This is a genomic window from Paenibacillus sp. JNUCC32 (assembly GCF_014863545.1).
Classification (GTDB): Bacteria; Bacillota; Bacilli; order Paenibacillales; family Paenibacillaceae; genus Paenibacillus_AQ; species Paenibacillus_AQ lautus_A.
The window spans coordinates 1,268,775-1,499,460 of the sequence record NZ_CP062260.1 but is presented as its reverse complement, the minus strand read 5'-3'; the positions used below and the strand labels follow the sequence as shown (position 1 = coordinate 1,499,460).

Genomic DNA, 230,686 nt, shown 5'->3' with positions numbered 1-230,686 from the left:
GCAGCTCCCGGATCGGCCATCCTTCGAGCGGCGCCGCCGGCTGCCCCCCTGCCCGGGCTTGATAGTAGTCGATCAGATCCAGCATCGTTTCATTCATCATCTCGGTTCCCATGGGGATATAGCGTCCGGCTGTTTCGCACATGGCCGCCTTCGTATCGGCAAAGTTCCGCCGGTAAGCCTCCTCAATGATGCTGCCGGCTCCGACCGGATGACCGTGGCTGTCATCCATGCAGATCTTCAGAATGTTGTTGGCGGAGATATCGTAGTAGATCGAATCGATGTCATCGCTCTGCTGCAGTGCCGTATCCCGCCTCACATGAAAATCGTGGGTGTACGGATGCGCCGGACAAAGGAACGGAAAGCGGTAAGCATCCACGCTTTTTTTCAGCTCGGGAAACTTCTGCTCGGCTGCTCTGCCAAGCTCTCCGTCGGCTCCGTCAAAATGATAAAGGTAATCGAATTCGAACGGAGCGAAGCGATGGCCCAGCTTTCGGATCAGAGCGATGTTTTCTGGGTTGAAGCGGGTCGGAAACCAATCATCATATCCCCCCGGCACGCCGCTGCCGAAGGTTTGCGGCCGATGCGTCCAATCGGGGCCCAGGATGTGGAGCATCGGCGTTCCGATGCTGTCGTGGTATTGTTGTATCCATGCCGTACGATCCGATCCCGCATTGATACCGAAGGTTGCCGCGCCCATATCCTCATGCAGCCATGGACTGCCTTCCTTCGCAGCCCTCTCCGAAAGCTTGCCGCGTCTACACCACTTCTGTTGCACGGCCCAGCACTTGTACCGGTCAGCAGCTTCGTACCAGCCGCTTCCTGACAGAATCGACACTTGCACCGGATAATGCGGCTTGATCCCCTTGCCGGGTCCCATATCACTGCAGCCATGGATCACGGAGGCTTCCAGCAAGCCGTTCCCGTTCTTGAAGAAATTGAGCCATTTCGGATGGCCCTCGCCGTCCAGGGCAGCGAGTTGCAGCCCGCCCCTGTCTTTGCCGTAATAGGCAAAAAACTGCATCGTTGCCCCGGAAAAGCTCTCCGGATACGGCATGAAACGAAATCCGATTCCGTCCGTTTCAAATACCTTCATCGGGTTGTTGACCTCAAAGCCGGTTGCAAAGGAATGGGCGATATAATCCTCCTCGCCGTGCTCCGTGATCGTGGTCAAATTCGGAATAACCGGATATTCCAGGCTCAGCAATCGGATTCCCGAATGGTTCTCTGCTGCGCATCGGAATTCAATGCAATCCGCTTCTTCTGCGAGCTTTACGGAAGCCGTGACGATCATACCTTGCTGCGTGTCCCAGCTCAACTGAACCTGATCTGTCCCGTCTTCCGTATTTTCCCTGCTCCATCCGAAGTTCTGAAAGGAGCTGCTGAAACCCGCGTCCGTCTCCAAGCGAAATGGATCCGCCGTGCCCGTATCCGCGATAAGCCCGATTCCTCTAACGTTATCGCGAATGCCTCGAACCGTGCCGTCAATCTCGCTGATTTCCAGCCGGATATGCCTGTTCTCAAGTATAATCATGCCCCACCTCCACCTGTTGGCTTAGAATGTTACTTCAAACCGGAGATTTTGATTCCTGAAATGATGTGCTTCTGGAAGAAGAGGAACAAGATAATGGTCGGCAGGCAGGAAAGCGCCGATCCGGCCATCAGCATGCCCATTTCGGTTGCCCGTTCGGAACGGAAGGTGTATAAATATTGCATGATTTGAAAGAGCTCCGGGTTGGTGATCGTCATCGTCGGCCATACGAAGGAGTTCCAATAGGCCAAATAGGAGCCTATGCCCACGATGACGAAGACCGGAAACGACATTGGAATGAAGATATGCGTAAAAATCTTGATCCTTCCTGCTCCGTCAATCAGCGCCGCCTCTTCAAGCGCCATCGGAATATTCAAGTAGAATTGGCGGATGAAGAACATATGACCCGCGGAAGCAATGCCGGGCAATACGAGCACCGCCAGCGTATCGAGCATTCCCATCTCATTCACCACAATGAAGGAGGTCAGCAGAATGGCCATGCCTGGAATGAACATGGTGACGATGACATAAACCCACAGCATCGTCTTGAACCTGAATTCCAGCCTGGCGAAAACGTAAGCCGCGGTGGCGTTCACGGCCAAGCTCAGCGCCGCGAAGAGAACGGCGCCCCCGAATGTGACCAGCATCGATTGAATGAAGGTCGCGTCGCTCAGAATATCCGTGTAATTCTGAACCATCCATTTCTTCGGGAAGAAACGGAACGGCGTTGCAAGCACCTCCGCCTTATCTTTGAAACCGGCAATGATGACCCAGAGCAGCGGGAACAGCGCCATGATCGTCACCAGTCCGGTCAAGAGCGTCATCAATGTTTTTTGGACACCGTTTAACGATTTCATCATGTTATCCTCCTGCCTTCTTATCCGTCGATCGCTTTTTCCGAATTCAGTACTCTGAAGATAATGGCCGAAATACTGCCAAGGACCACAAACAACAGCAGCGATGCCGCGATGGAGTTCCCGACCATGACGTCGTTTCGGAAGTGGTTCAGGATGTAGAGGTTCGGCGTCGTGGTCTCGCTGAGCGGGCCGCCGCCCGTCATGACGAGGGACAGCTCGAACTGGGAGATTTGCGCCGTAAATCCGGTTACGAGCAGATACAGGATCACATTGCGCATGAGCGGAATCGTGATGTACCACATGCGAACGAAGGTGCCCGCCCCCTCGAGTTCGGCAGCCTCATAGTAACTTTTTGGGATATCGTGGAGGCCTGCCAGCATGATGAGCGTCGTGAGTCCGAAGCCCAGCCACACGGCTGGAGCCGCGATGCTCGGCAGCGCCGTTGCCACGTCGGCAAGCCAGGCTTTCGGCTCCGATCCGAACAGCCCGATGATGTAATTGGCCAGGCCTCCGGCATAATCGAAGATGAAGACAAAGATGACCGACGCCACGATTCCGGAAATAATGGTGGGAATGTAGACGGAAGTCTTAACAACGCTTGCGAAACCGGAGCCCAGATTCTTAATGATGTTCGCGAACAGAAACGAGAGAATCAGCATCGTCGGAACGACCATCAGCGCGAACTTAAGCCCTACCCAGATGGATTGGAGAAAGAGGTCATCGGTCAGCACCATATAGAAATTCTGCAAGCCCACAAAGGTGGAATCCTGATAGAAACTCCAATTATAGAAGCTCACCCGCAGTGCATAGAAGAACGGAATGATGACAAAGACGGTCAGCAGGATGACGATGGGAGCGAGCAGCATGTAAGCCACGCCGTTGTCCTGCCGATAATTTTTCTTGAACATGTAGCGTCACCACCATTGGCCAAGGATGAAGCAGCCATCCGAAAATAACATTTCGAAAACCGGATTTCCGGACGGCTGCCAACACTATTTTTTCGGATTCGTACCGGCAAGCTTATTCTTCGCGATGAAATCGTTAATGTCTTTCTCTGCCTTCGCCAGCGCCTTATCCACCGAAGTACCCTTCATGGCGGACTCGATGGACGTGGCGAGCGCGAAGCTGATGTCCCACGGATAAACTGGCTCAGCCTGCGAATGCGGAATGATCCGCTCGGATACGAGTGCACGCCATTCATCCTTGGATGCATCCGGATCGGATTTCATCGCTTCGTCCACGGATTTGCGCGGGGAGAACTTGGAGAACTGGGACGTCTTGAAAAAATCGATCATGATGTTCGGGTCGCCTGCGAGCAAATAGGAGATGAAATCGGCCGATTCCTGCGGATGCTCGGATTTGCCGTCCACCGCCAGCGACCAGCCGCCGAGCGTTGCCGTCGGCTTCGTCAAATCGCCGTCCATCGATGCCATCGGCGCAATCCCTACCTTATCCACCATGTCTTTATAGGTGTTGCGAAGCTGACCGATCGCCCAGGAACCGCAAATCTGGATGGCGATCTTGCCTTCGCCGAAAGGCTTGATGTCCGCATATCCGGCCAATGCCTGCTTCGGCATGACGCCGGACTGGTACGCTTTTTGGTAAAAGTCCAAAACGGCCTTGTAACCGTCATTGTTCACGTCCGCTTGGGACCAGTCCTCCGTAACCGCCAGATGACCTGCCCCGTTATACTGCAGGCCCCAGCTCGACCAGCCCAGATCCGGCGCAGTTTGCGCAATCGATAAGCCGAACACGCCTTTCTTGGTGAGCTTCTGGGCCGCATCCAGAAGCTCAGCCCATGTTTTCGGCGGCTGATTGGGGTCAAGCCCGGCTTCCTGGAACATATCCTTCCGATAGAACATCACAGCAGACGGCTCAACCAGCTTCGGATATGCATAGTACTGACCGTTAACGGATACGAAGTCCTTCATATTGTCGTACAAATCATCGAAGGCTGAAGGCTCCATTAAATCGTTCAGGGCCATCAGTTGACCCGTTTTTGCCGCATTGGCCACATTGCCGTAGTTGATCGTTCGGATGTCCGGTGCCTTGCCTGCGGCCTGCGCTGCTTTCATCTTCTGGTCCCAGGCGTCGGCCGGAACGATGGTCAGCTTCACTTCAACCTCGCTCTGGGATTTATTGAACTCGCCGACCCATTTCTTGAACCAGGCATCGGTGGTATCCTCGAATTTTTGCGCCCAGAAATCGATCACAACCTTGCCGCTGGCTTCATTCCCGTTGTTTGCGCTTTCATTTTCCGGTGGATTGCTTAAAGCTCCTCCTCCGGGACCGCCAGATCGTCCGCCGCAGCCCGTAACGAGCATCGCCAGAACAAGAACAACGGAGAACAGAACAGGCCAGGATTTGAAGCCGATGGTATTTTTCTGCATCATGAACCCTCCTTATAATGGATCAAACTATTTAAACGCTGGTCCGCATTTAAACCGATCATTCTTGGAATCCGCGCCTCACTTTTCGAGCGAAGCCTTAAACCAGAAAACATTGTAGGGATCCCATAAAGACAATGTGAAATAGATCGTCTGCCCGTCATTCTCCGTATACCGATCGTTCATATAGGGCCCGTATAGCCCCGGATAATCCTCGGCTCGGACCAAATCCAGGGGCTCGCCCCATGGCCCCCAAGGCGTCATGCCTTCACGTATGACAACCCCTTGGCCTTCCTTCAAATAGGTCATCAGCCAGCGTTCCAGATAAGAATTCCACACTACGGACAGCTCGCCGACGGTGTCATCCACCACATACCTGGCATCCTTCATATCCGCGCTCCACCTGGGACTGCCGTCATCGTTCAATCCGCTGTAATATCGGTACTCGGACATATTCTCGATGTGCTCCTCGCCCACCTTCATAAGCTGAACGCCGCCAAAGCGGCCCGAAGGAATCCCCCAAAAATAAATATCCGAACCGCCTGCTTCATTCTCCACCTTATAGGGGCTAACCTGGATGAAATTGCTGTCTCCCGGCCAACGGAGCCGGTCCTGCAGCTCCCAGGTTTCACCGTTATCGGTCGATTTGGCCACGCTGCTGTAATTGGCGTCCCACTTCCCCGGATTGCCCCAATGGTTGACCGACATGTAGTGCAAATACAAGGCGCCGCCTGCCGCAATGCCATGGGTCGGAATTTTCGTCATTTCTTCGTAATCGATTTTGGCGGAAGGCAGCAGTTCCTTCGCCGTGCCGAATTCATCCGTGATCATTCCCTCGAATGCGATACCGTCAGCCGGATGAGCGTCCGTTGTATAGGCTATCGTATTGGAGCGCCAATAGCTTCCCCCTCCGCCTGTCTGATCAGTCGCCCTCTCGCCGAACGTATCCCCGAACACGAAGTAAGTTCGTTCCCCGTCATTCATCATGGAACCCAGATCGGTGCCGTACACGGCGTATTGATCGGTACGATTGGGGGAGGATTCCCCGGTTAATTGCGAAACCTGCTCCACGCCGGTCATGCCTTTTAATAAAAAGCTTTTGTCTGTCGCATCAAGCAGAGGATTCACCTTGCCGCCCCCCGCGCAGCCGCATAACAGCAAAATCATGCCTGCGAAGAGGGCATTTTTCCATTTCAAGCTCATCTCCCCTTTCGATCTGATTGTGGATTCCTATATTCCACCCGTGAACATCAGGGATTGTTATGACCGAATATCTGATTCAAACTAGCAGGATTGAGCGGCTTCGTATCCGGCATTGGCAAGCGTTTATCCACCTTTGGCAGCTTCGGGAAAGAACGATGGGGTTCCGCCTGGTACCAGTACGCCGTCGAGGAAATATCGTCGCTCCGATGATTGTTATGACCGTGCTCGATCGTGACCTTGATGCTGCTATCGAACATGATCGGATCCAGGATATGATACCGGTACGTGGAGATTTTTCCGCTCCAGTTCGGGCCGCCGCCCATAATGATGCCATGATACGGGGTGCACACCTCCTGCTGCGGACACCAGGCCGTATTGAAATAATCCTCCATGCCCGTGCCGTGCAGAGTCGGAGGCCATGGCTCCCCATCGATGAAGATCATGTCGTCTCCTTCGCCGTACCAGTTCCATTCCCGCGTATCGCGGAGGTTATGGACATTGAAGTTGCAGCCGATGTAATGGCCCTTCCCAACCGCGTCCAAAATGACATAGTTGCCGCTGCCCGTCGTATTCTTGCCGCCGAATTCGTAGAAAGCGTTATCCACCCCGTGATCCGCGATCCCGTCGGTCGGATTTTCCCGGTGCCACTGGGCATGGAATCGCAGCTCCTCCTCGGGCAGCTTATCGTACGATTCATAGTCCACATAGAAATAAAATTTAATCGGATGCTCCGCTTCGCTCTCGATCGTTATACGAGCGCCATTCCCATACGGCATGCGAAAAAAGCTGTTGAATGCTTTGCCGTCCTCGGGACTCATCATCAACGCCGCTGACGTATAATTTTTGGTGAGGCCGTGCCCCATTCCGAAAAAATCGCCAATCGGCGCTTCCACGCTGGGCTCGGTCTCCTGGTCCCAGTACATGCGGAGTACGACTTTGCGCGGCAGATACAATTCCTCGGCAGGGGCGTCGGTCGCCATGGTCATCCAAATATGGGTGATGGCACCCGCTCCCGGAATGCTGCAAATTTCGGTCAGGTCGCCCGGCTGGATGGAGAAGTAATCCTTATTCCCTCCCGAACGGTCGTAGCTGGATTCCCTTTTTCTTTTTCCGGATCGCTTGCGGCTGAGTGAAAATAACGCTGTTTGATTGTCCATGGATGATCGCTCCTCATAAGTTGATGGCGTAGGTAAAAGCGCTTCTTAAAACAATTTGCCAACAATGTGACATCGATTGCAGAATGGGTGGTTAAGGAATGCAGGCCATGCTACCAACACGACAGCCTGCATTCCTTATGTGAGTCATAACCCGTTGTCTATCCTCGGGCCGAATCCGTTGATCCTTCAGAGTTAAAACTGCTTCTTAACGCTTTCAGCCGTTTCAACACCCCATTTTCGTCCCTGCCCAAATAATCATGAAGTCCTTTATACTCCTTGTATAACAGGTCATACATTCGGACGTTAGCTTCAATCGGCTTGAATGTTTCTTCCCGAACGCGGGCCATCGCCTCCGAAGCTTCCACGATGCTGCCATATCCTCCCTGATCTTTGCCTGCCGCAACCGCACCGAACATGGCTGCGCCAAAAGCGGCCGTCTGGACGGTATCCGCGATCTTGATCTCTTTGCCGGTAACGTCGGCATAAATCTGCATCAGCAGCCGGTTGCGCTGCGGCAATCCGCCGCAAGCATAAAGCTCCTGAACTTCAATGCCGCTATCGGTAAACGCCTCGATAATAGCCCGGGTACCAAAGGCTGTGGCTTCGAGCAGGGCCCGATAAATCTCCTCCGGCTTGGTCTGCAAGGTGAAACCAAGCATGACGCCGCTAAGATCGGCATCCATCAGCACGGAACGGCTTCCGTTCCACCAGTCCAGGGCAAGCAGTCCGCTTTGTCCAGGCGCGTATCGGGCCGCTTCCTTCTCGAGCCACTCATGAACGCCAAGCCGCTCTTCTGCAGCCTTAAGCCTAACGTATTCCGGAACTGCCTCATCCACATACCAGGCGAATATATCGCCAACGGCCGATTGTCCTGCCTCATACCCGTAATAACCGGGAATGATCCCATCCTCGACGACGCCGCAAATGCCTTCGCCGGTCACTTCTTTGTCGCTTAAAATCAAGTGACAAGTAGAGGTTCCCATAGCGAGTACCAGCTTCCCCGGGGTTACGACGCTGACGGCCGGTACCATCGCATGGGCATCGATGTTGGCTACGGCTACCGCGGTTCCCGGCAGAAGCCCCGTCATCGCCGCCATACTTTCGGTTAATCCGCCTGCTTTCGAACCCAGGGGCTTGATCGCTCCTCTCAGCTTCGTCTCGACGAGATTTCCGAACCTTGGATCGAGCGAATGCAGGAACGCCTTGGACGGATAACCCTCCCGTTTATGCCAATTGGCTTTATAGCCGGCGGTGCAGCTGCTTCGCGCGAGCTGGCCGGTCAATTGCATGACCACCCAATCGGCAGCTTCCATGAACAACACGGACCGTTCATATAATTCGGGAGCTTCCCTCAGAATCTGCAAACACTTTGCAAGCATCCACTCGGAGGACAGCTTTCCTCCATAACGCGCAAGAAATTTCTCGCCCCGCGAAGCTGCGGCTGCATTGATCAGGTTCGCTTCTTCCTGCGCCGCATGATGCTTCCACAGCTTCACCCAGCTGTGCGGATGGTCCCTCCATTCCTCCGTCATACAGAGCGGGGTCCCGCCTGCATCCAGCGGCATCATCGTACATGCCGTAAAATCGATGCCAATGCCGATGACTTGATCAGCCGATATCGCTGCATCCGACAGCACGCGGGGGATCGATTGCCTAAGAACCTCCAAGTAATCCTTTGGATGCTGCAGCGCCCAATCCGGCTCCAGCTTCAAACCCGAATGGACCAGCACCTCGTCCATGACTCCATGCGCGTAAGGCGTCACATGCGTCGCTACTTCCTGGCCCGTCGTGATATCGACAAGCAGGGCCCTGCCCGATTCCGTACCGAAATCAACCCCGATGGTGTATAACTGCTTCATATCATCTGCCTCCTATTTGTACAAAGGACCATAAGACGCGCATGCCCGGTAATCGGCAGAAACCGGCTCCAGCCCGCCGAAAGCGGTCCAAGCGCTTGGCCGGAAGATCCGCTCCTCCGGCACGTTGTGCATGCATACCGGAATGCGGAGCATCGACGCCAAAGTAATCAAATCTCCGCCAATATGGCCGTAACTCATGGCGGCATGGTTGGATCCCCAATTACTCATAACGGTGTAAACATCCTTGAACAGTCCCTCGCCGGTAAGGTTCGGGACGAACCAGGTCGTCGGCCAAGTGGGGTCGCTTCGCTGGTCCAATACATCGTGCACGGCCTCCGGGAGCTCCACGGTTATTCCCTCGGCGATGTGTAGGACCGGTCCGACACCCGCGACCATATTGATTCTGGCGATCGTTGCCGGCATGCCTCCCCGGGTCGTGAAGTCCGTGGAGAATCCCCCGCCGCGGAAGAAATCAATAGCCGGACACCACTTGACTGCATCCAGACAATCCTGGACTTCCTCCTGCGTGATATCCCAGAACGGCTTCATGGCCGGCTTGCCGTCTTTCGATTGCCTTCCCGTTCCGTCTAGTGCTGCCGGTCCTGAATTGATCAGGTGGATCACGCCGTTGGCCGCAATGCCCTCCAGCTCGTATCCCGTCACTCGCTTCACGGCATCCGGACTCCAATATGTACGAACGTCTGCAAACACCTGGGCCGCATTCGTCAGGAGATGACCGAACAGCATCGTGATTCCATTCAGATTGTCATTCTCCGTTGCGACGATATACGGCTCCCTCAGACCGTTCCAATCAAAAGAGGAATTCAATATCGCCTCCATGAAATCCCCCGTCGGGAAGTAATCCGTCCAGGCACGCTGTCCTTGGAATCCTGCAGCCAGTGCATGTCGGCCGAGCGCTTCTTCTCCATATCCCATGGCCGCCAGCTTCGGATTGCCTACCATCAAATCGCGTGCAATCAGCGCCATCTTCGCGACGGTTTCCCAATCCTGTTCCTTCTGTTCTTCGGACCGCTTTAAATGCTCCGGATTAACGTCCGTTCCCGGCTTGCAATTCTGTTTAATCCAGGCCAGTGCCCGCTCATATTCGTCATGATCGTAAATTTCCAGCTCGATCCGCCTTACGAATTCGGTCATATCCACATATTCGTTGCGCATCCCCAGATACCTCTGAAAAAAGTTTTCGTCGACGATGCAGCCCGCGATGCCCATGGATACGGTGCCCATCGATAAGTAGGAGGTCCCCTTCATGGTCGCTACGGCAAGGCCTGCCTTGGCAAATTGCAGAAGCTTCTCCTGAACATCCGCCGTTATTTCGGTATCCCCGATATCCTGTACATCGCGTCCATAGATGGAGAAGGCCGGCAGACCCTTCTGATTATGCGCTCCCAGCGCCGCCGCCAGATATACGGCCCCGGGACGTTCCGTCCCGTTGAAACCCCAAATTGCTTTTGGCCTGGTCGGGTGGGTATCCATCGTTTCCGTCGGATAGCACCAGGATGGTGTCACCGAAATGGTAAGACCTACATTCTCCCTGGCAAATTTCTCTTCGGTTCGTGCGGCCTCAGCTACCCCTCCGATACAGGTGTCGGCAATCACGCATTCCACTGGAAGCCCGTTGCTGTGCCTTAGCCGTTCGGTGAGCAAGCGAGCGGTTCGTTTCGCCATATCCATGGTGACATCCTCTAACGATTCCCGGATACCACCCCGCCGGCCATCCACGATAGGGCGAATGCCGATTTTAGGCAATTCGTTCTGCAATCGATTGCAGATGTTTGATTGATTATGCATCTCCATCATCCTCTCTGTTTTTAGAGCGGCGGCATGTACGATCAGTTCAACTGTTTGACTTCATTGCTGTATATTTCATAAGCCGGTGGATCCTGCCGGGCTTCTTCCCGTATTCGGCTTAGAAGGATTTCTCCGGCCTTGATTCCCATATCGTAGGGATGCTGCTCCATGTAGTAGAGTCCCGATTCCTTGAGTAAAGGCCCGGCTTCCACCTCGCCGAAAGAAGCAACTGCCATGTCGGCAGGAATTTTCAGGCCGCTGCGCACAATCTCGAGCAGGACGCCCAGGCTCATGCGGTTATTCAGGGAAATGATGGCGGTTGGCCTGCGTTCCGCGTTCAGAAATTGCTGAACTGCCCGGATTCCGTCCTCCGTGGAAAAATCTCCGTTATACACCAGGGGGCCCTCGTTCAGCCCAAATGCCTTCATCGCGTTCATGACGCCTTCGAGACGTTCCCTCCCCGTGCTTGATCTCGTTGGCCCGTTAACTACGCCGATAGCCGTATGTCCTTCCTCGAGCAGCTTCCGGGTTAGGCGCAAGGCTCCCTCGGTATTGTCCTCGGCCACCAGATCGAGCTTCGATCCTGTTTCCGGCGAGTCCAGCTTCCTGTCCACAAGCACGATCGGCATGTTGGAATCCGCAATCTGCTTGATCGCCGGGTCGTTCCCGCCCGACGTTGCCAATACGACGGCATCCACGCGCTTTTCCTGCAGAAGCTTTAGCAATCGTCTCTCCTTCTCCGGGTTCTCGTCCGAGCTGCAAAATATTAACTGAAAGCCCTCTTTACCTACAATATCCTCAATGCCTCGGGATATGCCCATGAAATAGGGATTTGAAATATCGGGCACGATCACGCCGATCATGTACGTGCGGTCCTGCTTCAGGCTTCGGGCTATGGCGCTCGGACGATAATTCAACCGGTTCACGGCCGCCATCACCCGCTCTTTAATTTCATCGCTTACATAATCGCTGTTGTTAAGCACTCTTGAAACGGTTGCCGTAGATACTTCTGCTGCCGCTGCTACTTGTTTAATCGTTGCTTTTGCCAATCATCGTTCACCTCAAAATATCATCCTGATTCCTGTATGTAATCGATTACGTAAACGATTACATACACAGATTAAAGGAAGGGACATGCTGCTGTCAACCCTCTTTTTAGATTTTTCCGGAAAACCAGATCCGGGCGGAACGAATGCGTTTGGCAGCAGGAACTATTCCGCGCAAATTAAAAATCACCGCCTTCGATGGCGGTGATGGAATGCCTATGATGAGTGCCGATTTTCTAGTCTACGCACTTCCGGGCAGCCCACAGTCCGCTCTCCCGAATCAGATGACGCACGGATTCTATCCGAAAAGACGGCAAATGATGACCTGGCATCAGATATACCACCCGGCCGGAGCCGTAGTGATGTGCCCACGCCGCAGGCCAGCGCTGGCCGTCATGCTCGTATTCCGCAAAGACGACCGTTGTTTCATGCGGACTCAATTCGAACCGATAGGGTTCTTCATCGATCGTAAAATCGGTTAAGCTCTCCACGATCGGATGGCTCCCCGATTGATATCGAACGGGCAGCGACGTATATGCCGGATGTCCCGTAAATCGCCCGCCGATTAACTTTTCCAGCTCCGTACTCCGCTGCAGCGAGATGCCGTTGTGGATAACTAAGAGCCCCCCGCCGTTGCGCACATAGGATATGAGCGCTTGTACCTGCTCTTCAGGTATCTCCCCATCCGAAAACTCTGCGTACGATATGAACAGATCATATCCCTCCAGCTTATCCTTTTGCAGTACGGCGTAATCATCCGTGCATTCCACGTCCATCGCAGGTTCGAAAATGGTTTGCAGTTCGCGGTCAATCTGCGTAAACGGATGATATTTCGCTCCCTCGTATTGTCCCAGCGCAATGGCTTTCATTGATTTGCAGTCTCCTCTCCCGCCCTTTCACCAGGGCCACACTTGTCCTTCATAATCCAGAAAAATCGGCTGTTCGCCAGTGTATGCCTTATGGTCCATCACAAGTTTCATGATGCGATCGGCAGACACGTCCGGCGGCACGGCCGCTTCTTGATTCAGTTCGCCGCTCATGTAGGATTGCAGCCACCCGGGATAGAACACCATGACCTGTCCTCCATCGGCTGACAGATGCTGATGCAGTATCGAGGATTGCATATTGAGCGCGGATTTCGACATACAGTAGCCGTACATCTCCTTACGTTTATTTCTGCTGACGCTGCCGGCTTCGGAAGAGATATTGACCACGAGCTTGTTGTTTCCTTGGAGCAGCAGATCGATAAGTGCATGACTTACCCGAAGAGGTCCGAGGGTATTGACGTTGTAGATTTGGGCCATGTCGGCAAAATCCAGTTCGCCCTGAATGTTCGCCAGATCGGACCGTTTCGTGATGCCGGCATTGTTTATGAGCAGATCCAGATGCGGCGCCTTATCCCGGATCAGCTTGGCTGCCTGCTGCACGCTGGCATCGTCGCCGATATCAAGCGGAATCAGTTCCAGCTGGTCCGGATAATCCTCCAGCAATCGATCCAGCGCGTCCCAATCCTCCATATAGCGTCCGGCAAACACGGTGTATCCGTTTTCAAGAAGCCATTTCGCCAAGCTCAATCCTAAACCCCGATCGGCTCCCGTGACGCAAGCGATTGTTTCCAATGGGCATCAACTCTCCTTTATCCATTAAATGCGGTGCAACCGACATACGGGAGTTTCCCCAAATGCCATTCCTGCGTAATCTCTTCTAATGCTCTTTAGCAAACGTTTAAGCATAACCTGATACTGCTGCACATTTCTGCGTGATATTCATCTAGGAGTGCTTTAGAGCAATTGGTCGTTTAAATATTCGTTTTTCGACAATATGGACCTAAACCTTGAGATGGTACGATGACCGATAGGTACATCATTCGCCTTAAACAGCATGATTCCTCTCAGACAGGCTATGGCTTCAAATAATTCAAGCTCTTGTTCTTCGTAACGATACTCGGCACAACATGCGGTACGATAGATGGCGGCTTGCTTTTCGCTTGCAAATACCCACATTACGATAATCGACCAAGCAACATCATATCTGGGATCCCCCCGTTGAGCATTTGTCCAATCGATCACCGTCAGCTTGTCTTTAGTCTCAAGAATATTGCCCAGGTGGTAATCGCCATGGATCAAACATGACTGTTTCATATCCGCACGCTGAAGAAGCTCTTCCAGAAGAATTCGGACATCGGGGTGGTTCTCGATGCGAGGAAAGAAATAATTAATGAACTCATATCGGGGTAACCGGTCACCAATAAAATCTTCAAGCGGGAGCTTATGTATATCCGCTAAAATTTTCACCAGCTTCGTTAGTTTACGCTGATCGACCGTTTGCACGGGCGTTCCGTCATAACTGGTCAGCAATGTTGAATCGCCATTTCGGTCCGTTCCCCAGCCCACGGGCTCAGAGACCGAACATCCATGCGTGAATAAAGCATTCAAAATCTGATATTGAGCGTGTACATTCGGCTTGGACGCTTTGTTCCACACTTTCAGTACGTAGTCTGCCGTTGGCGCGGCGATTTTCATTACCTCTGCCTCCAGCCCCGAATCCAAGGAGACGGTATGAAATGAACCTTCATGCTCGAGCAAAACTTCAAGGGTATTGCTTTTCTCCACCCAATTGATTTCCCGCAATGGGTTTCCGATGTTCATCACAGCCTTTCAAGGGATGTTAGCTTAGCGCTTAGTGTCCAACAGCTTACAAGTTCATTCGGTATACCCCAGCCTCCCCGAGAAAATCTTTCCTGGTCAATCTTTTTCTCCAAGCAATATCCGATAATTCGTTATCGTACCATCATGTGAAATAAAGAATATTTTTTTATAACTTTCCCCGATCCACTCTAACAACCGCGCAGCATATCGTTCGAAAATATCTTGTTCGATCCTATTGATCCCTTCTTTCCAGCAATCCAAATTGAAATCAAGAATTTCAATATCTCCATACAGATGGGTAATTTCCGTTTTAGAAAGGATGTGATCGCAAGCTAAAAAAGGAAGTTCGGGGTTCTGAGGAAACATTCTCGGACCAACCAATGGAGAAATAATGAAGTCCATGCCATTTTTTATAATCATTGCCGTCTCAATTGTACGTTTAGTGGGACTTACAAGAACTAAATCATCAGGATCCATTTTAATTTCATTTCGTAGCTGCGTTACTTGAAATTTGCCGTACTCTGTAAGACTAGGATGCAGCGTATTCAACCGATTCGGATAATCGTTGAGATGTTCTCCATGACCGTGCCGAATAAATGTGAATTCCATTTTCCGCCCTCCTAAGATCAAATCCCATATTAGGTATTCTATGATTTTATTGAGTAATCCTGCCCGTTAACTTAATGCTAGGTGCAGTGAAATATAGCTAAACGCTTATCTAACCGGTTCATGAATTGCAGAGAGTTTAAAAAAGGCAGCCGATCACAAATGATCAGCTGCCTTCTTATTTTGATAGAGCTATCGATTCCCGTGAACTTAGATCAATGAATCACATTTGTAGCCTTAGTGCAGCCTACCCATTATTCCGCGAATCTCCCTTTGCTTCATTATGGTGCGGAATTAATTCATATAAGGCACGAACGTCACAACCGATGGAATCGGCGATCGATACGGCAATTTTGAGTGGCATCACTCTTTTGTTCTCAATAAAGTCGTATACTCGTTCCGGTTTAATAAGCAAGTCTTTTGCCAACCATTCCGCTGACTTCCCGGATTCCACCAATCGTTCATTCAGTAAGCAACGTCCTAGTTCAAATTTCAAGAAATTATGACCTCCCACATAAGATTTACTTAACCTTAAGCGTTGTCCGTTGCCAGCATGAATATACTTCATAAAGGGGCCCGTAACGATGAAGTTCTCCATACGTCTGCCCATTGGTTGGACGAGTTCCATTTCCGGGCTATCGCTGCCCATGCAACGATTTGCTCCATTTATTATTTAAAGATGGATAAGAATATTGATAAGTTTCCCGAATGGGTCCCTAACAAAAAAACGCCGAACCCCCCATGGCTCCTCGGTTGGTCCATACTCAATTGGAATTCCTGCTTCTTTTATCCGAGTTAACGCTTCATCAAGATCATCAACCTCAATCGACAGATCAGGCACAGGTGCTCCGGAGCCTCCCTCTGATAGGAAACTAACCTGAGTGCCCATTTTCTCATGCGAACCGTATGTTGCAATAAATCCCATATCCATTAGTTGATCAAGTCCAAGTACTTCCCCGTAAAAATACGAAGCTTTGGAAATCTCCTGCGTCGCAACATTTGTAACAATTCGTTTGACCTTCATTTTTCATCCTCCTAAAGTTTTGATATCAAATTTTTACTCAACAATGGTCCCGTTCGAGGAACAACCTCATCCTTATACTCTCAGAATACCATAGTTTTACTTTTATACAATTATATATAAATTCGTTTTCACACTATTCATAAAGACGATTGGGAAACAGGTATATATACGTGACTTCGTGTTTTCCAGCTTTTGCTTTACCATTGTTTATGGCAAATCTATAGGCTTCTTTCTCTCATCTATCCTTTCGTCATCTCCCTCATAATCAACAACGCGTTCAAGAATAAGCCCAGCGAGATGACGGGATGTGCCGCTGCCGCAAATCCGATTTTTTCCGAAAAGACAGCCGTCGCGAAGATCAAAAGGATTAGGCCGATCAGCACCAAACTCTTAACTTTCATGCCCTTGGGCAGTCTCGCCGGAAAAGACAATATAAACAACAATACGGGGATAGGCGCGAAGTACATGGCGAAATTACCATGCATCCCCCATTGAGACGAATCCACGAACAGCGCGAATCCAGCCAAGAACACCTGTAACGCGATGCAGATCGCAAAAAGCACGTTCAATATACTAAAACCTAGCCGCGCATATTGAGCGGCAGCCGGCAGCGAAGAGCGGGTAGCGGTTATTTTTTGTACTTCCATCGTTAATTCCTCCCTTAGACTAACCTTTCGGACACCGCACGAATGGTGTATGGGTACGGATCCAACTGAAACTCCCCTTCTTTGGAATCGAGAATCGTCATTCCGATAGGATGAACTTCCGGAATCTTCATCGAAGGATACCAGCCGATGGCCATATCCCCCAGGATGAACATTCCGTACTCGTCACCGAGCATCTGAAACGTCTTTCCGTCCCCGATATAACGCGTGACGTCAAATCGAGAATCTAGGCGCTGAACGGCCTCGGATACGCTTCCGCGGAGCGGAAAGCCGATCTCGCTGACATTCAGAATGGATTCATGATCGAAAGGCTCTGATAAGGCATTATCCATTCGATGCCGCGCAATGAACTCCACCAGATTCCCCGAAGGATCCTCGAAATAGAAGGCATGCGCATCCGTTCCTTCGAAATAGGCGATATCTTCGTTTGCCTGGATTCCAGCGAACGGAAGCGGTGCAGCGGAAAGCACCTGACAGCCTTTGGCCAGGAGCCAGCTTTTCGCTTCGCGAATTTGGTTCTCGGGGATGTTCATTGCCAAATGGTAGGACGGCCGTACCCCTTCCTCCTCCTCGCGAACGAAAGTCAACCTCGTTTCACCGGCAACGATCGTGATGGAATGTTCCGTCATATCTGCTAGAGCAAATCCAAGTCTTTCTGTGTAGAACTCCTTCAGTTCGGCTAACCGGGCGGTTCTCAGTTCCAATTCGATGATTCTCATCTCACTACCTCCTCCAGATATTTGAGTTTGTCAGGATTTGCAACTGTATAAATGGAACGAATCCGACTGTTCGAAGCCTCAAACGAGTAAACGTAAGCAACGCGTCCGCCGATCATCATGACGATTCCCGGGCTTCCGTTGACCGTAGTGATGATATAGGAATAATGGCTGTCGGGACGCCCGAACCAATCCATCCATTGCATAAAAAACGGAATGACTCGCGTCGCTCCGACGACGGGCTGCTTCGCGGCCGGCGCTTTGCCGCCTCCATCTGTATAATGGACGGCGTCAGGAGTCGAACTCGCTGCACTCCCGTTACCATGCTCAACAGCATTGACTTTCCTGCCTGTAATCAAGACTACGCCTAGCCGACGTGCTTCCGAACACATCTCCTCGATCAGGGCTCCCCAGCCTTTCTTCAAATAGTACACGCCAGCGATACGCCGACGCGTTTTCCTCCTCTTGCTAAATAATGAGCTGCGGTCAGTCCGGCAATACCTCCACCCACAATGGCCACATCATGCTTTGCAATCCATCGAAGAAACCTCCTTCATGCGTTGTCATTAAACAAGACAGGAAGGAGGCTGATTATGTGACAAAATGAAAACAGCGATCTAAAAATAGCCCGTATAGTGCACCCCACAATGGTCGTCTATCTTGATTCGATTCTCCGCACTGGCTGTAAAAGCTAAATATTGGCCCGGCCCGCAATGGATACATATCCCTCATTCATGAATACCTGCGGTGCTTACCGCTTGTTCGCATTGTTCATGCACTACGGAACAAGGGTTGCGACATCTTTCAGAGGTAATCGCAATATTTCTGCTCATTCCTTTTGGTGATTTGGACATAGATCCGTACAACAAAAAAACCGCGATATCCGCGGTTTTCGAATGTGTTAACATACCTGCTTAATTCTTAGCGATTCTGGTCCGATCCCCGATCAGAGGGAATTCTCCGATCCGAAGCTTCGCGCTTCCGTACGGAACCAACTCCAATTCCGTAACGGGCTGGCCGTCCGTGTTCGGATGCAGCGGTGGGTTTCCGGCGTTGTTGCCTTCCATTTTCCAATCCCGGATCAGCTGGCCCTTCACCTTCACCCGTACAGGCGCATCGGCAGCCAGGAACGGTTGACGAACCACCTCCCGCTCCAGCACCTCGAACGACGTATCGGCCATCAGTCCGTATTTCCATGGGGAAGCAGGATAGAGCTCCCAATCGTGGAACATCTCACGCTGCCGGATCATCTGCCAATTCTCCTTCACGGGCAGCACGTACACCAGCGGTCCTCTTGTAATGCTGGTTGCGTACATGCTGCGTGAATCGGTCTTCACTTCCATAGGCAGGTACAGTTCCAGCAGATCGCCATTCTGCCAGGTCTGCACGATCTCGGCATAACCGGACTCTGCCTGAATTGTCATTTCGCGCCCGTTCAAGGTAATGACGGGATGGTCGCACCAGGCCGGGATGCGCAGCGATATCCGGAATGATTCCGCGCGTTCAAGCGACAGATGGATTTGAATGCGATCCTTGAATGGATATTCGCCGGTGACCGCAATCTCAGCGGACACGCCCTGGCGGCCAACCGTTGTTCTAACCGTGCAGGGAGCATAGGAAACGGCAACTAACCCGTCCTCCTGGTCCTTCATCCACAGGTGCGAGGCCAGCTTGGGCCAGCCCTGATGCATATTGGCCGTGCAGCACCCGAAATTCGGCTCCAGACCGAATACGTTGGCATCGGGACTGTTGCTCCAAGCCCGCGGAGCGACGTTGCAGATCATTTGGTTGACCTGCTGATCATACTGATGTGAGGTCCAGTCCGCAGAGATGGCGGCAGGCAGCGCATTAAACGCGACCTTCTCCAAAATATCCCCGAAGCGTCCCTCCCCGAAAATGCGCGTCAGCTGCTCCATCGAAAACATATACTCGACGACGGCACACAATTCAACCCCTTGGCTCGGATGGGTGCCGGACAACCACTCGTCTCCCGAGAACATGCCGTGCGCTTGCCCGTGGTACGTCATCAAGGAATCGATGCCCCGGTGTACGCTTTCCCGCTCCACGGGATTTCCGTGTAATTCATACAGCACGCCCGGCGTTTTGATGCCCATCGCCACGTTCACGACATGGGTTGTCCAATCCCACTCTTCAACCTTGCGCCAGAACGGAAAATCATGAAAAATACCGCTCCAGTCCGTGGTTTGTTCCGCGATCGTATCCGCAAGCCGCAGCAGGAAAGGCTGCGCCGTTCGTTTATGCAGCCACACGATGCACAGCAGCATCTCGGCCCCCCTGGTTTTGGCCCAGCCCCGCAGCGGCTGTTCCTCGATGACCGAATGGACGTAAGTAAAGAACTTGGTCAGAAACGGAATGATACGTTCGTCGCCCGTTGCTTCCTCATGCTGCATCATCACTTTCAGCATGATCATGTAATGCCACCAATCCTGATCCTTATCGATATCCTGATTCACGGAGGTGATGCGCGCCGGACCGAACATGCCGTTCTCCTGCTGGCTGGCAAGCGACCACTCGACCCATCGATTCGCTTTAGCGATCAAAGACTCGTCCTCCAGCAAATAAGCTAAAGGAAGCAAACCGTCGACATAATAAGGTCCCCGCTCCCAGCTCTCTCCCTGGCCGCCAAGCCATCCGTTGTCTGCTCCGACGTCCTTCCACTGTTCCTCCAGATGTCCCGTAAACCCGCTTGCTTGAATCTCCAGCTGATCCTTAAGCCAGCCGGCCGGCTTAATCGCTCTAAGCGGCAAACTATTAAAAGCCGTCTGATGCAGCATAGACTTCCACGCTCCTTGTTCTGTCTTATAGGTGCTTACTCAGGTAGAAATATATCATCTCAACCGGCGTTTCCCTATACACAGAAACAACATCTTTTTATCCGATTACAACATCATGATGGATTGAATCCGGAGCAACAAAACGATTATCATGAAGAAAAGCTAGTTGGAGAAGGAGGACCGGCCGAAGATGATTTTCCAGTTTACGGCTCCGCCATTGCCGCATTATATGATTTGCGGAGAAGATACCTACCAGGAGGGAGATCGACATCCGGATCGGTATAACATCGGTGTCTTTGATCTGATTCTCGTGACCAGAGGGGAGTTATTCCTGGAAGAGAACGGAGTATCTTACAGCATAAAGGCAGGGTATCACCTGATTCTAAGACCCGATGGCGCACACCGTACGTACCTGCCCTGTCAGGAGGAAACCCATTTTTATTGGCTGCATTTTCAGACGGTCGCACCGTGGGTTGAAGCGGAAGAACGGATCCCGTTTGCCTTATCGCAATCGGATCACCCTTATGTGCAGTTCGATAATTTCTCTTTCTATATTCCCAAGTACGGAGAACTGTCTTCGAAAGAGCAGGCCGCACGTCTGATTGAACAGCTGCAGCTGCTTCATCAATCGCCATCTTCCGCGGCACGCTGGAAACAGCAGCAGCTGATGCATGAGCTGCTGCTGCTGTTCCAAGCCGAAGAAGAAGGAATCCAGCAGATGCATCCTCATTATGCCATTGCCGAACGAACGGCCAACTATTTAAGAGCACATTACAAAGAGCCGGTCAGCTACCAGCAATTGTCCGATGCCATGCACTTTCACCAGAATTATATTTCCATTTGCATGAAAAAAACGTTCGGCTGCACACCCCTGGAGTTTCTGACGCGGCATCGGATCGAGCAAGCAAAACGCTTGCTGATCCACACCAACGAGCCGATCGGACGCATAGCCGAGGAATCCGGGTTCGGCTCGTTTCCGTATTTCATTCGCTGCTTTGTTCGTTATACCGGGTTTAAACCCAACTCTTTCAGGCTAAAGTACCGTTCATCCCGATAGCATGCCATCGAATGCGTTAGGCCATGGGCTTGCTCAGAATACGCTTCGTACCAAGCCGCCGTCAATCCGGAGTGCCGAACCGTTGATCGCGGAGGATTTGGGACTGCTCAGGTAGGCGACGAAATCGGCAATTTCCTCCGGACGAATCAGCCGCTGAATAATGGAAGTCGGCCGATTTTCCTTCATAAACCGCTGTTCGGCTTCTTCGATGGTAAGATTCTCATCGGGATACAGCGTATCCAGCATCGTTTCAACGCCTTCCGTAAGGGTGGAGCCGGGCATAACGGTATTCACCGTGACGCGGGTTCCTGTCGTCAATTCGGCCAAGCTCCGGGAAAGGGACAGCTGCATCGTCTTCGTTGCGCTGTAATGCGCCATCTCCTGGGAAGGCATGACGGCTGCTTCGCTCGCGATAAAAATAATTCGGCCTTCATTGCGGCTGATCATGTTCTGCAAATAGTGTCGGGTTAAACGGACGCCGCTCATAATATTCGTCTCGAAGAACCTGAACCAATCCGCATCCGAAATATCGAAAAATTCGGCAGGCTCGAAGATGCCTAAATTGTTGATCAGAATATCAACGACCGGGGCGGCTTCCCTGACCTGATGGCAGCCCTCCTCGGTTCCGAGATCCGCCACGGCATAACGCAGCTCGGCATCCGGATGGACGGCGCGAATGTCATGGATCGTCTGCTTCACCTTATCCTCGTGTCTTCCATTGATAATGACCGACGCTCCTTCGGCTGCCAGCGACATGGCGATCGCTTTGCCGATGCCCGATGTCGAGCCTGTGACCAATGCAACTTTACCCTGTAAATCCAAGTTCATGATCCTCGCTCCTTTTCGTTATGTAGGAATGGACCCTCCCGATCCCCACCAGGGTGGAGAAGCTCAGGAGAGTCGCACTATTCATTACACTTATATGCTTGCGGTAAACGCCGATTTTTTTAGAAATCAAAATTGTCCGGGTCCGGTCCCACACGGTGATCCTGATTCAAGCTGTCGATGCGCTGCATATCCTCCATGGACAATTCAAAATCAAATAGATCGGAGTTCTCGGTGATCCGATGCTCTTTGGTCGATTTCGGAATCGTCACCACCCCGTTCTGTAGATCCCAACGAAGAATGATCTGCGCGATGGATTTATGATGCTTCTTCGCGATGATCTGAAGGTCCTCCTGATCCAGCAGCTGACCCTGCATTAAGGGAGACCAAGCTTCTAGCTGAATACCGTTCGCCTGGCAGTACGCCTGCAATTCTTTTTGCGTTAATCGGGGATGATATTCCACCTGGTTCACCATCGGTTTGATGTCGGTTTCCTTCATTAACTTCTCCAGATGATGGATTTGGAAATTGCTCACGCCAATGGCTTTTACGCGCCCTTGCTTGTACAACGTTTCGAGCGCCTTCCACGCCTCTATATATTTCCCTTCAACCGGCCAGTGTATAAGGTATAAGTCCAAATACTCCAATTCCAGCTTTCGCAAGCTTTCCTCATAAGCCTTCAAAGTCGATTCGTAACCCAGGTCGGCATTCCACACCTTGGATGTGACGAACAGATCTTCTCTTTTTAATCCGGCAGCTGCCAAGCCTTCGCGAATGCCCTGCCCGACACCTTCTTCATTGCCGTATATGGCGGCGGTGTCCACGCTCCGATAGCCGTGCTGAATGGCCGTACGAACGGCATTCACCAGCTCCGGTCCTTCTTCAACTTTAAATACGCCTAGTCCAAACCAAGGCATGTTAACGCCATTATATAAAGTGGTTGTATCTTGTAAGTGTTTTGCTGTCATGTTGATAAACCTCCGAATTTTTTTGGATTGTGAAAAAAATTGATGTACCTATTGTGCAGTATCTCCCATGATCCGCTCCGCCATCACCTCCCTTCATCCTAAATTGTTGTTTCATGCCGCTGGCATATCCGGCTTATCCGATTTATCCGGATTTTCCGAATCCTTTCGTTCCAGCTTCAAGCTCCATCCGGTGAGCACGACCGCACCGGCCACCATCAGGGATCCGATCCACGCCGTATGAATCAGGCCCATGGAATTCGTGATCAAGCCGCCTAAAAAAGCGCCGATGGCGATACCGGCATTAAATGCGGCAATGTTCAGCGCGGACGCCATATTCACGGCTCCGGGCGCAAAGCGCTCGGCCAGCATCACAACGTAAACCTGCAAACCCGGCACGTTCATGAACGCCAGGAATCCCATAAGAATAATCGTGATGAGTCCCGCCGTTTGAAACGGTGCGGTAAACGTAAGTGTAACCAGCACCAAGGCTTGGGCTATAAACATGTAGAGCAGGGCTTTCAGCGGGTTGCGATTGGCCGCTTTCCCGCCGATCACGTTACCGACTGCAATGGCTATCCCATAGACAAGCAGGATGACGGCCACCGTATTTTCATTGAAGCCTGTTATATCCTGAAGCAATGGGGATAAATAAGTGAAGACAACAAAGGTCCCGCCATAACCGAGAGCCGTAATCAGAAGCATGAGCAGCAGTCTTCCGTTCGTCATCAATTTAGCCTGGTCGCGGAATGAAGTGCGTTCTCCTTTAGGCAGGTCCGAAGGGACCAGGATACTATTCGCAATCAGCGCAACGATGCCGACCGCCACAATCGCGACAAAAGCAAGCCTCCAGCCCAACTGCTGACCGATAAACGTTCCGAGCGGAACGCCGGTGACCGTGGCTACGGTAAGGCCCGTGAACATAATGGAGATCGCCGATGCCCTGCGGTTCTCAGGCACCACGCTTGCGGCGATAATCGAGCCGATCGACATGAATACGCCATGTGAAAAGGCCGACAGGACCCGTGCTGCAAGCAGGACGCCAATGGAAGCTGAGCTCGCTGCCAAGCTGTTACCGATAATAAAAATGATCATAATCCAGAGCAGCAAAGTTTTCCTGGACATTCTGGACGTGAGCGACGTGAGAATCGGCGCACCGAAGGTAACGCCCAGCGCATACATCGACACGGTTAATCCGGCTGTCGTCACGGAGATATTCATATCCTCCGCAATCAACGGCAGCAGCCCTACGCTGATGAATTCCGTTGTTCCGATGGCGAAGGCACTGACGGCAAGCGCTATAAGCGCAAGCAAACTTCTTTTTTTATCTATAATCATGATGTTCCTATTTCCCCCTATCCTATTCTCTTGCTTGTATATTGTAAAAATATGACGTATGGTGTAATCCAGCCGGCAAATGCTATTATGATTCATATCATCACTTGTGTGAAGAACGTACTTTTTTGTAATGTAGGTACCTGACAGTACCCTAGGCACTTTTTGGTGCCTATCAAGAATAGGAGGCTCCATATGCAAACGAAGAAATACAATATAGCCGTCGAAGCAACATTGGAAGTGATCGGGGGCAAGTGGAAATGCGTGATCCTCTGCCATCTGACCCATGGCCGTAAACGGACCAACGAGCTGAAGCGCCTCATGCCGCACATCACCCAAAAAATGCTGACGCAGCAGCTGCGAGAGCTGGAGGAAGATGGCGTAATCAATCGCATCATTCATAATCAAGTGCCGCCTAAAGTGGAATATGAGCTTAGCGAGTACGGCAGAAGTTTGAGCGGAATTCTGGATATGCTCTGTGCATGGGGCGAAAAACATATTACGAAAGTATACGGGGACAAATTCAGCGTGCTTGAGGACAGCATCCTGAACGATAAGCTGAAAGCCGTGGACGAGCCGGCGGATGCACGCTAAATCCGGTTCGCATGCCGCGATTTTAACGTGATCTTGTGATTGATTGAGCCAACACCAAGTGAATTTCTTTTCTCCTTAACAGTAATAAACCAAGGGCAAGGACCGCCTGCGCGGACCTTGCCCTTGTTACATCCTAGCAAATGATAAGAAATTTAATCATAACGCGGGTGCTATACTGATCCTGGAAAACCGTTTTCTGATACAACAGAAAGCTTTCCATAAAGATAATTCAGATGAAAGGTGTACCGATCTATGTCACAAGTTATCGCTGAAATGTCGATGTCATTGGACGGATTTATCACAGGTCCGAACCATAGCGCCCGCTTGCCCCTTGGCAAAGGCGGCGAGCGGCTTCATGAATGGATTTATGAACTCACGAGCTGGCGCGAAATGCATGGCCTGACCGGGGGCCGGTTTAACCAGGACGCGGAGCTGATAGCCGAATCCAATCGCAGAACCGGCGCTGTCGTTCTTGGCCGCACGATGTTTGATCATGGACAACCTTTTTGGGGAGATACGCCCCCTTTTCATATGCCGGTATTTATTCTGACTCATGAAGAACGGCAGGCAGAAACGAAGGATGGCGGTACGACTTATACCTTTGTCACGGATGGGATCGAACGGGCATTGGAACTAGCAAAAGCTGCGGCGGGGAACAAAGACGTCAAAATCGCCGGAGGAGCCAACGTCATACAACAATATATGGGAGCAGGCCTGCTGGATGAGCTCTTGATCACGCTGGTGCCGATCCTTCTAGGCAACGGTCAGAAATTGTTCGAACATCTCCCCTCCGATATCGAATTCGTTCGTACAACCATCATCGAATCTCCCGGGGTTACGCATCTGAGGTACCGTCTTATTCACCGCGCCAATGCTTGATGGTTTCTGCATGGCTTGCGTTTCGTCATTTCCACGGCCAATGCAAATGGCAGCCCTCTTCCTCAGGGTCTGCCATTTCGCTGCTGCTTGAAGAGAGGATCAACGTCACCTCCATGCCGCCGGCATTTCTATCCGTGGAGCACCGATACCGCGGTTTATTTCGTTTTCTCCTTCTCTTTTTGGCTAACGATCATGTCCGTCACTTCCTCGGCCTGAGCCAGGACCGCAATGGGATCAAACGGCCAGAATCGCTTGGCATCCAGATAAAACACGCGATCCTGCTTCACCGCTTCAATCGAAGTCCACACCTTATCCTTCTTATCCATCTCGGCCCCGTTGGACTCATCAAAGAAAATATAATCGCCTGCATAATCTTTGAGCACTTCCAAGGAAACCTCCTTGTAAGTCACGTTGGCATCAATCAATTCCTTTTGGATCGCTGCCGGAGGCGTTAGCTGGAGTTCCTTATAGATGGCCAAGCCCCCGCGATAAATGCCGTCACCGTAGAGGTAGAAGGTTTTGCCGAATGCGCCGAAGATCGAGAACGTCTCACCTTCTTCCAACACACCGTTCACTTTTGTGCGCAGCGCTTCAATTTTTTCATCAAAACCGGCAAGCCATTCTTTTGCTTCTTCTTCCTTGCCAAGGATTGCGCCGAGCCCCTCTACTTCTTCGTGCACGCCTCGATAGGTTTCATAAGGAAGAATGATGGTCGGTGCGATTTTGGACAATTTCTCGTATAGCTCCGGGTCCGAGTTTGCGCTGATAATCAGATCGGGGTTAAGTTCCACTATCTTCTCCGCAGAGCTTTCCCCGGTGTTCTCTATGCCATCGATCTGGTCCTGGATATGGACGTTCTCCAAATCCTTCGCGGTGGCGCCTACCGGCTTTTCTCCGAGCAGCAGCAGTGTTGGCAAGTAGGCATCCACTACAATTCGCTGAGGATCCGTCGGAATTTCGATGTCTCCGTTAATTGTCGGCACCTTTTTGGTTGTTGGGGCTGAGGCTTCGGTCTTCGGAGTATCCTTCCCTGTTGCTGTTTCGCCTGCGGAACCGGCTTGATTCGCCGTATTTCCATTTGCGCCGCATGCCGAGATGAAGATCGAGCATAAGACAAGGATGGTGAGCATGACGCGTAATTTTGACTTGAACATATTTTACAGCCTCCTAATTATGGTGTTGGTTGAATCAAGCCCCGAATTGAGCTCGATGCAAACGGCTGTATATGCCGTGCGCCGCGAGCAGATCCTCATGGGCTCCTTGTTCGGCGATGCCTTTGTCCGCAACGACCACGATGCGATCCGCGTTCTTGATGGTTGCGAGCCGGTGGGCAATCACCAGCGTCGTTCGTCCTTCCGAGAGCTCGGCAAGCGCCTGTTGAATCGCCGCTTCGGTTTCCGCATCAAGCGCGGACGTCGCCTCGTCGAGAATGAGGATCGGCGGGTTCTTGAGGAACATCCGGGCTATCGACAGTCGCTGCTTCTGTCCGCCGGACAGCTTCACGCCCCGCTCGCCAATCAAGGTGTCCAGCCCATCCGGAAGCGAAGCAACCAGCTCTTCAAGCTGGGCACGGCCCACCGCTTTCATGATGTCACTGTCGTCAGCATCTAACCTGCCATAGGCGATATTTTCGCGGATGCTGCCATCAAACAGGAACACGTCCTGCTGGACGATGCCAATATGGGAACGAAGGGATTGCAGCGTCATGTCGCGAATATCGATCCCGTCTATCGTTATCTTTCCGGCTTCCGTGTCATAGAAACGAGGCAGCAATGAGCACAACGTGGTCTTGCCCGCTCCGGACGGCCCTACAAGCGCGACAGTTTCGCCTGCGCGAATAGACAAATGGACATCCTCCAGGACGTGGTCTTTGTTCTCGTACCCGAAGGTTACGCCATGAAAGGCAATGTCACCACGCACATGGCCGACCGGCTTGGCACCCGGCATATCCGCGACGTCGGGTTCGCTTTCCAGAAGCTCCAAATACCGCTTAAAGCCGGCGATTCCCTTCGGATACATCTCAATGACCGCATTGATTTGTTTAATCGGACCGAGGAACACGTTAGACAGCATGACAAAAGCGATAAATTCCCCGTTGGTCATCCGGCCCTCAATCACGAACCAGGTGCCGCATACCAGCACGAACAGCGAAATGAATTTCATCAGGATAAAGCTGATCGACGAGTTCCAGGCCATGATGCGGTAAGCAATCAGCTTCGTCACGCGAAAGCGGTTGTTGTTCTCGGCGAAACGCGCGATTTCATGCTCCTCATTCGAGAAGGCTTGAACCACGCGGATCCCGCTGACGTTGTTCTCCACGCGTGCATTGTAATCGGCAATATCGGAGAACATGCGCTTGAACGCCGCCGACATTTTCCCGCTGAAATACAGCGATAAATAGATCATCAAAGGAACGATCACAAACGTCATCACGGCAAGCTGCCAGTTGATCCCGAGCATGATGCCCAGCGCTCCGGCAAGCGTCATGACGGCGATGAACAGGTCTTCCGGACCATGGTGGGCAATCTCCCCGATATCCATCAGGTCGTTGGTCATTCTCGAGACAAGATGTCCCGTCTTGTTGTTGTCAAAAAAACGGAAGGATTGCTTCTGAACCCGATCGAACAGCTTTTTGCGCATATCCGTTTCAATGTTGATGCCGAGTTTATGACCCCAATACGTAACTACGTAATGCAGGAAAGAACTGACGACATAAATGCCGAGAAGCCCTAGGCAAGCGTATAAAATCCACTTCCAGTTCCCGCTTGGCAGCAAGTCGTCGATCACGCGGTTGACGGCTACCGGGAATATCAATTCCAGCAAAGCGGCAAAGATAGCGCAGCAAAAATCCAATATGAATAGCCCTTTATAAGGCTTGTAATAGGAAAAAAATCGGCGCAGCATAAGGACCTCCTTAAATCCGTAATGGCGTTAAAAAATATGCAAGCCCTTACCCGTCGCAAGATTGCGCTAGATCCCAGCGATCTTGGCAGCTAAGCTTTTGTCCTGGAAAGCAGGTACAGGAAGTACGGAGCGCCAATCACGGCAACCACGATCCCGGTCGGAATCTCGGACGGTTGAATGATCCAGCGGCCCAAAGTGTCGGCAGTGATGACCAGCAAGGCTCCGACTAGCGCCGTTACCGGAAGCAGCATTTGATGCTTCGCACCGACCAATCGCCTGGCCAGATGCGGCGCTATAAGCCCGACGAATCCGATGCCGCCGCTCACCGCGACGCAGGAGGCAGCCAGTCCGACCGCCGCTGCCAGCAGCTTCAATTGCTCCCTTGTAACGGAGGCTCCCAGTCCGGTCGCCGTCGGCTCTCCAAGATTGAGAACGTTCATCACCTGCGCTTTGTACATCACGAAGGGCAGCAGCACAAGCATCCATGGGAGCAATGCCAGGACGAACTTCCAGCTCGAGCCCCAGATGCTGCCTGCTAGCCAGGTGGCAACAAACTGATATTTTTCCGGGCTTAAACGCAGCGTCAGCACGATCATAGCCGCACTGATGCCGGCCGCTACGGCGATTCCCGTCAACAGAAGGCCCGTCGGCTTAAAGCCCTGATTCTTCTTGTAAGCCAGTACGCATATCAATGCGGCGGTGCCGCCCGCTCCAATCAGGGCGAGTACCGGCAGCAGAAAGACCGGGGCAGCGGCCGTGCTCGGGAAAAATGAAATGAACAGCATAACCATTAATCCGGCTCCCGCATTGATCCCCAAAATGCCGGGGTCCGCCAGCTCATTACGGGAAATGCCCTGCATAACGCAGCCGGATATCGCCAACCCGGCACCAATCAGAAGCGAAATGACGATCCGCGGCAAGCGGAATTCGAACAGCACCAGCTCCTGCTTGTCCGTCCCGCCGCCAAACAAGGTTTTTATGACCTCAAGCGGCGATAAGCGAATGACCCCCGTGTTCATGCTGATCAGAAATACCAGAATGATTAATGCACCCAGGACAGATAGCGTCATAATCTTGCGCTTCCTGCCTTTACGCTCGTGCATGGTATGGGTAACGGCATCCATCTACAGCTCCCTCCTTTCTTTGCGTGCCAAGTAAAGGAAGAAGGGCACACCGATCAGTGCGATGATCGAGCCCACAGGCGTCTCGTATGGGGGATTCACCATTCTTGCCGCCAGGTCGGCTATGACGACCAGCAAGCTTCCCAGTACGGCCGAGCAGGGAATGATGAGTCGGTAGTCGACGCCGACAAGCTTCCGGGTAAGGTGCGGAATCATCAGACCGACGAAGCCTACCGCACCGACAACCGAGACGGCAGCCCCCGCCAGCACCAGCACGATTACCGTACCGCCCAGCTTGACAAGTCCCGTTCGCTGACCGAGTCCCTTGGCGATATCGTCGCCGAGGCTGAGCATGGTAATAGAACGCGACAATGCAATAGCGCCCAATATAGCAGCAGCTATCCAAGGCAGCATAATTTTCAAATGAACCCACTTAATTCCCGCGGTACCGCCGGCATACCAGAACGCCATGTCCTGTCCGACCTGAAAATACAATGCGATGCCTTCGCTGAGCGCGCTTAGCAGAGCGCTCAGCGCCGCACCCGCCAGAACGAGACGAACCGGTGTGAGACCGCCTTTTGCCATGGAACTGACTCCGTACACGAGCACGGCACCCAGGCCAGCCCCCAGGAACGAGAACAGAATCAGGTACATATACGGCAATCCCGGAAAAAATGCAAAGCAGATCGCAATGACAAATCCGGCTCCCGCATTTAATCCGAGCAGACCCGAATCAGCGAGCGGATTTCGGGTCATGCCCTGCATGATCGCACCCGATACGGCAAAGCAGGCACCCACCATCGCTCCGCCGAGGACCCTCGGCAGCCGAAGCTCCTGAATAATCTGATGCTCCGTCACATCGGGATTAAAGAAGAACACCGCTTCCCATACGTTTCGCAGATCGATGTCGGCCGCGCCGAGCGATATGGATAAAGCTATGCCAAGCACCAATGCTGCCACGCCCCCGGTAAGAATCAGGGTCGCAGCCCATGGGCGCCCTTTGATATTGGCGTGGGTCTTGGCATCCGTAATACTTGGATTGGACGTGTTTGATGACATCATTTTCCCCTCAATTTTATGATATTGATTATCATTATCATTGGTAACTATAAAATAGACACCTTTCTTCGTCCATGGACAATTTGAATTTCTCCTTGGAAAAAAGTCCATGTCCAAGTCAAGCACTTTTTTCCAGGTCTATCGCAGCAATCCGAATTAAGCGTTCGTTTAAACCCTGATTTGTTGTCTGTTGACATATAAGCCGCCGGTCCATTACAATAAATGCTAATTGAATGAGGCGATGGAGTTCGCCATAACCGCTTCCATAGCTAATGACTCCTACCAGAGGTCGCTTTCCTGGTAGGAGTCTGTTTGTGTATAGGGGGGTTAGCGGCGAATCTATAGAAACGGGTGAGCTTGCATGAAGAAAAAATGGATTGAAAGCGCCGGGAAACGGTCATTAGCCTTGTTATCCGGTTACTTCATCAAATGGGTCGTTCTGGGAAGCCTCGTGGGATTGATGACGGGCAGTGCCTCCGCCTTCTTTCTCTACAGTCTGGACTACGTAACCTCCCTTCGCTTGGGAAATCCATGGCTGTTATACCTTCTTCCCTTGGGAGGTGCCGCAGTCAGCTTCCTTTATTATAAGTTCGGCAAGAGCAGTGCCAAGGGAAATAATCTTATTTTGGAACAAATTCATGGCGGAACCGAAAGCATTCCATCGCGAATGGCGCCGTTGGTGCTGATCGGTACTTTAATCACCCATCTATTCGGGGGGTCGGCAGGTCGTGAAGGCACCGCCGTTCAGATGGGGGGCAGCTTGTCGGAGTGGCTCGGCAAACTTATCCGCGTAACGCCGGCGGATCGAAAAATACTGTTGATCTGCGGAATCAGCGGCGGTTTCGGATCGATCTTCGGCACGCCGCTGGCCGGCACGCTGTTCGGGCTTGAAGTCCTTGCCATCGGGCTGGTCTCGCATCAGGCTCTCCTGCCTGCATTCGCTGCCAGTATGGTCGGAAACCTGACCGCTACCTCTTTATGGGGCGTCAGCCATCTGCATTATCCGATCGGAGATATTCCGGCATTGGGTTTTATGGTGATCATGAAGGTCGTCTTCGCCTCATTGCTATTCGGTCTGACAAGCCGGCTGTTCAGTGAGCTAACCCATTCGCTCAAGCGGTGGTACGGTTATGTTTTTCACAATCCGATGGTCAAAAGCGCTGCAGGAGGCGTCATCATCATTGGGCTGGTCTACCTGCTCGGAACCCGCGATTATCTGGGGCTGGGCATCCCGCTGATTGAAGCGGCCTTCGCTGGCGAAGTTTCGCCTTTTGCTTTTCTAGGCAAAATTATCTTTACCTCGCTGACGCTCGGAGCAGGGTTCCAGGGAGGCGAAGTCACCCCGTTATTTGCTATCGGGGCAACGCTGGGCAGCGCATTGTCGGAGTGGATCGGATTGCATGCCCCTTTCTTGGCTGCTTTAGGTTTCATCGCGGTATTTTGCGGAGCGACAAACACCCCGATTGCTTGCTTTATTATGGGAATCGAGCTGTTCGGCGGTGAAGGCGCGGTGTATATGTTTATGGCCTGCGTCATCAGCTACCTCTTTTCCGGTCACTCCGGCATATACACATCGCAACTTATAGGCACTTCCAAACACCCGCAGCTTTCGTACCCGCCGGGCACGACCCTTGCCGGATCGAAGGCGTTTAACAAACACAAAGACAACAAAAAGACGTCCGAGTAATCGGACGTCTTTTGCCTTTACACCGAGCTTTTACGAATCGAGCGGTAGCTGGAGAGTGCGAGGATAACCGAGATGGGAATGAGCCACAGGGACAATTCAAAGGCAGTGTATCTGACAACCCAGTCAATCACTTGCCCCCACCAGCCGTAGTGGGTGACCAGAACGCTGGCCCCCGACAATAGAATGAAATAGGCCGCGAACATAACAAAGGTCTTGATGCCGCGATGACGAAGATAGAACACGCCGATTCCTATCCCGATAAAGGCAAAGGTAAGCAGCAAAATGAAATAAATGATGAATTGTTCGAATAACGTGCCGTCATTCAAATACGGCAGTTTGAAGAACGATAACCGTTCTCCCCAAGAGCTCGTTAAGCTTTCTATTTCGGCTAATGCCAATAATATAATCGACGTTAAGACGCTGTACGATACCACCATCAGAACAGAGCCCAGATAGAAGTCCGTTCTTCGAATGCTGAATCCGAGGGAGAAGGGAAACAGCTGGAGCACCGATACCAGAGCCGCGATAAACACATAGATAAAGATCGTTGCCAAACCCCCGGCATAGATCGCTTCACCATTAACCATTACGCTAATAATGTAATTGACCAGAAAGCTGAATGCCGTGATGGCCCAGGGCAAGTAAAACCAGGATAGTTTCTGTCTCGAATAAATATGGATTACGCCAGGAATTCCGTTCATGGTTGGACCCCCACCTTTTCGCGCTTAGTTAAATATACGATCAATTGTTGAAGGGAAACGGGGGTTGTTTCCAAGCCCAATTCCTCCGCCTCTTTTTGCAGCCTCGTTGTCGCGCTTCCCATCACCGTGACGGACAACATGGAAGCGAACGATTCCCGATGTATCACTTCGTGCCCTTGAATAAACGATTCAACCGTTCCGGAAGGACCGACGATCTTAAACGCACGCCCCCGCAAGTCATCCGTAGTATCATCAAGTAAGATTCGGCCGGAATCAATGACGATAATATGCTCCAGCAATCTGCTGACCTCATCAATCAAATGCGTGGACAGAATAATCGTGCGCGGATGATTCGTGTAATCCTCGATCAGATGATCATAGAACAGCTCCCTGGCCACGGCGTCCAGTCCAAGATAAGGTTCATCAAAGATCGTTATGGGCGCGCGGCTGGCGAGTCCGACGATGATGCCTACCGATGAGAGCATGCCGCGGGACAATCTCTTTACGAGTCGTTTCATAGGCAGCCGGAAAACCTCGATCAGTTTATTCGCATATGCCGCATCCCAATTCGGATAAACGTTGGCGGCAATTCCCATAACGTCCTTGACCGTAAAGATATCCGGATATTTCTGGCCTTCCTTAATGAAGCATACCTGCCGGATCACCTTATGATTTTCGTATGGATGTTCTCCGAATACGCGAATCTCCCCTTGGCTCGGGAACAGCTGCGCCGTTATCATCTGCATGATGGTCGTTTTGCCCGCGCCGTTCCTGCCCAACAATCCATAGATCTTATTCGCCTCGATGGTAAAGCTTACATTATCGACAGCCGTCGCATCCTTGTATGCCTTGCTCAAATTCTTAACTTCGATCACGGTTTGGCTCATCAGTCTTGCTCCCCTCTGCGAATCATTTCCGACAATTGATCTTTGGTAATGCCAAGTTTGGCCGCTTCCTTAACCATGGCGACCACATACTGTTCATAAAACTCCGTCTTGCGCTTCTCCATCAGCAGTTCACGAGCTCCAGAAGCTACAAACATGCCAATCCCCCGTTTCTTGTACAAAATTCCTTGATCGACCAGCAGATTAACCCCTTTGGCAGCTGTAGCCGGATTGATCTGGTAAAAGGCTGCAAACTGATTCGTTGATGGAACCTGCGTTTCCTCAGGCAGTCGTGCTTCGATGATGTCGTCTTCAATTTTGTCGGCAATTTGCATGAATATCGGTCTGCTGTCATCAATCTGAAATGCCATTTACCTCACCAACTTTCGTTTATAACCTCGTTACATAATTGGTTAGTTACTCATGTAATTAACCATATAAGAGATGAGCTTCTTTGTCAATGGGTGATCGGAATTTTTTTACAACGCCGTGCCATGAACATGGACTTTTGTCCTAAACAAATAGTCCCTGCAAGCCGATAAAATATAGGCACTAATACTACGTCCAATACAGATATAGAGACAAAGGAGCTTGAGAGGAAACATGAAAAGAATCATTGCAATCGTTGTACTGGCCATGCTGACGGTCATCACGCCGCTTTATGCCGCATCCGCCCCCAAAAATTTGGCCTACGTGGACAAGAACAGCCAATCTTTCATCTCGGTCGGGGTACTCAAGACCTATGACGGTGTAAAGGTAGCTTATACAGCTGCAGAGAAGAAACTCAACATCACACGAGACGATACAGCCCTCACGCTGTACCTGGGCAGCCGAAATGCTTATGTAAACGGCAAAAAGGTGCAGGCAAAAGCAGCCCCGTTCTCCGAGAACGGCACCACATATGTACCGCTGCAATTTGTCAGCCAGCATCTTGGCCTTAAGCTGTCCTGGAGCAATAACAGATCCACCCTGAACATTACGGACGGCAGCGTGTCAAACACCCTCCCCGTTCTTTCGGGGAACATGATGACCGGTTCATCCAAGGCCGTGACGTCGGCCAGAAAAACATTTAAAGTAGGAGCGCGTTCCTTCAGCGCCCAGGTCGTCACCGTTTCGCTGCTCCATCCGAAGGTGGAGCTGGACGTTGTTTTGGCAGGCAATAAAGCAGGCAAAGTCGAAGACTTGCGGAGCATAGCGAAGCGCAGCAATGCCGTGGTTGCCATCAACGGGACGTTCTTTGACGCCTATACTTCGGGAGCGTACAAAGCACCGTACGGTTATTTGGTCAGCAAAGGCAATATTTTTCACAAGGCCTCGGGAGATAACCGGACGATCTTCACCTATGACAGCAACAATCTGGCGACGATGATGCCGGGACTCGACTTCAAATCCGTATATGAAACAGGCCGTATGGAAGGAGCACTTCAAGCGGGTCCGCGTCTGTTGACCAATGGCAAGGTGACGCTGGACGTCAAGAAGGAAGGATTCAAGGATCCGAAGATACTGACGGGCGGCGGTGCGCGAAGCGCGCTCGGCATCACGAAGGACCACAAGCTGATTTTGTTGACGACAGGCGGCGCTACCATTCCCCAACTGGCGGAAATCATGAAGCAGGCAGGTGCCTACCAAGCGATGAATCTAGATGGCGGGGCCTCCAGCGGATTGTATTATAACGGCTCTTACTTAACGACGCCAGGCCGTCAGATCAGCAATGCCATCGTCGTAAAATATAAATAATGAACCCTCTCCTCTGGTTAACCGGATCTTCCGCCGGCCGCCAGAGGTGTTTTATTTTATGAGCAGCACTACCTCCGTCTCGAACCGCATATGCTGATCAAAGAAATGTTTCACTATGAGGACCATTTGTGTAAATATATAGCAAACTGTCTATCGGGAGCCATGGGATAGTTTGTGGTTGATTCAGCGGGGGGTGAATTCCATTACATCGTCAATAGCGGTTATTCGGACGAGAGTCAGGGACACCATGGAACGGATATACGGGGTCTTGAGGGAATGGATCGGAAAATATCCTATCCTTTCCAAGATATATCACTTATTTTCCTGGATTTCCTTGGCGGTGCTCGTTGTAAGTCTGGTTCTGATCGAAGAATCGCGTACCATGCTTGTTCAATATTTATGGTCCTTCTACGTGCTGTTTCAATTTTGGCTGTTAAGCCGGAGCAAAACGGTCGCCTGGAAGCAGGTCAGCTTATTTGTTCTCTCGGGCGTTCTCTTGGTCATTCCCTTGACCAACGGGACCATGCAGGGTCTGCATATGATATTCGGAGGACGGACGACCGACACATGGTCATTTGCCGTCATGACCCCCATCATCGAGGAAATTTACAAGCTGCTGCCGCTGGCAGTATATTTGTTTTTTTCAAGAAGAGCCACTTCATTGAGCCTCGGCGATTACGTATTATTGGGCGCTGCTCCCGGCATTGGCTTTCAATTTATGGAGGAGCTGTCTAGACGGCTGGTCCAAAGCAATTACGGAGTTTCTTTTCTTGGCGGCAAAACGCTGCATTGGGAGTTCTTCGATTGGTTTCCCGGCTACTTCGAGGAAAGCTTTATTCCTACCATGATGAATGTTACGCATCCTGTACATAGTGCCATGATCGCGCTCGGCATCGGCCTCGCTTTTCGTTTCTCCAAACGCCTCACACGCTGGGCCTACGCTTTTCCGGCGATCCTGCTGCTCTGGGCTATCCTGAATCACGCGGCCTGGAATGGCCAGAATCGGCTGCCGGATTGGATACTTGCCCTTCATGAGTGGACCGGGGAGGGCTACCGAACCGAAGGATTCTTCCTGACCCTGCTTGTTCTCGGCTTGTTCATCGACTACTGGGACCTGCATCGAATACGCGACCGACTGCCTGTGCTTAAGGGGGAAGCCCTCATCAATCCGTTAACGGAGCTTTGGCAGATGACGCGGGCTTTGTTTACGGACCGGAAACGCCTGGGCTACTTGATCGGTTTCTACCGTGAGCGGCGCGAGCTCGGATACTCGCTGCTGTACGGCAATCTCGAAGCCGCGGGCCAAAGGGATCAGGTCCAGGACAATGTAAGAAAGTATTCTGCCGTTCTGGGAGCCATCGGAATCCTCATGCTAGCTGCCGGGATCCTAGCCAGCGTTGGCGACTTCATGACGGCAGCGGACGCCTCCTGCTTTGCGTGCCTGTTCGACTCCCTCCAGAATTGGTGGGATCGACTTAGCGGCTGGGAACAAGTGGGAATCATATTGGGTGCCTTTGCCCTGTCCCTGCTGTTTGTCAGCTTCTGGCCAGCACTCGGCATTGCCATGACAGGTGCCGGCATTGCCGCAGGGGGACACGAAATCGCTGGATACATCCGCGATCCGAAGAAACTGCTTTCACCTCAAAATGCGGCCGCTGCCGTGTTAGCCGTGATCCTCAGCCGGATCCCGGTCGGCAAAGGCCTCTCGTGGCTGTCCAATAAACTGGGCCCACGGGCAAGAAGATGGTTGGATTCGCTCACCGATAAATTCGGCTCGAAGACGCGCGAAAAGCCGGATGGGCCCCATGAACAACCGCGAGAGAATCCACGGAAGCATGACGATGACCATGAGCATAATAAGCCGGACGAAGACAAACCGAATCAAGATAAACCGGATAACGAAAAGCCCGATGAAGATAAGCCGAGTGACAAACCCGATAACGAAAAGCCGGACGAATCAAACGACACCCCCCAAGAGGCACCGAGATATTCCGGGGAGCTGCAGAAGGTCAACAAGCCGGACGCGGCCGCCGATGCGCTGGCGGAGCGGCTTGGCGGAGAATCAAGGATGAAGTTTGATTCCGATCCCATCGGCCGGGAATTCGACGCGATTAGCGATGAATACATCGCCCAGACCAAGCCTGCTCTCCAGCAGGTGAACAAAAAGGTGCGCGATCAAATGAAAGCGACCTTCGAAGCTGCCGAGCAAACCGGCAGAAAGGTCTATTATCATTTTGAAGGGGAGCCTGCCCAATCGGTTATTGACAAACTGCATGAATACAGCCAAAGATATGGAATAGAAGTCCACATCGATACCGATCCACTATAACGACGAGGAGTGAGCTTTCATGTACGAATTTCACGGCTGGGCTACCATTCAAGAGAGTCCTGCGGAAGCGGATGCCGGGCAGCTCGATATGATCATTCAGAAAATACAGCTTAAAATTACCGAATTCGCATGGGGCAGCGGCTTGTTATCCTTAAATGCGGCCAACGGCTCATATTATCTTCATGTCGGCGGGTTTACCAACCGCAAGGGAGCCGAAGCTGCCGAGATTGTAGCGTTGTACCAATTGATTGGCGAAATCGCTCCCGGTTCATACGGTTTGCTGTACACCCGGGACGATGAGAACTTGGAAGGCTACGATAACGAGTTCCGTGTTCAAGTGCTGGCACGCGGACAATTACAGGAGCAGCGCGACGCGTTCCTCTCTCCTTGCGTGCCGGTTATCGAAGATCAAGTCGACTAACGACGATATCCGCAGGGTCCTTGCTTCGAATCTATGCGTTTCGTTGTCTTAAAAAATCCCGCATCCCTTCATGCCATGTTTCCATGGAAGACGGGGTGCGGGATTTCTGGTTTATCTGAATATGGCCTGGTTCGATGTAACACTTGTCGAACGAGCTTTTAAAAAGCCCTTAAGCACGTCCATTCAATTCATCGATCGTTGCTTGAACGATGATCCGCAGGCCCTTCAGCATCGTTTCATGCGATAGGGTCGGCAGGGACGGCTTCTCCACGGCCATCTCCGTCGAAGCCGGAAAATGCACGAAGCCGGCAATAGCAGACCGTTGCTCGCGCCAGATTTCATTCAGAATCGCATACATCGTATTGTTGCAAATATACGTTCCGGCTGTATTGGATACCGCCGCCGGTATCCCTGCTTCCTTCAGCCGGTCGACCATCAAACGGATCGGAAGGGATGAGAATAATCCGTCCGGTCCGTCAACGTCTATAGGCTCGTCTTGGGGCCGTGCACCTCGGTTATCCGTCATCGTCGAATCCGGCGGTATGTCCTTGATGTTAATCGCGATCCGTTCCGGCGTAATGGCGGTCCGCCCCCCCGCCACACCGCAAGCGATGACCGCATCGGGTTCGCATGCCTTCATCTCCTGCAGCAGAATGTCCGCGCATTCGTCGTAATGCACGGGAAGAAGCAGCGTCCGGATCTCGGCCCCAGGAAAGACCTCTTGCCGGATCTCCTCAACCAGTCTCTCCGTAGGATTGACGGAACTCCCGCCAAAGGGCTCAAAGCCTGAAATTAATATTTTTAACATATGGCATATCTCCTGTACTCGTTATGTAAGCAAGCCTGGGTCATTCGTAAATATTTAACTGATCATTACGATTGGATCGCTTGTACGTTGACGCCCTCGGCTTCAAGCCGGGATCGCAAGGTGGTGGCGAATAGCGATGTGTGCGCACCGTCTCCATGTATGCAAACGGTGTCCGCTGTTATCGGGATCAGCTTGCCGGTCAAGGATACCACCACGTTTTCCTTAACCATCCTCACCACCTGCGCGACGGAAGCTTCGGGATCGGTGATGACGGCATCCGGCCGATTCCTCGGCGTGAGGGAGCCGTCGTCCTGGTACGTGCGGTCCGCAAACACTTCACTGGCTGTTCGAAGCCCTGCTGCTTCCCCTGCCGCGATCAGCTCGCTGCCCGCCAATCCAAACAGAATGAGGGTCGGATCGATTTGTTTGATGGCGGAGGCAATCGCGTCTGCCAGGGGCCTGGAGGCTGCTGCCATATTATAAAGGGCTCCATGCGGCTTTACATGCTGAAGCCCGGCTCCTTCCTGTATCGCAAAAGCCATCAAGGCCCCCACCTGATAGGTGACCATGTCATAAGCCTCAACGGGCGTAATGTCCATCCTTCTTCTTCCGAAACCGGCCAAATCGGGCAAGCCCGGATGCGCGCCGATGGCGGCGCCGCTCTCGACCGCCTGACGCACCGTTGCCCGCATGACGGCCGGATCGCCTGCATGGAATCCGCAAGCGATGTTAGCCGAGGTGATGCTTCGAAGCAGCTCCTTATCGTTGCCCAGCTTGTAAGCTCCGTAGCTCTCTCCCATATCGCAGTTCAGGTCCACTCGAACCATGGCGAAATCACCACTCCTTTAATTTATGCTTGATCATCACTTCCATCATTCGAAGCTCCCGGGCGCGGGCCGCGTATAGCCGTTCCGCTTCCGCCAAGGAAATTTCCGCAAAACGGATGCTGGCGCCTGGCGGCAGCTGGGCGATCAGCGGAATATCGACCGAAGCCACCTGCGCGATTTTGGGATAGCCGCCAAGCGTCTGCCGATCCGCCATCAGAATAATCAGCTGGCCATCGGAGGGAACCTGTACCGTTCCCAAAGCAACCGGCTCGGATATGTATTCCTTTGCTTGCCTTAATGTCAGCGGCGGACCGGACAATCGGTAGCCCATACGATCCGATTGCGGAGTAACGGTGAACCGATCCCGGAACAACGCTTGCTGGCTGTCGTCGTCAAAATCATCGAATTGACGTCCGTTCAGCACGCGCACCACCGCATCTTGCCCGGTGAAGTCATACCCTGAAGCAGAAACGGACCATTTCGCGGTGAGAAAGCCGCCGGAATCATCAACATGAAGGTTTCGTTCAGACGAATCCACCGGAAGCCGGGAAGGATGGGCATGCAGCGTATCCCCTTGCTTGAGCGCTCTTCCCTCATATCCGCCGATACCTGCCCTTAAATACGTGCTGAGGCTGCCCATGACCGGCGGGACATCAAATCCGCCGGATACGGACATATAAGCGCGGCACCCCGCTGCCGGCTGTTGAAAGCTCAGCACACGCCCCGCTTTGACCAGCACCGGGCGCCACATGGGCACCTTTACGCCATCGATTAGCGGCGATAAATCCCCGCCTGTAAGGGCAATCCAACAATTGTCGTGAAATTCAACGGCCAATCCTGACCATGTGATCTCCAGAACGGCGTGTTCGCCCTCATTGCCGACAAGTCGGTTGGCAAGCCGATAGGCATAGTCGTCCATGGCTCCAGCCGTAATGATACCGTACCTGCCGTAACCCCGTCTCCCTGAATCCTGAAGAGTCGCCAGCAGACCCGGCTTGATGACGGTCATGCTCATAGTCTCACTTCCCTTAACCGCTCGTATTCCTCGGCTTGAATGGGCCGGAACCGAATATACTGCCCGCTTTTCAACAGCGTTGGCGGCTCGGCGCCGGGACGAAACAATGCGAGCGGCGTCCGGCCGATAATCTGCCAGCCGCCCGGCGTTTCAATCGGATAGATGCCGGTTTGCGTCCCGGCGATTCCAACGGAACCAGCCGGTATTCGCAGTCTGGGCGTCTTTCTCCTCTGGGTTGCGATTTGCTCCGGGATTCCTCCTACATACGGAAACCCGGGGGCGAAACCGATGGCATAGATCAAGTAATCCTGCCCAGAATGAATCTTGACGACATCCAAGGGCGACAGATGATTCTTCCGGGCCACCTCGTCCAAATCGGGCCCGAATTCGCCTCCGTAACAAACCGGAATATCGACAACCTCGTAAGGCTTCCGGTTCTCGGCTGCCGTGTTCGCCTCCATCCGCTGTTCCAGCATCGAGCATACATATGCAAATACCGTATCGAATCCGTCAGGCTTTTCGATCTTATGATAATCGTAGTAAACCGCGATGCTCGTAAACGACGGGATACATTCGATCCAGCCCATAAATGGCTCCCGTTCCAATCGCATCGTCATGTCTGTGACCTGACTATGCACCTTCTCGCTCACGAAGTCCGCAAATTGAATGAGGACGGCCGAATCCCCAAGGGGGTAGAACGTATAGGACTTGCTCATCGTACATCCTCCGTTCTGTATGTACTGCCTGATCTCCGTCTATCCTGAAAGGATTATCCCTATGATAGCAGAGAAACAGGCATTCGTTGAATACGAAATTCTATTATCATCGATGAGCATGAGAAACGGTCAGCTTCGTGCCGAACATGCCGCCGGATGCTGTTGCTGCCCTTTTTGCATAAAATTTAGGCATCCTTGGCAAAATACAGAAGTCGTACTAGCATAAGGAGGTGCCACTATGAGCGAACAAAACCGTAACGGCAACGAACCGACAAAAGCGGAAGTCCAGACTACGAAATTGAACAAAATGCCGGTTCCAGGTGAATTTGACACCGAGTTCTCTGCCGAAGAAGCAGCCGAGGTGTTTGAACAGCAGCAGCCTAACGCGGGTCAAAACACCGATAACCAATCATAATAACATGCAGAAGACCTCACGTATGATCCGTTTTACGGGATCACGGTGAGGTCTTTTTAGTCGGTCATCTAACAAGCGAACCGGATTTGCGGCTTAAAGCACCCCGCCCTGGATCAGTGTTTATATCCCTTTGGTGCCAATCCGCTTCGCGAGCTCCGCCAAATCCTGCCCTTTGAGGGCGCCCTCCACCAGCTGCGGAAGAAGCGCAGGAGTGCATGCGAAGCAAGGGGTGCCGTCCCGGGACAGCTGTTTGGCTACCTGCTCGTCATAGAAGGGTTTACCCTCGTCGGATAAAGCGAGAAGACACATCGTCTTGACCCCCGCTTCCCGCAATTCGCGCATGCGCCGGATCAGTCCGGCCTGATTGCCGCCTTCATACAGGTCTGAAATGATGATGAACAGCGTCTTTTTCGGCTCCTCGATAAACTGCTCGCAATAAGCGACCGATTTATGAATATCCGTCCCGCCGCCGAGCTGGATCCCGAACAGCATATCCACCGGGTCATGGGCACACTGCTCGGTCAGATCAACGACTTCCGTATCGAAAACCACCACGCGGGTGTCCAGCGAGGGAATGCTGGCAAATATGGATCCTACAACCGAAGCCCAGATCACGGATTCCGCCATGGAACCGCTTTGGTCGATATCCACGATGACGGTCCATTCTTTGCTCCGTTTGGCTCTGTCAAAATAGTAAAAACGCTCCGGCACGATCTGTTTGCGGTCCGCATCATAGTTTTTCAGATTGCGCTGTATCGTCCGCTTCCAGTCGATCCCGCTGAGCGAAGGGAGCGGCGTATGCTGCCTGCGGTTCAAGGCCCCGGTCACCGCCCGGCGGATATCCTCGTGAAGGCGCTGAACCAGCTCATCCACAACCGCCTTCACCAGCTGGCGTGCCGTTTCCTTCGTTTTCTCGGGGATTTTCCCCTTCAGGGACAGCAGCGTGCCGACCAGCTGTATATCCGGCTTGACCGTAGCCAGCACCTCGGGCTCAAAAAGCAGCTGCTTCCAGCCTTTTCGTTCCATGGCATCATTCTGGATAATTGACACCACGTCTTCCGGAAAAAAGGAGCGGACGTCACCCAGCCACTGCGCGAGCCGAGGGGCCGACTTCCCCTGTCCGGCTCCCCGCTGTCCCGAGGGCGCGCTGCCTGCATCCGTCCCGCCGTCCGTATTATCGTATATTGCAGCAAGCGCGCGGTCCATGATGCGTTCTTCCTCCGACAGCTGAATGCTCCCGTCGGGGCTGAAGCCCGCGAGCTGAGACTCTGCCGACTGGCCCAGAATGAGCCGCCATCGCGATACTTGGTTGGATTCTTGCATACTGCTCATAGCCTAAAAATCCTCAAAATCAAAATCATTCAATTCGTCCAGCATTTTTGCTTCTTCCTCCTTCAAGTCACCGGTCAAAATCTCGGCGGCCTGCTCTGCGTTCACGCCCCAAAGTTCACCAAGCAGCTCGGCTATCATCGTCTTTTCCTTGGGCGAGAAGCTGCTGAACGCCCTGCGCAGAAAAACAAGGGCGCGCGCGAACTCCTCATCGTCCAGGGACAGGATGTATTCATTCAGCTGCTCCCACAAGCTTAACCGTGATAGCAGGGCATAACGGTTCCGCATCGATAAGCCCTCGAACCATCCAGCCCCCAAATCGGCCGGAATGCCGGGGGAGAGTCTGCGCGAAACTTCTTCGGCGCACTGCTGCGCGGAAATCGCGTTCCGCTCCATTAAGACCGCGCAGGCATACCCCGACAGACGGGCATTGAGATCATCCCTTTCCGACAAATGCCGAAGCTCTTGCAGCCAAAGTTCCTCGTCTACCTGCTCGGCATGCTCCATCGCAACGCTGTTCAGCTCATTCATAGCGGTGATCATCGAGCCGGACACCTCATCGCTGCACTGGCTGCCATCAAGCAGGAACAAGCAAGCGCGCATAAACAGCTGCTGAAGCAGCGGCACTAACGGCTCCGTATCCATTCGCCGGACCCCGCCATAACGGATCATCACGGATAACGACCGGGAAGCGGCCGCGATCTGTACGACATCACGGCTGTCCACAGCCAGCTTCTGCAGGGTCTGCCTGCCTGCTTCCATCTGGTGAATCATCCCGCACTCATAGGCGATTCGGATAAGCGAAGAGGCTTCGGCAATCGAGCTGCAGTCCGCCAGCTTCTGTTGGAGCATATAAGCGGCGGCTACTTCTACCGTCTCTCCCAGCAGCGTAGACTCCACGACCTGGATTTCAACCTCAGGCGTCCATTTCACAACCCAGTGCTCCGCCCACGCCGCCTGCTCCTGCCCGCTCGGCCTCGCGCTGACGAAGTCAATCCCCAGCAGCTTCAAGCGGTGAAACAAGAAGGAACGGTTCAAATCCAGATAGGCGGATTCTTTCGAAGCAACCCTCCGGTTTTCGCGCAAATCCAGAATTACATCGTTGGCCACAACCGATTTATATTTCTCCAGCTTCAACCTTTTGAGCTGGCGGTTCAGGTCGTCCTGGATCGGCGTCTGGCTGACGCCTTCGGCCAGCTCGCCGATCGCCGTGCCGATATCCGTTCGGGCAAGCTCCTCTGCCACGACGGCAAGCTCACCGCGCCCAAGCAGCGTCTGGGCCGCATCCCGCAAATCCCGCAAGGTGGGGATGCCGCCCCCATGGAGCGCGGCGAGCGACTCCGCCAGCCGGACGGCTTCGATCACTTCTGCCGTTGACCGGTGGGTCCCTTTCTTTCTCATCGAGCCCGCCACCAAGGATAAATACTGATGCGGCAATTCCGTTAGCGCGCCCTTCAGCATCCGTTCCCACATCATTTCAAAATAATGGGGAGCTGCATTTCCTGCGCCATAGCCGGAAATAGACGACAGTTTATAGTAAGAGTATGGCATCAGGGTCAGTTTGGTTGCCCGGGAAGGCAGCTGAGTTAATTCCTCGTCGCTCATCGGGTTAGACAAATCGCTAAGGGCAGGGGCATGGTATGCCCCGCAGACGACTACAATGCGTTCGGGCTCATGCCCCGCCGCAATCGCTTCAACAATCTGACGGCGCATGTAAGACTCCCGAACGGCATTGTAGGCGTACTCCACTGTATCCTCAAGCCGTTCTCTCTCCTCCGAAAGCTCTCGCATATGCCCGGAAAAAGCCGTTATGGATTGCCGGTAAGACCCCGCGTTTAAATTATGTTCATAACTCCGCTCCCAGTACATATCGTAATCGTATTCGCCAGCAAGCTCGGCTATCCGCTCATATACGGATTTTCCGGCCGGCAGGCTATCATCCGACGGCTCTGCTGCACCTGAAACGCTTTCCGGCTTCCCGGCTTCGGACTCTTCCCCGCCAGAACCGCCTACCGGGCTGCGGCGGAGCTCCTGAAGGCATACGGCAGAGGACGACGGCAGATCGATAAATGCGGCGTAGGCTCCATGCTTCTGCGCCCATTTCATCGCCTGATATTCCGGAGAATATACCGCAAAAGGCCAAAGTACGGTTTGTACCGGCACTTCTTCGGTAAATGCCAATATGGCAACCGGCGGCTTTGTCGTGGCAAGGGCCAGATGCCGGATTTCCCCGCTAGCGTCAGACGGTCCTTCAATGAGGACGGCGGTGGGATCAATCTCATCCAGAAAATCTACTAAATGCTTCGCACCGGCGGGTGACAAATGCCGAACGCCAAAAACATGGATGCCGGCGGCATTCACTTGTTTATCTCCTTACATGCTTGATATAAGCCCCGCCACTCGGCACCGCGCTTTTTCATCACGTTGTCGAGATATTCCTTCCACACGAGCCGGTCCTTATCATCATCCTTCACGATCGCGCCTTGAAGTCCTGCTGCCAAATCCTCGTCGGTGAGCTCCCCGCTGCCAAAGCTGGCTGCCAGCGCCATGCTGTTGGTCAGGAGCGAAATCGCTTCAGCCGTCGAGATTACCCCGGCAGGAGACTTCACTTTTTCCTTTTTATCCAGGGTCATGCCGCTGCGCAGCTCGCGAAAGATGGTAACTACCTTAAGCAGTGCTTCATCTGCAGGAGCAGCAGCCTGAAGATCGTAAGAGGAAGCAATCTCCGACACCCGTTTCTTCACGATTTCGATTTCGGTTTCCAGATCCGCAGGAGCCGGAAGCACGATGATGTTGAAACGGCGCTTCAGCGCGGTCGACATCTCATTGACCCCGCGGTCTCTCGTATTCGCTGTAGCGATAATCGAGAAGCCTTTTCGGGCATTCATTTCTTTTCCGAGTTCAGGCACCGATATCGTCTTTTCGGACAAAATGGAGATGAGGGCATCCTGTACCTCCGAGGCGCAGCGGGAAATCTCTTCGAACCGGGCGATCCCGCCCGCTTCCATCGCCCGCATGATCGGGCTCTGCACCAGCGCTTCGGGGGTAGGGCCTTGGGCAAGCAGCATGGCGTAGTTCCAGGAATACCGCACGTGTTCTTCGCTTGTTCCAGCCGTGCCCTGTACGACCAATCCGGAATTTCCATAGATTGCTGCCGCCAGATTTTCGGACAGCCAGGATTTGGCCGTGCCCGGTTCCCCGATCAATAACAGGGCGCGGTCGGTTACCAGGGTAGCGACCGCCATCTCGATCAGTCGTTGGTTTCCGATATATTTAGGCGTGATTTCCGTCTTGCCGGCCTTGCCGCCAACGATGAATTTGAGTACGGATTGAGGGGACATCTGCCATCCGGCAGGAATTTTCCCGGTATCCTCCTTGCGCAGCGCTTCCAGCTCATGACGAAACAGTATTTCCGCGGGCTGACGCATGATATCTTCCAATTGCTCTTGACCTGCTCCCATGGTTCCACTCCTTAATATTTATTGTTCTTTCATCTTGCGAAGGATATATCGAAGCTGATCCTCGGCGTTGTCCTTGTAGTTGCCCAGGACCGCATGAACGCGGTCATGATAATCTGCAGGCAACCGGCACAGCTGCGAGAATGTAAAAGGCTCGATCATGTAGCAGTCCTGATTGCGCTTATCCTCAAGAGCGGCCACAACAGCTTCAAACAGCTCTTCATCCTTTATGCCGGTACGAACAAGACCCATAATAATCAGATTGGCAAACCGGTTGCGGAATTCCGGCGAATTCTGCAGCTTTGCCAGCAAATACGATTCGGCTTTCCGATGTCCCCGGCGGGCGAACGCGCTGACCAGCGCCAGCTCATCCTGCTCGATCAACAACTCCAGCCATCTGTCATCCCAGCACGCCAGCAGCTGCTCTTGCGGGAGCATCTCCACGTAATACGTGTAGCTCTCCTTGCCCGCAAACGGCATTACTTCCTCATAAGGCTTATACTGCCTGCGGATTACCAGATCAGATAGGGTATCCAAAAGCTTTTTCCGCTCTTTGGCCGCGTTGCTGAGCGGCGACGAGGCGAAGCCTTGCAACAGAACGTCCTTGTATTGTTCATATACGCGTTCAGGCGGCAGCACGCGCGTTGCTTTTTGGAATACCTCGCGGACATAAGAGCCGCTGTGTCTATATTGCTCTATATCATTCTCCGCATTTTGGCGCATCAGTTCCCTGGCTTCCCCGGAATCCACGCGATTCATGTAGATGACCGCTTCATTCATCAGATAGGTCCATCCCAGAGACTTGATGTATAAGGCATACTGCTGAAGCACGTTCCGGTACAGCTCCTCGAGCTCCGGATTTTGTTTGTCGTGCAGGGCCCACAAACAGCGTTTCACCTTGATCCAGCTTTCCTCCAGCTTTTGCTTGTCGCCCAGGGATTCGGAAACCGATTGAAGCTCCGCCGACAAGTCTCGTACAAGCCAATCCGTCAACAGGGCGGAACGGCATCTGCCTAAGGCAGGATTCACCAGCTCTTTGTCTTTTCCTTGAGCGGCTTCATACAACCGCCCCACGGCTTGATCGGAACCGTTCTCGGCCAGCGCGCCGTAGGCCGCCTCGCGGATGACCTTCTTCTTGCTCCTGCTCCATTCCATCAGATCCGCTTCAAACTCTTCGTACGGCGCAAGCAATTTGATCGCCATGCACCGCACCTCGTCGCTGCCGATCTCGGCTGCTTGGCGGATCAGCTCCAGCGCTTCCTTCCCGCCTGCTGCCGCCATCACCTTCAGCTTGCGTGATTCCGGCTTTCCGCCCGCCGGATTAAAGCTTTCCATCAGAAACGGAACGATTTCCGGGCCGTACGCCGGCAGTATCTCATTGGCCGCGAGCTCGCCAATCTCGACGTAGGGGTCATTCAACGCTTCGATTGCAAGGTATACCAGACGGAAATCTTGGAACACCCCTTCCTTCCACGCTTCTTCTATGATCTCGTAACGGCCGCTGCCCGTCGTGGTCAGGGCGGTCTGTACTGCTGAAAGCTTGCGGTAGGATAAATGGGATGACAGCGAAACCGGATGATGGTCTGCCTGAAACAGTTCTCCCTCGGGTGCTGTCGTTCCTTGCGTATGCAGCACGGAGCTCAGCAGCTGGTTTAAATCCTGAAGCAACTGTGCGGACTGGTTTTCCTTCCCGGAATCCGGCTCGATCAAGGCAAGGATTCCTTCGCCCAATCGTTTGAACACGGGAGCGCGTTCTCCCAGTTGTTGAAACTGCGGCAGCAGCCGCTTCAGGCGGAAATCGCCTGCCGCGAGCTCGCTGCCGGCGATATATAAACGCCTAACCTCTTGGTTAAGCTCCTGCAGTAATGCCGTACTCATGTTCGCTTTCCTCCTTCGTTACCCTGCTTAGTACAATAGCCGGATGATTTCGTTCGTCGTAATGATGCTTAGCGGCTGTGCCCAGAGACGGCCCGTCGCAAGGTTGTGCTCAAACATAACCAGCATGGATACGCCGCTCAGCTTCTCCTCCGGCAAATACCGCAGCATCGGCACGGTTGGTTCCATATACACATCGGCCAGCCCGATCGACTGCCCGGATTCATCCGTAATGGCATATTGCCCTTCAGCGTTCCGGCCGATCCCGGATACATGCAGCAGCATGACGGGGTTGCTGTCGCTTAGCGGATTCTTGAGCTGGTTCTTCACCTTTTTAACGGCTTCAGCATAAGAACCTGCCGCATGGTTGCGAATCCATTCCAGATCCTCTTCCGTTACCGGACTTGAGGTCATTTCTTCAAAGCGAACACGCCGGTTCATATCTCCCGGGTAGCGATACAGTACAGGGACATGGGCTTTATCAAAGAAGCTGTCTTCTTCCCGCATCAGCTTGGCGGCTTTATAAGGACGGTATTGGATCGTTCGGTGGATTTCGCCGCTGTCCTTCTGGATCCAATATCCGGTATCCACATGCTCCAGCCGCGCATCGTCGGCATAACTCAGAAATGAAAGCTGCACCAGCTCTGCTCCTTCGTTCACTAACCCATAGCTCTGCAGCTCGGTCAGCTGCCATGCATGCCCCAGCCATTCCTCTATCGTCGACTCGTGGTCCAGCCTCATATCCGGATCCTCAAGTTTTGTGGTCAGGTACTGTTTGCCCTTCTTGATCATTGCGTTCATGACGGCAAGCTGCCCCACCGCATATGTATAAGCTTTCTCCTGGTCTTCGGATGACAGAACCAGCGCCAGGCGGCGGAGTTCCGTCTGAGCACCCGATAAGTAATAATTGCCCATCTGCTTCACATGCTCCTGGATCCGCTTATGTTCTTTTTTGTCCAATGTCCCGAGACCGTTCCGGATCAACGAGTGTATAAGCTTTTCCAATACGTCCAAGCCTTCCAGCTGCGCTTGGAGTTTCTTTTTTAACGCCGATTTGTTAACCTTCTTCGGTTTGGGTGCTGCTCCTTCGGCTGCTTCTTTGAGCTTGCGCTCTTCCCGCTTCTCCGCCTTCTCCCGCTTGGCGGCCAAATCCTCCGGCACCTCGGCGGGGGTGAACGACGCTCCGCCTGCATAAGCATATAGCAGTCCAAGCACATGTTTGCACGGAAACTGCCGGCTCGGGCAGGTGCACCGCATGACCGGCTTCTCCGGCACCGCAAAATCGGCGGACGGCTGGTAATCGGAACTTCCGCTGCCGGCACAAGTGCCGAACAACACGGCTTGATCCTCGGAATGATGCAGCTTGAGGAAACGTCCTTTTTTTACCAGACCTTGCCCGTTCTTAATGGCGGCGCTATTCGGTGCCTGCGAATCGATCCATGTCTCTGTAATCTCGACCAAACTCATACCCTCCTAAATCAAATCGCTGCGTTCAATAAACAGCAATAATATCCATTACGTTTAATCATATCGAATCTTCGCCCTGCTCCCTACCCTTCTAAAGACCTATTTAAGAACACCCATTCCTATTTAATCCATCATCCTCCTCCTTAAATGGAACATATTGTAATACTATGCTGCCGTTAAAATAAAAAAGAGCCGGCTTAGCCGGTTCTTCGAAATTTGCTATCATCCAGGAGTAGACGAACGCGCGCAATGCGGACTTAAAGATCGCCTCCGGCGTTCGCTTATCCCTTTTGTCTCCGATGCCGTTAGTCTTTTCGCGCTTGATACCGCCCTGTTCGAATCTCGAGAATATACGATTCAGGGTGGGGCATGCCGGACTCCAACGCATCCTGCACGGCTTGTTCGATCGGATACGGCACACGGATGCATTGAATGTTTAACGGCGCGGGATCTTCGCTTCCATAGACTCCCTCCAGAACGACGTAAGACGCCTCGGGCATTTCAAGTGGATTGCCGACGCTGCCGGTATTAAACAGCGTTCTCCCGTCCAGATGCTGGTGATAGGCATTATGGATATCGCCGTAACCGGCGACGTCCGCGATTCTCGGGCTGCCGCACAGCGGGGAGCTGTGAAACAAGGTAGCCCGCTTCTCCTGGTCATCCCAGGGCTGGATCCGTTCGTACACGCTTCGCGGCGAAGCATGAAACAGCCGGACCCATTTACCGCTCATCATGAATTCTATGACATAAGGGAGGCCGGCAAGATATTGCAGCCTCTCGCTTCCGAGTCTATGCTGATGCCATAGCAGCGACGGATCATCGGTCTCATTGCCAATAAAGTCGTCCCAATTCCCCTTAATGACCTGCTGGCAATGGGTTCGTACCATATCCACCGCCACATCGCCGTGCGGGCCCTTGCCGATCAAGTCGCCCAGGCAATAGATGGTTTCTATTCCGCGGCGTTGGATATCCCTAAGAACTGCCTCCAGTGCAGGGATATTTCCGTGTATGTCGGAGATTAATGCAAATTGCGCCATCAGCCGGCCTCCAAACTTCGTTTATTTCGGTTTGCTATGGTTATGGCGGAGTTGCTTTTCGTATATTCATCCTATGTCTCTTTTTAGCCAGGGATGAACCGGTTCAGCGATTCACGCCGTGCCCCAAAATCAGGTCTTTGGATTTACCAATCCAGCACTTCATTTTCCATACAATATTAACTTATAATGAAAATAGTTTGAAGCTATTCTATAAGAAAGTCAAAGGAAGGAGGTTTTGCCGTTCCATGCATTGCCGTCCGGAAGCGTTCGGGCACGCGATGCGTGTTTCAACTACATCCGCAGTACATAACGTGCATTGGAAGGAGGCAATTATACGCCGGAACGTGCCAAATCCTTATTTTGGATGTTTTAATTTTTAGTCTATTGTATTAAGGTAATCATATATTTTTACTCACGCAAGCTTGGTAACTGAATAAGATTTAAGCATCACCGACTTCACCACGTTAGGAGGCTGACGATAGTGAATACACGCAGGATGGTTAGCTTAGGGTTACTGATTCTTGTCTTGATCATCAGCGGTTGTACGGGAAATGCTTCAACCGAAAAAACGAAAACGCTTACACTTTGGTATTGGAACCGAAGCCTGGACGATGAGCTGATTAAGTCTGTTGAAAAGGAGTTTCCGGGTATCCGCATCGACGCGCAAAAAATCGGAGGCGACTTCAAATCGAAATTAAAAACAACGCTGGCCGCCGGCTCCGGAGGGCCGGACATCGTCGCATTTAACGACTGGGTGGCGGAGCTGTTTACGAGTTCGGATCGCTTCTACGATCTGTATGAGCTTGGCGCCAAAGAAATCGAACCGGATTTCCTGGATTGGAAATGGAAGCTCGGCGTTACGCCGGAAGGCGCCATGATCGCCCTGCCGATCGATACGGGGCCAACGGCTTTATACTACAGAGCGGATTTGTTCGAGGAAGCCGGACTTCCGACCGAACCGGAAGATGTCCACGAGCAGCTCGGCTCCTGGGTTCAATATTTCGAGGCGGGACAGAAGCTGCAGGAGCATTTTGATCAAAAAGTGAAAATGCTCGATAACATCACGAACATTTATACCCAAATCAACGCCCAATCCGATCGCATCTATTTTGCCGAGGATGGAACGTTCATCGGCGAGTCTGCGGAATCCTCGATGAAAACGGCCTGGGATACGGCGGTAAAGGCCTCCCAAATGAAGCTGAGCGCCAACGTCAACACTTCTTCCTCAGAGTGGAATGCCGCCATGAACAACGGGCGGGTCGCTTCCTTTGTCGGTGCGGTCTGGATGAAGGAAATACTCATGCAGGCGGCGCCGGACACCACCGGCAAATGGAGGGTAGCCCGTGCACCTGGCGGTGACGGCAACAACGGCGGTTCCTTCCTTGCCATTATGAAGACAAGTAAATATCCGCAGGAAGCATTTGATGTCATGAAATACATTCAGAACCCGGAAAATCAGGTTCAGTCCTTTAAGAAGATCAACCTCTTCCCTTCCGCCAAGGACGCGCTGGATGCACCCGTCATGAAGGAACCCGAAGAATTTTTCGGAAATCAGGCGACCGGCGAGGTGTTCTCGGAATCTGCACGAAACGTTAAGCCGGCTTATTTCGGCGGGAAGTTCGCGAATGTCAACGGCATTGTCAATCGAGAGCTGTCCTCGGTTGCCCTTCAGGGCAAAAATCCCGATAAAGCCTGGGCCGACGCGCTGGCCAGGGTCAAAAAAGAACTGCTGCGCTGACCAAGGTTCTTGTTTTGCGAGGTATGGCTTTCCGATTGTTAGGAGTACTTAAATACCAACCGCTACAGGAGGTACAGTACGATGGATAATCCAATGCTGAATCGCACGCCCGTGGAACAGAAGCCTGTTCCCAAGCATCCGAAATCCCAAGACCGACTGTCTGCACAGATCTGGAAGCACCGCAAAGAATATTTGGCGATATCCCCTTTTTACATTCTATTTGCCATCTTCGGGCTGTTCCCGATCGCCTTTTCCATGTTCCTGTCCTTTCAAAAATGGGACGGCATCGGCGAGATGACCTATAACGGTCTCAATAACTATCAATTCATGCTGACCGATCCGGAATTTTGGAGAGCCGTCGGCAATACACTGCTGATCTGGATTTACTCCACGATACCGATGCTGTTCATCGCGCTGGTCGTGGCTTTCCTGCTAAATGCATCGTTCGTCCGTTTCCGCACCTTCTTTCGCATCGGTTATTTCCTGCCCAACGTCACCTCGCTTGTTGCGGTTGCCATCGTGTTCGGCACGGTCTTCTCGAACAACTACGGTCTCCTCAACTATATGTTGTCCTTGCTCGGCCTCAACTCCGTCGAATGGTTGAATAAGACGTGGGGCATTCAGTTAGCCATTTCGGTCATGGTTATATGGAGATGGGCGGGATATAACGCCATCATCTATCTTGCCGGGCTGCAGAGCATCCCGACGGTTCTGTACGAGGCAGCCAAGATCGACGGAGCCACCGGCATTCAATCCTTTTTCAGAATCACCATTCCCAATCTAAGGCCCATCATTCTCTTTACGGTCATTACGTCAACCATCGGCGGCATGCAGATCTTCACCGAGCCGCAAGTGCTGGTCGGCAATGACGGCGGCGTAAGCGGCGGCGGGATGACCATCGTCCTCTACCTGTACCGCGAAGCCTTCGTGAACAACTATTTCGGATATGGCGCTGCCGTCGGCTGGGGCATGTTCCTGCTCATCGCCCTCTTTTCCATCGTGAACTGGAAAATGGTGCAGGGCAGTCCTTCCAATGACTGAAAATGGGGGTGAATCGTATGTTCAAATGGAAATCCATTCTGCTGCACACCGGGTTGATCGCCGGATTGATCTTATCCATTTTTCCCTTCTACTGGCTGCTTGTGATGGCGACGCGCACCACTTCGGATATCTACAGCTTTCCTCCGAAACTATGGTTCGGTCCGCACTTGCTGGATAACGTGTCGAGGGTGCTGAGCAGCATCGACTTCTTCGGCGCCTTCTGGAATACCCTGTTCGTCGCTTCCGCTTGTACGCTGCTGGTCTTATTCTTCGATTCCCTGGCCGGATTCACGTTCGCCAAATTCCAGTTCCCGGGCAAAAAATGGCTGTTTGTGCTGCTGCTTGCCACCATGATGGCGCCCGCACAATTATCCTTGGTGCCTTCGTTTGTCATTATGGCAGAATTCGGATGGGTGGGCACCTACAAGGCCCTGATCATACCGGGAATGGTCAACGCTTTCGGAATCTTCTGGATCAGGCAGTATGCACAGGAATCGGTGCCTTCGGAGCTTCTCGATGCCGGTAAAATCGACGGCTGCGGTTTCTTCCGCCTCTATTGGAACATATCGCTGCCGATTCTTCGGCCCGCTTTATCGTTCTTGGCCGCCTTCACGTTCATCGGGGTATGGAACGACTATCTGTGGCCGCTCATCATTCTAAATGATGAGAACAAGTTCACCTTGCAGGTTGCGTTATCATCATTAAACGGAATATATACCACCGACTATTCGATGGTCATTGCCGGCACGCTGCTCGCGGTCATCCCGCTGATCGTCATGTTCTTGTTCATCAGCAAGCAATTCATTTCCGATATCGCCGCAGGCGCGATTAAGAGTTAACGGCAAAGGAGCTGCCTCCAGGTGTTATGCCTGACAGGCAGCTCCTTTCAATATTCCGGTCCAAGACGTACGCGCTACGGCACCATGACCAGCTGTTCATTTTCTTTCGTCCCTGCCTCTTCTGCTGAATCGGCTGTCTCCTCCCTTTTCAGTTCTGCCGTTTCATCCAGCTTTTTGCGTCCCATTAAGGCTGCTGCCAGAAGCGCTAACGCTGCAGGAACGATAGCCCAGGCAAACGTAGCCGCGATGGAGGAAGCGAGCGTGTCCGAGATCGGCTTGAGCAGGTCGGACGGAATCCATGATCTCGTCTCCGGTGCCAATAAGATGTGAGGATCCTTAAGATCGAATCCTTCAGGAAGCCCACCGGTGTTCATCACGTCCGATCCCGATGTTAAGGAACCGGTGAAGGATCGGCTCTGGATCAACCCGAACACCGTAATGCCAATGGTCATTCCAAGCGACCGCGTGAAATTGAAGGTCGAGCTCGCCATCCCGCGCTGTTTATAGGATAAGCCATGCATGACCGCCGTTCCCAGCACGGAGAACGATCCGCCGATGCCAAGCCCGATCAGAACCATGTACAGGGTAACGATGAACCTGCTGGATTCCGCGGTTAACGTCGAAGCGAGCACCATCCCTCCCGTAAACAGGATCAGCGTCGGGATCATGATGCTGCGATACGAGATTTTACTCATCAGAAAACCGCTGACCGTCGCCGTGACGACCGAGCCCACCATCATCGGCAGCAGGACCAGCCCCGAGTTCGTGGCGCTTCCGCCGAGCACGCCTTGAATGAAAATCGGAATGTAAACGGAAGCCACGATGAAGGATCCTCCGCTAAACAAGCCGCACAGCACGCTTGAGGTATAGAGTTTATTCTTGAATAAATGAAACGAGATGATCGGCTCCTCCGCCCTTCTCTCGGCAAGCACGAAGAGCACAAGCATGACGGCGGCAGCGCCAAACAAAGCCAGGATGACCCAGGAATCCCATGCCCATTGCTTCCCTCCAAGCTCAAGCGCGAACATGAAACAGATCACGCCCGCAAGGAGCGTGGTTGCTCCCTTCCAATCGATCGGCTGTTTGGAACGTTCATGCGATTCCTTATAGAATACCGTCACCATCAGGAAGGCCACGATGCCGATCGGCAAATTAATATAGAATATCCATTGCCAGGTAATATGATCCGTAATATAAGCGCCTGCGAGCGGCCCGAAAATGCTGGATAATCCAAAGACGGCTCCGAACAAACCGGTGAGCTTTCCGCGCTTCTCCAGCGGCACGGTGTCGAACATGATCGCGAATGCAATCGGGATGAGCGCTCCGCCCCCTACGCCTTGCACGGCCCGATACAGCGCCAGCTCCGTGATGGAGCTTGCCGTACCGCACAGCACGGAGCCCAGCATGAATACAATCATCCCGAACACAAAGAATTTTTTGCGTCCATACATATCGGACAGTTTGCCGAAGATCGGCATCCCCGCAAGCTCGGCAACCATATACGCGGAGGTCACCCATACGAAATGATCAAGTCCTCCGAGCTCCCCGACGATGTTTCCCATGGCGGTCGCTACGATCGTATTGTCCATGGAGGCCATCAAGATGCCGAGCAGCAGGCCGGCAAGCACGATGGGCAGTTTGTTGTTGTTGGCTGTTTGTGTCTTCAAGTTCTCATACACTCCTTCTAAGTAGGTTTCCTTAGTACTGCAGTCATTGTAAATCGAAAAGTATGACAGGTGACTGTCACACTTTTGTCCCCGATTCCGTTATTTTTTATCAAACTCTCTTATTCAAGCAGCCTAATGGCTTTATGTTCGCATGCGGGGTAGCGTATAATCGGTTTATCTTAGCTCATGCCAAGGAGGTCATGTGATATGAAGATCAGTGAATTATCGCAGCGTAGCCAGGTCAGCGCACGCTCGATCCGGCATTATGAACAAAAAGGCCTGCTGGAAGCCGATAGACTCGATAATGATTACCGCCATTTTAACGCGTCCGCCATCGAACGGGTCAAAATGATCCAATTGTACTTAAAGCTGGGCTTGACCACGGATCAAATTCGCGTATTGTTTCGCGGTGAAGTCGCTTCGCCGGACGATTATGAATATTGCGAAGAAATGCTCTCCTTTTATGAGGACAAATTAAGCAGCGTGGACAGTCAGATTGCAGCGCTCCATGAATTGAAACACCTGCTGGAAAGGCAAATCTCCCGGACCCTTGGCAAAAAGAAGAGTCAGCAGCAGCCCTCCGCAACGTGATAGAATGAAGTGTACATCTGAAATGGAGGATATCTACATATGGACAATTTCGAGAAAAATCTGGAGAAATACGCGGAGCTGGTCGTGAAGGTTGGCGTAAACGTTCAACCGGGCCAAGTGCTGATCATCAATGCTCCAATCGAGACCGTAGAGTTGACACGCCGCATCGTGGCCAAAGCATATGATGCAGGCGCCAAATATGTGCAAGTCGACTGGGAAGACGAAAAAATCACCCGAATTCGCTATGAGAAGGCACCGGAAGACTCCTTCCATTATTATCCGCAGTGGCAGGCCGACGCCATGCAGCAGCTCGCTGAAGGCGGAGGAGCCATTCTGCGCATTAAGGTTCCGGATCCCGAGCTGTTCCGCGGCATTGATTCGGTAAAAGTATCTACAGCCGTTAAGGCTGCTGCCATGGCTAACGAAAAATATCAGGTATACGTCCGTAACAATAAGATCAGCTGGTCGCTCATTAAGGCGCCTACCCGAGCCTGGGCCAATAAAGTATTCCCGGACCTCCCCGAAGAAGAGCGCATCCAAGCGATGTGGGATGCCGTATTCCTGATGAATCGGGTAGGCAGCGAAGATCCGGTAGCCGCGTGGCGGGATCATATCGCCGGACTGAAGCTGCGCCAGAACCACATGAATGCCAAACGCTACAAGAGTTTCCACTATCGTGCGCCGGGAACGGATCTGCGCGTCGACATGCCGGAAGGTTACCTTTGGCTCGGCGGCGGTGACGAGAATGAGGCCGGGGTGTATTTCGTAGCGAATATGCCCACCGAAGAAATCTATACAATGCCTCATCGCACGGGCGTGAACGGGACCGTATCCAGTACCCTTCCGCTGAATCTGAACGGCCGCCTGGTGGAAGGCATAAAGCTCACGTTCAAGGACGGCAAGGTTGTTGCATATGAAGCCGAATCCGGACGGGAGCATCTCACGACGCTGCTGGAAACGGACGAGGGCGCCTCGTATCTTGGAGAGATGGCACTCGTGCCGCATGATTCGCCGATCTCGCAGCTAAACCGAGTCTTCTATAACACCGGCATCGATGAGAACGCCTCCTGCCACTTTGCGCTGGGAAGCGCCTATCCCGTGAATATCGAAGGCGGCACCAAGATGAGCAAGGAAGAACTGCTGGCTCGCGGAGCCAATGTCAGTCTGACGCATGTCGATTTCATGATCGGTTCCGCTGAACTGGACATTGACGGCGTGCTGGCGGACGGTACGATTGAACCCGTATTCCGCGGTGGACGGTGGGTCTAAAGTTCGTTTGGGTAAATTGGGGCTCCTTAGCGTGCCGTTTGGCGTCATATGACCAGGGGCAACCCTTTAAGCCTACAACTGTAAAAAAGGCGGACACTGGAGCAATTGCTCCATGTCCGCCTTTTTCTATGTTCTACATTCGTATGGTTACTTTACTCTGCATGCTCCAGCATCCGAAGTATCATCATGACCGCTTCCGCACGGGTCGCAGATTCCTGAGGTGCAAACCGGTTACCCGAACGTCCGTTCACGATGCCGGCCTCGACCGCGGCTGCGATTTCCTTCTCTGCCCAAGCCGGAATATTCTGCTGATCGCGGAAGTCCGTTCCGGCACCTGGCTGGGTAAGGCCTAGGTAGCGTACGATCATCACCGCCATTTCCGCACGGTTAACGGATTCGTTCGGTTTGAATGTCCCGTCTTGATATCCTTTCACGATGCCTTCGGATACGGCCCATTGAATCGCTTCAAGCGCCCAGGATCCGATGGAGGAGCTGTCTTTGAAGCTCAGTTTCTCAGATCCCGCTTGACCTTTCAGTGCTTTTGCCATCATCACCATAAATTCGGCACGCGTGACCTGACGGTCCGGTTTGAAGGTCTGATCCGGATAGCCGCCAACGATGCCGAGCGAAACCGCCTGCTCAATCGCGGATGAAGCCCAATGTCCGCCGATGTCGGTTAACAGCACCGGCTGGGGTTCCGGCTTCGGTTCTTCTGTCCCTGCTTTCGCCTTACGGTGTATGGTTAATTGATAGGTTTTGGTCGCACCGTTCTCGGCCCGAACCACCAGCTTCAGGACGTTATCCCCTTCCTTCAGCTTGATGACCTGATCATTCTTCAGAGGCTCTCCTTCCAGAAGGACAGCGGCCTTGCCATGCGCAGCCCCAACGCGGAGCTGCACGGATTCCGCATCCGTTTCAAGCCGGTACTCCGTCGTGCTTTCGTTGAACGCAGGGGTTAATGCAGCCGCTACGCCGCCAATGATGACTTCCAGCGCTTTTAATTGATTGTTTCCGGACAAGGGGACTCCACCGCCAGAGGATTCCGATCCCGATGACGGAGGATTCTCGGATGAAGGGATCACCGAAGCGTTATAGGCGCGGATCGCGGCTTGCAGTGCGGTCATTGCGTCCTTGACATCCTTCGCAGTTGCATGATCCTGCTGCGCTATGGCGCTGGCGTTTGCAATCGCGTCACGGAGCGCTGACCTTGCGCCTGCCGGATACTGCCCTGGCGATGAGCCTTCCCGTGTTTCGTCGAGCCTTTGCTGCGCCGAGGCGATTAATCCGATTAACTCGCTCTTGTCCACTCCTGCAGCCGAAGTCGTGACCGAGTTATGGAGTCCCAGGCTCTCGCCGGCAGCGTTATAAGCTTTGACGGTAAAATGATAACGCGTATCCGGCGTAAGCCCGGCTGCGGTATGCGAATACACATCGCTGGTCACGGTCACCACCGGTTCCTCCCGGCCTTTCATATATACGCGATATCCTTCCACGCCATCGCTTGCAGCCGCCTCCGGCCAGCTCATGGTTACACGGTTCGATGTGATCTCCGAAAATTCCAACTCCCCGGGCGTCCATACCGGCGCACCCGGAACGTCTACAGCACTCGTGATCACCGTTAAGATCTCGCTTGGTGGCGATTCCGCTCCATGCTGATCCGAGGCGGTTACTTTGAATTCGTACGGCGTATCCGGCGTAAGCCCTGTCGCTTCGTATACGCTGTCCGTAACGGTGGCCACTTGCTGTCCGTCCTGATACACATGATAGCTCACGACTTGCTGGTCCGGACGGTTCACAGGATCCCAGCCGATTTGAACCGAGGACGACGTGACCTGAAGTGCTTTCAGATTGGTTGGGGCCGCGAGACCCCCTTCATCCGTTGTGAACGTCCATACGTCCGATACCGTTCTTCCCCCGAATTCATCTTGGGCGACGGCATACCAGGAATAGGTTCCATTGGATAACAGTCCTGCCCACGGCTGAGTAACCTCCGTGCCGCTCGCTGCCTTTTGCGGCGTACCGATGGCCTCTCCTCTCAGATGATTCACCTGGATCGAATCGGTGGCTACCCGCTTCAGTTTCGGCTCAAGATCCAGGTTCATCGTAAATTCATCCACGCCCGGATTCGTATAATAATTGTACTTATCCAAGTAAGGAGAGTACGTATTCACGTAAATCTGATTGCTTTCCTTATCAAAATGCAGCAGTCTCAAATATCCGCTGCCGCCGTCCGCATGTCCTTGATAGTCCGCCAGCATCTGATACACGGTTCGGTCCGTATTGCCGTCACCGTCATCGTCCAATTCGTTCTTAAGCAGGCTGGCTCCCGTGTAATGGCCGCTCAATACGGCAACCACGTTCGGATTAGGGACGACTACTTCCTTGTACAGCTTATTGCCTACGCCGGAACGCGTTCCGTTCGCGAGCATGTAATCATGGAAATTCAGGAAAGCGATACGATCCGGATATTCAGCCAGAACCTCGTTCATCCACTTGATATCCTCGTCTTCGACGCCCCATCCCATATACATCATGATGAAGTCGTTGCCTTCGACGGAGACCAGATCGTAATGTCCCCGGTTGTTCTTGTAGGAGCCTCCGTAATAGGGCTGATCCTTATAACGGTCTTCCCCGAAATATTGACCGTAGGTCGTGTAATCCCAATCGTAGCTGCCCACGTCATGATTCCCGGCAAGCACGCCGTGCGGCAGCTTGGCATCCTCCAGCATGTTCATGTAAGCATCGGCACGTTTCCATTGGTATTCGGCTGTTGGATCATTCACGATATCACCGGTATGGAACAAATATTTGATGTTCATCTCATCGATGGAATCAACGATCCATTCGAACTGCTTTTGCTGAATATGCGGATAGAGCTCCGTCAAGAACTGCGTATCGGATACCCATACAAAGGTGTAATCATAATCCCCTCGGGAAGGAATTTCATCCTGTACGATCACATCGACTTTATTATTCTGTACATAGTCTGCTGCCGTCAGTTCGCCTCGAAGCGTAAAATCATCTTCAGACTGGGCAATATGCTTGGTTATTTCCGTCCATTTGCTCAGCTTGTGGTTCCACGCATACATCGTGACCTTGCGGCCGGACACCGTGTGTCCTTCCCAAGCGACTTCGACGCTGTCGCCGGGCTCGACGGCATGCTCCAGCTCTGCCTCGAACCGGATGTAAGGGAATTGAGACGTTGAATCTACGGTGACATATTCATCGTTGGATTCGGATACCCGCTTCAATTCCTCTTCGGTCAGCACAGTTTCGCCCGCAGGGAATCTATCCTTTGGCGGTTCTTCGTCCGAAGCGTTCTTGGACAATTTCACCCGATCCCCGCTTAAAGCATGATACGAATAAGCCTGATGGAAGGAGACCTCGAGCTCGTCATCCGATGGATCGCTGACTTGAACCTTCAGCTCCGGCGACAGCCCGGTGCCGCTCTCCTTATTTGCCGGCGACACCAACACAGGTTTATTCGGATGCTCCTGAGCCGTGTTAAACGTCACGGTTCGTTCCGAGCGGTTGCCGATCTTGTCCACTGCGCGAATTTCCAGCTTATGATCGCCTGGTTCAAGCTCAGCCGAGGAAGTATTGTACGGCAGCTGGATGGCTCGTCCATCGAGCGTAACCTCGACCCGGTCCACGCCCGATACGCGATCCGTGACGGTCACATCGATCGGGATGCCGCCCTTGTAACTCTTGCCCTCTTCAACGGTTGCGCTAATTTCCGGTCCGTTGTTATCTACCAGAACATCGGCAGCTGCTTCAGACTGACCTTTGACCTTCAACTGAATGGAATACGTTCCGTCCGAGACGGCCGAGGTATCCCATGCGTAGGACAATGCATTTACTTTTTCGGCAGGAATGTCGAATTGAAAAGCTACGAAAGGCAGGAAACGTCCATCGTCGCCAAGGTCATGGATCCGTGCGGGATCGCTATATTGCGGATCCCGGATTTCCGTTCCGTCGCCCAAGAGCAGCCGCACGTTGCGCGCATTGAAATCATCCATATTGCCCGTTGGCTTGTCGTCTTCGAAGTAGGTCTTCTCGTTATCGCCGGCCCGAAGGGTAATTTCGTTCGATCCGCTTGTCAGCCACTGCGGTTCGATCGGGACCACGATGGTTTGATAACCGTCAATGTTCGCCTCCGTCTCGAATAGAACCTCCTTGCCGATGGTTACCGTGTTGATTCCATCGTCAATGCCGTCGCCTTCAAATATAAAATAGGCGGAATGCTCCATGGCGGGAGTGCCTTGAACCGGCGTTCCGTCCACTTGAAGCTCCAAATCGGAAGGCCCAGCCCCATCAGCTGCACCCCGAATATACGTGATGCCCGTAACCGTTTGTTGATCTTTAACGTTCAGGCTCGCGCTTGCACCGCTGCCCTTGAGATCAACCTCATATTTAGGGCTCTCCACTTTCTTAAACGTGTTGGACACCGTGAAGAAATACTCCAGCTTGGCATGTCCCAGCAGCTCCAGATAAGGTATCGTATGATGATAGCCTTGCTGTCCTTCCTGAAGCTGTACGACCTTGTAATCGTTCTGTCCGTCGACACGATACGATAACGCGAGCGATGTCACCATGCGGTCATCGTGCGCTTCTGCGGCGATTTCCAGATTGTCTCCCGGCTCCACGTTCGTGGTGGTCGTCCGATTGACAACGGACGGCTCCTTGGTCACGTCGATATGTACCGGCTCCGCGGGCACTTCCGAATGCGCGAGCGAACCCGGCGTAGCCTTATGCTCCAGCTGGGAGATCCGCTGCATTTTTAGACTGCCGTCTTCGGGATATTTATAGAAGATTCCCTGATCGGGACCGTTATGAACTTCACCGTCGTTGTAAAACGCGGACACGACCGGGCGGCCGGTGTTCGTTGCGACCACGAGCTCCCGCATGCGCGAATTAGACATGCCGCCTGAGAATATTTTGACGACATCGGTGTTTTCGTTCAGGTTGGTACCGTAATTATGATTAAAATCAGCAATCGTGGATTTGCTGTTCTGACCGTTTATGATCCAGAAGACCAGCGTGCCTCCGGATGGAATGGTCACCTCGTCGGGTACATGAGCCCACAGGGTGTCGCTCTCCAAGTAACGGTAGCGTATCTTATAATTGCTGAAATCGATGGCTTGATCGGAATTGTTGTAAACCTCGATAAATTCGTAACCGTCGGCGGTTCCTACGTTCGTGGAATCAGGCACAAGCTCGGTGATCAGCAGCTCGGGCACTGGGTTAAGCGCAGTGGGTGTCTGGGCGGAAGCTTGTCCTGCGAGAGCAGTAAACGAGGCAGACATAACGATACAAAGAATCAAGAAACAGGAAATACATCGTTTAAGGACGATCTTAGACATGGAAAACCTCCTAGAAATGATTTTTTGAGCAATCAATTCAGTTTCCCAATTCTCCAGGTCTCCATGGGATCTCCAAATTATAATTAAAGCGTTTTCAACATAACATCCCTCGCGATTTCAACTTAGGCTTTTCCCCTTGAGGGGTCCTTTTCCTCTTCACCTCCCAAGATCAATAATTGCATATTCCGATCGTTTTTTAAACCACTTTATGTAAAATTTGATAAATGATATAAAGGTCCCGATATTCGCTGAACCTCTAGTACAATAGGACAACTTAACGCCGCGTCTTTCTGTCCATGGCATATGGCTCATCCGTTTCTCAAGGTACATATTTCGGGATCCAACAACCTCTATTGTTCGATACTTCAGCACTATGAACGACTTATTTTCAATTCATCTTTGAGCAACAACTCCCGCTCCGGCGTATCTTACATACTGTAACTATTGCTTAATCCGCACAAAAAAAAGACCCCGCGAATGATATCGCAGGATCCTTATCAGTGGGAAGCGATTTTATTATTCATTATGCAGCAATTTTCCAATTGCTAGGGTGCCTTACCTGAAAAGAATCGAAGAAACTTCGCTCTCCTTCTCCTTTTGCGAGTGTTCATGGCGAATCAACTGCCTTTCGGAATGACATGATGTTCTTCCGTCCGTCGATTGACAATACCACTTCCCACTTGTTCTATATTTACCCGGTCCACGGGAAGTGAAACACGCCGGCCCAAATTTCCTTCGAAATCGGATGCCGCTAATGCCTCCTCCGTCACCTTGAATCCACTATAGCGGCTGTTCATTTTGCATCGTTCGGGACAGCTCTACCAGCTTGTTCATGGTTTTCCAATTCCGCATCGTCATCGGTACGCCGAACTTTGCCATTTGCGCCGCCAGCTTGGAATTCCGAACGCTTTCCTTAAACAGCAAATAGATTTCTTCTCCGATCGCTTCAAAAGTTTCTTTATCGTTCACGTAGAGCCTCAATCTCTCAACGTCATCGGGAGTCGGTGCTTCCGGCAGCATGGCAACATAAAGACTCTCAAACTCCGATGCTGCCTCCGCCGCACGTATCGTTTCTTCCGAAAAAGGACAATGCCGGACGATGCCCTCGATTTCCTGCGAGGTTCTGAGTATCACGGTTATCGGGAAGCCGAACGCTTCTTGTATTCCTTGCTCCATTTGGACCTGCAGCGTTTCCTTGGAATCCGCAGATTCGAAGAGCACGTTTCCGCTCTGAATGTATGTTTGCACGCGGGCTAGGCCCATGCCTTCAAGCATTTTTCTTAAGTCGGCCATTTTGATTTTATTGTGTCCGCCGACGTTGATTCCTCGAAGCAAAGCGATATAGATGGTCATTTGAGCATCCTTTCCATGATCATACCTGCCGTCTTCTCGCCGTTCGCGATGCAGTCCGGGATCCCAACGCCATAATATGAACAGCCGGCAAGCATCACGTTAGGATAAAGGTCTTCCATTGCGAGCTCCAGCGACTCCACGACCTGCCTGTGCTTCAGATGATAGTTCGGCATATTCTCATGCCATTTGGTAACTTCGCAGGACACGGGTTCAGCCTCTAAACCTAAGCTCTGACGGATATCCTCCATCCCGACATGCTTCAATTCTTCGTCCGACAATCGGATTAATTGGTCATAATACGGATTGGAGCTTTTGTAGAACAATCGCATCAATAGCCGATTATTCTCGGAGGTGTGCTCCCATTTCCGGCTCGTCCAGGTGCATGCGTCACACTTCAGCTTCGTCCCCTTGGCCGTAATGAATCCCGTGCCGTCGTAAGGAAGCTCTTCATCTCGAATATCATAGGCCAGATACACGCTAATGAGCGACTTCGTATACAATTGGTCAAAATCCTCGTGAAGCCGCGGATCTTCCAGCAGCTCTTTCGCGCTTGATCCCAGCGTGCTTATTACAACAAAATCCGCTTCCATCTGTTCGCCGTTCGCCAGCATCAATCGATAGCCGTTAGGCGTTCTCTCCAGCTTCTCAGCGGCAACGCCCTTGCAGATCTTCGCGCCTGCTTCTGTCAGGCTCCGTTCCAGTGCGTCAATCAAAACCGAGACACCGTCTTTGAAGGAAATAAATTTCTTATTGCCGGTGCCAAGGAACTTCTGTTTATTCTCGGCCAAACCGCCCATGATGCTGCCGTAGGTATTTTTGTACTCCAGCAAATAGGGGAATGTGGACGCAATGGTCAGGTCATGGAGCTCCCCGGAATAGACGCCCGATATGACCGGAGCGATCTGGTTCTGAACAATTTCCTTTCCTAGAAAGGACTCAAGGAATTCTCCCAGGGAATCATGCTTGGTGAACGTCTCATTCGGCGTGTAATAGTCCTTGAGCGCCTCTACCTTCCCCTCCGCGGATACCAGCTCGCTTTCGGTCAAGGATTTCAAGCTAAGCGGTATGCCGAATACGCTCTCCTCGGGGATTTTTTTTAGGCCGTCGTTTGTATATATGAAAGAAGTCCCCGTGGCATTGTACACAACCTGGTCCGTTATCTGAAGCTCCTCCAGAAGCGGCGCCACATTCGTTTTCCGGGATACGATCGAATCCGCTCCGGTTTCCATAATAAATTCACCGTTCTGGACGGTTCGGATTTTGCCTCCCAGCACATCGCTTGCCTCAACCAGCACCAAGTCCATGTCCCGTCGATGCTGTTTCAGCTCTTTTTGCAGATAATATAAGGTCGAAAGTCCGGTAATGCCGCCGCCGATGACTACGGTAGTTGTCACTGTACATACACCTCTATTATGTAGGTTTATATCAATAATATATAATGTTACGTTACCATTGTATCCAATTCCTAAGTATATCATAGTGGCCGTTCATTCGTCGGGTGCCATTCCCTCAATATTGTGAACAGAACCGTTCACAGCCACCGATTTCCCGGACATCGCCCCTGAACAAGCTATAATTGTTCGTGCTGCACTCATGATCCAGGTGCTGGGATGGTCGTCGACAGCAAAAAACTCCGCGAGATCACTCGCAGAGTTTTTTTCGTGGGAAGCGGTTATATCCATTCTGACGCTATCATTCCATTGCTTTAATAGCTTAAGGTGTACGCCGGAATAATTCAGGCTGTGTCGTCCTTATTCCTTGTTTCGTTGTACATGGGTATCAAATCCTTTCGGTAATTCCGACTTAACGTCTTGTTATCCGTCTGGTGTTGATGTGTTTCCACTTCCCACTTAGGATATATATACCCGGTGCAAGGGCGATGAAACAGGTCAGGCATTCCTTTTTTGCGCCGCCCGGGTACGTCTTAATTATCCTCCGTCAATACTTCGAGCAAGCCCGCCGGGAGCTCATACTTGCGGTTGTTGATCTGGATGCTTTTTAATTCCTCAAGAAGCGAATCGTCGCTTTCCGAATCCTTAATGGCCTGCACTTCGCGATGCAATTGCTCCATCTGACGGTCCAGCGCGTTGGCGGTATCCGCCGCCTTCTTAAGCTCTTCGAGCAGGTGCTGGGGAACCGACTTATTATATTTGTAAAAGATCTTATGCTCCAGACTCGCCCAGAAATCCATGGCAATCGTTCGAATCTGGACTTCAACGCATACCTTCTCCACCCGGTCAGAGAAAAAGACGGGCACTTCCACTAACAGATGCAAGCTTTGGTATCCGTTCGGCTTCGGATTCTTGATGTAGTCCTTGACGTTCAGGACCGTTAAATCGCTTTGATTCTGCAGCATGTCGCTGATTTTGTAAATGTCGGTAATGAATGAACAGGTGATTCGTAAACCCGCAATGTCCTTAATGTTATCTTCTATGGAACGGAGCGATATGTTTCCGCCCTTGCGAAGCAGCTTCTTCATGATGCTCTCCGGCGATTTCAGGCGGGATTTCGTATGCTCGATCGGGCTATAGTCATGAAGAGCCTGAAACTCTTCTTTTAATATCTCCATCTTGGTTTCGATCTCATCTAAGGCGAATTTGTATTTCATCATGAATCGGGTAATTTCGTTCCGAATGATTTTGAGCTGTTCGATTTGCAAAGAATTCATGGGATACTTCCTTTCGATTGTGTGATTCAGAGCCGTGACGACTCGAGTAGTAAATAAAAACAAAACGCGTTGCTAACATTCTAGAAGTTCTGTCCCTCTTTAAATAGTAGTTGATATTGAGGTGCGACTGCAACTTTAGTGCAATAACGTCAAAAAGACGCCGCAACTACAAACGTCGCAGGCGTCTTTATCTTATGCTTATTCATTCCAATCATTGCGGCAAGGATTAAGCCGCTAAACCAACCTGGATTCAGGAGGACAATGTAGAAAACATCTGGCCCAATTTCGCAGCTGCTTCGATCTCCAAGGCCTTGATCTCCTCTACCAGCGATATCGCCGTTGCTGCTTGTTCTGCCGAATTAGGCTCGCCACCCTTCGGAAATGGAAACATCCCATGCAGGACACTGAACTTCTTACAGATCTCCGTATACAGCGCGGCGGCATCTTCGAACGATGCCGTCAGATCCGGACCGTCCTCCATGGCTTTCGGCCAAGCGCTCACCAGTTCCTTGAAGAACTCGGCGGCATAGTACCGGGCATCCCGCAGCACTTCGATGTTGTAAGCATGACCATTCGGCTCTATTTCACGACCATGCAGCGATTCAATCCAAGCATCGTAGGCGGCGATTCCCTTCACAGCCGTCGGCACCGCGTTTTCCTTTCCTTCATATAACTCGGTGGCGGTTTCCAGTGCCAGTCGCAGCTGCTGCCGAAGCGTCAAATCCACGGAACCCTCAATCGCCAAGACGAATATTTCTTCCAAGACGCTCTTGCCCAGATTTTCGTAAGGCAGCGTATCGACTCTTCCGCACTCCTCCGCATATAAGGTTCTCGTCTCGTCATCGTACCCGTACAGCGTTCCGAACTCCGGAAAGAAAATATCCCAGGCCAGGACGGGATATCCGCGATCCAATGAGGCATGGATCAAATCAAGGGCTCTTGGCAGCTCTTGATGAATGCTGCGTTTATTCATCGCTCCCTTTTCCATAAGGGCAGGATCCAGCAGATTGGCGTTTGTCCCGATGCCGTCCGACATGCCGTCGACGAATTTGGAATGGAAGCCGATATTATGAAGGCCGCGGGATAAAGATTCGCCGAAAAAATAGGCGGTCGGGCCCGCGATATGGACATCATTCGGTATGATATTGATCCGGAATGCATGCCCCGTCAGCCCCATGACCATCGGAAGCGATAGCTTGCGGTCTGTAAACTGAAGCATTTTGTACGTGGCATCCGCTGCGGATGTCCAGGTTTTGGTTTCTTTCATCGGTCCTTCGTAAGGCAATATGTTCTTCTTCATAATTCCCAGGTCCCTTCTCGTCTTAATATAAGAGTCAACGGTAACGCGGATTTTTTCTTGGATCACTTTTTTCCGTGATCTCGAAATAATCTGGTACACATTGGCCGAAGAGAGCTGAAACAAGTCGGCAATTTCCTGCGGGGACAGCTGATCGAAAAAATGGGATTCGAAAATAAGCCTTTCGCGCGGCTTCAGGCATTGAATGATGCCGGTTAAAGCACGCAGCGTTTCCTGCTGCACGATGCGCTCCTCCGGTACGTTAAAACCCGAGGCCGCTTCGCTTGCGGAATGGTTGAGCCTGCCCAGAATGCTGTCCAGATCGTTCCATTGCTCCAGACTCCCCGAACCGTTAACTCTTCCCATGCCTTCTAGCTCGGTGAAAGTCTGCTCTTTGCACGCGGAGCTCCCTTTAAGGCGGGTATAGGCCTGATTCCGGACGATGCGGTGCATCCATGGAAGGAAGCGCCGGGCATCCACCAATTTGCCAAGATGCATGAATGCTCGGATCAGGGCATCTTGCACCACGTCTTCTGCTAAGTAGGACTCCCGCGTTATCGCTCTGGCATAACCATACACCTTGGAGCGATGGCGCCGAACAAGCTCCCCGAATGCTTCCCGTTCCCCTGCCTGCGAGTATTTCACCAGCTCGTCATCTTCCATCTCATCCCATTGAATCGCACTGTCTGCTGTCGTTTCCAATTGCTCGAACCCTCTTTCGTATCGTTGACTACTTATATGACCTGAAAAGATCGTCATTTCTGACAATATCACTCGAGAAATAGTATAGCTTTTTTTGCATTTGAAGCGACCAAAAAAACGTCCCAAGCTGACCTGAACCCTCGGTCGCTTGGAACGTTCCCCGCCTTTTCACGCTTATATGGCATCCGCGGCGGCCTGTTGAACCTCCCGGCGAAAATGTCCCGGTTCAGGACGCGTTAGGCCCAGATGCTCCCTCAGTGTATGGCCGCTGTATTCGGAACGGAACAGGCCCCGTTCTTGGAGCACCGGGATAACCGCATCCACGAACTCGTCCAGATCTCCCGGCAGCACCGGAGGCATGATATTAAATCCGTCGCAGGCATAACCTTCGAACCAATCCTGCATCATGTCGGCCAACTGCTCGGGCGTCCCGACAAATGGCATATGACCTCTCGAGGTCAGTATCTTTCTTCCTAACTCTAAGATCGACAGATTATCCTGATAAGCCATGTCCATATATAACTGGACCCGGCTTTTCATGCCGTTGGATGCGGCCACGGGGTCCGGGATGTTTCTTGGGAGCGGCTGGTCCGGCGGATAACCGCTCAGGTCGTAATTCAGGAACCCGGACAGAACGGCGATCGCCGAAGCTGGCGGAATCAATTCCAGCAGTTCTTGCGCTTTGCGCCGTGCCTCCTCCTCGGTTGAGCCGATGACAGGCGACAGGCCCGGCATGATTTTCAGGCTTCCGCTTGCTCTTCCATAATGGGACAGCTTCGAGTGCACGCTGGCGTAAAACGCCTGCGCTGCCTTCTTGGACTGCTGTGCCGTAAAGATGACCTCGCCATATTGAGCGGCAAAGTCCTGTCCCGGACCGGAAGAACCGGCCTGTATCAGGACGGGGTAGCCTTGCGGCGGCCTCGGAACGTTCAGCGGGCCTTTCGTGGAATACCATTGCCCGTTAAAGTCCACGGAACGCACCTTCGCTCCATCGGCAAATTTCCCGGACTCCCGATCCAGCACAAGGGCATCGTCTTCCCAGCTGTCCCATAACCGGGTAACCGCTTCAACAAACTCGCGTGCCATTTCGTAACGCAAGCCATGCTCCGGGTGCTCCGGCTTGCCGTAATTGTGGGCTTCGATGTCAAGCTGGGACGTCACGATATTCCAGCCCGCTCTTCCCCCGCTGATCCAATCGAGAGAAGCAAATTTCCGAGCCACGTTATATGGCTCATTGTACGTTGTGGAGACCGTGGCGGTCAGCCCCAGTTTGTCCGTCACGGCGGAGAGTGCGGATAACAGCGTTAACGGGTCCAGCATGCCGGAAGCGGAATTTTCGACCTGGGTCACGTACAGCAAATCGGCAAAAAACATCATGTCGAACTTTCCCCGCTCTGCCGTGGCTGCCAGCTGCTTATACAGCTCAATGCCAAACATGCCCTCCACGTCCGAGGTTGGATGACGCCATCCGGCGTGATGATGTCCTGCATAATAGATAAACGCTCCCAGGTGCATCTGATGATCTCTGCGGTTGGTTGTCCCCATCTTCGTACCACTCCAATTCATATAAAATTGTCAGCCAACCATCCTTGATCAGCCCTTATATGTCTCTCTCCAGCCCAGCAGCCTGGATTCCAGCCGGCGTACAACGGAATCGGAGAGCTTGCCCACGACTGCAAAAATAATAATGCCTACAAACACAATGTCCGTTTGGGAATAGGCTCGGGCGTCTTGAATCATGTATCCGATGCCCGCGCTGGTCCCCATCATCTCCGCTACGACCAGCACAAGCCAGGAAACGCCGAGCGACAGGCGGATGCCAAGCAAGATGTTCGGCAGTGCAGCCGGTACGATCAACCGGATCAGCAGCTGCAGCTTTGAATATTGAAAGATCCTCGATACTTCATATAGCTTTGCATCCACGCTGCGAATGCCAAGGAAGGTATTTACATAGATCGGGAAAAAGGCTCCGAGGGAGATCATGAGAATCTTCGAGAATTCCCCGATGCCGAACCATAGAATAAACAGCGGAATCAGCGATAATAACGGTACGGTACGCAGCATTTGAAATGAAGGGTCCAGCGTACGCTCCGCCATTTTGCCAAGCCCCGTGGACAATCCCAGAGCCAGCCCCGTCAAGCCGCCCAGCAAAAAGCCCGATAGCGCTCGAAGGAGACTGATCCGAAAATGCTCCCACAGCTCGCCGTTGGCCCCCAAACTCGAGAATTGCTTGGCTATCGTAAGCGGAGTAGGCAGCAGGGACGCCGAAATCCAGCCAAATCCGCCGGCTGCCTGCCATAAAGCCAAGATCGCTGCGGGCACAAGCCAGGCATGGAGGGGCTTTGGAATGGCCTTCAGCCAGTCCCGCCCCCCTGTTTCTGAAGTGTCTGCATGACTTCTCATGACGAGTCGCCTCCCTTATAGCTGTCCTGCCAACGCAGAAGTCTGCCTTCGAGCCCTTTGACGAGGGAATCCGACAGCTTCCCGACGAGCGCAAACACCAAAATTCCAACGAAGACCACCGTGGTCCAGGAGAAGGAACGCGCATCATTGATGATATAACCGATGCCGGAGCTGGAACCCATCAGCTCCGCCACAACCAGGCCAAGCCATGCCACCCCGATCGAGAGGCGTATGCCGAGGAAAATATGGGGCAGCGAAGCGGGAACGATCAGCCTGCGGATCATATCCCAACGGCTGAATTGCAGGACGCGGGCTACGTCAAACAGCCTGTTGTCCACGGAGCGGATGCCGAGGAATGTGTTCACGTAGAGCGGAAAGAACGAGCCCTTGGCAATAAGCAGGATTTTCGAGGTTTCCCCGAATCCGAACCATAGAATGAACAGCGGCGCAATGGCCAGATGGGGAAGCGTCCGCAGCATTTGCAAGGTAGGATCGACAAGCCGCTCGGCCTTGTACGAGAAACCAACCCATATCCCCGCGGCCAAACCGAGGCTGCCGCCGAGCAGAAACCCGAGCAGCGCTCGCCAGGATGAGATGCCCAAATGGCGAATCAGCTCGCCGGAGCTTGTTAAATGAACGAATTCCTTCCAGATATCGAGCGGAGTCGGAAGCAGGATCGGATTGAGCCAACCCATGGCCCCAGCCGCCTGCCACGCGATGATGATAAAGAGCGGAACAAGCCAGCCGATCCATGCATGGGTAAGTTTAAACAGGAACCTGCGGTCAATCCGCTTAGGACGGAGACGGGTTTCGACGGGGTCGGCGGTCACGACAACCGCCCCTTTGCTGATCCCTTCCGGGAGCATAAGCGCTACCTCCTTTCAATTTCAGATGATGTGCCGCTTATTGGGTTGCAGCCTCAATGTACTGATTATCAAACACCTCTTTGACCTGGATTTTTTTGCGGATCGTTTTTTGCTCGAATTGGAAGTCGGCGGTTTTCTGCTGCTCCGCGATGATGTCATCCGTTACGGGAATGTTGATCGACCTTGAACGGTCAAACGTGCCTTGAATGACTTCCTGCGGGATGCCGCGCTCATCGGCGTAACGTTTAATCGCCTCCGCTTCGTTTTCTTTCTCCCAGGCGAGAGTCTTGTTCAGCACGGTCAGATAGAGCGTGACCAAATCCGGATATTGATCGGCAAAATCCTTCCGCACGATATTGAACGAAGGCGACAGGACGCCAAGCTGCTCGCCGTCCGCCAGCACGTTGCCTTTGCCTGTCAGCGTGTTCAAGGTAATGTACGGGTCCCAGGTTGCCCAGGCGTCGACGCCGCCCGATTCGAATGCAGGCTGGGCTTCGTCGGGCTGAAGCTGAATGATTTCGATGTCGGATACCTTGAGTCCTTGATCCGCCAATCCCCGGTACAAAAAGTTAAAGGCATTGCTCCCTTTGGTTACCGCTACCTTCTTTCCCTTCAGATCACTGAGGGTCTGCGCAGTGCTATCCGGCGGCACGATGATGGCCACATTCTTCTGGCCGTGCAAGCTCTGGGAGATAACCTTAAACGGAATATCGGCCGCCTGGGCGGCGATAATCGGCATATTGCCGAGCCCCGCAAAGTCCAGACGATTCGAAGCCATCGCTTCGGTCATGGGAGGGCCGCTCTGAAACTCTGCCCACTCCACCTTGACGCCTAGCTTGCCGAACTCCTCCTCGAACCATCTCTCCTCGCGCGCCTTGCCGAACAAACCGCCGCTTCCCTGGACCCCGAGCCGTACGGTCAAATCTGTGTATTTGCCGTCTGCTCCCTTCTTGACGGCTTCAGCCGCGGGCTGGCTGTTTGCCCCGGCGCAGCCGGATGCGAAGACGGAAAGGATAAGCAATAGCATAATGGCGACGTTCTTTTTCTTTGTATTCATGATCAGATTCTCTCCCCCTGTTCTCGTTCTCTATCGTTCATTTCGTTTGACGCTCGACAACCCTGGACCGATTAAATTCCTGCACCGGTATCGAACTCCGGTTCTTCCACTTTCTCGAACTCTCGCAGCACTTTGGTTCGCAGCTCCTGGAAGGAGGATCCGGTCCGTTTCCGCGGAAACGGCAGATCGATCGGCAGGATGGAACGAATATGGCCCGGTCTCGGGTTCATAATGACGACCCGCTCGCCAAGAAACACAGCCTCATCCAGATCATGGGTAACAAATAGCATGGTCGTGCGGTTATTTTGCCAGATGTCCAGCAGCACCTCCTGCATATGGGAGCGAGTGAACGCATCCAGCGCGCCAAAAGGTTCATCCAGCAGCAGCACGTCCGGATTCCGCAGCAGCGCCCTGGCGATGGCTACCCGCTGGGCCATCCCTCCCGACAGCTCCCTGGGATATGCCTTCTCGAAGCCTTTCAGCCGAACGAGCTCAATGAATTCATCCACCTTTTTCCGGACGTCCTTCTGCTTCAGCGATAAATTGCCTGCGATATTCTTTTCCACCGTCAGCCATGGAAACAAGCGCGGCTCTTGAAATATAAACCCCTTCTCGATGCTTGGGCCCGATATCGGCTTGTCATTCAGCAGGACGCTTCCCTCGTACGATGTATCCAGGCCGGCAACGATTTTGAGCAAGGTGCTCTTCCCGCAACCGCTCGGTCCGATCAATGTGATGAATTCCCCTTTACGAACCCGCAAGTCAATGCCTTTCAGCGCCGTAACATTCCCTGTCGGGGCTTGAAAAATTTTGTTTACCTGTTCAATAATCAATGTGTCTGCTGACATTTTCCTCACCATCCCATATTATAATTATTCACACCTGTTTACTTGGTTAAGAGGTGAAAAAAAAGAGATATCACGCTGCTCAAAGTACGCTCAATCGTCGTACTTGTTCCTTTGCGTGATATCTCCAGTTATCTGGTCGATAATCTTGGTATTCATTTGGTATGCCGTTATATTACAACTGCTGGTAATGGTTGTCAAACCTTTTTTTCGTTCCCTGGTAACAGGTTTGTCAGAATATATTCAACACCAGCAATGGACAAATACCGCCCAATAATGCGACAATATACTCTGCATGTCATATCTTATATAGTAAGAATAACGAAATTTGCACCATTGCGCTTATAAAAGCAACATTGCACCTATAGGAAGGGAACGAAAGCATGGCTCAATTATTTTTCAAGTACGGCTCCATGAACAGTGGTAAATCCATCGAGATTTTGAAAGTCGCCCATAACTACGAAGAACAGAACAAACCGGTGCTTCTCTTTACGTCCGCTCTCGATGACCGGGATGCCGTCGGTTATGTATCGTCGCGAATCGGCCTCCGCCGTGAAGCGATACCTATATCCGATACGACCGATATCTACGGGATCGTGAAGGATCATCAGCCTAAGCCCTACTGCGTTCTTGTTGACGAATGCCAGTTCCTGTCCAAGGACAGCATCCTCCAGCTCGTTCGAATCGTCGATGAGCTTAACGTGCCTGTCATGGGCTTCGGACTAAAGAACGACTTCCGCAACGAGCTGTTTGAAGGCAGCCGCTGGATGCTGATTTACGCCGATAAAATCGAGGAAATGAAGACGATCTGCTGGTTCTGCGAGCGCAAAGCGATCATGAACCTTCGCGTCATCGACGGCAAGCCCGTCTATGCCGGCGAACAGATCCTGATCGGCGGGAATGATACCTACTTCCCTGTCTGCCGCAAATGCCATACCAATCCCCCTTTAGCATAGGACGTTATCGCAATCAAACCACCTTTTTACGTTAGGAGTTGGTCATCCATGCCGATCGTCAGACCGTTATTGACCGACCAGGACTTTCAAGAAGTCATGGAGCAGCAGATCCGTATACGCATCTTCAAGGATAATCATTTGATTGATTCCGGGAGTCTTGTCATCCGTTTCACCGACGATACCGTCATTACGCAATCCAGCGTCAGTTCGCTCGGCTATCACAAACGGGACGAATGCGAGTTTTTTGAAGTACGGAAGTGATCGGCGGATTGCCGATCACGAAAACAGCGGCCCTCTGCAGAACTTATCTGCAGAGGGCCGCTTCGTTAATCAGCGTATCAAGACGATAGCTTAAACGTATCCCTAATGAATATCGGACTTTGCCATGCTTCCGCCCAGCACGTCCGCGACATTTTGAATCGAAATAAATGCGTTCTTGTCTATCTCCTGCACCACGGTCTTCAGCTTCGCAATCTCCAGCCTGGTGATGACGCAATAAATCATCTGCGTGTCCTCTTTCGAATATCCGCCCTTAGCATAGATCATGGTCGTGCTGCGTCCCAGACGCTGCATGATGGCACTCGAAATTTCCTCATATTCGTTGGATATAATCGTAACGGATTTGGACTCGTCCAAGCCCTCTACCACAATATCCATCACTTTTGCCGCTATGTAGTATGAGAAGATCGAATACATCGCCGAATCTGCACCGAATACAAACCCTGCGGTAATGAATATGAAAACGTTGATGATCATGATGATCTGACCGACCGGCATTCGCAGCTTCTTGGACAGCAGGATGGCTACGATCTCCGTCCCGTCAAGCGCACCGCCGTAACGGATGACAAGACCGACCCCGAGGCCCAGAACCAATCCGCCGAATAATACCGCCAAAATCTTCTCGTTCGTGAACGGATCTACATGATGCAGGAAGGTTGTCGCCACCGACAGCACCACGATTCCGTACAGCGTGGAAAACGCAAACGTTTTGCCAATCTGCTTATAACCGATAAACAGAAACGGTAAGTTGATGATAAACAGGAATACCCCCAATTTGATGGGCGTAATCGATGATAATACGATGGAAATACCGGTAATTCCACCATCGATGATTTCGTTGGGCACCAGGAAGATCTCAAGCGCCACGGCCATCAGAATTGCACCGACGGTGATAAAGATGAACCGTTTCAGAATTTCGCCGACTGTCAGTTTTTTGTGATTTTTGACCATGCCATTCTCCTTTTGTATCATTTTTCACACGCTAAAGCCTGTCGAAGAACCATTGTATTAAAAAAAGGAATGGCGTGTCAATGTTGACACACCATGTCACATGGATCTTTCAGACCATGACCGGGTCCCCCGGACATAAGGAGTACAGTCCCGCCCCATATACCTTTCGATCTATTCCTGACCCATCGCTGCAGGGCATGACCGAATCGACTGGAACCGGGCAGGGCCAATACTTGCAATTTATAATATTGATTCCGGTTATGATATAATATATTCCATCCGCGATCGACGAGAAAATACATAATTTACCCCAGGCAGGGAGAGGATTTACTCATCATGTTGGAATGGCTTCAGAACGTGTGGACCCATATGAAAGAAATTGACATGGATCAAGTGCAGGGATGGCTGCAGCAGTACTCGCGGCTGGGTCCCATTCCGGGTATTTTGCTTCCATTTATAGAGGCGTTTCTCCCCTTTCTGCCCCTCATCGTCCTGGTGATGGGAAACTCCGCAGCCTATGGTTTATGGTGGGGATTCCTGCTGTCCTGGATCGGCGTTTGCCTTGGATCCGTCACGGTGTTTTGGATTGTTCGCAAGCTGGGAGGCAAACTGGGATTGCTTATACAAAAAAGAATGCCGGGTTCCCAGCGTTTCTTCCATTGGATTGAAGAAAAGGGCTTTACGCCGATCTTCATCCTGTACTGCTTTCCCTTTACGCCTTCCTCGCTGATCAATATCGCATCCGGCATCAGCACGGTATCGGCTACAACGTTCACGATCGCCGTTATGGCAGGCAAATCCGTAATGATCTTCATGGTGGCATTCATCGGACATGACTGGCAGGCCTTTATCCAGCAGCCTTGGCGCATTCTTATCGCGGCCGTCGTCCTCTGGCTGTTGTGGCTGGCCGGCAAAAAGATGGAAAACCGTTACCATCACGATGATCAGTCCGGAAGCGTCGTCATCAGCAGTAAAAAGACGAAGCGTTAGATGTTTAACAAGAAGACCCGCCGGTCCCGATTGCTGGGATGGCGGGTCTTGTTATTTATGGGCGTGCTATGTTGGAAATCATCATGTTCACTCCAATACGTATGCCGCCAGTTTATGCACCGTTTCAAAGCCCGCACGATGATACAGCTGGAGCGCCCCTGCATTGTCCTGGTCCACGCATAGCGAGATTTCTTCCAGCTGCAGGACCTGGAATAAATAATGGAGCGCTTGATCAAGCAGGATCCGGCCATAGCCTTTGCGCCGGAAATGTTCGGATACCGCAATGTACTCTATGCTTCCTTCCTGGAATTCGGGGTCTCCCTCCACATACACATACCCGGCGAAACGGCCATCTTCCGTAAGTATGAAGAGCCGGTGATCCTCATCCAGCTTCCGCAAAATAGACTCCGAGCTGAGATAGGTATTCGGGAAGGCCTTGCCATGCAGATCCGCGAACTCATCCCAATACTCGGGCGTGATATCCTGCAATCCAGGCGCGGCATTCGTTAACAAGGTGGATTTTTGGAATCTCAGTACATGATGCACGCCTGTCTTTCTTCCCCCTTTGTCCTCCATAAACCTCGCAGCGGACAGATGAGCTGCATTATAAAATCCGAAATAGCGTGATACGCTGCCATTCAGCTTCGTTGTTCCTTCAACCCATAGCTCCTTCGCCAATCGATGCCAAAGCTCGCCTTGTCCATCGATAAAAGGTCCCCATATCTCAGCAGTTCCCTCTTCTTCGTCCACATCGAAACCCAATGCGCCTACCATCTGATCTTGATCATAGATCACGGTAAATCGCTGGCTGCTCAGCCGGCCATTTTCCGAAAAATCTTCCAGCAGCGTGCTATAAATCTCCCCTTCCTGTTCGCCGCAATATCCGACATGATGATGACGATCCCCATTCATTCGGGCAAGAAAGGAAGACAGCTCTCTTATTTTCGTTTGATCTGTATCCAATACCATCTGTACACATTCTCCTTGTTCAGGATCAGCTTTCCTAGCGTGATATCCCATCACTCCGCGAACCCGTTTTGGTCAATTTTACCACGAAATGATATTCGTGAGCCAGGCATGCAATCCAGAAATGGGCTTCCCATATGCTTGGAAAGCCCATCTCATCTTCTCCATTATTCATCGGGAACTTGTTTACGGTTTGCGGTCATCCTTTCTCGGAATGTTCGGCCTTCCGGGAATCGCGCATGCGTTCACGTTCACGCTTGAGAGCAGGCTTCAGGTCATCATGAACGCTTTTCTCCCACATGGATACCCCAGACCGGTAAGCCGCCCTCCCGTTCAAGTGGCCGGCAACCGGACCCGTAATGAAAACGAACACGATCCCCAGCAGCAGCTTCGCGCTGACATGCTCCAAGTAAAAGGTGAAATATAGAAATGCGCCCGCAAGAATAAAGAGGACGCCAAGGGTAGCGCTCTTCGTGGCTGCGTGGGATCTCATGTACACATCCGGCAGGCGAATCAGGCCGAATGCGCTCAATGCGCCGAGTAAAGCTCCGAGCAGCACCATCAGCGCAATCAGAAACTCACCGATCTGACTCATCGTTTGTGCGTTCAATGACGTCACCCCTTTCGATATATCTGGCGAGTGCGGTCGTTCCGATAAACGTTAGAATTCCGATCAGCAATATGATGTCAAAATAGACCGTTGTGCGGAAGAGCATGCACAGCACAGCGATCATGGACAACAGGATGATTCCGATCGTATCCAGCGACATGATCCGGTCGTTCATGGAGGGTCCCTTGATCAAGCGATACAAGCAGCCCAGGATGGCAAGCGACAAAATCACCAGCGAAGCAATCAGCATGCTCTGGATCATGTGCGGGTCACCTCCTTGATCGCCCGTTCGAAGGTACCGCGAATCTGATTCGACAGCTCTTCGACGTCCTCGATATCCATCGCATGAATATAAAGCGTCTGACCCTCGCGCGACACTTCCAGGGTAAGCGTTCCTGGCGTCAAGCAGATCAGGCACGATAGCACCGTGATCTCCCAATCGGATTTCAGCTCCGTGGAGTAAGCGAAGATGCCGGGACGAACGTTCAGCTTCGGTCTTATGATCTGACCGATGACCGTGACGCTCGATTTAAACAGTTCGCTTAGAAACAAGAGCAGCAGCATCAGGATGGACCACAGCTTGCGCAAATAGAAGTCGTTCGGCCAGAAGCGCCGCAGCATATAAATGAGCAAGATGCCGATCAGGTATCCAACAATGAATTGCTGGGGAGACCAGTTATTGTTCAGGAACATCCAGACAATGGCAATGATGATATTTAACAGGATTTGATGGCCCATATCCACTACTCCTTTAATACGGCATGAATGTATAGTGACGGATCGGATAATACGGCGCTTGCTTGGGAGGTATAGGAATATACCCATTCTGAACCGACCCCCAGGACAATCACTATGATCGCAAGCCCGATCGCTCCCGCATATGCGGTCCGATGGATTCTGACCGGCCGCGATTCGTTAGGCCCTGGGAATTCGCCCCAGAATGCTCCCATAAACACTTTGATCAGGGAGTAGAGCACCGCCAGGCTTGATGCCAGCGCCAATCCCGTCAGCGCATAATGCCCCTCGCTCAGTCCGCCGCGAACGATAAGGACTTTGCCAAGAAATCCGCTAAGCGGCGGGATGCCGACCAGCGCCAGCGCCACGATGAAGAACATCCACCCTACCAGGGGATGGCGCTTCATCAGGCCGCCCATTTCGCTCAGCTTGCTCGCGCCCGCGCTCGCCATGATGATACCGCCCAGAATAAACAGCAGCGCCTTAGCGATCATATCATGCATCAAATAGAACACGGCTCCGTTTAAGGAATCGGAGGAGGCCACTGCTACACCAAAGGCGATGAAGCCCACGCTAATGATGATGTTGTAATTCAGGATGCGTCCGAGATCCTTATACGCAACCGCGCCCAAGCTGCCCAGAACGAGCGTAGCTGCGGCCATCCAGCCGATGACGGCGTGAATGTTGCCGGTATCGTGATGGAAGATCAGCGTAAAGGTTCGAATAATCGCATATAACCCGACCTTCGTCAGCAGGGCGCCGAACAGAGCCGTTACGGCCGCCGGAGGTGCGCTGTAGGAACCGGGCAGCCAGAAGAACAGGAACAAGCCTGCCTTCAGTGCGAATACGATCAGGAACAAAAGGCCAATGACCGACAAGATTCCGTCCTGCTGTACTTCTGCCACACGCAGGGACAGATGCGCCATGTTCAGCGTGCCGACCGTGCCGTACAAATAAGCTACGGCTGCAACAAACAAGGTGGATGAAATAATGTTAATCAGCATGTACTTCAAGGTTTCTCTCAGCTGTCGCTTGGTGCCGCCCAGCACGATCAGCGCATAGGAAGCGATCAGCATGACCTCAAAGCAGACAAACAGGTTGAACAGATCCCCCGTCAGAAACGATCCGATCACGCCGGCCAGCAGAAATTGAAAAAAGGGATAGAAGTAATGCTTCTCTCTCTCTTCCCCGATGCTCCGAAAAGCATAGAACAGGCAGGCTCCCGCAACGATCAGCGTCGTAAGCACCAGCAGTGCGGCCAGCATGTCCGCCACGAACACGATCCCGTACGGGGGCTGCCATCCGCCCATATGAAGCGTCTGGATGCCTTCGTTACTCACCTGGTTGACGATGAACAGGGCACAAAGCAGGTTGATTAGAATACTAACCGCGCTGATCCACCGCTGCGCGCGGACGTATTTGGAACAGAAAATAAGCATGACGGCCGTAACCAAAGGAATCAGGAGCGGAAGCACAATCACGTTATTCATCGTCCATCCCCCTTAACTCCTCCATGTTGTCCGTGCCCAACCGTTGATATGCTTTATAAGCCAGTACGAAAAAGAACGACGTGACGCCAAAGCTGATGACGATGGACGTCAAAATCAATGCTTGCGGAACCGGATCAACGTAAGAGGAGGCCTCCTCGCCAAGCAGCGGCGCAGCCCCGGTCTTCAGCCTTGACATGGTCAGCAGCAGCAGATGGACGCCGTGGGTTAACAGCGAAGTGCCAAGAATGATCCGCAGCAGGCTCTTGGATAAGATCTGGTAGATCCCAACCGCGAAAATAATTCCGATGGCAAGCGACATATATAGTTCCATGGTCAGTTATCCCTCCCGATCGAATTGATGATGGTCATCGTCACGCCGACTACGGCCAAATAAACGCCGAGGTCGAAGAGAACCGCAGTAGCCAGCTCCGTTTTCCCGAGCAGCGGCAGGTTGAAATAACCGAAGGAATGACTTAAGAACGGTGCGTTAAAAGCAAAGGAGCCGATCCCTGTAAGCAGGGCGATGGCAAGTCCCGCCGCCGTAACCTTTCGGAACTCGAAAGGCACGATCTTGCGGGTCATATCCATGCCGAAAGCCATGGATAACAGAACCAGTGCCGCAGAGGTCATCAGTCCTCCGATAAATCCGCCGCCCGGCTCATGGTGTCCCGAGTTGAACAGGAACCAGGAGAAGGTTACCACGATAAAGATAACCACCTTGGATACGGTTCGAAGAATGACATCATTGCTGTTGGGCAGATATGCCCCTTCATAACGATCCCGCTCTCCCAGAATCCCTTCTCCCAAATCGATTTTGATCAAGGCATAAATTCCAAGGGATGCAATGCCCAGAACCGTAATTTCAAGCAGGGTATCAAAGCCGCGGAAATCCACCAGAATGACGTTGACGATATTTTTGCCGCCGGCAGAGCGATAGCTCTCTTGAATGAAGTAATCCGCAATGGAGTCGAAAGTCCTGCCGCTGCTCGCAGCCAGGGCGATCAAGGTTACGACAGCACCGACGCCTGCCGAAATAAGCAGATTTCTCCATTTCAAGCTCATCGGCACCTTCTCCCGCTTCAGCTTCGGCAGATGATAGAAACAGAGCAGGAACAGCATCACGGATACCGTCTCGACGACCATCTGGGTCAGCGCCAAATCCGGCGCCCGGAACAGGACGAAGAACAGAGTCACCATGTAACCGGCAGCACCGGTCAATATGATCGCCATCAGTCGCGTCCGGACGAACGGCAGCGCGATGACCGGAATGACCAGGCCGAGTATGGCGACGGCCTCATAGAAGGACATCGGCGCGTAAGCGGTCCTATCAAACCCGATATTGTCGATCAGCAGAAGCCCCCCGCCAAGAACGGCTATAAAAAACACGAAGATATACATCACGTAATGACGGAGAGAGCCTGTCATATAGGTTGAGGTCAGCGCTTCGCCGCCTCTTTCGAGAACGCGCAATCCCCCGTCATACAGTTTGTTCCATGTCCATCGCTTCATCAGCGATGTATTCAATATTCGAGCTCTGCCGTGAATTTTATACAGCACGGTACCGAGAACAATGATGCCGATGGTCATGAAAATCTCCGTCGTCCAGCCGTGCCACATTTCGATGTGTACGTGAAAACGATCCTCCGCCCCGAGCAGCCCTGGATGAATCGCGGCCATCGCCGGTTCGATGAGCGCTTGGGACAACAGGTTCGGAAACAAACCGAACACGATGGCGAGCGATGCCAGAATGACCGGTGGAATCAGCATTCCCAGCGGGGCTTCGTGCGGCTTCTTCTCCAGCTTTTCAGGCTGGAAGCGTCCGGTAAAGGTTTTGAAGACCAGGATCATGCTGTACAGGAACGTAAACACGCTGGCAATCCAGGCGACGACCGGGATCAGTATGCCCCAGGTCTCTGCATTCCAGAAATTCATGTCAGAGGCCTGAAGGACCGCCGTAAAGAACATCTCTTTACTCAAAAATCCGTTGAACGGAGGCAGCCCGGCCATGGAAAAAGCCCCTATGACTGCCACGGTAAACGTAATCGGCATAAGCGACATCAGCCCGCCGAGCTTCCGCAGATCCCGGGTGCCCGTCTCATGATCCACGATGCCGACGACCATAAACAAGGCGCCTTTGAATATGGCATGATTCATCAGATGAAAGATGGCCGCCGTCGTCGCTTTCGCGTAGAGCAGCGTGTCCACGCCGCCTCCATAATAAGCGGCGGCGGAGCCCAGACCGAGCAAGCTCATGATCAGCCCCAATTGGCTGATGGTGGAGAATGCCAGCAGCGCTTTTAGATCCGTCTGCTTGATCGCGCGGATCGAAGCGTAAATCAGCGTGGTCAAGCCCGTTATCGCTACGATCCAGAACCAGGATGCCTGCCCGGCAAACACCGGACTAAACCTGGCCACCAAATAGATCCCGGCCTTCACCATGGTCGCGGAGTGCAGATAAGCACTTACCGGAGTCGGTGCTTCCATCGCATCCGGCAGCCAAATATGGAACGGAAACTGCGCGGACTTGGTGAAGGCCCCGAGCAGGATCAGAATCATGGCCGGAATAAACATCGCATTTCCGGCAATGCTCCCCACATCGGCGACGATCTCCCGTACGCTAAAGGTGCCCGTCATGACATAAAGCAGGATAAACCCCGCGAACATGGCAAGTCCGCCGAATACGGTGATGAGCATGGATTTTAAGGCTCCGTATCTGGAGCGGTCCCGATGATGCCAGAATGCAATCAGCAGGAAGGACGAGATACTGGTCAGTTCCCAGAAGCCGTACAGCACCATCAAATTATCGGAGAGCACGACGCCCAGCATGGCGCCCATGAACAGTAGCAGGTACACATAGAATCTGTGGACCGCTTCCTTGTTTTTATCCATATAAAAGATAGAGTACAGGACAACGAGTGAACCAATGCCGGATATTAATAGTGCAAAAATCAAGCTTAATCCATCCAAATAAACGGTAAAGTTTATTCCCGCTCTTGGAATCCATTCCAGGACGGCTTGGAGCTGTTCACCTCCCTGAATGGTTGGGATAACTCCCAAAAAATAGGCGAACAGGGCAATCGGGACCGGCAAAACCACCCATCCGGTGTGGACGCGGCCGATGAGCTTGTAGGTCAGCATAACCACAAGCGCTACGATAAAAGGTGCCAAAACGGCGATGTGCAGCAAAGACAAAGTCTACTCCTCCTATAGTCCGATTTTTCCTTCATTAGTAGTATTTCCCCATAATTTAGGCATAAGTCCAAAAAAACACAAAAAGAGCCCGCTGTTGGCAGGCTCCTCCAGGTAAAACCATATGGTATTTTTTCGAATCACACTGAAAATCAGTATATCTTGAGATCAAAGCTTTGTCAAAGGGTATGTCGGGGAATGAAGTGGAGGCTCTCGGGAAATTACTGTATGTAAAGGAGTGGTTCCCATGATGATCAAAAAAGCGGCAGTTTGCGCCTTCGTCTTTCTCGTGATATTGGCGGCGGCCATCGTGACGAATCTACGCACGCAGTCCGCCTACCTACAGGAAAACCCGTCAAACGGCGTATATCACATGCAGCATTCCCAAGGAGGAGCCCCCTTTTTCTCTCCCCGGGAATACGTGAAAATCATTCGCCATTCACCCGAAACCTTGCCGGATCAGCCTTAAGCTAACGCAGAACCCAATCCGTGGGCCTATCCATGAAATTGGATCTCATTATTCTCCTTGCTTCGTTTATTTCTTCGCATCCACCACGAAATGATCAGGATGACGGCCAGCGCCGCAACGATTCCAGCCGCATAATAACCGTACCGGTTAATCAGCACGCCAATATGATCGACGACCTGATCGCCTACAAACATGCCCAAAGAAAAATAACCGGTGGTCCACACCAAGGACGCGGTATACGAGTAGATCGCAAACCGGCGATACGGCATTCCCTTCATCCCGACCGCATACGGAGTAACATTGCGCAGGATGGGCAAAAAGGCGCTAATGCATATGGCATAATTGCCATATTGGCGGGTCAAGCGTTCGGATACATCGAGAAACTGGCGAATCTTCGACTTTTCCCCTACGCGGTTTAACAGCTTGCTGGCGGTAAAGCGGCTAAGCATGAAACCGACCGTCGATCCCGAGCACACGCCGAGAAAGGTCATGATAAAAGACGGGGCCGGCGATAATATCCCGGATGCCGCCAACGCTCCGCCAGTCATGGCCACGACTTCATTCGGCACGGGAAGCCCGACCAATCCCAGGCATAATACGAGGAATAATGCGTAATGCCCGATTTGTTCAATAAAATTCAATAGCGTATCCACGCCCTGGCCCCCTAATCCGTCCCTGGAATATATATCAGCTTATATGACAACGCGGCTTTCGCAAACGTGCTGTAGACGAGGATATGAACTGGACCTGAGACCAGGTTTGTTTGGGATTATGCTCGTTCAGAGATTTTTAAATGCCGAAATGAAGGACCCCGGATCCTCCTTTACCGTGTACGAATACACCCCTTGCTGGGTATGCAGGTACAAGAAACCTCCGCCGTCTCCCATCGGCCGATAGGACAGGTCAAACACCTGCCGGATCGGAAACTCCCGGTATTTGGTTACGATTCGATCCTCGTACAGGAACATCTCCCGCCCTTGCTCTTCCGTTCGTTGTTCAATGCCGTCCACGATTCGGTTGATTTTGTAGTACGGCTGTACGGCTACCCAATCCACAAGCTCCCTCCTTGCCGTCTTCATATTCTCACTTGGAAGATCGCATGTCTCCCCTCTTCTTCCTGCGGCTCTTCATTCGTTCCAGCAGCTCCAGCGCCCCGATAAAAAGCACGAATACCACGAAGAGTGCGGCGGCACGGCCAGGCTCGATCAGACCGGTAACGGACGCTATAATGCCTGTAATGCCTACAATAATAATGCCTAATACAGATAGTTTCCAACCTGTTAACATATGTATGCTCCTATAAGTAAACATAATTGCCGTCCCATATGATCGTAGACCTTCATGATCAACCAACTCTCCGGCACACACGGAATGTATCATAAAGAACACCCTATATTCAAGTTATGGCCGCTATGCCCGAATCCAGAATTTCGATTGCCAACGTGCGATTCATTTGCAATAATTTACACATGGAGAGAAATGATAGTCCCGCCTCCGCATACCAAAATAGACAGGAGGAGCATGTATGAACTCAACAACCTGGATACTGCTCATTGTATTCATCGTGGTGGATGTATGGATTATTTCTTTTTTCGTTAAACGCTCGTTACGCAAACAAAATAGCCAGCTGGTCCCTAAGGGAAATAAGCCTCGGCGAGGGAAAATACCGGAGCTGCCGCCGATCGTCAAGGCCGGAAGCCCGGCAAACGAGCTTGTCGGCAGACTGGAGGCTGCGCTGCCCGATACTTATCAGAGCATGCTGAAACAGCGCGTGATGAGTGAGCATCCGGACATGTCCGAACAGGAATATGAATGGAGATGGCAGGAGCTTAAACGTTTCTTTATCATGTGCGCCGTATTGGACCGCGTACCGATGTTCAGCAAGGACGTCGATGAGGTCTGGCATGAAATGCTGATGTATACATACGAATATCAACAATTCTCGGACCGCTTTCTTGGCCGGATGCTTCACCATGCTCCCAACACCGGTACCGAACAAGTGCCGATTCCGAATGAACGCGCCTGGTTCGATACCGTATATGTGCAATTATTCGGCTGGCATGAATACAGTGCCAAGCTATGGGGAGCTTTCTTCCGCGTCCCGCTGCCGCGTGAAGAGCTGGACCTTTGCACCTCCCCCCATTTTGCCGTGAATCATGGCCAGAAGCGCTTTAATGCCTGGACCTATGAGAAGATTCCTGCAGCACGCATGGCCATTGATGCTATGATCCGGGATCTGCAGGATCGGGTCAGAACCGCTCAAACCGAGCCGGGGCGTCAAGAGAAGAGGGTCAACTTTCAGAATAGCGATGTGCTCCTGGCAGCGGCCGTCTATTTTGCCTGGAATGCACCGGATCAATTCACTGATCATATGATCCCGGATGAGCGAGAGCTTCATAAGAACAACAGCAGCTCCTCCTGCACCTATGCTTCGGCTTGCGGCTCAGGCGGCTCGGATTCCCATGACGGATCGTCAAACGATGGTTCATCAGGCGGCGGTTCCTCCTGCAGCAGCGGGTCCTCTTGCAGCAGCGGTTCGTCCTGCAGCAGCTGCGGAGGCGGCTGCAGCAGCTAAATACAAACTTAACAAGAATCGCTTGCTTATTCATGAATCGAACAAAAGCATGGACCTGAGAATTCAGGCCATGCTTTTTGTTATATCCAGCGTTCAACCCCCGCCATATACAACTTGGCCTCGTCTTACCTTGATATCGCCAAGCCAGTTAATATTAAGAGATTTCGTATTAACCCAAAACAAATCCGGATGATCCGACACTTGAAAATGCAAATGCGCTTCGGTTGAGTTGCCGGAATTTCCGCATAGACCTATCAGATCCCCTGCTTCGACCTCAGAGCCTTCCTTCACGCATACCGATCCCTGCTTTAAATGTGCATATAGGCTATATTCTGAATGTCCATGATCGATGATGACATAGTTGCCGACGGACTTTGTTTCGTTGGTCTCACCCACAGGCTCATTGTCCCTGATGTTATTCTCGATACCCACCACCTTCCCGCGGGCACCAGCAAGAATCTCCTCTCCAAACGCGAAGTAACTCTCATTCTTGGCTGGATCTCCTTCATAGGACATGGCGTTCTCCGTCTTGATGACGTCTATTGCGTACCGCTGGCTTTCCTCTGCGTAATGGTAATTATCCGTAACATTCTCGCCGCCCCAGAACACATACCATTTCCCCTTAAACGGAGCTCGGAAAACCGTGACGGTTTGCTTGGCATCCGATTCAGGAAATCTCTCAATAGGCGATAGCATAAGCCCTACAATGGTACCCGTTTCATCGATCATCGCTTGAATGCCTTTTTGCCCGCTATCATCCATCCAGTTTATCAATCGGATTTTGTTGAGCGTGTCGTCCAACGTGATATGGAACGTTTTTACGCCTGCCGTATACTCCACTGCCATCGCTTCAAATTGTTCGATCGTTGCAAGTGAACGCAAATCCTCTCCGAACAGCTCGTACAGCTTGCGATGTTCCCCATTCAACAGGAACCTAGAAACATCTACCATATTCAAACCTCCTTAATATTCAAACCCAATGTTATAAATAGTATATCTGACGAAATGAACCTGCATTGAAACAGAAACTTAACATTGGTTAAACTTTCAGTTCCCGTAGGTACAGATGCCCGGAAAAACAGCCTTCCTCTACAACTAAAACAAAGAAGCACCCGAACCCATTCGTCAAGGTTCAGATGCTTCTATTCTTAATATACATACAGCCTATTAATGGTTAGATGTGAGTACCAAGCCGGAACGGGTTTGCGGTCCGACCTTGCGCACGGAAACCTGATTTTGCTCGGCCCAACGCGTGAGACTCCGAATGCCTTCACAATTCTTCTCTTCAAATTTAAAGCAGCAGTACATCGGATTTACGCTCTTATCCTTGAGGCTAATTTGAAAAGCGGCTTTATGGCAACCGGAAACCTTGATTTCGCGGATCTGTTCAGCGTGAATCTCTACGCCGTTGATCGAAATCGTCTCCGAATTCTCCTGAATATTCACTTCCCGCTTCACCAATCTCGCATAACCTTCAATAGCCAGTGCCGCAACGACAACGACATTCACGGCCATCTGCATATAGAAGAAGAAAGGATAGGAATATTCGGTCAAGGTGGCTACCTGAAACAGGATAATACTAAGGACAAAGGAAAACAAAATAACGTCTTTCATTCTGGTAGAGTAATGGATCGCATATTTCATGATTAATCAGCTCCGTTCATTCTGTAAGGGTTTTCATTCAGCTCTTACCTTATTATAACACCATTGTACATAATTTTGACACATATCATTCACATTTTTGTCAAAAAAATTATTTGCCTCGCTCCTTATCCTATGCTTATCCATTTCGCGTCGTGTCGTTCATGGTCCAACCAACCATATAAATACACGGTTTGTTTCCTGACAACAAAAAAAGAGAGCATCCCGCCAGATCCAAGATCCGTTGGGACGCCCTTTGCTTCAACACTTTTATCTTTACTTGGTTAACGCCGTATTTCCTTCCTTTCCCCGAAACCATTTCATCACGACAGATACGGTATCAATAAGGGTAATGACCACAATGACGTAAATGAGGCCGTCCCTGGATCGATCCCAAATTGATTTTACGGTCTCATACGCTTCATCCCCCGGTGTTACGAAACCCGCTTGAACGAGCTGATCCATGAATGTCGGATTCCAAATCGTCATATCGGAGAACAGGATCACCGTAACGATAACGGAAGCAACGTTAAATATGACATGCATGACGGCAATCTGCGGCGTCCACTTTCTTGTGATTAATTTCCTGGCTTCATTGAATATGCTGAAGGCGGTAAGAAGCCATATCAGCGGTAAATACTTGGCGAAGGCAGCCTGTTCAAACACCGGAATGGCGATCGAGTTTTCGTCGAATCGATGAACACCGATCAGGTTAATGGAAAACGTGAACAGGACGAAGAACAGCACGGAAAACAGGATGCCGAGCACAGGCTCGATCGGTTTAATCCGAGCGGCTGGTTCCGGAATTGCCGGCAATTCCGAGGGTTTCCATGGATCATTGGGGACTTGGCGAGCCCCGCGGTATTCGATAAAGGCAAAAATAACGGTAACCCATGCAAATCCGTGGATTCCCACGCTAAGCAGCGAAACAAGTAATTCCAGCAGCTTCTCGGCAGTGGGTTCCGTGCTTGTAAAGAAATCAATGATGTAGACGATGCCAAGAGCAACGGCTATCGAATACAGTACGATCCTCAGGACGGACCAATAGCTGTTAATCAAACCCGGACCTATGAGATACCTTTCCCTTCCTCTGTACCTGGCTGCCATTTCCCCGGGCGGGCCGAGCTCAAGCAGCACCTGCTCCACCTCTTCCAAACTTGCGGTCTCTACGCCGACTCCCCGGTCTTCCAGCATGTCTTCGACGAGTCCTTGAAGCTCCTTCTCAATATCCGTCCGCTGCGATTCGGGCAGCTTCTGGGTCACCGCATAAATATACCTGTTAATCAGATCCATCACCTTAGTCCCCCTTGTCATTCACAAGTCCCTCCAGACTTGTCATCATATCCTTCCATTCATGGTAGAGCTGTCGATATATGTCCTTGCCTGTCTGACTTATGATGTAATATTTTCTGGGCCGGGCTTCATTCGTATCCCACTCGCTGTTAAGCAAGCCTTGTTTCTCCAGCCGACGCAGCAACGGATAAAGCGTACCCGCTTCCACGTTGATCCCCCTCTCCTGCAATATGGTCACCAATGAATATCCATACTGCGGTTCGGACAACTGACTGAGAACACCAAGGATGATCGTACCCCGCCGAAGCTCCTGCACCATACTGTTTAAAATATCCTGATCCTCTGGCATATCATCATCTCCTGGAAATTATTATACTGTACGTCACACACTAATGTAAATAAACAATTAATAAATTTTTAAAAATATTTTAGTTAACCTTATGTTAACGGCTCCCAAGCTTGATGGCTACCATAATCCAAGCATTTCCTTGTACGCAAAAAAAAGGTTATCCTACAGCCGTGACGGACCGTAAGATAACCTTCTCTAAATACGCTCACCCATAACCGGGTTCCTGATAATGTTCACTTTCTGGGAATGATAAGCCAATCTCCATAGTTCGTTGGCAGCTATATGTTCAGCCGCCTATCTATCTCGATTTTCTGGGAAAACCGTTCTGGTATTGTGCCGGAATCGCGATCTCCTTCTGAAGCACCGTTGCTGCTTCTAATGCCCAGTACGGATTACGCAGCATTCCTCTTCCAACAGCGACGAGATCAGCGTCTTCGTTGCCTATTACCGCATTCGCCAAGGCGGGTTCATCCAAACGGCCCACGGCAATGACGGGTACTTGCAGCGCTTCTTTGATCTGTCTGGCTAGCGGTACTTGGTAGGCGACGTGGGTGCCCGGTCTTCCTTCCGCCGCGATTGGTCCTTCGCCGCCAGCGCTGACATGGAACATGTCAACGCCTGCAGCCTGATATATCCTGGAGAATGCGATGCTCTCTTCGATGCCATAACCGCCCGTTACGTATTCTCTAGCCGAGATTCGCATGATTAGCGGCATGTCCTCAGGCATTTCGCTTTTTGCGGCTTGAATCACTTCTTGGCCGAACTTGGTTAGATCCTGGCCGTATTCATCCGTTCTCCGGTTGGTCAGTGGAGAATGGAATTGATGAATCAGATAGCCGTGGGCACCATGCAATTCAATTGCGTCAAAACCGGCCTTCACCGCACGGCGTACAGCCACGCGGAATTTTTCCACCATCTGCTTAACTTCTTCGGTTGTGAGTGCCCTTGGCGTTTTCGAGTGCTCATCGAATGGAATAGCCGATGGGGCAACGGGCGTATCCGCATCCTCCGCTTTGCGTCCGGCATGCGCAATCTGAATCGCCGCCTTGGCGCCATGCTGATGTATCGCTTCAACTATGCGGGCCAAAGCGGGAATCTGCTCATCCGACCATAACCCAAGATCATAATCGGAAATACGGCCGTCCGGTTCCACATCCGTCATCTCCACGATAACGAGTCCGGCTCCGCCGATTGCCCGGCTTGTATAATGCAAATAATGCCAATCGGTGGCAATGCCGTCTTTGTTCGTTACCGAGTATTGGCACATGGGGGGCATAACCACCCGGTTTTTCAGATCTAACGATTTCAATTTATATGGACTGAATAAATGTTCCATTCAGAGACACGCTCCTTCTATCCTCATGATATTGATCTCTTTAAACAAAATGCATGCACATGCATCTAAGTTAGCAAAACAAAGACCATTCGTCAAGAATGGCTGTTGAAACGAACTAGTTACCCTCGAATATGCTTCAATGCATCTTCCAGACCATGCTTCATTTTGGGCATTGCGAATTGCTGCTCCAGCACGTCTTGGACCGTGTTCTTGGCTTTTTGCAGCTTCTCTTCGCCAATCGGAGTCAGTGACGTGTAGATTCCTCTCCTGTCATCCTCGCAAATCGCCCTTTGCATGGCGCCGCAGCCTTTGGCTTCAAAGCGGCTGACCAGTCTCGACATCGCACTCTGGCTTAGCCCCACCATCGTTTGCAGCTGCTGAAGCCTTAATTTTTGCCCGGGAGCCTCGGACAGAAATAACAGCACGTAAAATTCATTCAGCGATAAATCGTGCTTCTGCTGGAGCTTTTGTTCCAGCTCGTTGGAAATCAATGCATGAATCTGCGTCAAGGATAGCCAACTTGTGATGAGTTGTCGCGTTTGATCGGCTGACATAGGGTCTCCACCTGTTCCGGTATATTTCCGCCAGAAAGTTCGTATTACCATATAGCGGGTCACTGTCAGTTATTAATAATAGCAAGTCCCTGTTTCCGTCGTCAAACCTGCGATGGGGCGTTAGCATACGGAACGGAAATTCATGCCAGTCCTCACGCACCGCAAAATGCGCTAAGACTGACACGCTGTCCAGGTTTTTTTATCGTAAAACCCGTTACTTAATCTCCTGCGGCTCCTTGCCCAGCAAACCGAGCATGCGAAGTCCGTATTGTATTCCGTCTTGGCCGACATCGCGGGTGACATGCCTGGCCGCCTGCTTCACGATCTCCGGCGCATTGCCCATTGCCACGCCGTGGCCCACGTAAGACAGCATCTCCAGATCATTCAGATAATCGCCAAACGCGACGGTATCCTCCAGATCGATGCGCAGCAGCTGAATCAATTGTTTGATTCCTTCGGCTTTGGAGCCCCCTGCCGGTAACACGTCAATTCCATAGGGGCCCCAGCGCACGAAATCGAACCGCCCTTCGAATCTTTTTACGTAATCGGCCTCCTCATCCTCGGTACAGAATACAATGGCTTGATATATATCGCGGCCCAAGTAATATTCCGGATCGTATTCCGGGATCGTCAGTTTCAGCTCCCCCCAGCTGGAATCGATATGGACATGCTCGGTTACGTTCATCTTCATCGCTTCGCTGCCGGCATAGATAATCGGATGATCCAGCCGAACCGCTTGTTCCGTCAGCTCCTGCAAGGCATCCTCCGCCAGAGGATTACCGTAGATCGGTTTGCCTTCATAAACCACATATTGACCGTTCAAGCAAACATAAGAATCGATGCCGAGCTCTTCCCGCAGCTCCTCAAAATGATAGGGGGCGCGTCCCGTAGCAATGGCTACGATATGGCCAGCCTTCTTTAATTCAGCAATGGACTCCTTCGTTGTCGCCGGAACCTGCTTTTCATGATCCAGCAGCGTACCGTCAATATCAAAAAATAGGATCTTCTTCATCAATCACGCTCGCCTCTCTTTACGTATATTCAAGCTTGTAACTGTATTGTAAATGATGAAAAGCATTTCAGAGCAAGCCATAATTTTACCAAGCTCCCCTGGGTCAGCCTTGATAACGCCAAAAAACCGCAGTAGAGCACTCTTTTCAGATATCCATTTTAATGAACAAGAAAGCCGGTCAGCCAGACGATTTACCAGCATCCGGACCAAAAAAGGCCCGCCTGTTCAGGGCGGACCTTTCTCATATGGCTTTATTTCGCTTCCGAGCGGACCTCTTCAAGCATCTTATCATTGAATCCGAACATCCAGGTCAGCACGAACGTAATCGCCATCGCCGTCAGGTTGCACAAAATGTAAAGAGGAAGCTGGCTGTTCAAGTACAACAGCGTGCCCGGGATGACGGTAATGGCCATGCCTGTGGCCTCAAGCTGAAAGATGGAAGCCATGAAACCGCCCACGCCGCCGCCGATCAAGGCGATAACAAACGGTCTGACGTAACGGAGGTTGACCCCGAAGATCGCCGGCTCGGAGATTCCCAGCAAGGCGGAGAATGCCGATGGCAGGGATAATGCCTTGAGCTTTTTATTTCTCGTCTTGAGTCCGACAGCCAGACAAGCTGCACCCTGCGCTGCCATGGCGCTGGTCACGATCGCATTGAACGGATTGCTCCCTGTCTTCTCAAGGAGTTGGATCTCCAGGAAGTTGAAAATATGATGCACCCCGGTGACCACAATGATCTGGTTAAAGAAACCGATGACCAGACCCGCGATACCGAACGGCAGCTCCAGCAAGAACGTCGTCGCGTTCAGAACCACTTCTTCCAGGGAGTGGAACACGGGGCCGATCGCAAACAGGCCGAGGGTTATCATAACGAGCAAGGTCAGAAACGGGGTAACGATCAGATCGATGGCGTCAGGAATGCGTTTTCGCAAAAATCTCTCGAATTTCGCGCCCAGCAGTCCAATGAAGAATGCCGGCAGGACCGAGCCCTGATACCCGACAACCGGAATGAAATCAAAGATCATGAGTGCCTCAGCCGAGCCGTTCGCCACGCTGTACGCGTTGGGTAGAGCCGGGTTAACCAGCATCAATCCCAGGACGATACCCAGCACGGGGCTGCCTCCGAACACCCTGAACGCGGACCAAGCCACCAAGGCGGGCAAGAAAGCAAAAGCCGTATCCGTCAGTACCTGGGTGAAGAGCAGGAAATTAGCCGAGATATCATCCGGTGTCGCACCGAACCAGGCAAGCACGGTATCCTGGGTCAGCAGCCCCCGTAATCCCATGAACAAGCCAGTGGCGACCAATACCGGGATAATCGGCACAAACACGTCACCGAATGTACGAATCGCCCGCTGAAACGGATTCCCCGACTTTTTCGCCTGAGATTTCAGTTCTTCCTTGCTTGTGCTCTCCATTCCAAGGGATTCGACCGCTTCAAAAATCTGATTGACGGTTCCTGTTCCGAAAATGATCTGATACTGCCCGGAGTTGAAAAAGGCTCCTTTGACCTTGTCGATCTGCTCGACCTTCTTCTGGTCAATTTTCTTCTGATCATGAACCATGATTCTCAGCCTGGTGGCACAATGGGCAAAGGAAGCGATGTTCTCCCTGCCGCCAATGGCTTCCACTACCTGCCTTGCGATTTCCCGATTATCCGCTGCCATGTTCATTCAGCCCCTTCTTTATCTTTTACGGCTTCGGTCAGATCCCATTTCTCGACCTTCAAGCCGGCACTGCCGTTCTGTACGAAAAATCGAATGTTACGGCTGTTCCACTTCGGAAAAATTCTGCTTGTAAACACCTCTTCGCCATCGTTGATGAACAGCTCGACCGAAGAAATGTCCACGAACAGATGAAATTTGATCGAATTTCTTTCGGTTGGCAGCATACAGGATCGTTCCGCTCCGTAATCACTGACAATCGTTGCACCCGAAGAAGAGCGATCCAGCGTAACCTTCCGTTGGCCGGATTCATATCGAATAACGGTTCGTTCCCCTTCGCCAGCCCGAAATTCAATGCCAACGACGTCCGCCTCGATGGCTTGGAACTCGCATATCATTTCGAATGCGGTTCCTTGAACCCCCTCGTAACTCTTCACTTCGCTGTGAAGCGTATCCACTGCCTGAGCGGCATGATCGCGGAGCGCTTGAAGCTCGGGAACCGGCTGTTGAATCAGCCTGCCTTCACGGAACGTAAGCATACGCGGAAGCGTCAAACAATGGGCCCAGCCATGCGAATCGGTGGGATACCCGATATCCGGCAAACCCATCCAGCCCACCATGATGCGCCTGTCTTTCTCATCCAGCATGGTCTGCGGCGCGTAGAAATCAAAACCTCTGTCCAGCTCGCAAAAAGGACCGTGATCAAACTCCAGCGTATCCCTATTGAGCGGCTTGCCTGAAACATAGCCGGATTGGTAAATGTTTCGAAAATGGTCGTCCTCCGGAAGCAGCCCTTGCGGGGAAAACAGAAGCACGCCCTGGCCATCCAGTTCAAAATAGTCGGGGCATTCCCACATATAGCCGAAATGCTGAAGCCGGGTTTGTATCTCCCCCTTGAATTCCCAAACCAACAAATCCGAGGATTCATAAACGACAGCCGCACCTGTCTGATTAACCCTTTGGGCACCGATGACGAACCGGTACTTGTCTTTGTCTTGCCATACTTTCGGATCCCTGAAGTGTTCGGTATATCCGTCCGGCACATGGTCGATCAGCGGCTTATCGAGCTTCGTGATGGATCCGTCGCGGTCCATCACAGCCATGCATTGATAAGATTGCCTGTTCCATTCCTCATCCCGGGCATTCCCGGTATACATGAGGCATAGTTTGCCATCTTTCACGATACCGCTGCCCGAATAAGCGCCATAAGCATCATGGGGGTGACCGGGTTCAATAGCGATGCCTTGGTTCTGCCAAAACACCAGATCTTTCGAGGAAGTATGGTACCAGTATTTCAAGCCGTGAAACGTACCCAGAGGAAACCATTGGTAAAACAAGTGATACTCTCCGTTGTAATAAGAAAATCCATTGGGATCATTCATCAGGCCCATGATGGGCTGCACGTGAAATTTTTGCCTCCATTCGCTTAATCGCACTTTCTTCCTAATGGAGGAAAGCTCTTCGGGAGAAGCCTGATCCAGGCGTCGGTATTTCAGTTCTCTGTCCATATCTCTTCTCCTTATAAATGGGCTTGCTGAAAAATCAAACTGAACATGCTAACGCGTGCACGCTACCGTAGTGGAACCGGTTCCAATCAAAGGTAAAAATAATGAACTCAGTTCCAATACCAAGCAAACACTCGGATTGGAACCGGTTCCGTTATTTGAAGTATAAAATACCTAATTCAGATTGTCAACGCTTTCCCGATGAATCATCTCGCAATTCATGACCGTCAGGAAATCCACCGGCTCGTCGTTGACCAGCTTCATAATATGCTGTGCCGCGAGGTGGCCCGCTTGGAAATATCCATATTTCACCGTTGTTAACCCGGGATGAATCACCTCGGTTACGTCGTATCCGCCAAATCCGGTCACGGAAAGTTGGTCGGGAATAGAGATGCCTTTCATGTGCGCAGCTTTCATCACGCCTAGCGCAATGTTGTCCGTGGCGCAGACCACGGCCGTTGGCAGCGTTCGGTGAAGCTCAAACATGGAGCATGCCGTCTTCACACCATCCGACATCTTGAATCCACTCTCATAGAGAACCGCTTCCGCCTCTTCATACTCGCTTACCGCTTTGAGGAACCCTTCCTTCCGCTTGACTCCGACGGCTACGTCCTTTTCCGTCACCCCGATATAGGCAATTTGACGATGTCCCATCGACAGCACGTACCGGCCCATGTCATAACCTGCGGCATAATCGTTATAGATCATGCTGTGGACATGGTCGTGCTGTTGTCCGAGCAGAATGACCGGAATGCCGATCTCTTGAATCGCGGCAAGATGGGTTTCCGTAACCTGCGTGGCGAACAGAATAATGCCTGATATTTTTTGTCTGGCGAGATCATACAGCGCTTCGATCTCCCTGGATAAATCCTGGCTTGCGTTGATGATCAGTAGCTGATATCCGTGTTTTCTTAATTCTTCGTCCATGCCGGCGACAGTCTGCGATGCGGAGAAGGAGTCCAGACGCGGCATAATGGTGCCGATCATGCTCGTTTTTTTCGCTTTCAGGCTTTGCGCAAAAGAATTCGGGATATAGCCGGTTTCCTGAATAACCTGCTCAATCTTGCGGCGTGTCGCATGACTGACGGATCCTCCGTTCAAGAAACGGGAGACCGTGCTTTTGGCAACTCCGGCTTTGTGGGCAATATCGGCGATCGTGTTCTTCATGTCAAGATCTCCGGAGCCGTTAGCAGCGCTGCATCGAACGGATCATTCTCTGGAGCTCCCTGTTGTCCCGCACAACAGGCCATGATTCGTATAAACATGAATCTCTCCCCTTCGTATTTCTCTTATTCCTAACTATACCATGACGTCCAGGGGTCCGTGAAATGGGGCTCCAAGCCTAGCATTGCATGGTCCATATTTGCTTCTATGTTCCAGGCTCTGGCATAAAATGAAAGATTCGAAGGGGATGATTCATGGGTGCAGCCTTGCTTCACGTGCAAGTAGTCAAGTGCATTCCCTTAAGCTTGGACGGTTCGCTCGGCCGATTCGACGGTATGCTTCAGCAATGTCGCTATCGTCACGGGGCCGACGCCCGCCGGTACCGGCGTGATTGCGGAAGCCGCCTTGGCGCAGGCTTCGTAATCGCAGTCCCCGATATTCCCTTTATTGTAACCGGCGTCCAACACGACGGCACCCGGCTTGATCCAGTCCCCTTGAATGAAATTAGGCTTGCCTACGGCCGCAACCACAATATCCGCTTGGGACACAATCTCCCCAAGGTTCTTCGTTCTCGAATGGCAGATCGTAACCGTGGCGTTGCGATTGAGCAGCATCATCGATACCGGCTTGCCCAGAATCGGACTGCGTCCGACCACCACCGCATGCTTCCCTTCGATCGGCAGGCTGTAATAGTCCATAATCGCGATAATCGCCGCCGGCGTACATGACGGGTAATCGGCGAAACCAAACGCATTTTGCGAGAACCCGAGCGTGGTTACTCCATCCACGTCTTTTTTCATGTCGATGGCATCAAAAGCCGCCCGCTCATCGATATGGTGCGGTACCGGGTGCTGAAGCAGAATACCGTGGACGTCCGGATCCTCGTTCAGTGCTTGAATCGCGGCGATCAGCTCCTCCGTCGTTGTCGATGTCTCCAGCACTACTTTTTTGGATATGATGCCAAGCCGCTCGCACGCATTTCCCTTCATCCGCACATAGGTCGCCGAAGCAGGATCATCGCCAACCAGAATCGTTGCCAGACAGGGGGTTACCCCTTGCTGTTTCAATTCCTGTACCTTCACCGCCAGCTTTGCCTTGATATCATCGGATACTTTTTTCCCATCCAAAATTACGGGTTCCTTACTCATGCTAATCCGCTCCTTCGCCATTGTATTAAAAAACATAAAGAGGCAAGGCGACTCGAACGTCTCCTTACCTCTTGCCCAGGCGTACGGCATATGATCCCATGTGCTCCCTCTTGGTAACCCAAGCTACGCCAGTAACACATGGATAACTTTTTTTAATATATCACGACTTTGGACTTCGCGCCACCGGCTATGCGGCCGCCCTTTAATCGTAAAGTTTTTGATTTATTGGCTGAAATCACGTATGTTGCCGATGGTACAAGCATAGAATGTCTTAAGAACAATTCGCTTCAGGAGGCCTTGATGAGATATCCGGCGATCTTCAAAATGCTGCCCTTTATACTGCCGCTTGTGTTCGTGATTCCGGTCTTGACGATATGGCTGCAGAAGGACTTAAACCCCATACCCAGCCAAGACCTGCAGCAGGTTAAAACCGTCTTCACGGGCATCTTCCTTGAGGCACTTCCTTTCATTTTGCTTGGAGTGCTGCTGTCGTCCCTTTTGCAGTTGTTCGTAAAAGAGCAATGGGTGCGGCGTCTCACGCCGAAGAATCCGATGGTTGGCGTCCTGTTCGCTTCCATGCTCGGCATCCTGTTTCCCATCTGCGAATGCGGGATGATCCCGGTCGTTCGCAGGTTGATGCTGAAGGGGATGCCCGCCTATATCGCCGTCACCTTTATCCTCAGCGGTCCTATTCTGAATCCCATTGTATTCGCATCAACGATCATGGCCTTCCGTTCGCATCCCGAAGTGACGATCGGACGAATGGGACTGGCTTTTGCAGTCGCGGTGACGACGGGTTTGCTCGTTTATGTTTTTTCAAGAAGCAGCCCCCTGAAGCGTTCCTTTCAAGAGTTCGCCGAACAGGGCTCCAGCAAGGGGGAACGTTTGTTGCATGAGCATCCCAAAACCTGGAGAAGCATGTTTGTCCACGCCGGAGACGAGCTGATCGAGATGTGCAAATATTTAGTCCTGGGCGCTTTCCTGACGGCCTGCATCCAATCCTTCATTCCGAGGGAGGAGCTGCTGGCTCTGGGGAACGGTCCTGCCGCCTCCTATCTGTTCATGATGGGCTTTGCCTTCATCCTGTCCCTTTGCTCAACTTCGGACGCCTTCGTGGCATCGGCATTCACGCACACCTTTACCGTCGGCCCGCTGGTTTCCTTCCTGGTTCTCGGCCCGATGCTGGATTTCAAAAGCCTGCTCATGCTGTCGGCTACCTTCAAGACCAAATTCGTGATCGGCTTAAGCCTGCTGGTGATTACGCTTGTCTTTATCGGCTCTGTAGCCGTCAACGCGCTATTCGGCGGTTAGGTGTAGTAAACAAACTGGAGTGGCAATACACGAAAACGGTTGGAATAACGGCACCTTCAGGCTGTTATGCCTTCGGATATCCACTTGAGATTGGAGGTGTTCGGGACGTGAAGCCCCGTCTGAGCCTGCGAAGCCACTATATACTGCGATCGCTGCTTATCGCAGCTCTGGCCGCCTATATCATGCATCTGAACGCATCAAATTCGCTGGACTATTACTTGGCTCCCCATATGCAGACCCTGCTTCTGCTCTGTCCGGTGCCGCTGTTGTTCATAGCTTTCGGCATGCTGTGGCACGCCATTGCGGGAGCTTCCGGCGAGGTGTGCGATTGCGAGCACCCCCTGCCCAGCGGACTGATCAAAAACATATCGGTTTACGGGTTATTCACGGTGCCGCTGCTGTTCGGCCTGCTCCTGCCGGACCAAGCCCTCGGCAGCGATATGGCGGCCAAAAAAGGCATGATCTACACCTATCCGAACCCCGATGTTCGCCGTAAAGCCGAGGAGCGGAATGCTTCCGCCGTTTCGGGCATGGAGAAGCATGGAACGAATGATGACCTGGCGGCAGCGGAGGACATCGCACTGAACGAGCGTTTTGTTCCCAAAGACATCTACAGCGTGGAATTCGCGGAGCTGGCCAAGCGCTTATATACCTTACCCGTCATCCGAGTGGAGCCGGACATTTTCTCGGAGACCGTTGGGGCCATGGATATGTACAAACAGCATTTTCAAGGAAAGGCCATCACCGTCCAAGGATTTGTTTTCCGCGATGGACATATGAACGAAGACGCCTTCGCCGTCAGCCGCTTCCTCGTGATGTGCTGCACGGCAGACGCCGTCCCGTTCGGGGTCATGGTGCGCGCCGCGAATGCTTCGTCATTCGCGAATGACGCGTGGGTTCAGATCGATGGCACGATCCAGGTCACCACCGTGAACGGTATGGAAACGCTGCAGATTCAAGCGGAACGGATTCAGCCGATCGAGCAGCCGTCATCCCCTTACATTTTCACGAATCCCGACTCTGTCGCAGAGTTTGATGAACTGTATTCGAATGATATCGAGACCAAGGAGGTAATCAATAAATGAACAAGATACCCGTCGTGCTGATTAGCGGATTTTTGGGGAGCGGCAAAACCACGCTGCTCCTCAGGCTGTTGGCGTATGCCGCCAATCGGCAATGGAGAACCGCCGTCCTGATGAATGAGATGGGCGAACAGGACGTGGATGGCGATATCCTATCCGGTGAAATGCCTGATCTTCCGATCGAGAAGCTGCTTGACGGCTGCATCTGCTGCACCAAACGAGACGAGCTGGGGCAAGCCCTGAAAAGCCTGTTAGATCGGAAGCCCGATCTCGTCTTCATCGAGACGACCGGAGTGGCGAATCCTGAACAGATTCTTGAGGATTTGCAGGATCCGTCATTGGCTGATCGAATATCGATCCGTGGCAAAATCGCCTTGGCCGACTGCAGCAAATTCCTCGAGTATAACAGCTTCTTTGCATCCAGTCGCGAGCTGGTCCGTACCCTGCGGGGACAAATCAGCTTCGCGGACCGGATCATCCTGAACAAGGCGGGAGAATGCGAAGAGAAACAGATCCATAAAGTCATTACCTCCATTAGAAAAATCAATACGACGGCAAGCCTGTCCGTAACCGACTACAGCCGTTTGGATGAGCATGAAATGTGTACGGCCCTTCAGCTAGAGCCAACGGAGAATCATAGCCATTCATCTCATTCTTCCAACCGGCAAGGGAGTCCTGCGGAACGCCTGCAAGGCAGCGCATGGACCAGCGAAGAAGATCGGAGCAAGCTGGGGCACCGCAACCATGAAGGAGCTTTCATTCATAATGAGCATCGCCATGGTCACGGAGAAGAGGCCGGGCATGGCAGCCATTCCTATACCGGCCTGGATACCTTGACTCTATCTGCCCCGACCCCTTTCCCGCTTGAGATCAGCCTCATCGAAACCTTTCTCGCTGCACGCGGTTCCGGCCTGCTACGGGCCAAAGGATATATTCAGCTCTCCACGGGTCCCTCCCTGGTTCAGTGGGCAGGTTCACAGCTTGCCATCGAGCCCAGCACGCTGAAGCTGCAGCGGGGCTATCTTACGTTAATCGGCCATCGCCTGGATAAAACGCGCATTGTCCAGCAGTGGGAGGACTTGCTCAGCGGCGTGGTGCAGTGACATTTGAATGCATGCAGGGATATGAAAAAAAGATAAGGAGATCCTCAGGGATCTCCTTTTTTTCGGTTCGTTTATGATTAGTCCCTAGGATAATTCACTTCCATAATATCCATAAAAGGAACCTTCGTAATGACGCCGTTCTGTTTCATATGCACCTTCCCTGTGCGGGAGTCCATTTGATCGATTTGTCCGCGGACCGCCTCTTCCCATCCCCAGACCGTCAGTACGATGACCGATTCCTCCTGGTAAGCTTCCGTTAGCTGATTTCCGAGCTCTTCCAGTACAAACTCATCCCTAGTGGGTCGCTTTGGAACTTTTGCTTTTGCCATAATCTTGTCCTCCTGATTTATGTTGTTCATGCGTCAGCATTACATTCTCAATGAAAACGAATCTTTCATCCATTCTATGAATTAGGAATCTACTACCTATTATACATCAAATGCGATTCAGAATTCTCGGGCTCTCCCAGGATTCAGAATATCTGAAGGAACTATGGACTCGATTCGCTTTTTTATACAAAAGACTTGATTTTCAGAAAATAATCCTATATGATTGACCCATCAACCATTGACCAGTCAATGAATTGAAGGAGGTCTTTATCATCTCTACATGCCATACACAAGACCTGCTGTACTTGCTAATGCATCTGAATAAGCACATTGCGACTCGGTTTGAACGATGTGCCGGTGTTAGTCCCAATCGGCTGGAACTCCTCTGCAAACTGACCGGCGGCGAAATTAGCCAGTCGGATCTCCAGAAGGCAGTGTCTATCGATCCAGCTGCGGTGACCCGTCATGTTCAACAGCTGGAAGCGGAAGGATTGCTTCTGCGGACGAGATGCGAGAATGACAACCGGATTACGTTGGTTCAGCTAACTGAAGTGGGCAAAAGTAAAGTCGCAGCGTTTAAGGCGGAGAAAGATCGATTTATGGAGGAACTGCAGGCAGACCTCACGGAATCAGAACGACTTGCGCTTGTTCATGCTTTACAGAAATTGAACAGCCAGATTCAACAGATGAAACACCCAAGCAAAACCGATTAACTTATAGAGACTAAAGGAGAGAATACCATGTCTGTAACGACCCTAAACAATGATTATAAAGAAATTATTACTTCCCGCCGCTCTGTGCGGGTATACGACCCATCGGTCAAAATCAGCCGTGAAGAGATGACTGAAATTTTGGAAGAAGCGACTTTGGCTCCGTCATCCGTTAATCTTCAGCCTTGGAGATTTCTTGTCGTTGATAGCCCGGAAGGAAAAGCGACGCTTGAAGAGCATGCACCAGGGAACAAAACACAAGTTTCAACTTCTTCGGCAGTCATTGCGGTGTTTGGAGATATGAACGCATTCGACAATGCAGATGAAATTATGGGCACTGCTGTGGAACGCGGTTATCTGCCGCAAGAGATAAAAGATCAGATGATGGCGAACTATACCGATCTGTTCGGACGTATTCCGGCACAGGCTTTCCGCGAAATGATCCTTATAGATAGCGGCTTGGTTTCCATGCAGCTTATGCTTGCTGCCCGTGCCCGTGGATATGACACGAACCCCATCGGCGGATATGACAAATCCCGAATTGCAGAAGCATTTGGTATGGAGAAGGAACGTTATGTGCCGGTCATGCTCATCTCGGTAGGTAAAGCTGCCAAAGAGGCGCGTTTGACGACTCGTCTTCCTATTGATCGTATTGCAGAGTGGAAGTGAGGTCACAGCGATGATTATTATTCATGCAGAAATGAAAGTAAACGGCGAACGTGAGGCTGAATTTCTGGAATCCGTAAAAGAACTTATTGAAGCATCCCGTGCGGAACAAGGAAATGAATCTTATAAGCTGCTCAAAGATACGGAGCAGGATAACACGTATCTCATGGTTGAACAGTGGAAAGACCAGGATGCTGTGGGGCTCCACAATGCGAGCAGCCATTTTCAGGCGTTTGTGGCTAAAGCTCCAAAATACCTGACAGCTCCGCTAAACGTGCAGGCCTATGCAGGCCAACTGATCAACAAATAATGAAGCAAACTACAATCCGTATTAAAAAGCCAACTCGTTTAGACGAGTTGGCTTTTTTAATTCTATTACCGCATTCCATATCGGATCGAACAGATAAGCAGCCTTACAGCGATAGCTCTTCGATGGCCATCCATGGCAGCGGATTGTGAAACGTTGACCAGTCCAGCTGCATTTCCCGGTCGGTCAACAAACACTCGTCCAGCTCCCGCTCGATTTGTTCCTGTTCCATCCCAATCCCGATCATCACGAGCTCGGTCATCCGATCTCCCCAGACGTTATCCCATTTCCTCCGAACATCCGGCTCACTTCGTAACAGCTCCTGCTGCTCCTGCTCGGTTAAAGCCGCGACCCAGTATCCTGCAGGCCCGAAATGAATCGAAGGCCCGGCCTGGCTTACACTTGCCGCAACATCCTCGCGCACGGCCAGCCAAGCGATCCCTTTCGCACGTACGACTTCTTCCGGCCAATCACCCATGAATGCCGCCAACCGCTCCGGATGAAACGGTCTTCTTCTCCGATAGACAAAAGAGCTGATGCCGTATTCATCCGTTTCCGGCACGTGCTCCTCCTTCTGAAGCTCCTGGATCCAGCCGGGGGACTGACTGGCTTTTTCAAAATCGAATAAACCGGTATTCAGAATTTCCTCAGGTGCCACTTGTCCCTTCACGGTGCGGATGATTTTGGCGCTTGGCTGAAGTTTTCGCAGTATGCCCTCTACCTTGGCCAATTCGTCCTCGCTTACCAGATCGCATTTGTTCAACAGCAGCACATCGCAAGTCTCTACCTGGTCGATTAACAAATCCACCACTTCCCGCGTATCCTCTTCGCCCAGCGCTTCCTTCCGATCAAGCAGGCTTTGCCCCGAAGAGAAATCTTTCCAGAATCGGTTCGCGTCCACCACCGTTACCGTGCAATCCAGCCGAGCGAGATCGGACAGCTGTACGCCGGACACCTCATCCGGGTAAACAAAGGTCTGCGCAACGGGCACGGGCTCGCTGATTCCCGTCGATTCGATCAGTATGTAATCAAAACGATTCTCTTGAGCCAGCTTCTGAACTTCCTGCACCAAATCTTCCCGGAGCGTGCAGCAGATGCAGCCATTGGACATTTCGACCAGCTTCTCATCCGTTCGGGACAGGCTTCCTTCCCCTCTCACCAAATCCGCATCGATGTTCACTTCGCTCATGTCGTTCACGATGACCGCTACCTTCAACCCTTCGCGATTATGTAGCACATGATTCAGGACCGTCGTTTTGCCTGAACCGAGGTAACCGCTAAGAACAGTAACCGGAATTCTATTGTTGTAATTCATCAAATGAACTTCCTCCATTCCTTAATCGTAATAATTACGATTTATGGTATGATGATATATCCCCTCCATTAAATTGTCAATCCTTCACGTTTAAAAACATTTCTACAAGCAAAAAAAATCTCCGCAATCAATTTCAAAATATTCCTTTACAAGAATATTCTCTTGATGGTATATTACATTTAATCATTGGTTAATCTTTACAAATAAGGAGGATACGTTATGAGCCAAGACGTAATTTCGTTCATTGAAAACCTGAGTTTGCCTTGGCAAGCAGAAGTCGGCAAAAAGCTTCGACTTATGGTCCATGAAGCCATTCCGGAGGTAGAAGAACGGATTCAGTACAAAAAACCGCATTTTCTCAAAAACGGACACTATGCAGCCGTGATTTCGCCATCCAAAGATGCAATCGCCTTTATGATCATGAACACAACCAATCTAGAAGTCCCTTCAACTTTCGATGGTCCACCCGAACGGAAATGGCTTAAAATTCGAAAAGACGATACTCCTGACTATGAACAGCTATCCGAATTATTAGTTCAAGCATCAAGTTCATTGTAATAACCAGATCGGGGGTAAGGTCCCATGAAACAGACAACGTTGAACGCGCTAGCCGAACCTAACCGATTACAGATGGTCGAACTGTTACGAGAAGGTCCTTTAACCGTCAATCAGATTGCTGAACGTCTTCAAATCCGGCAACCTCAGACTTCCAAACATTTAAAAATATTACATGAAGCTGGACTGGTAGAAGTCCAAGCGGAAGCTAATCGACGAATTTATAAACTACGTCCTGAACCGCTTCAAGAAATGGACGAATGGTTGGACTCGTTCCGCAGTATTTGGGAAAAGCGCTTAGATCAACTTGAGGATTATTTGGAAAAAATACAAAAGAAAAGGTAGCTGCCGCTACCCTTCTTCTTAGGAGGAATTCAAATGACCGAGCAAAGCAAACAAGGCTTACTTCTGTCACGTGTTTTCAATGCCCCCCGGGAACTGGTTTTTAAAGTTTGGACCGACCCTGAACACTTCGGCAAATGGTGGGGTCCTCAAGGGTTTTCCTTAGACGTTATCAAAATGGATGTACGTCCCGGAGGCATGTTTCTAGGCTGTCAGAAGTCTCCGGACGGCAGTCAAGCCATGTGGGGTAAATTTGTATATCAGGAAGTTATCGAACCTGAGAAGCTGGTATTCGTTCAATCATTCTCTGATGAGAAAGGGAACACGATACGTGCACCTTTTAACGCAAACTGGCCGCTTGAAATTATGAATATCATCACATTTGAAGAAATCGACGGAAAAACTACGCTTACCATGCAGGGAGGCCCCGTAAACGCGACCGCGGAAGAACGGGCAGCGTTCGATGAAATGGCTCCAATGGTGAAACAAGGATTTGGCGGTACTTTTGATCAACTCGCTGAACACCTTGAAAGCCAGCTATAATTACATCGATTAAGGAAGCTCAACCGAGCGGAGGCGAACCTGTTGGTTCGCCTTTTTTTAATTCTTCAGAATGCAGCATCATCACGCTCGAAAACCCCCCTTAAAATTTAAGGAGGGTTTTTCATACTTGCATTCGCATGCAGGTTCGAGAAATTACAGCTTTTGGGCGACCGCTTGTTCCGCTGCCTGTACATCGTCTTTATTCTCAGGCAACTCGCCGTCTTTCCAGATGACTTGTTCGCCGTAATCTTTTCCCCAATCGTACATCAATTTCAAAATCGGCATCAAACTCTCCCCGTAAGGAGTAAGCGAATATTCCACCCGAGGGGGAACCTCAGGGTAAACCACGCGGTGGACCAGCTGGTCTTCCTCCAATTCACGAAGCTGATTGGTCAGCATTTTTTGCGTGATGTGGGGAATCATCCGGTTCAGTTCACCGAAGCGTTTCACGCCCTCCAAACCGAGATGCCAGAGGATGATCAGCTTCCATTTGCCGCCGATGACCGCCAGGGTTAACTCCTTATGGCAGTTTATTTCCTTCAGATTAATTCGCTGCTTGACCTCGTTTGCCATAATGCATCACCCCTTCTTCCCTATAGTATACAACGGTTGCGGGGATATCATCAAAGCGGCAAACTTATCATCATTACCGTTTCTTCTTATTCCAAATTGGCATGCAGGCTAAACATTTGGTCTGAGCGAAGCTTGCTTTTTTCCATCAATCTCAGGATAACCGCATCGAGCACGATCAGCATGCTTTGCTCAAATAATGAAGCCATCGGTTGAACGGTGACGAGGATATCCTGATTCTGCTCCTTCGTTGTTCCCGGAAGCTGGACCATCGCATCCGAAAGCTTGCCGATACTCGATTCCGGTCTCACGGTTACGACCGCAACCGCGGACCCGATCCCTTTGGCTTTCCGAGCCATGGATACCAATCCTTGCGTTTCGCCGGAGCCCGAACCGATAAGAAGCAGGTCATTCGCTCCGATGGCCGGTGTTACCGTATCGCCGACGATATGAACCTTAAATCCCATCTGCATTAACCGCATGCCGAAAGCCCGGATCATCAGGCCGGATCTGCCTCCCCCTGCCAAGAAGACGGCATCGGATTGCACGATCCGTTCAATCAATTCCTCGATCTGGCCAGCATCCACCTGCTGAACGGATTCCGATAACTCCTTGGCAATGACGGATGCATGTTGAAAGATGTTATGACTCATGGCGACTTATGCCTGCTTCACAAGCTCGTTCATTTGAGCCGCTGTGGCCTTTTTGTCGGTTTGGCTTGTAATTCCGCCACCGACGATGACGAGATCGGGATTTGCCTGAATCACCTCAGGGAGCGTCTCCATTTTGATTCCGCCCGCAACGGCAGTTTTGGCTTGTTTCACGACGCGTTTGATCGCCGCCAATTCCTCGAATGAGTTTTTGCCTTCCGCCTGGTGGTCGTAGCCGGAATGAACGCAGATGTAATCCACGCCGAAAGCATCGATCTCCCGCGCCCTGCCTTCAATGTCCTTTACATTGATCATATCCACCATTACCTGCTTGCCTTGCTTGAGGGCTTCCGCTACCGCGCCTTTGATCGTGGAATCGTCGGATACGCCAAGCACCGTAATGATATCCGCACCGGCTTCGGATGCCTTCATCACTTCATAACCGCCGGCATCCATAATTTTAAGGTCGGCCAGCACGCGCAGATGCGGGAACGCCTCTTTAATCGCTTTGACGGCATGAAGCCCTTCGTTAATAACAACCGGCGTACCGATCTCCACGATATCGATAAACTCGGCTACCTCTGCCACGACTTCTTTTGCTTCCGGAATATTCACCAAATCCAACGCCAATTGAAGTTCCATATTGTCAATCTCTCCTTATGAGTGTATTGGTTAATAACTACACGATCATTGTAGAGTAGACAGTTTACTTTACGGAAGTACGTACTTATAAGTGAGATACTTACGTGGAAGTAAGTAATAGGGAGGGACAAGGGTTCTCAGGTTTTCGTTTATTTGCGGATCGTTCGTCTCGATGCTGGTAAAAAACAATTAAGCCTGTTTGCTCACTTTAGTCCAGTCTTCGGCTGTGGTTTAATATAGTTGTCAGGCCGGACAAAATGATCGGAAAGGAGGCTGAACGAATTGATTCAGAATATGGAGGTGGCATCCGCGTAAGCGGGTGTCGCGTTTAGGGGAGCCCCATGCCAGGGCTCCCTTTCATTTGAAATCCACAGAACCGGAGGAAACATGATGTCCTATCCACGTCAACCTGCCGTTATCGTTGTCACCGGCGTCATGGCATCAGGTAAGTCGACCGTAGCCCAGCTGCTGGCCGAGAAGTTTGATCGCGGAGTCCATTTGCGGGGAGACTCGTTCCGGAAAATGATGGTCAGGGGCAGGGAAGAAATGCTTCCGGATGCTTCCGACGAAGCTATGCGGCAGCTTGCCTTGCGCTACAAATTATCCGCCTCCGCTGCCAAAGCTTATGCCGAGGCCGGTTTTCATGTCGTTCTGCAGGACGTCATTCTCGGCCCGGCGCTGCAAGAAATGACCGTTATGTTAAGAGGCGTTCCCGTGTTCGTCGTTGTGCTGAATCCTTCCGAGGATACCATCCGTGCCCGGGAACAGAATCGAGGCAAAAAAGGCTACGGAGTCTGGGGCATTCATGAGCTGAACCGGCGGTTAACCGACGAAACGCCCAGAATCGGCCTCTGGCTGGATACTTCCGATTTAACACCCCAAGAGACCGCCCAAGAGATTTGGAAGCGGATTTGGGATGAGGGTAAGATCCATTAACCCATACCCTGCATCTTCACGACCGGACTTCCTGGTAAAAAACAATTAAGCTTGTTTATTCACTTCAGTCCTGCCGCCGGCCGTGGTTTAATATAGATGTCCGGCTGGACCAAATGATCGGAAAGGAGGCTGAACGAATTGATTCAGAATATGGAGGTGGCATCTGCGTAAGCGGATGCCGCGTTAAGGGGAGCCCCTACAGGGCTCCCCTTCATTTCATTTATTCATAGATTACGGCTTTGATTTCGTCGCTATCGATATTGTTTTTGTCGTACCAGTAGAACCCCGTATCGATCTGCGGTTCGACCTTCTCCCCTTTGATGGCCGCCACGGCGGCTTTTACCGTCTCATATCCGATGCCGACCGGATTTTGCGTGATGGCTCCCGCCATCGTTCCGTTCTTGATCGCGTCGATCTGAGCTTTTCCGGAATCGAATCCGACCACGATGATTTGGCCTTCCTTCTTCATCTCCGTCACCGCATTGATGACGCCGACGGCGGAGCCTTCATTCGCGCCGAATATCCCTTTTAAATCCGGATGCGCCTGCATCATCGCTTTGGCCAGGTCCGTCGACTTCAAGTGATCCCCGCCGCCATATTGAATGTCCACGATCTCGATATTCGGATACTTCTCTTCGATCTGCTTCTTGAAGCCGTCTCGGCGGCTGACCCCGGTTACGCTGGTCTGGTCATGGACCACCATGGCGATTTTGCCTTCATTCCCGATGAGCTCCGCCATTTTGTCCGCCGCGAGCGCCGATGCAGCCATATTGTCCGTTGAAGCCGTCGTTACCGGAATGTCGCTTTCCACGCCCGAATCGAAGGCGATGACCGGAATGTTGTTTTCCTGGGCTTTTTTCAGATAAGGTATGGAGGCCTGGCTATCCAATGCGGCAAAGCCGATCGCGTTTGGTTTCTTGTCGAGCGCGGCCTGCAGCATTTCGATCTGCTTATCCACCTGGGATTCCGTCTCCGGACCTTCAAAGGTAATCCGCACGCCAAGCTCTTCCCCTGCTTGCTCGGCACCGGCTTTCACCGCCTGCCAAAACTGGTGCTGAAAGCCCTTGGAAATGATCGGGATGTAGATCTCTCCTTCGGCTTGAGAACCGGCTCCTGATCCGGATCCGCCCTCGCCTGGACTGTCGGTACCTCCGGCAGCGTTTTTGCCCGATGAACCGCAAGCCGCCAGCATGCTTGCAGTCAGCAAAAGAATCAGAGCTAATACGGAAAGCTTTTTCATAATGCAATCTCCCCTTGTTTAGACATATTGGTACAGCTATAGATCTTCCGTTATGGAAGCTTCTATCGAGATCAAGCCAACCTACGGCCAACCGAGCTCCGGAGCAAGCACTAGTAAGGGCTTACGCTTTGCGTCTGCGCAAAATATCCGCATACACCGCGAGTATAATAACGAACCCTACAACAACGGTTTGCCATTCCTGGGGTACGGACAGAATGCGCAATCCGTTCGTCAGCACGCTCATGATCAACGCCCCGATGACCGTTCCGATAATGGTACCCTTCCCTCCGCTGAGCGAAGTTCCCCCGATCACGACCGCCGCGATGGCTTCCAGTTCATACCCGGCACCCAGCGCCGGATTGGCCGAGTTCAGCCTCGATGCCATCATGACGCCCGCCAAACCGGTAAAAGCGCCGGTTAAGGTGTAGATCACGATTTTCCAGAAGCCCACGTTGACGCCGGACAAGCGGGTCGCCTCTTCGTTGCTGCCCAGCGCAAAGTTATACCGGCCGAGGATGGTCTTCGACAAGATGAGATAGCCGAGGATCGCCGCAATGAAGAAAATGACGACCGCATTGGGAATATCGAGCCCCGGCACCAGCCAGCCCAGCACGCTGCCCTGGGACACCTCGGCAAAGCTTTCGGCATCGTTGAAATAGACCGGTTTGGCCCCGGAGATGATGAGCGCGAGACCTTTGGCGATCATCATCATCGCCAGCGTTGCGATAAAAGGCGGAATCTTCATTTTCGCCACCGCCGTCCCGGACAGAAGCCCGCACAGGGCGCCGGTCAAGATGCCCCCAAGAATGCCGACGGGGACCGGCAATCCCCAGAAGGTGATGCATACCCCGGTCATAACGCCGCTCAGCGTCATGACCGTCCCGACGGACAGGTCGATGCCGCCGGTAATAATGACAAAGGTGGATCCCAAAGCCAGCACGCCGATTACCGCCGTGGAAAGAAGAATGCCCACGATGTTGGAGAACTGAAAGAAATTGCTGGACGAGAACGTAAAGAATAGGACGAGAACGACCAAGCTGGCAAGAGCCAGCACTTGCTGGAGCGCGCCCGATTTGATTTGAATGTTCATCTGCTTGTTCCTCCTGACGTGAATAGATGACGGCGACGGCGTCTTACATCCTCGCTGTAGCCAGATGCATTATGCTTTCTTGGGTCGCCTCTTCATGATCCAGCTCGCCCGTAATCCGGCCTTCGCACATGACGAGAATCCGGTGGCTCATCCGAAGAATTTCCGGCAGCTCCGACGAGATCATGATGATCGACTTGCCCTGTGCTGCAAGATCGTTCAGCAATCGGTAGATTTCGCTCTTGGCCCCAACGTCGATTCCTCGCGTCGGCTCGTCGAAGATCAGGATGTCGCAATCCCTCGTCAGCCATTTGCCAATGACGACCTTCTGCTGATTGCCCCCGGAGAGGAACTTGACCTCCTGATCGACATGCGGCGTTTTGACCTTCAATCGAGACACCATATCCTCCGCCTGCTCGCGAATCTTCGCCGTATTCATCCAGCCGCCGGGACGGAGGAAGCTGCCGTATGAGGCGATAGCCACATTGCTCTTCACGTCGAGATCGACGACGCATCCATAGCGCTTGCGATCCTCGGATAGATAGCCGATCCCTTGCCGCACCGCATCGTGCGGGCCCTTGATCGTTACCTTGCGGCCGTGCACGCGGATCTCGCCGGATTGGATGCGGTCGGCGCCGAAGATGGCCCGGGCAAGCTCGGTCCGTCCCGCGCCGACGAGGCCGGCAATGCCAAGAATTTCTCCCTTTTTCAGAGTCAGGTTAATATTCTTCAAGTTTCTGCCTTGATTCAGTCCTATAACCTCCAATACCGTCTCGCGCTCACCAGCCGTCCTCTCCGGCTTCGAGGTCTCGTAAATCTGCCGACCGACCATCTTCGAGATAATGTCCTGGGTCGTGACTTCAGCCGTGGATACCGTATCGATGTACTGCCCGTCGCGCATCACTGTAATGCGATCCGTGATTCGTTTGATCTCGTCCATTCGGTGGGAAATGTAAACGATTCCAACTCCGCTCTCGCGAAGCTGCCGTATGATGCGGAACAAATCCTCAATCTCCGTTTCGCTCAAAGCCGCCGTCGGCTCATCCATGACCAGCACATCGGCGTTGTAGGATAATGCCTTGGCGATCTCCACCATCTGCTGCTTGGCAACCGTTAATTCCGAAACCTTGATGGAGGGGTCCATGTCGAGGCCCATCCGTTCGAACAGTTCCTTCACCTGCCGGTGCAGCGCCCGGTCGTCCAGAAACAATCGGAGCTTTCGCCGCGGCTCCCGCCCGATGAAGATATTCTGGGCGACCGTCAGGTCAGGGGCCAGATTCAGCTCCTGATGAATCATGCTGATTCCCGCGTCCTGAGCCGCTTTCGGGTTCGATAACTCAACGGGCTGCCCTTTGAATTCGATCGTTCCTGCATCCTTCTGATAAACGCCGGTCAGGATTTTCATCAGGGTTGACTTGCCCGCACCGTTTTCACCCATAAGGGCATGGACTTCACCGGCCCGAAGGTCGAACCGGCAGTTATTTAATGCAAGCACGCCCGGAAATTCCTTCATGATTCCTTCCATCTGTATCAGCCATTCGCTCAACGTCCCTCACCTCTCTAGCTGGCACCTTTTATGAATCATTGTACAAACCGCTACCCCGCGAAGGAATGGAATATTCTCTGATCGATGTTGAATAATCTATGATCCGCCGCAGAAACCCAAAAGAGAAGAAGCTACTCCTCCACAAAGGGAAAGAGCAGCTTCTGGTTTTCCTCGGTATACATATTGTCCTTATTGATGATAACGGAATCGGTGTATATATGCCGGGGCATCCTGTCGCCCTCGATAACGGATACGGCTGTTTTGATGCCCAAATAACCGATGTTGAAGGGCTTCTGAACGATCGTGGATTGCAAGACTCCCTCTTCGAGCAGCTTGACTTCCTTCACCGAGCTGTCGAATCCGACCAGCTTGACTTTGCCCACCAGCCCCAGTTCCCGAATCGCTCTGCCGGCCCCCACCGTAGAAGGCTCATTCAGTCCGACGATTCCATTCAGGTCAGGCCTTTCAAGCAGGAGCTTTTTCGTGATTTCGTACGCCCTCTCCTCCTTGCCTTCGCTGTAGTAGGTGCCCACGATTTCCGTGCCGCCGCGCTGCTCCAGAATGCTTCGAACCCCTTGCTCCCTCTCGATCTGCGTCGAGGTGCCCTGCACGAAACTGATGATAGCAACCTTGGCATGTTCCGGCAGGCGCGACGAAAGCTCCTTGCCGGCCTTCTGTCCCGCATTCACATTGTCGGTCGCGATCAAGCTCTGCGCGTAATCGCCATTCACGGCCGAATCAATCATAATGAGCGGGATGCCGGCCTTACGAATCGACTCTGCTACGGGAACCAGGCGATGATAATCACCCGCGGCCAAAACGATCGCATCCGGCTTCTGCTTGACGGCTTCCTCCAACAATTGAATCTGCAAGTCAACCTCGATTTCCTGAGACGGTCCTACCACCGAGACGTCAACGCCGAATTCCCGGGAAGCCGTGTTCACCCCTTCAATCAGTACCCGCCAGAATTCATTCTCGTCCAGCGCCTTTACGCCGACGATGATCTTCTTGGTTCCGGGTTCTTCCTTGGACCACTGATAAACGGCATAACCCAGAAGAAGCAACGGAATCAGCAGCAGTACCATATAACGCATTCGCAGGTACGACTTCAAGGCACATCCCCCTCCACACGCTGCCACTCATCTGCATGAACGGCCGGAATGACCAGCGTTACGCTTGTACCCGATCCGGGCACGCTTGCATAGCTAAGACCATATTCCGTTCCAAAATATAACTGTATCCGCTGATGAACATTCGCAATGCCAACGCTGTTTCTCGATCGTGTGCCTTCTTTGGACGTGAGCAGCGTCTCCACCTTGGACTGATCCATCCCGATGCCGTCGTCCTTAACTTGAAATTCGATGCGGGTATCTCGACGCACCCCCGTAATCGTGATCGTCCCCGGCCCTTCCTTGTTTTTGATGCCATGATAAATGGCATTCTCCACCAGCGGCTGCAGCAGCACCTTCAGCGTCAGATACGGGTAAAGTCCGCGATCGATATCCAGGGCAAACGTGATTTTGTCCTGATAACGCATCTGTTGTATTTTCAAATAATTCGTTATATGCTCCACCTCGGTCGCAATCGGTATCATTTCCTTCCCCTTGCTGAGCGAAGCCCGAAACAGCCTGGCTAAAGCCGATGTCATCAAAATCACCTCGTCATGCTTCTTGCTCTCGGCCATCCATATGATGGAATCCAGCGTATTGTAGAGAAAATGGGGGTTGATTTGGGCTTGCAGGGCATTCAGCTCGCTTTTTCTCTTAATCTCCTGCTCTACCACGATTTGATACATCAATTCCTTAATCTTCAGCACCATCACGTTGAAGCTGCGGGCAAGTCCGGAGATTTCCCTGGAATGCCCCACCGGGACCCGGATGTCGAAATTCCCCTTCTCCACCTCCATCATCTTCTCTTGCAGCTTCTTGATGGGACGCGTCAGATTGCGCGAGAGGACGACGGAGAACAGCACGCCGACGACGAGGCATAACAATCCCGCTATAGCAAAAGACAGCTGCATCTGCTTCTTATTGTCCACCAGCTCATTCTCGTAAAAAACGCCTACGATTTTCCAGCCGAAATCCGTGTTCTTAATGCTGTAAATCCGGCTCGCGCCGTCCTCCTTCACGACAAAACTTCCATGTTTGTCCTGCAGCACCTGGTCCAATCTCTCCGTTTTCAGATTGCTGTAAAGCAGCTGCTGCTGGGGGTGATAAACAATCCGGCCTTCGCGGTCGATAACGAACACATACCCCCGGTTCCCCAGATCGAGCTTGCTGAGCATATCGTTAATCACTTTGAAGTTAAGATCGATTAGCAGGATGCCAAGCCCTTGGGTCGAATCCATGCCGCTGAGCTCACGGCTCAGCGATACAACCCAGCGGTACTCTCCCTTAATGACGGGCTGTACATGCGAGGAAGAGATCACCGTCTGTCCTTGGTTTTCCTTCGCCTGCCGATACCAGGGCTGATCGGATATTTCAATATAAGGATTTAACTCCGCGTTGGACCGATCGGATATGAAGGTTCCGCCCGCTCCGAAGATGTTGATCGAAGCAATGTCTTTGCGCGAAATGCGAATCGAGTGAAAATAATCCGATATCTTCGCCTTTAATACCGCCAGCTGCGCAGGCTCCAGCTCGTCGGCCGAGGCCAGGTATTCTCTTACGTTCGGATTGTTCATCGCGGCCAGCGAAATGTCCTTCATGCCTGTAATGTAGGTTTGGATATTCGCATTGACTTGATTGATCAGCTCGGAGGTATAACTTTCCGCCGTTTCGCGAACAGCCGATTCGGACAGCCGATAGGAGATGAAGATAAGCAGCAGCGCCGTGAACAGCACGAGCATCACGAAGGAACTGGCAATGCGGGACTGAATGCTTTTGATTCGCTGCGGAGTCTTCATGGCTGTACCCCGCCAGACGCCATTTTATTCCGGTACTCCGTCGGGGTATCTCCGGTATGTTTCTTAAACAGCACGCTAAAATATTGAGGATCCTGATAGCCGGTTTTCGCCGCAATTTCATAGGTTTTTAACAAGGAATGCTTCAGAAGTTCCTTCGCTTTCTCCATGCGGACTTCCGTAACGTATTCGACGAAGGTCTTCCCGGTATGCGACTTGAACAAGGCGCTGAAATAACTCGTGCTCATGAAGATCCGGCTGCACACGGTCTTAATCGATAACTCCGCATCCTCATAATGCCGCTGGATGAAATCGACCGCCTCCAGCATCTGGGAGCGTGTAATATCCTTTCTGGTCTTGGCTACGTCCCTTAACGCCTGCTCGCATACCTCGTTTAACCAGCTCTCGATCTCATCCAAGGACCGAAAAGAATACAGATCGGACAGCAGCCTCTTCTCCTTGCCGATCAGCTCGTTCCCATTGCTGCCGATTTCCATCAAGGTTTGAAGCACGGAAAGCATGACCCGAAGGACCCGCACGTAACAGAGCTCGATTGAAATTGAAGCGCTTCCAAGTTCGCTGATCAGCCGCCGGATGCACGCCTTCACCTCTGAGCCTGTGCCCGCCCGGATTGCCGAAACCAGCGCCGTCTCCGTTTCGATCCCATCCAGGAGAGGACCGCTCCCGCGTTTTTCAAGATCGGTGATATGGACCACCTGATCGCGGCCGATCAGAAGCCGGTACTCCAGGGCGGCCTCCGAGGCCTTGCAGGAATATCGTATGTCCTGCAGCTCGCGACAGATCGTTCCGATGCCAACCGTGACCGTGAATTTCATGAACTGCTTGGTGGAGCCGCGAATGTCCTCCGCCAGTTCCTGGGCCCGGGCGTACAGATCTTTCTCGTCGGAGCCCGACAGAATGGTCATGACCTTATTCTCTTTGTACCGAAACACGGCCGCACCAGGCTCACCCGCCAGGATCTCCTGCATGATGTTGTATAAGGCAAAAGCATGCAGTTCATTATCGGCGTGCTGTTCATCCGAGCGCAGCTCATCCATATCCGCTGCCATGGCGATATACAGCGGCCCGCGCAGCGGAATATCGAAATAAGCCAGCCGGCTCTCCATTTCGGACCGCTTCATCGGCGATGACGCCAATCGTTCCAGAAAACGTTCCCTAAGCAGGACCAAGCTCTCGTTCAACTGCTTCTTGAGTCTCTTCAAGTGCTCGGTGTGACCGCGCTCCTCATCCATTTCCAGCTTGAGCTTGTCGAGCATGTCCCTTAATTCCGCCGCCGTAACCGGTTTCAAAATAAAATCCGTCACCTGCAGCTTCACCGCCTGCTGGGCGTATTCGAAATCGTCGAACCCGGTCAGGATGATGATCTTCGTCTTAGGAAAACGTTCCGTAATATGACGGGACAATTCCAAGCCATCCATGTACGGCATGTTGATGTCCGTTAACACGACATCGGGCTGATGGCGGGTTACGGCCTCCAACGCATCTCTGCCGTTCTCGCAATCCCCGATGCATTCATAGCCATGCTCCGACCACTGAATCCGGTTTCGGATCCCTTCCCTTACGATCGGTTCGTCGTCCACAATAAGAATCGTATACAATCAAAGCCTCCCCCGTTCAAAAGCAAATCCATTCGCTTTGGTTTATCGTGTTACGAGGTGAATAATACAGGAAAAGCCCTTCGGCAGGCAACTGCCAAAGGGCTCCAGACTTCATGTTTTATTTCCGGGCATTCATCCACGTCATGAAATTGTTCACCACGATATCGATGAAACCGATCGTCGGTTCATGGATCAGCTTGCCGGACTCATCCATCTTCTCGTGCACGGCGCCGATATAAACTTCATTGTTAGGAAGCAGCGGCGAGGTGATGCCAACGGAGAAGAGAATGTCCCGAAGATGCTCTTGGGCGCGAACCGTACCGAGCTGCCCCATCGACGCCCCCATGATCCATGAAGGCTTCCCGTTCATGACCTTATCGACGCGCGATAACCAATCCAGCGCATTCTTGAGCACGCCCGGTATGGAATAATTATATTCCGGCGTGATCCACAATACGGCATCGGAAGCGGCAATCCGCTCCTTGAATTCCTTGACGGCCGCAGGAGGGTCCAACTCCGTGTCTTGATCGTAGAACGGAAGATCGCGAAGATCCACGATATCAAAGGCGATCTGATCCGAATAGCGCTGCTTCAAATATTCCGCCAGTTTCCGATTGTACGACTCTTTTCTAATGCTTCCCACAACGATTGCGACGTTCATGATATCCTCCAGTTCTATGCCTTTCCAGCACACATGATTCAGTTATTGGGTAACTTATTTTAGCGTATCACCATATTTTACCATTGTCAAAACAGCCCCTACTTCATTAGGGAAAGCAGCTTGCACACATCGCGTTCCAGATCTCCCCTTCTTTCAACAGGCACATGCCGCAGCAGTGCCATGGCGGCGTAAGGTACCTTGATGGCATGCGGATCTTCATACAGCCGGCTCCAATAGGCCGATTCCGTGATGGAAGCCTTGGCAGGCGCATCGATCCCCTGAGCCATAAGCGCTTGAGGTCTGAGACGGTTAAGTTTCGTTTGGAGCCGGTGATTGCCTTGGCCCAGCTTGGCCAGCTGGGCATAACCGAGCCGTTCCAGCTCAATCAGCGCGTGGGCGTGGGTAATCCCATGCTCAAGCTCACCGGCAAAAAAATAATATTGGCCATCCACATGCTGATCCGGCAGCACGTGATCCAGCTCGGAAAGTGCGCGGCATGCCAAATCGGACGCATCCCGGTAAGGCGGTATTTCCGAGAGTGAGATTTCCGATAGATCCAGCTGCGTATAATCGTCAATGCCGTAATACCTTGCAAGCTTATGTTCACTCGCTGCATCGTCCATGAGCTTAAGCAAACCTCTCACGATGGACGGTGTCAGTAAGTCCGGACGTTCCCGCAGCGCTTTCAGTCCGAGCACGCCCAGGGTCACGCCGTGGCCCGAGGTGCTCAGGCTTGTCAGGTTGGGTAGAAGCCCTTCCAGCAATTGATCCATCAATTCAGGCTGTGCGGGCTCGGATGGATACGGTTCAAACCAATCTTCATGCTGAGCGCGCAGATGACGGCAATTGGCAGCCAAACCATGAAGCACATCTTGCGGCAGATCTTGCTCCTTCTGCATGTAATACGCTGCCAAATACGCTCCGCCGACATGCCCTTCAAACCAACCGACTTCGCCGCCGCGGCTCAAAGCCGTGAGACCGTCTATCAAATATTGGTCGTCAATGACCGGGTTCACCTCCTCCCCTTCGGCGGCACTCGGCAAATTCAGCTTGGCTGCAATGTCCTTGGGAAAGCTGGTTATCTTCAACCTGATGCTGTAGCCGTACATTCTAAAACGCAGTCCCTCATCGTTATCCGATAGGATCATCCGCCGATCCAGGGCCGAGCGGACCCGGTCTATAAACCGCTCGTCGGTGACGCCATACGTTAATTCCAGCGTCGGTGCCAGCGCGTACATCGAGATCGGGATCCATTTGCGCCTCGTGGATACCACAACGGCATGGGCCGTTCCGCCGATAACAAAAGCAAATTGTTCCGATTCCTTGGCGATGGTGAATCCGAGCGTCCGCTGCATCCACAGTCGGGCAGCTACCGGATCCTCGACAGGCAGTCCCACTTCCCGCAAATAGAGGACGCCATATTTACCGCTCGGGGTCAGGACCCCTTCCTTTATATCCGGATGGGCGATAAACTCCAGCAAATTTCCATCCCCATCCCTGAAGTATACGTTCACGCCGGAATCGAAGGGTTCGACCACCTTGCCGTCCGGCCATTTCAACAACGGCACCTGTTCCGCGAGGCTCCGGACGGTGGAATCAAATTGGGAAAAAGCCACTTCAAACGCGATATGGGCAGGGGCTATAGGTTCAAACACCTCTTCAAATACAAGCGTGAAATCGGGTGTAGGCTGAAATGCAATTTCGGCCTCGCTTTCTCTGACGACCGGGAATTGAAGCAATCCGTGATAGAATTGCTTCACTCCCTCGATGGAGACGGTCCTTAATGTTAATCCGGCGAAATGGGTGATCATGAGATTTCAGCCTCCACTTTATTGCTGATCTTCTTAACCAGCTCCAAAAAGATGGAAAGCGCCTCTTTCGCCCGATAATCCAGCACGATCGTGCCCTCAGCCGCTTCCGATTCGTAAATGGCCCGTTGAGATCCGCCGATGGAAATCCATTCCGGACTATTAATACCATGCAAATTGCGTATGGTGGCCTGCATTTGCTGCAGTGAACTTACGCCGACCGCCCCGCCAGCCGAGCTTACCGATAAGACTGGTTTGCCCGAGAAATGCATCTGCCCCAAATGATCCAGAGCATTTTTCAACACGCCGCTCATCCCGCCGTGATACTCCGGGGTAGTCAAAATGACGCCGTCCGCCTCCATTAATAAACGCTGCAGCTCACGCACGCCCTCATGCCGGTTGAATATTTCGTCCGGGGAATAGAACGGGAGCGGCGTTTCATACAAATTAAACAGCTTCACTTCGACGAACAACCGGTTCATTTGCGCTTCCAAGGCTTTGGCCAAAATGGTGCTTGTCGCTTCTTTGCGATTGCTGCCTGCAATAATTACGATCTTCATGGTAATGCCTCCCTTATTCGTATTCGAATGTTTTGTTAAATACATTGTAGTGGAGGCACATCATGAAATCGTCAACATATCGAGTGATTTTACGAGCAAAAGCTCTCATGCCTTCGGCTGAGAGCTTCTACGACTATAGTCTGAGAAATGATCATTATGTACGGTTATATTGCATAAGCAGCAAATCCCTAATCCTATACGATTCCATGCTTAAGCGCATAGATGGCAGCCTGTGTCCGGTCGGCAACCCCCAGCTTATCCAGCAGGTGGCTGACATGGGTTTTCACCGTCTTCTCGGTAATATAAAGCGCTTCGCTGATTTCCCTGTTATTCATCCCGGAGGCAATCAGCTGCAATACTTCCTGCTCTCGGCGGGTAAGCTTATCGAGCTGCGCAGCTTCCTGATGGCTGGACCCATTGGCCTCATCCTCTCCCGCCGGGGAAGTAACATGCGTCATGAGCAGGCCGGCAGCATCCGGATGCAATTCGACCTGTCCTTGGAACACGCGTCGGATCCCGGCTACCAATTCCTCCGGCTCGATATCCTTCAGGAGATAGCCGCGAGCACCCGCTCGAATCGCAGGCAGAACATGATCGTAATCAACAAACGAGGTCAGTACGATCACTTTGATATGAGGCAGTTCTTTTTTCAAACGTGCCGTGGTATCGATGCCATTCAATACAGGCATATTCAAATCCATCAACACGACATCAGGCAGCAAAAGTTTGGCCTGTTCCAGCGTCTCTTCGCCATTCGCGGCTTCTCCCACCATTTCGATATCCGGCTGCGTCGCCAGAAAAACCTGGAGGCCCCGCCGTACCATGGCGTGATCGTCAGCTATTAACAATCGGATCATCGGTTATCCCCCCTTTCTCTGTTGTGACCGCCTTCAAGGGTATCGTAACCTCAATGATGGTTCCCTCCCGGTGCACGCTGTATAAACGGAACTGGCCTCCGAGCGATTCGGCCCGCTCCCGCATGCTGGACAGGCCGATGGAATGCCGCGTCAGCTCGTTCCATCGCTGCTTGGTTATCCCGCGCCCTTGATCCTCGATCCGAAGCTCCGCTTCATCGTTTTGCAAGGACAACGCTACCGTTACTTCCTTCGTATCCGCATGCTTGCTCACATTGTTCAGCGCCTCTTGCCCGATCCTCCACAACGCCTCTTCCGCGATCCGCGGCAGCTCCTGCATCCCGGTGATATGTGTACGCACATGAAGCTTCAATCGTTCGCCGTATTGCTTTAGACCTGTCATCAGCCCCTCCTCAAGTCCGGGCGGGCGAAGCTGCATGATCAGCTCCCGCATTTCCTTTAGTGCGCTTTGCGATAATGACTGGATATCGCGGATCGTGTCCTGGAGCAAGCTTTTCTGCCCATCCGGTTCAGCGGCAATCATCCCCCCTACACCTTTGGACATCATCACCAGCGAGAACAGGGTTTGGCTTACCGAGTCGTGCAGGTCCCGGGCCAGGCGATTTCGTTCATCCATCCTTGCGAGCTCCCTCCGGTTCTCCTCCAAACGGATGCGCTGAAGCGTCATGCCGATATGCTCCGCTATGGCCTCGATAACCTCCATGTCCGCCCGATGCTGGTCTCCATACTGATCATAGCCCACCAAAAGCATCCCGGTTAAGGAGTCCGAAGCAACCGCAAGCGGTACCGCAACGGCTCGACGAATGGGAGCTATCCATCCTTTCTCCACCAGTTGATCCGCAAGTTGCTGCGCATCCGGATCGCCGACCGGCTCTGCTGAGCGCTTCACTGCATCAGGACCGTTCCGAGCCATGTCGGCTAGCGGAAATTTGGCATGGGGCAGCGTGGTCTGTCCGCCGCTGTATAGCGCACGCAGCGTGATTTCCTGGCCCACCGGTTCCAGCAGCGCCGCAACCGGCCAATCAAAATAACGGCCGAGCAAACTCATCACCTGCTCCGTTAATTCGGCCCGGCTCACCGCTTGGGATGCATAAGCGCCTAGCGCGCTGCTATATTCTCCTAGCCGGGCGAACAAATCAGCCCGACGCTGCTCAGCCGCGTACAGACGCATGCGCTCGATGGCGGTGCCGATTTGGTAGGCTACCGATTCCAGCAGCGCCAGCTCCTCCTTGGAAAAATGAAGCTTCCCGGGTGCGGCCACATTCAGCACGCCGAACCTGCGGCTGCCGGAACGCAGCGGAACGGTAGCATGATGGGTAATTCCCTCCGTGTCGCCCCACTGATAACGAACGGCGTTATCCAGACGTTTGCAATTCAAAATGTTCACGGCATTTTTCAGTCGGCCGTCATCATAGCGCTCCAGGCACCAGCAGCTGCCGCACCTCATCGGTTCGTCATCTTCCCGTCTCAGAGCGGGCGGCAGATTCCGGCCCGCTACGAATTCATGCGTTCTCTTCTCTTCCACCAGGAACAGCCAGCCGGTCGTAAGTCCGGTCAGCTCCAGCAGTTTGCCGATAACAACGTCCAGCATGGGGGCTAACTCATTGGATTCGTTCAGCGTTTCGGCAATCGTCTTCAACGTGATTAACTCCTGGATATGCGGGTCGTGAGTGGACATACAAGCAAGCTCCTTCTTTATTTTGCATTCTGAAGTAACTATATTATATAATCCTGTCACGCACCATCCAAATTCCGAATGGAATTCCTGGCCGGTGCAGATCATTCATCCCATGAATTGTGGTAAAAAACAATTAATATTGTTTTATCTCTTGCAAATTTCCACCTACATATGGCTTAATATAGAAGTCGGGCCGACGAAATGAGCTGAAAGGAGGCTGATTGCAATGATTCAGATCCGTGAGGTGGTATTCGCGTAAAGCGAATATCCGTTAAATGGGAGCCCGCCGCGGGCTCCCTATATCTATTTTCAACTCCAATAAAACCAAAATCTAAAAAAACCAATTTCACGAAAGGAGGAGGGCAAGCATGATCAATGCAATTGTTTTGAAACTCAGCGATAGCTTAAATATGTACACAGAAAGAGGAGGGCATCGATGGGCCATTACAAGAACGGAAGAGAAGTGCTTCCCCCCGAGCTGCTGCAGCAAATTCAACAGTATATAGACGGAGAATTACTCTACATACCGAAACAGAGCGAGCAAAGAGCCGGCTGGGGAGAGTTAAGCGGTTCCAAACAACGCATCGAAAGTCGCAATAAAGAAATGTATCGCGCTTACTGCAAAGGACGGTCCATTGAGGAATTGGAACGGACCTACTTCCTGTCTGGAGAAAGCGTACGCAAGATCATAAGTAAACTTACCCGCGTAGGGACCTGAACCGATGAGGTTTAACGGTCTCCGCACGGATTAACATAGGACTGTTCCCACGGGGTACAGTCCTTTTCATGTTGCATGGATCGGGCACGGTGAACCCGCGATGTACCGTTTTTAGGGCTGTTCGGCATTTTTACCGCATTGCCACCCTGTCCGATTGGTCTGCACCATAGAAAAGGCCCGGCTGCAAACGAGCTGCAGCCGGGCTTGATTGTACCCTAAAGTTCTTCCCGCTTCTCCCCGGCTACATCCCATCGATGGCGGAATTTCTCCAGCCTCGGATGCAGAACCGGCGGCTCGGACAACAAGATCAGCCTCAGCTTCACGATCCATTCCTCGAAGGAAGAAAACGAAGCAAACACGTTAGCTACCTCCGGAGTCATGAGAAGAAAATGGGGACTTCCGTACTTCTCGGCCAGATGTCGAAGCGCCGTATCGATCGGCGTGTATTTTTTTCGCTTCGACTCGAACGATTCAATCACGACCGAAGATCTTCCAAGCTCCTCAATCCATTCCTGAAGCTGTTTCTCCCGCTTGTAATAAGGGCTCACCGGCTCCTTGAACATCCGCTTCACCGTCTCTTCGTGCAGCGGATACAACACCAACTTTGCGAAGGATCGTTCCTCCAAGATGGCAGCCGCCTGCTCGAGGGCCACCTGATCCTGCTCAAAAAGATCGTAGAATATCAAGGTGCCTTTCGTGGTCGGCTTCGGGGGCTCGTAGCCGTATGGGACATACTCCAAATTGCGCGGCATGATGGAACATCACCTCTCTTTACTATGATGACTGGGATGAAAGCTTCGGCGGTACACGATGCTTGGTGGCCTGCTCGAAGCCGTAGGCTAACCGAATCAGCACCGGCTCGCTATAAGCCGTCCCGATGAATGTAATGCCCTGAGGACCTTTGGTGTTGTATCCTCCCGGAGCTATGATCCCATTCTCGGCATAACCGCCGGGAACGGTAACCGAAGGATACCCTGCGCGGGCAGCCAGATCGGGTCCATATTCATTACCCAGAAACAGCAGCGCGTCCAGCTGATGCTCCCTAAGTACATGGTCAATCCCCATGGTGCCCGCCCTTTCCTTGTTCTTCCGCTTGCTCTCCAAATACTCTTTTTCGGTTAACGCACCGCTCGTTTCCTCGGCCCAAATCAGCGTATCCTGTCCATATTTCAGGGCTGTGTCGGCGTGTGCCTCATTATAAGCGATAACCTCAGCTAATGAATGAACCGGCAGCGACGGAGCTACATTCGCCAAATAATCATTGACGTATTTCTTGAATTCATAGCGAAGTACGTTGGCATCCCAGCGGGTGCCCTGGCATGGCAGTTCCACCGGATCGATGATGGTCGCGCCTTGTTCGCGAAGAACATCAATGGCAGACTCTACGATATCTAGTCTATCCCGATCCAGATGCTTATAGTAATATCGGGGAATCCCGATTCGTGCCCGCTTCAGATAACTGGCGTCCAGAAACTTCGTGTAATCCTCTACCCTTGCTTGAGCAGCTGTCTTGGTCACCTCGTCCAGGTCATCCGCACCTGCGATCGCGCTAAGCAGAATCGCGGCATCTTCCACCGTTCGGGTCATTGGACCTGCCGTATCCTGCGTATGCGTGATGGGAATGATGCCCGTCCGGCTTACCAGACCGATCGTCGGCTTCAAGCCAACCAGACTGTTCTGGCTGGAAGGGCTGATAATCGATCCTGAAGTTTCCGTGCCGATGGCTGCCGCAGCCAAATTCGCCGCCACTGCAGCTCCGGAACCGGAGCTCGAACCTCCGACGAACATTTCGCCGGGACCGTAGGGATTTAAAGTAAGCCCGCGTCTTGACGAGTATCCTGCCCACATGGTCGAGGACATGAAATTCGCCCACTCGGTCATGTTGCTCTTGCCCAGAATAACGGCCCCCGCCTCTCGGAGTTTTGCGGCAACAAAGGAATCTTTGGCGGCGTACGAATCGGCCAGCGTGATGGAGCCGGCGCTCGTATGCAGCCGATCCCCGGTGTCGATGTTGTCTTTGAGCAGTATCGGAATCCCGTGCAGCCGTCCCCGCGCTCCCAAGTTTCTGCGCTCCTGATCCAGCTCTTGGGCAATCTGCAGCGCATCCGGGTTCACCTCTAGAATCGAGCGAAGCCATCCATCGTATAACCCGATCCGTTCCAGATACAATTGAACCAGTTCGACCGAAGACATCCAGCCTTCTTCCATGGCATGCTGCATATCCGCTATGGTTGCTTCCACAATCCATGTTCTTTTATCCAAGCTCATATATGGTCCCCCTTATTTTTCTGATCTTGCGGCAGGTGTGGGGTTTAACGTTTCATATTTTAGCCTCCAGACGTTTCAAGTCCCTATTCAATTCGGGACTCAGACACGAAACTCCTTCTGGCATGCAATCGGTCGGCATCTTAGCGGCTCTCTCGTCTCCCATGGCGGCTTGCCCCTCCTAACGTAAACTAAACGCAGGAAGCGGACCAAGAATGACTTCTTGATCCGCTCCGCTTAACTTTCGCATGCGCTTCAAAACCGGTGCCCCATGCTAGCGATACCACTGGGCCTGCTTATTGAACATCTCGGCATAATGGGCTCCCTGTCCGATTAATTCCTCATGTTTTCCCTCTTCAACGATTCTCCCTTCCTTGAGGACGAGAATGCGGTCCGCATGTCTGCAGCTTCCCAATCGGTGCGATATGAAGATGGCGGTTTTGCCTTCGGTCATGTACATCAGGCTCTCAAATATCGCGGATTCCGTAAGCGGGTCTACGGCCGCCGTCGGCTCGTCCAGATAGATCACTTCGAATTCCCGATAGAACGCCCGGGCGATCGCGACCTTCTGCCATTGGCCCTGAGACAGTTCGCGCCCGCCGGAGAAGCGCGTACCCAGCTGGGTTGCTACTCCGTCCGGCAGCGAATCTACTAGCGGGGTCATCGCGGCCTTCTCCATGGCATGATTCAATCGGCGATGGGCTTGCCGGTCGTCCGGATCATGCTCACGCAGCGCAATGTTAGCCTCAAGGGTCCATTCATATCGATAAAAATCCTGGAACACCGCCGTTACTTTGCTGCGGAAGCTGACGGTATCATAATCCTGGATCGGGATGCCGCCATAGCGCACAACGCCATGCGTCGGTTCATACAAGCCTAGCATGATTTTTACGAGCGTGCTCTTCCCCGCACCGTTCTCCCCGACAATGGCAACCTTTTCTCCGGGCTTGATACGAATCGTCAAATCGTCAAGCACAGGCTTATCTTGATTCGGATAGCAAAAGGTAACGCGATCGACTTCGATTCCTTCCCGCAAAGGCGTGGTCATCGGCAGAGCTTTTTCCGGCTGCGGAACCGGCGTATCCAGAAATTCGAACAATTCGTGGATAAACAGACCGTCATGATAGATTTGCCCGATGTTCTGACTGATGTTCTGGATGGAATATCGCGTGTCCTGGACCGCTTGATAGAGGGCGACATAACTGCCGATGGTTAGTTTGAGGCGTGAGCCGAGCCAGACGAACACGGCTAAAATGCTAAAAGAACAAATCGTCACCGCCCCTTCCACGATCAGGCGATTCTTCATGTTTTTCCGCTCGACGCCCAGCATTTCATACGTATTTTTGAAATAGATGCCCCGCCATTTGTTCAATAAATAATCTTTGGCATGAAACAGCCGGATTTCCTTGGCCGCTTCCTTCGTCTGCAGCAGTTGGTTCATGTAGGCCGCCATACGGGACGAAGCCGTCTGCTGATGAATGACCACGAAGCGGGAAGCCCCCTCTTTCTTCTGGATGATCAACAGCGGAACGATCAGAAGCAGCATAACGATAGGCAATATGTAATGAAAGCTGAACAAGAGCACGAGCAAACCCGTCAACGTGATGAGGTTCTGAATAATCGAGAACATGTAAAACACCATGTTAATTCCGCATATATTCAGATTGCGAAGAGCACGCTGCAGCTTGTCGTAGCTTTCCGGAGATTCAAAGAATACGAACGGAAGCTTGCTTAGCTTCTCCGACACTTGGAGATTAAACCAGTAGGATACATAAGCATTCATCTTTCGCTCGGTATACTTTTGAAGAGATGCCAGCACGAGGCCAATTAGAATGACCGCCATCTGGAGTAACAGCCAATACAATGCTTGGTATGGAGCTTGATCCCGAATCAACACGCCGGTAACGTCGTCTATGACTTGAGCCGTAATATAAATCTGGGCAACGGGCAAAAAGGCCTGCATTAAATAAATCATGGTCGATCTGGTGAACATCCGCGGAGAGACGCGGTACACCTGCTTCATAACCTCGAACATCAGGTTCGCATATTTCATGTTGTATAACCTTGAGCCTCCTTCGTCGCTAAGCCGATTTGTTTAGGGCTGAAGGTTTAGCATGAGGCAGCTGGTTGATCATTTGTTCTAAATGATGCAAATAATTCGTGACGCTTTTGTTGATGACGAGCTGCTCCTCGGATAGGTAGAACGCCAACGGAAACCGGTTCACTTTAAACGAATCGATCATAGCCCGGTCTGCCCACACGACCTGCATATCGGTTAACTCATTGGCAACCGCCATTTCTGCGGCCTCATCCGCATCCTGGGCATATAGGAATAGCGTGACCGAAAGATCCGGATGCGAAGCCATAAACGCTTTGATGGCCCCGTACGTTTCTTTGCAGGCATTGCAATGGTTCATCGTGAACAATAGAATTTTGGGCTTGCCGTCGTACAAATTCACGGTATCACCGGCCATGCTCGTATAGGCTGCCCGAGGAATCTGCGTGCCAAGCTCGAGCCCTTCCTTCGGAACCGCAGGCATCTCGTGCCCGGTCACGACTGTCTGCGGCTTCAACTTCAACTCCCGAACCTGACGGTACAGTCTGAACACGAAGAAAGCCAAGCTGAATATCAAGCCATACTGAATCACGAGCACGGTCGTAATCAAATTCATGGATTCGTTCCCTCCTTCGCCTGTAATGAATCAAGAGTATACGCATTCACCGCCACCAACGAAATAACGGCAATGCCGCCGGCCGACAGCAAAGTAAGAACCGCTTCTTGGGCCGGCATGAGGAAGAGATTCACGGGTTCGGACAAAAGCCAAATTAGCGCATTCAATATACCTAAGCATGCAATCCTAACGACCGTATTCAAGCCGAGGGCCTCACTAGACCATGAGCCAAAGCAGCTGCATTGGATCTCCTGATTCTGCACCACCCTGGCTTGATAAACGGCGTATCCGAACCCTGCCAGCAAAGTAAAAATCGCGATCTGCGCAGAGGCTCTGCTCCAGGAAAACAATAAACCCGCCCCGGCTGCAATCTCAGCGGCGCAAATGAGAACAGGTACAATCCGTAAGCGGCCTGCAGGCATCTGCAACCGTTCGATCGTCGTCCTGAAATCCGCTAACGATAACAGTTTCGACACTCCCGAAAACACAAACACCAAGGTCAGAAACAAAAGGCAAAGCGCGCTCATGGACATGGTTCATTCTCCTTCCCGACAACCAAGGGGACCAAGCCCCCATTCGATGACTTTGATATCTTGCTTGGACTGCACCTTGCCGTTCTTCTTCGCTGTTCACCCGTTCACGATCATACTGCAATGGACCCAAAACCATATTCGACCCCTCACTCTTCAACCGTAATAGGAAGCCGCATGCCCTGCGTGAAATATAAACAGCGGAACAAGAAGTTCCGCTGTTTATAAGTGATAGGTTCATGCGTTCACAAAAAAATTAACAGCCGCAAGTATATCTCTCTTCGGAACCGTTGCCGCAGTCCCATACTTCAAGACGAACGCCGAATTTGTCGCGTCCGCATTGCTCCGTAGTGTTACAGGAAGTATGACGAAGAATGCACATTAATGCTCACCTCCTTTCAATCATGAAGTTCATCCATTTATATGAAAGGTGTTGCCATGCAAAAAGCTTTGGAGTGTGTTGAACGCTGGCTGTAGGGATCTTCCAATTTTTTTATGCCGAGTCGTTTGTAAGCGGGTTCAATTTCTGAGGGGTGTAAGTGGTTTATGCTAACTAGCTGGCTTGCAGGATAATTTTAATATACTATATTTATCATTTCTTACAAGGATAATATCTTATGGTAAAATAATAGAATGTTATCCCTTATTAAAGAAATTACATACACAAAAGGCCGCCCCATTTTGTTAATCGGGGCAGCCCTTTGCTTACCAATTTAACTGATGATCGTAATGACCGGCGCCGAAATGGTAGGCTGTGTCGTGATGGCGGAGGCCGTATTCGTGAAGCTGGCAATTTCCAACAGTACCGGTATTCCCGCCGGGACATCCGTCGTATCGAGCACCAAGCTGGCGGTTGTCAAAGTCGATAACGCAAGCTGCTGCAGCATCCCGTTAATATACACATTAAAGTATTCAGTGCCTGTCAACGCGGGAAATGCCGTCACGGGTGCTTCGGCATCATCGATGAAACTCGTGGCCGGCATGGTAATCGAGTCTGCACCGATCATCGCTTCGTCGACCAGCGCAAAATAACGGGTTACGGTTGGCGTTACCGTCGTGGTGATCGTGCCGCCGGTTGCAACGGGAACCGATGCGACCGCGGTAATGATAGGTTTAATAACTGGCATTATCTTCACTCCTCTCTTGTCTTAGATAGAAAAAATATGGCTGCGCCACATTATCATTAAATGATAGATTCTGAGATTTGGTTCTGACATTCTCCCACTATATAAAAAAACAAACAGTGAATGAATCCGTGCTCAGGCCAATATATCACCGAAGAAAGGATAAATGTCCACTCGAGTCCTTCTCCAATGACATAAACTAAGTACAGACATTCATCCGGGGGGAGGGGGGATAAGACTGAAAACTCCCGTGATCAAGCGGAAACGATATCGAATTCTAAAAGCTGCAGAATATCGAAAACGAAGCAACTGCAAGAAGCGAAAATACAAACGAGTCGTGTCGGCAGGCAAACGAAAATGGAGATGCAACCCCAGATCCACTCATCGGACCACCCCCTCAGCTGTTCAGCATAGACGTCAAGTGGGACGCAGTCCAAAAGACTTCTTATCGACACTATTACCTCTATTCCCTCAAGTCGTTCCTGGGAACCCGGGCTTAGCGGGGCCAGCCGGGTTCCAAGGACCCCAGGGCATTCATGGCAACCCTGGCTCGGAGGGGCCGGCGGGCATTCCCGGACCGGTGGGACCCCAAGGCCCTCAGGGCGCTCTAGGCACTCCAGGTGTGGAGGGGCCGGCGGGCATTCCCGGACCGGTGGGGCCCCAAGGTCCTCAGGGCGCTCCAGGCAACCCTGGCATGGAGGGGCCGGCGGGCATTCCCGGACCGATGGGACCCCAAGGTCCTCAAGGCGTTCCAGGCACTCCAGGTATGGAAGGCCCGGCGGGCATTCCCGGACCGATGGGACCCCAAGGCCCTCAGGGTGCTCCAGGCACTCCAGGTATGGAAGGCCCGGCGGGCATTCCCGGACCGATGGGACCCCAAGGCCCTCAGGGTGCTCCAGGCACTCCAGGTATGGAAGGCCCGGCGGGCATTCCCGGACCGATGGGACCCCAAGGCCCTCAGGGTGCTCCAGGCACTCCAGGTATGGAGGGGCCGGCTGGAATCCAGGGGCCCACGGGGCCGCAAGGCCCTCAAGGAATCCCCGGAAGCGTCATCGTGCCGGAGATTAACGTGCTGCCGACCACGCTTCGCTATTTTTACGTATTGATGTCCGAGGTTAGTCTGGATGATCCCTTCGTCATATCTGCCGGACAATTTACGGATGACGACGGTAACCAGGCATTTCAGAGCATTATGGTAGGTCCGAACAGCTCCTCGACCGTTTATATCAACGGCATGATTCAGGAAGGCCGTATCTACACCATCACTTCGGAGGCGCTAACCTTATATTCTCCCGGCGATGTGCTTCTGGCCGGAACGCCCATCTTGCTGGAGGTGCTGTATCTCACCGTTCAGGTGGTAGCTTGAACGGTGAGCAAAATACCCCGCTGCGGCGGGCAGCAAGGTTCGCGCAAAAAGACATCTGCCGCAAGGAAGATGTCTTCTTTCTCTACTTCTTAACATGTTACCGAAATAAACGGTCCCCTCTCTTTCATCTTATCGAATTCGACTATTCGGCCCGGCTATCGATGACTTCATAATCGAACCAGTCGAACAGCGCAGGGGTTGTTCCATTGTCGCCGAATGCATACATAGCAATCATTAACCCTGTAAATCCGCCGGCTACTTCCGTCGCAAGCAGATGGGTTTCACCTGATCCCATATTCAGGACCTCTGATGAACTTTGTCCCATGGAGAATCGGAAATGCTCGGGCATTGCTTCGATTCGTAACACGACAGGCCCCTCCGGACATCGACTGGTTTGTTCTACGCTAAGCGACCCCACGGTACGTCTGAATACGATCGTTTTTTCCCCGTTTATAAGCTTTACGGCCAGATCATAATGATACCTTTCATTCATAAATACGGTTAATCCCGCTTCTTCTCCCTCGTTTGCAGGCTCAAAGTCCAGAACAGCGGATATGTTGCAAGAAAAGTGCCTTAATCGTCGCCCGACAAAAGCAGGGGATGCCGCGTCGTTCAAGGACGATGGGTTGCCCCGCAGCATGAGATATCCCGGATGTTCCTGCAGCGACCAGCTCCCTGGTAATGGGTTGCGCAAAAAGACCCAGTCCAAACCGAGGGAGGCGTGATCGAAATCGTCTCTGGACGGCTTTGCGGGCCACCGGCATTCCGGCAGCTGAGGACTGTCCATTACCTGCTCGACCCGTCCCTCGAAACCGATGCTCGGCCAACCGTCCGCGGTCCATGTGACCGGAGCCAGATAAGTTTCTCTGCCGAGATGATGGCGCATGGGGTATGAAACCGGCCTGATTCCCAAGAAAACGGCCCACCACGTGCCATCCTGAGCCTGCACCAGATCCGCGTGTCCTGTCGCGTGTATGGGGCTTCTCCTGCTTCGATGGGACAGAATCGGATTATGGGGACAAGGCTCAAACGGCCCGTAAGGATGTCGGCTTCGCGAGACCGTGACCATATGTCCATACTCGGTTCCGCCCTCGGCAATCATTAAATAATACAGATCGTCTATTTTGTATAAATGCGGAGCTTCCGGACTGGCTCCCCCGGTTCCTCTCCAGATTAAGCGGCTTTCCGTCAGCTTCTTGCCGCTTGCAATATCGATTTCGCATTGATAAATGCCCTCTCCCTCGTCGCCGCAGCAAGCCGTCTGAAAATAGACGCAACCATCGTCGTCGAATAGCAGCGATGGATCGATGCCTTGCTGGGCGACAGGGATCGGGTCAGACCAAGGACCCGCAGGATCCGTGCTTTTGACGTAAAAGTTGCCGATTCCGCTGACGTTGGTTGTCGTCATATAATACCAGCCCTCGTGATAGCGAAGGGTCGGGGCATAAATTCCCCCTGAGCTCCCGGCGTTCTTAAGGGGCAGTTGTTTTTCCGATGTAAGGCAATGGCCAATTTGCTTCCAATTTACCAAGTCCTTGCTATGAAAGATGGGAACGCCCGGGAAATACTCAAATGTGCTCGTCACCAAATAATAATCTTCGCCGACTCGGCAAATGCTTGGATCCGGATAAAAGCCCGGTAGGATGGGGTTGCTAAACTTCATGAAATAAAACACTCCTCTGCACTCCTTATTTATGTCTAAGAAACGATGGTCTATGAAACAATGGCGAAAAACAGATTGGCATAAAAGAGAGGCAGCTTTGGGGCCTGCCCCTCAAATCAAACGGTTCAGTTATTCCACAGCTCCACCCGATCACGAACCAGCTCCGAATATTCCTGCTCCATTTTTTCCGCCCCGGCAGCGTTCAGATCTTGAATGAACTGATCGTAAAGGGCATCGAATTGGGACGGGTCCGCAAGGATGATCTCCGGAATGCGTTTGCGAACAATCTCTTCAACCCGCTTGTAGGTGATTGCAATGTTGGAGTCGATCGGCGGGGAAATAAGATATGCCGCGCCCCACGGCTTCGTCGGAAATTCCTCCGACTTTGGCCAGAGATCCTTCCACATTTCCGCACCATACGCTTTCAGCGTCTCTTTGGCTGAAGGCGTATAATTGGCCTTGATTTGTTCCGGGAAGTTGGTTGTATAATAATTTCCGGTCGAATCCTTCGCGCCGTCGCCATAACGAGGAAACAAACTGTTATATAATCCAATTCCGCTCTCTTTGGTAAAGCTGGCGTTGTCGTTAACTTTACGGTCCTGCACGTCCTCCGGAATGACGCGTTTGCCGTCTTTGACATTGTAATGCTCGCCTTCAATGCCCCAGTTCATCAATATTTGCCCTTCTTCGGAAGCCAGATAATCCAAGAACTTGATGATCCTTACCGGATCCTTCGCGGATGTCGTGATGCCTACGCCCCAGCCTGCTGCATACCCCGCATTCTGGAACGAAGCGTCCTTGGTCGTCCCATCCAATTGGATCGGGAATCTCGCATAGGTACGGTTCTCTTTGCCGGCCGTTCTCAGCGCATTCGTCGGGTTTCCAAACCCCCAATCGGCGTCAATAACGCCAAGAACGCGGCCCGAGGCGATCTTGGCTTCGTACTGGTCCGTCTTCTGAACGAACGTTTCATTGTCCAATATGCCCGTGGCGTTGAGATGATTCAACCAGCGGAAGTATTCCTTGTCCTCCGGACGTCTGTAGTGCAATTTAGCTTCATACGTTTCCCGATCAACATAATACTCCCCATCCCCTGACAAACCGGTAGCAATCACGGCCGCATCCGTTACGGAGATCATGAATCGCCATCCATCGGCATTGAGCGTCAACGGAATCGTTGGCTGACCGTCGATCGTCGGGTGTTTCTCATAATAATCCTTCAGCGCCTTCTCAAAATCCTTGACGGTCTTGATTTCCGGATAACCGAGCTCTTTCAGCACTTCATGCTGGATATGAAAGTTTCCGCCGGCATCCAATTGCTGATGATCCACGGCATTCAGCGTCGGAAGAACATAGATCGATTCATCCTCGTTGCTCCACTTCAGACGGTTCATGTAATCCCCATAGAGCTTTTTCAGGTTCGGTGCATGTTCTTCGATCAAATCGGTAAGGTCGATAAAAGCGCCCGAATCAACGAACAGATTCGCATCGCCTTTAGCGTAAACGAGATCCGGATATTCACCGCTCGCTACCATCAGCGGCAGCTTCTGATTGGAACCGTCAACCGCAAATTCGGCTTGGATCGTAACGCCGGTCGTCTCGGTCAGCTTTTTGCCGACAGCATCCTGCATACTTGCCCAGTTCGCGTTCGAATCGGCGCTGAAATATGTAATTGTAACCGGTTTCAAATCTCCCTCTTCGCTGCCTGCGGAATTGCCGCTGTCACCGCTGCTGCACGCAGCCAGAATAAAAGTAACCAGCAGCATCATAGCCAAGAGCGGCGATAATCCCTTCCAGTGTTTCATGCCTTTACCCCCCGTTCAATATCTTCTTGTCAGTCGCCAGCAGATCATGCTTTCTAGCTTTTTTGTATGAATGGTTTAGAGCGACTCACTTTCAGATCCTATTATATCTTCTAGCTTTGTCCTTATTCCTTGATCTTAGAGCCTGAATATAGCATGATAAGGACATCAAGACACTTCATAATATATTTGGGAGGGTGGCCGAATGAGAAGCGTACATTTGGATTGGTTTACAACGGATGAGCAGTTTAAGTTCTTTATTCAATATGGCGGACACGAAGAGGACATGTACGTGCATCACCATGTTGATTTCTCCGAACTCGTTATCGTTTTGCATGGTCATGCCACCCATATCGTCAACACAGAGGAATCGTTTATCAAGAAGGGGGACGTCTTTGTCATTAACGGCACAACCTCCCATGGATATAAAGACCCGCATGAGTTTCGTATTTGCAACATCATGTATAAGCCCGAGATGCTGGAATTCGCGGGTCCAGAGTTTAAAAGATCGAACGGGTATCAGGCGCTTTTCGTTCTGGAGCCGTATTACCGCAATATCAACCATGCCTTGAGCAAGATGAGCCTGCCGATCTCAAGTCTGGATTACGTATCGTCCGTTGTTGACTTCATGATTGAGGAATACGCGAACAAGCTGCAGGGCTACCAGACCATCCTGCGTTCGCGATTTATGGAGCTCGTCGTCCAGCTGTCACGGCAGTATGAAAAGCAAGAGCGTCACGGAGCCCAAATTCATCTGATGCATTTGGCGAAAGCCATCTCCTTTATGGAGGATAACTATTTGCTGCCCATTTCCCGTGAAGAAATTGCGGCCAAATCCAATATATCCGTCAGGCATCTGAATCGGATATTCCAATCCTATTACCAAACAACGCCTTTCGCCTATCTTCTGCAGCTCCGCTTGGAGCACGCATGCAGGCTGTTAAAGACGACACCCCTTCCGATTTCGGAAATTTCTTATCGGAGCGGATTCAATGACAGCAATTATTTTACCCGTCAGTTCTCGAAGGTGTATGGCCTATCTCCTAAAGTGTACCGAAAGCGCAGGTAAGCACTTTGCATGGCGCGAGAAATACCGTCCGCCACAAATCCGTGAGTTTCAATGCAACCTTGGATCCTGCAGCAGAAGCAAACCGTTCGAAAAAATCATCCTACCTTTAAATTAGCTAAATCGAGGTGAACTTTATGAGAATGACTTCCACCGATATGCAAAACTATTTCGGAAAGTATCTTAAGATAGCTGAGGCTGGCGAGGACATCATCGTGACGAGAAACGGCAGAGATATTGCCAAATTAATAGCCTATGCCGGCACAGATGAACCTGTCCTGAGAGAGGAGGCTGTAAAGTATACAGCCGACAATGACAACGTCACTTACGAGGATTTCCTGAAACTAACCGAAGGCTCGGAACAGCGCCACGAGCTGATCGACGGGATCGTGTATAACATGGCTTCCCCTTCATACAACCACCAACATGCAGTTAATGAACTGCACGGCACATTTTACAATTGGTTCAGAGGAAAACCCTGTACACCGCTGACTTCTCCACTTGATATTACATTGAAGAAGGAGGAGGCAAATATCTGTGTCGTACAGCCGGATCTGGTCGTCATTTGCGACAAAGATCAAATCGATGAGAAGGGGATTTATATGGGTACGCCTGACCTCGTCATCGAGGTGTTGTCTCCGTCCACGCGTAGCAAGGACATGATCCCGAAGCTTGATCTATACCGGCAATGCGGCGCAAAAGAGTATTGGATCATCGATCCGATGAAAGCTCAAGTCATCCTCTTTTCCTTGTCCGACGGCGAGATCGCGGATGTGAACTACTTCTCGCAAGCCCATGACTCTTTTGCGGAATCCAAACTTTATTTAGGCTTACAGGTTTCCATGCAAGATTTGTTTGCGTGACTACTATACCTTAGGAAACAACCGCCTATTGGCCACCTGCTCTGCAAATTCAATAAGCATTTTCTAGCGTATAATTGTCTTCTTACGCCCATTCATGAAACCAATCCTCTTCTGTCGGCGTACTAAAAGAAAGTACTCACGCTGGTAAACGATCGTATATTTCCTAGTACTGCTATCCAAATCAGCATCAGCATCAGGTGAAAGGTGTTTTTATTCGTAAACGCTATTTAAAAATTATTTGAAAGAAGGACGATCATATGATTATGACAACAACATCTACCATTGAAGGTTACCCGGTTAAAAGGTATATCGGCATTGTGAACGGCGAAGTCATTATGGGCGCTAATGTAGTGAGGGACTTTATGGCCTCCATTACCGATTTTGTTGGTGGGCGCTCGGGAGCCTACGAGAACAAGCTGCAGGAAGCAAGGGATGTAGCGTTTGCCGAGATGAAAGACAAGGCTGAGCGAATGGGGGCCAACGCTATCGTAGCGGTGGACATCGACTATGAGGTCATTCGTGAGGGAATGCTGATGGTGGCCGTCAGCGGAACAGCAGTGGTGGTATAGCCTGTACAGTGACGAACGACGCCAATCAGCCAGTTATCGGCTTATGGCAGTTTGATGAAGCCACGACCAGTCAGACCGATTACGGTCTGACTGGCGCTGTTTTCTCCATCAACCATTGGCATGAAACCGACCCGTCCGTTTCCATCTGAGTAAATCTCCATTTTCAACCGCCTGTGCGGATTTAGTTTTTCGGCTGTGCCTCAAACCACTTCAGGAAAGCATCAGCAATCACCGCTCCTGCTTGGCCGTTCGGATGCGGATCATCGGAAGAGCTCATATACTTCGGCTCGATCCGATGTTCCTCCGGAGCAGGGCAGGACAGAATATCTGCGATATCGAACACGGCGTCCACGCCTTCCGGAGGGCGGGTGCGAATCGCTTCGTTGACGGTACGCCATACCGCTTCCCTGTCTCCCATAAAATTGAACGGGGGTACTGTAAAGAGAATGATTCGAGCTTTTGTTCCATCTCCCCTCTGTTTCAAACGCTTTACAATCGCTGATAAATCATCCAGCAGTTCCCGGGAGCTTCTCGCTCCGATATCGATATCGTTTACCCCAAGCGCTATTGCAACAATATCTCCTTCGGCTGCCTTCGCTAGCCACGGACCGTCTGCCGAGGCATCATATGCCCTTGCCCAGCCGGAACCGATATTCCATACGCTGTAGTCCTGCCCGAGGCCATCCGCAATGCGGGACACCCAGTACTGGTAGCCGTCTTTCGCGGTTCTTACGCCTTGTGTAATAGAGTCCCCTAGGAAGATCATCCGCTGCTTGACCGATCTGGCATACCCGGCAAATGCAGGCATGACCAAGCGGCTCGCTGCCGGGACGAACGCTGCTCCAAACTCGTCATCCGCCTTATTCCCTTCAGCTTCATAAGCCGTTACAAGCAGCCCCTCCGTATTGTATGGCACCGTTTTACCTGATGAAAGCGTCGTAATCGTCCACGTGAACGCCAAATCATGTCCCTTGGGCAGTTCGATCTGCAACGGATCGCTCCAAAACGTCTCGCCGGGAGCTACCGTTTTACCCGGATTCCCGTCAAACATAACTTGCACGCTTGTCCCAAGCACAACCTGCCCTTCCCGACCGATGCCGCCATCGGCAGCATAAGCCGCTTCAATCCGCCACGCTCCCCCTGGCATACTCCCTTTGGCCACCGAGCCCACATCCCACGTGGAATCTACCGAGTTGCTGTGCCAGAATCTCAGCTCAAGCTGCCCGGACTCTCTCGGTTTGATATAGGTACGATAGGTGCGCGTCATTACATTGTCTTGCTCCATAATATAATTGGTTGCCGTTGATACGACCGATAAAGATGCGTATGTTCCTCTCACAATATCTCACCTTCATTTTTATGATGGTATGTATTTGCCAGAATCATCTTGGCGTCTTTCTTTCCCGCTGTGTTCCTGCGTTGCCTGTTCTCCTCCATTGACTTGATCATCATAAACACCAGCTGAGATTATCTGGCCTAATGCTCATTGTAGTTCAATCCGGCGGTGTTGTGTTTATTTTTTACGCATGATGATGAAAACCGCTTGAACCATTGGAAACCGAAAAAAAAGACCGCCGCAGCGATCTCTTCTTTAACACTTGCATCGGTTAGTCTAAACGACTACGCCCTTTTTAAGGATAACATTGGCATACAGCGCTTGTTCGCCCGTCGACACGATGGCATACGCATTCTTGGCGCGTTCATAGAACGAGAAGCGCTCCATCTCGTCGAAATCAACGGGAACGGCGTGAAACTGCTGCACGATCTTGCGATAATCCTCCCAGATCGGCGTTTCCACGGTATCTCCGGGGGTGACGGCCATCAGCGCTACCGGGGATTCGACGTACGTATCCAGCGGAAATAACGGCAATATGGCGTTTAATAACGCAGGGATTCCGTGTCCGTCTGCCCGGACCAACCGCCGGGCGTGACTGGCTGCAGGGAAATTGGCGTCGCCGAGAACGATTTCATCCGCGTGCCCCATCTCCATAAGTATTTTCAGCAGCTCAGGCGAGAGCAAATGAGATATGCCTTTTAGCATGGAACGACATCCTTCTTTATCAGATTTTGAAGCAAGTTGAGAATCTTAACAGGGAGCTGTCAGTCCCTGAACGCTCTCATGATCACGGCTGTGCCTGCTGCTGTCCGATCAAGGACTTGTAACGCCGGAACGCCGCCTCCCAATCCTCACTGGATTCGGGTTCATACCAGGCCAGCGGAAAAGACCGCTTCACGAGCTCGACTCCCTCTTCCCTGCTGCGCAGCGTGCCATTGGCCACAAATTGAACCAGCATGTTCCCGATGGCGCTGGCTTCGACCGGACCGGCCCATACCGTACGGCCCATGGCATTCGCCGTGTACCGGCATAACAGCTCGTTTTGAATGCCGCCGCCAACCATATGAAGCCCATCGTACGCTTGCCCTGTCAGGACTTCCATCCGTTCAAGCACTTCCCGGTATCTTAGGGCCAGGCTTTGCAGTATGCACTGGACATACTCACCGGCGCTTTGCGGAACGGGCTGCCCGGTCTCCAGGCAATAATCCCGAATTTCAGCCGTCATATCGGCCGGATTCATGAAGCGCAGATCATCGGGATGGATGAGGCTGCGGAAAGGCTCCGCGTCCTCCGCGAGCTCAACCAGCTCTGCATAAGAATACTTCAGTCCCTCATTTTCCCACTGACGCTTGCACTCCTGAAGAATCCAGAGGCCCATGATATTCTTCAGCAATTGAAAGGATTGATAAGCCCCACCCTCATTGGAGAAGTCTTCTTCCAGCACGTCCGGGTGAACGAGCGGCTCCGGCAGCTCGGTTCCAAGAAGCGACCAGGTCCCGCATACGAGATAAGCAAACCTGGCGGCGTTCGCCGGAACGGCCACCACGGCGGATTCCGTATCGTGCGACGCCACGGCAATTGCTTCGATCGCCGGAACGCCAAGCTCTTGCGCCACGGCATCCTGCAGCCTGCCAATCACGCTTCCCGGCTGTACGGGTTCAAGGAACAAGGACGAGGGAAGTCCCAGCTCATCCATTAACCGTTCATTCCACTTGCCTTCCGTAACATGATACAGCTGGGTCGTGGTTGCCATGGTGAACTCGCATGCTTGAACCCCTGTAAGAAAATAGTTCAGAAGATCCGGCGTGAGCAGGAACTTGTCCGCGATATCCAGCATCGGCGACTTCGCCTTAAGCATCGCATTCAATTGGAAGATGGTGTTGAACGGCATGAATTGCAGGCCGCTTTCTTGAAACAGCCGCTCTCTGCCAACCTGCTTGCAGGTTTCCTCCACCATGCCTTCCGTCCGGAGGTCCCGATAATGATAAGGCACTCCGATGAGCTCCCCGTTTCGGTCAATCAGTCCATAATCGACGCCCCACGAATCGATGCCATAGCTGACCGGGCGATAACCGTCCTGAAACGCTTTACGGATGCCATGCTTGACCTCCTGGAGCAGCATCGGGAAGTTCCAGTGCAGATGATCTCCCATCTGAACAGGGGTATTGGCAAAACGATGAATCTCCGTAATCTTCAGTATGCCGGGGGAGTCATGATTAGAAGCGGTGATTTCGCCCAGCAGCGCCCGGCCGCTGCTGGCCCCCAAGTCAAACGCAAGCACCGCAGATGAATTGCTCATACGCCGCATCCTTTCTCACCTTAAGTACGATACCGATTCAAATTTCAACGACCCGAGATCCGAACCTTAACTCGACATTTATTTCATCTTCTGCAGAAGCTGAATCCGATAATCCTCGCTCTCCAGAGCAGCAATATCGTCTACTTCCTGATCTGTCAGCGGCACCGGCGTGCCGGCCGCCTTGGCGCTCAGGTAAATTTTGGCGCTTTCTTCAACCACTTGGGTCCGGTAGTACGCTTCGCGCAGATTCCGGCCGGTTGTGACCAGTCCATGATTACCCAGCAGTATGGAGCTGGCCGTGGTCACTTTCTCCGCGACGGCATCTGCCAACAAATCCGTCGTTGGTATGATGTACGGGATATAAGCCGTACGGCCGACCAATGCCGCCTGATCGGGGAACATCACCGGCAGCTCCTGTTCCACCAGCGTAAAGGCAATGCAATGGGACGGGTGCGTATGCACCATGGCCCCGATGTCAGGGTTGCTGCGGTATCCGTACAGGTGCATCAGCACTTCGGAGGAAGGCCGCAGTCCAATATCGGTAATATCGCCCGTCGGGATATCCACTTCGATCCATTGCTCCGGCTCGATCTCCTCCAGCGCGAAACCGCTCGGGGACAAATACATTTTGTCCCCTGCCCTGGCGCTGATGTTCCCTCCAGGCCCTACAACGAGTCCGCTGTCGACGATTTTTTTGGCATATTTGCAGAGTTCGTTTCTCGTTTCTACATTCAGCATGATTCGCTCTCCTCTCGAATGACCTTATTTATATAGAGGACCGAAGTTCTGGCAAGCGCGGAAATCGGCGCTTTCCGGATCGGACGTTCCAAACATGCCCCATGCACGCGGGCGGAACACCTCATTAGCGGGCACATTATGCATGTTGACCGGAATTCGCAGCACCGAAGCCAGGGTGATAAGATCTGCTCCGATATGTCCGTAACTGATCACGCCGTGATTGGCGCCCCACTGGTTCATGACCTCATAAACGCTGGAGAAGGCTCCCTCTCCCGTGAGGTTCGGTACGAACCAAGTCGTTGGCCATGTCGGGTCTGTACGCTTATCGAGCGTATCGTGCACCTCCGACGGCAGGTCCACGGAATAGCCTTCGGCGATTTGCAGGACGGGACCAAGTCCTTTCACCAGGTTAAGGCGGAACATCGTCATCGGCATGCCGCCGCGCGTCAAGTAGTCGGTCGAGTAACCGCCGCCCCGGAAATACTCCAGGTTAGCCGGTCTCCACTGCGTGGCCTTGAGCGTGCGATCAACCTCTTCATCGGTGATATCCCAGAACGGTTTCATGGCCGGTTTGCCGTCAAGCTCCTGCTCGCCCGTTCCGTCCAATGCAGCCGAACCGGAATTGATCAAATGCAGGATGCCGTTCTCCGCCTTGCCTTCAAGCTTATAGCCGGTAACCCGTTCTACCGAAGCCGGACTCCAGTACGTCCGCACATCCGCGAAAATCTGTGCCGTATTGGTTAACAGGTATCCGAACAGCATGCCGACTCCGTTCAGGCTGTCATTCTCCGTTGCCACGATATACGGCGAACGTCTGCCGTTCCAATCGAAGGAGGAGTTGAGGATGGTCTCCAGAAAGTCTCCGTTCGGGGAGTGATCCGTCCATTGGCGCTGCCCCTGGAAACCGGAAGCGATCGCGCTGTGGCCTTGGGCTTCCTCTTCGAAACCAAGCTCCTTCAATCGCGGATTGCCGATCATCAAATCACGGGTGATCAGCGTCATTTTGACGACGGTTTCCCATTCGAGGTCCTTGCGCTCCCGGCTGTTCTGCAGATGATCCGGATTGTTATCCGGTCCTTCCGTACAGTTCTCCTTCACCCAAGCAAGCGCCTTCTCATACTCTTCAGGATCATAGATTCCTTCTTCCAAACGGCGCGTAAACTCGCTCATATCCACATATTCGTTCCGCATGCCCAGATATTCCTGGAAGAAGCTGTCGTCCACGATCGAGCCGGCGATGCCCATCGACACGGAGCCCATGGACAAGTACGATTGTCCGCGCATATAGGCCGCAGCCAGCCCGCTCCGCGCAAAGCGCAGGAGTTTCTCTTGAACGTCATCCGGAATGCGGGTATCCCCTTCATCCTGAACGTCTTCGCCATAGATGCCGAATGCGGGAAGTCCCTTCTGCGCATGGGCCGACAAGACGGCTGCCAAATACACCGCGCCCGGACGCCCTGTTCCGTTGAAGCCCCATACCGCCTTCGGACGCGAAGGATCCGCATCCATCGTTTCCGTTCCGTAACACCAGCAAGGCGTAACGGTTATCGTCAGGCCGACCTCGGCATTCTTGAACTTCTTGGCCGCTGCGGTCGCTTCGGCAACGCCGCCGATGCAAGTATCCGCAATCACGCATTCAACCGGCTCGCCATTCGGATATTTAAGCTCTTTCGTCAGCATCTCGGCGACGGCCTTGGCCAGATTCATCGTCTGTTCCTCAAGGGATTCCCTTACCCCTCTCCGTCTGCCATCTATCGTAGGGCGAATGCCGATTTTCGGAAACCCGTCCCGCCATCTGTAATCGTTTTCAATTGTCATGTATGTCACGCCTCCCTATAAGGATTATGACATCATTGTAAGTTGATTCGGGCTCAAGGATAACCCACTATGTTGTTATATCGGTCCCCAATTTCAGCAAGACAGTGTACCTATGCGTAAACGGGTTGCAAACGATTTCGGCATCGAGGAGCAATATGCATTATAATAGGAAAAGGATGCTGCTTTCAGGAGGGACGAGACCGTGCCAAAAATCGAAATCTCGCATAGTAAAAGCGATCACTTCCGCTTCATCAAAAATCCGCAGCTGCTCTTTGCCGGCCAGGTCGTGGACGAGGACTTCTTTTATGGCCCGCCCCAAATCCACGATTTCTGCGAGATCATCTATGTGGTTGAAGGTCGCGGAGAATTCACCATAGCAGGTAAAGTATATGAGCTTCACAAAGGCGATGTCGCCATCTATAACCCCGGCATTCCCCATGAGGAGAAATCCATCACGGACGGGCCTTTCAAGGTAATCTATTGCGGCGTGGATTCGCTTCACATTGAAGGGGTGCCACAGGGGATGCTGCTGCCGGCCTATGTCGAGCCGGTCATATCCTGCGAGAAATACGCTTATAAAGTGGAGAGCTATCTTTCCGAGATCCTCCGCGAATGCGATTCGCAGGTACTGGGATATGAAACGCTGAGCACGAACCTGCTGATGTCATTGATTACCGTGATTTATCGCATCGTGGACGTTAAACACCAATTCCAATCCTTGAAGGGCAAGAATGAAATCGCGCTGCGGACCAAGCACTTTATCGACGCCAACTACACCCAGAGCATCAGCCTCAAGGACATTGCCGATACGATGTATGTCAGCCAGCATTATTTATCCCATCTGTTCAAAAAAGAAGTCGGCGATTCCCCCTTCAATTACTTGATATCCCGCCGGATTGAAGAGGCCAAGCGCCTGCTGGCGGATTCCGAAATGCCGGTGCATGAGGTTGCTTCCCAAGTCGGCTACGGCAACGACAAGTATTTCTCGATGTTATTCAAGAAAATTACCGGTCAAACGCCAAGCTCGTTCCGGGAACAGAGCAAAATGGCCGTGGAGTGAAGGAATTTTCGTTTGTTTTCCTTTCAATAAAGCAGGCAGCCGCAATGGTACGGCTGCCTGCTTTATATATATTACTGTCATATGTCCTTCTATATCGTCAAAAGTATGGAGCATGCTTGATTTTGACGGGGCCGACCGTTTCGATCCTGCTCTGGCATCCGAGACGGTACCCCTCTTCGATTTCTTCCGGATCCAGGCGCCGTTCTTCGGCCAGATTGGGTTCGGACAGATACTCGATTCCCTCCACCACCATGCAGCGGCAGCGCGCACATGTCCCTCTTTTGCAAAAAGAGTTCCAATCCACCTCATTCCGCTCGGCCAAGTCAAGCACCGTCATGCCCAGAACAGGGGCCACGCTGCGCTGAACCTCGCGGCCCGTAAGCTCGATGATTCGGTCCGGCACGGCTTCCATTCTCTCTTCCGCTGCCGGGAGCGACGATTTCTCTCCGCTGTTCCCGCCCTTTTTGTTTTTCCAGAATTTAAACACGCCTTTATCCCCCTATGCATGTACAATCATCAGGTTATGTAGGAATTCCTTCAATTATTATACTGGAAAGTTTAAAAAATCAACATCCCTACTCTTATCGATTCTATGACATCATGCGATTGGAACTCTATGAAAATTTTGCTATACTAGCGTATGCTAGAGCAAATTCCATATTCTATGAGAATCATTCTATTATTTTATTGGGTTGGAGGGAAAACAATAGCATGCTGCATAAACCATTAGGAAAAACAGCCGTCGCTGCCGTTCTTGCCTTATCTCTGCTCGGAACCGCTCCCCATATCGGCCAGGTACAGGCTGCGCCTGCCATTTCGGTAAAGCTGGATGACGTTGCGCTTACATTCGATGCAGCTCCCAGGATAGACAAAGGGGTTACTTACGTGCCGTTCCGGACGGTCGGTGAAGCGCTGGGCATTCAAATCACGTGGAACAGCAAGACGCAAACGGTGAAGGCCATTGGCGAGGTGAAAGGTCAAACGACGGAAGTGCTGCTTCAAGTCGGAAGCACGAGCGCAACCGTCAACGGTAAAAAAGTGAAGCTGGCCGCTCCCCCTGTCCAACGGGAAGGTCGCGTTCTGATTCCGCTCAGCTCGTTCAGCAGCCAATTCGGCGTCAATGTCGGCTGGAATCAGGCGACTCGCACGGTCTCCCTCGTGTCGCCGCAGCGCGAAATGCATCTAAGAGCCTTTTATGCTTTGCAATCTTTCCAAGAGCGGGATCTCGTAGCATCCATGAATTCAGTCGCCTTCGGCTGGAGCCGCATTGATCGGGAAGGTCAGTTTACGCTTCAAGGCGACGAGTATCGTCTGCCTGCGGCGGCCGGCGACGTGACTCCGCAATCGATTGTTGCGGATGCAGCGGATCGGGAGATTAAACCGTACCTTATGGTTTACGCTTTGGACGGAAACGGCGAATTAACCAAAGTCCTCAGCGACAGCAGCCTTCGCCAAAAGTCCATTGAGGGCATCACGACCGCGGTGGCGGATAACGGATTCGGCGGCGTGGTGCTTGATTTCGAAGGGCTCGGTTTTAAACTGGATGCCGCGAAGCAGCAGAAGCTGCTTAATGATTACGTCAAGCAATTGAAAGCGGCATTGCCGAGCGACATTACTCTGTCCTTAGCCGTTCCGCCATTGAACAGCGCCTATAAAGGCTATGATTACAAGACGCTGGCCTCCCTTGCCGATGATCTCATCGTCATGGCGTATCAGTACAATCCGGTTGGCACCAAAGCCCAGGTTCCTGAACCCAACAGTCTGGTGGACCAAGCCATTCAGCAGGCACTTCAGGCAGGCGTTCCTAAGCAGAAGCTCCTGCTCGGCATCAGCTTAAGCAGCGAAACCGCCACATCCGTCGACGATAAGCTCGGCTTGGCCAAGCGCTATGATCTGAAAGGTGCCGCCTTCTGGCGTCTGGGCTTGTTCCGTTCCTATAATAATGGCATGGAAGCCGCCGTGAATGCCTCTGTCGTAAAAGAATAATCTAGTGAATCCTTTCGCAGAATCCCAAATTATAATCTTCTATAAAAAAGAAAGCCTGACAAGATCATCTCTTGTCAGGCTTTCCGGTTATGTATCGAACTCTAAACTGCTTATTCCAATTAGCTCGCGCTTCCTACCAGTTTAGCATAGTTCTCTTGGCTCAATACACGGCGCGCCGTTACATAACGCGGTTCGTAATAGGAGTCGCTAAGCTTGCTGATTCTTACGCCCTTGCTGCTGGAAGCATGCGCAAATTGTCCATCTCCAATGTAAACGCCCGCATGGGAAATGCCGCTTCCGCTTGTATTGAAGAATACCAAATCTCCGACTCTCAGGTCCTCGCGATCCACATGAACCCCGGCTTTAGCCTGACTCTGGGATGTGCGCGGAAGATCCATGTCGAAATTTCTAAACATATACAGAATAAATCCGGAGCAATCAAATCCGCTTGTCGTTGTTCCGCCCCATTTATAAGGCGTTCCTACCAATTGCTTCACTTGATGCTGAAAATTCGGTTGTTGATCAGCATAAGCTGATACGGCACCTGAAGAAAAAATAATTGCAGACCCAAGCAATGTGATGACAAATTTCTTCAAAATATGTTCTCTCCTTCGATGCCTACGGAGTTAGCTAAGGGTTCGGTTGAAGGTTCCCTATACTCTCTATGGTACAAGAATAATTCACCCAAGACGGTTCCCCCGTTTTCACAAACGAAATTCGGCAAAATTCATTAACATTTTGTAACCTTCTCTTAATATAGTATACAAGCAAGGATGCTGTCAATAATATCCTAGAAATCTATCACTATATGTTAATCAATGTCGTATAGGCTGAAAATTTTCATGTTTTTTCATTATGCCATCTCGCATACTCATGACAATTATGTAACACTCCATCGAACCTCCGGCGACGTTTTGTTAACGGGCATGCAACTTTTTTGCAGTTCGGAACGTTTACATATTCAGACAAGAAATCAAAGAGGTGATCCTTCGCTTATGAGTCAAATCACGATGGCTGAAGCTTTAGCAGTCCGGGCAGCAATCAATCGTCTCATGAATCAATTGATGTCGGAACGCTTGAACAACAGCAGCACGATCATTGAAAAAGGGGAAACGGCGGAGTATCCTGCTCGCAGCGTGGATGCCATTACGGAAGAGATCGAAGCCGCCGCAGCGGATTACAGAAAGCTGGATCTGCTGATGGCAATCTCCAACACGACGCAGACCATTAGTTGGAACGGCTCCGACATGACCATCATGGAGGCGATCGAGCTCGCCAAACAAATGCGCAGCGATATCGGACAGCTTGCCCATCTCGGCTCCCGCAAGAAACTGGAGCGCCAGAGCGGACGGGGAAGCGGAGATGGCGCCGTAACGCTGTTTAACGTGGCCCTATACGATCCGGAAGCTTATCAGGCGCAGGCGCGCAAGAAGGAACGCGAAGTGACCAGGCTCTCCTCACTGATCGAGCATGCCAACCATACGAGCATGATTACGTTCGACGCATCAAAATACATGGAGTAGCGGAATCCGCCGGCTCCAAGCCTGCAGGCCGCCTCGCGTGCGGGTTTGGAGCCGGCGGATTCCGTCGGCGGGCGGGAAAGTGCGGGCAACCGCTTATTGTTTGTCGGATACAAACAAACCTAATAGGAAACCAAAAACTCGACTCCAGTGAAAACGGATGACGGCTTACGGTTTACGCCTATCACCTGTCACAAGTTACGGACTTCGCTTACGCAAATATGATCGCTCCGTTTCCCGCTCTCTTCATGAATAATCAGAAAGCCGCCCTTGAGGGCGGCTTTTGTTGCCTTTTCTTTACGAATGTATTATTGGAACAAGGCTGCGGCTCCCACCAGGCCAACATCGTCCCGCAGTCCCGCAGGAACGATCTCGTAGGTTCCTAAATAAGACGGCATGACCAGCTTATCCGTCATTTCCCGAAGCTGCGGGAAAAGGAGCTCGCCTGCTCTGCTCACACCCCCGCCAACCACGATGCGATCGGGGTTGAAGCTGTGAATGACGTTAACCAGTCCAAGCGCCATGTAATAAACGGCACGATCGATGACCTCCACTGCGACGGGGTCATGAAGACGTTTAGCCTCGAATACATGCCTGGCGTTCACGCCTCCATCGGCTGCGGCCAGTTCGGAAATAACGCTGGTCTGGGTAAGCATCCGCTGGGATGCTGCCAGGCCGATGGCCGTTCCTGAAGCAAACACCTCCCAGCAGCCATGGCTGCCGCAATTGCACTGCGGACCGCTGGGATCAATGATATGATGCCCAAGCTCCCCTGCAAAGGAATTGCTGCCCAGAAACAGCTTGCCATCCAGCACGATGCCTGAACCGATGCCTGTGCTGAGCGTCACGTAAACCATGTTCGTCGACCCTCGGCCGGCACCTCTTACATATTCGCCCCATGCGGCTGCATTGGCATCATTCAGCACTTGTACTTCCGTATTCAGATCTCGTTCCATCCAGGCTTTGAGAGGGACGTTGGTCCATTCCGGCAAATTCGTGCCGTGAATGACAATGCCCTCCCGGCTGTTAACCGTTCCCGGCGAAGCCATGCCTACGCCTCGAAGCGGGTGGCCGCCCGACACGCTGCGAATCATGTTCGTAATTCTCGCGACCACTTCCTCGGCCGTACGCGCTCCGGCTGTCTCCATTTGCTCCCGGTTCAGCAGCTGTCCTTCGGAATCAAAGAGCGCTGCCGCGATCTTCGTACCCCCAAGGTCAACGCCAACCACAAATTCTTGCTGTTCATTCAATTCGGTTTGCAATTTTTGTTCACCTGTTTCCGATAGGTTTGCTACTTCTATTGATGTAAGCTGTCAGCCAATGATCGCAGCTCAACCGGATCAATGGGCTTCAGCCCTGATCGGCCATACCGGACAGCGGAGCCGAAATGAACCTCGCTCACGCCGGTCTGGTCGATGAAATCGCGTATGATTTCCCACTTCAGGCCGTTCCCGGCCAATATCTTAAGCCCGCTGCCTGCGGCTTGTTCCACAAGCTCGCGAATCCTCGGGATCGCTTGCGGTGCCGGCTGCGGTCCTCCCGACGTCAAGACGCGGGTGACGGCCGGATATTTCTGCAACGTACGCAGCCCTTCGAATTGATCCTCCAATTCATCAAAAGCCCGGTGGAATGTCACCTGCATATCGCCCGTCCATTCCAGCATTTGGGCCAAGGCGGCCTCGTCGATCTTTCCTTCCGGAGTCAGCATGCCAAGGACCACGCCAGCCGCACCCGCCTTGCGGATCGCCTTAACCTCCGCAACCATGGTTGCTATATCCAGCGCGTTATACACAAAGGATCTGCTATGGGGCCTTACCATCACATGGACCGGAATCCGAACGGCTTTCACGACCTCTTCCACGAGACCGATGCCCGGCGTGAGCCCGCCTTCGGTGATCGCCGTGATCAATTCCAGACGGTCCGCGCCATTCTTCTCGGCTGTGATGGCATCGTCCACGCATGTTGCGATAATTTCAAGCAGCATGTTCTTCACTCCTTACTGTCGTTGGTTCGCTTATGCAGGGCGATACTGCTTCTCCACATAGTCCGCCAGCAGCCTGGCTCCATAGCCGGTAGCCCCTGCCGCGGAGTGAGGGAATTCCCGTTTATACTGGACCGTGCCTGCCATATCGATATGCACCCATTTCATGGTCTCCGCCACAAAATGACGGATGAACAACGCAGCCGTGATCGCGCCTGCCAAAGTTGACGTGCCGACATTCCTCAGGTCGGCATAATCGCTTCTGAGCTCGGATTCATACTCGTCCATCAGCGGCATGGGCCATAGGCGCTCTCCGTTGCGCTCCCCGATCTCGACCAAATCGGCCGTTATCTCCTGATCGCCCCAAATGCCGGCGATCTCCAAGCCTAATGCCGCACCGACATTGCCGGTAAGGGTGGCGATATCGATCACCTTATCAGCGTTAAGATGGGCTGCGTGCAGCAGCGCGTCCGCAATGATCAATCTTCCTTCCCCGTCCGTATTCGCTACCTGAACGCTCAGTCCGTTCGGATAGTGAACGACGGAAGAAGGAAGCATCGCATCCGGTCCCGATAAATTATCCGCTACGGCGATCAATGCCGTAACCCGTACCGGAGCCTTCCGCGACACCAGGATATCCATGGCGCCCACGACGGCGGCTGCGCCGCCCATATCCATGCGGGCATCGCTGATGTCTCGGCCGATCTTAACGTTCATCCCGCCCATATCAAAGGTAACGCCTTTGCCGATAAGCACGATATGAGGGCTTTCCTTCCCGGATTCCGCTCCGTTATAGGAAATCTCGATCATCGCAGGCTCGTATTTGCTGCCGGCACCCACGGCGATCAGTCCGTTCATCTGCCGGTCATGAAGCTCTTGTCCGCGGTATACGTGAAGGTCTACGGGCGCTTTTTTGAAACGATCCTCAACGACCGCAACAAACGCCTCCGGATTTAACGTCTCAGGTGATTCATTCACCAAGTCTCGGGTGAGCTGCGTTCCTTCGATCCGGATTTCCGCCGTCCGGATGATGGCTTCCATATCTTCACGGGAAAGCCCCTCCCAGTCCTCTTGTCGAAGATGAAGGGACAGGGCCTGCAGATTGGCCGTAACCCCGCGATGCTTATTGAATTGATATAATCCGTACAGCCAGCCTTCCAACCACGCCTGGAGCTCTTCCTCCGCCGTAATCCCTGATGCTGCCCCGACATTGCTAGCTGCCGGGCGGATCAGCACGGCGCTTGATTTATTCTCCTTGAGCAGCGCTCTCGCGGCCGAAGCGCCCGTTCTTCGCACCTGCTCCGAAGTCAGGTTCGAACGTTGCCCCATTCCGGCAACGAGATCGTCCGACTCGTGCTCGGAACGTCCATAGAACCAGGTCAGCGTCTGGCTTTGCTTCCGGGATTCCGTTACGCGGTAATGAGACTCCTCTCCCTCATAAACCGCATAAATCGAAGCATCTGCCAGCTGAACTTCATCGATGGTGATGTTCATATCGAGCCCTTACCTCCTTTTATGAGAAAAATGCCTGTTACGCCTTCTTCATGATTTCTTCGTCATATAAATGGCAAGCCACCTGATGTCCCGGCTCAATCTCACGGTATACAGGCGTAATCTGTTTGCATACTTCCATGCAGGAAGGACAGCGGGTATGGAATCGGCAGCCTGTCGGCGGATTGACCGGGCTCGGCAGATCCCCCTTCAGAATGATCCGTTCCTTCTTCTGCTTCGGATCCGGAACCGGCACCGACGACAGCAGCGCTTGAGTGTAAGGATGAAGCGGGCGATCGTACAGCGTATCCTTATCGGCCGTCTCCACGAGCGCGCCCAGATACATAACGCCGATCCGGTCGCTGATATGCTCAACCACGCTGAGATCATGGGAGATGAACAGATAGGTCAGGCCGTATTCTTCCTGAAGATCCTGCAGCAGGTTCAATACCTGGGATTGAATGGATACGTCAAGTGCCGATACAGGCTCGTCGGCTACAATCAGATTGGGACGCACGGACAAGGCTCGGGCAATGCCGATGCGCTGGCGCTGACCGCCGCTGAACTCATGGGCGAAGCGTTCGGCATGGAAGCTGTTCAAACCGACCGTTTCCAACAGCTCGCAAGCCAGTTTATCGCGCTCTTTGGAACTCAGCTTGGTATGAATCAGCAAGGGCTCCGCTACGAGCTCTTTGACTTTCATCCTTGGATTAAGGGAAGCGTACGGATCCTGGAAGACCATCTGCATGTCTTTGCGCAGCGGACGCATCTGGTTCTCGTTGTATCCGCTAATGTCGGTTCCGTTAAAAATCACTTCGCCGCTATTCGGCGTCAGCAGTCGGGTCACCAGCCGGCCTGTCGTCGATTTGCCGCAGCCGCTCTCGCCAACCAGGCTGAAGGTCTCGCCCTTTTGGATTGCGAAGGAGATGCCATCCACGGCACGGAGCTGCTTGGACGTACCGAAGAACCCTTTTTTTACCGTGAATGATTTCTGCAAGTTTTTTACTTCTAATAAAGGTGTTTCTTTCATGCGGTTTCTCCTCCCTTCGAGTGACCTTCCTGTGTCAGCCAGCAGCGGCTTTTGCGATGTTCTTCATTTACAACGGGGAGAAGCTCCGGCTCCCGGGAGAGGCACTGCTCCATGACAAACGGACACCGCGGAGCAAATTTGCAGCCTTGCGGCATGTTCCGCAGATCCGGCACATTCCCCGGAATGGATTCCAAGCGGCGCACCTTTTGTCTAAGCTTGGGCACCGAATTAATGAGTCCTTTGGTGTAGGGATGCTGCGGGTTCTCAAACAATTCCTCGACCGTCGCCTCTTCGACGACTCGGCCAGCGTACATGACAACCACACGGTCACACATTTCAGCCACAACGCCGAGGTCATGGGTAATGAGCAGCATGCCCATCTCCTGTTCCGTCTTGAGTCGATTCATCAGATCCAGGATTTGAGCCTGAATCGTAACGTCCAGGGCGGTTGTCGGCTCGTCCGCGATCAGCAGCTTCGGATTGCACGACATGGCCATCGCAATCATGACCCGCTGGCGCATGCCGCCGGACAATTGGTGCGGATAGTCATCCACGACCTCGTCCGCCCGCGGAATGCCGACGAGTTTGAGCGAATCGATGGCATGCTGCCGCGCTTTCTTGCGGCCGTATCCCAAGTGCAGCATAATCGCTTCCTCCAGCTGCTTCCCGATCCGAAGGACGGGATTCAGCGACGTCATCGGCTCCTGGAAGATCATGGACAGCTCGTTTCCGCGATAGCGGCGCATTTCTTTTTCCGACATTTGCACGAGATCCTTGCCCTCAAAGCTTACCGAGCCCCCGGATATTCGGCCGGGCGTGTCTTTAAGAAGCCTCATGATGGACAGGGAGGTCACGCTTTTGCCGCATCCGGATTCACCCACGAGCCCGAGCACTTCGCCTTTATTGATGTGAAAATCCACTCCTGCTACGGCAAGCACCGATGAGCCATCGCGTTTGAATTCGGTTTTGAGACCTTTAACTTCAAGCAATGTTTGCGTCACGATCTATCCCCCCTATTAGTTTTTCGTCTTCGGATCAAGGGCATCATTCAGTCCGTCACCGATCAGGTTGAATGCGAGCACGGTCAGGAATATGAGAAGCCCCGGGTAATACACGATATGGGGTGCAATACTCAAGTAATCCCGACCCATGCTGAGCATGGCGCCCCAGTCCGGTTCCGTCGGCTTGGCCCCGAGGCCGAGAAAGCTTAACGAGGAAGCCGCCAGAATGGCGCCGCCGATTCTCATCGATACGTTGACGATAATGCTGGGAACCGTCTCGGGGAAAATATGTTTCCAAATAATCCGGTTATGCTTGGCACCCATGGACCGTGCTGCCTCTACATACAAAGATTCCTTTGCGGAGAGCGTCACGCTTCGAATGATTCTGGCAAACGACGGGGTCCCGAAGACTGCCACCGCGATGACTACATTGGATAAGCCCGGCCCCAGTATCGCCACGATACCGATGGCCAGCAGCAGGTCAGGGAACGAGAACATGACGTCACTGCCCCGCATGATGAGGCGATCCAGCCACCCGCCATAGTACCCGCTGATCAATCCGAGAATCGTACCCAGCACGGCGGATATAAATACGGCGCTTAAGCTGACCGACATGGTCAACCGCGTACCGTCGATCAAGCGGCTGAGAATGTCGCGGCCGTATTCGTCCGTGCCTGCCCAATGGGCAGCAGACGGGCCTTGCATCATCGCATCATAGTTCGGCTCATTGGGAGGATACGGAACGATATGCGGACCGATCACCGCCAGCACAAGTAGTAACAAAATAAATCCGCTTGATATAACGGCAAGCTTTTGTTTCAAGAATTTAGACGTAAACGCTTTGAATTTGCCAGTTGCCTGACTCTTCGCAAGCATATCCTCCGGTGCGGAGGAATGGACCGCCACTGTTGAATTGTCGCTCATGAGCTCCCCCTCCTATTTCGATGCATACCGGATTTTTGGATTCAGTACACCGTACAATAAATCGACAATCAGGTTAATCAGGATAAATTCGGCCGCGAACAGCAATAGCAGCGCTTGAATCACGGTGTAATCCCGGAACGCGATGGAATCGACCAAGAGACGCCCCATGCCGGGAATACTGAATACCGTCTCGACCATAACCGAGCCGCCCAGCAAAAATCCGAACTGAAGGCCCGCTACGGTCACGACCTGGATCAGGGAGTTGCGCAGCGCATGCCTGCCGACAACGACGAATTCCCGCAAGCCCTTCGCGCGTCCGGTCCGGACATAATCCTCGCGCATCGTTTCGAGCATCGAAGTACGGGAGTATCTTGCCAGCATGGACATAATCCCCGCTCCCAGCGTAAAGGAAGGCAAAATATAGGATTGCCAGCTGTCGACGCCCCCTGTAGGGAACCAGCCCAGCTCAACGGAGAAAATTTGAATCAGTACAAGACCAAGCCAGAAACCTGGCAGGGAAATACCCGATATAGCCGTCAGCATCCCAATATAGTCCGGCCATTTGCCGCGATTGACTGCTGATATGATACCAATGATCAGACCAATGACCAGTGCCCAGCCAAGGCTGGTAAAGGTCAGGACAATCGTCGGGAAAAAGCGGCTTTCCAACATGTCCGTCACCGGCAAACCGGAGGTAACGGATACACCCAAGTCACCCTTCAACAGATCACTCATGTAGTTCACATACTGCTGCCATAGCGGCAAGTTTAAGCCTAGCTGCTCTCGAATCCCGTTGATCTCCTCAAGGGTGGCATCCTTACCTGCAACAAGCCGTGCCGGATCTCCAGGAATCAGGTGAATGAACATAAATACAAGGATGGATACAACGAACAACAGCGGGATTACACCCAGCAGCCTCTGAATTGCATATCTTCCCAAAGGATGTGCCTCCTTTCAACATGCCAGCTTTTAAAATACGATGGGCCGCTTCCTTATTGATTCAAGAGGCGGCCCACCACAAGGTATACGTTTAGCAAGCTCTTCGCTGCCTGATTATTTGACTTCTGCGTTGATCACGCTGATCGATCCGTCCGGAAGGGCCTTCACGCCTTCAAGGTAAGCACGTTTGCCCGTGATGACCTGATCGACTCCGAGGAATGCCCAAGGAGCATCTTCCCAGATTTGTTTTTGGATGTTTGCATAGATTTCTTTGGCATCTTCAGCTTTGACGGATGCGTTAGCATCTTTGATCCATTGGTCAACGTTGTCGTTCTTGTAGTAAGCGGTGTTGGAACCCGCTGGCGGGAAGAACTCGCTGCTGAACAGACCTTTTGTCGCGCCGTCGGCATCGCCAGACGAAGGAGACCAGCTTACGTACCACATCTGAATTTTCGCGTTTTCCGGCGTAGCCGAGTTAATCTGATCGGACAGGGTTGCACCTTCCATCGACTTCGGTTCAGCTTTGATTCCGACGAGGGCAAGCTGCTGTTGAATAAACTGCATGCCTTTTACCGTTTCGGAATCATTCTCTCCCCAAATCTCAGCTTCGAATCCATCTGGATATCCTGCTTCAGCCAAAAGGGCTTTGGCTTTCTCCGGATCGTAATCATAACCGGATTGCTCGGAGTAGTGCTGGGTCATGGAGGACATGGAAGAAGTCAGCTTCGAACCCAGTCCGGATTTAACGACTTTAATGTAAGCATCTTTATCGATGGCATAGTTGATGGCTTGACGAACCTTCAGATCGTCGTAAGGCTTCTTCATCGTATTCAGCGTGATATAGCGCACGATCGTAGAATCAGTCTTATCGATGACGATATTGGAATCGCCTTCTACTTCGGACACTTGCTCTGTCGGCATAGGATAAATGAAGTCCGCTTCGCCCGTTTTCAGCATCGCGATCCGGGAACCGTTCTCCGGTACCGGTTTGAACGTAATGCTGTCCACCTTCGGAAGTCCTTCTTGCCAGTAATCTTCATTCTTCACAACGACAAGGCGGTCGCCTTGAATCCATTCCTTGAATTTGTAAGCCGCCGTACCTACTGGGTTCTTCGTGATGTCGGCGCTTTCCTTAAGAGCCTTCGGGCTGATCATCAGCGCCATGGCCGTCTTGTTCAAGAAAGCGTTATACGGCTGGCTAAGGGTGATGACAACGGTGTGTTCATCCGGAGTTTGAACATCGGCTACTGTTGAGAAGCTCTTGCGCATTCTGAGGTTGTTCTTTTCATCCATGATGCGATCCAGATTGGCTTTTACCGCTTCAGCATTGAAATCCGTTCCATCATGGAACTTGACGTTCTGGCGCAGATTGAATGTGTACGTCAGGCCGTCTTCGCTGATCTTGTAGTCTTCAGCCAGCACGGGAACGAGTTCCATTTTCTCGTTGAAGCCCATCAAACCTTCATACATCGTGCGAGCACCGGAAATGGAGTGCGTGTCTCCGGCATTGTGAGGGTCAAGCGTGATGAAGTTGGCGTTAATCGCAATGACAACATCTTTGTTATCTTTTGTCACCGGCTTGCTCTCGCCGCCGCCTTCACTTGCCCCTTCGCCGCTTCCGCTGTTTCCGCCGCAGCCTGCCGCAACAATCGTAAATGCGAGCAGCAGCATGAGCAGTGACCATGTTCTACCTTTGAATCTCATTGTTTTACTCCCCCTTTGATGTAGTGAATATCTATAGATTCACTCGCCGCTTCGGCATGTAACAGCCTGCCTGCCGCCTTGAGTTCCTCACCGTTTAAGCATTCCATTCGTACACAGCGCGCCGTTCACCGACAAGCGTGCCCCCATCGTTGAAAATGGCATTCGGAACCAGCTCATACAACCGGTCAATCGTAGACTGATCGCTGTAGCCGAGACGTTCCAGGATGGAAGCGATAATGCACGGCCATACTTGCTCGGAGCCGTCGGATACTTTAAGCGAGATCGCCAAGCGTTCTTTCCGAAGACCGATGCCGTACACGCCCTTCGCGCCGCCCTTGGCTGTCAGGTTGTGGTCCCTGAGCAGAGCTGAGCACACAAACCTGGTGTCTGCAATGATATCCGGATACTCATTCATCAGCTTTGCCATTCTGGCTGCAGCTTCTGCAGTCTCTGGATCCTCGATCAAATCCGGGCATGCCAGTTTAAGGAAGGAATACCCGATACGATCCAGGGGAAGTGCGAAGATGGGAAGTCCGCAGCCGTCAATGCCTTGCGGGATCGAGGAAACCGGAACCTCGGCAAAATAAGCGAGCGTCTCGAGGATTTCTTGCTGAACCGGATGCTCCGGTTTGTAATACGTGCTTTCGTCCCAGCCCATTTGCTTGCATAGAGCAATCAAGCCGCTGTGCTTGCCGGAGCAGTTATGGAAGATTCTGCGCTTCTCCTCATGATCGCGATGGCGCTGCGCCTTGGCATCCTCGTTCAATGGATAAGTTGCGCAGCAGTGAAGCGATTCTTCCCGAATGCCGGTTTTCTTCAGAATGGATTCCAATGCATCAATGTGGAACTTCTCACCCCGATGGGAGGCGGCAAACAAGGCCGTTTCTTCCCCCGTTAGTCCGTACACTTCGTCAATCCGGCGTTTCATTACCGGAATTGCCTGGAACGGCTTGGCCGCCGATCTCAGAAAGGTCATATGATGCGGATCGCCCGCTGCGTATACAACCTTTCCGTTCTCGTCTACGACGCTGATCGCGCCGTAGTGCACGTTCTCCAATACGTTCCCGCGATATTCCTCTACCAATGGCACAAATCCCATGTTCATGCTCCCCCGATCTCCAGATGAATTAATTCAATTGAAAGTAACGATCCTGTGCGACAAGCCCCGACCCGATGATGACCCCATGCTCGTGAAGCTCCGAGCGAACAATCGAAAAGGAATCTTGAAGCGGTTCCCAGATATACTGCGAGTAGCACAGATCCGTGATCTCTTCGTATACTTCGGGAAACTTGTCCAGAAACTCGCCGCTCAAAATGACGCTGTCCGGATTGTACATGCTGACGACGTTGTTGATCGTAATCGCCATATAGGCAAGGGCCCGATCGATCAAATAGCTTGCCCAGCGCGTTCCGGCCCGCCTCTCCGCGAACAGCTCCTCGATCGTGCGGACGGGTTTGATTTTGCTGGCTTCCGACAACAAGGACGGTATATTGATATACGTTTGGAGGCATCCGGCTTTCCCGCAGTCGCACATCATGCCTTCTGGGTCCACGGTCGTGTGACCGATTTCCCCGGCGCTGTTCGTCACCCCGCGGTAAATCTCCCCCTCCAGAATGAGCGCCGATCCGACGCCATTACCGAAGCCCAGGAGCACCGTACGGTTGGAGCCGTAGGCCGAACCCTTGAGCTGCTCCGCCAACGCCTTCACCTTCAGCTCATTGTCCACGACAGCTTGAAGCCCGGTTAGTTCCTTCAGCCTCTCGGCGAGCCCCACATTCTTCCATCCCAGCTGTACCGAAAAATTGACGATGCCGGCGTCGACATCGATGATGCCCGGCAGTCCAACGCCAATGCCGACCACCCGTCTTCGGTCGATATCGCATTCGGCGATCAGCTCTTCAATGGTTTCCGCGATCCGGGTCACCGTGACATCTGCCGTTTCATCGGATGATCTTGAAAAGCTTCCGCTGCACAATACGTTACCCTGAACGTCAATGAATCCGATATTCGCTTGATGCCGATCCAGCTCGACGCCGATCGAGATGACCGCCGTATCCAGCAGCCTTATTAAGGAAGACTTTCTTCCGCGGCCGGCCGAGGCCTGCTCTTCCGTTTCGTGAACGTATCCTTCCTCCGTCAGCTCCGATACGATCCGGCTGACCGTTGTCGGACTCATGCCCGTCTGTTTGGCAATGACGGCTCTTGAAATCGGCTGTTCATTCTTGATGATTTGAAATACTGTGAGTCTGTTCTGCCGCTTCATAAAGTCTTGATCATGCTTTTTCATGAAGACATCCCCTATTTAATTTCACCAGTAGATTAATTAGATCAATTTTCCAAGTAAAAAGATCCGAAATCATCAAAAAACAGTGATTATTATCAGTTTTAATATTTTTATTCTCCAGTGATATTAATAATAAAACGTGTTTTGTAAAAGTGTCAATATATATGACACATTTAAATAAATATTTTTTTGATTCTGGAAATGTAAGCATTTCACTTTTTTACGAAAGAAATTCAATCTCCTGCATACATACAGATGACCGCCCATCACGCACAATATGACATGAACATGACGTAATATCTCCTAAAATGTAGGTAACAACGTCGTTTCACCCCAATAATAAAGCCACCCGAGAAAAGAATGATTGGAACATTCTTCATCCCGAATGGCTATAAGTGGAGTACATCTATGATATTTTCGGTTTTGTCCCAGGTTGTTAGGGACATCCTTGTTTCATCAGCCTAAAACGAATGAAACCACCCGAGAAATTAATTCGAGGGGCCCTCGAATATCCCGGATGGCTTATGTATAGATCGAAGCATGAGCGCAGCTTTACGATTTTCCGGCTATTTATCTTAACCGCTTTGTTTTGACACACATAACATATAGATTTAAACGCCTGTAATCCTCAATTTTATATTCTTTTAAGTCATTTATCTTTAATCTTAATCTCTTGATTACTTAAATTTCTTATCTTTTATCTTTAGTCTTTTAATCTTTCCCCCCAGCGGAGGTTTGAGGATAGCCGATCCTTTGAGAGTCCGTTTCTACCTTGCCTATTCCATTCCGGAAACGGACGGACAACAGAGCGGATAGACTCAAACCGGAGCGCCTTACTTGTTTTTGTAATATTCCACCGCTTTATCGAAATAATGCTTTTCGTCCTCAGGCAGGTCCTCAAAATAGTAAATGGCCGCGACCGGACACGCCGCTTCGCAGGCACCGCAGGAAATGCATATATCGGTGTCGATATAGAACTGGTCGTCCCCTTCTTCGATGCAATCCACCGGGCAAACGTCTACGCATTCTCCCGCCTTCTCTTCGATACAAGCTGAGCCAATAACATACATCCGTGATTCCACCTTCCCAAGTGTAATAAGAATCTTCTAAATTCTAAAGCCGGGCTATCATTTCAAAAAGTCCATTACTCATTCATTTGCTCGGTTTCTATACTTTTTATACTAAAATATATCATAATTATGTGGTTAATCATGCCAGTTGTCAACAAACCGCGAGAGAATAGCCTTGAAAACGGCCATTCCGGTTGACTTATAGAAGGTAAAGACATAAGATGAGACATATTGCTTTTTAACCTTTTTTGTTGCAAAAGAAAGCATTCATCGAGAAACAAGGCGGTGATTATAGTGGATCAAGAAGTTGCATACAGCACCCGCGAGTATATCATGCAAATGTTGAAAATAAATGGTGAACTCAGCACGAAATCCATTACCGAGGCACTGGGCATTACGGGCATGGCCGTCCGTCGACATCTGGAGAGCTTGAAGAATGAAGGGTACATCACGTATCGAACCGTGAAGCAGCCGATGGGAAGACCCGTCTCGCTATACAGTCTTACTGAATCTGCAGAGGATTTTTTCCCTAAGAACTATCATTCGCTTGCCCTCGATCTGCTTAACGAGCTCCAGGACGAGGCCGGCGACGAAATGATATCTTTGCTGTTCGACAAGCGCAAAGACACGTTGCTGAACAAGTACACGCCGACGGTAAAAGCCGAGACTCTCGAAGATCGGGTCGCGGCCCTTGCCCAGATTCAGAACGACAACGGATATATGGTGGATTACCAAAAAGTCGCGGATGAAGAATACGTGCTTGAAGAACTGAACTGCCCGATCTCCCAGGTAGCCAACCGGTACCAGCATGCATGCCGCTGCGAGCTTGATCTGTTTCAGTCCTTGCTGGAAGCGGATGTGGAACGTACCGAATGTCTTGCCAAAGGCGATAAGAAATGCGTGTACCGGATCCGAAAGCAAGCCGAAGCCAAACAAACATAATATCTGTTATTGCCACTTCAGGCTCCTTCCATACGGGAAGGGGCCCTTTTTTTGTCAAAAGATAAGAAAGTATAAACTTCAGAGGCTTACCCACCTTATCTCGCAAGAAAAACTTCCGCTATATGCGGTCTGTCTTCTGAGAAAGTACGTCGATAGACGTGTTTCTTATAGCACTTGTCCTATCCTATTCTCTTGAATCACGAGACATGTATGTTTCTTGGAATTATTCCAGTACAAGCAGTCGATCATCCTGATCGGACGGCACGCCCCGGCCATCGGTATTGTTGGTAATGACATAGGTTTTGCCGTTATGGACCTTAACGTCTCTTAATCGGCCTTCGCCTTCCAGCACGGTCTCGAGCGCGGTTTTCTCCGGCTGGAACCGGTACAGCTTCTGTCCCCGAAGGGTCGCCACGTACAAGCGGTCCTGCTCGTCAAATGCGATGCCGGAAGGAGCTATTGCCGTTTCGCCGCTATGGTACAGCGGGAGTTCCATGCCTTCCAACGTATCATCGCCATAAATTTCGGGCCAGCCGTAGTTGCTGCCGGCCGTGATTTCATTAATCTCATCGTGTCCGCCCGGCGTGCCGGAAGGCCCGTGCTCCGAGCTGTAGAAATTCCCTTCCGAATCCCATGCCAAGCCCTGCGAATTCCGATGCCCTAACGTATAGACGTAAGAACCTGCCGTCGGATTGTCCGCCGGGACTTTCCCGTCCAGCGTTAATCGCAATATTTTGCCTGCCAGGTTCTCCTGATTTTGCGCAAGCTCGCCCTCGCCCGAATCTCCCGTCGTAACATAGAGCATCTCATCGGGACCGATCGCGATTCTGCCGCCATTATGCACATTGGAGCCGGGAATGGACTCAAGGAAAACTTGGGACTCCGTCCATTGGTTTCCCTTCAACTCCAGCAGAACCAGCCGATTCAAGAGCGTTCCACCCTGATCATAGGTGTGATAGGCGAAGGCTTTTCCGGAATCCCGAAAATCAGGCGCTAACGCAAAGCCCAGAAATCCCCCTTCTCCTTGATGCGAAACCGGCTTCTCGGTATGTACCGATTGTCTGTTCAATGTGCCGTCCTTGATCTGAACGATATTCCCTTCCCGCTCGCTGATATAAATCGTCTCACCGTCAAAATCGATGGACCAAGGCGTTCTCAGCTGCTCCGCAAGCACCTGATAGGAAGAATCAGGAGCCGCCTCCCCCCGCTCCTCCTGCGCTCCTTCTTCAGCCGAAGGGGACGACTGGTTTGTACATGCAGCAAGAAACAGCAGCGCCGCTGTAAACATCATGCCGAACATCTTTTGTTTCAAATCCAGCACCTCCCGGGTTTATTCAGGGCTCCGGTGCATCATCTGGATGTCCTGCCCTATGTCGTGCCCTATGCCCTGCAAAGAACTCATCACGATATCCTCATCGCTAAACGATTCGATCCGGCTGCCCGCAACATAACGGGTTTCGTGCCCTCGTCCGGTTATAATGATCCTGTCCTCGTCACCGGCCATTTCCACTGCGCGTTGAATCGCTTCTTTACGGTCTAAGACAACCTCCCAGTTCCCCGATTCGCGGGACGTTAAGCCGCCCAGCATCTCGGCCATGATCTGCTCCGGATCCTCCGAGAACGGATTGTCGGCCGTGAACAATACATAATCCGAATACGCGGCTGCAATATCGGCCATGATCGGCCGTTTCGAGCGGTCCCGCTCGCCCCGGCAGCCCATCACGCATATCATTTTGCCTGAAGTAATGGCCTTGGCGGATTGCAAGGTTGCCTTAAGACCGTCCGGATTATGCGCATAATCGACGACCACGCCAAAACGGCGTCCTGTTTGTATTTCTTGAAACCGGCCATGAACCCCTGCAAATTGCTCCAAACTTTCGCGGATTTCTTCCAGCGGTATCCCTTCCAGCAGACAGGTCGTCATGGCAGCCAGCGCGTTGTATATATTGTGTGCTCCATGCACCTTCAGATTAACGTCGCTGCTTCCCCAAGGCGTTTCTGCATGAAAGGCGCAGCCTTCCCTTGTGTGATGAATTTGCGTTGCCCGGACGTCCGCCTGATTCTGAATGCCATAGGTTATGATTTGTGCGGATGTCCGTTTTGAGTAATAAGAGGATGCGGCATCGTCTGCGTTCAAGACGGCCTTCTTCAGCATGTCACGGGTACTGTTACCCAGCTGGGCGAACAGCAGCTCCTTCGTATTGCGATAGCTCTCCATGGTCTGATGGAAGTCCAGATGATCATGCGATAAATTCGTGAAGACGACCGTCTGAAAATCGCATCCGCGCACCCTTCCCATATCCAATCCGTGCGAAGATACCTCCAGAACACCGTATTCACCCCCATGCGAGATGATCGTATGAAAATAACGCATGAGCTGGATCGTATCCGGCGTCGTATTCAGCGTTTTCTCCACATGATTTCCGATTTTCATATACAAGGTGCCGATGATCCCTGTCTTGCGGCGGGCGTCGTTAAGTATTTGATCTACCATATGAGTCGTCGTCGTTTTGCCGTTCGTCCCGGTAATTCCAATCAATTTCAATCGCCGCGTAGGGTCGCCAAAAAAAGCGTTTGCGAGAATCGGCAGAATTCTTCTTGTATCCGGCACCGTTATATGCGTAACGTTTCCTGGCAGTCCCGAAAGCTCCCGCTCGGCCACGATGGCAACAGCCCCATTCCGTATCGCCTGTTCGGCATAATCATGGCCGTCCACGTGAAATCCCGGCACGCATACGAACATGCCGCCCGGCCGGATTTCTCTTGAATCTGTTTCCAGGCTCGTGATATCCGCGGAAGTACGGCCCGTAATCTTTTTTAATATCAGCCGATCCGTCAGTGATTGTAGAATCATGTCTGGTACCTCATCTCGTGATGTAATCATATACCCAGGGTCAGGTGGCAGCGTGAAGTATAAGATGTAGAATTTACGACTATGTATCGTTTTAACCAGCATTTCTAATTAACCTAACCAAGCAAGGGCTTTCTGAAACTGAATTAGGGGATTATGTTCTGCTGCGGCCCGATTTCTTTGGAGGAGTTCACTTTATCCACTTACGCCATATCAGATCAAACAAAGTGGTGACTGGATTCGTTAACCATGTTACGCTTAAAGTAAGCGGTTGCAAGAAAATAAGCATTGAATGTATGCAGCCTGTTCTATAAAGAACGCGGACAAAGGATCCGAAAATCCATATCTGCCTGAAAGGGGAGCTTTCGATGGGACCGTTCACCGACGATTTGCTTCGCGATAAAGTCGTTTTGATTACGGGAGGCGCCACGGGCCTGGGGCGCGCCATGGGAGAGAAATTCGCGCTGCTGGGCGCCAAGCTCGCCATATGCGGACGCCGGGAAGAAGTGCTGCAGCAGACCGCTGAGGAATTAAAGCAGAAGGGCTGCGAGGTATGGTACAAAAGCTGCGATGTTCGCGACCCTGCGCAAATCTCGGCTCTTGTTGAAGCGGCAGAGCAGCATTACGGAGGCATTGATGTGCTTGTCAACAATGCGGCCGGGAACTTTATCAGTCCCACGGAGCGCCTTTCTCCTCGGGCTGTGGATGCCGTGCTCAACATCGTGCTGCACGGCACCTTCTATGCCACCCTGGAGGTCGGCAAACGCTGGATCGAACAAGGCAAAGGCGGAACGATGCTCAACATCGTCACCACATACGCTTCTACGGGCTCTGGCTACGTGGTCCCGTCCGCGGCTGCCAAAGCAGGCGTGCTTGCGCTGACGCGCTCCCTGGCCGTGGAATGGGCACCATACGGCATACGCCAGGTAGCCATCGCCCCGGGGCCGTTCCCAACCGAAGGCGCCTGGTCAAGATTATCCCCAACGCCGGAACTGGAACAGAAAATGATCGACCGCATCCCCCTCAAGCGCGTTGGGGATGCTGAGGAGCTGGCTAATCTCGCCGCCTATCTGATTTCCGATTATGCCGGCTATATTAATGGCGACGTGATCACCATCGACGGCGGCGAATGGCTGCAGGGGGCAGGACAGTTCAACGAGCTGGCCGAAGTGACCCATGAGCAGTGGGATCGGTTGGCCGAGCTGACGCGCAAAGGCAAATAGCATATACGCAAGAAAAGCAGCGTTCCATCTACTTTCACCGAAGACGGAAACAGAAGGCGGAATAGGTGTGAATCGAATTTTCAGTTTCTCTGAAAACTTATGTATTTCTATAATCTAAATGAGCCCCAAGCCGGGAGCATCCAACGGACTGCTCCCGGCTCGGGGCTCATCTTGCGTTTAAGATTACATATTATGCTTCGTAGGAATCTACCAGCAAGGCATATACGATGCCGGGTCCGTGAACACCAATCGTCAGATCGTTCTCGATATCGGCGGAACGGCTCGGACCCGATATGAAATGGATCCCTGCTGGCAGCTGCTCACGTCCGGCCTGATCGAACTGTACGAGAATCTCTCCTAATCGGGTAACCATTCTGTCGATTGGAATGATAGCCATCAGTACGGTCGGCAGCAGGCTGACCGAACGGCCCTTATGCGGGGCGGACTTCACCGTAATCGAACCGGTGTAGGCCGCAGCGTAATCGGCCATGACAACGCCGAAGTCGGCTCTGGCGGCGACAGCCCTCCAATCCGTGTCCGCCGCTTCGTTCCAGGAGAGAACCAGCGCATCGGGCAGACTCTCTTCCAGACCCAGTCGATCCAGCGCGTCCTCCTGCTGACGAAGAATCGTAGCTGCGCTCATCTCCATCGCTTTATCCCTGATAAACCGGGTGACCTCTTCGCGATGGCTCAGTCTGACCACATGGCCTCCGGCTGCTTCAAAGTTCGCGGTAAACTGCGTAATTTTCTCCTCAAGCGGCCAATTAAATTCTTTCCAGAAATCCGGTGCACCACGGAAAGGGTGCTCCGGAGCGGAGCGAATCCGATCTCTACCCAGCTTCGCGGCGATCCCATCCATGAACTGCTCCTGCTTCCTGCGGGATTGTTCTTCTAGACGGGTTAACCAGCCGCGATCGGTTTCGTTAGTCATGCGCATTCTCACCCTTTCCGGATTTCTGCTGCCGAAGCCGCTCGCTCAACCGATCGGCGATTACGGGATCCATGGTCCCCGAGGTTCTGCGAATATCCTGCTCCATCTCGGGCCATCGATCACGGAAGGAATGTTTGGGAAGGCTTGGGGTCACCCTGTACGAATTCCATCCCTTCAAAGGACCGATTCTCGTTCGGATCTCTCCGCCCCGAACCACCAGCTTCTGGCCCCATTTTCCGAGGGATACCACGCTGCGGTAACGCTTGGCATTACCCATGACCGCCGAGAAGCCTTTCATCCCCATCGCTTCCAGCTTATCGCCGCGTCCGGCTTCAATCTTCCGGCGGCGCAAGGATACCAGCATGTCATGCAGCGGGATCTTGACCGGGCATGCTTCATAACAGGCGCCGCACAGGCTGGATGCGTTGGCGATATCGTCCCATTCCGCGACGTTCTTGTTCAAGGCCGGCGTTAATACGGCACCGATTGGGCCGCTATACGTGCCTCCATAGGCGTGCCCGCCAATATGACGATATACCGGACAAGCATTCAGGCAGGCACCACATCGTATGCAATTGAGCAGCTCCTGGAATTCCGGATCGCCGAGCTGGAGAGAGCGCCCGTTATCAATAATGATAATATGCATTTCGTCTGGTCCGTCGGCATCCAGCTCTCTCTTCGGCCCGCTGATGCCGGACATGTATACCGTCAGTTTCTGGCCGGTCGCGGACCTCGGCAGCAAGGTAGCCATCACCTCGAGGTCAGACCATGAGGGTATAATCCGCTCCATGCCCATTAGGGTGATTTGCGTCTTCGGCACGGTCGTCACCATCCGGGCATTGCCTTCATTCTCGAACAGGACCATAGAGCCCGTCTCGGCGATGGCAAAATTACAGCCCGTCATGCCAATGTCCGCTTCGAGAAATTTCTCGCGCAGCTTCATGCGGACGAAACCCGCCATAATCGCCGTATCCGGCGGCAGCGCTTCTCCCGCCTCCGCGGACAGCAGCTCTGCGATCTGATAACGGTTCTTGTGGATGGCGGGAATAATAATATGGGATGGCGTTTCATCCGCAAGCTGAATGATGTACTCGCCGAGATCCGTTTCCACGGCCTCCACCCCGATGGAATCCAGTGCCTTGTTCAGGTGCAGCTCCTCGGACACCATCGATTTCGATTTGACGACGGATTTGGCCGACTTATGCTCCGCTATCTGCAGGGAGATCGCAACCGCTTCTTCTGCCGTCTCCGCAAAATGGACATGCGCTCCGTTCGCCCTGGCTTGCTCGGCAAACTCATTCAAATAATAATCCAAATGCGCAATGGTATGGAGCCGGATTTGGCGCCCCCGTTCCCTCCACGCATCCCAGTTGCCATGCTCCTCCGACGCCAGCTTTTTGCCAAGCCGCAGCCGTTCTGTCGTAAACTTCACCGCGTTGCGCAGAAATTCATTGTTCAGGGCGTAACCTGCACGCTCCTTCACCGTCTGCGCTTTCGTCTCAGCTGTGCTCATGCACGCTCACCCCCTCGTACAAAAGCTCGGCCAAATGCTTGACCTGAACCTTCTCGCCCCGGTGTCGCAGATTGCCGGCAATGTTCATGAGGCAGGCCATGTCAAGTCCGACCAGCACGGACGCCTCGGTTTCCAGCACATGATCGCTTTTCTCCGTTACCATCGCGCCCGAAATATCCGCCATTTTCACGGCAAACGTTCCCCCGAACCCGCAGCAATCCTCGGCAAACGGCAAGGGGACGAGCTCCAGCCCTTTGACGTGACTCAGCAGTTTCATCGGTTCGTCCTTCACCCCGAGCAGGCGGCTGCCGTGGCAGGAAGGATGATAGGTTACCTTGCGCGGATAGACGGCGCCAACATCGGTCACGCCCAGCACGTCGACGAGGAATTGCGTAAACTCATAGCATTTGGATTGAAGCGCTTTCGCTTTATCCAGGTAAACGGGATCGTCCTTGAACAAATCCGGATAATGATGAATCATATACGTGCAGGACCCCGAAGGGGACACCACAAAGTCGCTGTCGTCAAAAGCGTCCAAAATCGTCCTGGCACTGATGCGCGCCTCTTCCCAATAACCGCTGTTGTAGGCAGGTTGGCCGCAGCAGGTCTGGATTTCCGGGAATTCCAGCTGCACGCCGTACCTTGCCAGCAGTCTTGCCATCGATTCAGCTACCCGCGGGAACAAGGCATCGCTGAGGCAAGTGACAAACAATGAAATCTTCAACCTCTTCACCCCGCTAATCGTCAGGATAGGCCGATGAGTCGGCCTCTAGCAAGAACCCCCCGGAACGGGGGGATTCCATGTTGATATGATCCAGCAGCTTGCTCTATACGGATTCGATTCGAAGACCCAGCGCACGATAAGGCGCCGCTTCCTCTTCCGTCAATCTCCGGTCGGTGATGATCAGGTTCACTTCGGCGAGGTCGGCGACCTGCGCAAAAGCCTGCGTGCCGAATTTGCTGGCATCGGCAAGCAGAATGGTCTCATCCGTCATCCCGATCATTTTTTGCTTGATTCTCGCCTGCAGCTCATTGGATTCGCTCAAGCCCCGGTCCATGTGCACGCCCTTGCAGGAGAGGAAGGCTTTATCCACGTAGTAAGCTTCCAGCGAACGCTCCGCCAGCGGACCGACGAAGGACAAGGAACGATGAGCCAGGATTCCGCCCGTCGAGATGACCTGAACGCGCTCCTTGGTGCTCAGCTCAGCGGCCACCTTAATCGAATTCGTCAGCACGGTAATCGGAATGTCCGGTATGATCTTGGCCATGTACCACGCGGTTGAGCTTGCATCCAGCAGGATGCGGTCGTTCGGATGGATTCGCTTGACCGCTTCCTCCGCGATTCGCTGCTTCTCCAGCGCATGCATGATTTCCCGTTCAGCATACGGTATTTCCGGCTGAGACCGCTGAATTTCCGGTTGATCCTTCACGCTAACCGCTCCCCCGTGGGAACGGCGCAGGCGCCCTGCTTGCTCCAGCCTGTCAAGGTCGCGGCGAATCGTTTCCTCCGTTACGCCGCAGAGCTGACTCAGCTCGGAGACTCGAATGCTCCCTCTTTCGTTGACCAACTGTACTATTTTCTCATATCGTTCTGCAACCAGCATCATACCGCCCATCCTTACTGTTCGTATATTCTATCTCTTCCCGGTCCGCTGACCGAACACCCCGTAAGCTTCCTCCCATAAGGGGGCATCCTGCGGCTCGTAGGTCTTGACCGGGAAGGATTCCCTAATGACTGCTCGCGCTTCCCATATATCGGACAGCTCGCCCTGCGCAATGAACTGTACGGCCATATTGCCGATGGCGCTGCCTTCCGCAGGCCCCGCCCATACCGGCTTCCCAATGGCGTTCGCCGTCCACTGGCATAATGTTTCATTATGAATGCCACCGCCTACCATATGCAAGCCCTGAAATTTCCGTCCGGACAATTCCTCGGTCAACTCCAGCACATATCGGTATTGCATGGCCAAGCTTTCCATAATGCAGCGTACAAGCGCGCCCTCGTTCTGCGGAACGCCCTGGTTCGTGCGGGCAGCATATTCCCTTACCCGTTTCGGCATGTCTCCCGCAGGGAGGAACATGGAATCGTCCGGATCGATGAAGCAAGCAAATGCCGGTGCCGCTTCCGCCATATGAACCAATTCGGGATACGAATACGTCATCCCTTCCCGCCCCCAGGTCCGCTGACATTCCTGCAGGATCCACAGCCCCATGATGTTCTTGAGCAGCCGGTACGTGCCGTATGCGCCTCCTTCATTCGTGAAGTTCAGCTCACGGGCCCTTTCATGAATGACCGGCTGGTCGACCTCGGTCCCCATCAACGACCAGGTGCCGCAGCTCAAATAGGCGAACGACCGCTCCAATGCAGGAACCGCAACCACGGCGGAAGCCGTATCATGCTCTGCAACCGCATAAAGCGGGATGGATGGAAGCCCCAGTTCCTCGGTTACGGCAGGCCTTAACCCCCCGATATGGGTACCGGGTTGAACCACAGGATGAAATAACCCATGAGGGATCTTCATTGATTTCAATAGATGATCATCCCAGCTGGCCGAGTGTGGGTTATACAGCTGCGTCGTGGTCGCATTCGTGAATTCGTTCGCCATCTCGCCCGTCAAGAAGTAGCGCAGCAAATCGGGGATCATTAAGAATCGCTCAGCCTCTTGAAGCAGATAGGGTTTCTTCCGTTGGAGCGAAGCAAGCTGGTACATCGTATTGAACGAGAGAAATTGTATTCCCGTCCGATCAAAAATTTCTCCAGGCGTCAGCTCCCGGAAGACCTGTTCCATCACGCCATCCGTGTGCGTGTCCCGATAATGATACGGATTCATGAGCAGCTCCCCGCCCCGATCCAGGAGACCGAAATCCACCGCCCAGGTATCAAGTCCGATGCTCGACGGCAAGCGATGTTTCCCCTTCAGCTTGAGCAAGCCCTGTTTCATCTCATGGTAGATCCGTAAGATATCCCATTGAAAGCGGTCGCCGATTCGAACGGGATCGTTCGGGAACCGGTGAATTTCCTCCACGCCGATGGTGCGGCTGTTCAGCTGGCCCAGCATCGCCCTGCCGCTGCTTGCTCCCAAATCAAATGCAAGAACGCTCAACGCTCCCCAGCCTCCTTGTCAGATCATAATCAACGGTTCGGGCATGAAACCGATGACGATTCCATCTCTTCTCATGCTTGCGAACGCTTCAGCAATACGTCCTGTTCATACTGTTTCACTTCGGACAGCCACTCTTCTCTGACCGGCACTCCCAAACGTTCGCAATAGTAATCCCAGACCGCTCCGAACGGATAGGATTTAAACTCTTCGGTCAACGCCAGGCGGGTCGTGTAATCGCCTTCAAGTTCAGCCTGCTTCAGCCGATCGACCGGTTCAAGCTTGGCGCGCAGCAGCGCCTTAATCGTATTGCGGGTTCCGATAACCCACGCAGCGATGCGGTTAATGCTGGCATCGAAGAAATCCAGTCCGATATGGGTAACATCCAGCAGTTGATTGCGCACCAGCTCGCGTCCGATCTCGGTCAGCTCATCGTCCATGATGACGACATGGTCGCTGTCCCAGCGCATCGGCCGGCTGACGTGAAGGAGTAGTCCATCGGTGAAAAGGGCGAGTGACGACAGTTTGCCGGCAATGCTCTCGGTTGGGTGAAAATGACCCGCATCCAGGCAGATCAGCTTGTTGTTCCGAATGCCATACCCCATGTAGAACTCGTGCGAGCCCACAACGTAGGCTTCGGAGCCGAGCCCGAACAGCTTACTCTCGACGGCATCCAAATTCCATTCCGGATTGATATCCTCGGCAAAAATCTCATCCAGCGAATCCTTCAGCCGCTGTCTCGGTGCCATTCGGTCTACCGGCATATCCTTGTAACCGTCCGGAACCCAAATATTCGTCACGCAGGTCTGACCCAGCTGTTCACCGAAATAAGCTCCGATTCTTCGCGAAGCCTTGCAATGTTCAATCCAAAATTGACGAATCGCCGGGTCGGCATGACTCAGCGTAAACCCGTCCTTCGACTTGTCGTGGGAAAAGCAGGTGGGATTAAAATCGAGTCCGATCCCCTGCTCCTTGGCCCAATCCACCCAGGACTGGAAGTGCCTCGGCTCCAGCTGATCCAAATCAACGGACTCGTCGGTATCCGCATAAATCGCGTGGAGATTCACTTTGTGGGATCCGGGAATGAGCGACAACGCTTTTTCCAGGTCGGCCCTCAGCTGGTCCGGTGTTTCGGCTGCCCCGGGATATTCCCCGGTCACGGAGATGCCGCCGGACAGGTCCTGATCACGGAACAGGAATCCGCGAACATCATCTCCCTGCCAGCAATGGATGGAGATTTTGATGCGCTCAAGTTCCGTCAAGATTTGGTCCACATCGATGCCATGCTGCCCATAGAGCTGTTTAGCTTCCTCAAAGTTCCTTGCAACGTCCTGCCTCATCGCATATCCTCCCATATGAATGAGGACAGCCGGGTTGTATCAACCCAGCGCCCCATCTTAATAAGAATTCTTGATTCCTTGCGTTAGGTTGGTTACTCATTCTTTCGATTATCGAGTAAACGCTGCCGGTACTCCCCCGTCAATCGTCAGCATACAGCCGGTCGTCTTCGATGATTTGGACGAAGCAAAGTAAGCAATGCCTTCGGCAATGTCCTGCGGATAGATGTTCACGAGCAGTGTCGTGCGTTTCCGATAGTGCTCTTCCAGCTGATCCGGTTCGATCCCGTAGGCTGCAGCCCGCTCGTTTCTCCAGTTCGAGTTCCAGATCGCAGAGCCTTGCAATATCGCGTCAGGCAGGATCGTATTCACTCGGATGCCGTATTCCCCGCCCTCGGCAGCGATGCAGCGGGCCAAATGCGCCTCTAGCGCTTTCGCTGAGCTGTATGCGGTCACATTTTTTCCGGCATAAACGGAGTTCTTCGATCCGATAAACACCATGCTCCCGCCAATTCCCTGTACCTTCATCAAGGAGAAGGCTTCTCTGGCCACGAGGAAATAACCTGTGCCCAGCACGTTCATGTTCAGGTTCCATTCCTTTAGAGACGTCTCGTCAAACGGGCTGGACGTTGCAAGGCCCGCATTGTTCACGATAATATCGACACCGCCATAAGTTACGGAGGTTTCACGATAGGCGCGCTGCACGGCCTCTTCGTCGGTTACGTCCATTTTAACAGCAAATGCCCGATTCTCCCCGTACTTTGCATTGATTTCCTCGGCAACCTGCTGCGCGCCTTCAAGATTTAGGTCCGCCAGCACGACATGGGCTCCTTCGGCTACCAGCCTGCGCGCCGCGGCACTGCCGATCCCCCCGGCTCCCCCGGTGATAAAAGCAATCTGCCGCGAAAACTCCGCTTCAGCCGGTGCAAGGCTCAATTTATACAGCTCCAGCGGCCAATACTCCACGTTGTAGGATTCGTTCTCGCTCAGGGATACGAAGTCGCCGAGCGCCGTTGCGCCGCGCATGACCGCGATTGCCCGATGATACAGGGCGCCGCTGACTTGCGACATCGCCCAGCTCTTGCCGGTGTTGATCATTCCGATTCCGGGAATCAGGATGACTCGCGGAGCCGCTTCGAACATGACGTCGCCTTCATGATGGTTGCGTTCAAAATAGGCTTGATACTGCGCTTTGTATGCCGCAATGCCTTCGATGAGCTTTGCTTTAAGGCCTTCGATATCTTCAGCGTTCGGCGTCCAATCGATGAAGAGGGGAACAACCTTGGTATGAACCAGGTGATCCGGACAAGCGGCGCCTACTTGGGACAGCTTCGGCGAATCGATGCCACCGACGAAGTCCAGCACATCGTCTTGATCATCGAAGGACAGGATCATCTTCTTCGCGTCGCTGACGGCGCCGCGTACGGCAGGCATCACTTCCGCAGCGATGCTCCGACGGATTTCCGCGGCAAGCGGCGCATGCTTCCGGCCGCCGAACAGCTTGTCGTTGTTCACTCGGGCTTCAATGAAGGCTTCCGCTTCACTTATGATGCGAATCGTCTGTGCGTAACAAGCTTCCGAGGTATCGCCCCAGGTTACAAGGCCATGCTTCTCCATGAGCACAAGCTCGGCGTTCGGATTAGCCAGCACCCCTTCCGCGATCATCTTCGACAGCGTAAAGCCAGGGCGGACATATGGAACCCACACGAATCGGTCGCCGAAAATTTCCCGGGCTAATTCTTTGCCGTTATGGGCGCAGCACAAGCTGATAATGGCATCCGGATGCGTATGGTCCACATGCCGAAACGGCAAGAACGCGTGCAGCAGCGTTTCAATAGAAGCGCGCGGGTGCTTCGCATCTACCATGCAATGTCCCAGATATGCCACCATCTCCTCATCCGACATCGAATCTCGTTCGAACAGCGGCCGGATATCCTCCATGCGCAAGCCTGTGAAATTGCCCGCTTTCATGGTGGCCAGATCGGATCCGCTGCCTTTTACGTACATCACCTCGACGTCGTTGCCGCGAAAATCCTGAATCGTTGTTTTACTGGATGTGTTGCCGCCGCCCCAGTTGCATACGCGCCGGTCGGCACCAATCAAATTCGAGCGATAGACAAGCTCATCCAATGTATTTTGTGCCTGCTGTGCCTTTGATTGTTCCCATAAGCTCTGAACCATGAAGCTTCCCCTCCGATTGACCATATGAATTTGCTTTCATTTGTTTCCCATATTAACACGCCCGTTTATTTTTGAATAGCGTATTTTCAAAAATAAACGAAGATATTGTATTTGTTTGTTTGGTTTTCAATGCAACTCCCGTACAAACAAAAAACAGCTCTTGTCAGAGCTGCTTTACGAACCGAGCTGCTATATTTGATTTATGAATGGTCCGAGCCGGAGCCCGCGGCCGCCATTTGATCCGCTTTCGCAATTCCTTCCAACAATGCATCACGGAATGCAATTTCATCCTCGTTGACGTAACCCGTGAATACGATTTCCGAGATGTCCTTATGGTTGAAAAAGATGTTGGAATCCGCGGTCAGATTTCCGTGAGGATAGAAGCAGGCAACGTAATCCCAACGCTTTAGCGTCTTGGAATCGTTCTGCATTCGGCCATAGATCATCAGCGTCTGGTCCCAATCCTTGAACTTGACGACAGATCCGATTGGCAGCAGCTTCTGCTCCGTTTGCTCATGCTGTTCCATGTTGATCAACCCTTCATTATTTTTTTACCGATCCAATAGACAATCGACACTACGAGCGGTACTCCAATGAGAAAGGATAGGCAGATGACGGCTTTTTCCGCTGCCGCGTAACTCGTGTCCAGCAGATTGGGAATCACCGTGCCCAGAACGCCGACGATAGCAATAATCACCATTATGTTTTTGAACCGTTTTTGTCTGTCGCTCATCGGCTGTGCGCCCCCTTCTATTTTACCGTAATCGCTCCGCCGACTCCGACGAGGCTTGCTCCCGGTCCCAACGGGATGTGGAACTTCAATCCGCTCTTGCCCACCTCCGCGGATGCGCCGAGTACGCCCAGTGAAGCGGAACCTCCGATGTGCAGCTCTTTATCCGTCCAAGGAAGCGGAATATTCACGCCGCCCTCATATTTGTTTAATGTAGCCTCAGCTCCGACGCTAAGCGTACCGTCCTTGACCGCCGCCTCGACTTCGGCCTTCACCAGGCTAACCGATCCTTCGACATGATCATTCGCATAACCTGCTTCAACAACAGCCCCGCTGGCATGCGCTCCTTCGGATAAGCTTGCTCCCGCGCTGCCTGTTATTGCTTTGGCATAAAGTCCATTCTCTTCGTGCTTGATTACGCTGCCTTCCACTTCTACTCCTTTGAGCGCTGCGTCCAGCGGGTTGCTTGAGGATTTAGCGGCCACGCCGGAAGTCTTGGATGCAGCGCCTGCCGCCGCAGCGATTCCCGCTCCGGTTGCCGCCCCAGCCATAATGCCCGCGCCTGCTACGGCTCCTCCAGCTGCAGCACCGTTCACCATTTCATCCGTGGAACGGAATTTGACGGATATTTGCTTCAGCTCGGCGGATATCGTTTGCAAGCAGTCCACAAACTTGAGCATCGTCGTCCTGGCCTGCTGATAATCCCCGTAAAACCGCTCGCGGGTCATCCCTTCCCACTGACCTTCCATTTCGTGAATGCTTCGCTGGAGCCGCTGCACCAAATCGCCGCTAAGTTGCCCTGATTGGGCAAATTGCGCGGATACCTGCTCCAGCTGCTCGGGTGTAACTAATATTCGATTGGACATAAATACGGACGCCCCTTCTGTCTCGCCGCCCTGCTTCTTCAGGCAGTCTACCAACAAATTTCAATTCCATAAACTATTAAACCGATCTACCAAGCAATAACCACATTTTTCAATTTTAGTAGGTATACAGGAAAGGAACAATCAAGCGAAGGATTCATTTTCATCAGGTCCCGATCTAGTAAAAAAGCACTGGCCTCCTCATTCCCCATGCGGATGAACAGCCATCTCATCCCCGGCTTAGGCCCAGCCATGAAATCATCCCGGGGTACGGTGCCCATTACATCCCCAGCCCGTTAAAGCAGCTCCCGTTCTCTTGTACATTAGAAACAATTCATCTTTCCGAAAGAGGGTATTCATTATGAACCAACTTGCACGTGAAGCGGCCAGCGGGGCATACCGGCTGTATAAACAGGAGACATGGCTCATGCTGACGGGTCTGCTCGGCTTTTTGCTGGCCGGAATTTGCGGGGTATGGGTGCTGCTCCATGGCGGACCTGTCTCACCGGACGGAGATGTCTCCAAAGCCTTTTCCTTCAACGCGGCCCTGGGAATATTCATCCTATCAACCGCAAGCATTCTACCGGTTTCCGGCATGCGGCCACGAAGCCAATCGATCTACCGCTGCTGTTACATCCCCCTCGTGTTGTTCTCCTACTTCGCCGAGACCGTACAACATTTCCGCGGCGTCGATCCGAGGTTCGTTCAGAACGGTTCATCCTTCGATCATGTCATCTCCACGATTTTTCCTGCCGTTGCGCTTCTGCTCATCGTGTTCTACCTGATCCTGGGGACTCAATATTTCCGCAAGCGTGTAATAGAGGCCCATCCGGAGCTTGGTCTCGGCATCCGTTATGCCATGATCGCGGTGCTGGTATCTTTTGCCGCAGGCATCTGGATTTCCATCAACGCGGGTCGTTTCACCGGGATCGGCGGCAATATCATTTGGCTGCACGGACTCGGGTTTCATGCACTGCAGGCCATTCCTTTGGTGGCCTGGCTGTCCATGAGAAAATCCGTCAATGCTGCCGTTAAACCGATCATCATCCATATCAGCGGTCTCGCCTATTTATTCGGACTGATCTCCATCGGATGGCAGACGCTTCTCGGTTACTCCGTGGCGGAATGGTCCTTGCTGCCGATTCTGGCGGGCAGCTGTTTTCTCGTTGCCTTTACGCCTGTGATATGGCTGATCAGTCAATCCGATGCATCCGCCGAACCTTTCAACCGTACCCGATCCACGCGAAATTTGTAAAATGGGCATAGAAAAAGAGACAGTATGGGGCACCTTCCCCAACTGTCTCATCGAAAACTGCTGGCCTTGATCCATATCCTGATGTGGGTTTAGATAAATAAAAACGGAATGAGGAACAACAAGGCAATGGCTTCCCAAGCGAGCACATTGCCTGCGAAACCGTAGCCTCCATATGGTCCAAAACCGCCGTAGCCGTACGGTCCAAATGCGGACGTTTGTGCACCGCCTTTGGTCGACTTCGAAGATTTTCTGCCCTTTTTCCCTTTGGCGGACAATATATATGCGGATGGGTTCGCAAATTCGAGTTCAAGACCGCGATCATGTACACCGCGAATCGTCCCCACGACTTCCCTCCCATCATGCATGACAGCGCAAACGGTTTTGCCGACGTAACCTTTGCATCCTTCTGCCGAAATTGGTATTGGCTGCAATCCTTCTCCCCCTCCCAAGCGTTTGTGTATTATATTCCTCCTGGGGAGAAGGCGGCAGAGATAGAAGTCCATGCAACCAAAATTCCGCCATTAACCTTACTTAATCGCTAGCCTTGCGGTAAGCTCTAGCCATGATTTCTTCGTTGATCGCGCCTTGAAACCGTTCTGATACGATGCCGCCAGGCGATATGACGTAGGTGGTCGGATAAGCCACCACCTCGTACCGCCCGGTGTTCTCACCATGCTGGTCGTACAGGACGGGAAAGGTGATGCCGTTCTTCTCAACAAAAGACTGTACCTCGCTCATGCTTTTTTCCAGATGGGTCATATTGACGGCCAGTATGATAACATCCTCATCCTGATGTTTCTCGTAAAAATCCTGCATATAAGGCATTTCGACCTTGCAAGGGGGACACCAGGAGGCCCAAAAATTAAGGAGAACGGTTTGCCCGCGATAATCGGACAGCTTGATCTCCCGGCCTTCTGAATCGGTCAGCGTGAAATCCGGCGCGCGAAGCCCAGGCTTCAAACCTTCCGCTGCGATTTCCTGGCTTCCCTCTTGATGCGGCGGTGCGGCTGCTTCCCGCTCGCTGGCCGTGTTCGAAGTGAAGTCATAAATGACCCACGCGAAGAGAGCTGCCATCACGACCAGGACCGCCCTGTTTTTTCCTAAACCCAGCGTAAGGAATTGGGACAGCGGTGCCTGGAAGCGAAGCCAGCTGACCGTCAGCAAGACGCCGAACAGCAGAGCATAGAATAACGAAGACGTCACACTCGCACCATCCGCCCACAGCCACTGAAAGAGATACCCTGCCGTTCCGCTTGCAAAGGCCGATAACAGCGCCGATTTCAGCAGCAGGCCAAACTCCCCCCTCTTCCTGTTCCAGCGAAGTGCAGCGTAGACGATAGCGAGAACAACCCCCAGCCATATGCCCCTGACTCCCCCCGTCATGTAGATCAGCGAGGTCGGATGCTGGAGGGTGCGGATCGGATCGAACACCAGCATCCCGAATTTCCATGAGAGAAAACCTATGATGATGACGGATAAATAGGTGTCCAGGATCCATTCCCGCTGCGGCATCTGGCGCAAACGAATGCGAAGCGCGGCGAACCCGGCCGCGGCGCAGATCAGAAATATCACAATATCGGCTCGGATCATCAACGGACCTATCGGAATAATACTCAAATGCGAACCTCCTATAATGCGGCAAAATCAAAAATCGAGTTACCCGCCGGGGTATATCTCCATCATAGTGGATTCTCTCATTAATGTAAAACCAAGCGAAGACCTTCAGGAAGATGAGCGGATTTGGTCAAGGGAACTCCAAAGCAGTGCCAATTCGGCATGTCTTTTTCCCCCGATGACAATCTCTTTTTGCTTCAGCTCTTGAGCGCCCATATGTCTATAAAATTGCTCGGCTTTATTGCCTACCAGCACCCAAACCGACAACGAACGATATCCTCTCGTTTGCAGAAATTCCTTCAACCTGGCAAATAGCCGTTTTCCCCATCCCTGCCCTTGAATTTCTTCCAAGAGATAGATCGCGTAGAGTTCTCCTTCATGGGAGATCTTCTGCTCTCGCTCCGTCCCGTACGACATAAACCCGTAAACCTTGCCATGTTCGTCTGAAATAACCAGTAGCTGTTCGTCTTCGGGCATATTGGCAAGCTTCCTGCGCCAGCCTTCTACGCGGTCCGCAACGGAAAGCTTTTGCAAAAAATCATCATCGACGATCCCCCTGTACGTCGTTTTCCAGCTGTTTACATGTACGCTAGCAATGCCTTCGGCATCTTGCTCGTTTGCAATTCGAATCTGCATGGTCTTCCACTTCCTCCTGTTCCTCTCTTGATCTCTTGGTATTCGCGGAGAGGCTCGAAGATCCTTTTTTTATCATTGATTGCTTCATCCCTGATGACGCTAAGCCCACAACTAGCATAAATAAAATGTATCGGATACCACATGGCGCTCGGATGCCCATGAAAGGAGGGCCTGTACATGAATAAAGCAATGATACGGCTTGAAGATATCGGCCCTGGCGGATGGTACGGGACGGAAGAACAACAAGCGAAGCTGCTTGTCATCGCAAGATTCCTGCACCAGCTGCGAATCCCCTTTCATCTGGCCGTTATTCCCCGATACGTTGATCCGGCGCAACATACGGACCGTTCGATAGCCGACCTGCAGGATGAAGCTTCCCTTCGGTTTGTGCGGCTGCTCCGCACGATGGCAGCGCTCGGCGCCTCGCTTGGCATTCACGGCTATACGCATCAGTACGGGAGATCGGCAAGCGGCGACGGATTCGAATTTGCATATTCGGAATGCGCCGCCGATTGTCCGCCGGATGATCCCCCCGAGGCTGTGGCTTCGCTCCTGCAGCTGCAGCAATCCTATGCCTATCGGCGGGTTCAGCTGGGGCATCAAGCGTTCCAAACGGCGGGCTTTGCCGCGGCCTGGTTCGAGACGCCGCATTATGCCGCATCGCCGGTTCAGCGGCAGATCATCGAGATCTGCAACGGGGTCCTGTACGAATCTCCGCCGGACGAACCGAATGCGAAGACAGCCGTGCTCCGGCACAACCCGGACGATCCGTTGACGAACGGAACGATCTATGTTCCCACGCCGCTTTATTATGTTTCAGGCCATAACATCGAAGCCGAAGTTGCTCGGATGGAACAGACTTTAAAGGATTTCACGGGTGAACGCGAACTGGCCTCGTTCTTTTACCACCCTTATCTTGAATTTCCATATATCCGATTCCTTGATGACGGCACCGTGCATTATGACCAACACTCGCCGCTCAGAAGGATCCTTCGGTTCTTCGATAGGGAGCGCAAATCGTTCGTATCCTTAACCTCCGTCCTCCCCTTCATACCGGATTTCAGGGAAACCCGGCTGTCGGATAGGTTGAGCATGAAGCGTCCCAAGTTTCTGCATGCCAAAAGAAACAAGCTCCCGAACCGATGGATCATTCGGGACGAGGCCAGCAACACATGGTACGCCTTGGATCTTGGGATCCGGTCCCCCCTTAGAATCCATAATGGCATACATTCGATACGTCCGCTATTGGCCGACTGGCCGCCAACCCCTAGCGGCACCGCAATGACAGGCGATTTCGACGGCGACGGCTTTATCGACGCGGCAGTATGGCATGCAGAGCTTGGGATATGCCATGTTGCCTTGGGCGCCGGCAGCAGCCGTTTGGCACCTGACGGGATTTGGCTGTCCGAGCCCGGAGTCCTGAATTGGAAATCCTTAACGGGAGATTTTAACGGGGACGGCAGAGATGATTTATTTCTATGGGATGACGTCACCGGTAAAGCCGCCATCGCTTACAGTTCCGGGGGGAGCTTTTCTCCTCCCCTTATTCAGCATGAGGTTTCCTTACAGAGAAATGATATGATACCGTGCATCGGAGATGTAAATGGCGATGGCCTGGATGATCTGGTGGTGTGGAACTCCGCCTCCGGAGCATGTCAGGTCTGGCTAAGCAGCGGTACACGGCTTCGGAATGCCGGCGTTTGGTATTCCGCCGAGGATCCCTTGGGTTCGCCCCTGTCCGTGGTGTTAGGGGATGTCGATGGAGACGGGCTGGAAGATTTGGTTCTCGTTCAACCTGCTTCAGGGAAGTGGTTCATCCTGTACAGCTCGGGAACGGCCTTCGGGCGGCAGGAAGAATGTTTTGGGCCATGGGCTGCCGGTGAACAGACGACGCCTTTCCTTGCTGATCTATCGGGCAACAGCCGCGTCAGTCTGCTGGCATGGTCACCGAATCGGCACGGCGGAACCCTGGACGCCGCCATCAATGCGAGGGACCGGACAATGGGATAAGGACATGTTATACTTCTATTCAAACCTATGCGGTGTGTTCCGTTAAGTTATTATTTCAATCCTTATTCCTATGTTTGGAGGAAAAAATCATGACACCCCCCAATGCGGCCGGTTCATCGGCACCGATCAAAATCGTGAAACCCAAGCTCCCCAAGCAGCTTGAGCCTGTGATCCTGTCCGACGCCGGTGTTGACGACGAATCCTCGTTCGTTCAATCCGCTTGTCAGGACGAGACGCTTGTCTATGTTACGGCCAACAAGGTTCAGTTCGACCAAATGATCTTCGATAACGTGACGTTCCAGCACGTCACGCTCCATCATGCCGAACTGACGGACCTCGTGTTCAACCACTGCGACTTGTCCAATGTTGATCTCAGCGAGGCCATCATGTATCGGGTACAATTTAATCATTGCAAAATATTGGGGCTCGACCTGACGGCCGCCACCATCCGTAATGTCGTATTCGACCATTGTACGGGCGACTATGCCACGTTCCGGTTTGCCAACATGAAGCAGGTATCCTTCCAATCGACTTCGCTCGTCAAATCGGATTTTTATCATTCCGAGTTAAGCAAGGTAGAGTTTATGGACTGCCAGATCGATCAATCGCAGTTCTCCGGCACGAAGCTTGCGGGAATCGATCTAAGCCGAACGGACTTCCACCATATCGGCGCGACGCTGGAAGATCTTCAAGGATGCATTATATCGCCGCATCAAGCCATTCCGCTAACGAAAATATTCGGTCTTGTCGTAAAAGAATAACCTCTTGTCGCTCCATTCCAGTTCGGAATAGACAGGTTAGCCAGTGCGATATAGAGTTCCCGACACAGTGTAAAGCGGCTTACCCCGGGTCCAGTTGACCTTTGGGGTAAGCCGCTTTTAACATGTGACGCAATATTATTGATCCAGGGTGTACTTCGGCAAATCAAGCGGAAGCGGTGCCGGGATGTCGCAGGTGCTGGACATCTCATACCGTTTGCCGTCATCGGAAGCATCATGGAACCCCCACATGGCTTCAAGCACATGATAGGCAAGCTCGCCGCTCGCTCGATGAGCTCTTCCGCTCCGGATGGCGTAGGCCATATCCGCAGGGCCGATCCCCCTCGTATTCTCGTTATACCCCGGAAGCAGCGGTTCTTCCGTCCACTCGGTTTCACCGGTCAATCGGTATTTTACCGGCCCGCCGAAGGTGTTGGGATCCGGAACGAGAAGCGTACCCTTGGTGCCGTAAATCTCAATATTAGGAAGCGTGCTGCCTCCAAAAACATCGAAACTCGTAATCAGCGTGCCGATGGCTCCATTCTGAAAATCGATAAGTCCGGCTACATGCGTAGGAATGTCTACCTTAATCTTCTGCCCTTGCTTCTTCTCGCTGGTAATGGTCCGCTCCGCGAGCGCAGCGCCGGTCATTCCGCTAATACCGCGGATCGGTCCCAGCAATTGGACCAGTGCCGTCAGATAGTAAGGCCCCATGTCGAACATCGGACCGCCGCCGGCGGCATAATAAAATTCCGGATCCGGATGCCAATGCTCATGTCCGCGGCTCATCATGAATGCGGTAGCTGCGATCGGCTTGCCGATACGTCCATCCTCAATCAGCTTCAGGGCCGTTTGGATACCGGCTCCAAGGAATGTCTCGGGGGCGCATCCTACCAGCAGCCCTTTGGCTGCTGCCATGTCCAACACCGCTCTGCCCTCTTCCCGGGTTACGCCCAGCGGCTTCTCGACGTACACATGCTTGCCGGCTTCCAATGCATCCAGCATTATTTGCGCATGAAGGGCAGGAATCGTCAGATTAATGACCAGCTCAATTTCCGGGTCCGCGAGCAGCTCCTCGGTGGTATAAACATTCGGGATATTATATTTGGCGGCCTGTTCCTCGGCACGGGCTCGATCGATATCCGCACAGGCCGTCAGCTCGAGGATGTCGAACTTGTGGCAGTTTTCCATATAAATGCCGCTGATTTTACCGCAGCCGATAATGCCTACCTTTACCTTCTTCATGATCCCAGTCTCCTTCTGCCTTTATTGGCTGTCTCCCATGCCTGTGTAGCCCTGACCTTCGGTAAAGAAACTCATGTCCGAGCCGGCATACAATGACTTGCCCTCGGCGGCCCACAGCAGTCCTCTCCGCATCATTTCCTTCACCTGCGGCATGTCGACGATATCTGCATGATGACCTAGCGAATTGTAATACACCCGTCCGTATCCCCAGCGCTTCGTCCACGCCACCGGCATGTCAACCGCTTTGTTCAGCAGATGCGGTCCTGCCGCAACCGGAAAACGGGTGGTGGCCAGCACTTCGACGGCCGGATCCACATGCAGATAATACTGCTCGGATGCCACGGTGAAATCCTGCAGCCCTTCCACTAGCGGACTGGAGCTGGATTTGATCTCGACCCGGTACTCCACTCCGTCGTTTCCCGGATGCGCAACCCAGTTTCCTCCCGTCATGAACTGCCAGTCCACATTATTGCGGAAAGAATCGCACATCCCGCCATGGCAGCCGGCCAAGCCGGTTCCCTTCTGAACGGCAAGCGATACGTTCTCCACTTGCTGCTTCGATATTTCGCCCATCGTCCATACCGGCACGATCAGATCCAATGCCTGCAGCTTCTCCGCATCGTTAAATGCATCCAGCGTGTCGGATACTTCCACTTCATACTGCTCGCCCCGAAGCAATTCCGCGAAAATGCCGGCAACCTGCTCCGGTTCGTGTCCGTCCCAGCCGCCCCATACGATTAAAGCCTTTTTCATGCGTAGCACTCCTTTTTTATGTGTCCGGCCAAGCCCTGGCCGAATGATTATGATTACATTTCAGACAGCTGCACCCAGCGTCGTTCTTCGATCGATTTATCCACGGCTTCCAGGACGGCTTGGCATTTTACGCCGTCCGCGAAATTAGGCACCGGCTGCCGTCCCTCCGAAATCGCGTTCGACAACTCAAGAAATTCATGCGTAAAGGTGTGTTCGAAGCCGATCGTATGCCCCGGCGGCCACCATGCTTCCATATAATCGTGTACGGGATCGGTTGCCAGTACCCGGCGGAAGCCCTGAACGTCCTCATCGTCGGTCGTGAAGTAAACCTCCAGTTCGTTCATCCGTTCAAAATCAAATTTCACGCTGCCCAAGCTGCCGTTGATCTCGAAGGAATTGGTGCTGCGATGTCCCGCGGCAAACCGCGTTGCCTCGAAGCTGCCCAGCGCCCCATTCTCGAAGCGGGTCATGAATAACGTAGCGTCGTCTACCGTAACTTGGCCCATGGGGCCGCCTTCGCTTCCTTTTGCGCTTAATCCGGTCATCTCGCTGGCAATGGGACGCTCCTTGATGAAGGTCTCGCTCATCCCGATTACTTCCTGCATATCCCCGACCAGATAATGCGCCAGGTCGATCAGGTGAGCGCCCAGATCCCCATGCGATCCGGAGCCGGCCACTTCCTTCTGCAACCGCCATACCAGCGGGAACTGCGGGTCCATGATCCAGTCCTGCAGAAACCAGGCACGAAAGTGGTAGATCTGGCCCAATCTGCCGCTGTCAATCAATTTCTTGGCCAGTCTTACGGCCGGAGAAAATCTGTAGTTAAACCCGACCATATGGGTGACTCCCGCATCTTCCGCCGCCCGCAGCATCTCTCTGGCGTCGGCCAAGGTCAGCGCGAGCGGCTTCTCGCAGAAAATATGCTTGCCGGCCTTCGCCGCGGCCAACGCAATTTCCTTATGGGCGTCGCTTGGAGCATTGATATCGACCAGATCGATATCCTCCCGATTCACGAGCTGCTTCCAATCGGTAACGCTTTCACGCCAGCCCAGCTGATCCGCCGCTTCTTGCACGGCCGACGCATTGCGGCCGCAGATTGCCACCATTTCAGGCTTCAGCGCTTTCGGAAAAAACATCGGAAGGCTTCGATATGCGTTGCTGTGGGCTTTGCCCATGAATTTATATCCGATCATGCCGACACGTAATTGTTTCATCTTTCATTCCTCCTTGAATAAGGGTTCATTGATTTTGATGAAGCGAAGATGCGCGGACCACCAGGCGAGTAGGCAGCTGCCGATGCAGCGCGGCGTTCGATCCGCTGCCGTCCGGCGAATCGGAGTCGTCCAGCAGGCGAAGCACATGCTCCGCGGCAAGATATCCCAGTTCATAGAAAGGAACTCTTACGCTGGTGAGCGGCGGGGTGCAGAGCTCTGCAGCCTCCGAGTCGTCATAACCGACAAAGGCAGGCATTCGATCCTCTGCAATACCTAACGCGCGCAGGCCCTGCTGTAATCCGATCGCCATGCGGTCATTGGCCGCAAACACCGCTTCGATCCGGTCCAGCTTCCCGGCGATTAGCTCGGCTGCGGCATAACCGCTCTTGCGGCTGAAGTTGCCCTCGAACAGCAAGGATTCATCCGGCTTGATTCCCGCTTCGTCCAGCGCCCGGGTGTACCCCTTCAGCCGGTCGCGACTGTTGGAATACTGGGGCGGGCCATTAAGAAAAGCAATTTGACGGAATCCCTGCCCGATCAAGTGATGAACGGCTTGATAGCTGCCTTCCACATGATCGGCATCCATGACGTGAAACGCCTCGCCGTCAAAGTATTGATTAATAAGGCAATAAGGGCGGTCCGCTTCACTCAGCTGTTTGATGGCTGCGCGCTCGCCTTCATCGTCCCTGGCGCCGAGAATGATGCAGGCATCCACCTTCTGGGTACGAAACAGGTTCAAGTAATCCATCGAACCGCCGGGTTCACGGAACAGCATCAGCAGGTCATGCTTGCTCTCCAGCGCCTTACTGCCGATGCCGCTTAGGATCTCCGAAAAATAATAGGCGGAGAATATGCGAGCTTTCGGCAGGTAAGGCATAACGACGCCAAGATTACCGCTCCTGCGCCGCGCAAAACTGCGGGCTAGCGCGCTTGGGGTATATCCAAGCCGATCCGCCGCTTCCAGCACGCGCTGCTTGGTCTCCTCCTTGATCGGCCCGACACCATTCAGGACGCGGGATACCGTTGCTTCCGAAACGCCGGCAAGCTGTGCTACCTCTTTACGACTAGCGATAATCATCAAGCCTCCTGCAATTTATGTACGCGCGTACATTTTCTCATGGAGCATGGCTGTTGTCAACCGCTTTCCCATCCTTCATCCTATTCTTTTTGAAACCAACATATTGTTCTTGCACCGTCTTATCGGATGTGCAATAATCATCCCCATAGACTTATTAAACACGTTTAAAAAGAGTGGACGAGGTGATTCATACGCGCAAAGAAGCTTTGCCTACGCCGCAATCCATGAAATTCGCCGTCCGGCGCGCGCTCCGTTCGACGCTGCTGGAGCTGGGGAGCGGAACCAAAGCCGAGCTCAGCGAAAGACTCGGCATCAGCTTTCCGACTGTTAGCAAAGTTATGGAGCTCATGGTGCAGGAAGGTGAAGTCAACCTGCTCGGGCAGGATGAATCCAGCGGCGGCCGACGTGCGAACCGCTATGCTTTTAATCCGGACTATATGCTGGGTCTCGCCGTTTATTATGAGAAAGAGCAGAGCGTATACACTGTTTTTAATTGGAACGGCGACTTGCTCGAGCGGAAGGCTGAAGACGGCATCCTTCATCGTGGACCGGAAGCCTTGGCTTCCCAAATGGCAAACTGGACCCGCCGTTATCCAGAGATACGCTCCATCGCCGTTGGCATGCCTGCGGCGGTGCGGGACGGTCTTATTTTCCATGTGCCGTCGTATGGAACATTCCAGGATTACAACCTCCAATCTTACCTGGAGGATCTGTTCTCCATTCCTGTCATCGTAGAGAATGACATGAATGCAGCCGTGCTCGGTTACCACAATCTCAGCGGCTCGGAGGAGGCTTCCCTCGTATACGTGTACCTCGGTCACAACGGACCGGGGGCCGGACTGCTCATTAATGGAAACGTCGTTCGCGGCCGCTCGTTCTTCACGGGCGAGATCGGCTTCGTCCCGATGAGCGAGGGCAGCAATTTTCAAGACATATTGGAACGTAATCGTTCCGTGATGAGCAGTCTCATCGAGCCGAATCAGGAGCAAATCGATGCCTTAAGCCGGCTAAGTGCCGCCTTCACCGCGATTCTCAATCCCGATGCCATTCTGTGGTGCGAGCATAATCTCTCGCCCTCCGCCCTTGTCTCCATTAAAGAGCGTGCCTCCGCCTACGTGCCGGAGCGGCATCTTCCCGAAATGCTGCTTCGCGATTGGGAACACGACTATCTAGCCGGCTTGCAGCGGATCGCTCTGGATATGATGATATCCGATACAAGCGCAATGTAAAATTCAACAATGACGATTGGGGATTAACCGTGAATACTGACCTTCAACCAAAAACAAAACCTAAATTGAGCAAAGACTACACTCTGCATTTGGCAACGATCTTTCTAGGCTTTATCATATTCGGGATATCGGAGAATATTAAGGGGCCCGCCATTCCGCGGATCCAATTCGATTTTCGATTGGATGAAATGCAGATCGGCACCTTGCTCTCCCTGAACGCGCTCGGGTACCTGATCGCGTGCTCCTTCACCGCGCTGTTGACCCGGAAGATCGGAATCAAGTGGGTCAGCATGGCTGCCTTCGGATCGATGGCCATCTCGGGCGTGTTGATCTTCCTGTCCCACAGCTACCCTCTGTTTACCGCATCCTACTTCTTAATGTACATTGGGAACGGTATGCTGGAGATCGGCCTCGCGATATTGTCAGCCCGAATCTTTGTGCGCAATACGGGCACGATGATGAACCTGTCCCATTTCTTCTACGGTATCAGCTCAACGGTCGCCCCGATGATTGCATCCGGTCTCATGACCGTTACCGTGTTTAATTACACGCTGGATTGGCGGGGCATGTACCTGGCCATGCTGATGTTATCCATACTTCCCATGATCCCGGCACTCATGAGTAAGTTTCCCGGGGACGATCTATCCGAAACGGAACGGACTCCGCTGAAGCTGCTGGTCAAAGATCCCGCGCTGTGGCTGGTCGTCATGATCCTATCCTTCGGCGTCGTATCGGAGATGGCGGTTGGCGGATGGCTCGTCAACTTTCTTGAAAAATCGTACAAATGGGAACCTGCAGCGGCAGCCGGCATGCTATCCGCGTTCTTCCTCTGCTTCTCGGCGGCACGCCTGCTGCTTGGCCCGATAACGGACCGGATCGGCTTCACGCTGTCCATCATCATTCTGTCCGGACTGACCGGAGTATGTACGTTTGTCGCGATTTTCGGCGGAGAATCCTACGCCTTCCTGTTTGCGGCGGCAGGCATCGGGATTGCCCCGATCTATCCGACGGTCATGGCTCTCATTGCCAAAAGATATCCGAATGAGAGCGACACCGCGATTACGTTCACCGTCACCATGATGGGGATCGGCAGCGTCATCGGCAATTACGCGATCGGCGCGATCACGAACGGATTCAAGCAAATGTACGGCAGCGGTACAGAGCTCGGCCTGCTGCGCGGGCTCCAGGCCGGTTATGGCTTCATTGGATTATGTGCCGTCCTATGTTCGCTATTCGGCATCGTCTTATACCGTTATTTAAAAGTCCGCAAGCAATTAATTTGATACTCGAATCAACATGAAAGGGAGCCCTCTCAGCTTACAAGAGGGCTCCCTTTTGTTTATCCATCGTCGGTCTGTTCCGGACGAATTAACCCAAGTCGGGTGTGTCGACAAGTTCGATGCTTGCCGTTTCGGTATGATGCAGCTCAAATACCAAGATTTCATTCCGTCCCTGCTTCAGCAGCGGTCCAGGCAGATACAGCGCTGCTTGCGGCCCTTGCTCCCAGTAGCGTCCCAGATTGAAGCCATTGACCCAGACGACCCCTTTTCCCCATCCGTCTAAGCGGATAAACGTATCGCCAATGTCATCCACCAAGAATTCGCCGCGATAGAAGGTAGGTCGGTCCTGCTGTTCAAAAGGTCCCTCCAGCGGTTGAAACGGTGCCGTATTCGGATGATCAAGCGGTAAGGGATAGATGCTCCAGTCATACAGGAACTGGTTGTTCATTCGGACTCCCTCCGTGATTCCTTTATAATCCTTCAGCCTCGGGCCGTAATTGATGCGTCCCATATTCTCGACCACGATCTCCAGCTTGGCGCCGGCTGCCGGAACATCGATTGGCAGGGCTTTGGGATCCCAACGTTCCACCGTCCCTTGATACTTTCCGTCCAGGAATACCTGAGCCCGGTCATGCACCTCTTGCAGATGCAGGGACTCCCCTTGACGCGGCCCGGAAATATGCGTTGCGTATACCGTGAAGCCATAGCTTTGGCCCAGCCGTTCCATCGGTACGGGTGCCGTGCGTTTCTGCTCCTCGGAAAGCGCAGGCAGATGCTCCAGCAGGTCGGCATAGTGCGTCATGCTTACCGAGCCATAGCTTATCTTCTTGACAGGCTGCGGAAGACTTGGCAAATCGGAGAGTTCTTTCCCCTGATGCTGCGCGATCGCGCTTCGAATGGCTTCGAACTTGGCCGTCACGTCCCCGCACTCCGAGAGAGGGGCATCATAATCGTAGCTGGTTAGCGTCGGTTCATACTTTTCGTGAAAATTCGCCCCGTTATAGAATCCGAAATTCGTTCCGCCATGAAACATATAGAAGTTCACGGATGCATTCAAGTCCAGCATTTCCTTGAACACGGCAGCAGCATCTTCCGCGTCCCGGGTATGGTGTGGCTTCAGCCAATGATCAAACCAACCGTTCCAGTATTCCATGCACATCAGAGGATCTTCCGGACGGTACTCCCGCAGTTTATCAAACGCCTCCTTCGTTCTTGATCCGAAATTGACCGTGGCAAGCACGCCGGGAACGGTTCCGCCCTGCAGCATTCCGTCCGTGGGGCCATCCGAAGTGAACAGCAGCACGTCCACGCCCCGCTTGATCAAGCCATCCTTCAAATACTCCAGATATGCCGTATCATTTCCGTAACTCCCGTACTCGTTCTCGATTTGCATCGCAATCACGGGACCACCCTTGGAGGTCAGTAACGGAACCAATCGCGGAATCAGCTCATCATAATATTGGTCGACCTTCTCCAGATAAACCGGGTCCATGCATCGAAGCTGAATATCCGGATATTGCAGCAGCCAGGATGGAAGTCCTCCAAATTCCCATTCTGCGCAGATGTAAGGGCTCGGCCGAAGGATGACATGCAGCCCGAGATCGCCGGCGATACGGACGAACCTTTCCAGGTCGGCAATGCCATCAAACACAAAGTGTCCTTCCTTCGGTTCATGCAAATTCCACGGAATATAGGTTTCCACCGTGTTCAATCCGCAGCTTCTCAGCTTCATCAGCCGATCTTCCCAATATTCCGGAACCACCCGAAAATAATGGACGGCACCCGACAAAATCTGAATCGGCTCGTCCCCCAGCAGGAATTGTTGGTTAACCGCTTTCAATTGAGCTTTCATAGCTTGTTTCCTCCTAACACGTTTCATTTGCTTTCTATTGCCATCATCTATCAAAATCTCAAGCTGCTCAATCTCCAAATGGGGCATTCTTTATACCTTTTGTGCCGAATCATCGTTATGATACAATATAAGGCATCATTACCGGCGTTTTCGATGCCCAAAAGGAGCCAGCTGTCATGGATATCGCTTTTCGCTTTCCCAATATGATTCAAACGCTGCAGGTAACAGGATGCCATTTTGATTCCCAGCCCCCAGGCTGGAGCTATCCGAGGCATCACCATCACCTGTTCGAGCTGCTATACTGTCTGGAAGGCGAAGTCCTGCAGGAAATTCATCGGGATTCCATTCAGCTCCGCGAAGGGGAATGGCTTCTGATCAAATCCGGGGTGCCCCATCAAACCTCGAATGCATCCAACAAGCAGTATGGGTACTTCAATGTTCATTTCGATCTGGATGATGCAGAAATTCGAAGCTCATTATCCGCTGCCCCTTACCGACATATTCGCCAGCACGAAAGCGAGCGCAGCAAACTGGCTGCCTACGTTCAAGAGCTGGAAGGAATCGTCCGGCGCAGCCAGCCGGCAGCCCATTCGGTCCGACCGGAGAACCAGCCGAGCGATTACAATCTTACTTTTGAGGACAGGCTTCTGCTCCAGTCCTACACCCTGCTCATCATCCATGATGTGCTCTCTCTCTTGAAGAGGCAGGATGCGCTGAAGCCGCCCCGCGCTTTATTTGCGGCAGCAGGCACCCCTAAACCATCCTCCCTGCTTGCAGCGGATGCGGCTCATGCCATCGAAGCGAAGCTGTCGTCGGGATTGACCGAAGAGATATCGGTCATGGCTGTGTCCCAAGAGCTTAACTTAAGCCGAAGCCAATGCTCCAAGTTATTCCGCCAAGTGTACGGGATCTCGCCAAGACAATATATCAGCCGCCAGAAGCTCAGTCTGGCCAAAGAGCTGCTGGTCACGACCCATCTGCCGATGAACGCAATCGCCGACAAACTCGGTTTTCGCTCAGCCAGCCATTTTTCCAGGCAATTCCGCCGCTGGACCGGGCAGTCGCCGACCGAATACCGGCCCAGGCACTAAGCCATGAACAGCATTAAAGAACCTCCAATATCGAGTACCAGAACAATAGCCATCCCTTTGAGGATGGCTATTGTTCTGTATTGGCTGAACTTCATCTAATCATCTGGCATCATGATCGGATATTGTAAAATCCAAGTATTTTTAGTTAGTTACTTTACATTCAATAGTTAAATTGAGTATGATACAACCTATAGTTCTCAGCTATATTTAAGTTAGTTGATAACATTTTAAACCAAAAAGACAAGGAGTGGTCTATTTCATGGGTAGTTATTCTTCTGCAGGCACTTTCATTATTCGGGTGATTCTGGGGGTCATCTTTATGGCTCACGGTTTGGATAAATTCCAGAGCGGCATCGGGAATATCGAAGGATTCTTCGCAAGTCTGGGAATCCCTGCTTTTATGGCTACCGTTGTAGCCATTATCGAAATCGTGGGCGGAATTGCGCTGATTATCGGTTTGGGAACGAGAATCGCTTCTCTGATTCTTGGGGTCGTGCTTGTCGTGGCGATTTTTCAGGCGAAGCTGGGCATGGGTTTCCTGGGTGGCTATGAACTGGATATCGCGCTGCTGGCCATGGCCCTACATCTTATTCTTAGCGGCAGCAGCCTGCTCTCGGTTGATTCGCTGTTCAGCAAGAAGAACAAAGCCTAACGCGGACAAGAGCATCCTCAAGGTTGTCGGAGCGTCGATCCCATGAAAAAGAGCTGTGCGCAGATCCATTCCGAAAGGAATGCGACTGGTACAGCTCTTTTCTATTGATCTCATGACAAGATGCTGCCTCACGCTTCCGCCGCTGAAGCCGGCTTGAGTTGTCTTAATAGCTTATAAGTTTCTGTAAAGCTAATGAACCCTTCCTGTTCTAAAAAAGCCTGCTCCCATGATCCATCCATGAGAACAGGCCTTTGACTATGCGTTATTTTCTATGAAGCACTAACGGTGATCGACCAACGGTCTTGCCCCGGGCACGGGCAGCGCTTGTCTTTCAGCTTCGCGGCAATCTGTACGATGCATCCGCACAGCGTACACGTGGTGCCCCCTTGCAGTTTAGGGCATGAGAAGCACGCACGAAGACGGGCATCATATTCGTCATCCGGCACGCACCGGTCCGATGAGAACATCGGGGAGGACAGCACGCGCGTGATCTGCTCATCGCTGACCCGGTAATCGTCATGACAACCTTTACACCGATTATCCGCCATGACCTTCGTTTATTCCGCCGTGATCTCGAGAACGGTAACGGACATCGGTGCCAGCTTCGCACGCAGTACGTCACCTTCCTGTTCAAATGCAGTGAATGCAGCCGGCTTGAGAACCTCCGGCGATTCAAAGGTATTATGAGCATCCAGCGAATCGGCGGCAAGCTGCCGGCCTACGATTTGCTTCACCGCACCGCTTAATCCCCGAAGCTGGATCTTCACGTCGCTCTGCTCCGCGTGACTAACATTACACAGGCTTACATGGATTTTGCCGGCTTCATCCCTCGAGGCCGTCACGGATACTTGCGGGATCTTCTCGCCATTCATCTCATAATCGGCCCCGCTGTGATGGGTAGCCAAACGTTCGGCATCCTGATGCACTTTGTACATATCAAACACATGATAGGTCGGGGTAAGGATCATCTTTTCGCCTTCGGTCAAGATGACGGACTGCAGGACGTTGACGATCTGCGCGATGTTTGCCATCACCACCCGATCGTTATGCTCGTGGAAAATATTCAGCGTCAAACCCGCCACCAGGGCATCACGGATCGTATTCTGTTGGTACAGGAAGCCAGGGTTCGTGCCGGGCTCGACATCAAACCAGGTGCCCCACTCATCCACGATGAGACCGATGCGCTTATTAGGATCATACTGATCCATAATCGCCGAATGTCTCGTGATCAATTCATCCATATGGAGTGCTTTCTTCATGGTGGTGAACCATTCCTGTTCGCTGAATCCGGTGGCAGGTCCTTTGCCTGTCCAGAATTCGCCCGGAACCGTGTAATAATGAAGGCTTATGGCATCCATGTACGGATGCGCTTCCCTCATGACGGTTTCCATCCAGCGGTAATCGTCCACATTCGGGCCGCAGGCAATTTTGTAGATCTTGTTCTCGCCATAGTTGCGGACGTAAGTCTGATAGCGTCTGTACAAGTCCGCATAATATTCCGGCCGCATATTGCCCCCGCAGCCCCAGTTCTCGTTCCCGACTCCAAAATATTTCACGTTCCACGGCTTCTCGCGGCCATTCTCCTGACGCCATGCGGCCATCGGCGACACGCCGTCAAATGTCATGTATTCAACCCATTCCGACATCTCCTGAACGGTACCGCTGCCGACATTGCCCGATATGTAGGGTTCGCAGCCCAAAAGCTCGCAGAGACGGAGGAATTCGTGCGTGCCGAAATGGTTGTTCTCCACAACGCCGCCCCAGTGCGTATTGACCATCTGTTTCCGATTCTCCCGCGGCCCGACGCCATCTTTCCAATGGTATTCGTCGGCAAAGCAACCGCCCGGCCAGCGCAAAACCGGTATATTCAGCTGTCTCAACGCATCCAGCACGTCATTGCGGATCCCTTCCGTATTGGGTATCGGCGAATCCTCGCCCACCCAGATTCCTTCATAAATGCAGCGGCCCAGATGCTCGGAGAAATGTCCATAAATATTGCGATTGATTTTGCCTTTGGATACGTCCGAATGAATGGTAATAACCTGACTCATGACTTTTACCGCTCCTCGCTATTATTTTATAGATATTTATATGAAACAGTTTATAAATCTTTAAAACAATGATATCGATCAATTCCGATTCCGTCAACCAATAATTTAAACGCTTTCACTCTATGGCCTTATTTTTTGCCAAAAAAAAGACCAGCCCACAGCCGATCTTTCGATCCAGCTTTGAGCCAGTCCTCTTTAACGCGCGGCCCGATTTAAAAACTCGCGGGTCCGCTCCATCTTCGGCTGGTTAAATATTTGATTCGGCGTTCCGGCTTCGACTACTTGTCCGTGATCCATGAAGATGATCCGGTCCGCCACTTCCTTGGCAAAACTCATCTCATGCGTCACGATCACCATTGTCATGTGCTCCTCGGCCAGCTGCTTGATGACGGCCAGCACCTCGCCGGTCAGCTCGGGATCCAGCGCCGATGTCGGTTCATCAAACAGCATGATGTCCGGATTCATCATGAGCGCCCGAGCAATGGCCACTCGCTGCTTCTGACCGCCCGACAGATTTCCGGGGTATACATCCGCTTTATCGGACAAACCGACTTTTTGCAAAAGTGCGGCGCCGTTCGTTCTAACTTCTTCTTTGCTTTGTTTCTTGACATGTTTGGGCGCGAGGCCCAGATTCTCCTGTACCGTCAGATGCGGAAACAGGTTGAAGTGCTGAAATACCATGCCCATCCGGGACGTGATCGCTTTGATCTGCGGCGGACTGGAATACACGCCGTCCTTCACCAAATACTGATCCTGCACCTTGATCGATCCGCCGTTGATTTCCTCCAGATGCACCAGGCTGCGGAGCATGGTGCTCTTTCCCGAACCGGAAGGCCCGATGACGGCAATCACTTCATTCTTCTGAATCTCAAAGCTGACGTCCTTCAGCACGTTCAGCGAGCCGAAGGATTTTTTCATATGGGTTACTTCGATAATTGCCATTGCGCGACAGTCCTTCTATTCATATTTGAATCGGCGTTCCAGATATTTAAACAGCAGCGTTAACACAAGCGTCATCAGCAGGTATATCACGCCCGCAATAACAAACGGCATTATCGTGAAATCCCGATTGACCGCCGTATACGCGAAGTGCAGCAGCTCCGGTACCGCCACCGCATACAGCAGCGCCGTATCTTTTACCAGCGTAATGGATTCGTTGGATACCGCAGGCAGGGCTACGCGGAACATCTGGGGCAGAATTACTTTCGTGGTCGTCTGCCAGCGGTTCAGGCCCAGCACCTTAGACGCTTCATATTGCCCCTTGTCAATCGCCAAGAGTCCTCCGCGGAAGATTTCCGCAAAATAAGCGGCATAGTTCAGCACGAATGCCAAGCATGCGGCTACAAAACGATCCAAAACGAGATATTCTCCGATCACCGGCAGCACCGGCAGCCCAAAGCAGAAGAACAGCAGCTGCAGCAGCAGCGGGGTACCTCGAAAAACATATATATAGGCATTGGCCAACCAAGCCAGCGGCTTGATTGCGCTTCGAACCATTAACGTGAACACAAACCCGAGCGGTATGGAGACCAGAATGGAAATCAAGAACAACAGGATCGTGGTCTGCGCGCCCTCCAGCATCGGTTTGCCGATTTGAACGATGTAATCCATACTCATATCTGCTTAACTCCTAATGGAAAAACTTCCGGAATGCTGAAGTTCTCCGATGATTTCATTGTACCGACCGATTGGAACAGAAAACCGGAGCCTTTGGTCAAAGTCCGGTTTCTTGGAATACCTATGGGGAGGTTGGATGACCAACCTCTTGGGAATGCCTACTTCAACACTTTGTCTTCCCCGAACCACTTCTCGGAAATCTTGGCGGCCGTGCCGTCGGCATTCATTTCGTCCAAGGCTTTCTGGAGGCTTTCCAGCAGTTCCTCATTGCCTTTCTTAACTCCGATCCCGTACTGCTCCGGTGCCAGGGACTCCTCCAAAATCTTGTACGTTCCCTCTTCCTTGGACATGTAGTATTTCATGACCACTTCGTCAATGATCACGGCGTCTACGCGTCCATTCTTCAAATCGCTCAATGCCAGCACGTTATCGGGAAATTCGGAAATGTTCTTCACTTGCTCGTGAATGGCATTGGCGCTAAGCGCGTCGGCTGCCGAGGATAGCGACTGCAATCCGACCTGTTTGCCGGCCAAATCGCCGATCGTTGCGATATCCGAATCGTTCAGCACCGCCACCACCTGACTGTTCTCCAGATAAGGCTTGGTGAACAGCACTTTCTCCTTGCGCTCATCGGTGATGGTATAACCGTTCCAGATCAAGTCAATGCGGCCGCTGCTAAGCTCGGATTCCTTCGCTTTCCAGTCAATTGGCTGGAACTTGACTTCCTTGCCCATTTTCTCGGCGGCTGCGCGGGCATAATCAATATCAAAGCCGACAATTTCATTGCTCTCGTCGCGGAATCCCATGGGCGCGAACTTGTCGTCAATTCCGACCACCAGCTCATTCCCCCCGCTTGCCGAGCTCGAACAGCCGACTACCGTTAATAAAAGCATGAAGCCTGCTAACACGGATGCTATCTTTTTCACCAGAAAATCCCCCTCGTAGACGTTAAGCGCAGTCATATCCTGGGATCTGCATCAATCCTCGTCCTATGCATAACTGCTTTTTCACTTTAATACGTTATCAAGACTCCATGATAGCATATTAGCAGAGAAGAGTCGATAGTTTCATAGAATGGCCACTTTTCACCATTCGCATGAAATTTATGTATTTTCATCCTATTTTAAGGTTATTTTAAGGATGAGTTCAGTTTAGCGGGAAAGAATGATGGACTGTAAGACCAACAACATGAAAGGCGGTAAACAACAATGACAACCCACATGAAGTCAGTGAAGCGGCTGGTGCTGCTCGCCATCGCTGTAGTCATGGGCCTCGCTTATCTTCCCGTCTCGGTTTCGGCGGAACCGATCGGACAGCGATCGGAATCACCGGCTGTTCCTTCGTCCAAGGACGAACGCGGGCAACATAAACCCGGCCATATGTTCAAGGCCATCTCCGAGTTTCTGAAGCTGGAGCCGCAAGTTCTCCGGGATAAACTCAAAACCTCGACCCTCGCGGAAATAGCCAAAGAGCAAGGCGTATCGCGGGATGCCATGAAAGCCAAGATCATGGAGCTGCTGAAGGAGAAAATCGCTTCCCATCCAAAGCAGCTGGGCAAATCCATCGATTACTCCGCAGCGGCGGATAAACTGCTTGACGCCAAGGGCGGATGGCACAAGCAGCGGATGCATCAGCGGCACGGCCGGCTGATCTCGGATAGCGACGAGCTGGCCAAGCTGCTGAAGACAACGCCGGACCAACTCAAAGCATCGCTGCAATCCGGAAAATCGCTGGCCCAGATCGCGAAGGAGCAAGGCGTACCCGTCCAGTCCGTCATTGATCAGCAAGTCCAGGCACTCACGAAGCGCCTGGATCGGAAGCTGTCCGAGGGCAAGGTGACGAAGGAAGAATACGAAGAACGGAAATCCAAGATAGCCCCCTTCGTCAGCGACGTGGTCAACGGTAAAATCAAACCGATGAAACACCAGCACTACAGCAAAGATGCCGGTTAACGCTTGCCGTTAGCTTACAAACAAACTTAAGAGCCGCCCCTCGGTAGGATTAACCGAAATGGAGCGGCTCTTCATCAGTTCGCTTCTCTATTTTTCATGATAAATTAAGGTACATACTGTTGGATGATCTTCACGACGACGCCGTCTTCAACGGTAATATGAAAGGGAAACCATTTCATGTCCACGATATCATCCTTTTTGTAAATGTCCGCGAATTTGCTCAGGCTCACCGGCTGATTCCAGGAAATCTGGGCATCCTCATATCGTCCGGTATGGTCGTACAGCTGGAGCAGCACTTCTGCATCGTCCGCTACCGGAAGTTCGATATGCTCTTCCGTATCGTTCACGATATAATAGCCGTCGGGGGCCTCGGTCATCTCAGGGTCCTGCTCCCGTTCGCGGAACACCTGATTCGCTTCCTCTCCCTCATACCACTCGATAGGATCTACTAGAAGAAAGACCTTGCCGTCTTTGATCTCCAGTCCGTTTATGTAGGAAGCTTCCTGATTCGAAGCTTTCGGAACCGGCTCATAATTGTTGCCTGAGGCTACACCGACGGTTGTCATCATGATCAGGACAAGCAGCATCATTGCTCCCAATTTCCAAGCCGACTTCTTCATCTTCTCATCGCTCCCTCTTCATACTTCTATTGAAAGATCAGATTTATACTACTTTCTGCCTTGGAATCCGACTCAACAAACATTAATGGTCATTAACCCAATTCTTGGGATTTGAAACACCTATGTACTTGTCGTTCCTATTTCTTTCCTTCATTATACGAATCGCCGCCGTAAAAAGGATGTCATTTCGATGTAATTTCATTACAATATTTCAATTTTCGAAAGCGCTTCATATCGATTGGAGCGGTCCTGCATGATGCAGAATGCGAGAAAACAGCAAAACAAAAACAAGCCCGCCCCGCTGATTCCTCAGTCGATGGTCAGGCTTGTTCCTATAACCAGCTATTATTGATTGAATGCTTCGGTCAGAACCGGAACGATCTGCGATTTACGGGAAACCACGCCTTTAAGAAGCGCCTTGTTCTCCGACAGAGATACATTGTACGCTCTCTCCACGGCTTTGGACTCTTTACCGAGCGCCAGCGCGATGGAATCGTTGTTCAGGATGTCCGTCACCACGAAGACAAACAAGTCCAGGTTTTTGTCCGTAATAATCGATTGAATCGCATCCTCGAGTTCTGCTTGGCGGGACAATACATCATTCGTATCCACCGCGTTGACCTGGGCGATTTCGACTTTGGCACCGCCCATTTGGAATTCCTTGGCATCGAGGGAGATCAATTGAGCGATGGTTTTGTCGCTCAGATCGGCACCTGCCTTGAGCATGTCCAAACCATAACTGTCGGCATCCACGCCGGCGATTTCAGCCAGCTCGCGAGCAGCAGCCACATCCTCGTCCGTGCAGGTTGGAGATTTGAACAAGAGGGAGTCCGAGATGATCGCGGACAGCATCAAGCCGGCAATTTCTTTGCGAACGGCTACGCCCTTCTCCTTATAAATCTTGTTCAGGATGGTAGCAGTGCAGCCGACAGGCTCCGCACGGTAGTACAGCGGATGGCTTGTCTCAAAATTAGCGATGCGGTGATGATCGATAACCTCGATTACGCGAACCTGATCAATGTCGCTGGCGCTTTGCTGACGCTCGTTATGGTCCACGAGAATAACGTCCTGCGCTTCGTTTGCAACCGTCTCAACGAGGCGAGGCGCCTCTACTTTGAAGAAATCGAGCGCGTACTGCGTTTCGCCGTTAACGTCGCCAAGACGCACGGGCTCGGCCGAAAGACCAAGCTGGTTCTTCAAGTCAGCATATGCAATAGCAGAGCAGATGGTGTCCGTATCCGGATTTTTGTGTCCAAAAATTAAAGTTTTAGCCATATTTAATGCCCCTCTCGCAACATGAATTTCATCGTTTATACCAATAAACAGATGATCACCTATCTGATTATAGCGTTAAATTCTACTTATTCCAATTCCTTTACAGAGATTATTTTCAGAGAGCGTTTATACCAATACAATCTCCGGTTCCGGAACGAACCCGAATTGGTTGTTGATCGACTCCGAAATCAGATTCATCAAGTACAGAATGTCCGTTGCCTTTGCATGCTTCTGGTTCAGAATCATGTTGCCGTGGTGCGGAGAAATGATGGCGCCTCCGTATTCGGTCCCCTTCATATTCAGCTGGTCCACGAGCGAGCCTACGGCTACCCCGTAATCGTAATTGTTCTTGAATACGGAACCGCAGGACGGATAGTCGAAATGACGCTTACTCGTCCGGTACTTGATGATGTCGAGCATCGACTGCGGCGTCTCGATTCCCCTTCCGGCCAAAGCATGGACCTCGCCCAGAAAGAACGAGAAAAAGGACGGCAGCGAGGACGGATGGCTGCCGCGGCTCTTCCACTCCGCGAGCAGCGCCGAAGTCGAATGGATCTGCTCCTCCGAGCTGACCGGTATGTTGAGATCGGCGCCTACGATGATCCATGGATGCTGCTGGAAGATGGATTGCTTGTATGCGAATAAACAGTCCCCCGCCGCAATGGACTGCACCTTCAGGCCCGGATCCATCGTATCGATATAATATACCGTATCCAGGATATCGCAGATTTGGCGCGCATTATATTTGGCGTTCATATAGATGCCGGCGCCTACGCAGCCCGGCAGCAAAAAAGTAAAGTCGAGCAAATCGGTTCCGCCCATTAACCCCATCAAGGAAAGCAGGGACATCGGCGTTCCGGATGAAACGTACCATTTGTCTCCCGAAGCCTGCAGCTCCACCAGGTTTTTCAGCGAGATAAAGACCAGATCGTGTTTCGGTTCGTCCGGGAACAGGATATTGGAGCCCATTCCGAAAATGTACCATGGCAACCCGCGTTTTTTGCAATCCTGCAAAAGTTCCGCCAGGTCGGCTGCCGTTTCAGGCATGGCCAGATAATTGGCTGAACCGCCGATCCCGTACGTCGAAAAGGCAGACAGCTCCACATTGCGCTTGCACAATCGGTCAATAGCAGATGTATGTAAAGTCATCGTAGACATGTCACTCCCTATTCTTCACATTAGGCACAACAACCCTTACTAAATGTGGGGATGTTACATCATTATGATGCAACTACTCGGATGGTGTCAATCTGGGGCGAAATCCTGGCCATATAGCAAAAAATCCCTGGATTACGGCTCGTAGACCGTAACCAGGGATTCGTTCATCATCAGATGATCCGTTACCAAGATTTATTCGAGGAAATCCTTGAGACGCTTGCTGCGGCTCGGATGACGCAATTTACGGAGCGCCTTCGCCTCGATCTGGCGGATGCGTTCGCGCGTTACGCCGAACACCTGCCCCACCTCTTCCAGCGTACGGGTCCGTCCGTCCTCGAGTCCAAAACGAAGCCGAAGCACGTTCTCTTCACGCTCGGTAAGCGTATCGAGCACTTCCTCCAGCTGTTCCTTCAGCAGCTCGAAAGCCGCCGCATCTGCGGGTGCCAACGCATCCTGATCCTCGATGAAATCGCCCAGGTTGGAGTCGCTTTCCTCTCCGACAGGCGTTTCCAGGGACACGGGTTCCTGGGATACCTTCTGGATCTCGCGCACTTTCTCCGGTGAGATGTCCATCTCCTTGCCGATTTCTTCCGGCGTCGGTTCGCGGCCCAGCTCCTGAAGGAGCTGTCTGGAGACACGCACAAGTTTATTGATCGTTTCCACCATATGCACCGGAATCCGGATGGTTCTGGCCTGGTCGGCGATCGAGCGGGTAATCGCCTGACGAATCCACCAAGTGGCATAGGTGCTGAACTTAAAGCCCTTGGAGTAGTCGAATTTCTCCACCGCTTTGATCAAGCCCATGTTGCCTTCCTGGATCAGATCAAGGAACTGCATTCCACGACCGGCATAGCGTCTTGCTATACTAACAACGAGACGAAGATTCGCTTCGGCCAAACGGCGTTTCGCTTCCTCATCTCCCTCCTCTATACGTTTGGACAGTTCCACTTCTTCATCGGCTGAGAGGAGGGGAACACGACCGATTTCTTTCAGGTACATGCGAACTGGATCGCTAATCTTGATGCCTGGCGGAAGCGAGAGATCGTCGTGAACCGAAAAATCCTCTGTTGGAGAATTAGCCGATTTCTCTGTATCCGTAACCTCGCGTTCCAATGCAAAATCCGCACTCTGACGGTTCTCCATTCTATGCCCCCCTGTTGACAATCCCATATTTTCATGCTAATCTAGCATTAGATCATTATGACATTAAACCAATAGTTATTTATCCTTCATTCTAGCATATTTTATAGACTATATCAACTTCTAATATATTCTAGTCCGTTGTACCCGATCTCAACTCTGAGATCGGGTTTTTATATATTCCTATTACATATGTTACGTTTACTTCATTTGATCTAGTACTGCTTTCGTATGCTGATTTAACGGCTTTATATCGGGAGCCTTTACGGGATCATCGCTTAGCTCATATTTGTGCTTTAGCTCAAGCGTCGCCCTTACACGGTCGTTCAGCATCTCCTCCGGGATCACGCCGCTCCGGACAGCCTTGGTCAATGCCTGGATGACGGCTTCCTCCAGCGCATATTCATGTCCGATCAGTACCATGTTGCTTCCTGCGACGACGGATTTCACGGAAGCCTCACCTACGTCCGTGCTGCCGGATATAGCACCCATTGTCATGTCGTCCGTAATGACAACTCCCTTAAATCCCATCTCTTCCCGTAACAAATCGTTGATCACGGGCTTTGAATACGAGGATGGCGTATCCGGATCGATGCTCTTCATGAGCAGATGCGCAACCATGACCACATCGGCCCCTTCATTAATCGCTTGTTGAAACGGAACCAGCTCCATTTCATGCAGACGCTTCAAGTCATGCTCCACCACGGGCAAACCGAGGTGGGAATCGACCGAAGTGTCGCCATGTCCTGGAAAATGCTTCACGACGGGAACGACTCCCTTCTCCTGTATCCCCTTCATGGAGGCAATCCCATGCTCGGTAACGGTCTCCGCCGTAGTGCCAAAGGATCGATCGCCGATGACCGGATTGTTCGGGTTGCTATGAATGTCCAGCACCGGGGCGAATACCATATTGAGCCCGAGTCCCGCAACCTTCTGCGCGATAAGGCCGCCAACGCGCTTCGTGAGCGCTAGATCCCCCTTGCTTCCGACTTTGCCGCTTGACGGCAGCTTTACATATTCCTCGGGAAAACGCGTAACCCGTCCGCCCTCCTCGTCTATACTCAGCCACAGGGGCACCGGATTGGCAGCATTGGCTTCCTTCAGATCATTGAGCAGCTTTACCGACTGCTCTACGCTCTCTATATTGTCTTTGAAGAGGATAAACCCGCCAACATGGTGATCCTTCACCAATTTACGCGAAGTTTCATCGATGGCCGTTCCTTCGAGTCCGACCAGTACCAGCTGGCCGATCTTCTCCTCGACGGTCATGTCGTTCATAAGCTCAGCGATCTCATCTTCGGTTTCGTTCGGAGGCAGGCTGCCGTCCTCGCTTTCATTGTCGGTACTGCCTGACGGAGGCTCGGTTTCATTGTCATTCTCTTGAGAAGGCGGGTTTTGGTCCTGTCCTACCTCCGATGGCGAAGTTCCTTGGCCATCATTGCCCGCATTCCCCGTCTCCGAACGGCCCTGGCAACCTGCCAGAACCAGCAGCAAGATGACAACCAGCATCGTTAAGCTCATCCATGGTGTCCTTCGCTTCAACATTGTCACCTTCCTTCATGTTCACACTACTGTATTCGCCCTCTGTCCCGCAGAGTCCTTCCATCATAACATGATTTCGTTAAGGGCCAAAACGATCCACAACGAAAGCCCCCCGTTGGAAAACAAGAAGAAAAGAGCCGCAGTGATGGCGGCCCTTCCTTCTCTATTTAAGCAATCCGAGCTGACGGGCTTGCTCCTCCGTCAATATAAACTGCTCCGTCTCCCACACTTCATCCTCGTCCGTTCTTCCGAACATCAACATGATATCGTCCCATATATTCTTTTGCATCGCCTCGGCTTGCGTGATAATAACCTTCATGTCTGCCTCAATCCTTTCCTTGGGTTCATCCCTACTATTACATAATAAAACCACGGAGGGCAGAATAGAATCGATAAGCAAAGCAAAAGCCTGCAAATAGTATCTGCAGGCTGGGGCGGAAGTATAACTAAGAATAGGCAGGATGGTGTTTAATCCATGACATGGCAATGGTGCCTTCGCCTGCATGGATGCCTGCAACAGGGATAAAGGTCATGATTTCGGTCTTAAGCGACGGATGAGCTCCGCTGATTTCCTTCTGGATCTCCTCGGCCTCTTCCACGTTGTTCGCGTGCATGATGCACACCTTCTTAATTTTCTGTATGTCTGTTTTCATGATATCGATCATTTTCTGCTTGGCTTTCTTAAACGTCCGGATCTTCTCCTCCACAATGACTTTGCCTTCGTCAAAACGGAGCAGCAGATGTATGCGGAGCAAATTGCTCAGCAGCAGCTGCGTACCGGACACCCGGCCGCTGATATGAAGTCGATGCAGGCTTGCCGGTATGAGATAGAACGACATGTTGTGCACCATGGTCTGAATTTTATCCTTTATCACCTGTACGGTATCCCCCTGGCTGTGCCAGTGAATGCCGGACATAATCATTTCGCGCACCGGAAACGCTCCCGCTTGAGAGTCGATGCCAACCACGGGTACCTCGGCAATCTCGGCCGCCTGCAGGGAAGAATTCAAAGTTCCGCTGAGCTCCGAAGAACAGTGAATCGCAATAATATCGTCATACTTCACTTTCAGGGTTTCGTAAAGCTCAATGAATTCTCCGATGGGAGGCTGGGAACTGCTGACTTTCGGCTCGTCTTTCATCCGTTCATAAAAGGCTTCTGCCGATATGTCGATTCCTTCCCTGTAGGCCTCTTGGCCCAGAATCAACCTCAAAGGCACAATGTAAATATGATGCTTCTTGGCGAATTCAGGGTCGATAGTGCTCGTGCTGTCGGTTACCCATGCAATGGATCTCATGATCGTGTTCACGTCTCGCTTTCGTGTAGTAAGAAATAGGAATGGAAGCGATTTAAGCCGCTCATTTCATCATATCTTACCCTTGCGGCGCATTGCAAATGGAAGGGGGATGATTTCACGTCCTACGCCTGGGTTCGCCACACAAAAGCCTTATTTTCCGTCTCCGTTATACCCTTTTTCCCCAAAAGGTTCCAGCCGTTCGATCCAATAGGCTTCCCGCTTGCTGACCGCACCCTTCAAATCGAAGAACGGATCTTCCTTCGGCTCAATCTTCTCCAGGATCTCAAAAACAAACGCATCCTCTCCAAACTCTTTCCAATCCTGCTGAAGCGGCTTGTTGTAGCTTGTCCCCATCTGCAGCTCGAAGCGCTTGCCGTTCATGGTTTTCAGATTGTTCGTTCCGGCGACGAATATTTTACCGTTCTTCGTGTTCCGAATTTGATACACGCCGGCTTCAATCTTGATCTCCTTGTACATCTGATTTAGTTCCTGTCTGCGATTCATGGCCTTAACGCCTCCTTCTTGCTTTCATCTATGTCGTTAGCCAGTACTGGCTTCCATCATCCTTGCGATCCAAAAAACCATATTCGATCAAATATCGGCGAATGGTCACATAATCGGGATTGTCTCTTCCGATCGTATCGTTGATTTCCTGCTCGGAATACAAGACATCGGGTTTAAAACGGGCGGCGATTTCGCGCAGCACGACGTACTTCTGCTTCTCTTTAAGCTTAAAAGTCTTCAGCGGGCCATCGGTCCCCTCGGGGAACGCCTTGGCTAGGATCGATTGCCTCTCTTCTTCCGTAACATTGTAGCGTTCATCGATCATTTTGGCCTGCTTGGGGATCTCCACGAACGCCGGAGCATGGCTGTCCTTTTCCTTCAACAGCTCCATCAAGGTCAGCAGCACCTTGGACTGCCTCTCCTTCTCTTTCAAGGCAAACCGGTGATTGCGTATCGTCGACGCGCTGCCGATGCCGAGCTCCTGCTGGACCTCCTTGTCGTTCATGCCTTGATAGAAGAGCTGCAGCAGCCGGTTCTGATGCTCGGTCAATCCGGTCAGCTTCTTATCGAGGCCGGACAGATACTGAAAGACGGAGCCATGCTCCCGTCGGATATGAACGGTCATGTATCGTTCCGATTCGTACAGCACATCCTCATCCGGGTAGATGATCCCCTTCTCCAGCGTCTTGCCGCACAAGAGACATACCCAGACGGGGCCTTCGTCGATATAGCCTTGTTTAAGTTCATCTATGGAAGCATTCCAGAAGCGTTCATTTAGGTCCATCGCACACACCACTTCCCCCAAAGTTATTTACATAGACATTTTATATTTTTGTCTATAGCATGTCAATCAAGCCCCACGACGACATAATATTTCTTCCTCCCTCCCGTGGAACCTGCTAGAATAGAGGTTGCTGCTGTAAAATTTAGGGGGTATCATCATGGGATTCATACAACAGTCGGCAAAAGAAATGCGTTCTTGGCCGCGCAACATCAAGCTGTTTTTTCTAGCTAACGTGCTGTATCAGTTCGGTACCGGCATGTTCAGCGTGCTCTACAATTTGTACATACAAGGCCTGGGTTATAATGACTCCATGAATGGAACAGTGGTCAGTATTCAATCCCTCGCCACGGCATTGATGTTTATCCCGATCGGCTTGATCGGCGACCGCGGAAGCCGCAAGCGAATCCTGGTCCTTGGCGCGTTGTTAAGCGGCACCGGACTGATTGCGCGAGCTTTTCTGGCGAGTGAGTTCAGCTTGCTTGGTCTCGCGGTATACACCGGACTGTTCGCATCCTTTTTTCAGGTGCTGGCGATTCCGTTTCTGGCGGAAAATACGGCGAAATCGGCTCGTATGCGCATCTTTAGCATCCATGCCTCGCTTGTGCTTGCTTCTCAAGTGTTAGGCAGCATGGGAGGCGGCTTCCTGGCGGATGCCCTGCAGGCATTCGGCCTGAACAAGGTCGATAGCTTGAAAACGGCCCTGTTCATCGGCGGTCTGGCAACCTTTGCGGCATTTATCCCGCTCTTGTTCACGACCGACAAGAACGACGCGCATGCACGGCCTCTGGATGCACCCATCCCGGATCAACCCCTGCGCCCTGGAGGAGCGGTTACCGCCTCCGGGATCGGAGATTTCAAAGTCATCGGGCAGTTCGCGCTTGCCCAACTGTTGATCGGCCTCGGGTCCGGACTGGTCGTTCCTTATTTGAATTTGTATTTTACCAACCGTTTCTCGGTATCGTTATCCGCGGTTGGGATTCTGATATCGCTCGGACAAGTCATGACGATTGTATCCATGCTGATCGGCCCTTCGCTGGTGAATCGGGTAGGAGCCGTCAAAGCCGTGGTTCTCTTTCAAGTCCTATCCTTGCCCTTCCTGTTGTTAACCGGCTTCACGAATGTCCTCCTCATCGCATCGGTCGGCTTCCTGTTCCGTCAAGCCTTGATGAATGCGGCCAATCCGATACAGTCGTCGATTCTGATTGACCGCGTACCGGATCACCGGAGAGGCATCGCCAATTCCGTCACGCAAACCGCCTTTATGCTCGGCTGGGCGACGATGGGGCCCGTACAGTCGAAATTGGTCACCACATACGGCAGCTACTGGGGATACGCAATCACCTTCTGCATTACCGGAACGCTGTACGTCATTTCCTCGTTCCTATATTACCGAATGTTCCGCGAACGCAAGGGCAGCGGTCTTTCCCCGGATGCTTCCGCTACTCTCTAGCCTCGACCCGCAGCGGTTTGACATGGGGCGGGACATCCCGTTCGCCTGCAGGAACGGTCCGGGCCTGAAAGCTTCCCTTATACCGGAAGACAGGCCCCAATATCGGGTTGACCACCTCAACGGATATTCGATATAACTGATATTCGTCATCATACCATTCGCATACATCGGCCGTTCCGGTGAGCCACCGGGGAAATCGAAACTGCAGCCGTCCTTCATAAAACCTCTGCTCCCCCGATCGAATGCGAATTCCGCCATGCTCCGCGGCAGCGATCCGAAGATCGACTGCCAAGTGCTGTTTGTTTCCCAAATAATCCACGACGCGGCTGCGCTGTGCGCTATAAATCATCGTGGCGTCAAATCGTCTTCGAATGCCAGGAAAATCAAAACTTCGGCACCACGTCACCGTTTCTCTTCCCCAGTCATCCCGATAAGCGTAGTTCTCAATCCGAAACGGGATCCCTTTCCCCCGGTTAGGAAACATGATATGCCGCATCGTACCTATATGCAGCGGCAGCGCCGCCCATCGAGCGTACCAGATTTCTTCCATGATGCCTTCGCCGATCGAAGCGACGTTATCCTTGCTGTCGAACCCGAACCGCTCCTGGATTTTAGGATGAAGCTTGTGAAACTGGCTTCCAAGCGCCTGCTCATAGATCGAGGTCATGTTCATTCACTCCTTTATCGGATGTATGCCCACGGACAGTTCTATGTCTTCGAACCGGACGGTAAGCGCTTGGCAAGTCCGATGCGGACAGCGAAGCCATGAAGCAGAATCCAATCATCGATCCGCTAAGCGTTAACGGATTGAACGGGGCTTTCATTAATTCGGCATCCGTCATCCATGCTCCAAGCATCAAGATCGCAAGCAAGATCATGATCAGCCTGTACCACAACCGGTTCTTGTGAAAGAGCAATGTCAATAAACCGACGCCGATCTCGGTGATGCCGAGCAAGGTCAGCACCATCCCTTCCCGACCGGCTGCCAAACCCGACTGCCTCAGCAGATCAAGCTCTCCCGCTTCCGGGAACAGAAGCTTCGGAACCAGTCCTTCATAGCACCATAGAACAACCAGCATAAATACGCTTAAAGCGTGGATGATTGCCTTCCGGATCGTGACCGTAGGCGGAATATCCTTCTCGGCCCATAATCGGAGCACATCGAAGCTCCAAGCCGTCGCTGCGCCGAATAAAGGCCGAAACAGCAGGCGGTCAAACCAGGCCCCCGGCATGCCGAACCGCGTCCTGTAATCGTATTGGGTCGAGAAACGGATGACGCCGTTGCCGCTGTCGGCGTATTTCCAATAGCCGCTCCCCTCCTTAACCAGGGAAATGGGCTGATCCGAGCCGAATCGCAGCACCGAGATCCGGTTCCCGGTCCTCGGGTGCACGGCCGTTTTCGTAGCGCCCGTTCCCGTAACTTCCAGTCCGAATCCGATGCGGGTTTTGTATAAAAACCGCTGGACGTCCGAATCAGCCTGCGGCAAATCATGAATCTCGGAAAAACGCAAATCCCATTGTTGATGCAGCTCGGGTCTCTGTGTCAATGACCACAATGTTTCCATATCCGTCTTGATGTCGAGTTCAACATAGATCGGATTTCTCTTCATGCGCACTCAGCTCCTAATGGATAACCCTTCTCGGTGACAGCCGGGCCCCTCTATTTACAAGCCATTTTACCGCTGAGGGGGATTCCCCGTTAGACCTCACTTTTATAGAACAAACGAAGAAGAGGTACTACGTTTCGTAGTACCTCTTCCATTTCTTCCATATGATCCGTCTTCCGTCCCGAAGCTAGTTGTCGTTCTCTCTCACGATCCCTTTTCGGCGGACCTTCTCCACGGCCTCCCTGCTGCTCCTCACCCCGAGCTTTTTCAGAATTTTATTGATCTGATTCTTGAGCGTGCTCTCGGTTTTGAACAGCTTCTTCTCCATTTGGGAATGGGTGAAACCCTCATCCAACAGATCAAACACTTCACGTTCCGCCGGCGTCAAGCTCCGCAGCTGTTCTTCGCGCTTGAGTCGGGCAAATTCCTTGAGCAGCACCTCCATCGATCCCGGTTGATGTACGGCGCTTCGGATTGCGGCCGGCAATTCCTCGAAATTCGATTTCTCAATGTAATTGACGGCTCCGGCCGTATAGGATTGCATGATCACCAACTCGTCATCCAGCGAGGTCAGCATGATCACCTTGGCCTCGGGCTTTCGTTCATGGATTTCTGCAGCCGCGTAGATGCCGTCGAGTCGGCCCGCCGTCAGCTGAATATCCATAAGCACGATATCGAAGGACAGGACTTCCGCCATCGCAATCGCTTGTTCGGGGGACTCGGCCGCGCCGACCACGATCATATCCTCCCGCGCATTCAGAAAAACGGTCATTGATTTAATCCAATCCGGATCGTCCTCGACCAGAAAGACGTGTATTCGATTCAAGGCTCTTCCCTCCCGGATAAACGAATGATTTTGCTGCGGGGAAAATACAACGTGATCTCGGTACCGACCGATTCGCGGCTCTCCAATCCCACGGAGCCGCCGCTTTTCTTCATCACGTTGTACGCATAGGTAAGGCCAAGTCCGAAGTTTGACTTCCTGTGGCCCTTGGTGCTGTAGAACGGTTCAAACACAAGCGGCTGCTGCTCTTCCGGAATGCCCATGCCGTTATCCTTGACGGAAATCGCGGCTCCCTTGCGGTCGGCCGTTACCGTCAACGCGATCACTCCTCCGTCAGGCATCGCCTCGACGCTATTGCTTATGAGATTGCTGATCGCTTCCTTCAAATGGACGGCATCCGCAAGCAGCCAGGGACGCTGTGTGCACAGCACCTTTAACTCGATGCCATGGCTGCGCAGCCGTTCCTGTTCGCGAAGCTGCAGTTCAGCAAGCAGCTGATCCGCGCGGACAGGCTGTTCCACCAGCTTAAACGCCTTCATCTGCTGCTGCATGCGCCCTGTCATCGCTAACAAATGCTTGGAAGCGTTAGCGATGACATCAAGCTGCTCCAGGGCCGTTTCGTTATCCGGCGACAGCAGCCGCTTCACGTTATCGGTGCTCATGGCGATTTTCCCGACCTCGTTCTTGATGGTATGATTCAGCATCGTTGTACCCGAGCTGACCGCTTGCATCGTGCGATCCAGCGGATCGCGCTCGAATTTCAGGCGGACGCCCAGGACGCCGTACACAAAGGTGCAGATGACGGCAACGCCCATCGAATACAGAATAAACAGGGATACGTACCGGAATGAATCGTAACCGGGCCAGATGACATTCCCTACATTTATCAACAGCATCACACCGAGCAAGGTTGGCACCATAATCCAGGTGGTAATCCACATGCTTTTGCGTTTCTGCGGGTTCTTCTCAGAGGATAAGGCTCCAATGAGCAGAGCGCATGCAGCAACATAATACGGGCCGGTCCATACGAACAGCCATCCGTAATGAATCCGGTAATCTTTCGTAAGGAGCACCTGGACCAGCATCGCGAACACAGGCAGCAGCAGGCCTATTTTGAGATCACGTTTTCTCCTATGGTGCCGGGGCCTGCCGGTATACACCATGCAAAATATCAACACGCCGTAAGGTGTCAGGGTATGGTTGAGGAATTGAATCCACGGCCCGTAGGCGGTCGCAATAAAACCGGAAGGCGCTAGCCAGTCCGTCAACCCCCCAATCCCTGCACTCCACAGGAAAAAAGCCGCCCAGCGGTTCACCTCGCTTCGAGGCTGATTGAACAGCAGCACGGCCGCTGCAGTCCAAAGCGCGAACACATAATACATCAAGACGCATCGTTCCATTCTCTTCCCGAATATAGTTTCATCCTACCATAATTGCGCCAGCAGGGGGACCTCCCTTCTTACCCATGCCGAGGAAATAAAGATCACTGATATATGACATTGTTTATTTCTTCAATGCCTTCATTTTACATTGCGAAAACATTCAGTTTACATTCAGCCGCGCTTAAGAAAGATATCAGGAACGATTGATAGGATAGATCTCGTAAGCAAACAAGCATACGAAAGACAGAGAGAAACGAGGTGGAAACATGACAACCCCATTAAAATACCGGAACGAGCTGAAGTTCTTCGTGAATCTTCACCAATATCGGATCATCAGCCAACGATTGAAGAATTTGGTGACCTACGATCAGCATGCCGGACCCGCCGGGGAATATCACATTCGAAGCTTGTACTTTGATGATATCAATAATAAAGCCCTATACGAGAAGCTGGCGGGCGTCCGGGATCGGGTGAAATACCGCATCCGTATTTATAACGTAGCCGACGACACGATCCATTTTGAGAAGAAAATCAAATTCCGGGATTACATCGCCAAGCTGAAGGAGCCGCTCACAAGGGAGATGACCGATCAGATCATGGCCGGACAATACGACTGTCTCTACCAGCCGGATAAGCCTTTGATGATGGAGCTGTACCACGAGATGAAGCATAAGCTGCTGCGGCCCAAGGTCATTGTCGATTATGTCCGCGAGCCTTACGTCTGCGCTAACGGAAATGTGCGGATTACGTTTGACAAGGAGCTGAGAACCGGCCTGCACTCCACGGAACTGTTCAATCGAAACCTGCTGCCGATCCGGGCGATCGATGAGAATCTGATCATACTCGAGGTCAAATACGACGAGTACATTCCGGATTACATCAAAATCGCGCTGCAGTTGGAAGGCCTCAACCGGCAATCGGCATCCAAATATGTAATGTGCCGTAAATTTCTGAAATATAACACATGGGAGGATCAATAGTTCATGAACACCACATCGACTTCAAGCAATACGAACACCACCAATTTTTCGGATATCGTCAAAAAATCCGTCATGGAAAATTTCGTATCCGACATCAGCATCGCCAAAATTTTGATCACGCTCGCCGTTGCCTTTGTTATCGGGCTGTTTATTTATCTGCTCTATAAAAGGGTCTTCAGCGGCGTCCTGTATTCCAAGAGCTTTAACGTGTCGCTGATCGGGATGACGATGATCACGGCCGTTGTCATCATCGCCATCAATTCGAATCTCGTGCTCTCGCTCGGTATGGTCGGCGCGCTCTCCATCGTCCGTTTCCGTACGCCCATCAAGGACCCAACCGATCTGATCTTCCTGTTCTGGGCCGCGGTTGCCGGGATCGTAACCGGAGCCGGATTCTACACGCTGGCTGCCATCGGCTCCGTCGTTGTCGGTCTTATCCTGTTCTTCTTCATTAAGAAAGCGACGGTCGATACCCCTTACCTGCTGGTCGTCCATTGCGATAACGAGCAGGCCGAGCAAGCCGTTCAAGGACAAGTCGGTCAGGCTGTGAAGCGTTACAACCTGAAGCAAAAAACCGTGACGCCAGGCAGCATCGAGCTGACGCTGGAAGTACGGCTGCGCGATGCGGAAGGTCAATTCGTGAACAAGCTGTCCCAGCTGCAGGGCGTTCAACATGCGGTTCTGATCAGTTACAGCGGCGATTATGTATCCTAAGTCAGGCGGTGGTCAGAAATGATGAAGAAAAGAACGACAGTCCTGCTGTCCCTTGCGCTGGCCATAGTCCTTCTGCTCACAGGCTGCCAAAGGACAACACAGGTTGCCGGGACGGCTGGAAGCTCTGAGAACGATGGCCTTCAGGAGCAAATCGATTCCGCGGTTTTTCCGAAGGACAAGGTCATTGACGTTAAAATCACGATCGACGAAGCGGATTTCCAGGATATGCTGGACAACGCCAGCGCTGAAGAATACAAAGAAGCGTCCGTCAATTACAACGGCATGCAATTTGATCATGTCGGCATTCGCACCAAAGGCAATTTAAGTCTGCGCAGCGTGGTCAATTCCGATTCCGACCGCTACAGCTTCAAGATTTCCTTTGACGAATATCTCAATCAAACCTTGAACGGGATCAGCAAAATCAATCTGAACAACAACTACAGCGACGCCTCGTATATGCGGGAATTCCTGACCTACGAGCTGGCGGAATCCGTCGGTCTGCCCACACCCGGCTTCTCTTACGTCAATGTATACGTTAACGATGAATTATGGGGGTTCTACCTCGCAATCGAACAGATTGGCGATTCTTATCTGCAGCGTCATTTCGAAAATTCGTACGGCGCATTATACAAAGCCCAGATGACAGGCACGGGCAGCGACCTGGCTTGGCTCGGCAGCGACCCCGATTCGTACACCGGGCTTGTCATGAAATCCAAGTCCTCCAATGACGATGTATTGATCGACATGCTCGACGAGCTGAACAACGGCACCGATTACGAGAAGGTGCTGGATGTCGATAACGTGCTCAAGTACGTTGCCTTGAACGTCGTTGCCTCCAATATGGACAGTTACTTGGGGATGAACAAACAGAACTACTACCTGTATGAGAACAACGGCATTTTCTCCGTCCTGCCCTGGGATTATAACATGGCGTTCGGAGGGTTTGGGGGCTCCGGCATCCTGATTGACGAGCCCACTCAGGGTGCTTTGGCGGAACGTCCCCTGATTGCCAAGCTGCTCGAGGTTGACGAATATAAGGAACGTTACCACGCCATCCTCTCGGAGATGCTGGAGGGATACATGCAGCAGGACCATTTCGAGGAACGCGTAGCGCAATTGCAGGAATTGATATCCGAGCACGTCAAGCAAGACCCCAGACCGTTCTACTCCTATGAGGAGTACGAGCAATCGCTCCCGACATTGACCTCATTCGCGGAAGAGTCCATGGATAATATCCAGCAGCAGCTGGAGGGGACGATCCCTTCGTCCGGCGACGGAAGCGGCAGCGGGATGGGGCCTGGTGGCGGAGGAGGTATGAGGCCTGACGGCGCCGGCGTGCGACCTGGGGGTGACGGGATGGTACCTGGCAGCAATACGAATTCCAATGATGCCGCCCAGGAGAGCTCTACCGGCACCGGGACAAGCACGGCACCGGATGGAACAGCCGGCAGCGGGACTGACGGGACTGGGATCGTTGTCCCTAACGACGCCCCGGGCGGAGGCATCTCTGGCGAAAACACGCCCGCCAACAACGACGGTGCCGCTTTTGCTCCTTCCAGCAACGCGGATGTTACTTCCAGCGGCATTGGGGAAGGCTCTGGCGACGCTCCTGACGTGGATGAATCTGACTCGCCGATTGTATCGGCGGTTGGACCAGGCACAAGCAGTTCCGACGAAAGAACAGCGATGGATGCTGCTTCTGCCGTTGATCCAACAAGTCATGCAGAGGAAAGTAACGCAGAGGAAAATTCTACAGATCCAACGCAAGCTCCGAACCAGCCCTCTACAGGCGGCAATCAACCGACCATGCCGCAAGCGCCGGCTCAGAATGGTCAAGGGCAGATGCCGGATTTCCCTCAAGGCCAGATGGGGAACGGGTTCGGCGGCGAGTTCGGCGGTCAAATGCAGGGTGGACGCGGAATGGGCCGGCCTGGCGATTGGTCGAACGAAGCAGCCCAGGAGCAAGGCAGCACCCAGGAAGCCTTGTACGCAGGAGTTTCCCTCGTGCTGCTGCTGCTCTCATGTCTTTTTGTGGCTCTATATAAACGAAAAAGATTGTAATCAGCAAGTAAGGGACAGTTCCGAAGGCATCGACCTTTGGAACTGTCCCTTTTATATACGCTAATCGTTTATTAGCCGATATCCGTTACATAATCATGCAATTATTAAGCGGTGATCCACGTTAAAATAACCGGTGCCGCGATGAGGAGCGCCCCGAGCGCTACGATGGTTCTCGTCGCATTTCCGGACAGTTTGCGCTGCGTCTCCGCCGAACGATACCAGCCGCTGAATTGCAGGCGATTGCGATAGAGGACCAGGAACCAACACACATTTCCCGCAAACAGGAACAGGAAATATAACCCTTCCCAAGGAATCCAGGACTTCAGGATCTGATGCTCTATGCTGCCCAGAACCGCTGTCACGACCATCAGAATGATCATCATTCGAATGATTTCCAGAATGGATGTGGCCAATTTGGTCATCAATGCTTCCCCCTTTCATTCATGCCGATACTGGATATTTTACCATTATACAGCAAATACAAGGTCTCCGCATCCATTCCCGTAAAACGATCAGGAACGGGGAGCTCAATTGGAGTTGAGCTCAGCTTCTTGATCGTGAAACGATTGTTTTCTTACAAAGTATGAATCCAGCTTCCGACTGCCCCATAGGGACAGCAAGATAAAGGCTAGGACACCGAGCAATTTGAAGGGCTCCGCCATAAAATCCGAGAGATTAGCCCCGATGTATGAAACGCAAAACACCATAATGCCCTTGCCCAAGGTTACGGCCATGAGATAGGACATGACGTTCATTCTCGCCAGTCCGGCGGCCACGTTGACAGCGACAAACGGCCCGACGGGAAGTATGCCCAGCAGAAAAACATAACTGAAGCCGTTGCGTTGAATCCAGCGCATGCCGCGCTGAACCTTCGGTTTTTTCGCCCAGCGTTCGATCAGGGGAGTACCGGATATTTTCCGCACGAGGAGAAACGTCGTCAAGCATCCCGCCACCATTCCGATCCAGGAGTAAAGAAATCCCGCCCACAGCCCGTACACCGCTGCATTAACGCCAACGATCACGATCGTGGGCATCGGAGGAATAAAGGATTTCAAGAAAGTCAGCAGTATGCCCGGCAGAGGGCCTAAGGCTCGAAACTGGTCAAGAAACCATTCCAGATTGCTCTGTGTAAAATAAGACATGATGTCCAAGTAGCCATTCAATGACTTCACCCATTTCCGCTAAGTATTGCTTGTCCTAACCGACTTGCAGCACCTGATTCAGCTGAGCCAGATGGTGATTATCGTGCCAGATGAAATCCCGCATAAATTGCGCCACTTCAAAGGGATGTCCGTCTCCGTCCGCGTACCGCTCCTCATACTTCGTTTCCGGCAACGCTTCAATGGTCCGAATCAGCTGTTCCCTTGCGGTTATCGTCCGGTCCACCAGCGCTTCCGTCGATAACGTTTTGGCATATTGCTTGGCCTCCTCATTGAAGGCGTCATAATCCAGATGCCGGACGGTCAATGCATCTCCCGTTGAGATTTTGGCGATAGCCTCATTAAAAAAATACTCATCCCATCGCATGATATGGCACACCACATCGCGCACGGTCCATTTCCCATCCGCAATCGGGGAATTCCAATAGTCCTCATCCAGGACACCGAACTCCTTCACCTTGCCGATCCATTCCGAATACTCGTTTAACAGCTGCTGTTTGTCATTCATATACATTCTCCTTGTCCATATATGATTTGATATAAGCGTCCAGTCGAGCCTCCGGCCAGCGATACATCTCCAGCAGCTCCTCATAAGGATCGCCCGGTAAATGCAGCAGCTTCGCAAAGGCAGGTTCCGTCTTATACCCCGCCTTCTTCAGCTCAATGATGGTTTCTCTTGCAGCTTCGCCGAGCCGCTTCAACAGCTTGTATTCCACTACCATATGGCGGTAGCCATTCTGCTTCACGGAAGGCACCGGCTGGGCAAAAATCTCGAATTCCCAGCCTTTGTACCGAAATCGCGCTACTGCTCGCTCTACGTTCCCCACACTTCGGAAAGAGTATGTGAAATCCGAAACAAGTCGGTCGTATGACGCTCTGAGTTCTCGCTCGAACCGGTCAAACTCCGTCACATGACATATGATATCGAGATCGCTTGAAGCGATGTCAATCCCTATAGGGATCGTGCCCACCAATATAGGACTGCAGGATTTCAAATGCTCCCATAGTTCCAGTTCATCTATGACCGAAGCTGCCTGCCTCTGCTTGGCCGTGCCTTCACGTAAATACTCCAGGTTTAAAAAATCCGACTCTGCTTGCATCGCTTCCCACCTGCCCTATTCCGCTGAACTTTCAGGTTGACGCTCGGTCCAGGTCGTCCGGACATAGCCCAGCTTCATGCCGACGGCTTCCATGTCGCGATGGCTCTGGGATAAGAAGGCGCATTGACCGACAACCAGATTGCACCCCTCCCGCTTCGCGTCCCGTATTCTTCTGCGAAGCAGCTCCTGATGCAGCCCCCGTCGACGGTATTCCGGCAGCGTAGCGGCAAATGTAAGCGAAGCCGTGGAATGGTTCATATGCATGACACCGGCCGCAGCCGGCTGCTCATCCACATAAGCCATATAGAACCTCCAGCCCGGCCTTGCATGCAATACGCGATTGTTCAATGCTACGGATGGGATCCCTTGCACCGGCAGTCCTGTTCCCAGGCAATGAACTTTAGCATAATCTTCAAACTCGTCTTTGTCTATTCTTTTGATCACAATTCCGTGATCCGGCATCTCCACCAGTTCTTGCGGGTTCATATACATGGAATTATGAAAGGCGGATTGGAAGAATCCGCGATCGGCAAGCGCCGAGAGCAATGCCTGATTCACCATGGCGGGCACGATCTCGAACTGGAATTTGCGGTCCCGCGATTGATAGAAGTCGATGATCGCGTCCAGATCCTTCAGATTCTCCGAACGGAGTCCTTTGACCGTGTTAAAAGAAAGCCAAGGCATCGTTTTGCTGTACAAGCACAGCGCTTGGCCGAAACGAACCATCTCGATCCCTTCGGGATTTCCGGTCCGCCCTTCGATGGCTTGCATTCGATCATACATATACTCCGTTTCCGAACGCTGAATGCGATGGATTAGCTCCTCGGATGGAAGATGCGGCATGGTTACCTCCTATGCATTATGTATTCAATTTTTAAAGATCCGTGATAAATAGAGCCCGAAGATCGTGTACGGATGCTTCGGGCTCTAGGCTTGCTGTGTATGGTTTATTTCGCGCTGCCCGGCAGATCGCAAGATCCGTCGGCACACATGCCGTCGTTGCTGTCGGACTCGTTCACCATGACCAGGGGATTCGCTTCACGATAGGCTTTGTCCAGTGCATCCGTGAAAACTTCCAGCGGTTGTGCGCCGGACACGGCATATTTGCCTCCGAGCACGAAGAACGGCACTCCCCGAATTCCAAGATTCGTCGCTGCGGCTTCATCTGCGCGTACCTCGGATTGGAAAGCATCGCTTTCAAGCACCGCCATAGCCTGCTCCCGCTCCAGTCCGACCTCCGCCGCCAGATCGGCGAGCAGGTTCTTATCTTCCAGATTCTCGGCATCCGTGAAATAGGCGCGGAACAGCCGCTCCGTCATGTCTTTCATTTTACCATGCTGCGCAGCAAAATGAACCAGTCGGTGAGCATCAAATGAATTGGCAGGGATCACGCGGTCCATGTGGTAGGTAAGTCCAACACTGGCCGCTTGTTGAGTCACGTTGGCATTAGCTGCCTTGGCCTGCTCTTTGCTCATGCCGTATTTCGCCGCCAATAACTCGTCCATGGACACCCCGGGCTTATACGACGCATTCGGATCAAGCTCAAAGCTGCGATATACCACTTCAACCTGATCCTTATGAGGGAACTGCTCCAATGCCGATTCGAACCGGCGCTTTCCAATATAACAGAACGGACACATAAAATCCGACCAAATTTCAACTTTCATTTAATTCGCCTCCTAGCGAGCAGGAATACTAACTTACTAATTGTAACCCGCTTTCGCCCTGATATCAACACTACATATGAAAACGGCAATGCTGCACGGTAATCCATGATATGAGCACACGGTAAACAGCCTTCAGCGATGCTTCCTGCTATCTTGTATCCTGGCCTGAATCCAGTTCATCACGACCGCACAGCCAAGCTTCCCCTCCAGGGAGCCGTTCATCACCAAATCCGCATGCCAACGGGTAGGCTCGACATATTGATCATGCCTGTATCGCACAAGCTGCAAATATTCCTGTATCACGCTTTCCTCGCGATGACCCTTCTCCATGAACCGCCGGTTTCTGCGAAGCATTCTTTCATCCGCGGGACAGTCGACGAACAGCTTCAGATCCAGGGAGTTTCGAAGATCCTCGAATTGATACAAAAGAAACCCTTCAATGACGATGACATCATGGTCACCGCAACGGGCGGCTTGTTCTATCTCATCGGTCAGACGCTGGATGTTGACGGCGTCCGGATGGTTAAAATCCTCAAAGATTGTATTCGTAAAGGGCGCTTTAGACATAGGTCTGACGGACTTATAATATTTGTCCATATGAAAGAGCGCCACCCGATACTCGACAAGCTTCTCCTTGAGTTGGAGGCTTAGCGTCGTTTTGCCGCTGCCCGTCCCCCCGCCAATCCCGATCCTTATAGCACGGCCATGATTCATGTTCTCGTTCTTCCTCCGCATTTGGTTCACTGTGTAGACTTCAGTCGTTTATATTGCATTACCAGATAGGCCAGGTTTTTTAAACCTATCCTTATCTGATGTCTATATTAAAAAACAGACAGCTTGCCGCCGCCTGTCATTTGTACTTTTTCCAATCCATCTCGCTGTGTTCCAGCAGATATTCAAAATCGTTATCGCGGCGCTTCTGTTCCGCCTTGCGTGCAGCTTCCCGTTCCTGCCGCTCCTTCTCCAGCCGCTCGGCTTCAGAGGCCTTTAAGGACTCGGTTGTCGCCTTCAGCTTTGCCAAAACTTGAGGGTCCAGCATATCTTTTAGCGTTGCGGGTCTATCGGCAGTTTCCGTCCGCGGCGCCGGGGACGTTCGTTTCTTTTTTGCCATAAATACTCACCTCGATTTCAATCCATTATACCATCTTAAATGTCGTCTGACATCCGTATCTATTGAAGAGGATTTACAAAAAAGGAGAGCCTCTCGGCTCTCCTTCTCGTTATGTATACTTACTTAAGGGCGATCGATGGGACTTGAACCCACGAATGCCGGAGCCACAATCCGGTGCGTTAACCCCTTCGCCACGACCGCCATGACAATGGACATATCATCATGCCCGAGATCATAATATATCAGATATTCAGCCGTTTGGCAAATTGTAATTTCTTACATCGCCCCTTGATTTCAACGACGAGTAAATACTATACTTACTTGAACTCCGTCGTCTGACCAAGAGTCCACATACGCTACAACATGATGATTCAGCATAGGGGGTAAGACATTCATGATCTATCATATCGATTACGTCTCAGAGGGATTGCATGTGAAAGGATATCTGGGTCTGCCGCCGCAATTGTCCCTTAATCGCAGCCAGGAGATGTCCGAAACGGTCGACGCCATACCCGGCGTTACGGTAACCGGCACGCTTGCATGCTCCTTGTATAAGGACCCTGTTCCGGAAGGGGCCTCCGGGTCGATAGAACCGAAGCTGCCGCTGGTCTTGTATTGCCGCGGAGGCATAGGCCGGATCGGCGCGGTCAGGTTGAAATGGGTCGAAGAATTCGCGGCGCAAGGCTATGCCGTGTTTGCTCCGGCCTATCGCGGAAACGAAGGCAGCGAGGGCAGGGATGAGTTTGGGGGCGCCGATACGATGGATGTGATCACCGCCTTGGAATGGTTATCCCGCATTCCATGGATAGACAACAGCCGCATGCATCTGCTGGGCTTCTCCCGCGGGGCGATCAATGCTGCCGTGGCAGCCGCCCGGTCATCTCATGTATCCAAAATGATTCTATGGAGCGGCGTCTCCGACCTGGCGCAGACCTACGAGGAACGGATCGATCTGCGCAGAATGATGAAACGCGTCATTGGCGGTACGCCGACCAAGTTTCCGGAACGATACCTTCTTCGGTCCCCGATTCACTATGCGGATCGAATCCGATGTCCGGTCCTGATTGTGCATGGTACTCGGGACGAGCAGGTCCTGGTTGAACACAGCTTCCGGATGCTGGACAAGCTTCAAGAACTGGGACACCAGCCAGAAGCCCACCTGTACGAAGGGCTGGGACATCATTTCCCGCCGCTGCAGCACGCCGCGGCGATCAACCGGATGTTCGACTGGTTGAAGCGAAGTTAAGGCGTAATTAATCTAAAGCTCATGAGGATCGGTATCTACACCCCTATTCCAGCCTAGCGGCCGTATCGATCCAGTATTTGCAATTCCCGTCCGCAATGGAACTGAGTACCCCATGGTTCCATTCTATGATGCGACGGGAAGCCCGATTGGTTTCATCGCAGGTTAGAAGGACCCGGCTTATGTTCTTCTCACAGGCTTTCTTAACGAGCCCCGCCAGCATCTGTTTGCCATATCCTTTCCCCCGCTCCGACGGCCTGATGACATACCCGATATGCCCCCCTGACTCCAACAGCTTCTCATTCAAGCGGTGTCTGAGCTTGCCGTAACCTACAGGCTTGCCGGTATGATACAGCCAATAAATCGTCTGGGGAACATACTCATCCGGCAGATTGATGCTTCGTGCCATTTCGTAATTGCGACGGACCTTGGAGGAGAATTCCTCCATGCTGCTGCTATTTAAGCCGTTAACAAAGCCGTTCTCGCCGGAGCCAATCTCCTGGACCATAAACAGCAGACTCTCATCCTCCTTCTCCAGCAGCTCCCTTAATGCTAACGTCAAGTCTATCCCTCCACTTGAAAAATCGAATCCACAATGACAGGCAGCTGATCCCGCAAGGATACCGCGCCGAATACGGATCTGGCGTGGATCCCTTGATCCCCGAACACCTCAAGCATCAAGTCCGAGAATCCATTCAACACCATATGATGCTCTTCGTAATCGGTTGTTGCGTTAATGAAGCCCTGAACCTTAACCACCCGCTTCACTTTATCAAGCGATCCAAGGCCTTCCCTCAATACGGCCAAGACTTCGATTCCGGTCAGCCGAGCATATTCGTATCCCTGCTCCGTTGTGTAATGCTCGCCCAATTTGCCCCTTGGCTGCCCGGATGGACCCTTGCCGGAAACATACATCAACCCGTTCACGATGACGTAGTTGGCATACTTGGCTGCCGGCGATCCGGCTTTTGGCAAGCTGATGCCCAGCTGCTGTAAACGTTCCTCCGCACAAACGTTCATTTGATCACTCCTACAGGAAAATCATTCAAATTAAATTTCAATTATTGTATCACGGAATAACCGTTTTACAAGCAAAAAAAGACCAACCCCATTCATCGGGATTGGTCTTGGATGTAGCCTGTCTGCTCTTAGATCCGGAACGAATACGAAGCGTAACGCTCCGCATTGTCAATCGCCTGCCACACGTCCGTCGTTTCTGCTCCCGGATACCAATAGGCATACCCGGCAATTCGGTATTTGGCGGCCATGAGATGTTTCCATGACAGGGAGCGGGAATCCTCGGTCCATATGCGATGCTGGATGCCTCTGCTGCTATAAGCTGCTTCATATTGCGCCACGCTGGCATTCCAAGTTAAGGAAGCCTGGGTCAGACGGATGCGATGTCCCTGTTCAATCAAACTGATATCCGACGAGGACACCGATGAAGCAATCTGCCAATCCCTCGTATAGAGCGGATACGCAATGATGCTCTTCTTAGCCGGCACTTGGGTCAGCAGCTTGCTCAGCGCGGATTCGCTCCATGGCAGCGAGGATACGGAGCCCGCTTTCGGCGAACCGCCCCAGTGCTGGTCATAACTCATGAGCACCATATAGTCCACTAGACTGCCAAGCGCCGCATAATCGAAGGCAGCCGTCCAATCCGTATTCAGATCAGGTGAAACATCAATGGATAACTTGGCTCCAAGCCGTTTCATTTCCATGGATAACTGCGTGATGAAGGCCGTCAGATTCTGCCTGTCCTCAGGCATGACGTTCTCAAAATCGATATTGATCCCATCCAATCGGTAGCGGGATACGCTCGCAGCGATGCTGTCTACGACAGACTTCCGTGACTGCGGACTGCTTAGAACCTGGTGGGTTCCTTCCGCATTCGCGCGGTTGCCCACCATAGCCCACACCTGCCGGCCATTGTTATGTGCCCAATTCAGCAGCTCGATGTCGGTGCTGTCCGACAGCTTCCCGTTAGACTCCATGTAATACCACCGCGGCACCAGCACATTCAACCCGGCCCGTTTGGCATAGGAGATATATTGCTTGGTCGAGCCATTGTACAACCAGCCCATATGAATATTCGCAGCCGGCTGGCTGTCGATCATGGATTTCACGTTTCCCGATTGAAGGACCCTGTCCAGCAGCATCGCCGTTTCTTCCCGGGTGATCGGGTCCAGCGGTCTGAATTGGCCTTGGCTTCCTTGCAGCCAGCCTGTATTCGTCGCTTGGCCGACCGCACGCCAAGCCCATGCCGCGATCGATTCCGAATCCGTATAGTAGCCGGCGGTATATCCGTTATCGTATCCACTATCCTTCATGGCACGAATTACGATGACCGCGGCTTCCTGTCTTGTTATCGAAGCATTCGGAAAGAACTTGTAGCCGTTCCCCTCCACGATGGATAAATTAAGGCCTGCATGAACCCAGCCGTAGTACCAAGCTGAACGGGATACGTCCTGAAAGGCGGGCAGATCGTTCGGAACAGGCTCCATGTTCAGCATTCTGGCAACCATAGCGATAAATTCGGCCCGCGTAACCGGATTTCGCGGCAAAAAAGCTCCTGTGCCATCCCCGCTTACGATGCCTCGCTTGGCCAGACGGTAAATCGCGTCTTTTGCAAAGCTGGACGAAATATCGTGAAAAGCGGTCGGGCTAGGAGCTTGAGCTGCTGATGCCTGAAGGGGGCTTATAAACGCTGTAAATGACAAAAGGAAACAAAGTGACAGGATATATTTCTTCAAAGGGGCGCCTCGATTCTATCATCTGATATTCTCAGCATATCAGATGATGATAGAATCAGGCATTATGCATTTCTTGGGAATGTGGGCAACGGTCAAGGATTTAACAAGTCAAAACGACCGCGCCTATACCTTCGACTACAAGGGAATCCCGGCTCAATCCCTTCACATGCTCTTCTCCAAACAGAACGTTCCAATCGCCCAGCTCGGGTATCGTCAGGGAGGACGGTTTGCGTCCGGCATAATAGAGCACATAGATATGCTCTGCCGGGTCGCCGCCCGCATGATCGCGAAGCGTGAAAGCAACGGCATGCTCCGGGCACGGCTCGAAATGAAGATGCTTGCGGATCGACGCGGCATCCCTCATTCTGAACGCCGGATGATTCCTGCGCAGCTGAACGAGCCGCTGGATGTACTTCACCCCGTCCTGGTGTTCCGATGCCATTCCCCAATCAAGCCGGTTCACCTCATCGCTGGCATTGTAGCTGTTCTCCACACCGTTCTTGGAGCGATAATACTCTTGGCCGGCGTGCAGGAAAGGAATGCCTTGGCTGGTAAGAATCATGGCCGATGACAGCCGGTGCATATCGCGGCGAACGGCATCCGACTCCCCATCCGTAGACAGCATGATTTTATCCCAAAGGGTATGGTTATCGTGACACTCCACATAATTCACGCACTGATCCGGCTCGGAAGCAAACGCCTTGATATCTTGGGAATACGGAATGCCGCCCACGATGCCTTGCTTCACCTTGCTTTGATAACCGACGCCGCCGCTCACAAAGCCTTTATAATCAAAATGAAAGATATCCCCTTTAACTGCATCACGGAAACCGTCGTTAAAGTGCGCGATTCGCGGCATCAAGGCCGCTTGCTGCTGATTCGCCCGTTTCTTCTCGTCCAGCTCGGTATTCATGACCCAGCCTTCGCCGATCGTCATGATGGAAGGATCGATTTCGTCCAGGCGCGCACGGATTTCATTCATCGTCTGCACATCCAGTAATCCCATCAGGTCAAAGCGGAAACCGTCCACCCGATACTCCTTCACCCAATGCAGGACGGATTCCACAATGAACTTCCGCATCATCGGACGCTCGGATGCCGTGTCATTGCCGCACCCGGATCCGTTGGAGAATTTGCCGTCTTTCGTGTAGCGGAGATAATATCCCGGCACCAGCTTCGTAAAGTTGACCAAATACCCGTCATAAACGTGGTTATACACCACGTCCATGATGACCCGCAGGCCTTGTTCATGGAAGGTCTGAATCAGCTCCTTCAATTCACGGATCCGAACCTCCGGCACATACGGATCGGTAGCATACGAGCCTTCAGGAGCATTATAGTTCTTCGGGTCGTACCCCCAGTTGTACTGAGGCTCATGCAGCCTGGTCTCATCCACGCTTTCCGTGGCAAAATCATAAATCGGCAGCAGTTCCACGTGCGTGGCCCCGAGCTCAACGATATGATCAAGTCCTGTACGAATCCCTCCCGGCCCCCGGGTACCCGTCTCCGTCAGGCCTTTAAACTTGCCCTTAAACTCCACTCCGCTGTCCGGATGAATGGTGTAATCACGAACATGCAGTTCATAGATAACGGCATCCAGCGGGCTTTGGAACGGCGGCTTCTCGTCTGTCCAACGCTCGGGGTCGGTCCGGGGCATATCCACGATGTAAGCCCGATCGCCATTGACGCCTACGGCAGCCGCGTAGGGATCGACTGCTTCATTCCATTGATCCCCGATTTGCACCTGGTAGGTGTAGAACATCCCATGAAGATTCTCTTCTATTTTCAGCAGCCAGGTTCCCTTCACGTCGCGCGTCATCGGGAAACGCCGGGCTTCTGACGTCTTCCAATCCGGGTACAGCAGCACGTAGGCCTCGGTGGCCGTGGGTGCCCACAGGCGAAACTTGGATTCTTGGGCTTGGTAGGTTAACCCTAGGTCGGTTCCGTCATAATAAAACAGCTTGTCAAATTCCTTATCAAAAACGGAGACGCCCCCGGTTACCGCGGGATCCCCATAGTGAATAACAGCGTTGCTTTCTTTTTGTACCGACAAGATGTTCACTCCTCATTTAGGCTTCCGGTCAAGTTGCAGTCCTTCCACTTCTTCTTTCGTAATGGCGCGGTTTCCATAGCGGGCTTCCTCGTACAGCTCGATCAAGGACTGCGGAACGCGATCCTTCCGTCCGTCCCATTCCTTAAGATCGTTTTCGGTCTCCCGCGGTGTAAATGACGCTTTCCAATTATAGCCTTCCCTGATGCTTCGGGAAAGTATCAAACGATACATTTGTCGGATTTTCTCATTCAGATGTTCCGGACCTTCTCCTTCCCGATGCCTTCCGCCGATACGCACGCCGGACAACAGCCGTCGCAGCCGCTTGGATGCCGGGTCATGCTCTATATTCTCCACTTCGTCCTCATAGCCCAGCTGGGGCTGGACGTTCTGCCTGTTCATCATCCTGTTCATCCACGCGGAGAATTTTCTGTAGAGGCTGGGCAGCACTTTACCAAACCGGAACAGAACGTATAGCATGCCGATCCCGATCACGGTGAACACGCCATAAATCAGCACTTGCTCCAGAACTTTCATCCACTGGCTGGGCGGCTTGGTTTCTTCATCGAGAAACGGCATCTCGGGAGGAGGCTCCGACATGGAAGGCGGCTCCGGCGCTTGCTCTGCACCCGAGCTGAACCATCCGGAGATCCAGGCGGCGATCCCCCTCGCCATATCGGAGACCCACTGCTGCAGCTGCGGAAGAAAAGCGACCAGCGCAATAAGGATCAGCAAAACGAGGATAAACCAGCGATTGTAGCGCAGCACGCGCCGTTCCAGCACGGGCTGGTCATTGCCTGGCAGCGTTTCGTCCAGCACGTATTGCCGGTTGACGATCAGCAGGGTCAATCCTAACGCAGCCGCTCCCATCCAGGTCAGAGACGATATTCCGCCGCGGAAGGAGTCCATGAAACCGAGAAAAAAGCTGCTGACCCCGTACAGAATCAACCCGATCAGGAAGTATGTTCCCGGGAACATCAAATTCCAGTTCACCTGCTCCATCCGGCTTCCGCGAATACTGGCAATAAACAACAGCGGAATAACGTAAGCAAGGGCGATATCAACCCCTACGAAGGCAACGGATACAGCAACGGAAACCAGGCAAGCCCATACGAACGCTTTGAACTGACGATCCATGTTGAACCAATGTGCACCTGCGTAGCCCAGGAC

216 protein-coding genes, 1 tRNA gene, 1 pseudogene and 3 riboswitches (2 of these 221 only partly in view) are annotated in these 230,686 nt (G+C 52.2%); of the genes and pseudogenes, 51 read left to right on the top strand and 167 right to left on the bottom strand.

Features of this window, described 5'->3' with window-relative positions; genetic code table 11:
* The 20 genes from JNUCC32_RS06940 to JNUCC32_RS06845 form a co-directional block, all read right to left on the bottom strand.
* A protein-coding gene (locus JNUCC32_RS06940) for a DUF6259 domain-containing protein (protein ID WP_192571462.1) crosses the window boundary here: on the bottom strand, nt 1-1,531 show its 5' portion. Its footprint begins 695 nt before the window's first position; only the first 1,531 of its 2,226 coding nucleotides appear in the window; the start codon lies at nt 1,529-1,531; its stop codon lies off the left edge, out of view.
* 29 nt (nt 1,532-1,560) lie between these two features.
* Entirely contained in the window at nt 1,561-2,388 is an 828-nt protein-coding gene (locus tag JNUCC32_RS06935) for a carbohydrate ABC transporter permease (RefSeq protein WP_145037911.1), read from the bottom strand.
* 17 nt (nt 2,389-2,405) lie between these two features.
* Nucleotides 2,406-3,293 carry a carbohydrate ABC transporter permease gene (locus tag JNUCC32_RS06930; protein ID WP_015735993.1) on the bottom strand — a complete coding sequence of 296 codons (888 nt, stop codon included), beginning with the start codon at nt 3,291-3,293 and terminating at the stop codon, nt 2,406-2,408.
* An 84-nt stretch (nt 3,294-3,377) separates the two neighbouring features.
* Complete coding sequence (locus JNUCC32_RS06925; RefSeq protein WP_228468889.1) at nt 3,378-4,778, bottom strand: ABC transporter substrate-binding protein; 1,401 nt, start codon at nt 4,776-4,778, stop codon at nt 3,378-3,380.
* A gap of 75 nt (nt 4,779-4,853) precedes the next feature.
* Nucleotides 4,854-5,975, bottom strand: coding sequence for a glycoside hydrolase family 183 protein (locus JNUCC32_RS06920; protein WP_228468888.1), 1,122 nt, complete (start codon nt 5,973-5,975; stop codon nt 4,854-4,856).
* Between the two features lie 47 nt (nt 5,976-6,022).
* Nucleotides 6,023-7,132, bottom strand: coding sequence for a glycoside hydrolase family 172 protein (locus tag JNUCC32_RS06915; RefSeq protein ID WP_192571460.1), 1,110 nt, complete (start codon nt 7,130-7,132; stop codon nt 6,023-6,025).
* A gap of 158 nt (nt 7,133-7,290) precedes the next feature.
* Entirely contained in the window at nt 7,291-8,991 is a 1,701-nt protein-coding gene (locus tag JNUCC32_RS06910; RefSeq protein ID WP_192571459.1) for a ribulokinase, read from the bottom strand.
* A gap of 12 nt (nt 8,992-9,003) precedes the next feature.
* Complete coding sequence (locus tag JNUCC32_RS06905; RefSeq protein WP_015735998.1) at nt 9,004-10,800, bottom strand: L-fucose isomerase; 1,797 nt, start codon at nt 10,798-10,800, stop codon at nt 9,004-9,006.
* A gap of 41 nt (nt 10,801-10,841) precedes the next feature.
* Nucleotides 10,842-11,849, bottom strand: coding sequence for a LacI family DNA-binding transcriptional regulator (locus JNUCC32_RS06900; protein ID WP_192571458.1), 1,008 nt, complete (start codon nt 11,847-11,849; stop codon nt 10,842-10,844).
* A gap of 233 nt (nt 11,850-12,082) precedes the next feature.
* On the bottom strand, nt 12,083-12,715 hold the full coding sequence (locus JNUCC32_RS06895) for a ThuA domain-containing protein (protein ID WP_192571457.1): 633 nt from the start codon (nt 12,713-12,715) through the stop codon (nt 12,083-12,085).
* A gap of 27 nt (nt 12,716-12,742) precedes the next feature.
* The gene (locus JNUCC32_RS06890) at nt 12,743-13,465 is read right to left on the bottom strand and encodes an SDR family NAD(P)-dependent oxidoreductase (RefSeq protein WP_192571456.1); all 723 of its coding nucleotides are present in this window, start codon (nt 13,463-13,465) and stop codon (nt 12,743-12,745) included.
* 162 nt (nt 13,466-13,627) lie between these two features.
* Nucleotides 13,628-14,368, bottom strand: a complete 741-nt coding sequence (locus tag JNUCC32_RS06885) for a phosphotransferase family protein (protein ID WP_267132963.1) — start codon at nt 14,366-14,368, stop codon at nt 13,628-13,630.
* Between the two features lie 222 nt (nt 14,369-14,590).
* Nucleotides 14,591-15,103 (bottom strand): histidine phosphatase family protein, encoded by a 513-nt coding sequence (locus JNUCC32_RS06880; RefSeq protein WP_228468887.1) that lies wholly within the window; start codon nt 15,101-15,103, stop codon nt 14,591-14,593.
* A gap of 244 nt (nt 15,104-15,347) precedes the next feature.
* Nucleotides 15,348-15,749 (bottom strand): hypothetical protein, encoded by a 402-nt coding sequence (locus tag JNUCC32_RS31780; RefSeq protein ID WP_323373614.1) that lies wholly within the window; start codon nt 15,747-15,749, stop codon nt 15,348-15,350.
* A gap of 24 nt (nt 15,750-15,773) precedes the next feature.
* Nucleotides 15,774-16,124 (bottom strand): VOC family protein, encoded by a 351-nt coding sequence (locus JNUCC32_RS06870; protein ID WP_192571454.1) that lies wholly within the window; start codon nt 16,122-16,124, stop codon nt 15,774-15,776.
* Between the two features lie 239 nt (nt 16,125-16,363).
* Nucleotides 16,364-16,771, bottom strand: a complete 408-nt coding sequence (locus JNUCC32_RS06865; protein ID WP_192571453.1) for a DUF6220 domain-containing protein — start codon at nt 16,769-16,771, stop codon at nt 16,364-16,366.
* 14 nt (nt 16,772-16,785) lie between these two features.
* On the bottom strand, nt 16,786-17,508 hold the full coding sequence (locus JNUCC32_RS06860; RefSeq protein ID WP_192571452.1) for a VOC family protein: 723 nt from the start codon (nt 17,506-17,508) through the stop codon (nt 16,786-16,788).
* Nucleotides 17,505-17,939, bottom strand: a complete 435-nt coding sequence (locus JNUCC32_RS06855; RefSeq protein ID WP_192571451.1) for a sigma-70 family RNA polymerase sigma factor family protein — start codon at nt 17,937-17,939, stop codon at nt 17,505-17,507. Before JNUCC32_RS06855 ends, JNUCC32_RS06860 begins: the two co-directional genes overlap by 4 nt.
* Nucleotides 17,927-18,016 carry a hypothetical protein gene (locus JNUCC32_RS06850; RefSeq protein WP_404563450.1) on the bottom strand — a complete coding sequence of 30 codons (90 nt, stop codon included), beginning with the start codon at nt 18,014-18,016 and terminating at the stop codon, nt 17,927-17,929. The genes JNUCC32_RS06855 and JNUCC32_RS06850 overlap by 13 nt, the downstream gene beginning before the upstream one ends.
* 403 nt (nt 18,017-18,419) lie before the next feature.
* Entirely contained in the window at nt 18,420-20,300 is a 1,881-nt protein-coding gene (locus JNUCC32_RS06845; protein ID WP_192571450.1) for a beta-L-arabinofuranosidase domain-containing protein, read from the bottom strand.
* Between the two features lie 190 nt (nt 20,301-20,490).
* Here JNUCC32_RS06845 and JNUCC32_RS06840 point away from each other — a divergent pair, with 190 nt between their 5' ends.
* Complete coding sequence (locus JNUCC32_RS06840) at nt 20,491-21,357, top strand: helix-turn-helix transcriptional regulator (protein WP_192571449.1); 867 nt, start codon at nt 20,491-20,493, stop codon at nt 21,355-21,357.
* Nucleotides 21,358-21,390: 33 nt separating this feature from the next.
* Here JNUCC32_RS06840 and JNUCC32_RS06835 read toward each other — a convergent pair whose 3' ends face one another.
* The 3 genes from JNUCC32_RS06835 to JNUCC32_RS06825 form a co-directional block, all read right to left on the bottom strand.
* On the bottom strand, nt 21,391-22,185 hold the full coding sequence (locus JNUCC32_RS06835) for an SDR family NAD(P)-dependent oxidoreductase (RefSeq protein WP_192571448.1): 795 nt from the start codon (nt 22,183-22,185) through the stop codon (nt 21,391-21,393).
* 119 nt (nt 22,186-22,304) lie between these two features.
* Nucleotides 22,305-23,150: an aldo/keto reductase gene (locus JNUCC32_RS06830; RefSeq protein ID WP_192571447.1), complete on the bottom strand. Its 846-nt coding sequence runs from the start codon at nt 23,148-23,150 to the stop codon at nt 22,305-22,307.
* A gap of 111 nt (nt 23,151-23,261) precedes the next feature.
* Nucleotides 23,262-24,485, bottom strand: a complete 1,224-nt coding sequence (locus JNUCC32_RS06825) for an MFS transporter (RefSeq protein ID WP_096774267.1) — start codon at nt 24,483-24,485, stop codon at nt 23,262-23,264.
* Between the two features lie 192 nt (nt 24,486-24,677).
* On the opposite strand from JNUCC32_RS06825, the gene JNUCC32_RS06820 reads away from it, so the two are divergent.
* Together JNUCC32_RS06820 and JNUCC32_RS06815 are read left to right on the top strand one after the other, a co-directional pair.
* Nucleotides 24,678-25,076 (top strand): winged helix-turn-helix transcriptional regulator, encoded by a 399-nt coding sequence (locus JNUCC32_RS06820; protein ID WP_096774268.1) that lies wholly within the window; start codon nt 24,678-24,680, stop codon nt 25,074-25,076.
* A gap of 252 nt (nt 25,077-25,328) precedes the next feature.
* Nucleotides 25,329-25,955: a dihydrofolate reductase family protein gene (locus tag JNUCC32_RS06815; RefSeq protein ID WP_192571446.1), complete on the top strand. Its 627-nt coding sequence runs from the start codon at nt 25,329-25,331 to the stop codon at nt 25,953-25,955.
* A gap of 155 nt (nt 25,956-26,110) precedes the next feature.
* Here JNUCC32_RS06815 and JNUCC32_RS06810 read toward each other — a convergent pair whose 3' ends face one another.
* From JNUCC32_RS06810 to JNUCC32_RS06795, 4 genes are all read right to left on the bottom strand, one after another.
* Entirely contained in the window at nt 26,111-27,109 is a 999-nt protein-coding gene (locus JNUCC32_RS06810; RefSeq protein ID WP_096774270.1) for an ABC transporter substrate-binding protein, read from the bottom strand.
* A gap of 34 nt (nt 27,110-27,143) precedes the next feature.
* The gene (locus tag JNUCC32_RS06805) at nt 27,144-28,859 is read right to left on the bottom strand and encodes an ABC transporter ATP-binding protein (RefSeq protein WP_096774271.1); all 1,716 of its coding nucleotides are present in this window, start codon (nt 28,857-28,859) and stop codon (nt 27,144-27,146) included.
* Nucleotides 28,860-28,948: 89 nt separating this feature from the next.
* Nucleotides 28,949-29,983 carry a FecCD family ABC transporter permease gene (locus tag JNUCC32_RS06800; protein ID WP_096774272.1) on the bottom strand — a complete coding sequence of 345 codons (1,035 nt, stop codon included), beginning with the start codon at nt 29,981-29,983 and terminating at the stop codon, nt 28,949-28,951.
* A complete protein-coding gene (locus tag JNUCC32_RS06795; RefSeq protein ID WP_049788715.1) occupies nt 29,984-31,039 on the bottom strand; it encodes a FecCD family ABC transporter permease in 1,056 nt (351 codons plus the stop codon). It lies immediately after the preceding gene.
* A 228-nt stretch (nt 31,040-31,267) separates the two neighbouring features.
* A riboswitch (Fluoride riboswitch) is annotated at nt 31,268-31,328 on the top strand.
* A gap of 72 nt (nt 31,329-31,400) precedes the next feature.
* On the opposite strand from JNUCC32_RS06795, the gene JNUCC32_RS06790 reads away from it, so the two are divergent.
* Entirely contained in the window at nt 31,401-32,726 is a 1,326-nt protein-coding gene (locus JNUCC32_RS06790; RefSeq protein ID WP_192571445.1) for a voltage-gated chloride channel family protein, read from the top strand.
* A 17-nt stretch (nt 32,727-32,743) separates the two neighbouring features.
* Here the strand turns inward: JNUCC32_RS06790 and JNUCC32_RS06785 are convergent, their stop codons facing one another.
* Genes JNUCC32_RS06785 through JNUCC32_RS06775 form a run of 3 tightly spaced genes read right to left on the bottom strand, consistent with a single transcriptional unit; the run spans nt 32,744 to nt 34,682 of the window.
* Complete coding sequence (locus tag JNUCC32_RS06785) at nt 32,744-33,427, bottom strand: hypothetical protein (RefSeq protein WP_096774275.1); 684 nt, start codon at nt 33,425-33,427, stop codon at nt 32,744-32,746.
* Complete coding sequence (locus JNUCC32_RS06780; protein WP_096774276.1) at nt 33,424-34,314, bottom strand: ABC transporter ATP-binding protein; 891 nt, start codon at nt 34,312-34,314, stop codon at nt 33,424-33,426. Before JNUCC32_RS06780 ends, JNUCC32_RS06785 begins: the two co-directional genes overlap by 4 nt.
* Complete coding sequence (locus JNUCC32_RS06775; RefSeq protein ID WP_009591066.1) at nt 34,314-34,682, bottom strand: GntR family transcriptional regulator; 369 nt, start codon at nt 34,680-34,682, stop codon at nt 34,314-34,316. The genes JNUCC32_RS06780 and JNUCC32_RS06775 overlap by 1 nt, the downstream gene beginning before the upstream one ends.
* Before the next feature lie 232 nt (nt 34,683-34,914).
* Between JNUCC32_RS06775 and JNUCC32_RS06770 the strand changes: the two genes are divergently transcribed.
* The 3 genes from JNUCC32_RS06770 to JNUCC32_RS06760 all read left to right on the top strand — a co-directional run bounded on the left by JNUCC32_RS06770 (nt 34,915) and on the right by JNUCC32_RS06760 (nt 38,798).
* On the top strand, nt 34,915-36,048 hold the full coding sequence (locus JNUCC32_RS06770; RefSeq protein WP_192571444.1) for a phosphodiester glycosidase family protein: 1,134 nt from the start codon (nt 34,915-34,917) through the stop codon (nt 36,046-36,048).
* 247 nt (nt 36,049-36,295) lie between these two features.
* Nucleotides 36,296-38,377, top strand: coding sequence for a restriction endonuclease fold toxin (locus tag JNUCC32_RS06765; RefSeq protein ID WP_192571443.1), 2,082 nt, complete (start codon nt 36,296-36,298; stop codon nt 38,375-38,377).
* A 19-nt stretch (nt 38,378-38,396) separates the two neighbouring features.
* Entirely contained in the window at nt 38,397-38,798 is a 402-nt protein-coding gene (locus tag JNUCC32_RS06760) for an immunity 7 family protein (protein WP_096774279.1), read from the top strand.
* A 169-nt stretch (nt 38,799-38,967) separates the two neighbouring features.
* On the opposite strand, the gene JNUCC32_RS06755 is transcribed toward JNUCC32_RS06760, so the two are convergent.
* From JNUCC32_RS06755 to pxpB, 4 genes are all read right to left on the bottom strand, one after another.
* Nucleotides 38,968-39,606: a pyroglutamyl-peptidase I gene (locus tag JNUCC32_RS06755; RefSeq protein ID WP_192571442.1), complete on the bottom strand. Its 639-nt coding sequence runs from the start codon at nt 39,604-39,606 to the stop codon at nt 38,968-38,970.
* A gap of 65 nt (nt 39,607-39,671) precedes the next feature.
* Nucleotides 39,672-40,433, bottom strand: a complete 762-nt coding sequence (locus JNUCC32_RS06750) for a LamB/YcsF family protein (protein ID WP_192571441.1) — start codon at nt 40,431-40,433, stop codon at nt 39,672-39,674.
* Nucleotides 40,434-40,440: 7 nt separating this feature from the next.
* Entirely contained in the window at nt 40,441-41,448 is a 1,008-nt protein-coding gene (locus JNUCC32_RS06745) for a 5-oxoprolinase subunit C family protein (RefSeq protein ID WP_192571440.1), read from the bottom strand.
* The gene (gene pxpB, locus JNUCC32_RS06740; protein WP_192571439.1) at nt 41,445-42,164 is read right to left on the bottom strand and encodes a 5-oxoprolinase subunit PxpB; all 720 of its coding nucleotides are present in this window, start codon (nt 42,162-42,164) and stop codon (nt 41,445-41,447) included. Before pxpB ends, JNUCC32_RS06745 begins: the two co-directional genes overlap by 4 nt.
* Before the next feature lie 238 nt (nt 42,165-42,402).
* On the opposite strand from pxpB, the gene JNUCC32_RS06735 reads away from it, so the two are divergent.
* The gene (locus JNUCC32_RS06735) at nt 42,403-42,579 is read left to right on the top strand and encodes a hypothetical protein (protein ID WP_176502419.1); all 177 of its coding nucleotides are present in this window, start codon (nt 42,403-42,405) and stop codon (nt 42,577-42,579) included.
* A 120-nt stretch (nt 42,580-42,699) separates the two neighbouring features.
* Here JNUCC32_RS06735 and JNUCC32_RS06730 read toward each other — a convergent pair whose 3' ends face one another.
* From JNUCC32_RS06730 to JNUCC32_RS06705, 6 genes are all read right to left on the bottom strand, one after another.
* Nucleotides 42,700-43,911 carry a VWA domain-containing protein gene (locus JNUCC32_RS06730; protein WP_192571438.1) on the bottom strand — a complete coding sequence of 404 codons (1,212 nt, stop codon included), beginning with the start codon at nt 43,909-43,911 and terminating at the stop codon, nt 42,700-42,702.
* 3 nt (nt 43,912-43,914) lie between these two features.
* Nucleotides 43,915-46,269 (bottom strand): DUF5682 family protein, encoded by a 2,355-nt coding sequence (locus JNUCC32_RS06725; protein ID WP_192571437.1) that lies wholly within the window; start codon nt 46,267-46,269, stop codon nt 43,915-43,917.
* Nucleotides 46,266-47,369 (bottom strand): ATP-binding protein, encoded by a 1,104-nt coding sequence (locus JNUCC32_RS06720; RefSeq protein ID WP_009591055.1) that lies wholly within the window; start codon nt 47,367-47,369, stop codon nt 46,266-46,268. The genes JNUCC32_RS06725 and JNUCC32_RS06720 overlap by 4 nt, the downstream gene beginning before the upstream one ends.
* Before the next feature lie 18 nt (nt 47,370-47,387).
* Complete coding sequence (locus JNUCC32_RS06715; RefSeq protein ID WP_192571436.1) at nt 47,388-49,244, bottom strand: HEAT repeat domain-containing protein; 1,857 nt, start codon at nt 49,242-49,244, stop codon at nt 47,388-47,390.
* A 27-nt stretch (nt 49,245-49,271) separates the two neighbouring features.
* Entirely contained in the window at nt 49,272-50,702 is a 1,431-nt protein-coding gene (locus JNUCC32_RS06710) for an SWIM zinc finger family protein (RefSeq protein WP_192571435.1), read from the bottom strand.
* A gap of 311 nt (nt 50,703-51,013) precedes the next feature.
* Entirely contained in the window at nt 51,014-51,745 is a 732-nt protein-coding gene (locus JNUCC32_RS06705) for a metallophosphoesterase family protein (RefSeq protein WP_036661230.1), read from the bottom strand.
* A gap of 481 nt (nt 51,746-52,226) precedes the next feature.
* On the opposite strand from JNUCC32_RS06705, the gene JNUCC32_RS06700 reads away from it, so the two are divergent.
* From JNUCC32_RS06700 to JNUCC32_RS06690, 3 genes are all read left to right on the top strand, one after another.
* Entirely contained in the window at nt 52,227-53,483 is a 1,257-nt protein-coding gene (locus JNUCC32_RS06700) for an extracellular solute-binding protein (RefSeq protein ID WP_192571434.1), read from the top strand.
* 81 nt (nt 53,484-53,564) lie between these two features.
* Nucleotides 53,565-54,524 carry a carbohydrate ABC transporter permease gene (locus tag JNUCC32_RS06695; protein WP_015736035.1) on the top strand — a complete coding sequence of 320 codons (960 nt, stop codon included), beginning with the start codon at nt 53,565-53,567 and terminating at the stop codon, nt 54,522-54,524.
* 17 nt (nt 54,525-54,541) lie between these two features.
* On the top strand, nt 54,542-55,363 hold the full coding sequence (locus JNUCC32_RS06690) for a carbohydrate ABC transporter permease (RefSeq protein WP_015736036.1): 822 nt from the start codon (nt 54,542-54,544) through the stop codon (nt 55,361-55,363).
* 74 nt (nt 55,364-55,437) lie between these two features.
* Here JNUCC32_RS06690 and JNUCC32_RS06685 read toward each other — a convergent pair whose 3' ends face one another.
* Nucleotides 55,438-57,030 carry an MDR family MFS transporter gene (locus JNUCC32_RS06685; RefSeq protein WP_192571433.1) on the bottom strand — a complete coding sequence of 531 codons (1,593 nt, stop codon included), beginning with the start codon at nt 57,028-57,030 and terminating at the stop codon, nt 55,438-55,440.
* A 207-nt stretch (nt 57,031-57,237) separates the two neighbouring features.
* On the opposite strand from JNUCC32_RS06685, the gene JNUCC32_RS06680 reads away from it, so the two are divergent.
* Together JNUCC32_RS06680 and JNUCC32_RS06675 are read left to right on the top strand one after the other, a co-directional pair.
* Nucleotides 57,238-57,621, top strand: coding sequence for a MerR family transcriptional regulator (locus JNUCC32_RS06680; RefSeq protein WP_009591074.1), 384 nt, complete (start codon nt 57,238-57,240; stop codon nt 57,619-57,621).
* Nucleotides 57,622-57,660: 39 nt separating this feature from the next.
* Complete coding sequence (locus JNUCC32_RS06675) at nt 57,661-58,890, top strand: aminopeptidase (RefSeq protein WP_192571432.1); 1,230 nt, start codon at nt 57,661-57,663, stop codon at nt 58,888-58,890.
* Between the two features lie 152 nt (nt 58,891-59,042).
* Here JNUCC32_RS06675 and JNUCC32_RS06670 read toward each other — a convergent pair whose 3' ends face one another.
* The 10 genes from JNUCC32_RS06670 to JNUCC32_RS06625 form a co-directional block, all read right to left on the bottom strand.
* Nucleotides 59,043-64,253, bottom strand: a complete 5,211-nt coding sequence (locus JNUCC32_RS06670; RefSeq protein ID WP_192571431.1) for an S-layer homology domain-containing protein — start codon at nt 64,251-64,253, stop codon at nt 59,043-59,045.
* 780 nt (nt 64,254-65,033) lie between these two features.
* Nucleotides 65,034-65,606 carry a DUF1697 domain-containing protein gene (locus JNUCC32_RS06665; RefSeq protein ID WP_096774295.1) on the bottom strand — a complete coding sequence of 191 codons (573 nt, stop codon included), beginning with the start codon at nt 65,604-65,606 and terminating at the stop codon, nt 65,034-65,036.
* Nucleotides 65,603-67,000, bottom strand: coding sequence for a protoporphyrinogen oxidase (locus tag JNUCC32_RS06660; RefSeq protein ID WP_192571430.1), 1,398 nt, complete (start codon nt 66,998-67,000; stop codon nt 65,603-65,605). Before JNUCC32_RS06660 ends, JNUCC32_RS06665 begins: the two co-directional genes overlap by 4 nt.
* A gap of 530 nt (nt 67,001-67,530) precedes the next feature.
* Nucleotides 67,531-68,274 (bottom strand): GTP pyrophosphokinase, encoded by a 744-nt coding sequence (locus JNUCC32_RS06655; protein ID WP_015736042.1) that lies wholly within the window; start codon nt 68,272-68,274, stop codon nt 67,531-67,533.
* A 250-nt stretch (nt 68,275-68,524) separates the two neighbouring features.
* Entirely contained in the window at nt 68,525-70,273 is a 1,749-nt protein-coding gene (locus JNUCC32_RS06650) for an RNA polymerase sigma factor (protein WP_096774297.1), read from the bottom strand.
* A gap of 174 nt (nt 70,274-70,447) precedes the next feature.
* A complete protein-coding gene (locus tag JNUCC32_RS06645; protein WP_192571429.1) occupies nt 70,448-71,818 on the bottom strand; it encodes an LLM class flavin-dependent oxidoreductase in 1,371 nt (456 codons plus the stop codon).
* A 48-nt stretch (nt 71,819-71,866) separates the two neighbouring features.
* The gene (locus tag JNUCC32_RS06640; RefSeq protein WP_192571428.1) at nt 71,867-72,676 is read right to left on the bottom strand and encodes an ABC transporter permease; all 810 of its coding nucleotides are present in this window, start codon (nt 72,674-72,676) and stop codon (nt 71,867-71,869) included.
* Nucleotides 72,673-73,542: an ABC transporter permease gene (locus tag JNUCC32_RS06635; RefSeq protein ID WP_192571427.1), complete on the bottom strand. Its 870-nt coding sequence runs from the start codon at nt 73,540-73,542 to the stop codon at nt 72,673-72,675. The genes JNUCC32_RS06640 and JNUCC32_RS06635 overlap by 4 nt, the downstream gene beginning before the upstream one ends.
* Nucleotides 73,543-73,579: 37 nt before the next feature.
* The gene (locus tag JNUCC32_RS06630) at nt 73,580-74,599 is read right to left on the bottom strand and encodes an aliphatic sulfonate ABC transporter substrate-binding protein (protein WP_096774301.1); all 1,020 of its coding nucleotides are present in this window, start codon (nt 74,597-74,599) and stop codon (nt 73,580-73,582) included.
* A 71-nt stretch (nt 74,600-74,670) separates the two neighbouring features.
* On the bottom strand, nt 74,671-75,447 hold the full coding sequence (locus JNUCC32_RS06625; protein ID WP_096774302.1) for an ABC transporter ATP-binding protein: 777 nt from the start codon (nt 75,445-75,447) through the stop codon (nt 74,671-74,673).
* A 380-nt stretch (nt 75,448-75,827) separates the two neighbouring features.
* On the opposite strand from JNUCC32_RS06625, the gene JNUCC32_RS06620 reads away from it, so the two are divergent.
* The gene (locus JNUCC32_RS06620; RefSeq protein WP_036661246.1) at nt 75,828-76,400 is read left to right on the top strand and encodes a thymidine kinase; all 573 of its coding nucleotides are present in this window, start codon (nt 75,828-75,830) and stop codon (nt 76,398-76,400) included.
* 48 nt (nt 76,401-76,448) lie between these two features.
* Entirely contained in the window at nt 76,449-76,661 is a 213-nt protein-coding gene (locus JNUCC32_RS06615) for a hypothetical protein (RefSeq protein ID WP_009592426.1), read from the top strand.
* A 102-nt stretch (nt 76,662-76,763) separates the two neighbouring features.
* Here JNUCC32_RS06615 and JNUCC32_RS06610 read toward each other — a convergent pair whose 3' ends face one another.
* Nucleotides 76,764-77,630, bottom strand: coding sequence for a YitT family protein (locus tag JNUCC32_RS06610; RefSeq protein WP_009592439.1), 867 nt, complete (start codon nt 77,628-77,630; stop codon nt 76,764-76,766).
* 336 nt (nt 77,631-77,966) lie between these two features.
* Between JNUCC32_RS06610 and JNUCC32_RS06605 the strand changes: the two genes are divergently transcribed.
* The gene (locus tag JNUCC32_RS06605) at nt 77,967-78,620 is read left to right on the top strand and encodes a TVP38/TMEM64 family protein (RefSeq protein ID WP_192571426.1); all 654 of its coding nucleotides are present in this window, start codon (nt 77,967-77,969) and stop codon (nt 78,618-78,620) included.
* An 87-nt stretch (nt 78,621-78,707) separates the two neighbouring features.
* On the opposite strand, the gene JNUCC32_RS06600 is transcribed toward JNUCC32_RS06605, so the two are convergent.
* The 7 genes from JNUCC32_RS06600 to JNUCC32_RS06570 all read right to left on the bottom strand — a co-directional run bounded on the left by JNUCC32_RS06600 (nt 78,708) and on the right by JNUCC32_RS06570 (nt 85,613).
* A complete protein-coding gene (locus tag JNUCC32_RS06600) occupies nt 78,708-79,589 on the bottom strand; it encodes a GNAT family N-acetyltransferase (protein ID WP_192571425.1) in 882 nt (293 codons plus the stop codon).
* A gap of 196 nt (nt 79,590-79,785) precedes the next feature.
* The gene (gene mnhG / locus JNUCC32_RS06595; protein ID WP_015736053.1) at nt 79,786-80,181 is read right to left on the bottom strand and encodes a monovalent cation/H(+) antiporter subunit G; all 396 of its coding nucleotides are present in this window, start codon (nt 80,179-80,181) and stop codon (nt 79,786-79,788) included.
* On the bottom strand, nt 80,165-80,458 hold the full coding sequence (locus tag JNUCC32_RS06590) for a Na(+)/H(+) antiporter subunit F1 (protein WP_009592424.1): 294 nt from the start codon (nt 80,456-80,458) through the stop codon (nt 80,165-80,167). The genes mnhG and JNUCC32_RS06590 overlap by 17 nt, the downstream gene beginning before the upstream one ends.
* On the bottom strand, nt 80,455-80,934 hold the full coding sequence (locus JNUCC32_RS06585) for a Na+/H+ antiporter subunit E (RefSeq protein WP_015736054.1): 480 nt from the start codon (nt 80,932-80,934) through the stop codon (nt 80,455-80,457). The genes JNUCC32_RS06590 and JNUCC32_RS06585 overlap by 4 nt, the downstream gene beginning before the upstream one ends.
* Nucleotides 80,935-80,939: 5 nt before the next feature.
* Nucleotides 80,940-82,421, bottom strand: a complete 1,482-nt coding sequence (locus JNUCC32_RS06580) for a Na+/H+ antiporter subunit D (RefSeq protein WP_192571424.1) — start codon at nt 82,419-82,421, stop codon at nt 80,940-80,942.
* A complete protein-coding gene (locus JNUCC32_RS06575) occupies nt 82,414-82,752 on the bottom strand; it encodes a Na(+)/H(+) antiporter subunit C (protein WP_096774307.1) in 339 nt (112 codons plus the stop codon). The genes JNUCC32_RS06580 and JNUCC32_RS06575 overlap by 8 nt, the downstream gene beginning before the upstream one ends.
* A gap of 2 nt (nt 82,753-82,754) precedes the next feature.
* Complete coding sequence (locus JNUCC32_RS06570; protein ID WP_192571423.1) at nt 82,755-85,613, bottom strand: Na+/H+ antiporter subunit A; 2,859 nt, start codon at nt 85,611-85,613, stop codon at nt 82,755-82,757.
* Between the two features lie 244 nt (nt 85,614-85,857).
* Between JNUCC32_RS06570 and JNUCC32_RS06565 the strand changes: the two genes are divergently transcribed.
* Nucleotides 85,858-86,079, top strand: coding sequence for a hypothetical protein (locus tag JNUCC32_RS06565; protein WP_192571422.1), 222 nt, complete (start codon nt 85,858-85,860; stop codon nt 86,077-86,079).
* 26 nt (nt 86,080-86,105) lie between these two features.
* Here JNUCC32_RS06565 and JNUCC32_RS06560 read toward each other — a convergent pair whose 3' ends face one another.
* From JNUCC32_RS06560 to JNUCC32_RS06550, 3 genes are all read right to left on the bottom strand, one after another.
* On the bottom strand, nt 86,106-86,732 hold the full coding sequence (locus JNUCC32_RS06560; protein WP_096774310.1) for a DedA family protein: 627 nt from the start codon (nt 86,730-86,732) through the stop codon (nt 86,106-86,108).
* 126 nt (nt 86,733-86,858) lie between these two features.
* A complete protein-coding gene (locus tag JNUCC32_RS06555; protein ID WP_096774311.1) occupies nt 86,859-87,134 on the bottom strand; it encodes a hypothetical protein in 276 nt (91 codons plus the stop codon).
* A 28-nt stretch (nt 87,135-87,162) separates the two neighbouring features.
* Nucleotides 87,163-87,366: a hypothetical protein gene (locus JNUCC32_RS06550; RefSeq protein ID WP_096774312.1), complete on the bottom strand. Its 204-nt coding sequence runs from the start codon at nt 87,364-87,366 to the stop codon at nt 87,163-87,165.
* A gap of 238 nt (nt 87,367-87,604) precedes the next feature.
* Between JNUCC32_RS06550 and JNUCC32_RS06545 the strand changes: the two genes are divergently transcribed.
* Nucleotides 87,605-88,654, top strand: a complete 1,050-nt coding sequence (locus JNUCC32_RS06545; protein ID WP_192571421.1) for a glycine-rich domain-containing protein — start codon at nt 87,605-87,607, stop codon at nt 88,652-88,654.
* 93 nt (nt 88,655-88,747) lie between these two features.
* Here the strand turns inward: JNUCC32_RS06545 and JNUCC32_RS06540 are convergent, their stop codons facing one another.
* The 11 genes from JNUCC32_RS06540 to JNUCC32_RS06490 all read right to left on the bottom strand — a co-directional run bounded on the left by JNUCC32_RS06540 (nt 88,748) and on the right by JNUCC32_RS06490 (nt 100,320).
* Nucleotides 88,748-89,605: a M23 family metallopeptidase gene (locus JNUCC32_RS06540; RefSeq protein WP_192571420.1), complete on the bottom strand. Its 858-nt coding sequence runs from the start codon at nt 89,603-89,605 to the stop codon at nt 88,748-88,750.
* Nucleotides 89,606-89,821: 216 nt separating this feature from the next.
* Nucleotides 89,822-90,298, bottom strand: coding sequence for a hypothetical protein (locus JNUCC32_RS06535; RefSeq protein WP_096774315.1), 477 nt, complete (start codon nt 90,296-90,298; stop codon nt 89,822-89,824).
* A 273-nt stretch (nt 90,299-90,571) separates the two neighbouring features.
* Entirely contained in the window at nt 90,572-91,588 is a 1,017-nt protein-coding gene (locus JNUCC32_RS06530; protein WP_192571419.1) for a hypothetical protein, read from the bottom strand.
* 4 nt (nt 91,589-91,592) lie between these two features.
* Nucleotides 91,593-91,937 carry a PadR family transcriptional regulator gene (locus tag JNUCC32_RS06525; protein ID WP_096774317.1) on the bottom strand — a complete coding sequence of 115 codons (345 nt, stop codon included), beginning with the start codon at nt 91,935-91,937 and terminating at the stop codon, nt 91,593-91,595.
* 298 nt (nt 91,938-92,235) lie between these two features.
* Nucleotides 92,236-93,273 (bottom strand): NADH:flavin oxidoreductase/NADH oxidase, encoded by a 1,038-nt coding sequence (locus tag JNUCC32_RS06520; protein ID WP_192571418.1) that lies wholly within the window; start codon nt 93,271-93,273, stop codon nt 92,236-92,238.
* 119 nt (nt 93,274-93,392) lie between these two features.
* Nucleotides 93,393-93,827 (bottom strand): MarR family winged helix-turn-helix transcriptional regulator, encoded by a 435-nt coding sequence (locus JNUCC32_RS06515; RefSeq protein ID WP_192571417.1) that lies wholly within the window; start codon nt 93,825-93,827, stop codon nt 93,393-93,395.
* 214 nt (nt 93,828-94,041) lie between these two features.
* On the bottom strand, nt 94,042-94,842 hold the full coding sequence (locus JNUCC32_RS06510) for a Cof-type HAD-IIB family hydrolase (protein WP_096774320.1): 801 nt from the start codon (nt 94,840-94,842) through the stop codon (nt 94,042-94,044).
* Nucleotides 94,843-95,090: 248 nt separating this feature from the next.
* Nucleotides 95,091-96,512, bottom strand: a complete 1,422-nt coding sequence (locus tag JNUCC32_RS06505) for a sucrose-specific PTS transporter subunit IIBC (protein ID WP_009592374.1) — start codon at nt 96,510-96,512, stop codon at nt 95,091-95,093.
* Complete coding sequence (locus JNUCC32_RS06500; protein ID WP_192571416.1) at nt 96,509-98,011, bottom strand: glycoside hydrolase family 32 protein; 1,503 nt, start codon at nt 98,009-98,011, stop codon at nt 96,509-96,511. The genes JNUCC32_RS06505 and JNUCC32_RS06500 overlap by 4 nt, the downstream gene beginning before the upstream one ends.
* A gap of 171 nt (nt 98,012-98,182) precedes the next feature.
* Nucleotides 98,183-99,175 (bottom strand): LacI family DNA-binding transcriptional regulator, encoded by a 993-nt coding sequence (locus tag JNUCC32_RS06495; protein WP_096774323.1) that lies wholly within the window; start codon nt 99,173-99,175, stop codon nt 98,183-98,185.
* A 296-nt stretch (nt 99,176-99,471) separates the two neighbouring features.
* Nucleotides 99,472-100,320, bottom strand: coding sequence for a bifunctional 5,10-methylenetetrahydrofolate dehydrogenase/5,10-methenyltetrahydrofolate cyclohydrolase (locus JNUCC32_RS06490; protein ID WP_192571415.1), 849 nt, complete (start codon nt 100,318-100,320; stop codon nt 99,472-99,474).
* 66 nt (nt 100,321-100,386) lie between these two features.
* Nucleotides 100,387-100,466, bottom strand: a riboswitch (ZMP/ZTP riboswitch).
* A gap of 154 nt (nt 100,467-100,620) precedes the next feature.
* Between JNUCC32_RS06490 and JNUCC32_RS06485 the strand changes: the two genes are divergently transcribed.
* The 3 genes from JNUCC32_RS06485 (at nt 100,621) to JNUCC32_RS06475 (ending at nt 103,816) form a co-directional block, all read left to right on the top strand.
* Nucleotides 100,621-101,631 (top strand): permease, encoded by a 1,011-nt coding sequence (locus tag JNUCC32_RS06485; protein WP_096774325.1) that lies wholly within the window; start codon nt 100,621-100,623, stop codon nt 101,629-101,631.
* A 107-nt stretch (nt 101,632-101,738) separates the two neighbouring features.
* Nucleotides 101,739-102,716, top strand: coding sequence for a TIGR03943 family putative permease subunit (locus tag JNUCC32_RS06480; RefSeq protein ID WP_192571414.1), 978 nt, complete (start codon nt 101,739-101,741; stop codon nt 102,714-102,716).
* Nucleotides 102,713-103,816, top strand: coding sequence for a CobW family GTP-binding protein (locus JNUCC32_RS06475; protein ID WP_192571413.1), 1,104 nt, complete (start codon nt 102,713-102,715; stop codon nt 103,814-103,816). Before JNUCC32_RS06480 ends, JNUCC32_RS06475 begins: the two co-directional genes overlap by 4 nt.
* A gap of 77 nt (nt 103,817-103,893) precedes the next feature.
* On the opposite strand, the gene JNUCC32_RS06470 is transcribed toward JNUCC32_RS06475, so the two are convergent.
* Nucleotides 103,894-104,145 carry a YolD-like family protein gene (locus tag JNUCC32_RS06470; RefSeq protein WP_090908448.1) on the bottom strand — a complete coding sequence of 84 codons (252 nt, stop codon included), beginning with the start codon at nt 104,143-104,145 and terminating at the stop codon, nt 103,894-103,896.
* Nucleotides 104,146-104,456: 311 nt separating this feature from the next.
* Here JNUCC32_RS06470 and JNUCC32_RS06465 point away from each other — a divergent pair, with 311 nt between their 5' ends.
* The 3 genes from JNUCC32_RS06465 to JNUCC32_RS06455 are packed head-to-tail and all read left to right on the top strand — an operon-like array spanning nt 104,457 to nt 105,831.
* A complete protein-coding gene (locus JNUCC32_RS06465) occupies nt 104,457-104,858 on the top strand; it encodes a MarR family winged helix-turn-helix transcriptional regulator (protein WP_228468886.1) in 402 nt (133 codons plus the stop codon).
* A gap of 27 nt (nt 104,859-104,885) precedes the next feature.
* Nucleotides 104,886-105,524, top strand: coding sequence for a nitroreductase family protein (locus JNUCC32_RS06460; protein ID WP_192571412.1), 639 nt, complete (start codon nt 104,886-104,888; stop codon nt 105,522-105,524).
* A gap of 10 nt (nt 105,525-105,534) precedes the next feature.
* Entirely contained in the window at nt 105,535-105,831 is a 297-nt protein-coding gene (locus JNUCC32_RS06455) for a putative quinol monooxygenase (RefSeq protein ID WP_192571411.1), read from the top strand.
* A 103-nt stretch (nt 105,832-105,934) separates the two neighbouring features.
* Here the strand turns inward: JNUCC32_RS06455 and JNUCC32_RS06450 are convergent, their stop codons facing one another.
* Nucleotides 105,935-107,143 (bottom strand): GTP-binding protein, encoded by a 1,209-nt coding sequence (locus tag JNUCC32_RS06450; protein ID WP_192571410.1) that lies wholly within the window; start codon nt 107,141-107,143, stop codon nt 105,935-105,937.
* 219 nt (nt 107,144-107,362) lie between these two features.
* Between JNUCC32_RS06450 and JNUCC32_RS06445 the strand changes: the two genes are divergently transcribed.
* From JNUCC32_RS06445 to JNUCC32_RS06435, 3 genes are read left to right on the top strand one after another with little or no spacing between them, the layout of a single operon-like run.
* Nucleotides 107,363-107,701, top strand: coding sequence for a DUF1801 domain-containing protein (locus tag JNUCC32_RS06445; RefSeq protein ID WP_145037820.1), 339 nt, complete (start codon nt 107,363-107,365; stop codon nt 107,699-107,701).
* Nucleotides 107,702-107,725: 24 nt separating this feature from the next.
* Nucleotides 107,726-108,043 (top strand): ArsR/SmtB family transcription factor, encoded by a 318-nt coding sequence (locus JNUCC32_RS06440; RefSeq protein ID WP_192571409.1) that lies wholly within the window; start codon nt 107,726-107,728, stop codon nt 108,041-108,043.
* A 33-nt stretch (nt 108,044-108,076) separates the two neighbouring features.
* Nucleotides 108,077-108,583, top strand: a complete 507-nt coding sequence (locus JNUCC32_RS06435; RefSeq protein ID WP_192571408.1) for an SRPBCC family protein — start codon at nt 108,077-108,079, stop codon at nt 108,581-108,583.
* A gap of 153 nt (nt 108,584-108,736) precedes the next feature.
* Here JNUCC32_RS06435 and JNUCC32_RS06430 read toward each other — a convergent pair whose 3' ends face one another.
* From JNUCC32_RS06430 to hxlA, 3 genes are all read right to left on the bottom strand, one after another.
* Nucleotides 108,737-109,156, bottom strand: coding sequence for a winged helix-turn-helix transcriptional regulator (locus tag JNUCC32_RS06430; RefSeq protein ID WP_015736080.1), 420 nt, complete (start codon nt 109,154-109,156; stop codon nt 108,737-108,739).
* Between the two features lie 86 nt (nt 109,157-109,242).
* A complete protein-coding gene (gene hxlB, locus JNUCC32_RS06425; protein ID WP_096774334.1) occupies nt 109,243-109,806 on the bottom strand; it encodes a 6-phospho-3-hexuloisomerase in 564 nt (187 codons plus the stop codon).
* Nucleotides 109,807-109,812: 6 nt separating this feature from the next.
* Nucleotides 109,813-110,445: a 3-hexulose-6-phosphate synthase gene (gene hxlA, locus JNUCC32_RS06420; protein ID WP_015736082.1), complete on the bottom strand. Its 633-nt coding sequence runs from the start codon at nt 110,443-110,445 to the stop codon at nt 109,813-109,815.
* A 390-nt stretch (nt 110,446-110,835) separates the two neighbouring features.
* On the opposite strand from hxlA, the gene JNUCC32_RS06415 reads away from it, so the two are divergent.
* Entirely contained in the window at nt 110,836-111,381 is a 546-nt protein-coding gene (locus JNUCC32_RS06415) for a phosphotransferase-like protein (RefSeq protein WP_192572606.1), read from the top strand.
* 220 nt (nt 111,382-111,601) lie between these two features.
* Here JNUCC32_RS06415 and JNUCC32_RS06410 read toward each other — a convergent pair whose 3' ends face one another.
* The 11 genes from JNUCC32_RS06410 to JNUCC32_RS06360 form a co-directional block, all read right to left on the bottom strand.
* Nucleotides 111,602-112,621: an ABC transporter substrate-binding protein gene (locus tag JNUCC32_RS06410; RefSeq protein WP_192571407.1), complete on the bottom strand. Its 1,020-nt coding sequence runs from the start codon at nt 112,619-112,621 to the stop codon at nt 111,602-111,604.
* Nucleotides 112,622-112,742: 121 nt separating this feature from the next.
* The gene (locus tag JNUCC32_RS06405; RefSeq protein WP_096774337.1) at nt 112,743-113,711 is read right to left on the bottom strand and encodes an ABC transporter permease; all 969 of its coding nucleotides are present in this window, start codon (nt 113,709-113,711) and stop codon (nt 112,743-112,745) included.
* A 43-nt stretch (nt 113,712-113,754) separates the two neighbouring features.
* A complete protein-coding gene (locus JNUCC32_RS06400) occupies nt 113,755-115,254 on the bottom strand; it encodes a sugar ABC transporter ATP-binding protein (protein ID WP_096774338.1) in 1,500 nt (499 codons plus the stop codon).
* 131 nt (nt 115,255-115,385) lie between these two features.
* The gene (locus JNUCC32_RS06395) at nt 115,386-116,366 is read right to left on the bottom strand and encodes a substrate-binding domain-containing protein (protein WP_096774339.1); all 981 of its coding nucleotides are present in this window, start codon (nt 116,364-116,366) and stop codon (nt 115,386-115,388) included.
* Nucleotides 116,363-118,159 carry a cache domain-containing sensor histidine kinase gene (locus JNUCC32_RS06390; RefSeq protein WP_192571406.1) on the bottom strand — a complete coding sequence of 599 codons (1,797 nt, stop codon included), beginning with the start codon at nt 118,157-118,159 and terminating at the stop codon, nt 116,363-116,365. Before JNUCC32_RS06390 ends, JNUCC32_RS06395 begins: the two co-directional genes overlap by 4 nt.
* A complete protein-coding gene (locus JNUCC32_RS06385; protein WP_192571405.1) occupies nt 118,156-119,775 on the bottom strand; it encodes a response regulator in 1,620 nt (539 codons plus the stop codon). Before JNUCC32_RS06385 ends, JNUCC32_RS06390 begins: the two co-directional genes overlap by 4 nt.
* 118 nt (nt 119,776-119,893) lie before the next feature.
* The gene (locus tag JNUCC32_RS06380) at nt 119,894-120,436 is read right to left on the bottom strand and encodes an NADPH-dependent FMN reductase (RefSeq protein ID WP_009592221.1); all 543 of its coding nucleotides are present in this window, start codon (nt 120,434-120,436) and stop codon (nt 119,894-119,896) included.
* A 98-nt stretch (nt 120,437-120,534) separates the two neighbouring features.
* Nucleotides 120,535-122,247, bottom strand: a complete 1,713-nt coding sequence (locus JNUCC32_RS06375; RefSeq protein WP_192571404.1) for a VOC family protein — start codon at nt 122,245-122,247, stop codon at nt 120,535-120,537.
* Nucleotides 122,244-122,804 carry an NADPH-dependent FMN reductase gene (locus JNUCC32_RS06370; protein WP_192571403.1) on the bottom strand — a complete coding sequence of 187 codons (561 nt, stop codon included), beginning with the start codon at nt 122,802-122,804 and terminating at the stop codon, nt 122,244-122,246. Before JNUCC32_RS06370 ends, JNUCC32_RS06375 begins: the two co-directional genes overlap by 4 nt.
* Nucleotides 122,805-122,998: 194 nt before the next feature.
* A complete protein-coding gene (locus JNUCC32_RS06365; RefSeq protein ID WP_015736093.1) occupies nt 122,999-123,661 on the bottom strand; it encodes a response regulator in 663 nt (220 codons plus the stop codon).
* On the bottom strand, nt 123,639-125,357 hold the full coding sequence (locus tag JNUCC32_RS06360; RefSeq protein ID WP_192571402.1) for a GAF domain-containing sensor histidine kinase: 1,719 nt from the start codon (nt 125,355-125,357) through the stop codon (nt 123,639-123,641). Before JNUCC32_RS06360 ends, JNUCC32_RS06365 begins: the two co-directional genes overlap by 23 nt.
* A gap of 436 nt (nt 125,358-125,793) precedes the next feature.
* On the opposite strand from JNUCC32_RS06360, the gene JNUCC32_RS06355 reads away from it, so the two are divergent.
* On the top strand, nt 125,794-126,075 hold the full coding sequence (locus tag JNUCC32_RS06355; RefSeq protein WP_006211013.1) for a CD3324 family protein: 282 nt from the start codon (nt 125,794-125,796) through the stop codon (nt 126,073-126,075).
* A gap of 215 nt (nt 126,076-126,290) precedes the next feature.
* On the opposite strand, the gene JNUCC32_RS06350 is transcribed toward JNUCC32_RS06355, so the two are convergent.
* From JNUCC32_RS06350 to JNUCC32_RS06325, 6 genes are all read right to left on the bottom strand, one after another.
* The gene (locus JNUCC32_RS06350) at nt 126,291-126,827 is read right to left on the bottom strand and encodes a hypothetical protein (protein WP_192571401.1); all 537 of its coding nucleotides are present in this window, start codon (nt 126,825-126,827) and stop codon (nt 126,291-126,293) included.
* Nucleotides 126,828-126,849: 22 nt separating this feature from the next.
* Entirely contained in the window at nt 126,850-128,343 is a 1,494-nt protein-coding gene (locus JNUCC32_RS06345) for an amidase family protein (protein WP_192571400.1), read from the bottom strand.
* Nucleotides 128,344-128,614: 271 nt separating this feature from the next.
* Complete coding sequence (locus JNUCC32_RS06340) at nt 128,615-130,393, bottom strand: ABC transporter ATP-binding protein (RefSeq protein WP_192571399.1); 1,779 nt, start codon at nt 130,391-130,393, stop codon at nt 128,615-128,617.
* 28 nt (nt 130,394-130,421) lie between these two features.
* A complete protein-coding gene (locus tag JNUCC32_RS06335) occupies nt 130,422-131,012 on the bottom strand; it encodes a hypothetical protein (protein WP_192571398.1) in 591 nt (196 codons plus the stop codon).
* Nucleotides 131,009-131,545, bottom strand: coding sequence for a MauE/DoxX family redox-associated membrane protein (locus JNUCC32_RS06330; protein WP_192571397.1), 537 nt, complete (start codon nt 131,543-131,545; stop codon nt 131,009-131,011). The genes JNUCC32_RS06335 and JNUCC32_RS06330 overlap by 4 nt, the downstream gene beginning before the upstream one ends.
* 710 nt (nt 131,546-132,255) lie before the next feature.
* Nucleotides 132,256-132,669 carry a DUF4183 domain-containing protein gene (locus tag JNUCC32_RS06325; protein ID WP_096774349.1) on the bottom strand — a complete coding sequence of 138 codons (414 nt, stop codon included), beginning with the start codon at nt 132,667-132,669 and terminating at the stop codon, nt 132,256-132,258.
* A gap of 577 nt (nt 132,670-133,246) precedes the next feature.
* Here JNUCC32_RS06325 and JNUCC32_RS31685 point away from each other — a divergent pair.
* The gene (locus JNUCC32_RS31685; protein ID WP_267132962.1) at nt 133,247-134,032 is read left to right on the top strand and encodes a DUF4183 domain-containing protein; all 786 of its coding nucleotides are present in this window, start codon (nt 133,247-133,249) and stop codon (nt 134,030-134,032) included.
* A gap of 142 nt (nt 134,033-134,174) precedes the next feature.
* Here JNUCC32_RS31685 and JNUCC32_RS06310 read toward each other — a convergent pair whose 3' ends face one another.
* The gene (locus JNUCC32_RS06310) at nt 134,175-135,695 is read right to left on the bottom strand and encodes a glycoside hydrolase family 43 protein (protein ID WP_192571396.1); all 1,521 of its coding nucleotides are present in this window, start codon (nt 135,693-135,695) and stop codon (nt 134,175-134,177) included.
* 125 nt (nt 135,696-135,820) lie between these two features.
* A complete protein-coding gene (locus tag JNUCC32_RS06305) occupies nt 135,821-137,500 on the bottom strand; it encodes an ABC transporter substrate-binding protein (protein ID WP_192571395.1) in 1,680 nt (559 codons plus the stop codon).
* Between the two features lie 202 nt (nt 137,501-137,702).
* Here JNUCC32_RS06305 and JNUCC32_RS06300 point away from each other — a divergent pair, with 202 nt between their 5' ends.
* The 3 genes from JNUCC32_RS06300 (at nt 137,703) to JNUCC32_RS06290 (ending at nt 139,995) form a co-directional block, all read left to right on the top strand.
* Nucleotides 137,703-138,566 (top strand): helix-turn-helix domain-containing protein, encoded by an 864-nt coding sequence (locus JNUCC32_RS06300; RefSeq protein WP_192571394.1) that lies wholly within the window; start codon nt 137,703-137,705, stop codon nt 138,564-138,566.
* A 134-nt stretch (nt 138,567-138,700) separates the two neighbouring features.
* Nucleotides 138,701-139,426, top strand: coding sequence for a type II toxin-antitoxin system prevent-host-death family antitoxin (locus tag JNUCC32_RS06295; RefSeq protein WP_192571393.1), 726 nt, complete (start codon nt 138,701-138,703; stop codon nt 139,424-139,426).
* A gap of 257 nt (nt 139,427-139,683) precedes the next feature.
* Nucleotides 139,684-139,995, top strand: a complete 312-nt coding sequence (locus JNUCC32_RS06290; RefSeq protein WP_053492862.1) for a YbjQ family protein — start codon at nt 139,684-139,686, stop codon at nt 139,993-139,995.
* A 181-nt stretch (nt 139,996-140,176) separates the two neighbouring features.
* Here JNUCC32_RS06290 and JNUCC32_RS06285 read toward each other — a convergent pair whose 3' ends face one another.
* From JNUCC32_RS06285 to JNUCC32_RS06265, 5 genes are all read right to left on the bottom strand, one after another.
* Nucleotides 140,177-141,334 (bottom strand): SGNH/GDSL hydrolase family protein, encoded by a 1,158-nt coding sequence (locus JNUCC32_RS06285; protein ID WP_192571392.1) that lies wholly within the window; start codon nt 141,332-141,334, stop codon nt 140,177-140,179.
* Nucleotides 141,335-141,607: 273 nt separating this feature from the next.
* Nucleotides 141,608-142,036 carry an L-fucose mutarotase gene (gene fucU, locus JNUCC32_RS06280; protein ID WP_096774351.1) on the bottom strand — a complete coding sequence of 143 codons (429 nt, stop codon included), beginning with the start codon at nt 142,034-142,036 and terminating at the stop codon, nt 141,608-141,610.
* Between the two features lie 82 nt (nt 142,037-142,118).
* Nucleotides 142,119-143,630, bottom strand: coding sequence for a rhamnulokinase (locus tag JNUCC32_RS06275; RefSeq protein ID WP_192571391.1), 1,512 nt, complete (start codon nt 143,628-143,630; stop codon nt 142,119-142,121).
* Between the two features lie 78 nt (nt 143,631-143,708).
* Nucleotides 143,709-144,368 carry a class II aldolase/adducin family protein gene (locus tag JNUCC32_RS06270; protein ID WP_119847663.1) on the bottom strand — a complete coding sequence of 220 codons (660 nt, stop codon included), beginning with the start codon at nt 144,366-144,368 and terminating at the stop codon, nt 143,709-143,711.
* Nucleotides 144,369-144,392: 24 nt separating this feature from the next.
* Nucleotides 144,393-146,186 carry an L-fucose isomerase gene (locus JNUCC32_RS06265; protein WP_009592101.1) on the bottom strand — a complete coding sequence of 598 codons (1,794 nt, stop codon included), beginning with the start codon at nt 146,184-146,186 and terminating at the stop codon, nt 144,393-144,395.
* Between the two features lie 202 nt (nt 146,187-146,388).
* On the opposite strand from JNUCC32_RS06265, the gene JNUCC32_RS06260 reads away from it, so the two are divergent.
* Complete coding sequence (locus JNUCC32_RS06260) at nt 146,389-147,246, top strand: AraC family transcriptional regulator (RefSeq protein ID WP_096774353.1); 858 nt, start codon at nt 146,389-146,391, stop codon at nt 147,244-147,246.
* A gap of 97 nt (nt 147,247-147,343) precedes the next feature.
* Here JNUCC32_RS06260 and JNUCC32_RS06255 read toward each other — a convergent pair whose 3' ends face one another.
* The gene (locus tag JNUCC32_RS06255) at nt 147,344-147,733 is read right to left on the bottom strand and encodes a 2Fe-2S iron-sulfur cluster-binding protein (protein ID WP_192571390.1); all 390 of its coding nucleotides are present in this window, start codon (nt 147,731-147,733) and stop codon (nt 147,344-147,346) included.
* A 224-nt stretch (nt 147,734-147,957) separates the two neighbouring features.
* On the opposite strand from JNUCC32_RS06255, the gene JNUCC32_RS06250 reads away from it, so the two are divergent.
* Nucleotides 147,958-149,232, top strand: coding sequence for a stalk domain-containing protein (locus JNUCC32_RS06250; RefSeq protein ID WP_192571389.1), 1,275 nt, complete (start codon nt 147,958-147,960; stop codon nt 149,230-149,232).
* 119 nt (nt 149,233-149,351) lie between these two features.
* On the opposite strand, the gene JNUCC32_RS06245 is transcribed toward JNUCC32_RS06250, so the two are convergent.
* Nucleotides 149,352-149,828 (bottom strand): C40 family peptidase, encoded by a 477-nt coding sequence (locus JNUCC32_RS06245; RefSeq protein WP_015736121.1) that lies wholly within the window; start codon nt 149,826-149,828, stop codon nt 149,352-149,354.
* Nucleotides 149,829-149,831: 3 nt separating this feature from the next.
* A riboswitch (cyclic di-AMP (ydaO/yuaA leader) is annotated at nt 149,832-149,965 on the bottom strand.
* A 262-nt stretch (nt 149,966-150,227) separates the two neighbouring features.
* On the opposite strand from JNUCC32_RS06245, the gene JNUCC32_RS06240 reads away from it, so the two are divergent.
* Complete coding sequence (locus JNUCC32_RS06240) at nt 150,228-150,755, top strand: hypothetical protein (protein WP_015736122.1); 528 nt, start codon at nt 150,228-150,230, stop codon at nt 150,753-150,755.
* A 305-nt stretch (nt 150,756-151,060) separates the two neighbouring features.
* Here JNUCC32_RS06240 and JNUCC32_RS06235 read toward each other — a convergent pair whose 3' ends face one another.
* The 11 genes from JNUCC32_RS06235 to JNUCC32_RS06185 all read right to left on the bottom strand — a co-directional run bounded on the left by JNUCC32_RS06235 (nt 151,061) and on the right by JNUCC32_RS06185 (nt 163,177).
* Nucleotides 151,061-152,014 carry an ROK family protein gene (locus JNUCC32_RS06235; protein WP_096774356.1) on the bottom strand — a complete coding sequence of 318 codons (954 nt, stop codon included), beginning with the start codon at nt 152,012-152,014 and terminating at the stop codon, nt 151,061-151,063.
* 35 nt (nt 152,015-152,049) lie between these two features.
* Complete coding sequence (locus JNUCC32_RS06230) at nt 152,050-152,736, bottom strand: copper homeostasis protein CutC (RefSeq protein ID WP_096774357.1); 687 nt, start codon at nt 152,734-152,736, stop codon at nt 152,050-152,052.
* Nucleotides 152,737-152,766: 30 nt separating this feature from the next.
* Entirely contained in the window at nt 152,767-154,227 is a 1,461-nt protein-coding gene (locus tag JNUCC32_RS06225) for a leucyl aminopeptidase family protein (RefSeq protein ID WP_192571388.1), read from the bottom strand.
* 37 nt (nt 154,228-154,264) lie between these two features.
* Nucleotides 154,265-155,254 (bottom strand): ABC transporter ATP-binding protein, encoded by a 990-nt coding sequence (locus JNUCC32_RS06220; RefSeq protein ID WP_096774359.1) that lies wholly within the window; start codon nt 155,252-155,254, stop codon nt 154,265-154,267.
* Nucleotides 155,251-156,255, bottom strand: a complete 1,005-nt coding sequence (locus JNUCC32_RS06215; protein ID WP_192571387.1) for an ABC transporter ATP-binding protein — start codon at nt 156,253-156,255, stop codon at nt 155,251-155,253. The genes JNUCC32_RS06220 and JNUCC32_RS06215 overlap by 4 nt, the downstream gene beginning before the upstream one ends.
* Nucleotides 156,256-156,270: 15 nt before the next feature.
* On the bottom strand, nt 156,271-157,179 hold the full coding sequence (locus JNUCC32_RS06210) for an ABC transporter permease (RefSeq protein WP_192571386.1): 909 nt from the start codon (nt 157,177-157,179) through the stop codon (nt 156,271-156,273).
* Nucleotides 157,180-157,191: 12 nt separating this feature from the next.
* Nucleotides 157,192-158,118 carry an ABC transporter permease subunit gene (locus JNUCC32_RS06205; protein ID WP_009592113.1) on the bottom strand — a complete coding sequence of 309 codons (927 nt, stop codon included), beginning with the start codon at nt 158,116-158,118 and terminating at the stop codon, nt 157,192-157,194.
* Between the two features lie 114 nt (nt 158,119-158,232).
* The gene (locus tag JNUCC32_RS06200; protein ID WP_096774360.1) at nt 158,233-159,822 is read right to left on the bottom strand and encodes a glutathione ABC transporter substrate-binding protein; all 1,590 of its coding nucleotides are present in this window, start codon (nt 159,820-159,822) and stop codon (nt 158,233-158,235) included.
* A 94-nt stretch (nt 159,823-159,916) separates the two neighbouring features.
* A complete protein-coding gene (locus tag JNUCC32_RS06195; protein ID WP_192572604.1) occupies nt 159,917-160,921 on the bottom strand; it encodes an asparaginase in 1,005 nt (334 codons plus the stop codon).
* Nucleotides 160,922-160,949: 28 nt separating this feature from the next.
* Nucleotides 160,950-162,110, bottom strand: coding sequence for an ROK family transcriptional regulator (locus JNUCC32_RS06190; RefSeq protein ID WP_096774361.1), 1,161 nt, complete (start codon nt 162,108-162,110; stop codon nt 160,950-160,952).
* A gap of 830 nt (nt 162,111-162,940) precedes the next feature.
* The gene (locus JNUCC32_RS06185; RefSeq protein WP_009592106.1) at nt 162,941-163,177 is read right to left on the bottom strand and encodes a ferredoxin family protein; all 237 of its coding nucleotides are present in this window, start codon (nt 163,175-163,177) and stop codon (nt 162,941-162,943) included.
* A gap of 294 nt (nt 163,178-163,471) precedes the next feature.
* Here JNUCC32_RS06185 and JNUCC32_RS06180 point away from each other — a divergent pair, with 294 nt between their 5' ends.
* Nucleotides 163,472-164,119, top strand: a complete 648-nt coding sequence (locus JNUCC32_RS06180) for a helix-turn-helix transcriptional regulator (protein WP_096774362.1) — start codon at nt 163,472-163,474, stop codon at nt 164,117-164,119.
* Between the two features lie 223 nt (nt 164,120-164,342).
* On the opposite strand, the gene JNUCC32_RS06175 is transcribed toward JNUCC32_RS06180, so the two are convergent.
* Both JNUCC32_RS06175 and JNUCC32_RS06170 read right to left on the bottom strand, forming a co-directional pair.
* Nucleotides 164,343-165,440, bottom strand: coding sequence for a PQQ-dependent sugar dehydrogenase (locus JNUCC32_RS06175; RefSeq protein ID WP_228468885.1), 1,098 nt, complete (start codon nt 165,438-165,440; stop codon nt 164,343-164,345).
* A 9-nt stretch (nt 165,441-165,449) separates the two neighbouring features.
* Entirely contained in the window at nt 165,450-166,973 is a 1,524-nt protein-coding gene (locus JNUCC32_RS06170) for a UDP-N-acetylmuramoyl-L-alanyl-D-glutamate--2,6-diaminopimelate ligase (protein WP_192571384.1), read from the bottom strand.
* A 365-nt stretch (nt 166,974-167,338) separates the two neighbouring features.
* Here JNUCC32_RS06170 and JNUCC32_RS06165 point away from each other — a divergent pair, with 365 nt between their 5' ends.
* The gene (locus JNUCC32_RS06165; protein WP_090908383.1) at nt 167,339-168,193 is read left to right on the top strand and encodes an SDR family oxidoreductase; all 855 of its coding nucleotides are present in this window, start codon (nt 167,339-167,341) and stop codon (nt 168,191-168,193) included.
* Nucleotides 168,194-168,383: 190 nt separating this feature from the next.
* On the opposite strand, the gene JNUCC32_RS06160 is transcribed toward JNUCC32_RS06165, so the two are convergent.
* From JNUCC32_RS06160 to JNUCC32_RS06115, 10 genes are all read right to left on the bottom strand, one after another.
* Complete coding sequence (locus JNUCC32_RS06160; RefSeq protein ID WP_096774603.1) at nt 168,384-169,124, bottom strand: LutC/YkgG family protein; 741 nt, start codon at nt 169,122-169,124, stop codon at nt 168,384-168,386.
* Nucleotides 169,117-170,637 (bottom strand): LutB/LldF family L-lactate oxidation iron-sulfur protein, encoded by a 1,521-nt coding sequence (locus tag JNUCC32_RS06155; RefSeq protein WP_015736139.1) that lies wholly within the window; start codon nt 170,635-170,637, stop codon nt 169,117-169,119. Before JNUCC32_RS06155 ends, JNUCC32_RS06160 begins: the two co-directional genes overlap by 8 nt.
* A complete protein-coding gene (locus JNUCC32_RS06150) occupies nt 170,624-171,361 on the bottom strand; it encodes a (Fe-S)-binding protein (protein WP_096774365.1) in 738 nt (245 codons plus the stop codon). The genes JNUCC32_RS06155 and JNUCC32_RS06150 overlap by 14 nt, the downstream gene beginning before the upstream one ends.
* 103 nt (nt 171,362-171,464) lie before the next feature.
* Nucleotides 171,465-172,241, bottom strand: coding sequence for a DeoR/GlpR family DNA-binding transcription regulator (locus JNUCC32_RS06145; protein ID WP_096774604.1), 777 nt, complete (start codon nt 172,239-172,241; stop codon nt 171,465-171,467).
* 30 nt (nt 172,242-172,271) lie between these two features.
* A complete protein-coding gene (locus JNUCC32_RS06140; protein ID WP_192571383.1) occupies nt 172,272-173,741 on the bottom strand; it encodes a rhamnulokinase in 1,470 nt (489 codons plus the stop codon).
* Between the two features lie 71 nt (nt 173,742-173,812).
* A complete protein-coding gene (rhaA, locus tag JNUCC32_RS06135) occupies nt 173,813-175,078 on the bottom strand; it encodes an L-rhamnose isomerase (RefSeq protein ID WP_192571382.1) in 1,266 nt (421 codons plus the stop codon).
* A gap of 108 nt (nt 175,079-175,186) precedes the next feature.
* A complete protein-coding gene (locus tag JNUCC32_RS06130) occupies nt 175,187-177,256 on the bottom strand; it encodes a bifunctional rhamnulose-1-phosphate aldolase/short-chain dehydrogenase (RefSeq protein ID WP_015736144.1) in 2,070 nt (689 codons plus the stop codon).
* A gap of 200 nt (nt 177,257-177,456) precedes the next feature.
* On the bottom strand, nt 177,457-177,783 hold the full coding sequence (locus JNUCC32_RS06125) for a DUF4176 domain-containing protein (RefSeq protein ID WP_192571381.1): 327 nt from the start codon (nt 177,781-177,783) through the stop codon (nt 177,457-177,459).
* Nucleotides 177,784-177,788: 5 nt separating this feature from the next.
* Nucleotides 177,789-177,989, bottom strand: a complete 201-nt coding sequence (locus tag JNUCC32_RS06120) for a hypothetical protein (RefSeq protein WP_096774369.1) — start codon at nt 177,987-177,989, stop codon at nt 177,789-177,791.
* Between the two features lie 17 nt (nt 177,990-178,006).
* Entirely contained in the window at nt 178,007-178,852 is an 846-nt protein-coding gene (locus JNUCC32_RS06115; RefSeq protein WP_192571380.1) for a WXG100 family type VII secretion target, read from the bottom strand.
* Nucleotides 178,853-179,210: 358 nt separating this feature from the next.
* Here JNUCC32_RS06115 and JNUCC32_RS06110 point away from each other — a divergent pair, with 358 nt between their 5' ends.
* Nucleotides 179,211-180,104: a hypothetical protein gene (locus tag JNUCC32_RS06110; protein ID WP_192571379.1), complete on the top strand. Its 894-nt coding sequence runs from the start codon at nt 179,211-179,213 to the stop codon at nt 180,102-180,104.
* An 89-nt stretch (nt 180,105-180,193) separates the two neighbouring features.
* On the opposite strand, the gene JNUCC32_RS06105 is transcribed toward JNUCC32_RS06110, so the two are convergent.
* The 3 genes from JNUCC32_RS06105 to JNUCC32_RS06095 form a co-directional block, all read right to left on the bottom strand.
* Nucleotides 180,194-180,535 carry a hypothetical protein gene (locus JNUCC32_RS06105; protein ID WP_009593131.1) on the bottom strand — a complete coding sequence of 114 codons (342 nt, stop codon included), beginning with the start codon at nt 180,533-180,535 and terminating at the stop codon, nt 180,194-180,196.
* A 100-nt stretch (nt 180,536-180,635) separates the two neighbouring features.
* The gene (locus JNUCC32_RS06100; protein WP_192571378.1) at nt 180,636-181,721 is read right to left on the bottom strand and encodes a redoxin domain-containing protein; all 1,086 of its coding nucleotides are present in this window, start codon (nt 181,719-181,721) and stop codon (nt 180,636-180,638) included.
* A 105-nt stretch (nt 181,722-181,826) separates the two neighbouring features.
* Nucleotides 181,827-182,354: a GNAT family N-acetyltransferase gene (locus JNUCC32_RS06095; protein WP_096774373.1), complete on the bottom strand. Its 528-nt coding sequence runs from the start codon at nt 182,352-182,354 to the stop codon at nt 181,827-181,829.
* Between the two features lie 177 nt (nt 182,355-182,531).
* Between JNUCC32_RS06095 and JNUCC32_RS06090 the strand changes: the two genes are divergently transcribed.
* Nucleotides 182,532-184,364 (top strand): DUF2334 domain-containing protein, encoded by a 1,833-nt coding sequence (locus JNUCC32_RS06090; RefSeq protein ID WP_192571377.1) that lies wholly within the window; start codon nt 182,532-182,534, stop codon nt 184,362-184,364.
* An 89-nt stretch (nt 184,365-184,453) separates the two neighbouring features.
* Nucleotides 184,454-185,125, top strand: a complete 672-nt coding sequence (locus JNUCC32_RS06085) for a pentapeptide repeat-containing protein (protein WP_192571376.1) — start codon at nt 184,454-184,456, stop codon at nt 185,123-185,125.
* A 135-nt stretch (nt 185,126-185,260) separates the two neighbouring features.
* Here the strand turns inward: JNUCC32_RS06085 and JNUCC32_RS06080 are convergent, their stop codons facing one another.
* The 4 genes from JNUCC32_RS06080 to JNUCC32_RS06065 are packed head-to-tail and all read right to left on the bottom strand — an operon-like array spanning nt 185,261 to nt 189,412.
* The gene (locus JNUCC32_RS06080; RefSeq protein WP_015736153.1) at nt 185,261-186,367 is read right to left on the bottom strand and encodes a Gfo/Idh/MocA family protein; all 1,107 of its coding nucleotides are present in this window, start codon (nt 186,365-186,367) and stop codon (nt 185,261-185,263) included.
* Between the two features lie 21 nt (nt 186,368-186,388).
* Nucleotides 186,389-187,120 carry a ThuA domain-containing protein gene (locus tag JNUCC32_RS06075; protein WP_192571375.1) on the bottom strand — a complete coding sequence of 244 codons (732 nt, stop codon included), beginning with the start codon at nt 187,118-187,120 and terminating at the stop codon, nt 186,389-186,391.
* A 53-nt stretch (nt 187,121-187,173) separates the two neighbouring features.
* Entirely contained in the window at nt 187,174-188,334 is a 1,161-nt protein-coding gene (locus tag JNUCC32_RS06070) for a Gfo/Idh/MocA family protein (protein WP_192571374.1), read from the bottom strand.
* A gap of 25 nt (nt 188,335-188,359) precedes the next feature.
* Entirely contained in the window at nt 188,360-189,412 is a 1,053-nt protein-coding gene (locus JNUCC32_RS06065) for a LacI family DNA-binding transcriptional regulator (RefSeq protein WP_192571373.1), read from the bottom strand.
* A gap of 182 nt (nt 189,413-189,594) precedes the next feature.
* Here JNUCC32_RS06065 and JNUCC32_RS06060 point away from each other — a divergent pair, with 182 nt between their 5' ends.
* Together JNUCC32_RS06060 and JNUCC32_RS06055 are read left to right on the top strand one after the other, a co-directional pair.
* A complete protein-coding gene (locus tag JNUCC32_RS06060; protein ID WP_192571372.1) occupies nt 189,595-190,641 on the top strand; it encodes an ROK family transcriptional regulator in 1,047 nt (348 codons plus the stop codon).
* A gap of 29 nt (nt 190,642-190,670) precedes the next feature.
* On the top strand, nt 190,671-191,924 hold the full coding sequence (locus JNUCC32_RS06055) for an MFS transporter (protein ID WP_015736158.1): 1,254 nt from the start codon (nt 190,671-190,673) through the stop codon (nt 191,922-191,924).
* 85 nt (nt 191,925-192,009) lie between these two features.
* On the opposite strand, the gene JNUCC32_RS06050 is transcribed toward JNUCC32_RS06055, so the two are convergent.
* Nucleotides 192,010-193,773 (bottom strand): glycoside hydrolase family 35 protein, encoded by a 1,764-nt coding sequence (locus tag JNUCC32_RS06050; protein ID WP_192571371.1) that lies wholly within the window; start codon nt 193,771-193,773, stop codon nt 192,010-192,012.
* 176 nt (nt 193,774-193,949) lie between these two features.
* Between JNUCC32_RS06050 and JNUCC32_RS06045 the strand changes: the two genes are divergently transcribed.
* Together JNUCC32_RS06045 and JNUCC32_RS06040 are read left to right on the top strand one after the other, a co-directional pair.
* Nucleotides 193,950-194,864 (top strand): AraC family transcriptional regulator, encoded by a 915-nt coding sequence (locus tag JNUCC32_RS06045; RefSeq protein WP_015736160.1) that lies wholly within the window; start codon nt 193,950-193,952, stop codon nt 194,862-194,864.
* 259 nt (nt 194,865-195,123) lie between these two features.
* Complete coding sequence (locus tag JNUCC32_RS06040) at nt 195,124-195,516, top strand: DoxX family protein (protein WP_192571370.1); 393 nt, start codon at nt 195,124-195,126, stop codon at nt 195,514-195,516.
* A 269-nt stretch (nt 195,517-195,785) separates the two neighbouring features.
* Here the strand turns inward: JNUCC32_RS06040 and JNUCC32_RS06035 are convergent, their stop codons facing one another.
* The 5 genes from JNUCC32_RS06035 to JNUCC32_RS06015 all read right to left on the bottom strand — a co-directional run bounded on the left by JNUCC32_RS06035 (nt 195,786) and on the right by JNUCC32_RS06015 (nt 200,110).
* Nucleotides 195,786-196,064 (bottom strand): hypothetical protein, encoded by a 279-nt coding sequence (locus JNUCC32_RS06035; RefSeq protein ID WP_096774385.1) that lies wholly within the window; start codon nt 196,062-196,064, stop codon nt 195,786-195,788.
* Between the two features lie 9 nt (nt 196,065-196,073).
* Nucleotides 196,074-197,567: an alpha-N-arabinofuranosidase gene (locus JNUCC32_RS06030; protein WP_096774386.1), complete on the bottom strand. Its 1,494-nt coding sequence runs from the start codon at nt 197,565-197,567 to the stop codon at nt 196,074-196,076.
* Nucleotides 197,568-197,762: 195 nt separating this feature from the next.
* Nucleotides 197,763-198,509, bottom strand: a complete 747-nt coding sequence (locus JNUCC32_RS06025; protein ID WP_192571369.1) for an amino acid ABC transporter ATP-binding protein — start codon at nt 198,507-198,509, stop codon at nt 197,763-197,765.
* A 15-nt stretch (nt 198,510-198,524) separates the two neighbouring features.
* Entirely contained in the window at nt 198,525-199,184 is a 660-nt protein-coding gene (locus tag JNUCC32_RS06020; protein ID WP_096774388.1) for an amino acid ABC transporter permease, read from the bottom strand.
* Nucleotides 199,185-199,342: 158 nt separating this feature from the next.
* On the bottom strand, nt 199,343-200,110 hold the full coding sequence (locus JNUCC32_RS06015; RefSeq protein WP_192571368.1) for an amino acid ABC transporter substrate-binding protein: 768 nt from the start codon (nt 200,108-200,110) through the stop codon (nt 199,343-199,345).
* Between the two features lie 282 nt (nt 200,111-200,392).
* Here JNUCC32_RS06015 and JNUCC32_RS06010 point away from each other — a divergent pair, with 282 nt between their 5' ends.
* Nucleotides 200,393-201,136, top strand: a complete 744-nt coding sequence (locus JNUCC32_RS06010; protein ID WP_192571367.1) for a hypothetical protein — start codon at nt 200,393-200,395, stop codon at nt 201,134-201,136.
* Between the two features lie 104 nt (nt 201,137-201,240).
* Here the strand turns inward: JNUCC32_RS06010 and JNUCC32_RS06005 are convergent, their stop codons facing one another.
* The 9 genes and pseudogenes from JNUCC32_RS06005 to JNUCC32_RS05965 all read right to left on the bottom strand — a co-directional run bounded on the left by JNUCC32_RS06005 (nt 201,241) and on the right by JNUCC32_RS05965 (nt 209,454).
* Entirely contained in the window at nt 201,241-201,756 is a 516-nt protein-coding gene (locus tag JNUCC32_RS06005; RefSeq protein ID WP_192571366.1) for a hypothetical protein, read from the bottom strand.
* Between the two features lie 345 nt (nt 201,757-202,101).
* On the bottom strand, nt 202,102-203,031 hold the full coding sequence (locus tag JNUCC32_RS06000; RefSeq protein ID WP_009593146.1) for a manganese-dependent inorganic pyrophosphatase: 930 nt from the start codon (nt 203,029-203,031) through the stop codon (nt 202,102-202,104).
* Between the two features lie 126 nt (nt 203,032-203,157).
* Nucleotides 203,158-204,180 carry a UDP-N-acetylmuramate dehydrogenase gene (locus JNUCC32_RS05995; RefSeq protein ID WP_192571365.1) on the bottom strand — a complete coding sequence of 341 codons (1,023 nt, stop codon included), beginning with the start codon at nt 204,178-204,180 and terminating at the stop codon, nt 203,158-203,160.
* Nucleotides 204,181-204,381: 201 nt separating this feature from the next.
* A pseudogene (gene rpoD, locus JNUCC32_RS05990) lies at nt 204,382-205,248 on the bottom strand (RNA polymerase sigma factor RpoD); the annotation flags it as partial.
* Nucleotides 205,249-205,530: 282 nt separating this feature from the next.
* Nucleotides 205,531-206,874, bottom strand: a complete 1,344-nt coding sequence (gene nagZ / locus JNUCC32_RS05985; protein WP_096774393.1) for a beta-N-acetylhexosaminidase — start codon at nt 206,872-206,874, stop codon at nt 205,531-205,533.
* Between the two features lie 160 nt (nt 206,875-207,034).
* Nucleotides 207,035-207,190 (bottom strand): hypothetical protein, encoded by a 156-nt coding sequence (locus tag JNUCC32_RS05980; protein ID WP_009593107.1) that lies wholly within the window; start codon nt 207,188-207,190, stop codon nt 207,035-207,037.
* Nucleotides 207,191-207,317: 127 nt separating this feature from the next.
* Nucleotides 207,318-208,166 (bottom strand): DegV family protein, encoded by an 849-nt coding sequence (locus JNUCC32_RS05975; RefSeq protein ID WP_036661431.1) that lies wholly within the window; start codon nt 208,164-208,166, stop codon nt 207,318-207,320.
* A 150-nt stretch (nt 208,167-208,316) separates the two neighbouring features.
* Nucleotides 208,317-208,670 (bottom strand): GIY-YIG nuclease family protein, encoded by a 354-nt coding sequence (locus JNUCC32_RS05970; RefSeq protein ID WP_015736172.1) that lies wholly within the window; start codon nt 208,668-208,670, stop codon nt 208,317-208,319.
* Between the two features lie 28 nt (nt 208,671-208,698).
* The gene (locus JNUCC32_RS05965; protein ID WP_096774396.1) at nt 208,699-209,454 is read right to left on the bottom strand and encodes a DUF2087 domain-containing protein; all 756 of its coding nucleotides are present in this window, start codon (nt 209,452-209,454) and stop codon (nt 208,699-208,701) included.
* Between the two features lie 157 nt (nt 209,455-209,611).
* Here JNUCC32_RS05965 and JNUCC32_RS05960 point away from each other — a divergent pair, with 157 nt between their 5' ends.
* The gene (locus JNUCC32_RS05960; protein ID WP_192571364.1) at nt 209,612-210,904 is read left to right on the top strand and encodes an MFS transporter; all 1,293 of its coding nucleotides are present in this window, start codon (nt 209,612-209,614) and stop codon (nt 210,902-210,904) included.
* Here the strand turns inward: JNUCC32_RS05960 and JNUCC32_RS05955 are convergent.
* The 4 genes from JNUCC32_RS05955 to JNUCC32_RS05940 form a co-directional block, all read right to left on the bottom strand.
* Complete coding sequence (locus JNUCC32_RS05955) at nt 210,894-211,571, bottom strand: DUF4166 domain-containing protein (RefSeq protein ID WP_096774398.1); 678 nt, start codon at nt 211,569-211,571, stop codon at nt 210,894-210,896. The two genes, JNUCC32_RS05960 and JNUCC32_RS05955, sit on opposite strands and share 11 nt — an antisense overlap.
* Nucleotides 211,555-212,514 carry a DoxX-like family protein gene (locus JNUCC32_RS05950; RefSeq protein WP_192571363.1) on the bottom strand — a complete coding sequence of 320 codons (960 nt, stop codon included), beginning with the start codon at nt 212,512-212,514 and terminating at the stop codon, nt 211,555-211,557. The genes JNUCC32_RS05955 and JNUCC32_RS05950 overlap by 17 nt, the downstream gene beginning before the upstream one ends.
* A gap of 184 nt (nt 212,515-212,698) precedes the next feature.
* A complete protein-coding gene (locus JNUCC32_RS05945; protein ID WP_192571362.1) occupies nt 212,699-213,337 on the bottom strand; it encodes a response regulator transcription factor in 639 nt (212 codons plus the stop codon).
* Entirely contained in the window at nt 213,334-214,677 is a 1,344-nt protein-coding gene (locus tag JNUCC32_RS05940; RefSeq protein ID WP_306436843.1) for a sensor histidine kinase, read from the bottom strand. Before JNUCC32_RS05940 ends, JNUCC32_RS05945 begins: the two co-directional genes overlap by 4 nt.
* 266 nt (nt 214,678-214,943) lie before the next feature.
* Between JNUCC32_RS05940 and JNUCC32_RS05935 the strand changes: the two genes are divergently transcribed.
* From JNUCC32_RS05935 to JNUCC32_RS05925, 3 genes are read left to right on the top strand one after another with little or no spacing between them, the layout of a single operon-like run.
* A complete protein-coding gene (locus JNUCC32_RS05935) occupies nt 214,944-215,657 on the top strand; it encodes a polyphosphate polymerase domain-containing protein (protein ID WP_015736179.1) in 714 nt (237 codons plus the stop codon).
* 3 nt (nt 215,658-215,660) lie between these two features.
* Nucleotides 215,661-216,371 carry a DUF4956 domain-containing protein gene (locus tag JNUCC32_RS05930; protein WP_015736180.1) on the top strand — a complete coding sequence of 237 codons (711 nt, stop codon included), beginning with the start codon at nt 215,661-215,663 and terminating at the stop codon, nt 216,369-216,371.
* An 18-nt stretch (nt 216,372-216,389) separates the two neighbouring features.
* Nucleotides 216,390-218,432 carry a CotH kinase family protein gene (locus JNUCC32_RS05925; RefSeq protein WP_192571360.1) on the top strand — a complete coding sequence of 681 codons (2,043 nt, stop codon included), beginning with the start codon at nt 216,390-216,392 and terminating at the stop codon, nt 218,430-218,432.
* A 104-nt stretch (nt 218,433-218,536) separates the two neighbouring features.
* Here JNUCC32_RS05925 and JNUCC32_RS05920 read toward each other — a convergent pair whose 3' ends face one another.
* The 9 genes from JNUCC32_RS05920 to JNUCC32_RS05880 form a co-directional block, all read right to left on the bottom strand.
* Nucleotides 218,537-218,854, bottom strand: a complete 318-nt coding sequence (locus JNUCC32_RS05920) for a hypothetical protein (protein WP_192571359.1) — start codon at nt 218,852-218,854, stop codon at nt 218,537-218,539.
* Between the two features lie 105 nt (nt 218,855-218,959).
* On the bottom strand, nt 218,960-219,604 hold the full coding sequence (locus JNUCC32_RS05915) for a TVP38/TMEM64 family protein (RefSeq protein WP_015736183.1): 645 nt from the start codon (nt 219,602-219,604) through the stop codon (nt 218,960-218,962).
* A 25-nt stretch (nt 219,605-219,629) separates the two neighbouring features.
* A complete protein-coding gene (locus tag JNUCC32_RS05910; protein WP_192571358.1) occupies nt 219,630-220,100 on the bottom strand; it encodes a DinB family protein in 471 nt (156 codons plus the stop codon).
* Nucleotides 220,093-220,692: a DUF4269 domain-containing protein gene (locus JNUCC32_RS05905; protein WP_192571357.1), complete on the bottom strand. Its 600-nt coding sequence runs from the start codon at nt 220,690-220,692 to the stop codon at nt 220,093-220,095. The genes JNUCC32_RS05910 and JNUCC32_RS05905 overlap by 8 nt, the downstream gene beginning before the upstream one ends.
* 15 nt (nt 220,693-220,707) lie before the next feature.
* On the bottom strand, nt 220,708-221,535 hold the full coding sequence (locus JNUCC32_RS05900; protein WP_192571356.1) for a GNAT family N-acetyltransferase: 828 nt from the start codon (nt 221,533-221,535) through the stop codon (nt 220,708-220,710).
* Nucleotides 221,536-221,639: 104 nt separating this feature from the next.
* Nucleotides 221,640-222,359, bottom strand: coding sequence for a DsbA family oxidoreductase (locus JNUCC32_RS05895; protein ID WP_192571355.1), 720 nt, complete (start codon nt 222,357-222,359; stop codon nt 221,640-221,642).
* Nucleotides 222,360-222,491: 132 nt separating this feature from the next.
* The gene (locus JNUCC32_RS05890; RefSeq protein WP_192571354.1) at nt 222,492-223,073 is read right to left on the bottom strand and encodes an AAA family ATPase; all 582 of its coding nucleotides are present in this window, start codon (nt 223,071-223,073) and stop codon (nt 222,492-222,494) included.
* Between the two features lie 136 nt (nt 223,074-223,209).
* Complete coding sequence (locus JNUCC32_RS05885) at nt 223,210-223,470, bottom strand: YqkE family protein (protein ID WP_096774410.1); 261 nt, start codon at nt 223,468-223,470, stop codon at nt 223,210-223,212.
* A 128-nt stretch (nt 223,471-223,598) separates the two neighbouring features.
* Nucleotides 223,599-223,671: transfer RNA gene (locus JNUCC32_RS05880), tRNA-His, on the bottom strand.
* Between the two features lie 193 nt (nt 223,672-223,864).
* On the opposite strand from JNUCC32_RS05880, the gene JNUCC32_RS05875 reads away from it, so the two are divergent.
* Nucleotides 223,865-224,716, top strand: a complete 852-nt coding sequence (locus JNUCC32_RS05875) for an alpha/beta hydrolase family protein (RefSeq protein ID WP_192571353.1) — start codon at nt 223,865-223,867, stop codon at nt 224,714-224,716.
* 43 nt (nt 224,717-224,759) lie between these two features.
* Here JNUCC32_RS05875 and JNUCC32_RS05870 read toward each other — a convergent pair whose 3' ends face one another.
* The 5 genes from JNUCC32_RS05870 to JNUCC32_RS05850 all read right to left on the bottom strand — a co-directional run.
* Nucleotides 224,760-225,275 carry a GNAT family N-acetyltransferase gene (locus JNUCC32_RS05870; RefSeq protein WP_192571352.1) on the bottom strand — a complete coding sequence of 172 codons (516 nt, stop codon included), beginning with the start codon at nt 225,273-225,275 and terminating at the stop codon, nt 224,760-224,762.
* A gap of 2 nt (nt 225,276-225,277) precedes the next feature.
* Entirely contained in the window at nt 225,278-225,733 is a 456-nt protein-coding gene (locus JNUCC32_RS05865) for a RidA family protein (protein WP_192571351.1), read from the bottom strand.
* A 128-nt stretch (nt 225,734-225,861) separates the two neighbouring features.
* A complete protein-coding gene (locus tag JNUCC32_RS05860; RefSeq protein WP_192571350.1) occupies nt 225,862-227,466 on the bottom strand; it encodes an S-layer homology domain-containing protein in 1,605 nt (534 codons plus the stop codon).
* A 100-nt stretch (nt 227,467-227,566) separates the two neighbouring features.
* The gene (pulA, locus tag JNUCC32_RS05855) at nt 227,567-229,519 is read right to left on the bottom strand and encodes a type I pullulanase (RefSeq protein ID WP_192571349.1); all 1,953 of its coding nucleotides are present in this window, start codon (nt 229,517-229,519) and stop codon (nt 227,567-227,569) included.
* Nucleotides 229,520-229,531: 12 nt separating this feature from the next.
* A protein-coding gene (locus JNUCC32_RS05850; RefSeq protein WP_192571348.1) for a DUF4129 domain-containing protein crosses the window boundary here: on the bottom strand, nt 229,532-230,686 show its 3' portion. The gene runs 150 nt beyond the window's last position; only the last 1,155 of its 1,305 coding nucleotides appear in the window; the start codon falls outside the window, past its right edge; its stop codon occupies nt 229,532-229,534.

Coding starts and splice junctions, on each gene's coding strand:
- JNUCC32_RS06935 (WP_145037911.1), bottom strand. CDS start 2,388: ATGATGAAATCGTTAAACGGTGTCCAAAAAACATTGATGACGCTCTTG.
- JNUCC32_RS06930 (WP_015735993.1), bottom strand. CDS start 3,293: ATGTTCAAGAAAAATTATCGGCAGGACAACGGCGTGGCTTACATGCTG.
- JNUCC32_RS06925 (WP_228468889.1), bottom strand. CDS start 4,778: ATGATGCAGAAAAATACCATCGGCTTCAAATCCTGGCCTGTTCTGTTC.
- JNUCC32_RS06920 (WP_228468888.1), bottom strand. CDS start 5,975: ATGAGCTTGAAATGGAAAAATGCCCTCTTCGCAGGCATGATTTTGCTG.
- JNUCC32_RS06915 (WP_192571460.1), bottom strand. CDS start 7,132: ATGGACAATCAAACAGCGTTATTTTCACTCAGCCGCAAGCGATCCGGA.
- JNUCC32_RS06910 (WP_192571459.1), bottom strand. CDS start 8,991: ATGAAGCAGTTATACACCATCGGGGTTGATTTCGGTACGGAATCGGGC.
- JNUCC32_RS06905 (WP_015735998.1), bottom strand. CDS start 10,800: ATGCATAATCAATCAAACATCTGCAATCGATTGCAGAACGAATTGCCT.
- JNUCC32_RS06895 (WP_192571457.1), bottom strand. CDS start 12,715: ATGAAAGCCATTGCGCTGGGACAATACGAGGGAGCGAAATATCATCCG.
- JNUCC32_RS06885 (WP_267132963.1), bottom strand. CDS start 14,368: ATGAAAATCGCCGCGCCAACGGCAGACTACGTACTGAAAGTGTGGAAC.
- JNUCC32_RS06880 (WP_228468887.1), bottom strand. CDS start 15,103: ATGGAATTCACATTTATTCGGCACGGTCATGGAGAACATCTCAACGAT.
- JNUCC32_RS31780 (WP_323373614.1), bottom strand. CDS start 15,749: ATGGGCAGCGATAGCCCGGAAATGGAACTCGTCCAACCAATGGGCAGA.
- JNUCC32_RS06870 (WP_192571454.1), bottom strand. CDS start 16,124: ATGAAGGTCAAACGAATTGTTACAAATGTTGCGACGCAGGAGATTTCC.
- JNUCC32_RS06865 (WP_192571453.1), bottom strand. CDS start 16,771: ATGGAAGTACAAAAAATAACCGCTACCCGCTCTTCGCTGCCGGCTGCC.
- JNUCC32_RS06860 (WP_192571452.1), bottom strand. CDS start 17,508: ATGAGAATCATCGAATTGGAACTGAGAACCGCCCGGTTAGCCGAACTG.
- JNUCC32_RS06845 (WP_192571450.1), bottom strand. CDS start 20,300: ATGCTGCATCAGACGGCTTTTAATAGTTTGCCGCTTAGAGCGATTAAG.
- JNUCC32_RS06840 (WP_192571449.1), top strand. CDS start 20,491: ATGATTTTCCAGTTTACGGCTCCGCCATTGCCGCATTATATGATTTGC.
- JNUCC32_RS06835 (WP_192571448.1), bottom strand. CDS start 22,185: ATGAACTTGGATTTACAGGGTAAAGTTGCATTGGTCACAGGCTCGACA.
- JNUCC32_RS06830 (WP_192571447.1), bottom strand. CDS start 23,150: ATGACAGCAAAACACTTACAAGATACAACCACTTTATATAATGGCGTT.
- JNUCC32_RS06825 (WP_096774267.1), bottom strand. CDS start 24,485: ATGATTATAGATAAAAAAAGAAGTTTGCTTGCGCTTATAGCGCTTGCC.
- JNUCC32_RS06820 (WP_096774268.1), top strand. CDS start 24,678: ATGCAAACGAAGAAATACAATATAGCCGTCGAAGCAACATTGGAAGTG.
- JNUCC32_RS06815 (WP_192571446.1), top strand. CDS start 25,329: ATGTCACAAGTTATCGCTGAAATGTCGATGTCATTGGACGGATTTATC.
- JNUCC32_RS06810 (WP_096774270.1), bottom strand. CDS start 27,109: ATGTTCAAGTCAAAATTACGCGTCATGCTCACCATCCTTGTCTTATGC.
- JNUCC32_RS06805 (WP_096774271.1), bottom strand. CDS start 28,859: ATGCTGCGCCGATTTTTTTCCTATTACAAGCCTTATAAAGGGCTATTC.
- JNUCC32_RS06800 (WP_096774272.1), bottom strand. CDS start 29,983: ATGGATGCCGTTACCCATACCATGCACGAGCGTAAAGGCAGGAAGCGC.
- JNUCC32_RS06795 (WP_049788715.1), bottom strand. CDS start 31,039: ATGTCATCAAACACGTCCAATCCAAGTATTACGGATGCCAAGACCCAC.
- JNUCC32_RS06790 (WP_192571445.1), top strand. CDS start 31,401: ATGAAGAAAAAATGGATTGAAAGCGCCGGGAAACGGTCATTAGCCTTG.
- JNUCC32_RS06785 (WP_096774275.1), bottom strand. CDS start 33,427: ATGAACGGAATTCCTGGCGTAATCCATATTTATTCGAGACAGAAACTA.
- JNUCC32_RS06780 (WP_096774276.1), bottom strand. CDS start 34,314: ATGAGCCAAACCGTGATCGAAGTTAAGAATTTGAGCAAGGCATACAAG.
- JNUCC32_RS06775 (WP_009591066.1), bottom strand. CDS start 34,682: ATGGCATTTCAGATTGATGACAGCAGACCGATATTCATGCAAATTGCC.
- JNUCC32_RS06770 (WP_192571444.1), top strand. CDS start 34,915: ATGAAAAGAATCATTGCAATCGTTGTACTGGCCATGCTGACGGTCATC.
- JNUCC32_RS06765 (WP_192571443.1), top strand. CDS start 36,296: ATGGAACGGATATACGGGGTCTTGAGGGAATGGATCGGAAAATATCCT.
- JNUCC32_RS06760 (WP_096774279.1), top strand. CDS start 38,397: ATGTACGAATTTCACGGCTGGGCTACCATTCAAGAGAGTCCTGCGGAA.
- JNUCC32_RS06755 (WP_192571442.1), bottom strand. CDS start 39,606: ATGTTAAAAATATTAATTTCAGGCTTTGAGCCCTTTGGCGGGAGTTCC.
- JNUCC32_RS06750 (WP_192571441.1), bottom strand. CDS start 40,433: ATGGTTCGAGTGGACCTGAACTGCGATATGGGAGAGAGCTACGGAGCT.
- JNUCC32_RS06745 (WP_192571440.1), bottom strand. CDS start 41,448: ATGAGCATGACCGTCATCAAGCCGGGTCTGCTGGCGACTCTTCAGGAT.
- pxpB (WP_192571439.1), bottom strand. CDS start 42,164: ATGAGCAAGTCCTATACGTTCTACCCCCTTGGGGATTCGGCCGTCCTC.
- JNUCC32_RS06735 (WP_176502419.1), top strand. CDS start 42,403: ATGAGCGAACAAAACCGTAACGGCAACGAACCGACAAAAGCGGAAGTC.
- JNUCC32_RS06730 (WP_192571438.1), bottom strand. CDS start 43,911: ATGAGCAGTATGCAAGAATCCAACCAAGTATCGCGATGGCGGCTCATT.
- JNUCC32_RS06720 (WP_009591055.1), bottom strand. CDS start 47,369: ATGGGAGCAGGTCAAGAGCAATTGGAAGATATCATGCGTCAGCCCGCG.
- JNUCC32_RS06715 (WP_192571436.1), bottom strand. CDS start 49,244: ATGAGTACGGCATTACTGCAGGAGCTTAACCAAGAGGTTAGGCGTTTA.
- JNUCC32_RS06705 (WP_036661230.1), bottom strand. CDS start 51,745: ATGGCGCAATTTGCATTAATCTCCGACATACACGGAAATATCCCTGCA.
- JNUCC32_RS06695 (WP_015736035.1), top strand. CDS start 53,565: ATGGATAATCCAATGCTGAATCGCACGCCCGTGGAACAGAAGCCTGTT.
- JNUCC32_RS06690 (WP_015736036.1), top strand. CDS start 54,542: ATGTTCAAATGGAAATCCATTCTGCTGCACACCGGGTTGATCGCCGGA.
- JNUCC32_RS06680 (WP_009591074.1), top strand. CDS start 57,238: ATGAAGATCAGTGAATTATCGCAGCGTAGCCAGGTCAGCGCACGCTCG.
- JNUCC32_RS06675 (WP_192571432.1), top strand. CDS start 57,661: ATGGACAATTTCGAGAAAAATCTGGAGAAATACGCGGAGCTGGTCGTG.
- JNUCC32_RS06670 (WP_192571431.1), bottom strand. CDS start 64,253: ATGTCTAAGATCGTCCTTAAACGATGTATTTCCTGTTTCTTGATTCTT.
- JNUCC32_RS06665 (WP_096774295.1), bottom strand. CDS start 65,606: ATGACCATCTATATCGCTTTGCTTCGAGGAATCAACGTCGGCGGACAC.
- JNUCC32_RS06655 (WP_015736042.1), bottom strand. CDS start 68,274: ATGAATTCTTTGCAAATCGAACAGCTCAAAATCATTCGGAACGAAATT.
- JNUCC32_RS06645 (WP_192571429.1), bottom strand. CDS start 71,818: ATGGGGACAACCAACCGCAGAGATCATCAGATGCACCTGGGAGCGTTT.
- JNUCC32_RS06640 (WP_192571428.1), bottom strand. CDS start 72,676: ATGAGAAGTCATGCAGACACTTCAGAAACAGGGGGGCGGGACTGGCTG.
- JNUCC32_RS06635 (WP_192571427.1), bottom strand. CDS start 73,542: ATGCTCCCGGAAGGGATCAGCAAAGGGGCGGTTGTCGTGACCGCCGAC.
- JNUCC32_RS06630 (WP_096774301.1), bottom strand. CDS start 74,599: ATGAATACAAAGAAAAAGAACGTCGCCATTATGCTATTGCTTATCCTT.
- JNUCC32_RS06625 (WP_096774302.1), bottom strand. CDS start 75,447: ATGTCAGCAGACACATTGATTATTGAACAGGTAAACAAAATTTTTCAA.
- JNUCC32_RS06620 (WP_036661246.1), top strand. CDS start 75,828: ATGGCTCAATTATTTTTCAAGTACGGCTCCATGAACAGTGGTAAATCC.
- JNUCC32_RS06615 (WP_009592426.1), top strand. CDS start 76,449: ATGCCGATCGTCAGACCGTTATTGACCGACCAGGACTTTCAAGAAGTC.
- JNUCC32_RS06610 (WP_009592439.1), bottom strand. CDS start 77,630: ATGGTCAAAAATCACAAAAAACTGACAGTCGGCGAAATTCTGAAACGG.
- JNUCC32_RS06605 (WP_192571426.1), top strand. CDS start 77,967: ATGTTGGAATGGCTTCAGAACGTGTGGACCCATATGAAAGAAATTGAC.
- JNUCC32_RS06600 (WP_192571425.1), bottom strand. CDS start 79,589: ATGGTATTGGATACAGATCAAACGAAAATAAGAGAGCTGTCTTCCTTT.
- mnhG (WP_015736053.1), bottom strand. CDS start 80,181: ATGAGTCAGATCGGTGAGTTTCTGATTGCGCTGATGGTGCTGCTCGGA.
- JNUCC32_RS06590 (WP_009592424.1), bottom strand. CDS start 80,458: ATGATCCAGAGCATGCTGATTGCTTCGCTGGTGATTTTGTCGCTTGCC.
- JNUCC32_RS06585 (WP_015736054.1), bottom strand. CDS start 80,934: ATGGGCCATCAAATCCTGTTAAATATCATCATTGCCATTGTCTGGATG.
- JNUCC32_RS06580 (WP_192571424.1), bottom strand. CDS start 82,421: ATGAATAACGTGATTGTGCTTCCGCTCCTGATTCCTTTGGTTACGGCC.
- JNUCC32_RS06575 (WP_096774307.1), bottom strand. CDS start 82,752: ATGGAACTATATATGTCGCTTGCCATCGGAATTATTTTCGCGGTTGGG.
- JNUCC32_RS06565 (WP_192571422.1), top strand. CDS start 85,858: ATGATGATCAAAAAAGCGGCAGTTTGCGCCTTCGTCTTTCTCGTGATA.
- JNUCC32_RS06550 (WP_096774312.1), bottom strand. CDS start 87,366: ATGTTAACAGGTTGGAAACTATCTGTATTAGGCATTATTATTGTAGGC.
- JNUCC32_RS06545 (WP_192571421.1), top strand. CDS start 87,605: ATGAACTCAACAACCTGGATACTGCTCATTGTATTCATCGTGGTGGAT.
- JNUCC32_RS06540 (WP_192571420.1), bottom strand. CDS start 89,605: ATGGTAGATGTTTCTAGGTTCCTGTTGAATGGGGAACATCGCAAGCTG.
- JNUCC32_RS06535 (WP_096774315.1), bottom strand. CDS start 90,298: ATGAAATATGCGATCCATTACTCTACCAGAATGAAAGACGTTATTTTG.
- JNUCC32_RS06530 (WP_192571419.1), bottom strand. CDS start 91,588: ATGGATCTGATTAACAGGTATATTTATGCGGTGACCCAGAAGCTGCCC.
- JNUCC32_RS06525 (WP_096774317.1), bottom strand. CDS start 91,937: ATGCCAGAGGATCAGGATATTTTAAACAGTATGGTGCAGGAGCTTCGG.
- JNUCC32_RS06520 (WP_192571418.1), bottom strand. CDS start 93,273: ATGGAACATTTATTCAGTCCATATAAATTGAAATCGTTAGATCTGAAA.
- JNUCC32_RS06515 (WP_192571417.1), bottom strand. CDS start 93,827: ATGTCAGCCGATCAAACGCGACAACTCATCACAAGTTGGCTATCCTTG.
- JNUCC32_RS06505 (WP_009592374.1), bottom strand. CDS start 96,512: ATGAACATGGCAGCGGATAATCGGGAAATCGCAAGGCAGGTAGTGGAA.
- JNUCC32_RS06500 (WP_192571416.1), bottom strand. CDS start 98,011: ATGGACAGAGAACTGAAATACCGACGCCTGGATCAGGCTTCTCCCGAA.
- JNUCC32_RS06495 (WP_096774323.1), bottom strand. CDS start 99,175: ATGAAGAACACGATCGCCGATATTGCCCACAAAGCCGGAGTTGCCAAA.
- JNUCC32_RS06490 (WP_192571415.1), bottom strand. CDS start 100,320: ATGAGTAAGGAACCCGTAATTTTGGATGGGAAAAAAGTATCCGATGAT.
- JNUCC32_RS06485 (WP_096774325.1), top strand. CDS start 100,621: ATGAGATATCCGGCGATCTTCAAAATGCTGCCCTTTATACTGCCGCTT.
- JNUCC32_RS06475 (WP_192571413.1), top strand. CDS start 102,713: ATGAACAAGATACCCGTCGTGCTGATTAGCGGATTTTTGGGGAGCGGC.
- JNUCC32_RS06470 (WP_090908448.1), bottom strand. CDS start 104,145: ATGGCAAAAGCAAAAGTTCCAAAGCGACCCACTAGGGATGAGTTTGTA.
- JNUCC32_RS06465 (WP_228468886.1), top strand. CDS start 104,457: ATGCATCTGAATAAGCACATTGCGACTCGGTTTGAACGATGTGCCGGT.
- JNUCC32_RS06460 (WP_192571412.1), top strand. CDS start 104,886: ATGTCTGTAACGACCCTAAACAATGATTATAAAGAAATTATTACTTCC.
- JNUCC32_RS06455 (WP_192571411.1), top strand. CDS start 105,535: ATGATTATTATTCATGCAGAAATGAAAGTAAACGGCGAACGTGAGGCT.
- JNUCC32_RS06450 (WP_192571410.1), bottom strand. CDS start 107,143: ATGAATTACAACAATAGAATTCCGGTTACTGTTCTTAGCGGTTACCTC.
- JNUCC32_RS06445 (WP_145037820.1), top strand. CDS start 107,363: ATGAGCCAAGACGTAATTTCGTTCATTGAAAACCTGAGTTTGCCTTGG.
- JNUCC32_RS06440 (WP_192571409.1), top strand. CDS start 107,726: ATGAAACAGACAACGTTGAACGCGCTAGCCGAACCTAACCGATTACAG.
- JNUCC32_RS06435 (WP_192571408.1), top strand. CDS start 108,077: ATGACCGAGCAAAGCAAACAAGGCTTACTTCTGTCACGTGTTTTCAAT.
- JNUCC32_RS06430 (WP_015736080.1), bottom strand. CDS start 109,156: ATGGCAAACGAGGTCAAGCAGCGAATTAATCTGAAGGAAATAAACTGC.
- hxlB (WP_096774334.1), bottom strand. CDS start 109,806: ATGAGTCATAACATCTTTCAACATGCATCCGTCATTGCCAAGGAGTTA.
- hxlA (WP_015736082.1), bottom strand. CDS start 110,445: ATGGAACTTCAATTGGCGTTGGATTTGGTGAATATTCCGGAAGCAAAA.
- JNUCC32_RS06415 (WP_192572606.1), top strand. CDS start 110,836: ATGTCCTATCCACGTCAACCTGCCGTTATCGTTGTCACCGGCGTCATG.
- JNUCC32_RS06410 (WP_192571407.1), bottom strand. CDS start 112,621: ATGAAAAAGCTTTCCGTATTAGCTCTGATTCTTTTGCTGACTGCAAGC.
- JNUCC32_RS06405 (WP_096774337.1), bottom strand. CDS start 113,711: ATGAACATTCAAATCAAATCGGGCGCGCTCCAGCAAGTGCTGGCTCTT.
- JNUCC32_RS06390 (WP_192571406.1), bottom strand. CDS start 118,159: ATGAAGACTCCGCAGCGAATCAAAAGCATTCAGTCCCGCATTGCCAGT.
- JNUCC32_RS06380 (WP_009592221.1), bottom strand. CDS start 120,436: ATGAACGTCGCAATCGTTGTGGGAAGCATTAGAAAAGAGTCGTACAAT.
- JNUCC32_RS06375 (WP_192571404.1), bottom strand. CDS start 122,247: ATGATCACCCATTTCGCCGGATTAACATTAAGGACCGTCTCCATCGAG.
- JNUCC32_RS06370 (WP_192571403.1), bottom strand. CDS start 122,804: ATGAAGATCGTAATTATTGCAGGCAGCAATCGCAAAGAAGCGACAAGC.
- JNUCC32_RS06365 (WP_015736093.1), bottom strand. CDS start 123,661: ATGATCCGATTGTTAATAGCTGACGATCACGCCATGGTACGGCGGGGC.
- JNUCC32_RS06360 (WP_192571402.1), bottom strand. CDS start 125,357: ATGTCCACTCACGACCCGCATATCCAGGAGTTAATCACGTTGAAGACG.
- JNUCC32_RS06355 (WP_006211013.1), top strand. CDS start 125,794: ATGGGCCATTACAAGAACGGAAGAGAAGTGCTTCCCCCCGAGCTGCTG.
- JNUCC32_RS06350 (WP_192571401.1), bottom strand. CDS start 126,827: ATGCCGCGCAATTTGGAGTATGTCCCATACGGCTACGAGCCCCCGAAG.
- JNUCC32_RS06345 (WP_192571400.1), bottom strand. CDS start 128,343: ATGAGCTTGGATAAAAGAACATGGATTGTGGAAGCAACCATAGCGGAT.
- JNUCC32_RS06340 (WP_192571399.1), bottom strand. CDS start 130,393: ATGAAATATGCGAACCTGATGTTCGAGGTTATGAAGCAGGTGTACCGC.
- JNUCC32_RS06335 (WP_192571398.1), bottom strand. CDS start 131,012: ATGAATTTGATTACGACCGTGCTCGTGATTCAGTATGGCTTGATATTC.
- JNUCC32_RS06330 (WP_192571397.1), bottom strand. CDS start 131,545: ATGTCCATGAGCGCGCTTTGCCTTTTGTTTCTGACCTTGGTGTTTGTG.
- JNUCC32_RS06325 (WP_096774349.1), bottom strand. CDS start 132,669: ATGCCAGTTATTAAACCTATCATTACCGCGGTCGCATCGGTTCCCGTT.
- JNUCC32_RS06310 (WP_192571396.1), bottom strand. CDS start 135,695: ATGAAGTTTAGCAACCCCATCCTACCGGGCTTTTATCCGGATCCAAGC.
- JNUCC32_RS06305 (WP_192571395.1), bottom strand. CDS start 137,500: ATGAAACACTGGAAGGGATTATCGCCGCTCTTGGCTATGATGCTGCTG.
- JNUCC32_RS06300 (WP_192571394.1), top strand. CDS start 137,703: ATGAGAAGCGTACATTTGGATTGGTTTACAACGGATGAGCAGTTTAAG.
- JNUCC32_RS06295 (WP_192571393.1), top strand. CDS start 138,701: ATGAGAATGACTTCCACCGATATGCAAAACTATTTCGGAAAGTATCTT.
- JNUCC32_RS06290 (WP_053492862.1), top strand. CDS start 139,684: ATGATTATGACAACAACATCTACCATTGAAGGTTACCCGGTTAAAAGG.
- fucU (WP_096774351.1), bottom strand. CDS start 142,036: ATGCTAAAAGGCATATCTCATTTGCTCTCGCCTGAGCTGCTGAAAATA.
- JNUCC32_RS06275 (WP_192571391.1), bottom strand. CDS start 143,630: ATGAGCAATTCATCTGCGGTGCTTGCGTTTGACTTGGGGGCCAGCAGC.
- JNUCC32_RS06270 (WP_119847663.1), bottom strand. CDS start 144,368: ATGCTGAATGTAGAAACGAGAAACGAACTCTGCAAATATGCCAAAAAA.
- JNUCC32_RS06265 (WP_009592101.1), bottom strand. CDS start 146,186: ATGACAATTGAAAACGATTACAGATGGCGGGACGGGTTTCCGAAAATC.
- JNUCC32_RS06250 (WP_192571389.1), top strand. CDS start 147,958: ATGCTGCATAAACCATTAGGAAAAACAGCCGTCGCTGCCGTTCTTGCC.
- JNUCC32_RS06240 (WP_015736122.1), top strand. CDS start 150,228: ATGAGTCAAATCACGATGGCTGAAGCTTTAGCAGTCCGGGCAGCAATC.
- JNUCC32_RS06230 (WP_096774357.1), bottom strand. CDS start 152,736: ATGCTGCTTGAAATTATCGCAACATGCGTGGACGATGCCATCACAGCC.
- JNUCC32_RS06225 (WP_192571388.1), bottom strand. CDS start 154,227: ATGAACATCACCATCGATGAAGTTCAGCTGGCAGATGCTTCGATTTAT.
- JNUCC32_RS06220 (WP_096774359.1), bottom strand. CDS start 155,254: ATGAAAGAAACACCTTTATTAGAAGTAAAAAACTTGCAGAAATCATTC.
- JNUCC32_RS06210 (WP_192571386.1), bottom strand. CDS start 157,179: ATGAGCGACAATTCAACAGTGGCGGTCCATTCCTCCGCACCGGAGGAT.
- JNUCC32_RS06200 (WP_096774360.1), bottom strand. CDS start 159,822: ATGAGATTCAAAGGTAGAACATGGTCACTGCTCATGCTGCTGCTCGCA.
- JNUCC32_RS06195 (WP_192572604.1), bottom strand. CDS start 160,921: ATGGGATTTGTGCCATTGGTAGAGGAATATCGCGGGAACGTATTGGAG.
- JNUCC32_RS06190 (WP_096774361.1), bottom strand. CDS start 162,110: ATGAAAAAGCATGATCAAGACTTTATGAAGCGGCAGAACAGACTCACA.
- JNUCC32_RS06185 (WP_009592106.1), bottom strand. CDS start 163,177: ATGTATGTTATTGGCTCAGCTTGTATCGAAGAGAAGGCGGGAGAATGC.
- JNUCC32_RS06170 (WP_192571384.1), bottom strand. CDS start 166,973: ATGATTCTACAATCACTGACGGATCGGCTGATATTAAAAAAGATTACG.
- JNUCC32_RS06165 (WP_090908383.1), top strand. CDS start 167,339: ATGGGACCGTTCACCGACGATTTGCTTCGCGATAAAGTCGTTTTGATT.
- JNUCC32_RS06160 (WP_096774603.1), bottom strand. CDS start 169,124: ATGACTAACGAAACCGATCGCGGCTGGTTAACCCGTCTAGAAGAACAA.
- JNUCC32_RS06155 (WP_015736139.1), bottom strand. CDS start 170,637: ATGAGCACAGCTGAGACGAAAGCGCAGACGGTGAAGGAGCGTGCAGGT.
- JNUCC32_RS06145 (WP_096774604.1), bottom strand. CDS start 172,241: ATGCTGGTTGCAGAACGATATGAGAAAATAGTACAGTTGGTCAACGAA.
- rhaA (WP_192571382.1), bottom strand. CDS start 175,078: ATGAGGCAGGACGTTGCAAGGAACTTTGAGGAAGCTAAACAGCTCTAT.
- JNUCC32_RS06130 (WP_015736144.1), bottom strand. CDS start 177,256: ATGGTTCAGAGCTTATGGGAACAATCAAAGGCACAGCAGGCACAAAAT.
- JNUCC32_RS06125 (WP_192571381.1), bottom strand. CDS start 177,783: ATGGAACAGCATGAGCAAACGGAGCAGAAGCTGCTGCCAATCGGATCT.
- JNUCC32_RS06120 (WP_096774369.1), bottom strand. CDS start 177,989: ATGAGCGACAGACAAAAACGGTTCAAAAACATAATGGTGATTATTGCT.
- JNUCC32_RS06115 (WP_192571380.1), bottom strand. CDS start 178,852: ATGTCCAATCGAATATTAGTTACACCCGAGCAGCTGGAGCAGGTATCC.
- JNUCC32_RS06110 (WP_192571379.1), top strand. CDS start 179,211: ATGAACCAACTTGCACGTGAAGCGGCCAGCGGGGCATACCGGCTGTAT.
- JNUCC32_RS06095 (WP_096774373.1), bottom strand. CDS start 182,354: ATGCAGATTCGAATTGCAAACGAGCAAGATGCCGAAGGCATTGCTAGC.
- JNUCC32_RS06090 (WP_192571377.1), top strand. CDS start 182,532: ATGAATAAAGCAATGATACGGCTTGAAGATATCGGCCCTGGCGGATGG.
- JNUCC32_RS06085 (WP_192571376.1), top strand. CDS start 184,454: ATGACACCCCCCAATGCGGCCGGTTCATCGGCACCGATCAAAATCGTG.
- JNUCC32_RS06080 (WP_015736153.1), bottom strand. CDS start 186,367: ATGAAGAAGGTAAAGGTAGGCATTATCGGCTGCGGTAAAATCAGCGGC.
- JNUCC32_RS06075 (WP_192571375.1), bottom strand. CDS start 187,120: ATGAAAAAGGCTTTAATCGTATGGGGCGGCTGGGACGGACACGAACCG.
- JNUCC32_RS06070 (WP_192571374.1), bottom strand. CDS start 188,334: ATGAAACAATTACGTGTCGGCATGATCGGATATAAATTCATGGGCAAA.
- JNUCC32_RS06065 (WP_192571373.1), bottom strand. CDS start 189,412: ATGATTATCGCTAGTCGTAAAGAGGTAGCACAGCTTGCCGGCGTTTCG.
- JNUCC32_RS06050 (WP_192571371.1), bottom strand. CDS start 193,773: ATGAAAGCTCAATTGAAAGCGGTTAACCAACAATTCCTGCTGGGGGAC.
- JNUCC32_RS06045 (WP_015736160.1), top strand. CDS start 193,950: ATGGATATCGCTTTTCGCTTTCCCAATATGATTCAAACGCTGCAGGTA.
- JNUCC32_RS06040 (WP_192571370.1), top strand. CDS start 195,124: ATGGGTAGTTATTCTTCTGCAGGCACTTTCATTATTCGGGTGATTCTG.
- JNUCC32_RS06035 (WP_096774385.1), bottom strand. CDS start 196,064: ATGGCGGATAATCGGTGTAAAGGTTGTCATGACGATTACCGGGTCAGC.
- JNUCC32_RS06030 (WP_096774386.1), bottom strand. CDS start 197,567: ATGAGTCAGGTTATTACCATTCATTCGGACGTATCCAAAGGCAAAATC.
- JNUCC32_RS06025 (WP_192571369.1), bottom strand. CDS start 198,509: ATGGCAATTATCGAAGTAACCCATATGAAAAAATCCTTCGGCTCGCTG.
- JNUCC32_RS06020 (WP_096774388.1), bottom strand. CDS start 199,184: ATGAGTATGGATTACATCGTTCAAATCGGCAAACCGATGCTGGAGGGC.
- JNUCC32_RS06010 (WP_192571367.1), top strand. CDS start 200,393: ATGACAACCCACATGAAGTCAGTGAAGCGGCTGGTGCTGCTCGCCATC.
- JNUCC32_RS06005 (WP_192571366.1), bottom strand. CDS start 201,756: ATGAAGAAGTCGGCTTGGAAATTGGGAGCAATGATGCTGCTTGTCCTG.
- JNUCC32_RS06000 (WP_009593146.1), bottom strand. CDS start 203,031: ATGGCTAAAACTTTAATTTTTGGACACAAAAATCCGGATACGGACACC.
- JNUCC32_RS05995 (WP_192571365.1), bottom strand. CDS start 204,180: ATGACTTTACATACATCTGCTATTGACCGATTGTGCAAGCGCAATGTG.
- nagZ (WP_096774393.1), bottom strand. CDS start 206,874: ATGTTGAAGCGAAGGACACCATGGATGAGCTTAACGATGCTGGTTGTC.
- JNUCC32_RS05980 (WP_009593107.1), bottom strand. CDS start 207,190: ATGAAGGTTATTATCACGCAAGCCGAGGCGATGCAAAAGAATATATGG.
- JNUCC32_RS05975 (WP_036661431.1), bottom strand. CDS start 208,166: ATGAGATCCATTGCATGGGTAACCGACAGCACGAGCACTATCGACCCT.
- JNUCC32_RS05970 (WP_015736172.1), bottom strand. CDS start 208,670: ATGAATCGCAGACAGGAACTAAATCAGATGTACAAGGAGATCAAGATT.
- JNUCC32_RS05965 (WP_096774396.1), bottom strand. CDS start 209,454: ATGGACCTAAATGAACGCTTCTGGAATGCTTCCATAGATGAACTTAAA.
- JNUCC32_RS05960 (WP_192571364.1), top strand. CDS start 209,612: ATGGGATTCATACAACAGTCGGCAAAAGAAATGCGTTCTTGGCCGCGC.
- JNUCC32_RS05955 (WP_096774398.1), bottom strand. CDS start 211,571: ATGACCTCGATCTATGAGCAGGCGCTTGGAAGCCAGTTTCACAAGCTT.
- JNUCC32_RS05950 (WP_192571363.1), bottom strand. CDS start 212,514: ATGAAGAGAAATCCGATCTATGTTGAACTCGACATCAAGACGGATATG.
- JNUCC32_RS05940 (WP_306436843.1), bottom strand. CDS start 214,677: ATGTATTATGTGTTCGCGCTTTGGACTGCAGCGGCCGTGCTGCTGTTC.
- JNUCC32_RS05935 (WP_015736179.1), top strand. CDS start 214,944: ATGACAACCCCATTAAAATACCGGAACGAGCTGAAGTTCTTCGTGAAT.
- JNUCC32_RS05930 (WP_015736180.1), top strand. CDS start 215,661: ATGAACACCACATCGACTTCAAGCAATACGAACACCACCAATTTTTCG.
- JNUCC32_RS05925 (WP_192571360.1), top strand. CDS start 216,390: ATGATGAAGAAAAGAACGACAGTCCTGCTGTCCCTTGCGCTGGCCATA.
- JNUCC32_RS05920 (WP_192571359.1), bottom strand. CDS start 218,854: ATGACCAAATTGGCCACATCCATTCTGGAAATCATTCGAATGATGATC.
- JNUCC32_RS05910 (WP_192571358.1), bottom strand. CDS start 220,100: ATGAATGACAAACAGCAGCTGTTAAACGAGTATTCGGAATGGATCGGC.
- JNUCC32_RS05905 (WP_192571357.1), bottom strand. CDS start 220,692: ATGCAAGCAGAGTCGGATTTTTTAAACCTGGAGTATTTACGTGAAGGC.
- JNUCC32_RS05900 (WP_192571356.1), bottom strand. CDS start 221,535: ATGCCGCATCTTCCATCCGAGGAGCTAATCCATCGCATTCAGCGTTCG.
- JNUCC32_RS05895 (WP_192571355.1), bottom strand. CDS start 222,359: ATGAAAGTTGAAATTTGGTCGGATTTTATGTGTCCGTTCTGTTATATT.
- JNUCC32_RS05890 (WP_192571354.1), bottom strand. CDS start 223,073: ATGAATCATGGCCGTGCTATAAGGATCGGGATTGGCGGGGGGACGGGC.
- JNUCC32_RS05885 (WP_096774410.1), bottom strand. CDS start 223,470: ATGGCAAAAAAGAAACGAACGTCCCCGGCGCCGCGGACGGAAACTGCC.
- JNUCC32_RS05875 (WP_192571353.1), top strand. CDS start 223,865: ATGATCTATCATATCGATTACGTCTCAGAGGGATTGCATGTGAAAGGA.
- JNUCC32_RS05865 (WP_192571351.1), bottom strand. CDS start 225,733: ATGAACGTTTGTGCGGAGGAACGTTTACAGCAGCTGGGCATCAGCTTG.